This is a genomic window from Amycolatopsis sp. WAC 01376 (genome assembly GCF_003947415.1).
Classification (GTDB): Bacteria; Actinomycetota; Actinomycetes; order Mycobacteriales; family Pseudonocardiaceae; genus Amycolatopsis.
The window spans coordinates 622224-846926 of record NZ_QHKL01000002.1 but is presented as its reverse complement, the minus strand read 5'-3'; the positions used below and the strand labels follow the sequence as shown (position 1 = coordinate 846926).

Genomic DNA, 224703 nt, shown 5'->3' with positions numbered 1-224703 from the left:
TCCTCAGGTCGAAGATCCCGGCCCTGGTCGAAAACCCGGTCTCCGCATAGGAATCGCCATTGACGAACAGCGTCCAGTAGGCGAGTTTCCCGTCGGGCGAGACCCTGCCGCGGCTGGGGGTGCCGGGCAGTTCGATCCGGCGGATCTCGTTGAGGTCCTTGTCCAGCACGATGACGTCGGTCATCGGCGGCAGCACCCCCGGCTGCGCGGACAGGCACAGCGCGGTCCCCGCCGAAGCGGCGAAGCGGTCACAGCTGAGCCCGGACACCTTCCGGGGTTCGCCCGGCCGGTCGACGGGGACGGTGGCGAGATGGCCGAAGTCGGGGCCCTCGGCGGTGTTGCGGAACAGCAGCTGTCCCTTGGCCTGCACCGAAACCGGCTGCCCGGTCACGACGGCGACGGAGTTCACCTCCGGCCCGCGGTCGCGGGAGTGGAGCCCGTAGCCGACGGCGGCCGCGATCAGGAGGACGACCGCCCCTGCCACCCCCAGGATGCGCGCCCTCATGCGGGTGTCCTCAAAGGACGGATGACGGCGGCCGCGACGACCACCACGGCCAGCGCCCCGGCGGCGACCAGAACCGCGGCGTGCAGATCCCAGGTGGTCCAGGCGAGTCCGAAAAGGACGGACGCGAGCATCCGCGTCGTCGCCTGCCCGGTCTGTACCAGCGCGAGTCCGCTCGCCCGCTGGTGCTCGGGCAGCAGCGGTCCGGCGGCGGCCATCAGGACCCCGTCGGTGGCGGCGTAGAAGACACCGTGCAGCACCAGCGCCAGCACGGCGAGGATGCCGCCGTCCACCGGTCCCAGCAGGGCCAGCAGCGCGACGACCAACGCGACGTGTCCGCCGAGGAACACCTTCCAGCGGCCGATCCGGTCCGAAAGCCTGCCGAACGGCACGGCGAGCAGCAGGTACACGCCCGCGGTTCCCAGTGGCAGCAAGGGAAAGAAGACCGCGCCGAGATCCCAGCGGCGCTGCAGTACGAGATAGAGGAACGAGTCGCTGAGGGTGACCAGGCCCAGCAACGCCGCCCACACGCAGATCCGGCGGAACGACGCCTGCCGGATCAGGCCGGCGGTCTCCCGCAACGAGACCTTGGGACGTACGGCGTCCGGCTTCGGTTGGTGGTCCTTGACCAGCACCAGCAGGATGATCACGCCGATCGCGGCGATGCAGAAGCTCGTGAAGAACACCGAGTCGTAGCTGCCGAGGCTGAGCCACAGCACCGCCATCGCGACCAGCGGGCCGAGGAACGCGCCGAAGGTGTCCATCGCGCGGTGCACGCCGAACGCGCGGCCGAGATGTTCGGGTTCGCTGCTCAGCGTGATCAGCGCGTCCCGCGGCGCGGTCCGGACGCCTTTACCGGTGCGGTCGGCCGCGAGGACGGCACCGATCGCGACGGTGGACGAACCCGCCAGCATCAGGCCGATCTTGCCCAGCGCCGAAAGCCCGTAACCGAAGCAGGCGACGGCTTTGAGCCGTTGCCACCGGTCCGCGAGATGCCCGCCGACGAGCCGGACCACGGCGGTGACGCCGGAGTAGAGGCCGTCGAGCACGCCGAACTGCAGCGGGCTCAGGCCGAGACCGAGGACGAGGTAGAGCGGAAGGACCGCGGTCACCATCTCCGACGAGATGTCGGTGACGAGGCTGACCAGGCCGAGCGCGACGACGTTCCCCGTGACGGCCCGTTTCACGCCGCTCTTCGGGACGTCCGCCGCAGCGTCCGCTCCCCGAGTGGTGGCTATGTACATGGGAGACCTCCTTCACGCGCACCGAACGACCGCAATCAGGTGCCAGGTTGCGATGGTCCGCGACGCGAACCATCGCAACCTGGTGCCGAAACGCGAGGATCAGTGGCAGGTGTAGGTGGGAGACGAGTCGATGGTCTTGCCGTCGAGACCGACGAACTGGGTCGAGAAGGCGTTGTCCGACATGTTCAGCTTGAGCACGCCGTAGGTCGAGATCGCCTTCGCCGTGGCCGGGTGTTCCGTCTTCACCGGGTACAGGCTCGCCCCGCCACCACCGCCGATGATCTGCACCGGACCGGCGGCGTCCTTGTCCCCGTCCGCGTTCTGCGGATAGAACCGTTCGTAGTGGTGGTCGTGCCCGTTGAGCACGAGGTCGACCTTGTTCTGGACCATGGTCTCCCAGAGGGTGGCCATCTTGCTGTTGTCGCCGTGGTCACCCGAGGTGTAGCGCGGGTGGTGGTAGTACGCGGCGACGCAGGGCTTGGTGTTGTTCTTCAGGTCCTGCTTGATCCAGTTCAGCTGCTCGTCGCTGATCGCGTTCGCGGCGAGGCCGGGCGAGAACTCCGTGCTGTCGATGGCGACGAAGTGCCAGTTGCCCATTTCCCAGCTGTAGTAGGTCTTCCCGTTCGGCGTCGCGATCTTGCCGAAGTACTGCTTGTAGGCGCCCAGCGGGGTGTGGTCGTAGGTCTCGTGGTTGCCGGGGACCGGGTGCATGATGTTCTTGTACTTGCCCCAGGTCTTGTCGAAGTACTTCGTGAAGTCCTCGATGTGGGCGTCGTCGTACTGGTTGTCGCCCATGGTGATCACCGCGGCCGGATTCATCTGGCCGACCAGCGCGGCGCTCTTCGGGTGGACGCACGAAGACGAGGAAGCGGTGCACTGTTCGGCGATGTCACCGGAGGCGGCGATGACGAACGACGAACCGCCCGCCTGCGTGGTCGCCTGGATCTGGTTGCTGGCCGCCGAGGTGTTGCCGGCGGCGTCCTTCGCGCGGACGGTGTAGGTGTACGCGGTCGACGCGCCCAGCCCGCTGTCGGTGTAGGACGCGGTCTCGGTCGTGCCGACGACCTGGCCGTTGCGCAGCACCTCGTAGCCGGTGACGCCGACGTTGTCGGTCGAAGCGGTCCACGTCAGGTCCACAGTGGACGCGGTGACCGAACCGGCCTTGAGGTTCGACGGCGCGGTGGGCGCCTGCGTGTCACCGGAGGAGTCCGATGTTCCGTAGACCTGCATCTCCCAGAGGGAGTAGCCGTAGCTCGTGGCGCGTTTGGTCCCGACGAGGCGGAGGTACCGGCCGCGGGCGGACAGGCCGGTGAGGTCGTCGGTCCCGCCGTTGCCGTTGGTGACGGATTTGACCGGGGTCCACGCCGAGCCGTCGTTGGAGACCTCGAGTTTGTACGCGGTGGCGTACGCCGCTTCCCAGTTCAGCTTGACCCGGTTGATGGCGGACGGACCGCCGAGGTCGATGCGGATGAACTGCGGATCGACGCCTTCGGCACTCGCCCACCGGGTGCTGGTCTTCCCGTCGACGGCCAGCGGGCCGCCGTAGGAGGAGGACTCCACCGAGGAGACAAGGACGGATTTACCTTGGGACAAAAGGACATCAGCGGCTTGGGCGTTACCGCTGAGCAGCGTCGGCAACAGGATGGCGGCCGCGCCTAGTGGCAGTAGTCGGGTTCGGGCCTTCACATCGATCTCCCCGGGAATCCGTGGCGGCGGGTTGAGAGGGACGGGTGCGCGGCGTTGTTCGTTTGGTAAGTTTCCTAACGAATGCGTACGGTAATCCGTCCCACTCAGTGCGTCAAGACGTAGACTCGTCCCATGATCGGCGCCTTGATCTTCGACTTCGACGGAACGCTGGTCGACACCGAGGCGGCCGTCCTCGTGGCCTGGCAGGAGACGTTCCGCGAACGCGGCGGCGAACTCCCTCTCGACGTCTGGCACACCGTGATCGGCACGCAGAACACCGCCGTCGCGATGTTCGAACTGCTCGAGAAGAACGACGAGAACCTCGACCGGATCGCGGTCCGCACCGGCGTCCGCGCCCGGGTCACCGAACTACTGGAATCAGTGGGGCCTCGCCCGGGCGTCCAGCGGTATCTCGACGACGCGAAGGAACAGGGCCTGCGGCTGGCCATCGCGTCCAGTTCGACCGGCGACTGGGTCACCACGCATCTGCACCGGCTCGGCCTCGCGGACGCGTTCGAGGCCGTTCTCACCGGCGACCTCCACGAGGCGAAGCCGAGCCCGGACCTCTACCTCGCCGCGCTCGCCGCGCTGGACCTGCCCGCGGCCGAGGCGATCGCGTTCGAGGATTCACCGCACGGCGTCACCGCGGCGAAGGCCGCCGGACTCCAGTGCGTGGCGGTGCCGAATCCGATCACCGCGGTGCTGAACTTCGACCACGCCGATCTCGTACTCGGCTCACTGGCCGACAAACCGCTCGGCGAGTTGCTCAGCCGTTGAGCAGTTCGCCGAGGCGGGCCAGGAACGGACGCTGGCCTTTGAGCAGTTTCTCCTCCGCCTCGGCCAGCGCGAACCAGGCGACCCTGTCGACCTCCGGGAACTCCTGCGTCCGGCCGGACCGCGGCGGCCACTCCATTTCGAAGGTGCCCGGCACCACCTGAGCCGGATCGAGGTCGCCCTCGACCGCCCAGACCGTCACGACCTTGCCGCCGGACTGCTTCACGACGCCGAGCGGGAGGTACTCCCCCTCCGGCGCGGGCAGCCCCAGTTCCTCGGTGAACTCGCGCCGCGCCGCGGCCTCCGGCGCCTCGCCGGGCTCGTACTCCCCCTTGGGCACCGACCAGCCGCCCGCGTCCTTCTTCGCCCAGAACGGTCCGCCCATATGCCCGAGCAGCACCTCGGTCACCTCGCCCGACCTGCGGAAGAGCAGGATCCCGGCACTCGTCTTACCCGCCATGACATCCAGTCTGGCCTTGCGCCGATCGGGTGATGCGACCGGCCCGCGAAAAAACTTTCCGCCCGGATGTCGATTCACGTCGAGCCCGTCCGACGCGTTGTCAGAAGCCGCCCCACAGACACTCCCTCCCGGAAGGACCGGAACCATGACGCAGACCATCACCCCCGCCGAGACCACCACCCCGCGTGCCGCGAAGGCGCAGGGCGCCATCCAGTCGGCCGTCCGGATCGTCGTCTCGTTCCTCTTCCTCTGCCACGGTTTGCAGGGATTCGGATTCTTCGGTGGTGTCGACGGCGCCGGCGGCTCGGTGGAACTCGGCTCCTGGCCCGGCTGGTACGGCAGCGTGATCGAGGTCGTCGGCGCCGCGCTCGTGCTGGTGGGCCTGTTCACCCGGCCGGTCGCGGTGCTCCTCTCCGGCGTGATGGCCTACGCCTACTTCACCGTCCACGCGCCGGAAGGCCTGCTGCCGCTGCAGAACATGGGCGAGCTGTCGACCCTCTACTGCTGGATCTTCCTGCTGATCGCCGCGATCGGCCCCGGCACCTTCGCCCTCGACACCCTGCGCCGCCGACGCTGAGGGAGAATCGCGAGGCCCCTTTCCTGGAACGATTCCAGGAAAGGGGCCTTTAACGCGTTTCGGCGTTGTTAAATTCGGACATAACATCGAATTACCCCCCGAAAGAAAGTTCCCTACCGATGGGGGTATCCGGCATCCTCTATCACATCAATGGTTTAGACCACCTTGAGCCGGAAGGATGCGTCATGACCCAGACAGCCACCGCCACGACCACCGAGATCGGTCCGACCGCCCCCAAGTGGCAGGGGCTGGCCCTCTCGGCCGTCCGCGTAGTGGTCGCGTTCCTGTTCCTCTGCCACGGTCTGCAGAAGCTGGGACTCTTCGACAAGCCCGCCGTGCCGTTCGCCACCTGGCCGGGCTGGTACGCCGGGGTCATCGAAACGGTCGGCTCGCTGCTGATCCTCGTCGGCCTGTTCACCCGCCCGGTCGCGGTGCTGCTTTCGGGCACGATGGCGTACGCGTATTTCGTCGTGCACCAGCCCGACGCGTTGTTACCGCTGCAGAACAAGGGCGAGACGGCGGCCCTGTACTCCTGGATCTTCCTGCTGTTCGCGGTGGTCGGACCGGGCACCTACGCGCTCGACACGCTGCTGCGACGGCGCCGGAGGTCCTGAGCCGACGACCGAGTCAGTGAAGGCCTCCTTGAGGGACTCTGGGTCCCTCAAGGAGGCCTTCACGGACCTACCACTCACGAGAGACCAGAGCCACTCCCGATGCTATGAACGGTCCTTTCCTTGCAAAATTTGCAAGGAAAGGACCGTTCATAGCGTTCGAGGTGGCGTCAGCGGCCCTGCGGCAGCCCGGCCGCCAAGTCGGACAACGCCAGCACGTGCTCCATCAGCACGGTCAACACCTGCTTCGTCGACTCGCGTTCCCGCGCGTCGCACAGCAGCAGCGGGACGTCCATGCTGACGTCGAGCGCCTGCCGGACCTCCTCGGTGCCGTAGCGGTAAGCGTTGTCGAAGCAGTTCACGGCGACGACGAACGGCAGTCCGCGACGCTCGAAGAAGTCGACGGCGGCGAAGCAGCTGTCGAGCCGCCGGGTGTCGGCCAGCACGACGGCGCCGAGCGCGCCTTCGGCCAGTTCGTCCCACATGAACCAGAACCGGTCCTGTCCCGGCGTGCCGAACAGGTACAGGATCAGTTCGGGGTTGATGGTGATGCGGCCGAAGTCGAGGGCGACCGTGGTGGTCGTCTTCTTCTCGACACCGGTGAGGTCGTCGACGCCCTCGGACGCCGCGGTGATGACCTCCTCGGTGCGCAGCGGGGGAACCTCGCTGACCGAACCGACCATCGTGGTCTTACCGACCCCGAACCCGCCGGCGATGAGGACCTTGACCGCGTTCGCGGTCAAGGATCGCCGGGGCTCAGAGTTTCCGGATGCCATCAAGAACCGCCTGGAGTACGTGTTTGTTGGGGGTGTCGGTGACCGGGGTCGCGGTGCGGAACAGCACGAGGTTCTGTTCGATGAGGTCGCTCAGCAGCACCTTCACCACCGGCAGCGGAAGGTCTATGCGCGCGGCGACCTCCGCGACGGAGGTCGGTCTCTGGCACAGGTTGAGGATCCGCCCGTACTCCGGCTCGAAGCCCGCCACCTCGTTCGCGCTGCGCATGGCGACCACCAGGGTGATCAGGTCGAGGCCGAGCGTGTCGGAGCGGGTGCGCCCGCCCGTGACGGCGTACGACCGGACCAGCGGCCCGGCCTCGTCCTCGAACCAGGACTCGTGCCGCCCGCTCATGGCGAAGTGGGAGTCGCGGCGCGGGGCGCCGAAGTGAGCACCGCGCCGACCCGTTTGACCATCAGGTTCATTTCGTAGGCGACGAGACCCATGTCCGCGTCTTCCTTCGCCAGCAGCGCGAGGCACGCTCCACGCCCGGCGGCGGTGACGAACAGGAAGGCGTGGTCCATCTCGACCATGGTCTGGCGGACGTTGCCGCCGCCGAAGTGCCGTCCCGTTCCCCGCGCGAGGCTCTGGAACGCCGACGCGACCGCGGACAGGTGCTCGCCGTCCTGCTCCGAGAGGTTCCCGGACCGCCCGATGAGCAGGCCGTCGGAGGACAGGACCACCGCCCTGTCGGCACCGCTGACCCGCTTGACCAGGTCGTCCAGCAACCAGTCGAGTTCACTGACTCCCGCGTTGGCCATCTAGTCACGATCTCCGTACATGTCGAGGTCGGTGTAGTCGTCGGTGGGTTCGGTGTCCCGCGCGCGGCGCGTGCCCTGCTGGAACGCGGCGAGCCGGTTCCTCGCCAGCTCGGGGGTGTCCTCGCGGACCTCCTCGGCGTGGGCGGCGGGCCGGTCCTCCATGAGCTGGGGGACCAGGTTCGCCTGACGGCGGCGCTGCGGCAGCGGTGGCCTGCCGGGCGCCTCGGGGCCGGGCCGCCGGGTCTGCGGCGGGCGGCCGTCCTGGGGACGGGTGTCCTGAGGCCGGTTGTCGACGGGCGGCCACGCCGGCGGCTGCACCGGCTGCGGACGGCCTTCGGCACGCACGGGCTCGGGACGGATCGGCTCGGGCCGCGGCGTCTCCGGCCGGGGCACCCGCGGCGGACGCGGGGGCAGCGGCGGCAACGTTCCGCCGGGCTGCTCCGGGCCCTGCTGCGGCTGGGGTGCCACCGGCATCGGCACGGGCAGTTCGGGCCGTTCCGCGGGGAACTCGGTGCGGTGGCGGGCACGACGGCCCGGGAGCAGCGGCGCGGCTTCCGGCACCTCGGTGCTCTCGGGGTCCACCTCGTCCTCCGGCTGATCAGACGGGACCGGCGCGAGCAGGTCGGTGCGGACGAGCACGATGGCCCTGGTGCCGCCGTACGCCGACTCGCGCAGGTGCACGGAGATCCCGTGACGCGCGGCGAGGCGCGCGACCACGAACAGGCCCAGCCGTGGCTCGGCTGACAAGGCCATGATGCCGAAGTCCGGCGGATCGGCCAACATCGCGTTCAGCTCGGCGGCCTGTTCGGGCTCGATACCGAGGCCCTGGTCCTCGACCTCGATCACGACACCCTTGCCGACCACGTTGCCCCGCAGCTCGACGCGCGACTGCGGCGGCGAGAAGGCGGTCGCGTTGTCGATCAGCTCCGCGAGCAGGTGCACGAGGTCGCCGACGACCGGGCCCTGCACCGCCATCGCGGGCATCTTCGCCGTCTTCACCCTGGCGAAGTCTTCGGTCTCGGCGGAGGCGCCGCGGGTCAGCTCGGCCAGCGTCACCGGCTTGCGCCACTGACGACCGGGCTGACCGCCACCGAGGATGATCAGGTTCTCCGCGTTGCGGCGGGCGCGCGTGGAGAGGTGGTCCAGCTGGAAGAGCGTCTCCAGCTGCTCCGGGTCCTCCTGTTTGCGCTCGGCCTGGTCGAGCACCTTGAGCTGGCGGTGCACGATGACCTGGCTGCGGTGCGCGATGTTGAGGAACACCGTCTTGGTGCCCTCACGGGTCCTCGCCTCTTCCACCGCGGCCGCGATGGCGGTCTGCTGCGCCTTGTTGAAGGCCTCGGCGACCTGGCCGATCTCGTCGTCGCCGTGGTCGAGGAAGTGACCCTTGTCGTCGAGGTCGACGGGTTCACCCGCCCGCACCCGGTCCACCAGTTCCGGCAGCCGGATCTCGGCGACGTCGAGGGTGTCCTCGCGCAGCCGCGCCAGCCTTCCGATGAGCCGGTTGGACAGCCGCAGGGCGATGATGAACACGCCGATCGCCACCAGCAGCGCGATGGCCGCGGCGATGGCCGAGGTGATCAGCGTCCGGTCGGCGTCGTCGACCGCCTGCGTCGTGGCCGTACCACTCTGCTCGACGAAGCCGCGCATCATCGCGTCACTGACGCCGCGCGCGGCCTGAAGCCACGTCTGCTCGGGGATGGGGAGCGTGGCCTTGCTGTTCTGCAGGAAGGTGTTCTCGACCGTGTTGACGGCCTTCCACGGATCGCTCGCGACGAGCTGGTCGAACTTCGCCTTGACGTCCGGCAGCATCCGCGAGACCGAAGACTCCAGCTGCGAACGATAGGAACCGACCTCGGTGACGTAGGCGCGGTAGGTCTCGTCGGTGAAGCCGCCGCCCGCGACCGCCGCGGCGGCGAGGGCGTTCGCGCGCTGCATCTGGTCGATGGCGGTGAACAGCGGCACCGCGGTGATCCGCTGGTAGGCGTTCTCCGCGTTCGGCGCGTCCTGGGCCAGCCCGGTGAGACCTTCGACGAACTGGTCGAGGATCTGGTTGTAGAAGGTGAAGGCGTCCAGCAGCGGGAGCTGACCGGAGTCGGCCGACTGCCGCATCTGCGGCATCTTCTGGAAGAGCCCGTTCACCGTGGCGATGTTGCGCTGCACGCTGTCGGGCGAGTCGCCGATGAACTTCTGAAGGTGGGCGACGACGCCCTGGGTGGCGGCGTCGGTCTTCGCGCGCTGCTCGACGAGCGTCGCGTGCTGCGACCGGTCCCCGGCGAGTTCGCGCAGCGTCAGGCGCCGCTCTTCCTGCACCTGGACGAAGAAGGGGAGAGAGGGGGCTTCCGAGTCACGGATCCGCTGCGCGTAGTCACGGCCGTTGACCGCGTCGAAGATCAGGTACCCGCCGATCGCCAGACCGACCAGCATCAGCGCGATGCTCGGAATGAGCGCGATCGTCAGAACGCGCGAACGAATCGAAGAGCCGCGGCCTCGTGGAAGGGGAATTTGCTTCACCGTGGTCCGTTTTCCTTCCGGCAGTTTCAGGTGTCGGGTCGCCGGGGATCTCATACCCGCGGGATCCGATTGCCGGATCAACACAGCGTGGTCCGCTCCGCCCGCGAAGACGCTAGGAGACCCAAACGGGTGAGTCAAGTCCAGACGCGAAGGGTAGTCGCGTATGGCCGTGACCAGGTCACGAGAGGTCGGTGGACCTCGAAAGTCCACCACGTGGACCTGGGCACCCCGACAAGTGACTCACCAGTAGGTCACCTGGCGGTTTACCGCAGGCAGCGGCTTGATCGACAGTCTTCGGACTCGATCAAGTCACCGCTCGCGGCGCTCACTTCGCGGTGAAAAACCCGGCGAAAACTACTCGCCGTGACGTCGCTCACGCTTTCGGACCAGCGCTCCACATACCGTTCGGTTTGCGAACGACTTCGCCGCGGAGGAACGCCGTCGTAACGCCGTTCGCGCCACGGAATCGAGAATTACGGACACTAATCGCCGCCGATTCGGCGAAATGATCTTCGTCGGCGCGGCCGAGCTCGTCGTCGAGGAGCGCGTCGACCTTCCCGGAGGCGTCCCGGAGCATCCGGACGCCCGCCCAGCACAGGGTCGCCACCCCGCAGATCAGGATCGCGACGAGCACGGTCTCGACCGGGTACCGGGAGCCGAATTCGTTGAGCAGAAAACCGGAGGCGACACCGGACACGGCGACGGCGGTATAGGTGAACGACACGATCCCCTCCTTCTCCAGGCGCCGGGCCCGCGCCTCGCCGGTAAGACGCGCGACGCGGGTTTCCCTTACGCCACAGGGGAAGGATCTACGTCACACTCGCGGCGAGAGCGAATATCGAGATTAACAGCGGATTCGCGAAAGATCGCGCGTTCTCCCCCGCGGGGGCGAGGCGATCACCTATTTGCCACCGATTCCCGAATGAGATTCATCGTTTCAGTGTCGAAGCTCCCGAAGCGTCGTTACCGCGCGGAGCACCTCGCCGTAGGTGGTGTAGAGCGGAGCCAGCCCGAACCTCAGCACGTTGGGCGGGCGGAAGTCGCCGATCACCCCGCGTTCGATCAGGGCCGCCATCGTCTTGGCCGCGTCTTCGTCGATGACCGAGATCTGATGCCCGCGGTCTTCGCCGCGCGGGGTCGCGATCGTCGCGCCGTCGAGGAGTTCGTCCGCGCACCGGAAGAAGAACTCGCCGAGCGCGAGCCCCTTCGCCCGCAGCAGCCCGCGATCCACGCCGTCCCAGACGTCGAGGGCCGCGTCGAGCGCGAGCAGCGAAAGGATGTCGGGAGTGCCCGCGCGGCCGCGCGCGATGCCGGCGTTCGCCTCGTACGCGCCGCGCATCGCGAACGGGTCGCTGTCGCCGGCCCAGCCAGCCAGCGGTTGCTCGAACCCGTCCAGCCATTTCGTTGCCACGTAAAGGAAGGCCGGTGCTCCGGGGCCGCCGTTGAGGAACTTGTACGTGCAGCCGACGGCGAGGTCCACGCCCGCCGCGTCCAATTCGACCGGGAGCGCGCCGACGCTGTGGCAGAGGTCCCAGAGCACCAGCGCGCCCGTGCGGTGCAGTGCCCCGGTCAGCGTGGCCATGTCGTGGGCGCGTCCGGTCACGTAGTCGACGTGGTTGATCAGCGCGACGGCCGTCCGTTCGCTCGCCTCTCGCGGCATGTCCTCGGCGACGACGCGGCGCACCGTGCGCCCGGTCAGCCGAGCGACTTCGTCGGCGATGTAGCCGTCGGTCGGGAACGTGTCCGCGTCGACGAGGATCTCGTCGCGGCCCGGCCTGAGGCGGGTCGCGGCGACCAGCGCCTTGAACAGGTTCACGCTGGTCGAGTCCGCCACGACGAGCTGTCCCGGCGCGGCACCCACCAGCGGCGCGATCCGCTCGCCGACCCGCACCGGCGCCTCCCACCAGCCCTCCGACCAGGACCGGATGAGCCGTCCACCCCATTGCTCGCGGACGACCGCGGCGACCCGGTCCGCCACGTGTTTCGGCGGGGCGCCCAGCGAGTTGCCGTCGAAATAGGCGACATCGGCGTCGAGGTCGAATTCGTTCCGCTTGTGCGCCAAGGGATCGGCCGCGTCCAGTGCCGCGGCCTCCGCTACGAGATCAGTCACGGTGGTCATCGTCGGCGAGAGTGTTCCAGAAGTCCAGCTCGTACGCCTGGAACAACCGCGCGTGGGTCCGAGCGTCCTTTTCGGACAGTTTCCCGGCGTCGAGCGCGGCCTGCACGGCCCGTACGGCGAGCTCTTCGAGCTCCGGGGACGGCGCGCCGAAGAAGTCGAAGAAGGCACACGCCTCGTCGTCGAAGCCGTAGCGCTCACGCATCGCGGCGGCGATCGCGGCGCAGTACCGGCCGAAGGCGGCGAAGTTGGCGACGATCGCCACGATGACGTCCGCCGGTTCGCCGTTGAGCGCCAACCAAGCGACGAACGCCGGATACGCCTGGCAGCCCGCGCGCGGCTCGAAGCCGGGCGACTCCTCGGCGAGCGACGGAAGCTTGCCGAGCGCCAGCCCCTCACCGGAGGCCAAGGCCACGAAGAACTCCCGCGCGTTCCGCTCCCGCGCGCGGGACGCGAGATGCAGGAAACTACGCCAATCACTGCGGACGATCCGGTACTCCTCCGCGGCGATCGCGGCGAAGATCCCCCGTGCCGCCTCGCCCGCCGCGACCGACGGGACGAGCCGGTTTTCGTCGTCGCGGGGTGCGAGTTCCGCCTGCACCGCGTCGATCAACTCGCGTGCCGAACCGGTCATCGTCGAGGGTCCTCCCGTTCGGTACTGACGCGGTGAAAACGGAAAAGGTGGACATTTCGCGAGCCGCGACCGTGGCCGCGATTCTCTATCCAGCACTGCCGACAGCCCTTACAGTGTGCCTGATCAGGCAGCATCGAGGAGGCCAGCGTTGACCACCCAGCCGACCGTCGCCGAGCAGATCGAAGGCCAGACCATCCCCGCCCTGCTTCACCGCAACGCCCAGGAGTTCGGTGAGCTGCCGGCGGTCACGTCACTCGACAACGAGGGCAAGCCGACCCTGACCTGGGCCGAATTCCGCACCGCCATCGCGGAGGTGTCGCGCGGGCTCGCGGGCCTCGGGATCGGCGTCCGCGACCGGATGCTGATCATGGCGCCGAGCAGTCCCGAACACCTGATCGCCGACCTCGCCGCGGCCCATCTCGGCGCGATCCCCTGCACCGCGTACGCGACGCTCAGCCCGGAGCAGATCGGGTTCGTCGCCCGGCACAGCGCCGCCGGTGTCGTCGTCCTCGCCGGTGCCGACGAACTCGGCCGCTGGTCGCAGGTGCTCGACGAACTGCCCGCGCTGCGGCACATCGTCCTGCTCGACGGGTCCGTGATCCCCCCGGACGACAAGCGTTTCCTGTCGTTCGCCGATCTGCGCGCGGCGGGCGCGGAGGCGCACGCGGCCGATCCTCAGGCGTTCGAGACGGCGTGGTCCTCGATCACCCCGGACGACCCGCTGTCGATGATCTACACCTCCGGCACCACCGGCGACCCCAAGGGTGTCGTGCTGTCGCACCGCAACGCGATCTACCAGGCCGTCGCCGTCCAGCGGATGCACGACTCCCCGATGCACGCGACGAACATCGCGTACCTGCCGCTCGCGCATATCGCCGAACGCGAACTGTCGATCTACATGCCGATCGTGTGGGCCGGGCACGTGCACACCGTCGGCGACCCGACCGGCGTCGTCGGCGCGCTGGGCCAAGTGCACCCGAAGAGCTTCTTCGGCGTCCCGCGAGTGTGGGAAAAGATGGTGGCAGGCCTGAAGAACCTGCTCGGCTCGCTGCCGGAGGAGAAGCGGAACGGCCTGCTCGGCGCGAACGAACTGCTGCAGCAGGGCTACAAACTGCGCAGTGACGGCAAGGAGGTCCCGCCGGAACTCGCGGAGAAGATCGCGCAGACCGACGCCGCCGCGCTCGCGCCGGTCCGGGCGATGCTGGGTCTCGACCAGATCGAGGTCGCCTCCAGCGGTGCCGCCGCGCTGCCGGTGGAGATCCTGTACTTCATCGCCGGGCTCGGCGTCGAGATCCAGGAGGTCTGGGGACTGTCCGAGACCACCGGCGCGGTCACCTCGAACACGCCGTCGGCGTTCAAGGCCGGTTCGGTCGGCCGTCCGCTGGAAGGCATCGAGGTGCAGGTCGCCGAAGACGGCGAACTCCTCGTCCGGGGCGCCATCGTGTTCCTCGGCTACCTGCAGGAAGACGGCACGATCAAGCCCGACGTCGACGCCGACGGCTGGCTCGCCACCGGCGACATCGGCACGATCGACGAACGCGGCTTCGTCACGATCACCGACCGCAAGAAGGAACTGATCATCACCTCGAGCGGCAAGAACATCGCCCCGACGAAGATCGAAGGGCTGCTCAAGGAACACCCGCTGATCGGACAGGCCGTCGCGATCGGCGAGAAACGGCCGTACGTCACCGCGCTGATCGTCATCGACGACGAGATCGCGCCGGGCTGGGCGACCGCGAACGGCATCCAGCTCGCCGAGGGCGAATCGCTCGCCGACAACGCGGAGGTCCGCGCGGAGATCGAGAAGGCCGTCGAGGCGGCGAACGCGCGGCTGGCCAGGATCGAGCAGATCAAGCGGTACCACGTGATCCCCAAGGCCTGGACGCCCGAAAGCGGCGAGGTGACCCCGACCCTGAAACTGAAGCGGCGGATCATCAACGACCGCTACGCGCCCACGATCGCGGACCTGTACCCGGCCTCCGCTCCGGAACCCGCTCCCGCCGCCGGTTCCTGACGCGCGTGAAGTCGTAAGACGCGTGATTGAAGGCGTAACTCGCGTGTCTGGAGCCGTAACACGCGAGTTACGCCTCCGATCACGCGAGTTCCGCCTCCAATCACGCGAGTTCCGTCTCCGAGCACGGGACGAAAGGAGTCGCGACCGGGAAGCGGCCGCTGCTAACTTGCCGCCGTGGATCTCTTCTCCCGCTCCTGGGCGGCGCTTCTCGCCGCCGTCGCCGAAACCCCTGACGAAGACTTCGCCAAACCTTCCGGCTGTGCCGGCTGGCTGGTGCGGGACCTGGTGTGTCACCTGGTGATCGACGCGCAGGACGTCCTGATCACCCTCGCCACTCCCGCCGAAACCGAACCCACGCGCGACGCGGTCACCTACTGGGAGCTCGCCGACAAGCCGCCGACCGGCGAGGACGACCTCGACGCGCTGATCGTGCGGCTCGCCGCCGCCTACCAGGAACCGCGGCTGCTCAAGTTCCATCTCGACGACGTCGGTTCCGCCGCGGGCCGGGCCGCCGGCCTGGCCGACCCGGGGATGCGGGTCGCCACCCGCGACATCGTCCTGTCCGCGGGCGACTTCCTGTCCGCGTACGTCCTGGAATGGACGCTGCACCACCTCGATCTGGTCGCGCATCTCCCGCACCTCGACGGGCCCGCCGCCGACAGTCTCGCCAGGACGCGGCAGATCCTGGAGCAGCGCACCGGCGAGACGTTCCCGGCGTCGTTCTCCGACACGGACGCGCTGCTGGTCGGCACCGGCCGCCGCGAGCCGACCGACGCCGAGAAGGCCGAACTCGGCGACCTGGCCGCGAAGCTGCCCTTCGTAGTCGGCTAGGCGGTCCCAGGTCGGCGGACGACACGCGTGACCGGAGGGACGACACGCGTGATTGGACGGACGACACGGTCGTGTCGTCCACCTGATCACGCGTGTCGTCCGTCGAATCACGCGTGATCAAGCCGTCCGGGTCGACTCCGTCCACTTCCGCAGCCGGGGCGGGACACGCTTTTCGAGCCCGTAGTTCTCCAGATGCGCGCTGAAGACCTCGTCGAAGGCGCGCTGCACGGTCTCGGTGTCCCACACCGGCCGTTCGAGGATGGGTTGCTTCAGGTACGGCTGCCCCATGACGTGCAGTTGCGGACCGTTGCAGCGGATCATCTGCCCGGTGATGCCGTCGGATCCGGCGCCGAGCAGGAAGAGCACGATCGGCGCGATCCGCGACGGCGTCCGGTCCGGCGGGCAGGCCCGCAGCGACCGTTCGGATTTCCACACCATCCGGGTGTGCGCGAGCGGGCAGACCGCGTTCACCCGGATCCCGCTCTCCTCCAGGTCCAGCGCCCAGGAGTAGGTCAGTGAGGCGACGGCGCCCTTGCTGGCGGCGTACACGCCCAGCTTGCGCTGCCCGAGCGAGGCGCCGGACGAGATGTTGACGATCGAGCCCGGCCTGCCGCTTTCGACCATCGCCTTGATCGCGGCGAGCCCGGTGTACATGACGCCGAGGACGTTCACCTCGACCAGCTCGCGTGCCTGCTCGACGTCGTCCTCCCACGGCAGCGCCTCGTAGTTCAGGCCCGCGTTGTTGACCAGCCCGTCGATCGCGCCGAACTCGGCGAGGCACAGGTCGACGATCTCCTGCGCCTGCTTCGGATCAGCGACGCTGTGCCCGCTGGCAACCGCCCGGCCGCCGAACCGGCGGATGTTCTCCGTCGTCCGTTCGGCCAGTTCGGCGTCGATGTCGTTGACCACGACGGCGCCGCCCGCCCTCGCCACGTGTACCGCGAACGCCTCACCGAGTCCCCGCCCCGCCCCGGTCACGACGACGGCCTTGTCGTCGAGCAAACCGTTCATCGCCTTCACCCCTTTGAACCCAGCCGGCCTCCACCTCCAGACCGGTCTCTACTCAGTGTTGGCCCATTCGGCCCAGCCGGGTCTCAGGCGGCGGCGAACGGCGGCCCGGCTGCGCCGAGCGAGGGCACGGCGATAGCCGCGCAGATACCCGCGGGCGAGTCAGGCCGACGTCACCCACCGGTCGGACGGCGTAGCCCGATCAGCTCAACAGGCGCGGGATTCACCGGTCTTCTGTTCGTCTCCCTGTAGCCGGAGGCATACTGAACGTTGTCCGGCGGGACATCGACTGTGACTCCCTCGTCGACCACGTAACACGGCAGGCAAGAATGCGAGGGAAGCAAGTTCACCCGATCGGGGGGAGGTGGTCACGCAGTGAAGACGAACGCGGCGCCGCGGATGACCGCCGCCCTGGCGAACCGCGAGTTCCGCGCACTCTGGCTCGCCGAGGTGCAGTCCCTCATCGGGGATCAGCTCACCATCGTCGCGCTGGCGATCCTCGTCTACGACCGGACAGGCTCCGCGTTGCTCTCCGCGGTGGTCTACTCCCTGACCTTCCTGCCCGCGCTGGCCGGCGGCCTCGGCCTCTCCCAGCTGGCCGACCGCTACCCGCGGCGCACCGTCCTCGTCGTCTCGTCGCTGATCCAGGGGCTGCTGATCGCGATCATGGCGATCCCCGGCACCCCGCTCGCCCTGTTGTGCGGGCTGGTGGTGCTGGCGCGGCTGGTGAACGCGCCGGGCAACGCGGCGCAGAACGCGCTGACGCGCGAGGTGTTCACCGACGACGACCTCTATCTCAAGAGCCAGGACATCCGCGGCATCTCGACCAACACCGCCATGCTGCTCGGTCTGGCGGGCGGCGGTCTGCTGGTTTCGCAGGTCGGGGTGAGCTGGGCGCTGGCGCTGGACGCCGCGACCTTCCTGTTGAGCGCGGCCGTGGTCCGCTTCTCCGTGTCCCGGCGGGCGGCGGCGTCCGACGGCAACGGCAGCTGGTTCGGCGCGGTCAAGCAGGTCTTCGGCAACCGTCACCTGCGGGTGCTGGTCTGGTTCTCGTGGCTGGTGGGCCTCGCCGTCATCCCCGAGGGGCTCGCGGCACCGCTCGCCGCGGAGATGGGCGTCGGGAAACAGGCCGTCGGCTGGCTCCTGGCCGCCGATCCGCTGGGTTTCGTCATCGGGGCGTTCCTGCTGTCCCGGTTCGTCTCCGCGGAACAACGGCGGAGGCTGCTCGGCGTTCTGGCGGCACTACCGATGCTCGCCCTGATCGCCTTCGTGCTCAAACCCGGGCTGATCCCGGCGTTGCTGCTGCTGGCGGCGGCGGGTGCCGCGGGGGCGTACCTGATCACGGTGAGCGCCACGTTCATCACCTGGGTCCCGAACGAACTCCGGGGCGGTGCGGGTGGGGTGTACCGCACGGGGTTGCGGGTGGCTCAAGGAATAGGGGCGGGACTCGGCGGGCTCGCCGCCGATCGGCTAGGGGCGGCGACCTCGGCCATCGCGCTGGCAGGCGTGGTCGGCCTGCTGCTGGCCGTACTGGTCGCGCTCAGCTGGTGGCACATCAACGGAACCAGCCCGGAACCGTTGCTGTCATGACGAATCCACACTGGACGACCCCTGGGGCGGCGACTCGGCCGCCCGGTGGGTTCGTACACGAGAAACTCGACGGGACACTGCTTCCACACCTCGGGGAAAAGAAACGACTCTCGATCAGAAGTCACGGCTCGACATGGTCGGACACCTCCTGGGAACCTCGCAGCGAACTAATACCTTGTCCGGGCTCAGAAGTCACGACTGGACACTATCCGTCACCCCTTCCGCGTCGCGTCTCGAAAAACATTCAGTCACCAAGATCAGAAATCACGGGACACGATTGCCACCTCCGGTCCGTGTTCGCGGGCACCCTTGCCGCTGTCGGACAACTGATGCGATGGGATGATACCGGCCGTGGAATACGAACGGTGTATCAGTCGGTACCGGTGAGATTACTCAGCCGTGCCGTCCGCGCGGAAAAGAGGTAGCAATTGCCAGCCGAGACCGGTGACCGCCGCCAGCACGGTGACGGCACCGGCGACCTTGACGACGCGGCCACGCCGTCCGCGGCGCGGAGCGAGGTACCGGTGACCGAACGCGGGCAGGTGAGCCCGGAAGGTGACCAGGCCGGACCACGGGAGCGCCATCCCTACGATCCCAGGGCGTGGGCACTCTGGCAGCGGCCGAAACGGTTCATCGCGTTCCTTTTCGCCATGGAGGCGATCGGAATCGCGATCATGGTCGTCGCGACGATGGATTCCACGAATCCCGGAAGAACGGACTGGGTTCGTTTCGCGATTCTCGCCGTCGGCGCCACCGCGCATATTCAGCTGACCCAGCGACAAGAGGAAAGACGGCGCGATCGCAGTCGCACCGTACTCATCGACCTCACCGCGGTGTGGACATTTCCGGCCGCGGTCATCCTGCCGCTTTCACTGACGCTTTCCATCATCGCGATCGTCCGGATCCAGCATTGGTTCATCGCCCGGCGGCCCGCGCACAACTTCGTGTTCTCTTCGGTCACGCACGGCGTTTCGGTGACACTGGCGTCGCTCACCTTCGCGGCGTTCGGCCCGCATGAATGGGGACGGATTTCCGGCTGGGACACCCTCGGTGAATTCGGGGTCCTGATCATCACCGGGATGGTCTTCGAAGCGGTGCAGATCGCCTACATCGGCGGCATCCTCACGATCGGCTCGCCGAAGCGGCCCTCGCTGTCGACCGTGCTCGGCAATACGGCCGACAACCTGCTGGAGGCCATCACGATCGGCCTCGGCGCGGTCACCGCGGTACTGCTGTTGATCATGCCACCGATGGTGATCGTGATGGCCGTGGTGACGGTGGTGTTCAATCGCCTCGCCGAGATCGACCAACTGCAAAACGACGCCAGGACGGACCCGAAAACCGGTGTTCTGAACATGCGCGGATGGTCGGAGTCGGCCGATCGGGCACTCGGAAGGACTGCCCGATCGGACGACGGCCTTGCGCTTCTGATGATTGATCTCGACCACTTCAAGTGGATTAACGACACTTATGGACACCCGGCGGGCGACGACGTCCTCCGCGATGTGGCACGGAAATTGGACGAGGTCACCAGGCCCGCCGACGTCATCGGCCGGTTCGGCGGCGAGGAATTCCTCGTACTTTTGCCGGATATCGACGAAACCGCGGCGAAACTCGCCGCCGAGCGAGTGCGCAGTGCTATCGCGGAACTGCATATAGTGACTACCGACAAAAGGGGCAGCCGGGTGACGATCTCGGGCCGCACCACCTCGATCGGGGCGGCACTGTTCCCTCGTCACGGTGAATCCCTGGAGGAACTCCTGCACGCCTCCGACGCCGCCGTCTACGTGGCCAAGGAGAACGGCCGGAACCAGGTGCGGTTCGCCCAGGACGTCGACCGGCCCGCTCCCCCGCCGGCCGCCGAGGCCTGAGGGTGGTCGTGAGTGGCGTTTCGGGTTCTATTGTGGGGAAGGGCAAACGTGTCGTGGCGCGGGGCCGGTGTCGCTCCTGCGCAGGCGTTCTCCTGGTAGCGAGGGCCTCCTTGCCTACCCTGAAGGTAGTGATGGAGGCTTTCGCTACCTTCAGCTGTGATCCCTGGTGACAGGTGGTCGTGAGTGACCTCGGCGCCAGTCGTGAAGTACATGAAGGCCCCCTTCCTTGCGCTAGGCGCAAGGAAGGGGGCCTTCATGTACTTCGGCAAGGCGTGACGCCACTCACGACCACCTGGACCGAACGCGAACCCGGGTCACGCCATCAGGGGAACCCTGCGGAAACCCCGGGGTTATCCGGATGTCGGCCTTGATCGGCGGATGGCACCCTGGACGCCATGCCAGCGACAGCCCAAGCCGCCGCTCGTCCTACCCGGATCCGGCGGCCATGGTCGACTTCGGGCTGGTTGTTGCTGGTCACGGTACTGGTGTTCGGTTTCGGCCTGATCGCGTCGCGGCCCGCGTCGCCGCCGGACCAGGGCCCACCGACGGGTGACCTGCTCGCGGCACAGAACGCGGTCGACGCGCTGGTGCGGCCGGGTCCGGTCGAGAACGTGCTCGCCGAACTGCCCGCCGACTTCACCGCGGTCAGCGGGATCACCCCGAGCGTGATGACCGCACGCGACGGCACCGTGCGCGCCGTCCACACCGACGGGGGTTGCTCGGCGCCCTGGGGCGACGACAACACCAAATGGGACTACGCGGTCCCCTGCAAGGCCCACGACCTCGGCTACGACATCCTCCGCTACGCCGAACGCAAGGGGCACCCGCTCGGCCAGGAGGCCAGGGCCTCGCTCGACGACCGGCTCTCGGCCGACATGCACAACGCCTGCGTCCTCAACCCGATGGACTCGCGCGGCACTTGCGACGTCGTCGCCTCTCTCTATACGGCCGGTCTGGTGCTCAACTCCTGGCATCAGCGCTGGGGGCCGCCGGTCGGTGACCCGCTCGGCCCGATGATCGTCGGCGTGCTGGTGATCGGCGCGTTGCTGGTGTTCCGCCTCCGCGGCTGGGCCCGCGCCCGCCGGACCGTCGTCACGCTTCCCCGCGAGCCGCGGCCGGTGGTCCCGGTCGGGCGGTGGGCGTTGCTCGGGGTCGCCGGTGTCGTGCTGATGCTGCTCGGTGAATCCGCCGTCGCGCTCGCGCATTGGGCGGGGGCACCCGAACGATCGTTGTGGCCGTTCACCTGGCTCGCCCAGCTCTGTCCGGTCATCTTCTTCGCGGTCGGCCGGATCAACGAGGCGGGCTGGCGGTCGATCCGCGCGACCGGCGGCCGCTACCCGCAGTACCTCGCCGACCGCGCGAGCCCGCTGCTGCGCCCGGCGCTGATCTTCGCCGTCGTCGCGCTGGTCGTCCCGCTCGCGCTGGAGGTGCTGGGCATCCCGACGGGGACGAACGCCACCGTCATGCGGATCGCGCTGCATCCGCTCTGGCTGCTCGGCGTCTTCCTCTTGACCGTCGTGCTCGCGCCGGCGCTGCTGACGCTGTATCGACGGACGCGGACCGCCTCCGTCGCCGGGCTGCTGGCCTTGACCTTGGCGAGCGAGGCCGCCGCGCACTGGTCCGGCTCGGCCGTCCCGCGCTACGCGGAGACGTTGTTCCTCGCCTTGTTCGTCCAGCAGCTGGCGTTCGCCCACGCCGACGGCGTCCGCCTGCGGCGAGGCGCCCTCCTGGCGACGGCGTTCACCGGCGCCGCCGGGCTGGCCGTCGCCGCCGCCGTCCGCGGCGAAGGACCGATGCTGCTCGGCGGTCCCGGCGCCCCGGCCGCGTTGTCGGGCCCGCCGTGGGGAGTGCTGCTGCTCGGCCTGGTCCAGCTCGCGCTCCTCGGTCTGCTCGCGCGGCCGCTGGCCCGGCTCGGCGAACGTGCCGCGGTCGCCTCGACCGCCCGCCTCGTCCTCCGCGCCCCGATGAGTCTCTACCTCGGCTTCCTGGCCACGATGCTGCTGCTCGTCGCGGTCGTCTATCTGCCGGGCCCGTTCGTGGACGGGCTCAGCTGGCTGGCCCGGCCTCGGGTCCTGCTCGCGATGGCCCTGCTGGCCGTGCCCGCCGTGCTCGTCTTCTGGTGGTTCGAACGCCATGCGGGACCGCAACAGCGAGCGGTCGACGAGCCGGGTCTGCGCGCGGCGGTGTTCTGCCGAGCGGCGGCGACCGTCGGGATGGCGTACGCGATGCTCGGCGTGTTCGGCTTCGCGCTGACCCGCTTCGGGGGCGCGTCGGCCGACGCCGACCTCCTCGGGCTCCGGTTCGGCCCGGTCCAGAGCCTGGTCAACCTGTTGCTCGGGGTGTACCTGCTGCACACCGTGCGGAACGGCACCAGCCGGATGACCGGCACCTGGCTGGTCTGTGCGGTCGCGTGCGCGCCGCCGCTGATGAGCGCCCTCGACGGCAAACACGTGAGCGCCGCCTCGGTCGCGCTGCCGGTCGCGACGATCGTCGTCGCGATGCTCGCCGCGGCCGCCACGCTGGTCCCCGCCCGCGCCGCCCGGCGTGTCCTGCCCTGAGCCGGACAGCGCTGACCAGGCGTTCTTCGTACCATGGTGAGGAAACCGGTGGTGCGTGCCACATCTTCGGGGGGATGTGTAATCCTGCGACAACCCTCAACAGGCACCATGCGTCCCTTGAGAAGACCGTCGACCGGTAGCGACCAGAAGGAGCAGACCGCGTGGAGTATCCGCCTCGGAATGGGTATGGGGATCGACGTCCCGCCCGGCCTAGGCAGGACGCGCCCGGACGCGTTCCTTCCCGCCCGGCCCCGCCCCGTGGAGACCGGCAGGCACCCGCCCGCCAGGCCGCCGGTGGTCCGCCCAGGCGGCCGGCCACGCGACGACGGTCGTTCCGCGGCCCCAAGATCGCGCTGGGCCTCGTCTCGCTGCTGGTGATGGGCCTGACCGGCTACGCGTGGGCCGCGATGGACGGCCTGACGTTCGCGAACGTCGGCATCGGTGCCGACGAGGGCGACAAACCCGCCGACGGCGCCCGCGACATCCTGCTCGTCGGCCTCGACAGCCGCACGGACGCGCAGGGCAACCCGCTGTCGAAGGAAGTCCTGGCCCAGCTGCGTGCCGGACAGGCCGACGGCGAGCTGAACACCGACTCGCTGATCTTCGTGCACATCCCCAACGACGGTTCCAAGGCCGTCGCGATCTCGCTGCCGCGCGACTCCTACGTCGACATTCCCGGCGGATACGGCAAGCACAAGATCAACTCCGCGTATGCCCGCGCGATGCTCGACGAGCGCAAGAAGCAGCAGGAGAACGGCGTCTCCGACCCGAAGGAACTCGACCAGAAGGCCAACGAGGCCGGGGCGAAGACCCTGATCAAGACCGTCGAGCAGCTGACCGGCTCGACCATCGACAACTACGCCGCCATCAACCTGCTGGGCTTCAGCGAGATCACGCAGGCCATCGGCGGGGTCGACGTCTGCCTCAACGACGACGTCAACGACCAGTTCTCCGGCGCGAAGTTCACCAAGGGCCCGCACACCATCTCCGGGGTGGAGGCACTCGGCTTCGTCCGGCAGCGCCACGGGCTGCCGCGCGGCGACCTCGACCGGGTCGTCCGGCAGCAGGTGTTCATGGCCGGGATGGCGCGGAAGGTGCTCTCGGCGGGCACGCTCGCGAACCCGGGCAAGCTCAACGACCTGATCACGGCCATCAAGAAGTCGGTCGTGCTCAACCAGAACTGGGACGTCTTCGGCTTCGCGCAGCAGATGAAGAGCCTGACCGGCGGTCAGCTCGAGTTCCGGACGATCCCGATCGTCAACATCGAGTACAAGACCCCGAACGACGGCGTCGCGATCCAGGTCGACCCGAAACAGGTCAAGAACTTCGTCCAGGGGCTCGCGGGCCCGCAGCCCGGCGAGCAGCAGCAGGCGCCGCCCGCCGAGTCGCCCAACAAGGCGACCACGGTCGACGTCCGCAACTCCACGAACCGGGACGGCCTTGCCTCGACGGTGCTGAAGCAACTCGTCGACAAGGGCTTCACCGCCGGCGACACGGCCACCGCGAGCGCGCGCAAGAAGACGGTGGTCTGGGTCGCCAAGGGCCAGAAGGCGGCGGGACAGGCCGTCGCCGACGAACTCGGCGGCAACCCGACCGTCCAAGAGGACAAGAGCGTCGAAGCCGGACGCGTGATGGTCTTCCTCGGCTCGGACTTCAAGTCGCCGAGTGGCGCCGAGGGCTCCGGTTCGTCGCAGAACGCCGCCGGTTCGTCGGCCGCGGCACCCCCGCCCGAGCAGTCCGACGAGAAGCCGATCACGGCCGAAGGCGTGCCCTGCGTCAACTGACGCGCACTCTTAGCGGCTGTCGATCCTTTCCGGCGAGCAGCGTCCCGAGTGCGGACCGGTATTTGCCTACCTACGCCGGACCGGCCCGAAGGCTGACGATGTAGGAATTGGGACGTTCAGTGTCCAGATTCCTGCATCGTCACGAGGTCGCGCCGGTCTCGGACTTCGGTCAACGGAGGATTGGGGACACTCAACGTCCCCGATCCTCCGTTGACCAGGCTCAGACCGGTCGAGTGGGGAAGATTCGCGACGTCCAGCGTCCCGAAAGTGGCTTTCGCGACACGGCCGCATCCCGGCGGCGGGCAGCCCTGACCGGCCTGACGGCCACCGAAACGCGCCCTTCGAGCCGGTTTTGTTCACCCATTCGGCCCAGCGGACCAAAATCGATAGGAAAAGCACCCCCGAAACCGCGTAAGAGCGGCGGCCCTGCCGACTTTCATACACGTGAGCGCGCTCGTCCCGGGTTTTGTCACACCGGCGGGCGGTGGAGAAGGTTGGCAAGGCAGGGGATGGGGAGTGCTGATCGACGCTGAGAGCTATCAGCGGATACTCGGAGACGAGCTCCGCAAGCTCCGCCGTAAACGTGGCTGGACACGCAAGGAACTGAACCAGCATCTGCAGAGCGAGATCTCGCTCCAGACGCTGGCCACCTACGAGCTGGGCACCCGGCACTGTTCCGTGGTGCGGCTGGTCGAACTGTGCGTCGCGATGGACGAGCTGCCACAGGATCTGCTGGCCAAGGTGCACCGCCGGGTGTTCGTGGACGAACCGGGCCGCGTCCGGGTCGACCTGCGCCTGGTGATCAAGGACGACCAGGAGGAACTGTTCCCCCTGAGACGGTGGGCGGACGACCGGCTCAAACGGTCGGGTGACGCCGGAAGCGCCGAGGTCCACCTCGACTTCGCGGCGCTGGAACGGATGGCCGAGCTCTGCGGCATCCCCACCGTCGATCTCATCGGAAGGCTTCGCCGGCTCAACCCCTCATGAGCGCGGCGTTCCCCGGTCCGTGAAGGCCATGCCCCCCATCTTGGCTTTCACGGACCCTCCCCCTCTTCACGCGCGTTCGCGAGGTCAGCCGAGGAGTTCGTAGTCCTCGCGCTTCACCTTGCGGGTGTCGAGCCAGTACCGCCAGGTGAAGCCCGGCCAGATCGTGCGGTTGACGCCCTTCGCGTCCAGGTACCAGCTCTTGCAGCCGCCCTGGGTCCAGATTCCCTTGGCGAGTTTGCGCTGGATCTCGCCGTTGAACCGCTCCTGCGCCTCCGGCCGCGGGTCGAGCGCCTTGCCGCGCGCGAGCCGCAGCGCCTGCGCGACGTAGGAGATCTGCGCTTCGATCATGAACACCACGGAGTTGTGGCCCAGTCCGGTGTTCGGGCCGAGCAGGAAGAACAGATTCGGGAACCCGGATACGGTGATGCCCTGATACGTCCGCATCCCCTCGGTCGCCCACTCCTTGCCGAGGTTGCGCCCGTCGCGGCCGATGATCTCCAGGTCGTCGAAGGCGTCGGTGACGTGGAATCCGGTGCCGTAGATGATCGCGTCGACCTCGTGCTCGACGCCGGCGCCGTCGACGACGCTGTGCTCGCGGACCTCTTTCACGCCCTCGGTGACGACGTCGACGTTGTCCCGCGCGAGCGCCGGGTAGTAGTCGTTGGAGACCAGGACGCGTTTGCAGCCCATGGTGTAGTCCGGCGTCAGCTTCCGGCGCAGTTCCGGGTCCTTGACGCTCTTGAAGATGTTGCGCTTCGCGATGCGCTGGCCGATCTTCATCACCCACGGCTGGCCGTTGAAGCCGATCGCGCGGGCCTCGAGCCCCCAGTAGAGGACGTCGCGGAAGGCACGTTGCAGCAGCGGAACCGAGCTGAACGCCTTCCGCAGCGCTTCGGGCATTTCGCGGTCCGGCTTCGGCATGATCCACGGCGGCGTGCGCTGGAAAAGGGTCAGTTCGGCGACGTCCTTCGCGATCTGCGGCACGAACTGGATCGCGCTGGCACCGGTGCCGACCACGGCGACCCGCTTGCCCTTGAGGTCGTAGTCGTGCTCCCACTGGGCGGAGTGGAACGCCCGGCCCTGGAAGCGCTCGATGCCGGGCAGCTTCGGGATCTGCGGCAGGTGCAGCGCGCCGACCCCGGCGACCAGCGCGGGCGCGACGAACTCGTCGCCCGACTTCGACGCGACATGCCAGCGGTTCTCGTCGGCGTCCCAGCGGGCGCCGGTCATCTCCTGGCCGAAGCGGATGAAGCGGTGCAGGTCGTACTTCGCGGCGACGTCGCGCATGTACTGCCAGATCTCCGGCTGCGGCGAGTACGCGCGAGACCAGCCGGGGTTCTGCTCGAACGAGAACGAATACATATGCGAGGGGATGTCGCAGGCGCAGCCGGGGTAGGTGTTGTCCCGCCACGTGCCGCCCACGTCGTCGGCCTTCTCCAGGATGACGAAGTCCTCACGGCCCTCTTTCCGCAGCTGGATGGCCATACCCAGCCCGGAGAAGCCGGTTCCGACGATGACGACCCCGGTCTCGGTGCGGTTGCCCATGCTCCGGCCTCTCGTTCGAATTACCTGTTACCGGGAGTACACCTTACTCGAAGTAGGTTACCTTCGGTAGAGTGCTGTGGTGACGACGGCGAAGCGCAAACGCATGCCACGAGCAGAGCGAATGCGGCAGATGATCGAAATCGCTGAGGAAGTCTTCGCCGAACGCGGCTACAGCGCGGCGTCGATGGACGACATCGCGGAGCGCGTGGGGGTCTCCAAGCCGATGCTCTACGAGTACTTCAACTCGAAAGAGGGACTGCTGCTGGCCTGCATCCAGCAGTCGCGGACGGCGTTGCGCGAGGTCACCGAACGGGCGACCGTCGGAGCGACCTCCGCCGAGGACGCGCTGCGGCGCGGACTGCTTGCCTTCTTCGTCTTCATCCGGGAACGACGGCAAGCCTGGTCACTGCTGCGCCACGAAATGGCGCTGATCGGCACCGGCGCCGCCGACGAGATCGAGCGGACCCGCCGCCAGCAGACCGATCTGATCGCCGCACTGATGAGCGACCACCTCGACGCGGGCGACGACCTGCGCGCCGAGGCGTCCGCGGAGTTCGTCGTCGGCGCGTGCGAACGGCTCGCGATCTGGTGCGAGCAGCACGAGGACGTCAGCCCCGAAACGGCGACCGGATACGCGATGGATGTCCTCTGGTCGGGCCTGTCCGCGAGGGCCCGCTGAAGCGACTGTGAAGATGCGCGTGCATTAGGCCATTCGGTCGTCACTCAGAGCACATTGCCGCCAGTGTCTTGTGACACAGAGTTGTCCTACTGTATCGATGACACTGTAGAAACTCTGATGGACAGTCACGGCCTCCGTCAGGAGGGGGCGCCACCACCCGAAAGTGGCGTCATGACGACGGCGTGGCGAAGTCCACTGAGTGACGCATGCTCGCGAGGAGAGGGGTGAGGCGGATGACCGAACCGATCACCGCGTCGTACGTCCAGGAGGACGACGACTGGAAGATCACGGTCAGCGGCTCCGGTAAGGAACTGACCGGTCGCGCACCGGGCATCATCGCGGCACGGGACCGGGCCGACCAGCTGGTGGAGAAACTGTCCCCGCCCGAACGGTCGACCGTGGTGCACCTGCTCAACGGCAGTGCGCTCGAGTTCACCGCCGCCTACATGACGGCGAGGCTCACGCTTCCGGAGATCGAGCCGCTCGAGGTTCCTCCGCCGTCGAACGGCAAGGCCAAGGAGAAGACCGGCGGCAAGCCTCCGGTGCCCCAGGGCAAGGAGCTCCCGAAGGCCGTCGACGAGGCGAAGGCCCCGAAGAAGGCTGAGTCGGCCAAGACACCCGCCAAGGCGGCCCAGACCTCCTGAGACCTACTTCAGGAGTTTGCGGATCAGCAGCACGCCGATCAGCACAGCCCCGCCGATGAGCGGGTACTTCACCTTGGGCTCGTCCAGCTTCGCGCGCAGACCGGTCTTCGCGGAATCCACCAGCTTCGCGGGGTTCGCCTTCGTGCCCAGCTGGTCGAGTGTGGCGACCAGCGCGTTCCTGGCCTGCTCGATCTCACGCTCGATGGTCTCGGGATCGCGAGCCACGTGTCCTCCTCGCCGCGACGGACTTGCTGAACGCCCACGTTAGAGGACGCCACCCCCCCACGGTGGCACCGGCCACGCCGAGAAACGCCGATCGTGTCGCACGCTACGATCGGCGTGGCAGCACTGGGGGCCCGTAGCCCAATTGGCAGAGGCACACGGTTTAGGTCCGTGCCAGTGAGAGTTCGAGTCTCTCCGGGCCCACCATGTCAGACGTACTAGAACCATCAGCAAGCAAAGCCCGGTCTAGCGCCTCTGACAAGGATGAACGCAAGCCACAGGCGCCGTACTCATCGAGTGCGGCGCCTGCTTGCTTCTCAGAGCTACATACAAGCGTCTGCCCCGGCTCAGCCGCCTGTGCAGCCTCATAGGCGGTGTACGTCGCACACAGGACGTCAAACGGCTCCTTGAGCTTCTGACTGGTGACCACAGGCATGTCATCCTCGACGTCGACATAGAGGCGGGTAAAGAACGCTCGGTTGAGCACTGTCCGTACCTCTTCGCTTCCAGCCTGGTAGGCCGCCTGCGGACGCTCCAGGAGGTTGAGGGCCATGTAGAAGACCTGGCGGCCTGCTTCAAGCTGAGCTTCCGCCTGATCGAGCTGTCGCCGGATGCTCTGCCGCTCCGAGCGCAGGGCTTGCACCTTCGCTCGGAGCTTGTCCTTCGGCCAGTCTTCTTCGCCCGCCAGTTCCAGGAAGTAATCTTCCTTCTTGTCCAACTTGGCTAGCCGCTGCTCAAACTCTGCCCGCATGTCGTCAGACAGGCTTGAACTAGTCGCCACAGCGGCATCCACCGCGTCACGTACGGCAGCGCGGAACGCACCGCTTAGGTGCAGCGCACGGCCGTAATGAGCCGCAACGGCTGCTTCCATGGCCTTGATCGGGATATACGGCTGTTCACAAACCTTGTCTTCACGGCCGCCGCAGAAGAAATAGAAGTAAACCCCACCGCTTCGGCCTCTCGCCCGCTGCACCATGAAGCGCTGCTTGCAGCGGTCACACCAGATAGTCCCCTTCAAGTAGTGATGATGCTTCCGGTGGCGGACACCAGACCCTGAGTGCGAAGCAAGTACACGCTGCACCTTGTCGAAAAGCTCCTCCGAAATAAGCTTCTCATGGCGGCCGGGGTACTCCATACCTTTGTGGATTACGTAACCAAGGTAATAGCGGTCTTGGAGACGCAAGTTGAGCGTCTGCGGCGATACGGGTTCATTGCTTCTCGGCATTCGGAGCCCTAGGTCAGTCAGCTTATCCCGCAGCTCATCCACGTTATACTTGCCCGTAGCGAATAGATCAAAGGCCATCTTAACGTACTTCGCGCGCTCCTCATCGACAGCGATCGTGTTCACTTTATGGCCATCAATGATTGCGGTAGTATTGATGTAGCCTAGTCTAGCCTGTCCGTTGGTGCCACCATTCTTTACTTTGTTGAGCATCTTCACTTTTATGTCTTCACCGTTACGCCGGACGTCAATCCAGTTGATAACGTCCGTAATTGCCTCCATGCCTTCGGCCATATAGCCTTCGCCGAAGTTCTCCCTTGCAGAGATCAGCTTTACACCCAGCTTATCTAGCTGCTGTTTAACAACGGCAGCTTCCACGTAGTTGCGGAAGATACGGGAGCGCATGTAGATAACGACATAGTCAATGTCGCGTTGCTCAACAATACGTTTTAAGAGTTGCTTAAAGATCGGCCGCTTATCTATTGCCTGACCGGAGTAGCCCGCTTCGACATACTCGTCAACCTTGAGGGCTTTCAACTCCCGGTTCCGCTTGTCACACCACTCGCGTTGCGTTGGGATAGAGTTACCCTCGGGGTCGATATCCGTTGCGGTGTACATCTGCTTTTTGTCAGAGACACGCAGGAGGTAAACCGAACGCTTCACGATATCCTTTTCCTGCTTGCTATCTTCTTCCATAGATCATCCTCCATATCGATTATGTTCTCTACTTCTTGTTCACTGCTGCGCGGAAGTACGCGGCCACCTCGGCGACAGTTTCCTCGCTCATGCCGTACTTCTCACGCAGGTATTCTTCAAACTCCGGAAGGTCGCGGCCAGCGTGCGCACCAAGGTCGGCTAGCAACTGCGGGAGTTCCAAGTTCAACACCCCGTCAAGGCTCAACAGCGTGGGAAGCGTCGGCAACTTGCCGCCCGATTCAATGCGCAAAATAGTTGAAGCAGCCACGCCCGACTTTTCGCCGAGTTGCGCGAAGGTCAGCCCCGCTTTTGTGCGTTTAGCGTTGATATGCGTTCCGATAATGTTACTAAGTTCGACTTTCACGTTACCCTCCACTTATGTACGCACATTATCTCACGGACGTTGCACGCGTGCAACGCAAACTATGCGTGGAGGCTACGAAACAATGAGGTAGCTAGCCTGGCCTGGGACGTCACTTTGTAGACCATGCGTAACGTGCCCTGATGCGCAATCTCCCGTGCGATCAGCTCGGCGCGTTCGTCAGTCGAGGTCGCAAACACGACGTGCGGCAGCACGCCGTGTACGCCCTCTATGCCCGTCGCCGCAAATGCTTCGTAGGCGGCAATTTTTCCACGAATCCGCCCAAGGTCTTCCGTACCCTGGTCGATCTCAAGCCAATGCGTCGCTTCGTAACGAGCGTCTTCCACAATAGCGAGTGCATCCGGCCGCAGCGTGCCACCGTTGCCGTCCGGCCACCAGCAATACGGCTCAGTCGAGAACGTGTGCACTTTCTTGTTAGTGCCACGCGCCGTTTCTACCAGTGCCACGAATGCCTCACTAATTGCCAGCGTGTGCCGCAAGAACATCTCACTTGGTGCGCGCGGTGCCCGCGTACGTTGCAACAAAGTGCTACCATTGATGAAGTCAGCCATTCGTTGCCCGATACGCCCAAGGCAGTAAACCAAGCCCACAGAACCCGCACGAACGCCACCAATACGGCGGTTAAGTGTCGCAACTAATCCGAGGTCAACAAGGCGCTTCATGACACGGCGTCGGATATGAGATTGTTGCGAATCGGCGTTGTGGGCAAATAGCAGGCGTTCGAGTTGTCCGCCCGTCAATAGCCGAACCCTGGCGAGACCACGAATGACCTCTTTATCACGCTCGCTCAGCCGCTCGGCGAGACTGGCAATAGTTGCCCAGCTGGCACGCGCCCCGCTCATACCATTCTCCTGAAGAGAGTATGAGTCGTTGGCATTAACGCGTAACTTACCGCCTCTGACCAGGGGCGTTGCAGGCAGCTACTCGACGCGACCGGACGGCCGACAAGACAGGTCATTGATTGCTTCATGACGTACCTCCTTTGGTTCGTTTATTGGTTCTCCTTTTGCCGAACGCAATACGGTCGGCTTGTCCGGCCTCAATGTCTGCGGCCGATACGGCATACGCTCGCTGGCTACGGCGTAGCACGTCGGCAGTACTACCCAGGCTGCTTGGCGGCGGGTACGTCACGGCGGTAATAGGTGCGAGTGTCGTACCGTGTACCGAGGGGCGCAGTGCGATTTCGTGAGCGCCGAGTCCTTGCAGATCGTCAACACTGAGCGGCGAGAACCGAGGCGCAAGTGCTCTTGCGTCTTCGTGTTCAACTTGAAAGGCAATCTGATTTCGCGTTGTTCCCAGTACAGCGCTTTTCAGCTCTGGCGGCAACTGCCCGAGATACTGGTGCGCCAAAGTCAGGCCAAGTCCTAATCCACGTGCCTGAGCCAGCATATCAGCCAAATCTAGGGGTAGTCTCATTATTTCCTGGAATTCGTCAGCGTATAACCAGGTTGGCCGCCGCCTCTCACGCGGAATATCAGCCCGCGAAAGCGTTGCCTGCCAGACGCCTGCCATAACCAGGGACCCGACAAGCGCTGTGGTTTCCGCGCCGAGCAGCCCCTTCTTTAGCGGTACAAGGATTATCTTTTTCTTGGTGAACGCGTCAGCAAGATTGACACCTGTGCTCTGCCCAAGCGTCAGTCTCAGCGGCGTCGAAAGCGTAAAATTTCGAAGCTTATTCAAAACGGGCGAAATGACCGTAGCCCGTTCGACTTGACTCAGGTTGTTATACCAAGCCCAGAACGGTCGAAGTGCAGGCGGTAGCGGCTGTCCCACAATGAACGAACGGAAACCGTCGTTGAGCAGCAGCTCCGGTAGTTCCACTAACGTCAGGCGCGAGCCGTCGACAGCCTTTGTGTTCACAAGGGTTAGCAGGCTTGCCCGCAGGATATCCGCCGTCCGCACCCCCCAGCTTGCTTGATACACCGAGTGCAGCACTGACAAGATATGTTCGGCGGATAGTTCACGGCTGCGTTCGTCATAGCCGAGCGCCAGCGGATTGAAGCCGACCACGTACCGCGTATTTGCCGGGTCAATCACAATTACATCGTCTCGACGGTGTTCCGGCACCGTATCAATGACGTCATGTACAAGGTCACCGCGAGCATCAATTAGGACGATGCCGTCGCCATTCTCCATATCCTGTTTAATCAGATTGTGCAGTAGCGTACTTTTGCCGCTACCTGTGGGGCCGAGCACCCACAAGTGGCGCAGGCGGTCACTGCGTAGCAAACCTATCGGGCGGCGATCACCAACGTAGTTGGACTCGCCGATGACGAGTCCGTGCCGAGCAACTGTCGGCGGTGTCGGCAATGTCCGCGCCACTCCGGCCGGAAGGCCAGGCAGGCGCAGCCCTTCGGCGGCCATACCGACAAGGCCGCTCGCTTCCTGCACGTTCACGATCAGCGGCCAGCGGGTAAGCGGCTGCTGGATATCGCGCAGACGACTTATCGCACTTGAACCGGAGATATGCCAGCGTTTAAGTAGGCGCACTCCAGGCGCATCCATACCGCCGAGCGGCATCCAGGCGCGGTGGAAGAGTTCGAGCGCCCGCGCTTTGCTGTCGGCCTGTGCGCCGACGCGGAGCGAGGCGGCCAATAGCGGCGACTTGAATTTGTTGCGTTGCTCGCGCACGTCATCAGCCGTTGAGAGCGCTTCGCTATCCAGCCACCACGGCATGGCGTTGTCCGGCTGAGCTGGGCGCGGCACTGTCCGCGTGGTGCCGCTGAAAATCCACTGCATCACAACACGTTCGTCTTTAGCGAGCGGTTGCAGGGAAGATAGAAAGTGCTGGGACGTTTCGCGGGCGCGGCTCACGTCGAGCGGCCGCGTTTCGTCGGTTAGTGTTGCTTCGGCAGCCATGCGAAACCGTGGACGACTCTTGAAGTAATCCGGCTGTTCGTCAACTCGGGCGTTCGGCAACGCTGCTCGTAGGCTCGCCAGGATTGGCCGCTCTAGCCGCTTTGGCACCAGCACGGTATGTGTAATGGCCCCTTGTTCGGCGCTGACCTCAAGTGCCACAGGCGTATTAGGCAACAAGTACCAGCGGGGGCTTTCAGTCATGACTTGGACGCGTCCGAGCCACTCGGCGACTTCAGCCGTTGTGGTAGTGCCAGACAGTTGCAGGCGCAGGGCGACAAGTCCTCTACGCCATGCCTGGCTGTCGAGCCAGCGGGCGGCCAGGATGAGTAGAAGCAGCACCAAGCCGCCGCCGATGATGATGATGAGCGCCGCATTCATCGGCGCCCCTCCTCGGGTGTCTCGTCCGACTGTTCGCGCTTCTCGCGTTCCCAGATCTCACGGCCGAGCTGAATGATTGCTTGTGCCACGAGTGCGGCGTCCGGATTCTTCCGGGGCGCACCGCGGACACGTATTCGACGTACTTTGCGCATAGTAAACCTCCTTCACGTTAGTTGGATGGCTCACAAGTTGCACGCGTGCAAAGCTGTGCCACATCTTCTTATAGGGACACGCGTACAGAACTTCAAGAGAGTGTGTAAATTCAGCTACACCGAATATACGGCGGCGACTTGGGGCCGAATGCCAACGTCAAATTATTGTTTTATATACAGCACTTAGCATTGCCGGTAGGCCGCTCGCCCGGCTGATCGTGCGCCAGCATCGACGCGACAGGACAGGCGGCCAGCCAGTGCGACGCCCACAAGCACGAGCGCCGCACTGCCAGCCTTGCCGTGCCACGAGCCGCCCGGCTGCGTCTTCACGACCCCCGATACTCCTCGTGCTCCGTGGAGTTCCGGAAGGGGTCAACGGCCAACGTCTCAACGTTCTGGCAGACGCAGCGCCGTTCCATGGCGATACGCAGCCGGTCAGCCAAAGCCGTCAGTCGCTCGCCCAACTCGTCCTGTTCGCCGACCGTCACGGCCTGGAGGCTTTCCACTTCCTCCAAGCGCTTTACGGTGCTTTCCAGCAACTTGCTCAACCGTCGAAGCTGCACACCGAAGTTTCCGGTCGGTTGAGCAGATGGTTCGGTCATCTTTTCTTTCCCTTCTTGGTGGGGCCCATGAGATGACGGGCAGTCCGAAACCACTGGTGGCCCCTCCCGATGGCGTAGCCGGCCAGGCCGCACGCGGAGGCAACGAGGCCGAATGCCACAGGGGTCATCGACGACTCTTTCGCAGCACCAGATAGAGCACCAGAACAGCGACGATAACCGCCGCGATCAGAAGAAATGCACCGGCGAAGTGAATGATGAGGTCGATACACAGGCCGATCATGAAAATGGCAAAGACCAGCCAGCACAGGAAAAACAGCATGGGTATGCCTTCTTTCGAAAGAGTGGATTACTTGCGGCGGCCGATAATGACCCACACAATGCCGCCGAGGATGACCGCGGCTCCAATTGCAGGAAGTGCAGGGCCGATAGTGCCGTATAGCATGTCCCAGCCACTCGAAATAGCCTGCCACAACGGGGCGGGCAAGATCGGGGACAATATTCCGGCAATGAGCCGCAGGAACAACCCAAGCACCAACAGCCCGGCCACAATGCCGATGATGCGTCCGAGAAGAGAACCAGAGCCTTGCTTCATGTGAGGTAACACCTCCCCCGAAACTAGCGGGATGCAGGCCGCGAACCGGGAAAAGATGCTCCGGGTGGCGGTGACTGCCTGACATCAACCACTAGACCAGCGGCCAGGGCACAGGCTGAAGTTGTGACCAGTCACTAGCTAGTGACCAGTACGTTTGCGCAGCTCAGCGGTGGTTTGGTCACATCAACGCCGAGGCTAGTGACTGGCCGGACCATCTGGTGTGGCTGGCGGAGACGCGGCCGGGTCGTGGGGTGCAGCCTTAGGTGGCCAAGACTCGGGACGCTCCCGCTCCTCCGGATAGTCGAAATCCAGCTCTGGAATGTACGGAAGGTCTTTGTAACGGGGACGCTCGTCGAGGCTGTATCCTGGAGTCTCTTCTACAACTGGACCAAGACCGGGGCTTTCTCCACGTTCCAGCATCGCAGCAAGCTTGTGTACGTCGTAATCTGTAAATGCGCCCTCAGATTGGACGTATTGCGCAACCTCTAGCCAGGTTGGTGGCAATCCGCCCCGCGCGGCTATTGATTCTTTGCTGCGAGGGTCTTCAGGCAAATACATCCACGCGCGTTGTCCTTTGCCGGAATCAGAAGGTGGTTTTTCTGTCATGAAATAAATAGCTCTTACAGAGTAAGTTATAACATTTTAGCAAAGCGATGTCCACGCGGTTGTTAGCCACCTAGACTGGCTTGCCAGCGACGCAACGAGGGCGGGAGCACATGACCGACGACGTTGGGCCAACTTTCTCCGAGGTGTACCGCAGCTTGCGAGCATTCGCCCAAGACGAAGGCGCTGGACGGCCGGATGACAAGCTGATCAAGTTTTTCCGAAGTGACGGCCGCGCGCTTTGCCGCGCGCTACGTATTAACCCCGAAGGCGAACTCAGTGCGACCTGGAAAGATGTCGTGCAGTTTCTCCGTGTGAGAATCTTGAAGCTAGAGGTACGACCGGCTCGCCAGAAGCTGAGCATTAAAGACCGCGCCGAGCAGTACAGAAACGCCGTAACTGTCTGCTTCAATGTGTCACCGGAAGGTGTGACTGATAAGATTATTACCAAGCGGCGAACGAAGCTTGCTCACAGCCTTGACGAGAAACTTCGAATCGCCGTTAGTACCTGTCAAAAAGACTTCAACCACGCCTGCCGACAGATAGCGGCGTATCTATGCCCAGATGACATGACCGATGTGTCTCTAACAGAACTACCTCAAGCCGACGCGGCGAAGCTCAGTAGCTATGTCCGACGAACACCACTGGAAGAACAGTTCTGGCAAGCAGCGAGGGAGATGCCACAAGGCGTCATCTGCTTCGTTGGCGCACGAGGCACAGGGAAGTCTCGACTCGCATCCGAACTCATTGAGCAAGCCGAGGCCGGCGGCCGTGATTGCCTCAGGCTAGACGGCTCATCCTCACGAGCCCTCTATAATTCGCTCGCCCGCGAACTGTCCGAACGCGATATCCACGTCGACAACAATGATGACGAACTTGTACGCACGTTCATTAGCTACATCAACGCTCCACGCAACAACAAGTCAGTCGTCTTTATCGACGACGTATCCGCTTGGGAGACAATAGAATCCCTTGTCGCTGCTAGACCGACAGTGCTGTTCGTCGTCACGTCAAACAACGGCGAACTGCGTCCGTCTTGTGCACATCGCATGATTGACGTCGACGTTATGAGGGCGGAAGAAGCGACGGCCTTAGCGCGTATGCTTATCGAGCCGACACATGCGACTGATGACGATTGCCGCCAGCTGGCAGATCAGCTGGGATATCTACCGCTTGCCATCGACCACGCCGCTAACCTTATTAGCGACGGCTGGATGCCGCTCAGGGTCTTTTTAGATCAACTGCACATAAATGCATCGGTCGCCCTTGGAACGGGGAGTGAACTACACCGCGAACGCTCGCTGACGTTTATCTATGCTGAGCTGCTACGCGAACAGGCCGCGCGAAGGCCGGAAGCACTGCTTGCTCTAGCGCTGATTGCGCAGGTATTTCCCAAGGAACTACCAATCGAGCTGCTACAGGCTAGCCATCGCACACTCTTCGCTCGTTACTACGGTGTACCGGACGTCGCCCCGGAGTATGCTTTTTCCCTGGCGTTCTCCGAACTGAGACGGCTTCGCCTCATTCGCGAGGAGGCAAGCGGTTGGATGATGCACAGTCTTTCACATCGACTTATCGGCGAACAAGTGAAGAACTACGCGCACGACGCCATCGTGGAGCTGCTACATAACTTTTCGTATCTCTTCAATGACGTGTTCATTGGCAGTTCAATCCACGGCCTTACAATCAATTTATACTGCCACATGGACTGTGCACTTGCCCGACTCGATGAGCTCAGCGATGCTGAACGCAGGTACGCAAGGCTTGGTCGAGTTGTCATTGCAATGAACAAGTTTGACTATATCCAGGGCACTGCGCTGTTCCAGCGCAAGCGCCTCGCCAGAGTGCTCGAACTCGCCCTACGTAACAGACCACGCGCCGAACAGGCAGAAGTCTTTAACTATGTTCACTCGGACATCGACCTGCTCGACCTGCTCTACGCTGATGCGCGTAGCGTTTACGATAACAGTGGGGACGCCGTAGGATACGCTGACAAGACTCTGTCGGTAATAGCGTCCATGCGAACCGCGGCTGCTCCAGATGATTTAGAACGGCAAGTATGGATGAACTTTGTCGAGATTGACGCTCGCCTAGTTGGTTGCGTCACGCCGGTTCCGAGCAAACTGGCTATGGACACGATGGCGATGATCAAAGCGTCGCCGCATACGCACAATCCGATCTGGCTCGGTGAGGCCTTTTTGCGCCTGGCTGCGACGGAGGCCAGGTGTGCCTACCTCAATGCTGCCATCGGCCTCTACGGGTTCGCCCAGAAGCAATTTGAGCTCAACCCCGACAACGCCAACTGCCGGAATGGCGCCGTATACGCCATGACGGCAGCGCTCAGACTCATGACACTGGCAAGCGTTGGTTCTCGGTGGCAGTTGTGCAGGGATGCGGTGCAGGTATTCAAGAGCGAGTCTAATAAATGGGAGGGTGACGCCGCCTCTCCGCCTATACTCATAAGCATCAACACAACAAGGAAAATAGGCGAGGCGCAGGAGCTACTAAATCTTACAGAAGTACTCAAGGCGATGTCATATAGCCACAATCCGGAGATTCATGGCAGGTACATCAACAACCAGTCAGAGTGGTTTGAGTATCAGCTAGAACGCTTTGATAGCGGCCTACTTGAAATTCTGACCAACAAGCGCCATCAACTACGATATGACGCGGTTCGTCATGGCGACTTCGCTACTGTCGCATTTCAAGTTAATGAGTTGTTGCAGCAATTCAAGGACACTTCAGACCCAGAAGAAATGTTGCACATTTTGTTACTGCGAACGAAGTTGCACACATTGCTTGCACACGGGCGGTTGCCATTAACTCTCGGCGAGCAATTCATTGGCGACCTAATCTCTTTTGCTACTATCGCGCAGCGCTACGGGCTTGCCCAACTGACGCAGGAAGCCTGCATTGTGGCGCATTTCGTGTTGGCAGCGTCTCCGGAAGGAAACCGAGGAATGCTTATAGCTCCGCTACACGAAAAAGACTGTCCTGTTCCGCTGGCGGTTGAGGATGCATTTCCTGAACCTGGACTGTCAACTTTTACCTGGTATACGCGCGTTCTAACTGGCGAAGCTGCCCCTTTCGGGATTCTCGTGTTCTAGCACGACATCGTGCACCATCAGGGTGAACCTGGCACCATAACTCCGTGCCAGCCCACACTCCCACCATCCTCGCCACCTCCATGGGCCTCAATCGCGCCCGTGACCTGTGGCAGCCCGGCCCGGTCTTCGACTACGCCTGTGAGCTGGCCCGTCCGGCCGGTACGCCCAAGCTCTGCGTCGTGGCCACGGCTAGTGGCGACCAGCGCGACACGCTGGACCACTTCGAAACAGCGTTTGCCGACCAGCCGGTCGAACTGTCGCACCTCGCCCTGTTCGACAAGCCAAACGTCGACGACGTTGCTGCGCACCTGCACAGCCAAGATGTCATCTGGGTAGATCGCGGCAGCCTGGTGAATCTGCTGGCCGTCTGGCGTGCGCATCGGCTTGACGCGGTACTGCGGGACTGCTGGGAAGCGGGCGTGGTGCTGGCTGGGGAGTCGGCCGGTTCGCTCTGCTGGTTTGTCGGTGGGACAACGGACTCGTTTGGACCGGTGCAAGCCGTCACGGATGGGCTCGGCCTACTGCCGTACGCCAACACCGTGCACTACGCCGACCGCCGTGAGCAGTTTCAGCAGCTCATCAGGGATGTGACCTTGCCTGCGGGCTACGCCACCGACGCCGGGGCCGGACTGCATTTCGAAGGCACGGAGTTGGTGGCGGCGATCAGCGACCGGAAGAACGCCGGGGCCTACTGGGTGGAGCGGCAGGCGGACGGTTCAGTAAGGGAAACGGCGCTGGATATCAAGCGACTCAAGCGTTCGTAGGTGTGTCGCTCTGCAAGCGGTGGAGCACATCGGCGACTTCGCTGCGCTGCCGCCAGTGCTGGAGTACCGGCACGGCGCGCCGGAGTTCGCTGCGCGCGGACAGCGATTGCAGGGCGGTGCTGTCATCAATGGCTTGCCAGGCCAGCCGGGCCGCTTCGTACGGCTGGCCGACGTTGGCGTAAGCGCGCGCCAGCTTGGCGCGGGTAATCGTCGCTGTACGAGCTGAGGCAGTGGAGAGCGTGGCCAGGCGCGGTTCCAGCACACCAATGGCGGCTTCACCTTTGCCAAGGTAGATGTCGCACGTCGTCCGGAAGATGGCGTACAGGTCATCACTGACCACACTGCGCTGGCCGAGTTCGCTGCCGTCGTCACCAGGCTCGTCGAGCAGGATCATGGCCTGGTCGAGTGCGCGAGCGCTGGCGTCAGCCTCCCACGCCAAGGCATGCCCGAAGGCCATCTGCTTGGCGGCGAGACCCCGGATACGGACCGGAGCCAGCGGCATCTCGTAGGCCGCCAGGGCGTGGTCAACGGCGCGGTGGCCGTCACTGGCAAAACTGACCGCCATCATGGAGCGGCGGACGAATGTGTAGGCAGTCATCGCCGTCCACCCGCTGCTCTGCGCCCACTGCGTTGCCCGGTCGGTCCAGAACAGTGCCTCCTCAGCACGGCCGGCCTCCTCGCTCAGCCAGCTCAAGCTTTCGGCGTAGCGGGCCTGCAGTACCAGGTAGTCCGCACGTAGGCCGGGTTCAGCCCGGCGGCGGAGACTGTCGAGGACGGCGATCTGGGCAGTCAGCGCGTCGAGCAGGCGGGACGGCGGCAAGGCCCGCGCCGCTGCCTGGTAGTGCTCCAGCGCGTCCGCCAGCGTAGTCAGCGTGTCGCGGTTCGGCTGCACCGCGCCAAGGGCCTGTTCCAGCCGCGTCAGCGTCGGGCTAGCTAGCAGCCCGATACCGAGGCTAGCCAGCAGCTCACGCCGCGAAATGGGCACCTGGCCACCTCCTCCCGGCAGCTGAACGTGTAACACAGAGTCATCGGGTACCCGCAGTGCAACCGAGCCACACGTCCGGTTGTCGCCGCCCGCCAACAAGCTGGTGATGATGCCGCCGGTGTCGTAGATGGCGTCTAACTTCTCGGCCAGCCAGCGGTGGAGCTGGCGACGGCCCGACTCCACGTACGACAGTTGGGACTCAGCGCAGCCCGCACGACGGGCGACGGCGGCCAACGTCAGTTTCCGGGCACGCCGCAGGTCTCGTACCACCGTACCGAGCGCCACGTCCCCAGGCATCGATCGCTCCTTGACAGTTCTTCACAACCGCCGGTGATTCCTCGACTTCGGACAGTCAACCACACAATCATGCAGGTCAGACACCCGGCGGCCGGTTGACCGGTCGCCTCCCCCGAGACCACGGGCGGCCTCCCGCAACGGTTCACTGGCCCGCCCTGGTCGATCGTCCCGGCTGCCGGGTGTCGCCCAACCGGCTCACCAGGCGACTAAGGCGAACGGAGCACGACATGACGGCGGGAGTGGCCGAACGGCCAGCACGGGACATAGCCGCCGAAGGCGAACCGATCACCCGGCCGCTGGCCTACGGCTACATGCGGGTGCCGTGTGACGTGCCGGACGACAAGGTGCGACGGCTGGAAGAAGCCTTGCGGACGTTCGCTGCGCTCAAGGGCTTCTACCTGGTGACGTTCTTCTTTGAGTTTTCGTGTGGCTCGCACGAGGCGTTCCAGGAACTCATTATCGAGCTTAAGCGTGCCGATGCTCACCATGTCGTCATTCCGTCGTTGCGCCATCTCGCGCGCAGCATCCTGCTGCAAAACACCATGCTCGGAGAACTCGAATTTGAAGCCGCGGCCGAAGTACTCGTGCTTCGGGAAAGCGACTAACACCAGACCAATGATGAAAGAAACGATCGACCTGGTTAAAGCACTGCGAGCAGTGACGGCCAACGTCGAAAACATTGCGGGCGCACTCCTGGTCGGCCAAATGCCGCCACCGAAGCAGCGTCAATACGCCGGATTACTGCGTGAGCTGGCCGTACTACTCGAAGACCATGCCGAGGCGCAGGAAAGGCAGGCCGGTGACCAAGCACCAGATGAAGCTCCCTGACAGCATCGAAGCGATTGCCAACCACATGCTGTTCGTTTCCGGGAAACTCAAGACCGGCGAGTTGCCAGGGACGGAGTTGCGCGAGCTTGGCTTTCTGCTGGCTGAACTGGCCGAGACGGTGCACTACTACGCCGACAAGCTTGGTTCACCGCTCGGGCGTCACGCACTACGGGAACCACCGGACGACACCTCACTAGGGCCGTGAACCCGGTTGGCTGGTACGTCGTCATCTTGGGTGGTGGCTTCCTCCTTGTCGGGCTGGGAATGCTCGCGACAACTCGGCTACGCAACCGGCGCGGCATTGGGCACAAGGACGAACGGTCCCCAGCAGCGATCATTGCACGTGTTGCAAAAGAGCGAGCAGAAGCGGATTTCGCTCGTGCCCCAACGGAAGTACTACCGGTGATTTCTCCGGACGACATCCCGACGCAGCCGATGCCGAAGCTGCCACCGTTGCCGCGTCGCAGACGGCCGTACGTTAACCGGCCGCCGACGCCCTGGCCACGCCAGAAGACAGCCAAGCGGCCAGAGCAAGAACTCATGCAGCGCATTTTGGACGGGCTAAAACGCCTTGAATAACCCCCACCGAATTGGACGCCGACCCGTGGCCTACGTGATGACGTTCTCCAACACCAAACTGGCGGACAGCTTCTTTGAGGCAGCCTTCTGGCTGAACGAGCCGGGACAAGACGGCGTGAACGTGCTGGCCATTACCGCCGAGCTGGAACTAGAAGACGAGCAAGCCGGAACGCCGGAAGTGCATCACTTGACGCTTTGCTACAGCGACGGCAACGAACCGGCCGAAGCAGCGGCCTTGGCGGCCTACCGCGCCCGACACGGACGGCAGCTCTAAAAGCGGCACGCGCTCTCCCTAATCCCCTCCGGCACCCGACACGTCGGAGGTAGCAAAAGCACCACAGAAAATACGAGAGAGGAAGCCCTTGAGAAAGACTGTAATTGCGTCCACGCTTGCATTTCTGAGCTTGTCCGGAGTGTTCGCCGCCAGTCCAGCGACGGCTGACGTGCAGCCGAACATCGTGGGCGGCAACGAGGCCATCGGAAATACCGGCTGGGCAGCCTCGCTCCAATACGACGCCCCGGCCTACGGACGCGTGAGCTACCACACCTGCGGTGCGGCGCTGCTGTTCCGCTCGTGGGTGGTCACCAACGCCCACTGTGTCACCGACATGCCCGGCAATCCGCCGGGGCAGGTGCCGACCAGTGCCAAAACCTTCTCCGTGCGCGTCGGTTCCAAGGACCGGACGCAGGGCGGCGAGGCAGCCAAGGTGGTCAAGATCGTGGTACACCCCGGTTGGCAGTGGGCGGCCGGTGCGCCGGACAAGCCCGTCAACGACGTGGCCCTGCTCCAGCTCGACCACGCCGTGAACGTCCAGCCCATCCAGCTCGCCGGACGTGCGGCCAAGCCGGGCGACCGCGTGATGCTCTACGGCTGGGGTGCCGACCAGCCGGACGGCAGCGGCCCCCTCCCCACGCGGCTCCAGCAGCTCAGCACGCGGGTACTGCCGCCGGTCAAGTGCGCCGACGCCCGGCAGTCGGCCGGAGAGGTCTGCACGAACAACCCGCACGGCACGGATGGACCCGGTGCGGGCGATTCCGGCAGCCCGGCCGTGGAGCTGGGCAACGGTGTGCCCAAGCTCGTCGGCACGGGCAGCCGGGGAGCTGCGCAGTACCCTGGTGAGGCACCGACTGTCTACACCAGTTCGCCGGACTTCCGGGGCTGGCTGTACGACACGGCACGGGGTGTAGCCGCCGCGTAGCGGTTGCTAGCCGCAACAAGGAACGAGCCTGCCCGTGTTTCTCGGGGCAGGCTCGTTCTGTGCGGCTACTTGCGTTTGTACTTCTTCACCAATCGCCACACGCTTACCACGCTGACGCCGTACTTCTCCGCCACGACCGCTTGCGTCATGTCCTTCGTGTCCCGGACGATCTGCGCTAGCTCATCCGGGGTGAACTGCTCAGTCAGCGGCGGACGCTTGACCCACTGTTTCCGCTCCCCTGGCGGTGGCGGCAGGCTTCGCACGCTATGACTGCCGACGTCCGTGGCAGACTGCGCCCGCTCTAGCTGCCGCTGTACTTCACGCAGGTCAGCCAGCACGTCTAGGCGGTTGGAGTAGTGAGTAAGCAAGTCCACCCCACCGGCCCGCGCGAGCATGGCGGCGTGCTCGCGCGGAAGCCGCCCGCCACGCCCCCGCGGCCGGTTCGCCGCCGACATTCGGAAAGCCGGTCCGAATCAGCGGATTCCGCTGGAACGACGAAGGCTTTCTCCCGTCGAACAGTCGGCGAATCGGCACCGCCGAATGAATTCGTAAAAGACATTTCAGCTAATTGATCACTACGCACTCGTTCTCGGCGGAGCCGGTTGAGCCGGACGCCGATCTGCGTATACTCGGCCTCAAGCGCCGGTAGCAGCCATCTCACCGCGGCGCGATGGGGTTTTCGCGGCATACCACACATTCCCGGGGGGATACGTGTACCCGCTCGACGGTTGACACGTCGGCGCATTGTCCATTGTGGAATTCATGCGCCGGTTCGCCTGCACCTCTCCACTCAAGAGTTCACCGTGCTCACCAAATGCGCGCGCGGAATCGATCCTGCTCGCGTTTCGCTGCCCGTCGGCGCCTTTCTAGGAGAGCCATGCCCAGAATTCGACTCACCTATTGGTGGGACGGCCACTCCCCCGGTGACGTGGTCGATGTCGACGACCAGGTCGCGGTCACGTTGGTCGGCCGGATCGGGGTGCGAGCCGAGGACGACGATGGCGAGCCCGCGGCCGAGCGGTCCGAGACGAGCGAGGCGTGACCGCCCCGATCGCCTTCCCCGACGTCGAGCGGCTGGTCGTCGACTCGATCAAGAACCGTGCGGAACTCGCCGGGATCGTCGTGGACAACAAGCCGCCGCCCGGCTTCAACGGCACCCAGAAGACCGTGCTGGTCTCGCGCGTCGGCGGGGCGTGGATCGACGACCAGTACCTCGACCAGCCGTTGATCGACCTGGAGTGCTACGGCCCCGACAAGACGGCCGCGCACGGCGTGTCATTGCTCGCGAGGGCCGCGGTTCTCACGCTGCGCGAAACCGGCTACGGCGGCGCGCGGGTGGTCGACGTCGCCGAGATGGACGGCCCGCGCTGGCTGCCCGACTACCACCACGCGGCGGCCAGCCGCTACCTGGCCACGGTGCGGCTGCTCGTCCGGCCCGCCTGACCGATTCCCCGAGCAAGGAGTAAGCGCTGATGGCTGGTTCCAACGCCAAGGAGATCCGGGTCGCCGGCAGCGGCCGCATCCTCGTCGCCCCGCTGGGCACCGCGGCACCCGCGGACACCACCGCGGCCTGGGGTGCCGACTGGAAGGACCTCGGCTACACCACGACCGACGGTGTCAAGGTCGCCAAAAAGGACAAGATCGACCCGATTGACACGTGGCAGAGCGTCAGCCCCGCCCGGTTCGTCTACTCCGACCGCGACCTGACCTTCAAGTTCCAGATGCTGCAGCTCAACGAGGACACGATGCCGTTCTTCTTCGGGGGCGGCGCGGTCGCGCAGGTCGGGACGTCCGGGGTCTACAAGTACGAGATGGCCGCCGAGCCGAAGTTCGACGAGCGCATGCTCGGCGTGGAGTTCACCGACGGCAACGACGTGCGGTACCGCCTCGTCGTCGCGCGTGGACAGGTCACCGAGACCGAGGAGATGGCGCTGGTGCGCACCGCTCCGCTGAAGCTCGGCGTCACCTACACGGCGCTGGCCGTCGACGAGAAGGCCCCGCTGGTCACCTTCCTGATGAAGGACCCGTCGTACGCCGCCGTCTGACCACCCCCCTGCCCGGCATCGAGAGGACATCGCCATGGGCCGTTTCAACGTCAACGCCGCTCGAGCCCAACGCCTCGAGGTGGACGGCACGGACTGGGAGTTCGAACTGGACGACGAGGTCTTCCGGCTGCCCCGCGAGTTCCCGCGTGCCATGGCCAAACAGCTGAGCCAGATCGACGACAACGACATCGACGGCCTGCTCGAGGTGCTGCTCGGTGAGGAGCAGTACGCGCGCTTCGACAAGCACACGGTGACCGTGCAGGACGTCGCCGCGCTGCTGGAGGCCTACGGCAAGGAGACGGGTCTGCCGCTGGGGGAAGGCTGAGCCTCGGCACGCTCGTCGAAGAGCATGCCGAGGCCCTCGAGGCCGACCTGCTGCGGTACTACAACGTGGATCTGCTCGACTGGTACCGGGAGAAGCTGTCGTCCCGGCGGTTGAAGGTGCTCATCGAACACCTGCCGCGGGATTCGTCGTTCGCGAAAGCGTTGCACGGCGAGGAAGCGGAATGGCACCTGAGCGACCACCTGCTGGCCGCGGTGGTGGATCACCTCGCGGTGTCGAACTGGATGTTCGCCACGGTCAACCGGGACGAGAACGCCGAGGAGATCCCGTACCCGCAAGCCATTCCCCGGCCAGGGCCCGAAGCGGTCGACGAGGAAGCACTCAAGGCGGAACCCGAGAGCACGGACGCGAGCGAAATCCTCGCCTTCTTCCGCAGCGCTGGTTAGGAGACGGACGTGACCATGCCGCCCATCGGGGGCTACCACCCGACCGGTCCCGGCCCTGGCCCGCTGACGCCTGAGCAGAGCGAGGCTCTGCTCAAGCAGGCCGTCGCGGCGTTCAAGGTCGCGTTCCCAGACCCGGCCGTGCTGCACAAGGGCGAGATCACCGCGATCAAGAACGAGCTCAACGCCCTCAACCTCGCGATCAACGGCATCAAGGGCGAGTTCAACATCGTCAGTGCCCAGACCGACCTCGTGCGATTGGAGTCCAAGCCACTCTTCGATCTCCAGGAATACCTCGCGGGCAAGAAAGGCGAAAAGCCCGAGCAGATCAAGGCAGAGGCCGCGGCCGCTCAGAAGAAAGCCGATGACGCCCATCAGCTTGCCCAGAACTCCCTTCGCAAAGCCAACCAGATTGATTCAGCACTGCAGCGGGTCGTCACCAACCAGATCAAGCCGCTCGAACAGCGTTTGGAAGGCCGGATCACCCAACTCGACCGGCGTGTCACCCAGGACGCCGCCGCCGCGAACAGGCTCGCCCGGAATGCCAACCAGAACGCCGGAACCGCGCTACGGAGAGCCAACCAGGTCGGCACCGGGGTACAGCAGGGCATCACCGCGCGACTCAACCCGATCTCGCAGAGCATCTCGACGTTGCGCGGCCAGGTCACCCGGCTCGACCGGCGCGCGGCGGCCATCGGCCGGGAGACAACGGCGGCCCTGCAAGGGGTCCGGCGGGTCGGCACCGGCCAGAACCAGCTCACCCGGCGTATCACCACGTTGGAGCGCAGGCAGCAGACCGGCCAAGGCGGGCGCGGCCAGGACGCCGCCGCGCTCAGGCGTGAGGGCGACCGGACCCGCCGGGCCGTACGCGAACTCACCGCCGCGATGCGCGGCGCGGGCCCCGGATCCCAGCAGTTCAAACGGCAGCTCGACGCGATCGAGCAGTCGCTCCGCTGATCCTCACCACGCAGACGAAGGAAGCCAGCCAGCATGAGAAATGCCTTGGTACAGGCCACGGGCGCGGTCGGCCGGTTCCGCGCGGCGCTGACGCAGGCCAGTGGGGCGGGCGGCCGGTTCCGGACGGCCACGAGCCAGAGCACCACGCAGGTCCGCCAGCTCAAGACCGCGGCCGACCAGGCGGCGAGGTCCGTGCAGCAGGCCGGGCGGCAGGCGGCGTCCGGCGGCGGGTTCTTCTCCCGGTTCAGCCAGGGGTTGCGCACCGCGACGACCGCCCAAAGAGGACTCAACACCGCGATGAAGGCCAATGTCCTCGGCTTCCTGCTCAGCCTGTTGCTGCCGCTGATCGCCAAGATCGTCGACATGGCCATGCAGTCGCAACGCGTGCGACAAGTCGTGTCCGCGGCCTTCCGGATCATCGGACAGGTCGTCGGCGCGGTGATGGACTTCGTCCGCAAGATCATCAGCGCGGTCTGGCCATGGATCGAGACCTACGTCCGGACGTACATCACCATCGTCATGACGGTGATCCGGACCGTCATGAACGTCATCCAGACGGTCATCTCCACCGTGTGGAACGTGATCTCCACGATCTTCCGCACGGCCATGAACGTGATCAGCGCGGTGGTCTCCGGTGCCTGGAACGGCATCAAGAACGTGATCATGCCGGTCATCAACTGGATCGGCGAGGCGATCCCGGCCGTGTGGAACCGGGTGACCGGAGCGTTGCGTGCGGCGTGGGACGGGCTGGCGGGCTTCGCGCGCGCCGCGTTCGAAGCGGTGCTCGGCGCGGTCAAGGCCCCGATCAACGCCATCATCGGCCTGGTCAACATGGCGATCCGCGGCCTCAACGGCATCAGCGTCACCATCCCGGATTGGGTGCCGTTCGTCGGTGGCAAGACGTTCGGTCTCAACCTGCCGCAGATCCCGCAGCTGGCCTCGGGCGGTATCGCCACGCCGGTGCCGGGCGGGCGGCTGGTGAACGTCGCCGAGGCCGGGCACGCCGAGGCGATCATCCCGCTGTCGAAGCTGCCGCAACTGCTCGACCTGACGAACAAACGCCGCGACGTCAAACCGGTCACGGTGAACATCCACCCGAGGGCACGGCAGTCCGAGTACGAGATCGGCCGGATCGCCGCCCGCGAGCTGGCGTGGGCGGGGAAGCGATGACCGCGATGCGGCCCCCGGGAACCGTTCTGCAGCAACCGGTTTTCTCGGTCGACGGCTGGGCGGGCAACACCGTCGACGCCGAGGGCGTGGAGTGGTGGGTGACGAAGGAGGAAGGCTGGGCGTCCTCCCCCGCCGTCCGGCTCACGATGACCGACCGGCCGGAGCGGGACGGCGCGTTCGACGCGCCGTCCTACCGCTCGCCGAGGGTGATCACCTTGGAGGGCACCGCGATCGCGCCGGATCGGATCAGCAAGGAACGCGCCAAGGACGGCCTCGCCGCCGTGCTCAACGACGGCTCACGGCTGTTCCCGCTCGTGGTGACCGAGCCGCACGCGGTGCGCCGGGCGATGGTGCGGCTGTCCGGCGAGTCGAAGATCATGGACAAGAAGGCGGGCGCGTTCGAGTTCTCGGTGCAGGTCACCGCGCCGGACCCGTTGCGCTACTCCGCCGAACTGCGCGTCGCGACCTGCCCGCTCCCCAGTTCCGCCGGCGGATTGAGCTTCCCGCTGGCCTTCCCGCTGGATTTCGGGACCGGCGCCACCGGCGGCAGGCTGTCGCTGGAGAACAATGGCACCGTGGCGGCCTGGCCGACGTGGAAGATCAGCGGCCCATGCGCCGATCCGGTGCTCATCAACACCCAGACCGGCGAGGAGCTGGCCTTCCAGATCCAGCTGGCCGCCGGCGAGGTGCTCGTCGTGGACACCGACGCGAGAACCGTTCTGCTGCAAGGCCTCGCGTCGCGCCGCTCGGTGATGCTGCCCCATTCACGCTGGTTCCCGCTCGTCCGTGGCGGGATCGACGTCGCGTTCCGGGCGGGCGCCTACAACCCGGCCGCGCGGCTCACCGCCGAATGGCGTGACGCATGGAGCTGAACATCTCGAGACTAGGAGCCCGCTGATGCCCGAGCGCGATTCCGCCTGGCTGTCCGGTGGCGTCGTCGACGCCGAGGACGCCCGGCTCGCCACCGGATCCCTCGTGGCCGCCGGGAGCTCCCCGGTGCAGAGCCGGACCGGGCTGCGGCCGGCGGCGAGCGCCGGCCGGGTCGGGCCCACCAGTCCGCCGTCCGGCAAGGTCCAGGTCGCCCCGTTCCAGGCGGTCATCCAGGGCACCCGTTCACCCAGCGCGGGTTCGTACCTGGTGACACTCGATCAGGCCAAGACCATCGACGTGCTCGGCGCCGTGCCCGCCCACGCGACCTTCGCCCGGTACGACCTCATCGTGGCGCGCCAGACCGACACGCAGTACGGCGACACGACGTCGGCGATGACGGTGACCCTGGTCGCGGGAACGCCCGCGCAAACGCCGGTGGAGCCCACGGTCGCGGGTGACGTCATCGTGCTGGCCCGGATCACGGTCCCCGCCAACGCGACCACGATCGGTTTGACGCAGCTTCAGGATCGGCGCGTCTTCACCAGCTCCATCGGCGGTGTCGTACCGGTCCACGGCGAAGTGAACCGGCCGCCCGTGCCGTACGCCGGTCAGCTGGTGTACCGGCAGGACCTTCGGGTGCTCGAAGCCTACGAGGGCACGGCGTGGAAGCCCGCGGTCGCCAACTCGCTGGCCATCTACGGGCCCAACGATCCGGGCTGGCCGCTGGGCGGTGCCACCGTCGGCGGCGACCGCCGGGTGTTCAACCGGCTGACCGTGCCGGCCGTGTACTTCGCGCGCAGGCTGTTGATCACCGCGATCGCCTTCTACGACACGTCCGGCGCGGCCGACCGGTACGACATCACCCTGCAGGCCAACGGCACCACGGTCGGCCTGACCGTGGTGAACACCCCGATCGGTGCCGGGATGGCCACCGGCTCGGTGACCGGGATCGCCAGCCAGCCCGCCGACACGGTCGTCACCGTTGAACTCGGCATCCAGCGGTTCGCCGGCGACGGGACGGTCCAAGTCGGGTGGGGCCATCCCTACGACTCCATCAACGTTCTCGCGATCCCCAGCTAGGAGACGAAAACCATGCCAGAACGCGACTCCGGCTGGGTCGGCGGCGCCGTGGTCGACGCCGAGGACGCCCGGCTGGCCACCGCTGCCCTCGCCGCGCCGGGCAGGTCCCCCGCCCAGTCCCGCACCGGCCTGCGGCCTGCTCCCGGCGACCCCGGGTTGGTCCGCGCGACCCCCACGCCGTCGGGAAACGTGACCGTGCAACCGTTCCAGGCCGTCATTCAGGGCACACGGCACGCCGCCGCGGGCGCTTATCTGGCGACACTGGACGAGCAGAAAACGCTCGAAGTGCTGAAGGTGCCCGCCCACGGCTCGTACAACCGTCACGATCTCGTCGTCGCCCGGCAGACCGACGCGCAGTACGGCGACCCGGCCTCGAAGTTCATCGTCGAGGTCGTCGCGGGGACCGCCGCGTCGCAGCCGAGCGACCCGACGGTGACCGGCGACGTACTCAAGCTCGCCCGGATCACGGTGCGTGCCAACACTTCGACCGTGACCGGAGGCGACATCACCGACCTGCGCCCGTACACCTGCGCGGTGGGCGGGATCCTGCCGGTGCGCAACGCAAGCGAGCGTCCCGTCGACGCCTACCCCGGCCTGTACGTGCATCGCGCCGACACCGGCAAGCTCGAATTCTGGAGCGGCAGCGCGTGGAAGTCGCTGGTGGTGGACGACGACACGGGCTGGCAGGTCGTGCCCGTGGCCGCCGGCTGGACGGCGGGAAGGCCGAATGACACCGAGGAAGCGACCGTGGTCCACGTACGCAGGATCGGCCCCGAGGTGTACGTGCGGGGCGCGGTCACCCGCCAGAACACCCCGGCCGGCCACGGCACGGTGATCCTGACGCTGCCGCAGGCCTATCACCCGCAGTTCGGGCACCACTGGGCCGGGAACACCTGGAGTGGCCATGCCATCGGCTCGCATCAGTTCCTCGACCTCGGTATCCAGCGAAACGGTGTCCTGGCCATGTGGACGGACAACAACGTCGGGGTGCCCGTCGGCGAGACCGTCATGCTGAACACGTCCTACCTGCTGGGCTGACCGGACGATGACGAACCGGAACACCGCCCGCTACCGGTACATCGTGGCCGATCTGCGGACCGGGCAGGTACACGCGGAACTGCCGCTGCGCGACGTCTCGTTCAGCTCGGTGCTCAACGACGCGGGCGAATTCCAGGGGAGACTCGTACTCGGTGATCCCCGCATCGCCGTGGGCGAACCCGAATTCGTGACGAGACCCGCGCACACGGCGCTGTACGTCGAACGCGACGGTGTGCTGGTGTGGGGCGGGATCGTCTGGACGAGCAAGTACTCGTCGGCGGGCCGCGCGATCGAGATCGGGGCGGCGGGCTTCCTGTCCTATTTCGACCATCGCCGGGTGCTGCCGAAGGACTTCGACCCCGCGAGCGGCACCCTGGCGGGGATCGCGGTCACGTACACGGGTGTCGACCAGACCGAGATCGCCCGCAACCTGGTCGCCACCGCGCAGGGGCATCCGCGCGGCAACATCCGGGTGCAGTCCGATCCCTCGGTGACGTCCGGGATCCGGCGCACGATCAGCTATCCGGGCCGTGAGCTCAAGTCCGTCGGCGACGCGCTGCGCGAGCTGTCCGATCTGGAGAACGGACCGGACTTCGCGTTCGACGTCGGCTACGGCGAGGGTGGCCACGCGGTGCGCAGGTTGCGGATCGGCACACCGGAACTGGGCCAGCAGGGCACACCGCATGTGTGGGAGTTCGGCGGCAACCTCATCGAATACTCGTGGCCACGCGACGGATCGTCGATGGCGACCCGGGTGTTCGCCCTCGGCGACGAGAACGAAGCGGGCCAGCAGGTCGGCATCGCACAGGACAACTCGGCAGCCCGGCTGTTGCTGGAAACCGAGGTGTCGCTCGTGAACCTGAGCGATCCGGGGCTGCTTCGTTCGCAGGCACGCTCGGCGCTGGCCGCCGCTGTCGATCCGGTCGTGCTACCCGAGTTGGTCGTCCGGGGCGATCTGGACCCGGTGCTCGGCTCGTACGCCGTCGGCGACCATGCGCTCATCGTGGTGCGCGACGACTTCTTCCCGCTCGGCACCCAGTTCCGGGTCCGGATCGTCGCGCTCGAAGTGACCCCCGGCGACGACGCGGGCGAGGAACAGGTGCAGCTCACCGTGTCACCGATCAGTGGAGGACCGTCATGACCCGCGTGAACCAGCCCGACTCGCTGCTCACTGAGCTGCGCGACATCAAGCGGCGGCTTCGTGCGCTGGAGACCAGGAGTGCCGCGCTCGCCCCGGCACCCGCGGCCGCCTCGGCTGCCGACGTGCCGGAGACCGAGGAGCCGCGCGCCGACAAAGCCGAGTAAGCGGTCGTGGCCACGTACTGCTGTGATCCGATGGACGACTCGCGTGATCAGACGGACGACACGCGTGATCCGATGGACGACACGCGTGTGTGGACGGACGACTCGCGGCGGGACCCGGCCTCACGCGTGTCGTCCATCCAGTCACGCGTGTCGTCCATCGGATCACGCGTGTCGTCCGTTCGGTGCAGGTGGTCGTGAGTGGCGTTTCGCCGTTCTAACCCGAAACGCCACTCACGAGTGCTTAGCCAGTGTCCTTGCCCGCCTGAGTACATGAAGGACCCAGAGTCCCTCAAGGAGGCCTTCACGGACCGTGCCTGGCACCAACCCGCAGCCGGAATCCACGTCGATACCTAAGACCCGTATCCCCACTCAGCGCACCCGGTCGTAGACGAGCGCCATCTCCCCCAGCTCCCCGACCTCCTGATACGCCAGCGTCCACTTCGACGCGGGCAGCCCGTCGACGAACAGGCGTTGCCCGCCGCCGGTGATCTCGGGGCAGATCATCAGGTACAGCCGGTCGATCAGGTCGTCGGCGAGCAGGGCCTTGATGACGCTGGCGCTGCTGTTGACCAGGATGTCGCCGTCTCCGTTCGCCTTCAGGCCGGCGATGACGTCGGCGGCGGGGGCGTTCACGATGCGGGCGCGGTCCCAGGGCGCTTCGGTCAGGGTTGTGGAGAGGACCACTTTTTCGGCGTCCGTGAGCCACTTCGCGTAGGCGCGGTCGCGGGGGTCGGCGTTCTCGTCGGCGGCGATGGCCGGCCAGAAGCTGAGAAAGCCCTCGGCGTTCAGTCTGCCGAGCACCGCGGTGGTCGCCTTTTCGTGGATGCGGGCGAGGGCCGCGCGGGCGACGTCGGTGGTGGCGTACGAGACGATCGCGCCCATGTCGCCGGGGCCGCCGGGGCCGCTGTAGTGGCCGTCGAGGGTGAGGCCGATGTTCGCGGTGACGCGGCGGCCGGTCGGGTTCGTCATGGCGTTCAGTCCTTTTCCTGGGTGATTCGAGCCGCGAGGTTGTCGAGCACCTGGCCCCAGCCGGTTTCGATGCCGGCGATGAAGGGGACGGCCTCGACGGTGGTTTCGGTGATGCGCAGGTCGAGGCGGAGCCGCGTCCCGCCCGGCGCCTCGGTGAACTTCAGGTCGTAGTGACCGGTGAAGAAGGTGTCCCCCTTGGCGTCCAGCACCGAGAGGTCGAACTCGAGGTGTTCGGGTTCGGTCGCGGCGCGGACCTCGCCCGCGGAGCGGTATCGCCCTTCCGCGTCGCGGTAGTCGAGCACGGCTCGGCCGCCCGTCCACGGCTCGATGACGCAGTCGGTGACGGTCATCGAAGGCGGCGCCCACCAGGAGGCGAGCAGCGCGGAGTCGGTCCAGTGCCGCCAGACGTCGTCGCGCGGCGCGGCGAGCAGACGGTCGAACGCGAACGCCCGTCCGTCCGCCCACCGGTTTTGGCTCGCGGCCGCGGTGTCCGCGGAGATCGCGGCCTGATAGCGCGTGAGGACATCGCGCTCGCCCTCGTTCGCTTCGATGGTCTCGATCAGCGCCCGCACCCGGCTTCCGAGGTCCTTCAGCGGACTCGCTTCGACCGCGTAGACACGACGCTGCCCGAGCGGGAAGACCGTCACGAGACCGACGCGGGCGAGGGTCTGCAGGTGCTTGGTGGTCTGCGGCTGGCGCAGGCCGGTCAGCTCGGCGAGCTCACCGACGGACCGGGGCCGCTCCGCGAGAAGCTCGACGATGCGCCACCTAGCTCCGTCTCCCAGTGCTGCTGCGATCTGCTCCATGCCGAGAAGTATTCACTTGTCAGAATATTCTTGTCAAGGAATATTTTCACGATGGAACTCCACCAGGCTGCGCTGCTCGGTCAGCGTGGAGAAGGAGTCGAAGACCAGGCCGTGTGCGGCGGCAAGCTCGCGAAGTTCGTCGAGGCGCCGTTCGCGGCCGCCGTAGAGGACGAGCATGACCAGGTCCCACTCGGTCTGCGCCCCGATCCCGCCGACCGCCTCGATGACGAGGACACGCCCACCCGGGCGGGCGGCCTCGGCGCAGCGGGCCAGGATGCGGTGGGCGTGCTCGTCGTCCCAGTCGTGGAGGATGTCGGACAGGAGATACGCGTCCGCCCTGGCCGGGAGCGGGTCGAAGAAGCTGCCCGCGGTCACCTCGGTCCGGCCTTCGAGCCCCTGCTCACGCAGTTCCTTTTCGGCGACGGCCGCGGTGGGCGCGAGGTCGACGAGATGGCCGCGCACCGAGGGGTTGGCCTTCAGGATCGCGGCCAGCAGGCTGCCATGACCTCCGCCGACGTCGACGATCGTGCCGAAGCGGGCCCAGTCGAAACCGGCGACGAGCCCCGGCACCTGCGTCAGGAACCGCTGGGTCATCTGCCGGTCGAACGTCTCCCGCAGATGCGGATGTTCGGCGAGATCGGCCCAGAAATCCTGGCCGTAGCGGCGGATGTAACCCGCTTGACCGGTGGCGACGCTGTGCGCGAGTTCGACGAACGCCAGTTCGCCCCGCCCGCCGGCGGCGTTCATGTCCAGGAGCCCGGCGAGACCGTTTCCCGCGTCGGCACGCAGGTTCGCCCCGTAGCCGGTGGTGCGATAACCGGTCGAAGTCCGTTCAAGGACGCCGAGAGAGGTCAAGTGCCCCAGCAGCAGATCGAGCGCGAGCGGCGCTTGGCCGAGTTCCGCCGCCAGGTCACCGGCGGTCGCGCCGTCGCCGGACAGCCGGTCCGGCAACCCGAGGGTGACCGCGACCCGCAGTGCCATCGGCGTCGCCAGCCCGGCCAGCCGGAGGAGATCGTTTCTGTCGTCGTGGTTCGTCACGAAGATCCACTGTGGCAGCGCGGTCAAGTGCGTTTACGGGGTCAGCGTCCGCCCCGTGAGTCCCGCGGTCTCGACCGCCTCGACATAGCTCCGCGCGACTTCCTCCGCCGGGGTGCCGCCGTCCGGTTCGCCGAGCGCGGCGAGCGTTTCACTCACCCAGCCGGGGCTGACCGCGTTGACGCGCAGCCCACGTGGCAGTTCACGGGCCGCGGCGGCGACGAACGCTTCGAGACCGGCATTGGTGAGGGCCCCGAAAGCGCTACCGCGCAACGTCTCCGGGATCCGGCCCGCGGTCACCGTGACCGAACCGCCGTCCGGCAGATACGGTACGGCGTGCCGCAGCAGGAACACCTGGCCGAGCAGTTTCCCTCGCAGGCCTTGGGTGAACTCTTCGTCGGTGCCGCCGTCGACCGGCACCAGTGAGCCACTCCCCGCGCAGCACACGACGTGCTCGATACCCGGCTCGGCGGCGAAGAGCGCGTCGAGTGTGGCGGGCTGCTCGACGTCCACCCTGACTTCGCCGGAGCGGGACGCGGCGAGCACGGTGTGCCCGCGTGCGGTGAGCGCTTCGGAGACCGCGGCCCCGATCGTCCCGGTGGCACCGATCACGAGGATCTTCATCGGCGTCTTCCTTTCAAGGGCGGGTGAGAGGTTCCGTTTCGTAGGCCCGGTGAAGCGCCGCGACGAACGACGGCGCTTCCGGCAACGGCGTCGCGCCGATCCGGCGCACCGCGATCCCGGGCGTCCACGAGTTCATGACCACCGCGCCGCCGAGCCCCGGCAGGTCGGCGAGCGTGACCTCCTGAACCCGTTGCGGCACACCGAGCCGCCGCTGGACGATGCCCATCGTCGTTCCCCGCAGCAGACCGGCTTCGGGCCACACCACCGTATCGCGATCCCAGAAGGCGAGGTTCCAGATCGTCGCCTCGCTCAACCGGCCCTGACGGTCGACGAACGCCGCGTCGTCGAACCCTTCATCGACGGCCTGACGCCGGAAGTACGTCTTCGCCATCTCGCCGGTGTGCTTGATGGCGGGGATGACGCGCTCGTGTTCGACGGCCGTCAGTTTCAGCGGACCCGCCGGGCCGGACGCCGGAGGCCGGGTGCGCACGAGGACTTCGAGTTCACCCGGCAGGTGGATCGTCACAGTCAGGGAGACGTCCGCCGGACCCGACTCGATCGCCTTGCGCACGTACGAGCGGATCAGGTCGTCGGGCAGGGCGTCGCCGAACAGCTCCAGCGAGGCGGTCCGGAGCCGGTCCAGATGCAGGTCGAGACCGCGGACCAGGCCGTCGCGCACCTGCATGGCCGTGAAGTGGGCGAAGCCGGCGAAAGCGAGTGGCGCCAGGTCTTCGGCGGTCGCGGTCTCGCCGTTCCGCTGCGCGACATAGGAACTCATATCCGCACCGTAATCCGGTTGCGGCCGCGGTGCCCCGGCGGCAGGATCCCGCGGGTGCCCGCTTCGCGTTCCGGACTGCCGCGCTGGCAGTTCGACCTGACCTGGTCGTTGTTCGAGTACCACCTCGCCGCCCTCGAACCGGCGGACTTCCGTTGGGAGCCCTCGGCCCTCTGCTGGACGGTGCGGCCGGACGGCACTCCCGACTGGGCGGACACCGAACCCGACCCGATCCCGGTCCCCACGATCGCCTGGCTCACCTGGCATATCGGCTGGTGGTGGAGCGTCGCGCTGGACCACGCGAACGGGCGGACTCCGCGCGAGCGCGAGGAAGTCACCTGGCCCGGCGAAGAATCCGCCATCGAATGGCTGCGCGGACTTCGCGAGGAATGGCTGGCCGTCTTGGATCGTTTGACCGACGCCGACCTGGACGCGCCCTCCGCCTATCCGTGGGGCGAGGACGCCGGGCTGACCTTCGCCCACACCGTCGCCTGGGTGAACTCCGAACTGATGAAGAACGTGTCCGAGATCGGCCAGCTCAGGTTGCTGCGGCTCAGCGCGGCGTGATGCCGGGAATGGACTTCAGCTCGCCAAGGAGCATCGAACTGACGGCCACCGGATAGTCGTCGAGCGCGTACACCGTCCCGGCGAGCTCCACCCGGACCGGAGTCTTTCCCTGATGTGCCAGCAAAGCCTGCCTCAATTCGAGAACGGCGTCCTCGGTCAGCCGTTCGGCGGTCGCGTGCAGGGTCAGTGGCGGCTCTCCGTCTTCCGCCGCCGAAAGATCGAGCGGTACGAGGCCGCCACCGAATACGGACATCTTGTCCTCCCGCCAGTTCACCCGGCCGTTGACGCGGACGGCGTTGTCCTCGGCGAGATCCGCCGCGAACAGCGCGTACGCCTTGGGAAAGAAGAGAACTTCGAGCGCCGCGTCGAGATCCTCGATCGTGCAGATGGCCCACGGCTCGCCCTTCTTGTTCACCCGCCGCTCCAGTGACGTGATGAGCCCGGCGACGACCACCTCGCCTTCCCGCGGCGGATTGTCGAGGATCGCCGCGATCGGGCGGGGCGCGTGCCCGCGCAGGACGCGTTCCGCCCCGTCGAGCGGATGCGCGGACACGTACAACCCGAGCATTTCCCGTTCGTAGGCGAGCAATTCCTTGCGCGGCCACTCTTCGACACCCAACTTGAGATGCGCGAGCGGTGAGGTGCCTTCTTCGCTCTCCTCGCCCGCGCCGAAGAGGTCGAACTGGCCCATCGCCTGCTTGCGTTTCAACGGCACCACGGCGTCCACCGCGTCCTCGTGCACCCGCAGGATCGACAGCCGTGTATGCCCGAGCGAGTCGAACGCGCCCGCTTTGGCCAGTGATTCGATGACCCTTTTGTTGCAGGCCACCAGCGCCGACTTGTCGAGGAAGTCGCCGAACGACGCGTATTTCCCCTTCTCCCGCCGTGTCGCGATGATCGCTTCGACGACGTTCGCGCCGACGTTGCGCACCGCGCCAAGCCCGAACCGGATCGCGTCCCCCACCGCCGAGAATCGGAGCCCCGATTCGTTGACGTCCGGCGGCAGCACCTTGATCCCCAGCCGACGGCATTCCGAGAGGTAGACCGCCGACTTGTCCTTGTTGTCCCCCACCGAAGTCAGCAGGCCCGCCATGTACTCGGCGGGGTAATTCGCCTTCAGGTACGCGGTCCAATAGCCGACCAGGCCGTAGCCCGCGGCGTGGGACTTGTTGAACGCGTACCCGGCGAACGGCAGGATCGCGTCCCAGAGAGCCTGCACGGCATCGAGGGAGAACCCGTTGGCGAGCATGCCGTCCCGGAACCCCTCGAACTCCTTTTCCAGTACCTCTTTCTTCTTCTTGCCCATCGCCTTGCGCAATACGTCGGCGCGGCCCATGGAATAGCCGGCGACGTCGCGCGCGATCCGCATGATCTGTTCCTGGTACACGATCAGGCCGTGCGTCTCGGCCAGGATCTCGCGCAGCGGCCCGGCCAGTTCGGGATGGATCGACTCGATCGGCTGCCTGCCGTTCTTGCGGTCCGCGTAGTTGTTGTGCGTGTTCATCGCGATGGGGCCGGGCCGGTACAACGCGTTCACCGCGATGATGTCGCCGAATCCGGTCGGCCTCAGGCGGCGCAGCAGATCCCGCATCGCGCCGCCGTCGAGCTGGAAGACGCCGAGACTGTCACCGCGGGCGAGCAGTTCATAGGTCGCCGGATCCTCGACACCGAGCGTGTCGAGGTCGATCTCCTCGCCGCGGTTGGCCTTGATGTTGTCGAGCGCGTCACCGATGACGGTGAGGTTGCGCAGGCCGAGGAAGTCCATCTTCAGCAGGCCGATGGCCTCGCACGACGGGTAGTCCCAGCCGGTGATGACCGCGCCGTCGTCCCGCCGCCACAACGGGATCGCGTCGAGCAGCGGTTCACTCGACATGATGACGGCGCAGGCGTGCACCCCCGCGTTGCGGATCAGTCCTTCGAGCCCGCGCGCGGTATCGAAGATCTTTGCCGCCTCGCCGTCGCCTTCGAGCAGCGCGCGGACCTCCGCCGCTTCGGCGTAACGCTCGTGGCCTGGCTCCACGATCCCCGCTAGCGGGATGTCCTTCGCCGCGACGGGCGGCGGAAGCGCCTTGGAGATCCGGTCGGCGATCGCGTAACCGCTCTGTCCATAGTGGACACGGGCGGAATCCTTGATGGCCGCCTTGGTCTTGATGGTGCCGAAAGTGATCACCTGAGCGACGTGCTCGGCGCCGTACTTGTCGGTGGCATACCGGATCATCTCGCCGCGGCGCCGGTCGTCGAAGTCCATGTCGATGTCCGGCATGGAGACCCGCTCGGGATTGAGGAACCGTTCGAAGAGCAGGCCGAGGTCGATCGGGTCCAGATTGGTGATGCCGAGCGCGTACGCCACGAGTGAGCCCGCCGCCGAACCGCGGCCAGGCCCGACCCGGATGCCGACACGGCGGGCATGGTTCATCAGGTCGGCGGTGATCAGGAAGTACGCCGGGAAGCCCTTTTCGGCGATCACGCCGATCTCGAAGTCGGCTCGGGCGAGGTAGGCGTCAGGAACGCCGTCCGGCAGGCGGCGGCGAAGCCCTGCCGCGACCTCTTCGCGCAGCCAGGATTCCTCGTCGTGTCCATCGGGGACTTCGAAGACCGGCATGCGGTCGACGTGCCGGTAGACGTCGTCGTATGGCTCGATCCGCTCGGCGATGAGCAGCGTGGAATCCGCCGCGCCCGGGACTTCCGTGTCCCAGTACCGGCGCATCTCCTCCGCGGACTTGAGGTAATAGCCGTCGCCGTCGAATTTGAACCGGCCGGGATCGTCGAGGGTCTTGCCGGACTGGACGCACAGCAGCGCGGAATGCGCCGCCGCCTGATCCTGGGTGACGTAATGCGAGTCGTTGGTGGCCAAGGGTTTCAGGCCGAGCCTCCGCCCGATGTCGAGCAGTCCGTCCCGTACGGACCGCTCGATCGGGAGGCCGTGGTCCATCAGTTCCAGGAAGAAGTCGTCCGCGCCGAAGATGTCGCGATAGTCCGAGGCCGCCTGGATCGCCTCCTCCGGCTGGCCGAGCCGGAGCCTGGTCTGCACCTCGCCGGACGGGCATCCGGTGGTGGCGATGATGCCTTCGTGGTGCCGCGAGAGGAGTTCGCGATCCATCCGGGGTTTGCGGTAGTAGCCCTCCAGACTGGCCAGCGAGGACAGTTTGAACAGGTTCCGCAACCCTGTCGCGTTCTCCGCGAGCATGGTCATATGCGTGTAGGCGCCGCCGCCCGAGACGTCACCGCCGTCGCCACGCCGACCCCAGAACACCGGCTTCTTGTGGAAGCGGGACTCGGGCGCCAGATAGGCCTCGATACCGATCACCGGTTTGAGCCCGGCCCGGACGGACTGCCGGTAGAACTCGTCGGCGCCGTACATGTTCCCGTGATCGGTCATGCCCACCGCGGGCATGCCGAGCCGCTGGGCCTCCTCGAACAGCGGCGCGATCTTGGCCGCGCCGTCGAGCATCGAGTATTCGGTATGAACGTGCAGGTGCACGAAGGAGTCCACCGGCCACTCCCCACGGTTGTACGATCCGGTCCGACGCGGCGATTGGACCCAAGGCGCACAGGCGTTGTCCAACAAACGACACGCGGCGATCGACAACCGGCAGTTGTAGGGGGAGACAGTGGAGCTGGACCTGGGCGCGGTACGCGCGTTCGTCGCGGTGGCCGAGGACCGGTATTTCGGCGAGGCGGCGATCCGGCTTGAGGTGAGCCAGCAGGCGATCTCGAAGCGGGTCGCGAAACTCGAAGCCGATCTCGGCGTACGTCTGCTGTCGCGGACACGCGGCGGCGCCGAGCCGACCGAAGACGGCGAGGAGTTCCTCAAACACGCTCGCGCGTTGATCAACCTGGCGGACCAGGCCGTCGAACGACTTCACGGCAGGCGCCGTCCGCTGCGTGTCGACGTCCTCGGCACGCGGCTGGCGACCATGGAGGTGATCCGGGCGTTCCACGCCGACCACGACGACGAACTGGAACTGGTCACGCCCGGGCTGGGCGCGGTGCGCCGGTCGATGCTGCCCGAGACCGTCGATGCCGCCTTCGCGCGCGTCAGCACCGCGCCGGAGCCGGGCATCGGCCGCACGCCCGCCTACCTGGAGCCGGCGAATCTGCTGGTCGGACGGCGGCATCCGCTCGCACGGCGGCGGCGGGTCGCGATGGCGGAACTCGACGGCATGACGGCGTGGATGCCCTACAACGCGCGGGCCAGCGAATGGGCGGAGTTCTGGCAGGAGCTGTGCCCCGAGTTCGGCATCCTGATCGACACCGACGGCCCGAACTTCGGGCTCGAACACCACATCGAGGTGATCGGCACGTCGAAGGACCGGCTGGGTTTCGTCGGCGCGAAGATGCACGTGCCCTGGCATCCGGACGTCGTCCAGATCCCGCTCGCCGACCCGACGCCGGTGTACCCGTTCTCCCTGCTGTGGCGGCACGAGAACCGGCATCCCACGCTGCCGCTGCTGATCGAACACGTCCGGTCCGGGTACCGGCCGTTCGAGCCGGAGCGGCAATGGCTGCCGGTGGCGGACCGGGAGGCGATGAGCGGGGGTCAGTGAGGACGGCCGGACCGATTACCTGGCCTGGGCAGGCTTCACGCGCCATCGCCGGTTCGTCTGACCTCTCGACAGGCGGAAGTACATGAAGGCCCCCTTCCTTGCGCCTGGCGCAAGGAAGGGGGCCTTCATGTACTTGGGGAACGTCCTTCCGCGCCAAGTGTCCTTTGTGGCCGGACAAGGCACCGTCTTGACGGGCCACGGATCGGGATCTACTCTTCTCCCTTCAGACAGGCACAGACGAAGAGCCACTGTCAGCGGTCTTCGTCGTGTCTGTTTTTTTGTGTCGGATCGCTGACAGCCAGCGCAGAAAGTTGGCGGTCCATGAGTTCATCGACGCTCAGCCCGACAGGCTCGATCTCGAACGTTTCCCAGGTAGCCGCGCTGATCAACAGTCTTTCGAAGTTGCCGCGCAAGGCGAATCTGCTGTGGTATCTCGTGCTGGGCGGCCTTTTCCTGGACGCCTACTCCAACGCCGCGCTCGGCGCGGGCCTGTCGCCGATGATCAAGGAACTCGGCCTCAGCTCCACCCAGGTCGGCGTGCTCACGGCGACCGCGCCCGCGGTCGCCATCCTGTTCAACCCGATCGGCGGCTGGCTTGCCGCCAGGATCGGGCGGGTCAAACCGCTCATCGCCGCCAAGGCGCTCGCGGCGATCGGCGCCGTGCTGACGGCGACGGCGGGCGGCTTCGGCGAGGTGTGGTTCGGCCGCGGCCTGGTCGGGGTCGCGTACGGCATCGACTTCGCGGTCGCCATGGCCATGCTGGCCGAGTACACCCCCGCGAAACTGCGCGGACGGCTCAACCTCTGGCAATCCGTCTGGTACGTCGCCACCACCGTGAATCTGGGGCTGACGCTGGTGTTCTTCCACCTCGACGCCGGGGTGGGGATCTGGCGGTGGTCCGTCGGTTCGGCAGGCGTCTTCGCCATCGCGCTGCTGGTGCTGCAGCTGATGTTCCTCGTCGAGAGCCCGTCGTGGCTCGCGGCCAAGGGAAAGCTCGCCGAGGCCGCGGTCAGCCTCCGCCGGATCTACGGTTTCCAGGTGACTCCGGGAACCGGGAGCGGGCCGGACCCCGCCACGGAACAGAAGATCGGGTTCCGGCACGCGGGTGTGCTGTTCCGCAAGCCGTATCTGCCGCGGACCTTCCTGTCCACGGCGATCTCGCTGACCCAGTCGATGCAGTACTTCGCCGTCGGGTGGTACCTGCCGGTGATCAGCCTGGCGATCTTCGGCCAGGCGTTCCAGACCGCGACCCTCGGTTCGATGGTCTTCAACATCGCCGGGATCATCGGCGGCGCGCTTTCGGCGTACGTCGGCAGGAAGATCGGGCTTCGGACGAGTTCCGCCATCGGCTACGCGTTCGCGTTCGCCATCCTGCTGGTGATGGGGCTGGGCTTCGGGAAACTCCCGATCGCCGTCGGTTTCCTGCTCCCGTTCCTGTTCATCTTCTTCCACTCGGCCGGACCGGGCGCGAACGGCAAGTCGATCGCGGCGCTGTCCTACCGCAGCGACATCCGCACGCTCGGCACCGGGGTGACCGGGATGCTCGGCAGCTTCGGCAGTGTCATCGGGCTGTACGTGTTCCCGCAGATCAAGGAGGCGATGGGGCTGGGGCCGACGATCGCCCTGCTCGCGGTGGTGCCGTTCCTCGGCCTGGTCTCGTGCCTGATCGTCCGCTGGGACCCGACCCGCAGCGGAATCGATCCCGACGACGAGACGATCGACTTGAAACTCGGGCGCGCCTGATGCGGCGCGGGATCCTGGCGGTCGACGAGGGTTCCACCGGCACCAGGGCGGCGGTCGTCGGCGAGGACGGCCGGTGCGGGCCCTCCTTCTACACCTCCATCGACGTGAGCCACCCCGAACCGGCGCAGGTCGAACAAGACGCCATGCAGCTCCTGGACCGGACCGTCGACGTCGCCCGTCAAGCGGTGGCGTGGGCCGCCGAGAACGGCGTGGAGATCGCGGGGATGTCGATCTGCACCCAGCGCGCGACGGCCGTCCTGTGGGACCGGGAGACCGGCCGCCCGCTGGCCCCCGCCGTGGTGTGGCAGGACAGCCGTTACGCCGCGGAACTGGCGCAGCTCGCTCCGGAGTGGGACCGGCACCTGTGGCAGGCGACCGGCCGTCCAGTGGGGACTCGCGCCCCGTTCCTGTGGGCGGCACGGCAACTGGAGCGGCTCGACGTCCCGGCGGAACGGGTGCTGTTCGGTTCCGTCGACACCTGGCTGGTGTGGCATCTCAGCGGTCGCGAGCGCTTCACGATCTCGGCGACCAACGCCGTCGCGTTCGGCGGTTATCGGTTGCGTGAGCACGCGTGGGACGCGGAGTGGCTGGCAGCACTGGGTTTTCCCGTCGAGCTGGCGCCGTCGCCGCAGGACGACGACGGCGATTACGGTTACACGGACCCGGAACTGCTCGGTATCCGCGTGCCGATCGCGGCGGTCATGGGTGATCAGCATGCGTCACTGATCGCGCTGGGCGCGCTTTCGCCCGGCCAGGGCACCTGCGTCCACGGCACCGGTACCTTCGTCGGTGCGCTGGCCGGTGACGAGCCGCCCGAGGCGGTGGGCGGACTCGACGGAGTGCTGTGCCTGGTTGCCTGGCGCAGCCGCGGTCACAGCCGGTTCAGTCTCGAGGCCTACACCTCGACCACCGGCTCCGCCCTGCGCTGGCTCACCGAGGATCTCGGCCTGTTCGCCTCGGCGGCCGAGATCAGCGCGCTGGCCGCGACACAGCCGAGCGGCGAGGCGACCTGGTTCGTGCCGACGCTCGCCGGGCTGCGCACGCCGGTACTGCGGCCCGAAGCGCGTGGCCTGCTCGCCGGGCTGAACCTGGCGACCACACGGGAAGTCCTCGCCCGCGCGGTGATCGACGGCATCGCCCACGCGGTGAGTGACACCGTCGACGCCTTGCGGACGACCATGGACCGGCCGATGACACATCTGCGGGTGGGCGGCGGTCTGGCGGCGAGCGACGCGTTGCTCCAGAGCCAGGCCGATTTCACCGGTCTCGCCATCGAGCGGGTGGCGGATTCGGCGACCGCCAGCCTGCGCGGCGCCGCCTATCTCGCCGGCACGCGGCTCGGGCTGTGGCCATCGCTGGCCGGCGCGGTGGCCCACCGCCCACCGGACCGGATCTTCGAACCCGGCCTCGCCGAAACCGACCGGCTGAAGCTGCGGGCGCGCTGGCAAGACGTGCTCGCCGTCTCGCTGTCGTGAATCCCTTGTTCTGATCGGAAAGGCTCCTCAATGTTCACACTGCCGTCCCGGCGGCCGAACGCCGTCGCCGCGGGAGCGACGCTTTCGGCACCCTTGCGGCTGGACCGTCGCACCGCGCTGACCGGACTCGAAACCGATGAGTTCGACCTGCTCGTGATCGGAGGCGGGATCACCGGCGCCTACACCGCGCTGGACGCCGTCTCCCGCGGCCTTTCGGTCGCGCTGGTCGAACGGGACGACTTCGCCTCGGGGACGTCGTCCAAATCGTCCAAGATGGTGCACGGCGGCCTGCGCTACATCGAGCAGGGCAACCTGGACCTGGTCCGGCATTCCCTGCTGGAGCGTCAGCGGTTCCGCCGCAACGCCCCGCATCTGGTGCAGCGCCTGCCCTTCCTGTTCCCGATCCTGGCGAAGGACGGCGTTTTCGACGCCAGGATCGCCCGCGCCTTCGAAAGTCTCTTGTGGACATACGATCTCGCGGGCGGCTGGCGGATCGGCAAGCTGCACCAGCGGCTCACGGTCGACGAGGTGCTGGCGCACGCCCCCACGTTGCGCGCGGACCATTTGCGCGGCGGCCTGATGTACTACGACAGCCGCGCCGACGACGCGCGGCTGACCCTCGCGATCGTGCGCAGCGCGGCCAGGCTCGGCGCGGTCGTCGTCAACGGCGCCGAGGTGACCGGCCTCCGCACCAGTGGCGGACGCGTGACCGGCGCGACGGTCGAAGCCGACGGCGAGCGGATCGACGTCCGGGCACGCGTGGTCGTCAACGCGACCGGGGTGTGGGCCGACAACGTCGACGGCATGGCGTCCGCGGGACACCGCCCCCAGGTGCGCCCGGCGAAGGGCGTCCACATCGTGCTGCCGTGGTCGAAGATCCGCAACGACTGCACGGTGACGGTCCCGATCCCGGGCCGGGCGAGGCGGGCGACCTGCACCCGCTGGGGCGACGTGGTCGTCGTCGGCACCACCGACACCGACTACGACGGCCCGACCGACGACGTGCACTGCACCCGCGACGAGATGGAGTTCCTGCTCGAAGGCGCCACGATCGCCTTCGACACCAAGCTCGGCCCCGAGGACGTGCTGGGCAGCTACGCGGGCCTGCGGCCGCTCGTCGGCGGCTCCGAGGGAACCACGCTCGACATGCGGCGCGATCACCACATCACCGTCGCCTCGGGCATGGTCACCGTGACCGGCGGCAAACTCACCACCAGCAGGCATATGGGCGAGCTCGTCGTGGACAAGGCGCTCGGCCTGCTGGGGCGCAAAGCCCGCTGCCGCACCAAGAACCTGCCCCTGCTCGGCGGCGCCGGCTACGACGCGGAGGCCACCGCGGCGACCGGCGGGATCGCCGCGCACCTCGGCGGCCGCTACGGCACCGAAGCCCGTTTCGTGAGCGCGCTCGTCGACGAGGATCCGACGCTCGGCGAGCCGCTCATCCCCGGACAGCCGCATCTCAAGGCCGAGGTCGTGTTCGCGGCCAGGTCGGAGATGGCGCGTTCGGTGGACGACGTGCTGTCCCGGCGCACGCGGCTGCGGTTGTTCGCCAGGGACGCCTCCGCCGAGGCGGCTCCGCTCGTCGGCGAACTGCTCGGCGCCGAACTCGGGCTGTCGCCGGACACCGTGGCCGCGCAAGTGGAGGACTATCGGGCGGAAGTCGCCCGGGAGAAGTCGATTCTGTTGGGAGACAACGCATGATCAGCAGCCAGACCATCGCCCACCCGTTCAACCGGGGCAACTACGTGGTCGGCGCGCCGACGCCGCCGCGCTGGGGCGACCGCACCCCGCCCGGCCAGGGAGCGGCATCGTTGCAGACGACCACCGTCGCCGTGCCCGCCGCGCTGACCGAGTCGCTGCGGGGCGTCGCGGACGCGGTGCACACCGACCACGACGAGGTCGTGCTGCGCACCCGCGACTGGTGGGCCGGTTCGATGATCGGCGAGACCGCGGGGAACCCGGCGACCCCGGACGCGGTGATCGCCGAAGTGAGCACGGTCGAGCAGGTACAGGCCGTGGTCCGGCTGTGCGGTGAGCACCGGGTGCCGTTGACCGTGTCCGCCGGGCGCAGCAACGTCACCGGCGCCGCGCTGCCGGTGTTCGGCGGGGTGGTGCTGGACGTCTGCGGGCTGAACCGGATCCTGTCCTTCGACGCGGACTCCCAGGTCGTGGACGTGCAGGCGGGCATGTTCGGCGACCTGTTCGAAACCGAACTGCAGAAGACGCACGGCGCCACCACCGGGCACTGGCCGTCCGCCTTCGCACTGTCCACTGTGGGCGGTTGGGTGGCCTGCCGCGGCGCGGGTCAGCTCTCCACCCGCTACGGGAAGATCGAGGACATGGTGGTCGGCCTCGACGTCGTGCTGGCCGACGGCACGCTCGCCCGGTTCGGCGACTACCCGCGGGCCGCCACCGGCCCTGACCTGCGCCAGCTGTTCGTCGGCTCGGAAGGCACGCTCGGCGTGATCACCTCCGTGCGGCTGCGCACCCATCCGCTGCCCGGATACGCCAAGGCGGTCGCCTACGGTTTCGAAACCTTCGCCGAGGGGCTGGAGGCGTGCCGTCTGATCATGCAGCGCGGCGCGACCCCGGCCGCGATGCGGCTCTACGACAAGCTGGAGAGCGGAACGCATTTCGGCCTGCCGGACACCAACCTGCTGCTGATCGCCGACGAAGGCGACCCGGTACTGGTCGACGCGATGCTGCGCGTCAGCTCCGAGGTCTGCGCCGCGACCGGGTCCGAACTGGACGGCGAAGCCCTCTTCGAACGCTGGCTGGACGAGCGGATGCTGGTCGGCAAGTCCGCCGACGGGTTCACGCCCGGCCCGGGTTTCGTCGCCGACACCCTCGAAATGGCCGGGGCGTGGTCGGCGCTGCCCACGATCTACGACGAGGTCGTGGCCGCGATCCAGGCCGTTCCGGGCACCGTGGCCGCCTCCGCGCACCAGTCGCACGCCTACACCGACGGCGCGTGCCTGTACTTCTCTCTGCGCGGCGACGTCGAGCCGGAGAAGCGGCGGCACTGGTACCGCTCGGCTTGGGACGCGGCCAACGCCGTGCTCGTACGTCACGGCGCCGCGCTGAGCCACCACCACGGTTCCGGTCTGCTTCGCGGGCCGTACCTCGCGGACACGCTCGGCACCGGCTTCGACACCTTCGTCGCCGTGAAGCGGACCCTCGATCCGCAGGGCCTGCTCAACCCGGGCAAGCTCGGGCTGCCCAGTGACTTCGGGCCGAACCCCCTTGACTCCACGAGCTGATCGACCACTGTGGACCGTATGAACGAGAGGATCACGGCGGCGTTCGCGGACGTCCCGGTCTGCGCGTCGGTGGTCGGCACCGCCAAGGTGGGCGACTTCGCGAACTCGGCGTCCCGCGTCGGCATCCTCGCGGCGGTCCCGGTCGGGCAGCTGGCCAAGATCGTGCCGGTGCTGACGGGACTGGAGAAGGTCCTCTTCGTCAACATCGACTCCTGTCCCGGCCTCGCCACCGATCGCGGCGGCGTGGACTTCCTCCAGGAGATCGGGGCGACCGGGGTGGTCAGCACCAGGGTCGCCCCGATCGAACGGGCACGCACGTTGTCGATGCTGACGATGCACAAGGTGTTCGTCACCGACCGGTCGAATCTGAACCGCAGCCTGGAAGCGGTGAAACGCAGCCGTCCCGACCTGGTGGAGCTCATGCCCGCGCCGATCATCCCCTGGATGTCGGCGCAGGCCCGCGAAACCATGTCGCCGTTCGTGGCGGCCGGTTTCGTCACCGACCGGTCCGGGGTGGCCCATTCCCTCGCGATGGGCGCGCTGGGCGCCGCGTCGTCCGATTCGGGGCTGTGGTCGCTGACCCGGTCCCAGCTGAGCGCAGGAGAAAAATGATTTTCGTCGTGGTGGCCCGGTACGTGACCGCGCACCGGGACCGCGTCCTCGAACTGCTGGAGCCGATGGCCGCCGCCTCACTGCGTGAGCCTGGCTGTGTCGGCTACACCGTCCACTCCGGAACCGAGGACGGAGTGGTGGTGATCGTCGAGGAGTACGAGTCCGAACAGGACTTCACCGGCCACTGCGAGTCGGAGCACTTCCGGCGGATCGTGCTCGGCGAGGTGGTTCCGTTGTTGTCCGAACGCCAGGTCACCACCTGTGTCCCGGCCGGGAGCGGGCGATGATGCGGGTCCGGGGCGCGGTCCTCCGCGAAGTCGGCCGCCCGCTGGAAATCGAGACGATGACGCTGGAGCCGCCCGGGCCGGGTGAGCTGCTGGTCCGGGTGCGGGCCGCCGGGCTGTGCCACTCGGATCTGTCGGTGATCGAGGGCACCAGGCCCCGGCCACTGCCAATGGTCCTGGGACACGAGGCCGCTGGCGAGGTGGTCGAAGCGGGGCAGGGCACCGGCTTCACGGCGGGTCAGCATGTCGTGCTGTCGTTCGTGCCCTCCTGCGGCGACTGCCGCCCCTGCCTCACCGGGCGGCCCGCCCTGTGCGCCCCGGCGGCCGAGTCGAACCGGAACGGCACCCTGCTCGGCGGCGGCACCCGCTGGTCCTCCCCCGACGGCCGCCCAGGGCACCACCTGGGCGTCTCCGCGTTCGCCGAACACATCGTCGTCTCGGCCCGTTCGGTGGTCGCCGTCGACGACGCCCTGCCGTTCGACGTCGCGGCCCTGTTCGGCTGCGCGGTGCTCACCGGCGCCGGCGCCGTCTTCAACGCGACCGACGTACGACCGGGAGACAGCGTCGCCGTCTTCGGCCTCGGCGGCGTCGGCCTCGCCGCACTCCTCGCCGCGAAAGCCGCCGGCGCGGCCACACTGGTGGCCGTCGACCTCGTCGCCGAAAAGCGCGAGCTGGCACTGTCCCTCGGCGCGACCCACGCACTCGAGGGCGACGTCGACGCGATCAGGGAACTCACCGACGGCGGCGCCGACCACGCCGTCGACACCACCGGCGTGGTCGCCGCCCTGCACCAGGCGTACCGGGCGACCCGGCCGGGCGGTACCACCGTCACCGTCGGCCTTCCCGACCCGTCCGCCGAACTCGCGCTGCCCGCGCAAAGCCTGGTAGCCGAAGAGAAGACGCTGCGCGGCAGCTACCTCGGCTCGTGCGTCCCCCGGCGCGACATCCCCCGGTTCATCGCCCTCTACCGGGCCGGGCTGCTGCCCGTGGAGGCGTTGCTGACGCACCGGATCGGGCTGGAGGAGATCAACACGGGCTTCGACCGACTGCGGCGGGGCGCCGCGGTGCGGCAGGTCGTCACCTTCTCTTGAGGTGGGGAGCGCGCCTTCGCGAGAACCATCACTCCTCGCCGACGTGCCTCCGCAACTCCTTGGCGGCTCGCGCCGGGAGGGCGAGCAGCACCCCTTCGAGCATTTCCCTCGCTTGCCGGGGATCGCCGCAACACTCCCAGATACCACAGCCCTCGGTGTCGACCCGAAGCCGTCGGTACGGGTCCGCGGTGAACTCTCGCCAGAGGCGGAGCGCGGTCCGGGTCGCACCGGGCCCGAGATAGTTCCGGGAACGTTCGAGCCGGGCGATCTCGGCGGCGAGTGCGGGCGAAAAACCCCACGGGTCACGGAGTTCGGCCGGACGCCGAAGTCGAAGCCCTCGCCGGACTCGTGCGGGCGCTCTACGCGGCATTGCCCTTTCGGAAATCCATCACCCGATCATCGTGCCACACCCCGAAGTCCGTGAGGGCCTCCTTCCCTACCTTGAGAGTAGGGAAGGAGGCCCTCACGGACTTCCACGCTCAGCCGACGATGTCGATCTCGAAGTCCACGTTCGAGCTGTACTCGAAGTCGGCCCACACCGCGCCCGGCAGGTGGTACCGCCGGTGCGAAACCGTCTTCGGGTTGAATCCGGGCGTCTGCATGGGATTCCCGCCGACACCCACCTTGTCGCTTCCCCAGGCGTAGATGTTGCCCTGCCATACGGGCGCGTCGGTGATGCCGTCCCCGTCGACACGAGGGCGGACGATGATCGCGGCCGTCTCGCTGCCGGAGAGCAGCAGCCGCACGGACGTGACGGACGGGCTGGCCGGAATGGTCCTGCGTTCCATGAGTTCTGTCGTCGCCTTCCGCTTCGGGGCGGCGCCGCCGCCGGTCAAGTGGGCGTTCGTGTAGGACTCGTTGAGGTCGACACTGCTCGCGCGGATGCCGGGCACCTGGCCGGCGTCGGAGTACTGGTGCACGTCGTAGTGGCCCGCGGCGGCATCGGGTTTGGCGCCGTAGCGCGCGATCCAGATGACCAGGTCCGGCACGCCGAATCGATCCGGCCGCAGCATCTTGGCGAGCGAGTTGTTCAGGTAGATGCCCGGCCGGAACCCGTGTCCGGCCACGCGGTTGCAGAACCTGATCGAGAAGTCGCGCTTGCGCGCGTCGGGGATGTTCGGCGTCCCCGAACCGGGCGGGTTGTCCTCGAGGTCGAGCATCGGGACGCATCCGGTCGCCCCGAGCCGCCGGACCTCCGCGATGAACACGTCGGCCTGCGCCTCCGGCGACGGACTCGCCTGAGCGAAGTGGTAGCCGCCCACCGGGATTTTCACCGATCTGGCTCCGGCCACCAAGGCATCGCCGGTGTTGCGGCCGCCGTTCGGCAATCCACCACCATCGGTGAGCTTGACGAAGACGAACGTCACGCCATGATCCTTGACGGCCTGCCAATTGGTAACGGACTGAAAGCGGCTGTAGACATCTATTCCCAGCGCCATCGTTACAGCCTGGCGGGTGAACCGATTGGACAAAAGGGCCTAGTGGGCGATAACTGGTACGTCCGATTCGCCCTTTTGGGCGGCCACTCCTCGGCTGACGCGGCTCACCCATACCCGTACTGTGACGACATGGCGTCTCGAAGCCCCTTTCGCTGGATGACCCGGTGGGCGGACTGGTTCGAAGAGCGCGGCGTCTACGTCCCCGGCGAGGAGAGCCGAGCGGTCGATCCGATGCGCGATTTCGGCTGGCTGATCGTGGCCTGGGTGTCCGGTCTGGCGATCTTCATCCTGTTCTTCGCCTTCGCCGTCTGATCGTCGCCGGTGTGCCACCGAGGTGACGACTGTCACTAGCCGTACCCTTCCGATCACGGATCGGCCACGGCTGTACACCAGGTGCGCCTCAACCCGGCCGTGCCGCTCCTCTCGGCTGCGGAAGACCGTCACTCTGGACTCTTCGGCACTAATACCTACCTCGAACGGCCCACTCGCACCTCCGACTGGAGTAACCGCACATGGCGCCCCCGCGCACCCCGAAGCTCTTGATCGCCGCCTGCTCCCTGATGCTGGCGGCCGCCTGCGGGGTTCCGGCACCGGAAAAAGGGGCCGCCGCGCTCGGCGCGGACGCCCCGAAACAGGGAGTGGCCGCCACCCACACGGAAGGCGACCTCGCGTTCGGCGCCCCGCATCGGTTCGCGACCGGGGTCACGATCTCCGTGTCGGCGCCGAATTCGTTCCGCCCCAGCGCGTCGGCGTACCCGCAGAGCCCCCGTGCGGTGGCCTTCGGCATCGAGGTGACGAACGCGGGCGACGGCACGTACCGGCTCTCCGGCCTGTCCGTCGCGGGTGAGATCGACGGGGAAACCACGGCGGTCAAACAGGTCGTCGACCCGGTGCAGGGCTACAACGGCGTCGCGGACGCCGGCAAGGACGTGGCGCCGGGCCGGTCGGTCCGGCTGAATCTGGCGTTCGCCGTTCCGGACAAGCCGGTGAGGCTGCGCCTCCAGGTGCGGCCGAGCCCCTCGGAGCCCGTCGCCGCGAAGTACTGCGGGAGGGTCTGACGCCGCCGGTTCGCTACCGTGTGCGTCATGACCGAGCAGCGACTCTCCCCCGGCGACAAAGCGCCCGACTTCACCCTCCCCGACAGTGAGGGCAACGACGTCAAGCTCAGCGACTTCCGCGGCGAATCGGTCGTCGTGTACTTCTACCCGAGCGCCGGCACGCCGGGCTGCACGAAGCAGGCGTGCGACTTCCGGGACAGCCTCGCGCAGCTCAACGACGCCGGTTACCGCGTGCTCGGCATCTCGCCGGACAAGCCCGCGAAGCTCGCGAAGTTCGTCGAGGCGGAAGGGCTGACCTTCCCGCTGCTGTCCGACACGGAGAAGACCGTCCTGAAGGCATACAGCGCCTTCGGTGAGAAGAAGAACTACGGCAAGGTCTACGAAGGCGTCATCCGCTCGACGTTCGTCGTCGACCCCGAGGGCAAGATCGCCGTGGCGCAGTACAACGTGCGCGCGACGGGGCACGTCGCGAAGCTTCTCCGGGACCTTTCCCTGGCGTCCTGACGATGACGGGGCTGGAGGGACCCGCACTCAAACTGGGCGGCAGTATCGCCACGCACGCGGCGAAGTCGTGGTTGCAGCGACGGCGGAAGAAGACCGAGCGCGAGTCGAGCCTCGCCGAACTGGCGACCGACGAACTCAAAGGGCCGCTGGAAAAACGCAAGCTCGAGAACCTGGTGGAGACGATCGGCCTGCAGGTGGCCGAGGAGCTGAAGCCGGTTCTCGCCGCACGGTTCTCGACACTGCCCGAGAACGAGATCACCGCGGCGTTCCTCGCTGTCGAGGACACCCTCGGCAAGGTCGATCTCTCCGATGAAGCCCTCTTGGCGGATGACGCCGACCCGGAACTCCTGGCCCGGCGCGTCCGCGAACAGTTTCCCGCCCGCTCGGCCCTGCTCGCCGAGCGGGCGGCGGATCTGTACGAACTGGCGCTGGATCAGGCGTGCCGCCACCTCGTGATGGTGGTGCGGCACCTACCGTCGTTCCAGCCGGCAACGCTCGCCGAGATCTTGGGACGTCTGTCCCGGCAGTCGGACCAGCTGGACCAACTCCTCGCGCGGATCCCGAAAACGAGCCTCACCGCACCGGCCGGGACCAACCATGACGAGGAGTTCAAGGCGGAGTACCTGAGCCTGCTCTCCCGGAAACTGGACAGGCTCGACCTGCTCGGGCTGACCAAGGACGACCAGCCGACCCTGCAGCTGACAGTCGCCTACCTCAGCCTTTCGGTCTCCTCCGAAAGCTCGCACAGTGACGACCGGCCGGAGAACTGGTTCGAAAAGCACCCTGGTCGCCGCGACGGCACGACGATGCGGGCGGAGAGCGCGATCGGTGAAGAGCAGCGGACACTGGTGCGCGGCGAGGCGGGTTCCGGCAAGACCACCCTGCTGAATTGGCTCGCGATCAGCGCCGCGGGCAGCCGATTCACCGGGAAGCTGTCGTGCTGGAACGGATTCGTCCCGTTCCCGATCCGGCTGCGGAGCTTCACCACCGGCGAGCTCCCCGGCGCCGAGCACTTCGTGGCCCACGCCGCCCCCACGCTCGCCGGACGGGCACCCGCCAACTGGGCGGACCGTGTGCTGCGAAGCGGAAAGGCGATGATCCTGGTCGACGGCGTCGATGAGGTCGAGCCTCCCCGCCGCCGGAAGGTCAAGGATTGGCTCCAGGAACTCGGGTTGACGTATCCGGAGGCCCGTTTCGTCGTCACCTCGCGGAGCGCGGCCGCGGACCAGCGGTGGCTCTACCAGGAAGGCTTCGGTTCCGTTCTGCTGGAACCGATGAGTCCCGCCGACATCCACGCCCTCGTCGACAAATGGCACGAGGCGGCCGTTTCGGTCCGCCCGGAAGAGGATCTCGACGGTGCTCGGCGACGGCTGCTGAGCCAGCTCAACAATCGCCCACATCTGCGCACGCTGGCTTCGAGTCCGTTGCTCTGCTCGATGTTGTGTGCGTTGAACTGGGCGCACCGCTCGGAACTGCCGCGTGACCGGATGGATCTGTACCGCAAGGCCTTGTCGATGCTGCTGCACCTGCGCGACACCGCGCGCAGCATCACCGTCCTGCTCACCGAGCAGCAGAAACTGATCCTGCTCGGGCATCTCGCCTGGCGGCTCACTTCCAGTGGCAAAGTCGAACTGCCGAAGGACGAAGTCCTGGAGCACATCGCCTATCGGCTGCGCTGGATACCACACGTCGACCACGGCGCAGAAGAGGTACTGAGCCACCTCCTCGAACGCAGCGGCGTGCTGCGGGAGCCGGTGAGCGGCCGGGTGGACTTCGTGCACCGGACCTTCCAGGAATTCCTCGCTGCGAGCGAAGCCACCGAGGCACGCTATCTGGACACCCTGATTGCGAACGCGCATCGGGACACCTGGCGAGAGACCGTGATCATGGCCTGTGGTCACGCCAAACACCATCAGGCCGACAAGCTGCTGACCGAGATCCTCGATCGCGCCGACTCCGAGCAGCGGTACACCCGTCGCTTGCGGTTGCTCGCGGCGGCCTGTCTAGAGACGGTCAGCAACATCGATCCGGCCGTGATCGAACGCGTCGAACATGTCATCCGAGAGCATCTCGTCCCGCCGAGAGACCTTCGCGAAACCCAGTCTCTCGCGTCTGTCGGTCCCAGACTTTTGCGCTATCTCCCGGAAACCACCGGCGAGCTCAGCGAGGCGGCCGCTGCCGCGACCGTCCGGGCTGCGACACTCACCGCGGGCGACGATGCTCTGCAGCTTCTGCGCGGCTACGCCCAGGATCCTCGGGAGAAGGTCCAAAATCAGCTCAGCGAGGCGTGGCAATACTTCGATCCGGAACGCTTCGCTGATGAAGTACTGGCCGATTCCCCTTTATGGAACGGCAAGTTCGAGGTCAACGCCAGCAGGCTGCTGCCCTATACGGGACGGCTTCGCCATCTTGACGCCTTGTCCGTCAGCCCCTCCGAAGAAGTGTATGGCCTCGACCTGATCGAGGGCATGCCCGAGCTCCAGGAGCTCAGCCTACACTTCGACGAGAACTCCGTCGTGGACTTGACCTCCCTGGCCGACCATCCGACGCTGAGGAAAGTCAGCCTGTACTTCGCCAAAAAGTACACCGGTCTGCAAGGCCTGAAATCCTTGGAGTCGCTCGAAGAGTTAACCATCTTCCGGGCCTCGCCCTGGCGCGGTTTGGAAGCATTCGGCCGCCTGGCACACGTACGAGACCTGTCGCTCGATTGCCTGCAATCGGTCACCAGTCTCGCGGCTCTCGCTGCGATGACTTCACTGGCCGGACTGAGCATCTCGGAATGTACCCGCCGCGCGCTGGCCGCCACACCACCGATGCCCGGAATCGACATGCTGAGCCTGGGCAGCAGCCTGAGGACCGGAATCACCGCACAGTTGATCGCCGAGAAGTTCCCCGGCCTGACGTTCCTTTCGGCGACGGCAGCCGACATGACGGATTTGATCCCGGTGGCCGATCTTCCACTGAAATCGCTCCAACTCGTGAAGTGCGCGCTGGACGACCTCGCTCCGCTCGCCGCGCACCCAACGCTGAAGAGCGTCTTTATCTGGGCCGCTCCCGGCCCGGACGCGGTTGACGTCCGGGCGTTGACGGGTCTCGACATCAGTCTCTTCGCACGACCGGAATCCCGCATAACCGGACTGGACGAACTCGGTCCCAACGTGAAGATAATCCGCTGACGGTCGTGAGTGGCGTTTCGGGTTCTAACCCCGAAACGCCACTCACGACCACCTCAACCGGCCAGCTTCCGCAACTCTCCCACCAACGCCCGCAACGCCTTCCCCCGATGCGAAGACGCGTCCTTTTCGGACGGTTCCAGCTCCGCCGAAGTCCGCGTCTCACCCTCGGGAACGAAGATCGGGTCGTAGCCGAATCCGTTGGCGCCACGGCGTTCCCGGATCAGCGAGCCGCGCCATTCCCCGCGCACCACGGTTTCGTCGCCACCGGGGACGACGAGCGCGGCCGCGCAGACGAAAGCGGCGCCCATACGTTCGTCGGGGGTGTCGGACAGCTGCGCCAGCACGAGGTCCAGGTTCGCCTCGTCGTCACCGTGTTTGCCCGACCAGCGGGCCGAGAGCACGCCCGGCATGCCGTTGAGCGCGTCGACGGAGATGCCGGAGTCGTCGGCGATGGCCGGGAGACCGGTCGCGGCCGCCGCGTCCTGCGCCTTCGCGAGCGCGTTGCCTTCGAAGTCCGGAGCGGTTTCGGGCGCTTCGGGGAACTCGGGGACGTCGGCGAGTCCGATGACCTCGATGCCCTCGATCCCCTCCGCCACAAGGATGCGCCGGAGTTCGCCGAGCTTCTTCGCGTTGCGGGTGGCGAGAAGCAGCTTGGTCACTTCGCGCCCTTCTTCTTGTCCGGGCGCGGCTCGGGAAGCTCGCCGGGATACGGCAACGCGAGGGCTTCGGTCTGGAGGCGGGTCAGCTCTTCGCAGCCCGCGAGCGCCATGTCCAGCATCGTGTCCAAAGTGGACCGCGCGAAGGTGGCGCCCTCACCGGTGCCCTGCACCTCGATCATGGTGCCCGCGTCGGTGGCGACGACGTTCATGTCGACCTCCGCGCGCGAGTCCTCTTCGTACGGCAGGTCGAGGCGCACACGGCCATCGACGACGCCCACGCTCACCGCCGCGACCGAAGCCGAAAGCGGCTGCGGGTCGGCGAGGCGGCCCGCCGCGCCGAGCCAGGTGACGGCGTCGGCGAGAGCGACGTAGCCACCGGTCACCGCGGCCGTGCGGGTGCCGCCGTCGGCCTGGATGACGTCGCAGTCGATGACGATCGTGTTCTCCCCCAGCGCCGCCAGGTCGATGCAGGCGCGCAGGGACCGGCCGATCAGCCGGGAGATCTCGTGCGTGCGGCCGCCGACGCGGCCCTTGATGGATTCGCGATCGCTGCGGGTGTTGGTCGCCGACGGCAGCATCGCGTACTCGGCGGTGACCCAGCCGAGGCCGGAGCCTGCCCGCCAGCGCGGGACGCCTTCGGTGACGCTCGCCGCGCACAGCACCCTGGTGTCGCCGAACTCGATCATCACCGAGCCCGCGGGCCACCGCTGGAAGCCGCGGGTGATCTTGATGTCGCGAAGCTGGTCGTCGTTCCTGCCGTCTTTTCTCGCCACGGCCGCCACTCTAGAACCCCGTGTCAGAGGTCGTAGACGGCGCCCTGCTCGACCAGCTCGGCCTCGGGGAACGCGACGGCCGCCTCGGCGAGGACGGCGTCGCGGTCGGTCCAGGGCGCGACGTGGGTGAGCAGCAAGCGCCCCACCCCCGCCTTGCGGCCCAGCTCTCCCGCTTCCTTGCCGGACAGGTGGACGCCGGGAGGCCGGTCGGGCGAGTCGGTCCAAGACGCTTCGGACAGCAGGACGTCGGCGCCGCCGGCGAGGTCGGTCAGGGTGTCGCAGACGCCGGTGTCACCGGTGTAGGCGAGGGTTTTGCCGCCGTGCGAAACGCGCAGGCCGAACGCCGGGGTCGGATGGTCGACCGGGACCGCGGTGACCTCGAACGGCCCGATCTCCATGGTGTCTTCCCGCAGGATGTCGAAGGAGAAGACGTCGGAGAGATCGGTGGTCGCCCGCTCAGCCTCGTTCGCCGCGTAAGCGTGGGCGAGCCGCTCGTGCACGTCCGAGGGCCCGTACACCGGCAGCCGTCGCGGCCTCGCCGGATACGGCAGCTCGGGGTGGTAGCGCCGCAACACGGTGAGCGCGCTGACGTCGGCGCAGTGATCGGGGTGAAGGTGCGAAAGGATCAGCGCGTCCAGGTCGAACGGGTCGCGCAGGGCCTGCAACCTGGCGAGCGTCCCGTTGCCGAGTTCGAGCCCCAGGACGAACCCGTCCGCCTCGATCAGATAGCCGGACGCGGCGGCGTTGGGCCCGGGGATGCTGCCGGAGCAGCCGAGGATCGTGAGACGCACTGTGACACCTTAAGCACGGAATCGGCGTTTTTATGCGCTGGTGGGAGCCAGCACACCCGGAGCGAAACCCATGAACCGCTGAGCGAGCCTCGTGAACGGCTCGGCGGATCCGGTGGCGACGAACTCGTGCCGCGGCGGGGTGTCGCGCTCGGCCAGGAGATCGGCCTCGGTGAGGACGCGCACGAGGTCACGCGCGGTTTCCTCGGCGCTGGACACCAGCGTGACGTCCTGGCCCATGACGATCTGCAGCACCCCGGACAGCAACGGGTAGTGCGTGCAGCCCATGACCAGCGTGTCGACCTGCGCGTCCAGCAGTGGTTCCAGATAGCCCTGCGCGAGTCCCAGCACCTGGCGCCCGGTGGTGATCCCGCGTTCGACGAAGTCCACGAACCGCGGGCACGCGACGCTGGTGATCTCGACGTCCTGTGCGGCGTTGAAGGCGTCGTCGTAGGCGCGGGACCGGACGGTGCCCTCGGTGCCGATCACGCCGATGCGGCCGGAGCGCGTGGCGGAAACGGCCCGCCGCGCGGCCGGGAGGACGACCTCGATCACGGGGACGTCGTAGCGCTCCCTCGCGTCGCGAAGGCAGGCTGCGGAAGCTGTGTTGCAGGCGATGACCAGCGCCTTCACCCCGCCGTCGACGATGTCGTCCAGCGCTTCCAGCGCGTACTGGCGAGCCGTCGCGATGGGAAGCGGACCGTACGGGTTGCGGGCGGTGTCGCCGACGTAGCGCAACTGCTCACCGGGCAGCTGCTCCAGGATCGCCCTGGCGACGGTGAGCCCGCCCACTCCGGAATCGAAGACGCCGATCGGGGCGTCGGCGCTCGGCTTGGTCACCCGGCGAGGCTACCGGGACCGGTCGCCTTCCTGGCTTGGGACCTGTCCATCCGCGCCATCACCCAGGCCGCGAAGACCCCGGACAGCGCGCCGAACAGGTGGCCCTGCCAGGAGACGTTCGGCGTACCCGGAAGCAGGCCCCAGAGCATCCCGCTCCAGATGCCCAGCAGCACCACGGCCACCAGGATCTGCCCGACAGCACGATTGAAAATGCCCCGGACCAGCAGGAACGCGAGCCAGCCGAAGGCGACGCCCGAGGCGCCGACGGTCACCGTGCCACTCGGCGCGATCAGCCAGACGCCGACGCCGGAGAGCACCCAGATGATCGCGGTGACCAGCACCCACCGGCCGATGCCCGCGGACATCGCGAGGAAGGCGAACACCAGCACCGGGACGGTGTTGGAGAACAGATGCCCCCAGCCCGCGTGCAGCAACGGCGCCCAGATCACGCCGTCGAGATCGGAGACCTCGCGGGCGACGATTCCGCCGCTCTGGTCGAGGTCGGCGGGCAGCACGACGTCGACCAGTTCGACCAGGTAGAGGAGCGCGGTGAAGGCCAGCGCGACGATCGCGGCGGCCTTCGGGTTCGGCGGCAGGACGCGTTTGGCCGGGTCCGTACCGGGCTCGCTCGCCGGGACCGGCTGGGGAGGCAAAGGGGTCACCTCCCCAGGCTACGACGGCGACCGGCGGGATCGCCTCCGTGAGAACCCTGAATTGTCGGTGGGGGCCGCTACCGTCGATCACATGGGGACTTCTTCTTCCGAGCACGTCGACGTGCCCGCCTACCTCACGCGACTCGGCCTCGAGCACGAGCCGCCGAGCCTCGACGCGCTTTTCCGGCTCCACGCGGCGCATGTGGAGCGGGTGCCGTACGAGGATTTCGAGGTCCAGCTCGGCCGGGTGACCTCGCTGGATCCCGCGGTGTCGTTCAGCCGGATCGTCGCCGGTCGCGGCGGCTACTGCTATCACCTCAACGGCGCGTTCTCGGCGCTGCTGCGGGCGCTCGGTTACCAGGTCACCCGGCATCCGAGCGGCGCGCAGCTCCCTGGCGATCCCGCCGGGATCCACCTCAACCACCTGGCCCTGACGGTGACCGGGCTGCCGGAGACTCCCGAGGTCGGCTGGCTGGTCGACGTGGGGCTCGGGGACGGCATCCACGAGCCGCTCCCGCTGCGTGAAGGCGAGTACAAACAGGGCTCGCTGGTGTTCCGCATACGGGCTTCGGACGTCACGCCCGGCGGCTGGCGCTTCGACCACGATCCGCAGGGCAGTTTCGTCGGGATGGATTTCGCGCCGGAGGCGGCCGTGATGGCGGACTTCGCCGAAAAGCACGTCGAGCTGTCCACGTCCGCGGAGTCCGGCTTCGTCCGCACGCTGGTGCTGCAGCGGCGCGACGCCGAGGGCGTGGATTCGCTGCGCGCGCTGACCTTGAGCGGTCTGCCGGGCGGCAAGACGGTGCTGGAGTCACCGGCCGAGTGGTGGACGGCGATCGAGGACGTCTTCGGCGTGCCTCGCGCCGGTTTCACCGGTGAAGAACAGGACAGGCTGTGGCGGCAGGCCGTCTCCCAGCACGAGCGTCACACCGCGGGAGGGAGTGAGGCCTTGCCCAGCGCGTGATCCACGGCCGCTTCGGCGTGCAGCCTCGTGGTCGGGAAGGTGGGCACCGGGCTGTCTTCCGGGCCGACGAGGAGCTCGATCTCGGTGCACCCGTAGATGACGCCTTCCGCGCCCGCCTCGACGAGCCTCGCGATGACCTCGCGGTACCGCTCGCGGGAGCCCTCGGTGACGACGCCGTGGACGAGTTCGTCGTAGATGACCCGGTGCACCGTCTCGCGGTCTTTCTCCTCCGGGACGAGCACGTCGAGGCCGTGCGCGGCGAGACGTTCGCGGTAGAACGGCTGGGCCATGGTGAAACCGGTGCCCAGGAGTCCGACCCTTTTGATGTCGCCTGCCTTGATCGCGGCGGCCGTGGTGTCGGCGAGGTGCAGGAGCGGGATACCCAGGCCGTCCGTGAGCCGGTCGGCGACCTTGTGCATCGTGTTGGTGCAGAGGACGACGAAGTCCGCTCCGGCGGCTTCGAGGCCGCGCGCGGCCGTGTTCAGTTCCCGTCCGGCGTCGTCCCAGCGGCCTTCGGCCTGCATCGCTTCGATTTCGGCGAAGTCCACGGAGTACAGCACGGTGCGCGCGGAGTGGTAGCCGCCGCGCAGCTCACGGACGCGCTCGTTGACCAGCCGGTAGTACTCGGCCGACGATTCCCAGCTCATCCCGCCCAGCAGCCCGATGACCTTCATGCCCGCCATCGTGCCAGCGCCGCCAATGCAATGAACGGTCCGTTACTTGCAAATTTTGCAAGTAACGGACCGTTCATAGCAGTCGCGATCGTTGCGGCCGCGCGTCGGCCCCAAATGTCATGAAAGGGTCGTTCAGGACGAAAAACGTCCTGAACGACCTTTCATGACATCCCGAAAACCGAGAGTCAGGCCCAGAGCTGCCCGTCGAGCCTTTCGGCCGCTTCGTCGAGCGAGCCGGCGTACGCGCCCGTCGAGAGGTACTTCCACCCCGCATCCGCGACCACGAAGGCCACGTCGGCGGGCTTCCCCGAAGCGGCGGCCTTCTCGGCGACGGCCAGCGCCGCGTGCAGCACGGCGCCGGTCGAGATCCCCGCGAAGATGCCTTCGTGCTCCAGCAGCTCGCGCGTCCGGCGAAGCGCGTCGTACGCGCCGACGGAGAACCGGCCGTTGAGCACACTCGCGTCGTAGAGCTCCGGGACGAAGCCCTCGTCGAGGTTCCGCAGGCCGTACACCAGCTCGCCGTAGCGCGGTTCGGCCGCGATGATCTGCACGTCCGGCTTCGCCTCGTGGAGGTAACGCCCCACGCCGACCAGGGTGCCGGTGGTGCCGAGGCCGCCGACGAAATGCGTCAGCGTCGGCAGGTCCTTGAGCAGTTCGGGCCCGGTGCCGCGGTAGTGCGCGTCGGCGTTGGCCGGGTTGCCGTACTGGTAGAGCATGACCCATTCCGGGTTCGCCTCGGCGAGTTCCTTCGCGCGGCGCACGGCCTCGTTGGACCCGCCGGCGGCCGGGGAGAAGACGATCCGCGCGCCGTACGCCTGCAGCAGCTGCTTGCGTTCGGTGGAGGTGTTCTCCGGCATCACGCACACCAGGCCGTAGCCCTTGAGCTTCGCGGCCATGGCGAGCGAGATCCCGGTGTTGCCGGAGGTCGGCTCCAGGATCGTGGAGCCGCGCCGGAGGATGCCTTCACGCTCGGCGGCCTCGATCATCGCCAGTGCGGGGCGATCCTTGATCGAGCCGGTCGGGTTGCGGTCCTCCAGTTTCGCCCACAACCGCACGTCGTGGGTGGGCGAAAGCCGGGGAAGACCGACCAGCGGGGTGCCGCCGAGCGTGTCGAGCAGCGACTCGTAGCGAGCCATCGATCAGCCACCGGCCACGGCGGGCAGGATGGTCAGGGTGTCGCCGTCCTTGACCTCGGCCTCGAGGCCGCCGGAGAAGCGGACGTCCTCGTCGTTGACGTAGACGTTGACGAAGCGGTGCAGCTTCTCTTCCTTGACCAGGCGGGCCTTGAGGCCGCCGTGGCGGGACTCGATGTCGTCGATCACCTCGAGCACGGTCTTGCCGGTCGCCTCGACGGACTTCTCGCCGCCGGTGTGCGTACGCAGGATGGTCGGGATGGACACGGTCACGGCCATGGTTTTCTACCTCCGGTGGGTTCTCTGCTACGCAGACGTTCGGTCCGGGCCGGGTTATTCCCGGGGCCGGGTTCAGCCGATGATCTCGACGGGCTCCTCGGTGATCTCCCCGTCCACGATCCGGTACGACCGGAACTGGTGCGAATCGGGGTCCTTGGTGGAAACGAGCACGTAGTGCGCGTCGGGTTCCGAGGCGTACGAGACATCGGTGCGGGACGGGTAGGCGTCGGTCGCGGTGTGCGAGTGGTAGATGACCACCGGCACCTCGTCGTTGGCGTCCATCTCGCGGTAGAGCTTGAGCAGATCACCCGAGTCGAACTCGTAGAACGTGGGCGAGCGCGCCGCGTTCAGCATCGGGATGTACCGCTCGGGGCTGTCCGATCCCTCGGGACCGGCGATCACCCCGCACGCCTCATCGGGATGGTCACGACGGGCATGGGCGACGATCTCGTCGACGAGTTCACGGCGGATCCGGAGCACGTCGCCCATCTTAGGTGCTGGACGGGGCGGGTCCATACTCTGAGATTGCCGCCACTCGGACCACGCCCGGTCAGGAGAAGGCTTCGGGCCAGACGTCGCGGTACGCGCGCATATCCCCGGCGGAAGTGGCGTTGAGCACGCCGTGCACCATCGCCCGCCCGAACACCCGCGCGGCCGCCGAGCAGAGCGTGTCCAGCACCATCGCGCGCCGGGTCGCCGCGACGGGTCCGGCGCCACCGGGCAGCTCCTGGTCACCGGTCGCCAGCGCGAACACCGTGTCGCCGTCGAACATCGTGTGCGCCGGGCGGACCGCCCTGGCGAGACCGTCTTGCGCGGCCACCGCGAGCCGTCGTGCCTCCGCCTTGGACAGCGCCGCGTCGACCGCGACCACGCCGATGGTCGTGTTGAGCCCCGACGCCTTCGCCACGACATCGCCGGGCCGGTCGGGCCAGCGGACGCCGAATTCGCCGTCGACCTCGTGATCAGCCGCGAACGCGCGGCCGGTCGAGAGGTCGACGGCCTCGCCGGCGGCGTTCACGGCGGCGACGACGCCGACGGTGAACTCCCCGACCTTCTCCGAGGCGGTCCCGATCCCACCCTTGAGTGATCCCGCCTTCGCCCCTGCGCCCGCACCGACGGTCCCCAGCCCGACTGGGCCGGCGACGGCCGCTTCACAGGCCGCATAACCGAAAGAGGCGTCCGGACGGTTTCCCCAGTCACCTCGGGGCAGGTCGAACAGCACCGCGGCGGGCACGATCGGCACCACCTCGTGCGGTTCGGTCCCGACCGGGATGCCCAGGTTCCGTTCGGCGAGCCAGCGCATGACGCCGTCCGCCGCGGCCAGGCCGTACGCGCTCCCGCCGGACAGGCAGATCGCGTTGACGTGCTGGACCAGGTTCTCCGGCTCCAGCAGGTTGGTCTCGCGGGTGCCGGGCGCGCCGCCGCGCTGGTCGACGGCTCCGACGGCGCCGCCGGGGACCAGCACGACCGTCGTCCCGGTCGCCCAGCCGTCGCCGACCCGCTCGTGATGCCCGACCAGCACCCCCGGCACGTCGGTGATCATGACGTCAGCGACTGGATGAGGGTCTCCTGCACCCAGGTCAGCCAGTGGTAAACGCCCAGATGCGGCGCACGCGGATCGTCTTCGGGCAGCTCGTCGGGCATGTCTTCGGTGACGTCGAGCGCCGTGCCCAGCGCGAGCCGGACGTCGTTGAGCGCGCCGAGCCAAGCGTCGGCCTGCTCGAAGGTCAGCCGCACGTTCCCACCGTCACGCGGCAGGGTGTCCAGCACGATCTTGGCGACGCCGACCTTATTGTCCAGCAGTTCGGGCTCGTGGATCGACCGCATCGCGGCGGCCGAGTCGATGTCCTCGCGGGTCGGGTTGTCCGGGTCCAGTTTGTGGAAGTCCGGCAGCAACCGGGAAAGCACCGGATCGTCCGGCGATTCGGTCGGGCCCATCCGGATGCCGGTCAGCTCGGCCAGCTCGTCCTGCGGCGCCTCCTCGGCGCGCGCGGTGAGCATGTCCTCCAGCTGGCTGACCAGACCGCGCAGAACCGCGGCCTCCTGCTGCTCGAACCCCGCGACGATGGTCTCGCCCTTACGGCGCCATCCGTTCATGAAGGCTGCTCCATCGTCGCCCAGAGACCGGCGGCGTGGAGTTTCGCGACGTCGGTCTCCACCTTCTCCTTGGAACCGGAGGACACGATCGCCTTGCCCTTCTGGTGTACGTCGAGCATCAGCTTCGTCGCGTGGTCCCGGCTGTAACCGAACAGCTTCTGGAACACGTACGTCACGTACGACATGAGGTTCACCGGATCGTTCCAGACGACCGTCCGCCAGGGTTTGTCCTCAGAGACGACCTCTACTCCCTGTGGATCAACCTGCGTCTGCTCGGATGCGACAGGCGTGGACATGCACTCCATGGTGTCACGGGCCCATTCCGGTATGGGCTGGCAGGTCCGGCCATGTGGGTGAATAGGCTGGTGCCATGGGTTTCCCCGAGGCGGCCACTGGCGCCAGCACCGCGCTGCTCACCGACCACTACGAGCTGACCATGCTGGCCAGCGCCCTGTCCGACGGGACCGCGGACCGGCCATGCGTCTTCGAGGTCTTCGCACGTCGTCTGCCGGACGGCCGCCGCTACGGCGTCGTCGCGGGCACAGGGCGGGTCCTCGACTCGATCGCGGACTTCCGGTTCACCGATGCCGAGCTGAGTCAGCTGGAAGCGACGGCGGTCGTCGACGACGCCACACTTTCGTGGCTCGCGGACTACTCCTTCTCGGGGAACATCCACGGTTACCCCGAGGGCGAGCTCTACTTCCCCGGCTCCCCGATCCTGACCGTCACCGGCTCCTTCGGCGAGGCCGTCGTGCTGGAGACGCTGATCCTCTCGATCCTCAACCACGACAGCGCGATCGCGTCCGCGGCGGCACGGATGTCGGGCGCCGCGCACGGCAGGCCGATCATCGAGATGGGCGGGCGCCGCACGCACGAGTACGCCGCCGTCGCCGCCGCGCGGGCCGCGTACCTGGCCGGCTTCGCCACGACCTCCAACCTCGAAGCGGGCCGCCGTTACGGCATCCCGACCCGGGGCACCGTCGCGCACGCGTTCATGTTGCTGCACGACAGCGAAGAGGCGGCGTTCCGCGCTCAGGTGGACAAGATGGGCGCCGACACCACCCTCCTGGTGGACACCTACGACATCACCAAGGGCATCGAAACGGCCGTCCGGGTGGCCGGGACCGAACTGGGCGCGATCCGCATCGACTCCGGCGACGTGGGCCCGCTGGCGCGCAAGGCCCGCGAGCAACTGGACGCCCTCGGCGCCAAGGACACCCGCATCGTCGTATCCGGCGACCTCGACGAACACGCCATCGCGGCGCTCCGCGCGGAGCCCGTCGACGCGTACGGCGTCGGAACCTCGGTCGTCACCGGTTCCGGCGCGCCGACCGCCGGGATGGTCTACAAGCTCGTCGAGGTCGACGGCAGGCCGGTCGCCAAGCGCAGCGCGCACAAGGAGTCGCGTGGCGGCAGGAAATCCGCGCTGCGACGGCACCGCGAGACCGGCACCGCCGTCGAAGAGGTGATCTGGACGGCCGCGTCCGAGGTCCCGGAACGGGGACCGAACGACCACGAATTGCAGATTCCGCTGGTCCGGGACGGCCGGACGGTGGATGATCTGCCCACGCTGGACGACTCGCGCCAGCGGCTTCGGCGGGCGCTGGTGAGCCTTCCTTGGGAAGGCCTCAAGCTCTCGCACGGGGAGCCCGCCATCCCGACCGTATTCGTCTAAAGAGACTCAGGAGCAACACATGGGGACCGCCTTGATCGTGGTCGACGTGCAGAACGACTTCTGCGAAGGCGGGTCGCTCGGCCTGCCGGGTGGCGCCGCCGCCGCCGAAGCGATCTCCAAGCAGGCAGCGGAAGGCGGCTACGCGCACGTCGTCGCCACCCGCGACTACCACATCGATCCGGGCGACCACTTCAGCGAGACGCCGGACTTCAAGGACAGCTGGCCGCGTCACTGCGTCGCCGGCACCTCCGGCGCGTCGTTCCACCCCGCGCTCGACGTGGTCCCGATCCGCGAGGTCTTCTCCAAGGGCGAGTACACCGCCGCGTACTCCGGTTTCGAGGGCAACGCGCGCGACGGCAAGACGCTCGACGCGTGGCTGAAGGAGCACGACGTCACCGAGGTCGACGTCGTCGGCATCGCGACCGACTTCTGTGTCCGCGCGACGGCGCTCGACGCGGCGCAGGCGGGCTTCAAGGTCCGGGTGCTGCTGGACCTCACGGTCGGCGGCTCGCAGCCGACCGTCGACGCCGCGCTCAAGGACTTCGACGAGGCGGGCGTGACCTACACCGGGAAGGCGCCGGTCCCCGCCGCATGATCCAGCACGACCTCCAGGACACCCTGATCGAAAACCGGCTCGTCGCGATCCTGCGGGCCGCGGACGCGAGCCGGTTCGCCGACGCCGCCACGGTGCTGCACGCCGCCGGGGTACGAGTGCTCGAAGCGGCGTTGACCACGCCGGGTGCCACCGACGCCATCAAGACCATCCGCAAGAAGCTCGGCGACGACGCGTACATCGGCGCCGGGAGCGTCCGCGAGGTGTCCGATGTGGACATCTCGGCGGACGCGGGCGCGACCTTCCTGGTCACGCCCACGGTGAACCCGCTGGTCATGGAACGCGCGCACGAACGCGGGCTGCCGGTGATCTGCGGCGCGCTGACGCCGACCGAGATCGACCAGGCGTGGCGTCTCGGCGCGGCCGCGGTGAAGGTGTTCCCGATCGCGGCCGTCGGCGGGATCGCCTACCTGCGGGCGATCCGGGCGCCGATGCCGGACATCCCGCTGGTGCCGACCGGCGGCGTCCACCTCGCCGACGTCGGGAAGTACCTCGATGCGGGTTCGATCGCCGTCGCCGCCGCGACGCCGCTTCTCGGCGACGCGCTCACCTCGAGCGGGTCGCTGACGGACCTGGCCACCCGGGCGAGTGAGTTCGTGGCCGCGGCCGCGAAGTACGTCTCGCGCTTCTGACGCGTTTAGTCCTCTGGATGCGGTACTTGCGTGTGCAAGGACCGCATCCAGAGGACTAAACGCAGGGAGTCAGGGCTTCTTCTTGCCGTACGGGTCGCAGCGCGCGGTCCCGAGGTAGATGTCGCCCTTCGCCGGGCCGTCACCCTGCGGGAACAGCTTGATGTGCAGCATGTGCGTCACGAGGCTCCCGTCGGGCGGCGTCGGCGTGACGGTCTCGTTGACCGTCAGCGACGCCAGCGCCGTCCCGCCCTTGCCGCCGGCGATGGTCAGCCGGTAGTTCTGCGGGATGTTCTCCGGCAGCGTGAACCCGGAGACGTCGCCGAACTCGATGTAGCCGAGGCTGCCGTCCTTGGTGGTGCTGCACTTCGCCATGAACGTGCGGACCTTGATCACCGGGCCGCCGAACCGCTTGAGCAGCGTGGTCTCGAATCGCCGCCCGGCCGCCTCACCGATGGCCACCGCACCGTTCCGCCCGCAGCGCGACTCACCGCCGCCGAACCGGGCGAAGTCGCCGGTGGCGCCACCCTGTGTCGTCGCGGTCAAGGGACCGTCGACGTCGCACGGGGCCAGCTCGCCGGTGACCACGTGCTCGTCGCCGATCTCCACGTCGAGCGAACCGACCGACGCGGCCGCCGTCGCGGGCGCGGGCTCGGCCGACGCGATCGCCGGTCCTCCCGTCACCAGCGCCCCGGTCAGCAGCGTCACCGACAACAGCCTCGAAACGGGTTTCTTCATGTCCGGCAGCCTCCACCAACTGCCTTTCCCGTGCAGGGTCATGCCACCCGGTCGAGTGGATCGTGAGGTGCCCGACATTCGGTCCGCCGCCCGCCGTCTGGCGTTAACCTCGGTTCACATTCGTGTACTCATAGGAGGTCTGAGTGTCTTCGCTGTCCGTGGCCGGCCCCCGTCCGGTCCTCGCCGACCTCGCCCGCGGCGCCCTCGTCCGCGACGCGGTCCTGGTCGCCGGTGGTGCCGCCCTGACCGGCGCGGCCGCGCAGATCCTGCTCCCGGTGCCCGGCTCGCCGGTGCCGATGACCGGCCAGACGTTCGCCGCCCTGCTGGTCGGCGCCGCGCTCGGCTGGAAGCGCGGCGCGCTGTCGATGGCGCTGTACCTGGCCGTCGGCGCGGCCGGCTTCGGCTGGTTCCAGAACGGCTCTTCGGGCCTGTTCGGCGCCAGCGCCGGCTACATCGTCGGGTTCGTCTTCGCCGGCGCCCTGGTCGGCGCGCTCGCCGGCCGCGGCGGCGACCGCACGCCGCTGCGCATGGCGGGGACGATGGTGCTGGGCAACCTCGCCATCTACTCGGTCGGCGTGCCGTGGCTGATGGCGTCGACCGGCTTCGGCCTGTCGACCGCGCTCGAGAAGGGTGTCGTGCCGTTCCTCATCGGGGACGCGCTGAAGATCGCCGTCGCGGCCGCGCTGCTTCCGGGCACCTGGGCGCTCGTCTCTCGCTTCCGCAAGGAGTCGTGACCGGTCCTTTCACGGCCCCACGAGCTGCCATGAACGGTCCGTTCCTTGCAAATTTTGCGAGGAACGGACCGTTCATTGCACGGGGCGGACGATCTTGACGGTGCCCCCGGCTATCGTCTTGTCCCGTGCCTTCCCGTGCTGACTTCCCCGGTGTCCTCGAACTCCTGACCCACGCGGTCGAGTCCGTGGGCGGTGCCGAGCGCGAGGGCCAGGTGCAGATGGCGGACGCCGTCGGCCGCGCCATCCGCACCGGCGAGCACCTGGCCGTCCAGGCGGGCACGGGCACCGGGAAGTCGTTGGCCTACCTCGTTCCCGCGATCCGGCACGCGGTCGAGAAGGAGGCCACGGTCGTGGTTTCCACGGCCACCATCGCCCTGCAGCGCCAGCTGGTGGACCGAGACCTCCCCCGGCTGGCGAAGGCGCTGAAGAAGCCCCTCGGCCGCGAGCCCACCTTCGCGATCCTCAAGGGCCGCCGTAACTACCTCTGCCTCCACCGGCTCGATTCCGGCGCCCCGGACGAGCCGGAAGACCAGCAGTTGTTCGACCCGTTCGCCGTGTCCCGGCTCGGCAAGGAGGTCACGCGGCTGCGGGAATGGTCGTCCGACACCGAAACCGGCGACCGCGACGAGCTGGTCCCCGGCGTGTCGGATCAGGCGTGGCGGCAGGTGTCCGTCACGGCCAAGGAATGTCTGGGCGCCTCGCGCTGCCCCATCGGCACGGACTGCTTCGCGGAACGGTCCCGCGCCGAGGCGGGCAAGGCCGATGTCGTGGTCACCAACCACGCGCTGCTGGCGATCGACGCGCTGCAGGGCTACCAGGTACTCCCCGAACACGATCTCGTGATCATCGACGAGGCGCACGACCTCGTGGACCGCGTGACGTCCGTGGCGACCGGCGAGCTGACCAGCGGCATGGTCTCCGCCGCCGCCCGGCGCTGCGGGAAACTGGTCGACGACGAAGTGGCCGACCAGTTGCTGGAGGCGAGCGACGGGCTGGCCCTGATCCTCGACGACCTGCCGTCGGGCCGCATGGACTCGCTGCCCCAGGCCCTCACCGGCGCGATCCCCGCGGTCCGCGACGCCGCGCACCGCTGTCTCACCGCGCTCGGCAAGGACCGGAAAGAGGACGTCGACGAGGCCACGGCCCGCAAACTGGCGCGGTCGCTGCTCGAAGAGGTCCACGACACCGCGGTCCGGCTGCTCGAGGCCTTCGACGACGACAAGGCCCATCAGCGTGACGTCGTCTGGCTGACCGGGGACCGCTTCTCCACGAACCCGCGTCCGCCCGCGTTGAAGGTCGCCCCGCTCGGTGTCGCCGGTCTGCTGCGGGAGCGGGTCTTCAACCAGCACACGACCGTCCTCACGTCGGCGACGCTGACCTTGGGCGGCACGTTCGACACCATGGCCCGCCAGTGGGGTCTCCCGCCCGGCGGCGCGAGGGTGGAGAAGGCGCCTGGCGCGGCGACGGACAAGGCCGCTCCCGCCGACAGCGACGACGCCGAGGGCCCGAAGTGGACCGGCCTCGACGTCGGCTCCCCGTTCGACCACAAACGCAACGGCATCCTCTACCTGGCCAAGCATCTTCCGCCGCCGGGACGGGACGGATTGCAGCCCTCGACCATGGACGAACTGGCCGAGCTGATCGAGGCCGCGGGCGGGCGCACGCTCGGCCTGTTCTCCTCGATGCGCGCGGCGAAGCAGGCCACCGAGGAGATGCGGGAGCGGCTCGACCTGCCGATCCTCTGCCAGGGCGACGATTCCACCGGTCTGCTGGTGCAGAAGTTCTCCGAGGACGCGCGCACCTGCCTGTTCGGCACGCTGTCGTTGTGGCAGGGCGTCGACGTGCCCGGTCCGTCGCTTCAGCTCGTGGTGGTCGACCGGATCCCGTTCCCCCGCCCCGACGATCCGGTCTCGTCGGCGCGGCAGCGAGCCGTGGAAGCCAGGGGCGGCAACGGTTTCCTCACCGTCGCGGCCACGCACGCCGCGCTGCTGCTCGCACAGGGCACCGGACGGCTGCACCGTTCGGTCACCGATCGCGGCGTCGTGGCGATCCTGGACTCGCGGCTGGCCACCGCCCGCTACGGCGGATTCCTGCGTGCCTCGCTGCCGCCGTTCTGGCCGACCATGGATCCGAAGGTCGCCCGCGACGCGCTGCGCCGCCTCGATGCCGCCGCCCCGGGCTGAGTGGCCTGGAACACGGCCGAGTACCGTTAACGGAACGCCGAAGACAGGGAGAGCCGGTTGTCCCACGAGTCGCCCAACGCACAATCCCGGACCGTCAGCGTCGATGACACCGGAGTGCGGCGCCAGCTCGCGGACGGAAGCGAGGAAGCCGTCACGTGGTCCGAGCTGTCCGCGGTGGTGGTCAGAGTGATCCCTGAAGGCCCGTGGAAAGAAGACGTCTTCTTCATGCTCGCGGGCGCCGACGGGAAGGGCACCGCGATCCCCAGCGGCGACCCGGCCGCCGACGCCTTGATCGAGCGGCTCCAGACGCTGCCCGGCTTCGACAACGAGAAGTTCATCGAGGCCATGACCACCGACGCCGACGAGGCGTACGTGGTCTGGAGCGCCGAAGGTCACGCCGCCAAACACTGAGCCCAAGCGCTATGAACGGTCCGTTACTTGCAAATTTTGCAAGTAACGGACCGTTCATAGCATCCGGTGGACCTACTCGACCGGGAAGCTCTCCGTGACCGGGACGCCCTTCTTCAACGTCCGGCTCACCGTGCACAGCCGCTCGATGGCCCGGTCCACCGCCGCCGCGAGCGCCTCGCGCTCCGAAGCGGGCAGAGAAGACACGTCGACGTCGAAAGCCACATGGACCGCGTCGAGCTCCGAAGCGCCTTCGCGCCTATCCGCGGTCACCCCGACCCGGAACTTCGAGTCCTCGCCGATCCGGCGCGTGATGAGGTTCTCGGCGGTGACGGCCGAGCAGCCCGCCGCCGCGATCTGCAGCAGTTCGGCGGGCGAGAAGGCGCCCTCGGCGCCCTTGCGGCCGATCACGACCTCAGCGCCGCGTTCGTTGCGGCCGATGAAGCGGTGCTCGCCATCGCGCTGGACTTCCAAGGACACGGTTTTCCCTTTCAGAGTGGCGGCAGCCTGGGGGCGATCTCGCCGGCGAGCCGTTCCGCGGCCGGGCACATCTCCTGCGGCTTCTTGACCTTGTCGGCGACGTAGATCTCCACCGTCTCGATCATGGCACGACCGTTGCCGGTGAAGGTCCGGTGCGGGATCTCGGCCTGGCAAGCCTCCCACTCGGTCGAGATCTCGACGAAGGCCTCCCGCGATCCGAGAGCGACGCGTCTGCCGTCGTCTTCGAACGGCGCCCGCTCCCGCTCGAACCGGATCGTCACCTCCGTCTCGCGATGGTTCCAGTAGCACTCCCAGTTGCCGAAGACCGGATCCGGCTTGGCCGGGCCGCCGACGATCGCCTGCGGCAGGGTCCCGCCCAGCGCGCAGGCGTCGAGGGTCCCGAGCGAACCCGCGGGGAAGGGGTCGGGACGACGCTCGAGCGGTCCGCGGTTCAGTACCGCGGCGGCGTGCGCGGCGACCGGGTCGACGTAGTCGCACAGGTGCGCGTGCCAGTTCTGGATATGCCGGGAATGAACCCAGATCTGGTTGCCGTCCGGCAGTTCGATGGCCCGCTGGCACTTCTCTTCGGTGTCGCTCGGCCATTCACGCACGCGCAGTTGCCCTGGCGGGGGCTTCTCCAGCATCGGCGACCCCGGGATGGTCAATTCGAGCCGGACCTCGACGACGTCCTCTTCGTCCGGGCTCAGCCTCAGCAGGACACCGCAGGCGTTGAAATTGCCGTTGGCGGTGTCGAGCCGTGGAGTCCCGAGGTGCTTCAGCACGGACGGGTCCACCAGTGCGCAGGGGTCGGCCGTGCGCGGATCGCCGACCGAGTCCATCGGGGTGGGCCCGGCCGCGATCGACGCGGGCTCCCTCGTGGCGTAGAGCAGGCCACCGATCAGCATCAGTACCGCCGCGACGGCCGCGATCGCGACGGCACGTTTGGTCACCCGGAACCGCCGCGCCCGCACGGGAACGGCGACATCCGCGATTCCGGACAGCAGCTCGGCCGCGTCGACGGCGTCCGGACGGCCGGCGGGTTTACGGCGCAGCAGTTCGGTCAGCACCGGCGCCAGCGGTCCCGCCCGCCGGATCGGCTCCAGGGAGTACGAAGTCGCCCGCCGGAGCTGGACGAACGGCCCGACGCTCGCGTCTCCCCACACCGAAGTGCCCTCGACGGCGGCGAACAATGTCGCTCCGAGCGAGAACACGTCCGCCGCGGCGCCCGCCTGGCGCCCTTCGGCCATTTCGGGCGCGACGTAGCCGGGAGTGCCGACGTCGAGGCCGCCGCCGGTGCGGGTCACCTCCGCCCATTGCGCGATGCCGAGGTCGGTGAGTTTGGCGGTGCCGTCGTCGGCCACCAGGACGTTGCCCGGTTTGAGGTCGCGGTGGACCATGCCCTTCTCGTGCATCGCCGCGAGCGCGGCGGCGAGCTGGACGCCGATCTTCGCCACCTTGCCGGGTGACAGCGGCCCGCCGGTGTCGATGACGTCGGCGAGGTTGCGCGAAGGCAGGTACTCCATGACGAGCCAGCGGTCGTCGCCGTCGATCACGGCGTCGAAAACGGTGACGACGTTCGAATGATGCAGCCCCGCGCCGATCCGCGCCTCGCGCCGGATCTGGCCGCTGTCCCCGGCCTGCGAACGCTTGAGGGCGACGACCCGGCCGAGGTCCAGATCGGTGGCACGCCAGACCACACCCATACCCCCGGCGCCGATCCGCTCCTCCAAGCGATAGCGCCCGGCGATCAGCCGGTCACCCATATGGGGAGTATAGGAGGCTAGGCCCTTTGGGCTAGGACCGTGACGGTTCCGGGATCGACTTCGGTGAACCCGGCGTCCCGGACCGCGACGACGCCATCACGGCGCCACGAGCCCTCCGGATCCTCGACCGGGCACAGCGCCTTCCAGGTCGCGACCGGCGGCGTCCGCACCGAGCACCGGAACCCGGTCTCGGCCCAGGCCGCCCGTTCGGCTTCGTCCAGCAGCGAGGCCAGGATCATGGTCGCGTGCCCGACTTGGGCGGCGCCCTTGCCGACGGTCATCGTGACCTCGGGGTTCAGCAGCAACCGCGGGAGACCGCCCGCCGCGGGCCCGGGCTCGTCGGCCGGGAGTTCGCTCCCGGAAATCTGCAACCGCGAGACCTCTTTCGGGGTGTCGACGACGCGGCCGGGCAGCAACGCCCGCGCCTCGGCGCCGTCCACCTCGATCGTGATGCCGGGCAACTCCTGGACGGCCTGCCAATGCGCGCCGCGCGCACGCCGGGCGACCTTGCGGATCCGGCCGTCGACCCACGCCTTGAGCGGCTCGTGCCATTCGCCTTCGGGCTCGGCGCGTTCGTCGAGACAGACCGCGACCGCGGCCGCCGCGGCGGCCTCCAGCAACGCGGTCCGCGACGGCGGTTCGGCGCGTTCCATCCGCAGGATCACCGGCATGGCGCGGACTTCGGCGGGGTCCTCGTCAGAGGTGTCCACCGTGTCTTCGGCAGGCAGTCCCAGCCAGTACGCGTAGCGCGCGGCCAGCGGCTCCAGCACGCTCATGGCCGCGAAAACTCGAGCCCGTCGGCCCGGGCGGCGGCCTCGATCTCGGCCCTGGTGACCCCGAGCAGGAACAGCACGGCGTCGAGGTACGGATGCGAAAGCGCGGTGTCGGCGACCTCGCGCAGCGCGGGCTTCGCGTTGAAGGCGACACCCATTCCGGCGACCGACAGCATGTCGATGTCGTTCGCCCCGTCACCGACCGCGACGCACTGCTCCAGCGAGATCTCGTACTCCTCGGCGAACCGGCGCAGCGCCGTCGCCTTGCCCGCGCGGTCGACGATCTCCCCGACCACCCGGCCGGTGAGCTTGCCGTCGACCACTTCGAGCTCGTTCGCGGCGGCGAAGTCGAGGCCCAGGTCGTCCACAAGGGACTGGATGATCTTGGTGAACCCGCCCGAAACGACCCCGCAGCGGAACCCCATCCGCTTCAGCGTGCGGATGGTCGTGCGCGCGCCGGGGGTGAGCTCGATGGACGCGGCGACCTCGTCGAGCACCGTCTCCGGGAGCCCTTCCAGCAGCGCGACGCGGCGCTCCAGCGACTCGCCGAAGTTCAGCTCGCCGCGCATCGCGGCCTCGGTGATCTCGCGGACCTGCGGTTCGACGCCTGCGTGCGCGCCGAGCATCTCGATGACCTCGCCCTGGATGAGCGTCGAATCGACGTCGAAGACGACCAGTCGCTTGGCGCGGCGGGCGAGCCCGGCCCGCTCGACCGAGATGTCGATCCCGGCCTCGACGGCGGCGTCCGCCAGCGCGGTGCGCAGCGCGGCGTCGGCCTCCGGGGTGTCCTGGGCGAGCGAGGTGTACAGCTCCAGCCCGGTGACCGGATAGTCGGCGACACTGCGGATCGAGTCGATGTTGACGTCCAGCGCGGCGAGGCGGCGCGCGACGTCGGAGAACGCCCGCGCGGTGACCGGGCGGCCGAGCATCAGCAGGACATGCGTCGAGTCCTTCTGCCCGATTGCGAACGGGTCGGCGCCGATGGCCGAACCGATCTTCACCTCGACCTGCATCCCGACCGAAGCCATCGCCTGCTCGACGTATTCCTGCAGGCCTTCGGGGTCGCGATACACCCCCGCGAGCACGCCGAGCACCAGCTGGCCGCGGATCACGACCTGCTCGACGTCGAGCACGTCGACGTCGTGGCGCGACAGCACGGCGAACAGCACCGAGGACACACCCGGCTTGTCGGGACCGGTCGTGGTGATGAGAACTGGTGTCTGCGTCACGGGGTCAGTCTCCCTCAGCCAGGCAATAAAAAGGCGCGTGCCTTGCCTCTGTGTGAGGCAAGGCACGCGCCGATTCCGCTTATCGGGTCACTTCTCGCTGGAGTTGTCCTTGGAGTGATCACCCGGCATGGCCGCCTCGGTGAGCACCTGGGACGGCGCGCGGTGGGTGTTGACCTTCTGCTTCCCGAAGAAGCCGATCTCACCCTCCTTGTGGATGCGCTCGACCATATGCGGGTAGTGCAGCTCGAACGCCGGCCGCTCGGACCGGATCCGCGGCAGCTCGGTGAAGTTGTGCCGCGGCGGCGGGCAGGAGGTCGCCCATTCGAGCGAGTTGCCGTAGCCCCACGGGTCGTCCACCGTGACGATCTCGCCGTACCGGTAGCTCTTGAAGACGTTCCAGATGAACGGCAGCGTCGAGGCACCGAGGATGTACGCGCCGATCGTCGAGATCGTGTTCAGCGTGGTGAACCCGTCCGACTGCAGGTAGTCCGCGTACCGGCGCGGCATGCCTTCGGCACCCAGCCAGTGCTGCACGAGGAACGTGGCGTGGAAGCCGATGAACGTGGTCCAGAAGTGCCACTTGCCGAGCTTCTCGTCCATCATGCGGCCGGTGATCTTCGGGAACCAGAAGTAGATCCCGGCGAACGTGGCGAACACGATCGTGCCGTAGAGCACGTAGTGGAAGTGCGCGACGACGAAGTAGCTGTCGGACACGTGGAAGTCGATCGCCGGCGCGGCCAGCATGATGCCGGTCAGACCACCGAAGAGGAACGTGACGATGAAGCCCATCGAGAAGATCATCGGCGTCTCGAAGGACAGCTGGCCCTTCCACATGGTGCCGATCCAGTTGAAGAACTTCACACCGGTCGGGACCGCGATCAGGAAGGTCATGAAGGAGAAGAACGGCAGCAGCACGGCGCCGGTCGCGTACATGTGGTGCGCCCACACGGCCACCGACAGCGCGGCGATCGCCAGCGTCGCCCAGACCAGGCCCTTGTAACCGAAGATCGGCTTGCGGCTGAAGACCGGGAAGATCTCCGACACGATCCCGAAGAACGGTAGCGCGACGATATAGACCTCTGGATGGCCGAAGAACCAGAACAGGTGTTGCCAGAGGATCACGCCGCCGTTCGCGGGGTCGAACACATGCGCCCCGAGATGCCGGTCCGCCAGCAGGCCCATCAGGGCCGCGGTCAGGATCGGGAACGCCAGCAGGATCAGGATGCTGGTGACCAGGATGTTCCAGGTGAAGATCGGCATCCGGTACATCGTCATACCCGGGGCGCGCAGGCAGACCACCGTGGTGATCATGTTGACGCCACCGAGGATGGTGCCGAGACCGGAGACGACCAGACCGGAGATCCACAGGTCGGCACCGACGCCGGGCGAGTGGATGGCGTCCGACAACGGGGTGTAGGCGAACCAGCCGAAGTCGGCGGCGCCACCCGGGGTCAGGAAGCCGGACATCACGATCAGGCCGCCGAAGAGGTACAGCCAGTACGAGAACGCGTTCAGCCGCGGGAAGGCGACGTCGGGCGAACCGATCTGCAGCGGCAGGATGAAGTTCGCGAAACCGAAGAGGATCGGCGTCGCGTACAGCAGCAGCATGATCGTGCCGTGCATGGTGAACAGCTGGTTGTACTGCTCCTGCGAAAGGAACTGCTGCCCGGGACGTGCCAGCTCGGAGCGGATCAGCATCGCCATCGCGCCGCCCACCATGAAGAAGGCGAACGACGTGACCAGATACATGATGCCGATTTGCTTGTGGTCCGTCGTGCGGAACAACCGCAGCAGGTACGAACCCTTAACCGACTCCCGCGCGGGATACGGGCGCGTGGCGATCGGCTTGGGGGCTACGGCCGTCACTCCTGCCTCCAACACTCAAACCTTGTGGTGGTCAATGTTCTGCCGTCGGCCGGGGTTCGAGACCCATTCCGGCGGCTAATGGGGATCGTAGCCCTCACTACCGACAGTCGCGCGCACCGGCTGGCAAGATCGCGCCGTGACCGACGAACACACGCGTGCGGGAGTGGCCGCGGCGATCGCGGTCGGTGCTCGGCACGGGCTGCCGACCGATGCCCCCGAGGTCCTGCATTTCAAGTCGAACGTGCTGGTGAGACTGGGTCCGGTGGTGGCGCGGGTGCCCGGCACGACGCGCCTCGCGCGCTCCTCCCCCCAAGAGTGGCTCGCGCGCGACGTCGAGCTGTCGAGGTACCTCACGGAACGTGATGTGCTCGTCGTCTCACCGACCACGGATCCCCCGGCAGGACCGCATTTCGCCGAGGGCCTCCCGGTCACTCTCTGGCACTACACGCCACACGAACCGGGGCACACCCTGTCGCCGCGCGAGGTGGCGATCTCGCTGGCCCGGGTGCACGTCGCGCTCGCGGACTACCCCGGCGAGCTGCCGGTTCTCGGACCGGTCCGAGAACTCCGGACGTTGCTCGACCGGCACGGTTCCGTCATGGGTGGCGCGGCACCCCGGTTGCACGAAGAACTCGAACGGGTCGCGGCGGCGCTCCCGGCGGACGAGGTCCGGCCGCTGCACGGGGACGCCCATCGGGGGAACGTCATCGCGACGGCGGCCGGACCGTGCTGGCTCGACTTCGAGGACACCTGGCGCGGGCCGCTCGGCTGGGATCTCGGCGTGCTCTACGCGGAGGCCGGTCCCACGGCGCTTTCGGCGTATCCCGCCGACGTGCCGCCCCCGTCGCTGGAGCCGTTCATCGCGCTGCGGCGGTTGTTCGAAGTTCCCTGGCGATTCGTGATCGCGCAGCGGTTCCCCGAGCGGCTCCCCGAGGCCGAGGCGGCCCTGGAGCGCTACTTCTCCTGCATTTAGTCCTCTCGATGCGAACTACCGCATCGAGAGGACTAAATGCAGGGGGGTCAGACGGCGTCCATCAGGAGTTTCGCCGCCACATCGACGCCGTCCGTCCGCACCTCACCGCCGATCTGCCCGGCTCGCGAGGCGACTTCGGGGCGCAGGATCTCGCCCAGAGCGAGCGTCAGCGCTTCGGCGGAGGGCTCCCCGGTGATCGACGTCCCCACCCCGAGTTCCCCGACGCGCTGCGCGAAGTAGGGCTGGTCGAACATCTGGGGTACGAGCACCTGCGGCACACCTGCCCGGGTCGCCGCCGTGGTCGTACCGGCGCCGCCGTGGTGCACGACCGCCGCGACCCGCGGGAAGAGCGCCTGCTGGTTGACGTCCCCGATGGCGAGGCAGTCGGGTTCGTCGTCGATCGGCGCGAGTCCGGTCCAGCCCCGGAACACGATCGCCCGCCGCCCGTGCGCCCTCGCCGCCTCGATCATCGCCTTCGCGATCGCCTCCGGGGCGCGGATGCTCCCGAAACCGAAGTAGACCGGCGGTTCCCCGTCGTCGAGGAACGCCTCCAGCTCCGGGGACAGCGGGCTGTGGTCCGGCAGGATCCAGGCGCCGGTCTGGTGCACGTCCAGCGCCGACGGTCCCCGCCACGGCGCCAGCACCGGATCGGCGGCCAGCCACGGGCTCTCGGTGAAGATGTGCCCGCGGACGTCGTCGACCGGTGGCAGGCCGAGCCGTTTCCGTCGCGCGCCGAGCACCCCGCCCCACTGCTCGTTCCACCGTTCCGCGTCGTCGGCCCACAACGCCGGGATGGCGGCATCGGGATTCTTCGGCACCCATCCCGGGAAAACGGGCGGACGATGGTGCAGCGAAGGCAGCGTTATCGGGCAGTAAGCGGTGAAGAAATAGGGAATCCCTTTTCGCTCGGCCACCGAATGCGTGGCGATGTTCAACGCCATTCCCGCGACGACGGCGTCGCAGCCCTCGGCGACTTCCGGCATCGTCTCGAACTGGTCGACGACCATGGCCTCGGCCATCTTCCGCCGCCCCTCCGGCGTGGCCATCGCCCTGGTCATCGCGGAATCCGGCTTCGCCGTCGGCCGGAGTTCCGGCCCCAATGGCGCGAAGGAGATCCCGAGACCTTCCGCCCAGTCACGGAAATCCGGCGGCGCGCAGAGCCGGACATCCTGGCCGAGTTCCCGCAACCGCACCGCCAGTGCCACCAACGGCTGCACCTCACCCCTCGTCCCGATAGTGGACAGGAGTACACGCATGGGAATCCCCCTTCGGCAAAAAATGTGAAGGGGGAATTGTGGACCGGGAATGGGGGCTTGCCGCAAGTCCCCCTGTCCGCTATACCTTTGAAGGGGCGAGGGAAACGCTTTTCACGCGGGGTACCAGCCCAAGATCGCTTCGACGACTCCGGCCGGATCCTCCAGCGGCGTCAGATGTCCCGCCTCCGGCAGTACGACCAAGGTCGCGTCCGGCAGCGTTTCCACCAGGGTGTTCGCCGCCTCCAACGGGGTCAGGCCGTCCTCTTCGCCGACCACCACCAGCGCCGGCACGTCCGCCGCCCGCAGCGTTTCGAGCGAATCGGGCCGGGCCGCCATCGCGCGCGCCGCCCACGCGATCCCCGACGGCGGCTGCGTCGTGATCAGTTCACGAACCCGTCCGGCCACTTCGGGGGCTGCCTTCTCGGCGAGCAGTCCTGGCGTGACGGCATCGGGCATCCATCCGGCGCCTTCCGCCTCGACCCGGGCCGCGACGTCGTGCCGGGCCTGCGCGGCTTCGGGGGTGTCGGCCGTCGCCTTCGTGTCGATGAACACGAGCCCGCCGACCCGTTCCGGCGCGAGGCGCAGCACCGCCATCGTCAGGTAGCCGCCCATCGAGCAGCCGCCGAGGACGACCTTGTCGAGTTCGAGCCGGTCGAGCAGCGCCACGACGTCACGGGCGGCGTCGTCCAGATCCGGTTCGCGGTCCGTCTCGGGCAGCGGGCTGCGGCCGAGGCCGCGCTGGTCCGGGGTGATCAGCCGCAGCCGCTCCGAGAGCGGCGCGCGGACCGCGTCCCACATGCGGGCGTCGACGGGGAAGGCGTGCAGCAGTACCAGCGGGAGATCCTTCATGGCGTAATTCTGTCGCACCCTGGGGCTACCGTCAGATCCGTGCTGACAGAGATCAAGACGGAGAGGCTGCTGCTGCGGCGGCTGCGCGAGGCGGATCGCGAGAACATCGTCGCGCTGCAGGCCGATCCGGAGACGAACAAGTTCAACGTCGTGCCGCACACCGTCGAGGGTGCGCGGGAGCTGTACGACGCCTGGATGAGGCAATGGGCCGAGTACGGGTTCGGCTATCTCGCGGTGTCCGCCTTGGACGATCCCGAGGTGATCGTCGGATTCGGCGGCGTCCGCCATCACGAATGGAACGGCGAGCGCGTGCTGAATCTCGCGTACCGCTTCTGGCCGTTCGCCTGGGGCAACGGCTACGCGACGGAGATGGCGGCCGCCGTCGTCGAATGGGCCGAACGGGAGATCCCGGGCATCCCGGTGATCGCCAACATCATGGTGTCCAACGAGCCGTCGGTCCGGGTCGCCGAGCGGCTCGGCTTCAAGATCCACACGGAGGAGGAGTTCGAGGGAGCGCCCTCACTGCACATGCGGCGCTGAGTCACCAGCGTCCGGGAGGGCGCCGGGACCGCGCGCCCCAGCACGCCTTGTGCCAATGGCGGCGGTCGGCGACCCCGCCCGTGCCGTCGGCGGGCCAGGCGACCACATGCGGGGTCCCCTGCCGGATCTCGTGGTCGCAGCCGGGGCAGCGGTAGTCCTTGGTGGCCTGCGCGCCGGGCACGGTGCGCACCAGCCATTCGCCGTCGGCGGCGGTTTCGGAGCGCGCCCAGCCGGTCGACGCGCCGAGGTCGGGGCGTTTACCGCGTTCGGGCCGGTTACGTCGTGGCACGCCGAAACGGTATACGGCCCGGTGATCCCGCTCGCTCGCGGTTCGGTCGCGTGATACGCCTTCAAACACGCGAGTTCCGCCTCCAGACACGCGAGTTCCGCCTCCGATCACGCATGTTCCGCGGGACATCACGTGACCGGAGGGACGGCGCGCGGCGGAATCGGACCGCGGGTGTGACGGAAGGCGTAACTCGCGTGATCGCAGGCGTAACTCGCGTGTTTGAAGGCGTAACTCGCGGGCTAGCCGCCGAAGTAGGCGCCCGGCGTGACACCGACCGCCCGGCGGAAGGCGGCGACGAAAGCGCTCGGCGAGGAGTAGCCGATCCGGCGGGAGACCGCGGTCAGCGGCATGCCCTCGGCCAGCAGCGGCAGGGCCGCGCGCAGCCGGGCCTGCACCCGCCACGCGCCGAACGTCGTCCGGCATTCGGTGAGGAACAGCCGCGCGAGCGTGCGTTCGCTCGCGCCCGCGTCGTGGGCGAAATCCGCGAGGCCGCGGCGGTCCGCCGGATCGGCGATCACCGCCCGCGCGACGGTCAGCGCGCGCCCGTCCGACGGCATCGGCACGGTGATCGGGACGACGTCCACCGGTTCGAGCAGGTCGAAGGCGACGGCCTCGGCCCGGCGGCGCGCGTCGTCGCCGAGGCCGGCCGCGCCGAGGTGCTCCAGCAGTTCGCGAAGCAGCGGGCGGACGGCGACGAGCGTTGGTTCGCGCCAGTGCACCGGGCACCGGTCTCGAGCGGCGTAGATCCCCCGCAATACGGTCTGCGCGGTGGCGCCGGTGCGGTGCACGACACCGGCCGGGATCCACAGCGCACGCGTCGGCGGCAGCACCCAGTGTCGCTCGCCGACGTTCACGCTCAGGATCCCCCGCGCCGCCCAGGCGAGCTGGTGGCCGTCGTGCTCGTGCCACGGAAGCCACGTACCGGCGGGAAGCTCCATCTCGCCGAGCACCATCGCCGTCGGCATCGGGGGAAGGAGTCCGATTCTCGACATCACTTGGCAGCCTATCGCCTACCGGTCACGGCTAGCTTCGGGTTCATGCCGATGAACCTGGTGCACCGCAAACTCTGCAGTTCCGCGCTGTGGGCGAAAGCCGTCGCCGCCGAGATGCCGGGCAACGTCGCCGGTTTCGACCTCGGCGACTCCGTGCTGGAGGTCGGCCCCGGCTTCGGCGCGACCACGCGCGCGCTCGTCCGGCTGGTCCCCCGGCTCACCGCGGTCGAGATCGACGAGGCCTCGGCGGACCTGCTCAAACGGGAGTTCGACGGCCGGGTGCGGATCGTCCGGGGCGACGGCGCGGCGATGCCCTTCGAGGGCGGCGAGTTCTCGGCGGTCGTCTGCTTCACGATGCTGCATCACGTGCCGACGACGGCGTTGCAGGACGCGATCTTCGCCGAGGCGTTCCGGGTGCTCCGCCCCGGCGGCGTCCTGCGCGCGATCGACAGTCTGGCGAACGTGCCGTTCCGGCTCTTCCACCTCGGCGACACGATGAACGCGCTCGACCCGGTTTCGCTCTGGCCCCGTCTCACCGCCGCCGGGTTCACCGGCATCGACGTCGAGCACGTGCCGAAGCGGAGCGTGAAGTTCTCGGCCAGGAAGCCCGCCTGACGCGGGGCTAGCCGCGCGCGAGGACCAGCGGGACGAGCTGCTCGGCCGGGGTCAGCGAGCCGTGCTGGCCGACCAAGGAGGACTCGACAGCCTCGGCCAGTTCCCGCACGAGCCCGAACCGCCCCTTCGACGCCGCGACCACGTCGCCGATCCGCGGCCGGACCCGGTCGGAGACCGGCCCGAACCAGCCGGCCTCGACGGCTTCGTCGCGCGGAAGGATCCACGCCCGATCGCCGATCACCTCGCGCCAGGCAGCCAGCACGTCGGTCTCGGCGCCCGGTTCGCTGTAGACGTGCCGCGCCCGGACCTCACCACCGATCGCCCGGACGCCGCCGAGCAGCGCCGGTGTCTCGTCGATGTCGAGCGCGCCCTCGACGGTCACCATGCCGTGGTCGGCCACGACCGCGAGGAGCGCGCCGGACGGCAGGCCATCCACAATGGACTCGACGAGCCGGTCGACGTGGCGCAGCTGCATCCGCCATGGCGCCGAACCGGGGCCGTAGATGTGGCCGAGCATGTCGAGTTCGCTGTGGTAGCCCCAGCAGAACGCCGGCCGCGTTTCGAGGCAGTGCAGGATGCAGGCGGCCAGGTCGCCGAGCGCGTGGACGCCGACATACCGCGCGCCGGACTGTGTCGCGCGGGTGAGCGCGGTGTCGGCGAACTTCGCCGAAGACACCACGCTGGTCGCGATCCCGGCGGCCGCCGCGCGTTCGAACGTCGTCGGCAGGGGCTGGACCTCGCGCGGCGGCAGAGCACCGCGGAGATCGCCGCCGTCCACGTGGCCGGTCCAGCGCAACGCGTTCAGGACGCCTGTCCCCGGCACCTCGAAGCTGTACCCGACCAGGCCGTGTTCCCCCGAGGCGAGCCCGGTGCCGATCGCGCCGAGACCGGCCGCCGTCGTCGACGGGAAACCGACCCGCAGCGGCGACTTCGCCAGCTGGGTGAGCACGGGTGCGTCGGCGGCGTGCTCGGCCAGCAGTTCCCAGCCGAGCCCGTCGATGAGCAGGACACAGGCGCCGGCCGCCTCCGCCAGGCTCAGCGAGTTGGCGAACCCGTCGGCGCCGAGGGCGGACAGCACGGAGGGGACGACTTGGCCGAGATGCGGCACATGCGCCGCGACAGGCAGTTCCACCCGGCCAGCTTGCCATCCCGCAGCCGTCGAGGAGATGGGATAATGCCGGACATGCCGACTTACGCTTACCGCTGCCGCGAATGCGCGGGGACCTTCGAACTGCTGCGGCCGATGAGCGAGTCCGGTGCGCCCGCGCCGTGCCCGGAGGGTCACCAGGACACCGTCAAGCTGCTGACGACCGTCGCGCTGACCGGCTCGGCCTCCGGTCCGGCCCCCGTTCCAGCAGGTGGAGGCGGCTGCTGCGGAGGCGGCTGCTGCAGCTGACCCACCCGTTCGGGTGGCGCAACGTGTGATCGCCCGATTGGCGGGTACCCCCCTCCCACCAGCCTGGAAGCTCCAGTGGTGGAAGGGAGAACGTCCAGTGGCCACATCAGCACTGGCGGCCGTCGACTTCGGTCAAGGCGTGTCGAGCGCCTGGAGTTCGGTCGCCACTTTCGTCCCGAAACTACTCGCGTTCCTGGTCATCCTGTTCATCGGCTGGCTGATCGCGAAGGCCCTCGCCAAAGCCGTGAGCATGGTGCTCGAGAAGGTCGGCTTCAACCGGCTCCTCGATCGCGGGGGCTTCAAACAGATGCTCGCACGCAGCCAGTTCGACGCGTCGAACATCATCAGCAAGATCGTCTACTACGCGATCCTGCTGATCGCCCTGCAGTTCGCGTTCGGCGTGTTCGGCCCGAACCCGGTGAGCTCGCTGCTCAACGAGATCGTCGCCTGGCTGCCGCGCGCCATCGTCGCGATCGTCATCGTGGTGATCGCCGGCGCGATCGCCAAGGCGGTCAAGGACCTGGTCGGCAACGCCCTCGGCGGCGTTTCCTACGGCAAGGTGCTCGCCACCATCGCCTCGGTGTTCATCTGGGGCCTCGGTGCGATCGCCGCGCTGAACCAGATCGGCGTGGCCACCGCGGTCACGCTGCCGGTGCTGATCACCGTGCTCGCCACGGTCGGCGGCATCGCCGTCGTCGGTGTCGGCGGTGGTCTCATCAAGCCGATGCAACAGCGCTGGGAGACCTGGCTCGGCCGGGCCGAGGCGGAGATTCCCGCCGCGAAGGCGCAGGCCGAGGCCTACCAGCGCGGTCGCGAGGACGCCGGCCGCTCCGGCGGCGTGCCCGCCGAGCGCACGACGGTCAGCGAGCCGGTGTCCGCCGGGCACCACGCGGCCGACCCGAACCGGATGGGTCAGCAGCCGACGCAGCACCAGCAGTTCCCGCCAAGCCAGGGCCAGGTGCCTCAGCACCAGGATCCCGGCCAGCGGCCCCCCGGTGGAAACATGCCCCCTCCGCCGGAGTACCGCTGACCTTTCACGGGAGCGGGTGGGGCATCCGGCCGCCCTACCCGTTCCCGGTCGGCCGGTCGTCGATCGTGGCGGCCAGCGAACACACGCCGACCAGCCGCGCGGTCATCCAGTCACTGGTGGTCCAAGCGGACAGATCGGCCGGAGCACGGAGCGTCCACCCCTTGGTCTTCGCCTCGTCGAGCAGCCCTCGCGCGTATCCGGCGAGGAGGACCGCCCCGGCGACCGCCGCCGAGCCTTCCACCCCCGCCGCGAGGATGTCCCGCACCGCGGCGGAGTGCTGATCGAAGACGGCCGACAGCCCGGGCACGGCCGCAGCCGCGGCTAGCCCGGCGACACCGATCTGCTGGTGCAGCCGGGAAAGTGTGCTACGAGCCGAAGATTCCACCCAGGACGAGACCAGATCTTTCACCCGACCAGGTTAGCCACGCAGGACGATTTGTCGACATCCCGGTGACGACGATCGCAGAATTCAGCACGCCTTGAGTGCCTGATCCAGGTCGTGCCACAGGTCCTCGACGTCCTCCAGCCCCACCGACATGCGGATGAGCCGGTCGGTGACCCCCGCGCCGCGCCGGTCGTCCTCGGCCACGATCCGGTGACTGATCGACGCGGGATGCTGGATGAGCGAGTCGACGCTGCCGAGGCTGACGGCCGGGGTGATCAACCGGACCGCGCCGATGAGCGCGTGCGGATCCCCGTCGACCTCGAACGCGATCAGCGGACCGCCGATGGCCGGGTAGTGCACGGCGCTCACGTTCGCGTGACCGCGAAGCCGCTCGACGAGTTCGGCGGCCGTCGCGGACGCGGCGTTCACGCGCAGCGGGAGGGTCGAGAGGCCGCGAAGCAGCATGTATCCGGCCAGCGGGTGCAGCACGCCTCCGGTGGCGAAGCGGATCTGCCGCAGCATCCCCGCGTCTTCGGCGCTACAAGCGACCACGCCGCCCATGACGTCGCCGTGGCCGCCGAGGAACTTGGTCGCGCTGTGCAGGACGAAGCGGGCGCCGTGCCGTCCCGGCCGCTGGAGCACGGGAGTCGCGAAGGTGTTGTCGACCAGCACCGGGACCTCGCCCGCGGCGCGCACGATCTCGGCGATGTCGACCTCGCGCAGGGTCGGGTTCGCGGGTGTTTCGAGCAGCACGAGGCCGGTGTCGGGCCGCAGCGCCGACGCGACGCCTTCCGGATCAGCCCAGGTCACCTCGGTGCCGAGCAGACCGGACGTGAGCATGTGGTCGGTGCAGCCGTAGACCGGCCGGACGGCGACGACATGCCGTTTGCCCTGCGCGACGGCGGCGAGCAGCGAAGCCGAAACCGCGGCCATGCCGGTGGCGAACGCGACGGCGTCGTCAAACCCCTCAAGCTCGGCGAGCGCCTTTTCGAACCGTTCGACGGTCGGATTGCTCAGCCGCCCGTAGACCGGGAGCCCGGACAGCGAGCCCGAGGCGGCGAATTCATCGATGCGGCTTGCCTCCTCGACGCTGTCCCGCGACGGGTAGGTCGTGGACAGGTCGAGCGGAACGGCGTGGACGCCGAGGTCCGTGAGATCGTCACGGCCGGCGTGGACGGCTCGGGTACGCAGCGTTGCGGTCATACTCCAGATGGTGCGATTTTCTCCGGATCATCCGCAATATCATCGGATATCATTCGCCGATGTCGGATTCTGTCGAACTGAGCACGGTTGATCTTCGAATTCTGCGGCTCCTCCAGAACGACGCCCGGATCTCGAACAAGGATCTGGCCGCCGAGGTCGGTATCGCGCCTTCGACCTGTCTCGACCGCGTCAACCGGCTGCGTGAGCTCGGGGTGATCACCGGCCAGCGCGCGGAGGTCGACGCCGCCAAACTCGGCCGCCCGCTCGAAGCGCTCCTGTTCGTCCAGGTCCGCCCGCACCGGCGGGCGCTGGTCGACTCGTTCGTCGAGCATCTGCTGGCGCTGCCCGAAGTCCGCGCCGTCTACCACCTGACCGGCCCGGACGACTTCCTCGCGCACGTCGCCACCGCTTCGGCGACCGAGCTGCAACGGCTGGTGCTCGACGAGCTGACCGCCCGCGACGAGGTCGCGAGGGTGCACACGAACCTGGTCTTCCAGCACTGGAGCGGGGGACCTTTGCTACCGCCTAGTCGATCCGGACCTTGAACGGATGTGTGACGTCGGCGGGGCAGGTGAAGACGTTCAGCGCCCCTTGACGGCCGAACGTCCAGCCCGCCGGCTCGCCTTCGCCTGCTTCGCATCCGCAGCCGACCTCGTGCTCCTCCGTGGCCAACGCGATCGTCTGACGCAGTTCGGCGCCGCACTCCCGGCAGCCCAGCTCGTGCCGATCGGTCGTGTCCCAGGCTGTCCAACCGCCGATCTTCGAATAGTGCCCCAGCTCGGGCCAGCCTTCCGGCTCGTCGCCCGCGCCCTCGGGGATACCGAGTGCCGAGCGGGTCTCCGCCGGGAAGTCGCAGAGCCGGGGCAGTTCGTCGATCGAGCACGGTTCGAAAACACAGGGTTCCGGCAGGTAGGCGGCCTTGGCGTCCTCGGGGGCGGGCGGCGCGTCCGCGATGTCCCGCACCTCGCTCGAATCACGCCAGATCAGCCGCACCGCGGGCCCCTGGTGATGAAGGCTGTCGTGGTCCATCGGGCAGAACAGCATCTGCAGGACGTCGGTGCCCTCCGGGAAGGGCAGCTCCGGGAAGTCGTCGCGGAAGAACTGCGCCGCGCCGACCATCGCCGGAACCGGCTGGTCGAGCGGATGCCCGCCCGCCCACGCGTCGTCGGAGGCGTCCGGGTCGGGCGGCCAGGTCACCGGGCACTCCGGCCACGGTTCGTCGGACGGCCAGAGCAGCGGGCCGCCGAAGTGGCTTTCGTCCGGACCGGGCACCCCCGGCGCGGGGTGCAGCCGGATGGCCGTCCGGACCAGGTCGTTCAGGCCGGGGATGGGCATCCCGTCGTATGTGAGCTGACGCACTCACGCGAGCTTAGAGGTCCGGCAGCGGATCTTCAGGTTTTGCCCGCAGGATCTCGGCATCGGCCGCGTGCACCACCGCGACGTACTCGTCGTCGACTTCGTAGGCGACGCCGTTGAATTCGAACCACGGGGTGGTCGCCGTCTCGACCGGCCCGATCCGGTGGTTGCGCAGCGTCACCGAGACGACCCGTTTCGGCGCCTTCCTGCTCCACCGGCCGGTCGTCATGATCGTGATCGTCTTGCGGCTCACCGCGAAGAACACGCACGGATCGAAGCTGCCCACGATGTCGGCCGGGAACACGTAGTGGATCTCGTCGTCCGGATCGAGGAGTTCCTTGATCCGTTTCCTGACCCCCGAGGAAACCGGCATGTCGCTCAAGTTACCGACGCGGGGCGCAGTGCTGCCAGGTCGAGTGTCAGGAAAGGGTCGTTCAGGACATCTTTCGTCCTGAACGACCCTTTCCTGACATCCGGGGAGCTACCGGGCCGAGTAGTCCTTGAACCCCTTTCCGGTCTTCCGGCCCAGCCGTCCGGCGGTCACGAGGTGCTCCAGCAGCGGCGCGGGCGCGAAGCCCTCTTCACGGAACTCGTTGAACAGGGTCCGCTGGATCGCCAGCGAAACGTCCAGCCCGACGACGTCGAGCAGTTCGAACGGGCCCATCGGCAGTCCGCAGCCCACCTTCATCGCGGTGTCGATGTCGTCGGCCTCCGCGTAGTGCGCCTCGAGCATCTTCACCGCGTCGTTGAGGTACGGGAACAGCAGCGCGTTGACGATGAACCCGGCCCGGTCGCCGCAGTGCACAGGGTGCTTCCCGACCGCCGCGCAGACTGCGTCCACGGTCGCGATCACGTCGGGCGCGGTGGCGATGGTCGAGACCACCTCGACGAGTTTCATCACCGGCGCCGGGTTGAAGAAGTGCACGCCGACCACGTCCGAAGGCCGCGAGGTGGCGGCCGCGCATTCGATGACCGGCAGCGAGGACGTGGTCGTCGCCAGGACCGCGCCCGGCTTCACGACGTCGTCGAGCGCGGCGAAAACGGCCTGCTTGACGGCCAGATCCTCGGCCACCGCCTCGACGACGAGGTCCACGTCGGCCAGTTCCTCGAACTCCACGGCCGACGAGATCCGGCCCAACGCGGCGGCGGCGTCCTCTTCGGACAGTTTGCCCTTGACGACGGCCTTGTCCAGCGACTTCTTCACCCGCGCGACGGACGCCGCTGCCTTCTCCGCGCTGCGCGCCCGCAGGATGACCTCGTAGCCGCGTTTCGCGAAGACCTCGACGATGCCGGTCGCCATGGTCCCGGTCCCGACGACACCGACCTTGCGCACCTCCCGCGCCGAGCCGATGTCCACTGTGGACTTCGTAACCGCGTCGGTCACGGTCGGCGAATCGGGCTCATCGTAGGTGTAGAAACCCTGCCCCGTCTTCCGGCCGAGTAGTCCGGCGGTGATCATCTGCTTCAGCAGCGGCGCCGGCGCGTGCAGCCGGTTGCGCGACTGGTGGTACATCGTGTCGAGGATCTCGTACGCGGTGTCCAGCCCGATGAGGTCGAGCAACGCCAAGGGCCCCATGGGATACCCGCAGCCGAACCGCATCGCCGCGTCGAGATCCTCACGCGTGGCGTAGCGCTGCTCGTACATCCGCACCGCGTGGTTGAGATACCCGAACAGCAGCGCGTTCGCGATGAACCCGGCCCGGTCCCCGATCACCACCGGGGTCTTGCCGAGGCGTTCGGCGAACGCGACGACGTCGGTGATCACGTCGGGTTCCGTGACGACCGTACGGACGATCTCGACCAGTTTGAGGATCGGTGCCGGATTGAAAAAATGCATCCCGACGACCTTGCCCGGCCGCGCGGTGTGCACACCGATCTCGGTGATCGACAGCGACGAGGTGTTCGAGACGAAGATCGTGTCCGGACCGGTGATCTTGTCCAGCTGCGAGAACACGTCCGATTTCGCTTCGAGACTCTCCGGGATCGCCTCGATCACGAGGTCCACATCGGACAGTTCGGCCAGCGACGTGGTGTACCGGATCCGGCCGAGCAACGCGTCACGTCCGCCGGCGTCGAGTTTGCCGCCGGACACCGCCCGTTCGGTCGAATGCTCCAGATGACCGCGGCCCCGGCTCACGCCGTCGTCGTCGATCTCCACCGCGACGACGGACACGCCGCTCCGCGCGAGCACCTCGGCGATCCCGGCACCCATGGTGCCGAGACCGATGACTCCCACACTCGAGATTTCCCGCGCCACAACCGGCCTCCGGAGGTTACTCGCTGGTAGTTTCTCCGATCGTGCCATGCCGGGGCGCGGAAAGCAGCGGCTGTCACCCTCCGAATCGAGTAAGTGTCACTCGCGGACGAGGTCCCACGGGGACTTTTCCCTGCGTGCGACGCGAGGAATGTGCCCTTCACGGCCGCGGATGCCAGGAAAGGCTCTTTCCTGGCAAATTTTGCAAGGAAAGAGCCTTTCCTGGCGTTAGGCGAGGGATCAAGGGACCTTTGCTACCGCCTCTGGCCTACCGCCTCCGGCCGGTCCCGCCGTGAAGGCCACCTTGAGGGACCCAGAGTCCGTGAGGGCCTCCTTCCCTACCTTCACGGTAGGGAAGGAGGCCCTCACGGCACGAGCGCCGCACGAGACCCGGACGAGCGCCTCAGCTCACTCGCCGAAGTTCTGGTCGACGAGGTCCTTCACCTTGGTGAGCGCTTCTTCGGCCTGCGCGCCCTTCGCGCGGACCTCGATCCGGTCGCCCTGGCGGGCGCCGAGCGCCATCAGCGCGAGCACGCTGTTGGCGTCCGCGGTCTCGTCGCCGAGCCGCACGGTGACCTCCGCGTCGAGCCCCGCGATGCTCCGGACCAGGACGGCGGCGGGCCGTGCGTGCAGCCCGACCTCGTTCCGCAGCGTGAGTTCGACACTGCTCTCGCCGTCCCGCACACCTTCGTCGAACGTCAGGTCCGGCGGGGCGCCTGCCGAAGCGGCGGCCGCGGCGACGGCGTCACGATCCGCCCCGCCCTGTGCCGCGACGGCGGCGGCTATCGCGCCTTCGACCAGCGGCGCGTCGACGACGACCGCGGCCGACGGGTCGGCGAGCGATTCGACGGCCAGTTCCGCGGTCATCTGCGCGCTGCCGAGGTCGTACAGCAGGACGACGCCCGCTCCCGCGTCGGCGCGCTGCGTCGCGGCGACGACCTCGTCGTAATCCGTTCCGATCCCGCCGTCGGCCAGGCCGCCCGCCGCCGCGATGGTGACGTCCGGGGCCATCTGCGCGGCGAGTTCCGCGAGCCCCTCGGCGAGTTTGGAGCTGTGGGAGACGAGCACGATTCCGACGCTCACTTGGCGGCCTCCGCGAACGCGCGCAGCAGCAACGCGGTCGAACGGGCACCGGGATCCATATGCCCCTTGGCGCGTTCACCGAGGTACGACGCCCGGCCCTTGCGCGGTACGAGGTCCACAGTGGACTCGGCGCCCTTGTCCGCGGCGTCGGCGGCCGCGGACAGGATCGCCGCGACGTCGGAGCCGGAAGCCTCCTCGGCGGCGGAGACGGCGGGGATCAGGGCGTCGACCATGGTCGCGTCTCCCCCGACGGCCTTGCCGCGCGCCTGCACTCCTTCGAGTGCCGCGCGCAGAGCCTCCACGAGCAGCGGGCCGTCCACTTCGGCCGCGTCGCCCAGTTTGACCGAGGCGCGCAGGAAAGCCGTGCCGTACAACGGGCCCGCCGCACCGCCGACCTTCGAGATCAACGTCGTGGCGGCCAGTTTCGCGACCGCCGCGGGGGTCTCGGGGGTCGCGTTGTCCAAAGCGGACACGATGGCGGTGAACCCGCGGTCCATGTTCTCACCGTGGTCGGCGTCGCCGATCGCGCGGTCGAGGTCGACCAGTTCGGCGCGATGCTCGGCGATCACCGCGGCCGCCGCCCGCAAGGCGGCGGCGAGCGTCTCGGCGGTGCAGGCCATCAGACTCCCCACCTCAGTGCCGGGGTGTTCACCGGCGCGTCCCACAACTCGGTCAGCTCGTCGTCCAGTTTCAGCAACGTCAGGCTCATCCCCTGCATCTCCAGGCTGGTGATGTACGGCCCCACCAGGCGCCGCTCGACCACGATCCCACGCTCGGCCAGCAGCCGCTCGGCGATCCCGTGGGCAAGGTACAGCTCGACCAGCGGGGTCCCGCCCATCGAGTTCGAGAACAGCAGGACCTTGTCGCCCTCGCCGAAGGGCAGGTCCGTGACCACCGCGTCGACCATGCGCGCGACGAGTTCGTCGGCGGACAGTGCCGGTGTCCTCTCGATTCCGGGCTCGCCGTGGATGCCGATGCCGAACTCGATCTCGTCGTCGGCGAGGTCGAAACTCGGCTCGCCCGCGTGCGGCACCGTCGGCGCGGTGAGCGCGACGCCGATCGACCGGACCTGGCCGATCACCTTGCGTGCCAACACCTCCACCGCGTCGAGCGGGTCACCTCGTTCGGCGGCGGCGCCGGTGATCTTCTCCAGCAGCACCGTGCCGCCGACGCCGCGACGGCCGGCGGTGTAGGTGGAGTCCTTGACCGCGACGTCGTCGTCGATGACCACGCTGCGCACGTCCAGCCCCTCGGCGGCGGCGAGTTCCGCGGCGGTCTCGAAGTTGAGCACGTCGCCGGTGTAGTTCTTCACGATCAGCAGCGCGCCCGCGTCCCCGGTGGTGGCCTTGACCGCGGCTTCGACGGCGTCCGGCGTCGGCGAGGTGAACACCGCGCCGGGTACGGCGGCGGAAAGCATGCCCTGTCCGACGAAGCCACCGTGCAGCGGTTCGTGCCCGGAGCCGCCGCCGGAGATCACCGCGACCTTCCCGGCCAGTGGCGCGTCCACGCGCACCACGATCGCGGGGTCGTCCTCCACGCGCAGGACGTCCGCGTGCGCCGCGGCGAGTCCGCGCAAGGATTCCGCGACCACCGTCTTCGGGTCGTTGATGATCTTCTTCAAAGCGGCCTCCGACACGTCGGTGGGTGGGGTGTCCCCTTCCTACCTCGCCAGGCCGGATGCCGCCAGCGTCAGGGCTTCGGCAGCTTGGAGATCACCGATTTGGCGATCTTCGCCGCCTTCGCGCAGGACGCCGCTTCGTCCTTCTTCTCGTCGTAGTTCTTGTAGATCACGCTGACGATCTCGGCCTCGTCGTCGGCCCACGGCTTGTGCTGCCATTCGACCTTGCACTCGGCGTCGCTGCCGCTGCCGCCCTTCTGGTACGCGGTGACGCCGTCGATCTCGACCTTCGTGCTGCCCTCGCGCTGCTCCGGCGGCAGGCCGGGGCGGAAGCCGATGGAGATCCGCGGGTTGGAGCCCGGGGTCCAGTCGCAGGAGTGGAAGGTGGTCAGCGTGGTGGCACCGTGCGGCACCACTTCACCGAGGACGGCGGGGTCAGCCGCGGTGCACGGGTCGACAGCGGTCAGCGTGCCCGCGCTGGAGGGGTACTTCGCCGGCGAGGCGTGCAGGCTCTTCACGGCCTTGGCCGCCACCGCGCGCCCGGTCGCGCAGGGGTCCCCGCCGTCGTAGGTGACCGAGAAGCTCACCCCGCGTTCAGGCTTGCGCAGCGTCATGATGCCGACGTCGCAGCTCTTGCCGTCCTTGCTCTTCCGCTCGATCTGCGGGAGCCCTTCGACCGCCGTGACGGTGACGCCACTGGTCGAGACGTATGTCGACGCGCCGATGTCCACGCCGATCGTGAGTTCCTTGCCCCCGGCATCGACGACCTTCGTCCGGCAACTGCCGAACGAGATGGTCGAGGGCCGTGGGTCCTCCGGGGTGCCGAGGCTGCTCAACGCCTCCTTGCCCACCAGCGGGCAAGGATCGATCGTGCGCATCACCACGGGGGTGACCGCCGGGTCGTTGATGTCCCCGTCGGGCACCGGACCGGAACCGGAGCCCGCTTCGGCGGCGACGGTGGTACGGGCGAAGTTGGACTTGCCGAGGTTCTGACCGCAGGCCGACAGCGCGCCGAGTGCGGCGACCAGGGCCAGCACGGACGCGATCCGGCGACGTCGAGCGTTGAGCGACACGACGTGCACGGTAGCCGGACCGCCTCGCGCCTGTCCGGACAACCCGGCTATTCGCCGCTCTCGCCGTCGGTGCCGGGCGGCACCACGATGGGCCGCAGCTTCGCCCACAGCATGAACAACGCCGCGAACACCAGCATGCCGATGCCCGCCCACAGGTTGATGTTGACGTCGGCGGCCTTGGCCAGCTCCTCCTCGGTGGTGAACCAAAGGCCCATGATCGTGAGCACCAGCCCGTAGCCGCCGATGAGCAGGGCGATGATCAGCCGGATGTCGAAGACGCCGGCCTTCTTCGGAGCTTGGGACGCAGCCATCTCCGGCCTCCTAGAAGATGATGTTGAGCACGATGGTCAGGATCAGCACGATGCCCGCGAGCAGGCCGGGCTTGCGGTACCAGCCCGCGTCGTCGCCGGTTTCGTCGTGCTTCAGCGACTCCTTCGGGGTGAGGGAGTACACGAGGCCGACCAGCTGGGCCTCCGGCTTCGGCGCGGTGGCGAGCGAGACCGCGACGCTGACCACGATGTCGACGACGAACGCCGTACCGGCGGCCACGAAGCTGACGCCCTGCCCGGTGAGGCCGAGGATCCCGGCCTGCGACAACAGCCACACGGTGATCGCGGACGCGGTACCGGAGATCAGGCCGACCCAGCCCGCCGTCGGCGTCATCCGCTTCCAGAACATGCCGAGGATGAAGGTGGCGAACAGCGGCGCGTTGAAGAAGGAGAACAGGTCCTGCAGGTAGGTCAGGATGTTCCCGGAGTTCGACGCGATGAACGCGGTACCGATCGCGAGCACGGTGCCGACCGCGGTGACCAGGCGGCCGAGCCGGAGGTAGTAGCCGTCGGACTCGTTCTTCTTCACGTACGACTGCCAGATGTCGTAGGTGAAGACGGTGTTGAACGAGCTCAGGTTCGCGGCCATCCCGGCCATGAACGAGGCGAGCAGACCGGCGATCGCGACCCCGAGCATGCCGTTGGGCAGCAGGTCGCGCATCAGCAGCAGGATCGCGTTGTTCGCGGTGACGCCGCTGGGTGCTTCGCCACCGTCGAGCAGGATCTGCTTGTCCTGGACGTACTCGGACACGGTGACCGCGGCGATCATGCCGGGGATGATCACGATGAACGGGATGAGCATCTTCGGGAAGGCGCCGATGATCGGCGTCCGCCGCGCGGCCGACATGCTCTTCGATGCCATGGCGCGCTGGACCTCGACGAAGTTCGTGGTCCAGTAACCGAAGGACAGCACGAAACCGAGCCCGAAGACGAGACCGAGGATCGAGAGGAAGCTGTTGCCGAAGCCGGTGAGGTTGTCACCCGGCCAAGAGGACAGCTGCGCTTCGCCGCCGGGGCTCGCGGTGACCTTGTCGACCAGGCCCTGCCACCCGCCGACCTTGACCAAGCCGACGATGGTCAGCGGTAGCAGCGCCGCGACGATCACGAAGAACTGCAGGACCTCGTTGTAGATCGCGGCGGACAGGCCGCCGAGCGCGGTGTAGGAGAGCACGACCGCGGCCGCGACGATGATCGACACCCACAGCGGCCAGCCGAGCAGGAGGTTCACCACGCTGGCGAGCAGGAACAGGTTCGCGCCGGCGATGAGGATCTGCGCGCTCGCGAAACTGATGCCGTTGACCAGGTGTGCGGGTTTGCCGAACCGGCGGAGCATGAACTCCGGGACACTGCGGACCTTCGAGCCGTAGTAGAACGGCATCATCACGATGCCGAGGAACAGCATCGCCGGGATCGCGCCGATCCAGAAGTAGTGGAAGGTCGGGAGGCCGTAGAGCACGCCGTTGGCCGACATGCCCATGATCTCGACCGCGCCGAGGTTCGCCGAGATGAAGGCGAGACCGGTGACCCAGGCGGGCAGCGAGCGGCCGGAGAGGAAGAAGTCGAGGCTGCTCGAGACCGACCTTCGCGCCAGGTACCCGATGCCGAGCACCAGCGCGAAATAGAAGGCGAGCAGGACGTAGTCGATCGGACTTGCGTCGAGCCGCAGGTTCGCATCGGCCAGCACGTGCAACCGACCCACCTCCATTAGTGAAAACGTTCACGAGAAACGCCGGTATCGCGTCAATCGCGGACCATACTGCATGGATTCAGGAACGGCAGTGCGGGTGGGCGAGGTCGGCCCGGATGTGTACGAAAGGGCAGTTTTTGACAATTCTTGTCCGGTTCACCGCGCGTGAAGGGGTCCGGTGAGCGCGCCCGCCGGGTGGTCGTGAGTGGCGATTCGGGTTAGAACCCGAATCGCCACTCACGACTCCCGTGAGCGGTGGGGGTTTACCGGTCCGTGGGCAGGCCGACTTCGCCGTCCTCCTCGATCAGCCGGGCGAGGACGTCGTCCGGCATGTACGTGCGGTGCGGGTAGCCCGAGCCCCACGAGTTGAGGAACGGCACGGCGCCGAGTTCGTCGGCACGCGGGTTGCCCAGCACCGCGTGCACCTCCTCGACCGTCTTCGCCCAGCGGTAGGCCTGGAGGCCGTTCTTGGCGTCGGGCGTGTAGGCGGCCCGCTTGACGTGATCGTCGTCGGCGTAGGTCTCCGACCACGGGACGTGCCCCAGTTCGAGCAGCACCTCGGCCGCCGCGCGGACGGACGTGCCGTTGTTGTCGCCGGGGTTGGTCTCGCCCCATTCGTCACGCAGCTTCGACTGGTCCCACAGCCACCGCGCGGCGTAGAGGTCACTGTTGAACAGCGTCATGCACCGCGACCAGCCGAAGCCGACGCAAGCGCCTTCCTTGCCCTGGTCGTAGAAGGAGTACTGGGTGTCTCCGTCGGTCGATTCACCGGGTTCGAGGCAGACACAGTGCCCGCCGCGGATCCTGGTGAGCGTTTTGGCGCCACCCTTCGCGACGAAGAACTCGCCGGATTTCTCGTCCTTTTCCGGGACGTCGAATTCCTTGTACCAGTTGACGCCGATGACGACCGGAGACCGGGTGGGCCGGTCCTCGGTGGCGAGCGCGGTCAACGGATAGCGCTCGATGTGACGCCAGTCGTCCGGGACGAACCGGCCGAGGCGGCCGTCCGCCGGGTCACTGCCGATCGGGCGATAACGCATGGGATCCTCCTATCCCTCATCCCACCGGAATACCGCCGGCGAGTTCACTGCGGCACGATCTTTTCCAGAAACCGCCGCGCGGCCTCCCGCCCGCTTTCGAAGAGGCGCTTCTTCTCCTCTTCGCCGAGCCCGAAGTCGACGGCGGAAATCCCGGTCGTGTCGACGTAGACCGTCCTCCGGTTCACACCTTCCTCGTGCAACCGGTAACGATTCCAGTCCGACAGCAGGGTTTCGAGCGAACCGATGGCGATCCGCAACGCACTCTTCACCGGTTTGTCCCTACCGCCCAGTGGCTCCCCGGAAAGCTTCACGCCCCAGGTCGGCCATCGCGGCTTCTTCGTGTCGGTCCGGTCGAAGACGGTGATGGGGAAGTTCGACAGCAGGCCGCCGTCGACCCAGGTGACCGTGCCCTCGGGACGGACGTCGAACTGCACCGGCCGGAAGTAGAGCGGAATCGACATCGACGCGCGGACGGCGTCGACGATCTTCTCCGCGCCGGGGTCGCGGCCGTACTGGGAATAATCCCAAGGCAACCGGACGAGGACGCGGCGGGTCAGGTCGCTGACGTGGACGACGAGGGAATACCGTTGGTACGGAAGCAAAGTACCTTCGGGATCCTCGATGGCGAGATCGGCGAAAGTGCGCACACCGACCTCTTCCAGCAACGGCGTGAGCCATTCGACGAGATAGTCACCGGAATGCATCCCGTCGTGCAGGAGCAGATCGACGCCGTCGCCGATCGGGCCGGTGACCTTGTCGAGCAGGGACTGGTCCTGGAACCGGCGGCAGTCCATGTCGTTCATCACCGCTTCCAGACCGCCGAGATCCTTCCCCGCCTTCTGATAAGCGGCGACCAGCGTCGCGACGATCGCCCCGGCGCTCGTCCCGGCGATCCGCGGGAACGAATAACCGGCTTCGTGCAACTCCAGCACCGCACCCAGCAGCCCGATGCCTTTGACGCCGCCGCCTTCTAGTACGAGATCGACGTGTTTCCGAGAATCACTCATGGCCCATCACCCCTGCGACCGCGACCACCGGATGTCGGTGGTACCCCTCGCGGAAATCGAGTGTGGCACAGCGCGAGACGGAGGAATCCGCCGTTCACCCGAATGGCACGGAAACAGCTGGTTCTTTTGCGAAAGAACCCGAGTTCGTTAATTTCCCGCCGCCCTTTCGGGCATTCTGTGGCGCGGGAAATAATGCAGATACAAAACCGAGGACTCGATTCGGTATCGACTGTTCAGCGTCGCGTTCAGTCCTCTGGATGCGGTACTTGCGCGTGCAACCACCGCATCGAGAGGACTGAACGCGAGTGAGCGCGTAACACAACGCCGTCGGCGATCGACTTCGCAGCATGAACCGTGTCGTGATCGCGTTCCTCGTCGTGGTTCTCGCCGTGCTCACAGCGAGTTGTGCCGAACAGCAAGGCGCTTCTCAGACGACCACGGGCAAGTCGACTTCGTCCGCCGTGACGACATCGACGCGGCCACCGTCTTCAAACCCCACTCCGACCAGCACGATCATCTCGACGACGCAGCCAAGCGAGTACCCGAAATTCGTGCCCAAGTCGAAGGTCGACAAGCGGTACACCCAGTACGTCACAGGCGACAAGATGGTGATGCTCGCGCCGGGCGTATACGCCGAGCCTTCTCCGGACGCGGTACTGGGCACCCTCGACGATTACAGCTCCTACCTGGGCAACTGCACTGCGATCAAACGCTACTCGGAAACTCACCCGGGTGGACACACCTGCTGGTGAGCTCGCAGCCCACGGCCCCACCGCATTTAGTCCTCTGAATGCGGTACTTGCGCGTGCAACCACCGCATCGAGAGGACTGAACGCGAGCGGGAGGTCAGAAGAGGCGGAACTCGTCCGACTCGATGCCGCGCAAAGCGTCGTAGTCCAGCGTGAGGCACCGGATACCCCGGTCCTCGGCCAGCACCCGCGCCTGCGGCTTGATGATCTGCGCCGCGAAGACGCCCTGCACCGGCGCCAGCAGCGGGTCGCGGTTGAGCAGTTCGAGGTATCGCGTCAGCTGCTCGACGCCGTCGATCTCGCCGCGCCGCTTGATCTCGACGGCGACGCTGGCACCGTCGGCGTCGCGGGCCATGATGTCGACCGGTCCGATCGCGGTCGGGAATTCCCGCCGCACCAGGGTGTAGCCGTCGCCGAGGGTCTTGATGTGCTCGGCGAGCAGTTCCTGCAGGTGCGCCTCGACGCCGTCCTTCTGCAGTCCCGGTTCCGCGCCGAGTTCCTGGGCGTGGTCGTGGAAGATCTCGTCGATGGTGATGACGAGCTTCTCCCCCTGCTTGTTCTCGACGATCCACAGCTTGCCGTCCTCGATCAGCCAGCATGGCGGGCTCATCCAGTTCAGCGGCTTGTAGGCGCGGTCGTCCGAGTGCACGGACACCGAGCCGTCGGCCTTCACGAGCAGCAGCCGGGTGGCCATCGGCAGATGGGCGGTCAGACGGCCGGCGTAGTCGACCTGGCAGCGAGCGATCACAAGGCGCACCACGCGAGGGTAGGACAAGCACGGCGATACTGTGCGCATGGACCCCGTTCAGCGTGTCAGCTCGCGTGAGGTGTATCGGAACAACTGGATGACCGTGCGCGAGGACGCCGTCCGGCGGCTCGATGGTTCCGAGGGGATCTACGCCGTCGTCGACAAACCCACCTGCGCCGTGATCATCCCCTTCGACGGTGCCCGGTTCCACCTGGTCGAACAGTTCCGCTATCCGATCGGGCTGCGGCGGTGGGAGTTCCCCATGGGCACCGCGCCGAACCGGGCCGACGTCCCGCCGGTCGAACTCGCCGCTCGCGAACTGCGCGAGGAGACCGGGCTGATCGCTGGGACGATGACCGACCTCGGCCAGACCGACGTCGCCCCCGGTACCTCGAGCCAGCGCGGGCGCGTCTTCCTCGCCACGGACCTCACGCAGGGTGAAGCTCAGCGTGAGGTCGAGGAGCAGGACATGCGGACGGCGTGGTTCGAGCTCGGCGAGTTCGAGAAGATGATCGCCACGGGTGACATCACCGACGCGCAGACGCTGGCCGCGTACACGCTGCTGCTCATGCGCGAACGCGCGCTCTGACCCAGCTCGCCCCGTGCAATGAAGGGGCCTTTCATTGCAAAATTTGCTATGAAAGGCCCCTTCATTGCGCGCGGGAGCGCTCAGTCGGGCCACACCGGGGAACGCTTCTCCAGGAAGGCCGCCATTCCCTCACGCGCCCCCGGCAGCTGCGACGCCGAGGCCATCACCTCCAGCGCCAGCGCGTAGGCGTCGGCCTCGGGCCGGTCCAGCTGCGCGTAGAGGGTCTGCTTGCCCATCGCCTTGCTCGCCCGGCTTCCCCGCGTCGCGCGCCCGAGCAGTGAGGCGACGGCTTCGTCGAGCGAGTCGTCCGGGACGACGCGGTTCACCAGACCCCAGTCCAGTGCGGTCGCGGCGTCGACGACGTCGCCGGTGAGTGCCAGTTCCATCAGCCGTTTCCGCCCGATCGCGCGGGCCACCGGCACCGCCGGGGTGTGGCAGAACCAGCCGCCCTTGCCACCGGGGAGGGCGAATCCGGCGGATTCGGCGGCGACGGCGAGGTCGCACGAGGCCACCAGCTGGCAGCCCGCCGCGGTCGCGAGCCCGTGCACCCGCGCGACGACGACCTGCGGCACCGACTGCATCGTGCCCATCAGGTCCGTGCACAGGCGCAGCAGCTCGCGCACGCCCATCAGGTCACGCGCGGCGACGTCGCCGAAGTCGTGTCCCGCCGAGAACACCGGCCCGGCGCCAGCCAGGACGATCCCGGTAGCGTCGGTCTGCCCGGCCTCGCGGAACGCCGCGAGCAGCTCGGCGAGGTGGTCCGCCGACAGTGAGTTGCGCCGCGCGGCGCGGTTCATGGTGATCGTGACGGTGTCACCGTCCCGCTTCACGAGGATGTGCTCGTACTCGGCCATGCTTCGACGGTAACCGACCGGAACGTCCGGCGATACGAATCGGGGCCGACACCGACGTCGGCCCGCAGCCGTCGTCGCAGGTTGGCGGCGGTGCCGAGGCCGGAACGCTGCGCGACCCGCTCGACCGGGAGCTCGGTGGTCTCCAGCAGCCGCCGCGCGAGCCGCACCCGCTGCGCGCGCAGCCACCGCCCCGGCGTCACCCCGGTGGCCGCCGCGAACTCGCGGTGGAAGGTCCGCTCGCTCAGCCCGGCGTGACCGACGAGGTCGTCGACACCGATGTCGTCGGCGATCCGCGCCAGCGCCCAGTCCATTGTGGACGATACACTCGGCCGTGACGGCTTTGGCGGCAACGGGTTGTCGACATACTGCCGCTGGCCGCCTTCCCGTGCGGGCGGCATCACGAGGCGGCGGGCGAGGGCGGCGGCGATCTCGGCGCCGTGATCGCGGCGCACCAGATGCAGGCAAAGGTCCAGCCCACCGACCACGCCGGCGGACGTCAGCACGTCACCCTCGTCGGTGAACAGGACGTCCCGCTGGACGACGGCGTCGGGAGCGGCGGCTTCGAGGTCGTCCAGCAGCCGCCAGTGCGTGGTGACCGACCGGCCGTCGAGCAACCCGGCCGCGGCGAGGGTGAAGGCCCCGGAACACAGCGACGCCACGGTTGTCCCCTCCCGGTGAGCCTTGCGCAGCGCGGCGGCGGCCGCCGCGGGCACCTCGGCGTGCGGATCGACCCGGCCGGGCACGAGGACGAGGTCGCAGCCCGCCAGTCCGCTCAGCCCATGGGTCGCCTCGACCTGGCCGAACGGGTGAGTGGCGATCCGGCCGCGGCCGGACGCACAGAGCCGGACATCGAAGGGGCCGATGCCGCTGTCGGTCCGGTCGACGCCCCAGACCTCGCCGATCACGCCCAGATCGAAGGACCGGCTGCCCGGCAAGAGGAGCACACCCACGGTTCTCATGGCAGAAAAGTACCGCATCGCGCTTCTTCTGCCACTCCCCTCCGGCGACGGAACGCGTGAAACTCGAAGCCATGACCACTGAGAACAAGGCCCTGCTCGTGATCGACGTCCAGCGCGGCTTCGACAAGCCCGTCTGGGGCCCGCGCAACAACCCCGGCGCGGAGGCCAACATCAAGGCGCTCGTCGACGCCTACCAGGAGCGCGGGCTGCCGATCGTCCTGGTGCACCACGATTCCGTGAAGCCCGGCTCGTCGCTGCAGCCTGGCCAGGAGGGCAACCACTTCAAGCCCGAACTCGACGGCGTGCGCGCGGATCTGGTGTTCGGAAAGAAGGTCAACTCGGCCTTCCACGGCGACATCGATCTCGACGGCTGGTTCAAGACGCGCGGCATCACTTCGTTCGTGCTCGCCGGTATCCAGACGAACTTCTGCTGCGAGACCACCGCGCGCGTCGGCGGGAACCTCGGCTACGACGTGACTTTCGCGCTCGACGCGACCTTCACCTTCGACCTCGCCGGGCCGGACGGCAGCGTCCTGACCGCCGACGAGCTGTCCAAGGCGACCGCGACGAACCTGCACGGCGGCGGGTTCGCCACGGTCACCTCGACGAAGGAGATCCTCGGGAGCCTTTGAGACCGGCGGACCGGGATGGGGCGCGGTGGTCGTGAGTGGTAAGTGTCGTTAGAACGACACTTACCACTCACGACCACCTGTACCGACGCCCTCCCGCAGCCCCCTCCCGCCCCCTCCCGCAGCCCCCTCCCTCAAGCGCGGTCGATGACCGCCTTGAGGAACCGCCGCGTCCGGTCGTGGTCCGGATCGTTGAACAGCTTGTCCGGTGTGGCGTCCTCCAGCACCTGCCCCTGGTCGAACATCATCACCCGATCCGAGACGTCCCGCGCGAACTGCATTTCGTGCGTGACACAGAGGATCGTGATGTCGGTGGACGCCGCGATCTCGCGCAGCACGCGCAGGACGTCGGCGACCAGTTCCGGGTCGAGTGCCGAGGTCACCTCGTCCAGCAGCAGCACGTCCGGCCGCATCGCGAGCGCACGGGCGATCGCGACGCGCTGCTGCTGGCCACCGGAAAGCCGGCTGGGGTGCTCGTCCTTCTTGTCCGTGAGCCCCACCATTTCCAGCAGTTCGACGGCCCGCGCCTCGGCCTCGTCCCGCGCGACGCCGAGCGAGTGGATCGGCGCTTCGGTGATGTTGCGCAGCACGTTCATGTTGGGGAACAGGTTGAACTGCTGGAACACCATGCCGATCCGCTTGCGGGCCTCCCGCAGGTGCTTCTCGTCCGCGGGCACCAGTTTCTCGCCGCGCTTCTGGTGGCTCAGGTAGTCGCCGCAGACCTCGATGGTGCCGCCGTCGACCTTCTCCAAGGTCATCAGCAGCCGCAGGATCGTCGTCTTGCCGGACCCGCTCGGCCCGATCAGCGAAACGAATTCCCCTGGCGCGACAGTGAAATCGAGGTCCCGCAGCACGACGTGCTCGCCGTAGGACTTGACAACCTGCGAGAACCGGATCATCGGGGAATCAACTGTGGGCGGCACGTCGCTCCAACCTTCTCACCAGAATCGAAGCCGGCAGGCTCACCAGCAGGAACAGCACCCCGGCCAGGGTGTACGGCTCGACGACGCGGAATGTTTCGGCGCCGACCTCTTTCGCCCGGTTGAGCACGTCGAGGACGCCGATCCCGAGCAGCAGCGGGGTTTCCTTGAACATCGAGATCGTGTAGTTACCCAAGGCGGGCAACACCCGGGGAACCGCTTGCGGCAGGACGACCGCCGTCCACACCCGTTGGCGTGGCAGGTTCAGCGCGGTCGCGGCCTCCCACTGTCCTCTCGGGACGGCCTCGATCCCGGCCCGGTACACCTCGGCCGCGTACGTCGCGTAATGCACGCCCAGCGCCACGACACCGGTGACGAACGCCGACATCGTGAAACCCGTCAGCGGTGGCACCAGGTAGTAGATCGCGAACACCTGGATCAGCAACGGGGTGCTGCGGACGAACTCGATGAACAGCGTGATCGCCTGCGACAGCACGGGAATCCCCGTGCGGCGGATCAGCGCGAACACCAGCCCGAGCGCGTAGGCGACGGCCGAGGCGAGCAAGGTGATCTCGACCGTGACGAGAAGACCCTCCAGCAGCAGGGGAATCGAATCGAAGGCCGCTTCCCAGCTCCAGTCCATCAGATACCCCCCGCCGCGGCAGTCATCTTCGCCGGCGCCCTGCCCAGGCGCCGCGCCGCGACCCGCTCCAGCGCCCGCATCCCGCTGGTGATCAGCAGGGCGATGAGCAGGTAGAGGACGAGTTCGGTGCCGTAGATCCAGCCGATCTCGGAGCCGAACACCGGCCGCAGCAGTTCACCTTGCCGTGCCATCTCCGGGACGGCGATGAACGAGAGCAGCGCGGTGCTCTTCAGCAACTGGATGAACAGGTTGTTGAACGGCGGCAGCATTTCCGCGAACGCCTGCGGCAGGATCACGCGCCGCATCCGCTGGGCGGGTGTCAGGTTGAGCGCGATGGCACCTTCGAACTGCGCCCGCGGGACCGAATTCACCGCACCGCGCACGATCTCGGCGCCGTACGCGCCGTGGTTCAGCCCGAGCACGAGGATCCCGGCGAACATCGGGACCAGCTGAAAGCCCACCAGCACGGGCAGGACGAAATACAGCCAGAACAGCTGGACGACCTCCGAGGTACCGCGGAAGATCTCCACGTATACCCGGGAAATCCCCCGCACGAGCCGGGACGGCGATCTCAGCGCGAGCCCGGCGACCAAGGACAGCACCACGGTGAGCGCGATCCCGCCGAAAGCGGCGGTGACGGTCGCGGTCAGTCCACTGAGGACGGTCGTGATGATATGCGACACCGACGACGACATGACGTCAGCCCCGTTACACCGCGCAGAGTTTCTCGGTGGTGACGTCGGGCTTCGGCAGGTTGGCCGCCGTGAACCCGAACGGCGTCACGATCCTGGTCCATTCGCCACTGTCCTGCAGCTTCTTGAGTTCGGCGTTGAAGGCCTCGCGCAAGGGGTTGTCGTCCTTGCGGAAGACGAAGGCACCGGCGGAAACGACCGGCTTGCCGTCCTTGATCGGATCGAAGCCGGGCGTGACTTCGGCTGCCGCGCCAGGGCTCTTGCCCAGCACGTCCTTGAGGGAGATGTCGGTGAGCGCGGCGCAGTAGACCCGGCCGTCGGTGACCGCGCGGAGCATGTTGTCCTGCGAATCGAGGGTGACGATCTGGTCCTCGGCGACACCGGAGTCGGTGGCGTACCCCTTCTCCACGGCCGCCGAGAGCACGGCGACCTTGACCTTCTTGGCCGCGATGTCTTCGAACTTCAGCACCTGCTGCGGATTTCCCTTGGGTACCAGCAAAGCGGTGAGCGCCGAGTAGTCGGGGATCGAGAAGGCCGCCGCGTCGCACCGCTCCTTCTTGATGTTCATCCCGGCCGCGACGATGTCGTACTTCCTGGCGTTGAGCCCGGGGATCAGCTGGTCGAACGAGACCGCTTCGGCTTCCACGTTGTCGATGCCCATGGCCTTGAAGACGGCCCGGGCGACTTCGGGGGCTTCCCCGGTGACCTTGCCGCTCTGGTCCGTGAAACCGTAGGGCGCTTCGTTCGCGATACCGATCTTGATCTTCTTCGCGTCCTTGGCCGCTTGCAGCGCGTCCCCGGAGGAGGTCGACGTGCACGCGGACAACAGCACCGGACCGCCGATCGTCACCGCGCCAAGAACAGCCGACCGCCGGAAGAATTCTCGCCTCGACCACTCGCCGTGCGCCATCGCCGCACCCCTTTTCGATTAATCGGTTTAATCGAAACGTAGGTGGGTACCTTTGTCCCGGCAATGTGAGCGGCTCACCCACCAGTGGCCGTTACGGTACCGAGATTAACGGTGACGTTAAGTGCTCAGGCCGTGGCGCTCCCGCACCAATCCGACAATTCCGTCCATGATGTCGGTGAGTTCGTAGTCCTTCGGCGTGAACACCCTCGCGATCCCCCGCTCCAGCAAGAGCTTCTCGTCGTCGGGCGGGATGATCCCGCCGACGATGACCGGGATGTCGCCCGCGCCCGCGGCCCGCAGACCGTCCACGACCTGCGGCACGACCTCGAGATGCGAACCCGAGAGCACCGAAAGCCCGACCACGTGCACGCCCTCCTGGACGGCGGCCGCGACGATCTGTTCCGGCGTGAGCCGGATGCCCTGGTACACCACCTCGAACCCGACGTCGCGCGCCCGGACGGCCACCTGCTCGGCGCCGTTCGAATGCCCGTCGAGGCCGGGTTTGCCGACCAGGATCCGCAGCCGCTCGCCGATCTCGGTGTTCGTCGCCTTGACCCTGTCGCGGACGCGGCGGAGTTCCGCGTTGCCCTCGCCCGCGGCCGCCGACGCGGAAACCCCGGTGGGAGCACGGTATTCGCCGAACACCTCGCGCAGCGCACCCGACCATTCACCGGTGGTGACGCCGGCGCGGGCGCACTCGATCGTCGCCTCGAACAGGTTCTCCGACGTCTTCGCGATGGCCTTCAGCTTCTCCAGCGCCGACTCGGCGGCCGCGCTGTCGCGGTGCGTCCGCCATTCCTCGATCGCCGTGACGGCCTGCTTCTCGACGGCGGGGTCGATCGTTTCGATCGCCTTGGCGCCCTCCGCTTGCAGCGGGGAAGGCTCCGTGGTCTCGAACTTGTTGACCCCGACCAGGATCCGCTCGCCGTTCTCCATACCGCGCCGGTACTCCGCGAGCGAAGCGACGAGTTGCGACTTCATGTAGCCGCTCTCGACGGCCGCGACCGCGCCACCGAGATCCTGCACCCGCGCGATCTCCTCGCGCGCGCCCGCCATGATCTCGTCGACCTTGGCCTGGATGACGTGCGAGCCGTCGAAGATGTCCTCGTACTCCAGCAGGTCGGTCTCGAACGCGAGCACCTGCTGCATCCGCAGCGCCCACTGCTGATCCCACGGCCGGGGCAGGCCGAGCGCCTCGTTCCACGCGGGCAGCTGGATCGCGCGGGCCCTGGCACCGCGGGAAAGCGAGACCGCGAGCATCTCCAGCACGATGCGCTGGACGTTGTTCTCCGGCTGCGCCTCGGTCAGTCCCAGCGAGTTGACCTGCACGCCGTAACGCAGCCGCCGCGCCTTGGGATCCGTGACGCCGTAACGATCCCGGGTGATCTCGTCCCACAGCGCGGTGAACGCGCGCATCTTCGACATCTCTTCGACGAACCGCACACCGGCGTTGACGAAGAACGAGATCCGCGCGACCACCTTGGCCATGTCGGCCTGCTCGACCTGCCCGGAATCGCGGACCGCGTCGAGGACGGCGATGGCGGTGCACAACGCGTACGCGACCTCTTGCGTCGGCGTCGCGCCGGCTTCCTGCAGGTGATAGCTGCAGATGTTGATCGGGTTCCACTTCGGCACGTGGTGCACGGTCCACGCGATCATGTCGGTGATCAGGCGGAGACTCGGGCCCGGCGGGAAGATGTAGGTGCCGCGGGAGAGGTATTCCTTGATGATGTCGTTCTGCGTCGTGCCGGTGAGCTTGGCCAGCACTTCGTCGACGTCACGTCCCTCGGCTTCGGCCTGCTCGCGCGCTACGGAGACGTAGAGCGCCAGCAGCCACATGGCGGGCGCGTTGATCGTCATCGACGTGTTGGCCTCGGCGAGCGGGATGCCGTCGAACAGGCGCCGCATGTCGCCGATATGCGAGACCGGGACGCCGACCTTGCCGACCTCACCCTTGGACAGCTGGTGATCCGGGTCGTAGCCGGTCTGCGTCGGCAGATCGAAGGCGACCGAGAGACCGGTCTGCCCCTTCGCCAGGTTGCGGCGATACAGCTCGTTGGACGCGGCCGCGGACGAGTGGCCCGCGTAGGTCCGCATCACCCAGGGGCGGTCCCGTTCACGGTCCGTGGGATAGGGCACGGTACACCTCCGGCGCTGGACGACCGCTTGAGTGTACCGGCCGGTAACATCGACCGCGTAGTTGAATCAGACACAGTCGGGTCATTCTCCGGCGACCGGTTCGTGGCGCTGTCGTGCCTCGTCCACGGCTTTCGCGAGCTTTTCCCGCACTTTCGCCACATCGCTGACACCCACCAGGATGACCGGCGCCTCGCGATCCTTCCCGGTGCCCGCGCCGAAGTTCGCCGACGCCCACGCCAGGACGCCGAGCCTGCCGAAGGTGATCGTCCCGGTCTTGCCGGGCCCCGGGGTGACCACGGGATCGGCCAGCCCGGCCAGCTCCTTGGACCTTTCCTTGCGGCGGACCAGCGAACTGGTCTCGATGACCCGGCCGTCCGTCACTGCGTAGGTCGTCGAAGCGAGCCTGAGATAGCGGATCAGCGGCCTGCCGGCGAAATGGAACGCCCCCGCGACGGTGAGCACGGCCCACGCGGCGACGTGGAACGCCGTGTCGTGGTTTCCGGCGAAGAACAGCGTGACCCCGACGAGCCAGAGCAGGCCGACGGGGACGTTGAAGTAGTCGCCGGGATTGAAGAGGGGCCTGCGTACCGGCTGTCCGGCCCAGATGACCCGTTCGCCTGGAAGGAGGTCGATCTGCCCCTCATGCATGCCAAGGCACCCTACCCGTCCGCGAGGCGGGCGAGGAGTGTCCGTTCGTCGGTGAAGCTGCGGGCCGAGCCGTCGGTACAAGTGGTCGTGAGTGGCGATTCGGGTTCGAACCCGAATCGCCACTCACGACCCACCCGGCCCAGGGCCCACCGCGACGGCGCCCGGGGACTGTGACCGAAATCCGGGAGACTCGCCCACAGACGGCGGCTAGCGTGAGTGACCGTGACCTGGAGTTCGTACAGCAGCTATCTGCTCATCGTCGTCCTGATCGTCCTCGCGCCGGGGCCGGACACGATGATCATGCTCAAGAACTCGCTCTCCGGCGGCACCCGCGGCGGCTTCCTCGCCACGGCGGGGGTCTTCGTGGCCAACACCGTCCAGGGCACCGCGGCCGCGCTCGGTCTCGGCGTCGTCATCGCGCAGTCGCAGCCGGTGTTCGTGACGCTCAAGTGGGTCGGCGCCGCGTACCTCGTCTTCCTCGGTTTCCAGGCGCTGCGCGGCGCGTGGCGAGGCGACTACTCCGGCGTCGCGGCGGTGAAGCAGCAGGGAGCGAGCGGATTCCGCCGCTTCCGCGAAGGCTTCCTCTCCAACATCACCAACCCCAAGGTGCTCGTGCTGTACCTGTCGGTGCTGCCGCAGTTCCTCGACCCCGCGACGACGTCGGCGTGGCACGCGCTGCTGCTCGCCTACACCGTCGCGGTGCTGGGCGCGATCTGGCTGATGACGCTGCTGTTCTTCGTGCACCGCGTGCGCACCTGGCTGGAACGCCGCAAGGTCCGCCGCGCACTCGACGGTGTCACCGGGACCGCACTGGTCGGTTTCGGCGCGGCGTTGGTGCTCGAGTCATGACCTGGGGTGTCTACGGCGGTTTCGCGCTGATGATGCTGGCGCTGGCGCTCGTCCCCGGTCCGGACAACATGGTGGTGCTGAAGAACGCGCTCTCCGGCGGCATCCGCGGCGGGGGCTGGGCCTGTTTCGGCGTCGGCGTCGCGAATCTCGCGCAGGCCACCGCCGCCGCGCTCGGTCTCGGCGCGGTCATCATGAACTCGCGGCCGGTGTTCGAAGCCGTGAAGTGGGCCGGTGCGGCTTACCTCTGCTACCTGGGGATCCGGGCGCTGATCGGCGCCTACCGCGGCGATTACGGGCAGCTCGCCGAGACCGCCGCCGCCCGGCGGAGCGGATTCCGTCGCTGGCGGGAGGGCTTCCTCTCCAACGTCACCAATCCGAAGGTCCTCGTGCTGTACCTGTCGGTGCTGCCGCAGTTCCTGATCCCGGGCATCACCGGCACCGGCGACGCCCTGCTGCTGGCTTACACGATCGCGGCGGCGGGCACCGTCGCCCAGCTTCTGCTGCTGTTCTTCGTGCACCGCGTGCGCACCTGGCTGGAACGCCGCAAGGTCCGCCGCGCACTCGACGGTGTCACCGGGACCGCACTGGTCGGTTTCGGCGCCGCTCTCGTGCTCGAGTAACCCCTTCGGCCGTTCACGCGATACTCCATATGTCGCAATGGCGCGACCTCAGGGAGGCTTCGATGAACAAGAAGACCTACGGCGTTCTCGCCGGAGCCGCCTTCTCTCTCCTTCTTCTAGGCGCGGGCCCCGCCGACGCCGGCGAGCGCGGCAACGGCGGCGCTCCTCCCGGGCACACCAAACCGCAGCCACCGTCCAAAGCGGACTTCTCCGGGCACGGTGCCAACAAGCACGGCCCCTACGATTCCACCCGCGACGGTTCGCCGTCCGCCAACGGGAACGGCGGCGGGAAAGCCGCCGGGAAACCCTGTGCCGGTTGCGTCGGCAAGGCCGACAACAAGAACCCGCCCGGTCAGCTGCCCGGTGGTTCCGACGCCGACGCGGGCTACGAATGCGACCGCAACCACGGCGTCGGGCGCGGCAATCCCGCGCATACGGCCTGTGTGCCGGACCGGACACCGCCCGCCACGAACCCGCCGGTCGAGACTCCCCCGCCAGGGGGATCGCGCGCCGAAGTCGTGGCGCCCGCGGTCGTGCCGGTAGTGGCCGTCGCACCTCGCGCCGACGCCGCCATCGCGACGCCTCCGTCACTGGCCAAGACCGGTTTCGATCTCGAACCCGCGCTGCTGGCCGGGCTGGGCCTGCTGACTGCGGGCGGTGCCGCGGTCTTCGCCGGCACCCGGCGGCGCAGGGACGCGTGACTACTTTCGGCGGATGACTTCGCGGCGTCCACCACGTTGAATCCCGTCTCCAGAAGCACTAGTCGAGGAGGCCGTTCGTGAGGTTCACCCCCGCCGCCACCGTCGCGGCGCTGTCCGCCGCCCTCTTGCTGGGCGGCGCCACCGCCGCGCCCGCGATCAACTCCTACAACGCCACCCCGGCACCCGAGCGCACCGAAGTCGGCGCCCTGGTCGCCACCTGGGACAACGACGGCGACCCCGCCACGCCCGACCGGGTCGACTGGGTGTGCTCCGGCACCATGGTGGACGCCGACACGTTCCTCACCGCCGCGCACTGCACCACCGGCTGGCCCGCCAACGTGCGGTTCTTCGTCTCACTCGACCAGGACGTGCAAGCGGGGCTCGACGCGGCAGCGAAGAAGTACCCCGGCGACCCGGCCGCGGTCGCCAAGGCCGTCGCCGTGGAAGGGGTCGCGCACAACGAGCCCGGCTACCCCGGCAACTCGGCCGACTCGCACGACATCGCCGTCGTCCAGTTGCCCGCGAAGCAGGTCGCCGCGCGTTGGACCTTCAAACCCGCCAAGCTGCCCAGCGCCGGACAGCTCGACGCGCTCGGCCCGCAGGCGCTGAACTCGACGCCGTTCGTGGTCGCCGGCTACGGCACGCAAGAAGCCGTGAACGGGCCGGGCGGGCACACGCATCCCGGTGGCGGGGTGCGGATGAAGGCGCCGGTCACCTTCAACGCACTGAACAACACGTGGGTGCGGCTCGCGATGACGGCACCGCAGGGCAACGGCGGTGCCTGCTACGGCGACTCCGGCGGCCCGAACTTCGCCACCATCGGCGGCGAGCGCGTCCTGGTGTCGACCACCATCACCGGTGACGGGCCTTGTTACGCCACCAACGTCACCTACCGGCTGGACTCGCCGACGTCGCGTGACTTCCTCGCGCCGTTCGTCGCCCTGCCCTGATCGCGCGTGAAGGCCCCCTTGCCTCGGCTGAGCCGAGGGAAGGGGGCCTTCACGCGCGTTTGATCAAGCCCGGTCGGGTTCTCCCGCGACGCGCTCGATCCGGGCGCCGAGGCGGTTCAGGTTCTCCACGAAATGCGGGTAGCCGCGGTCGATGTGGAAGACGTCCCAGACCTCGGTGACGCCGTCCGCGCACAGCCCCGCCAGCACCAGCCCGGCGCCGGCGCGGATGTCCGCGGCCCACACCGGAGCGCTCGAAAGCCTCTCCACGCCGCGGACGACGGCGTGGTGCCCGTCGGTGCGGGCGTCGCCGGAAAGCCGCATCATCTCTTCGATGAACCGGAACCGGGCCTCGTAGATGTTCTCCGTGATCATCGACGTGCCTTCGGAGACCGCCGACAACGCCACCGCGAACGGCTGCAGGTCGGTCGCGAAACCGGGGTACGGCAGCGTCACCCAGTCGACGGCCTTCGGGCGCTCGTTCTGGACGATGCGGAAACCCTTGCCCTCGAACGTCTCGACCTCGGCGCCCGCCAGGCGGAGCTTGTCGAGGACCAGGTCGAGGTAGTGCGGGTTGACGCCGCGGACGGTCAGGTCGCCCCTGGTCATCGCGGCGGCGAACGCCCAGGTCGCGCCGACGATGCGGTCGCCGATCACGCGGTGCTCGGTGGGGTGCAGCTTCTCGACGCCCTCGACGGTGAGGGTCGAGGTGCCCGCTCCTTCGACCTTCGCGCCCATCTCGGTCAGCATCGTGCAGATGTCGACGATCTCGGGCTCGCGCGCGGCGTTGTCGATGACCGTGGTGCCCTCGGCGAGCACGGCCGCCATCAGGATGTTCTCGGTGGCGCCGACGCTCGGGAAGTCCAGCCAGATCTGCGCGCCGCGCAGCCCGTCTGCCTTCGCCACTACACAGCCGTGCTCGATGGTGCTGGTGGCGCCCAGTTTGCGCAGGCCGTTCTGGTGCATGTCCAGCGGACGGGAACCGATCGCGTCTCCGCCCGGCAGCGCCACGACGGCCTGCTTGAGCCGTCCGACCAGGGGACCAAGAACGCAGACCGACGCACGCAGCTTGCCCATCGCGGCCGAATCGGCCCGGTGCGACAGTTCGGCGGGGGTGGTGATCTTGGCGGTGTCGCCGTCGATGACGACCTCGCAGCCGACACTGCGCAGGACGTCGCCCATCAGGGGGACGTCCAGGATCTGGGGGCAGTTCGTGATGGTCGTCGTGCCTTCGGCCAGCAGGGCCGCGGCCATCAGTTTCAGGACGCTGTTCTTGGCCCCGACCACGTCGACCTCGCCGACCAGCCGAGCTCCGCCGTGCACGTCGAAGTGCTCACTCATGGGCGCCAATCATGCCCTCTCGCCCGGATTTGCCTTACGCCGGGCCGGTAGAGTCGGCTTCATGGTCGTTCGCATCAACCGCGTGTACACGAAGGTCGGCGACAACGGCACCACGGCACTCGGCGACGGCTCTCGCGTGCCGAAGACCTCGCCGCGGCTGGCCGCGTACGCCGACGTCGACGAAGCCAACTCCGTCATCGGGCTCGCGCTCGCGATGGGCGGCCTCTCCGAGGAAATCACGCAGGTGCTGCGTGCGGTGCAGAACGATCTCTTCGACGTCGGCGCGGATCTGTGCGCGCCGATCGTGGAGAACCCGCCGTACGAGCCGCTGCGCATCACCGAGCGGTACATCGAGCGGCTCGAAGGCTGGTGCGACGAGTTCAACGAGCGCGTGCCGAAGCTGACGTCGTTCATCCTGCCGGGTGGCACCCCGGGCGCGGCGTTCCTGCATCAGGCCCGCACGGTCGCACGACGGGCGGAGCGCTCCGGCTGGGCGCTGTTCGAGGCCGAGCAGGCCACGACGAATCAGCTGGCGATCAAGTACCTGAACCGGCTTTCGGACCTGTTGTTCATCCTGTCGCGGCTGGCGAACCCGGACGGCGACATCCTGTGGCAGCCCGGCGGAGCGTCCTGACGACGCAATTCGGCACCTGGTTGCGGTCGTTGCGTGGGCAACTACCGCAACCAGGTGCCGAATTGCGTGATGGGTAAGGAGTTCAGCCCTGTTCTCGTGCTGCCCAATAACGCTCGAGGTCGACTTCGGGTGTGCCGTCCTTGCCCGGGTCGATCGCCTTCATCGTGATCGTGTCCTCCAGGGACACGGACTCGGGAAGGTGGCTCCAGCGGTTCGCGTCCTCGCTCTGAGTCATAGGCCGAGAATAGACGTGGATCACGTCGGAAACCCGGTAGAAATGCCGCTTCGTGATGATCCCATGTTTTCGCGAGCCGCATTCAGAGGACTAAATGCCCCAGGAAGCCCGCAGCGAAGCGAGGGCGTCATGGAAGCCGGGGAAGGTCTTCTTCACGCAATCCGGGTCGTCCAGCGTAATCCCGGGCGTCCGCAGTCCCGTGACGCTGAACGCCATCGCGATCCGGTGATCCCGCCGGCACTTCATCAGAGCCCCCGTCGGCACACCCGGCTGGATCTCGATCCAATCCCGCCCGGTCTCGACCGAGACGCCCAGCGCGCGCAGGTTCTCCTCGCACGCCGCCAGCCGGTCGCATTCCTTGATCCGCGTGTTGTAGACGTCCTCGATCCGCACCGGACCGTCCACGAACGGCGCGATGGCCGCGAGCGTCGGCACGGTGTCGGAGATGTCGCGCATGTTCACCGTGACTCCGCGCAGCCCGCCGGTGCCGGTCACGGTCACCGCGTCCGGCCCCACCTCGACGTCCGCGCCCATCTGCCGCAGGACCTCGACGAAGGCCAGATCGCCCTGTAGCGCGCCTTCGCCCAGACCCGGCACGGTCACCGAGTTGCCGGTCAGCGCGGCGGCCGCGAAGAAGTAGCTGGACGTCGAGGCGTCAGGCTCGATCTCGTAGCGGCAGGCCTGGTACGGCGTGGGCGGCACGACGAAGGTGTCGCCGTCCCGCACGACGTCGACGCCGAAGCGCCGCATCATGGCGATGGTGATCTCGACGTACGGCACCGAAACGAGGTCGGTCACGGTGATCCGCAACCCCTCGGCGGTCAGCGGCCCGACCAGCAGCAACGCGGTCAGGAACTGGGAGGACAGCCCCGCGTCCAGCGTCAGTTCCCCGCCCTTGATCCCGGCGGCCCGCACGACCAGCGGATGGTGCCCCGGCGAGCCTTCGAAGGTGAGGTCGACGCCCAGCTCCTGCAACGCGTCGGTCAGCGGACCCAGCGGCCTGGCGCGCATCTGCTCGGAGGCGTCGAAGCGGAAGGTGCCGTGACCGGCGGCGGCCAGTGCGGGCAGGAAACGGGCGGTGGTGGCGCCATCGCGGCAGAAGACGTCGGCGCTGTCGACGGCGGGGCCCTCTGGCCTGCCGGAAATGGTCCACTCCGACTCGGAGCGCGAGACCTGGTAGCCGAGCTTGAGGAGGCCTTCGGCGAAGCCCTCGGAGTCATCCGAACGCAGCGGCCTGCTCAGCACGGTCGTCCCGTGGGCGGCGGCCGCGAGGAACAGGCCTCGGGCGGTGATCGACTTCGAACCGGGGATGTCGACGATGGTCACCGCGTGAGCATACGGCGTGCTCGAACGGCGAACTCACGTGATCAGAGGCGTAACTCGCGTGATTGAAGGCGTAACTCGCGTGATTGGAGGCGTAACTCAGGAAGCGCGTGGGAGGCGACGGCCTGGCGGGGCCGATTCGAGCCAGGAGAGGAAACCGGTGAGGGCGCCGGGGCCCATCGCGATCTCGATCGCCTCCTGCGTGGCGGACTCACACCGCAGGACGATCGAGCCTTCGGGAACGGCGTACGCCTCCGTGCCGGAGGGGTCGCGACGGTCCGCGACCTCCATACTCGCTCGTTGGAACACGCGGTCCGGGCCGGTCCGCAGGCTCCACACCCGGAACCAGACGAACTCGTCGCCCTCGTAGCGGCCCAGCCCCAGATGCCAGCTGGACCGCGCCTCGTCCGGACGCCACCGCAGCGCGACGCTCACGCCGCCACCGCGGCGCATCCGGACCCACCGCAACGAATACCAGGCCGCGAGAACGGCCAGGATGGTCAGGGCCCCGAGAACACCCACGGCGATTTCCACGGCCCGGCCCCTGTCCTTCGCCCGGTCAGACTGACTGACCGGCCGCGCGGAGCTGGGCGGTCGCCCTAGCCCGCTCTTGCTCGTCGTCGCCGCTCAACGCCTTCTTGGCCGCATCGACGTCGATCTCGTGCGAAAGTTCCGCGCTTTCGGCGAGGACGCTCACGCCGGTCGCGGTGACCGACAGGAATCCGCCGTGCACCGCGGCGGTCACGGTCTCGCCGTCCGTGGTCGTCACCTTGACGACGCCACCCTCGACGAGCTGACCGAGGACAGGCTCGTGACCGGCCATGATGCCGATCTCGCCCTCGGTGGTCTGCGCCACCACGAACGTGGCGGTACCGGACCAGAGACGGCGCTCGACGGCTACCAGCTCGACAGAAATCTCAGCCACGTAGCTTCCCTTCACTTCAGGTGCTGGCACCGAGTGTAATAGTCAAAGTTCCAACTATGCGAACGGCGGGACCAGCGTCCACAGTAGACACTGATCCCGCCGCTCATCGGAACATCACTTCTTGGTGATTTCCTTGTACTTCTTCTCGAGGTCTTCGAGGCCACCGATACCCAGGAACGCCTGCTCCGGGTAGTGGTCGAAGTCGCCCTTGGTGATGCGGTCGAAGGACTCGATGGTCTCCGACAGCGGCACGGTCGAGCCAGGGATCTGCGTGAACGCCTCGGCGACCAGCATGTTCTGCGAGAGGAACCGCTCGATGCGGCGCGCGCGCTGAACGGTGAGCTTGTCCTCTTCCGAGAGCTCGTCCATACCGAGGATCGCGATGATGTCCTGCAGTTCCTTGTACTTCTGCAGGATCCGGATGACCTCGGAGGCCACGCGGTAGTGGTCCTCACCGACGATGGCCGGGTCGAGAATGGTCGACGTCGACGCCAGCGGGTCCACCGCCGGGAAGATGCCCTTCTGGAACACGCCACGCGAAAGCTCCGTGGTGGCGTCCAGGTGGGCGAACGTCGCGGCCGGGGCCGGGTCGGTGTAGTCGTCCGCGGGGACGTAGATCGCCTGCATCGAGGTGATCGAACGACCACGGGTCGAGGTGATCCGCTCCTGGAGCTGACCCATCTCGTCGGCCAGCGTCGGCTGGTAACCCACGGCCGAAGGCATGCGGCCCAGCAGGGTCGACACCTCGGAACCGGCCTGGGTGAACCGGAAGATGTTGTCGATGAAGAGCAGCACGTCCTGGTTCTGCACATCGCGGAAGTACTCCGCCATGGTCAGCGCGGACAGCGCGACGCGCATACGCGTGCCGGGCGGCTCGTCCATCTGGCCGAAGACGAGGGCGGTGTCGTTGATGACGCCGTCCTCGGACATCTCCAGGAAGAGGTCGTTGCCCTCACGGGTGCGCTCGCCGACACCGGCGAACACCGAGGTGCCACCGAAGTTCCGGGCGACACGGGTGATCATCTCCTTGATGAGCACCGTCTTGCCGACGCCGGCACCGCCGAACAGGCCGATCTTGCCACCCTCGACGTACGGGGTCAGCAGGTCGACGACCTTGAGGCCGGTCTCCAGCATCTTCGTCTTGCCTTCGAGCTGGTCGAAGGAAGGCGGGTTGCGGTGGATGCCCCAGCGCTCGAGGTCGTCGCCGTAGCCGGGCTCGTCGAGGCACTCGCCGAGCGCGTTGTAGACGTGGCCCTTGACCTTGTCGCCCACCGGAACGGTGATGGGGCCGCCGGTGTCGGTGACCTCGGCGCCACGGACGAGGCCGTCCTGCGGCTGGAGCGAAATGGTGCGGACGAGGTTGTCACCGAGGTGGCTGGCGACCTCGAGCGTCACCGTCTTGCGGAGCTGCTCGAACTCGATTTCGACCTTGAGCGCGTTGAACTGGTCGGGAACGGAACCGCGCGGGAATTCGACGTCGACGACCGGGCCGGTCACCGAGACGATGCGCCCCTTGGCACGGGCTTCAGTACTGGTCATCAGTCATCACTTCCTGCTGCGGTGAGCGCGTTCGCGCCACCGACGATTTCAGAGATCTCCTGGGTGATCTGCGCCTGACGGGCCTGGTTCATCTCCCGCGTCAGCGTGCTCACCAGATCGTTCGCGTTGTCCGACGCGGCCTTCATCGCGGTCCGGCGGGCCGCGAGTTCGGACGCCGCCGACTCGAGCATCGCCGCGAAGATCCGCGTGTTGATGTACTTCGGCAGCAACGCGGAGAGCAGCTTTTCGGCACTGGGCTCGAACTCGTAGCTCGGGAGCAGGCTTTCCGGCTTCTCTTCGCCTTCGGTGTACTCGACCTCGAGCGGCGCGACGCGCTTGGCGGTCGGACGCTGGGTCAGCATCGAGACGAACTCGGTGTAGACGACGTGGATCTCGTCGACACCCAGGATGCCGTCGGCGTTGCCGGCCTCGTCGTCGGCGCCGTTCAGGAACGACTCGACGATGAGCTCACCGGCCTCCGCGGCGTTGACGTAACCGGGCTGGTCGGAGAAGCCCGTCCAGCTTTCGGTCACCTCGCGGCCACGGAAGCGGTAGTAGCTCAGGCCCTTGTTGCCGGTCACGTACAGCACCGGCTCCTTGCCCTGGTCACGCAGCAGCGTGAGGAGCTCCTCCGTCGCCTTCAGCACGTTGGAGTTGTATCCACCGCACTGGCCCTTGTCGCTGGTGATCACGAGGACCGCCGCACGCTTCGGATTGGGGCGCTCGACCAGCAACGGGTGGTCGAGGTTGGCCGAGGCGCCGGCCAGGGCCGAGAGCACGTTCGTGATCTCGTCCGAGTAGGGCCGGGACGCCGCGACCTTCGCCCGCGCCTTGGTGATGCGCGCGGTGGCGATGAGCTCCATCGCCTTGGTGATCTTGCCGATGGACTTGGTCGCCTTGATACGCGACCGGAGTTCTCGGAGTTGTGCGGCCATGAGCTATCAGCTCACTTCTTCGGTGCGGGCTTGTTGACCTTGACGGTCTCCTGCCCGACCTTCTCGGCGGCCATCGCGTCGGAGACCTCGACGAGGCTCTTGCCCTCGGCGGTGGTGAACTCCTTCTTGAACTCGTTCACCGCGTCGACCAGCCCGGAAGCGGTCTCGTCGGAGAACTTGCCCGACTCGCGGATGTCCTTGAGGAGCTCGCCGTGCTTACGACGGGCGGAGTCGATGAACTCGTGGTTGAAGCGGCGCACGTCCTCGGTCGGGACCGAGTCGTAGTGCCCGTTCGTACCCAGGTACACCGTGACGACCTGCTCCTCGACCGGGATCGGGGAGTACTGCGGCTGCTTGAGCACTTCGTACAGGCGGGCACCACGCTCGAGCTGCGCCTTCGACGCGTCGTCGAGGTCCGAAGCGAAGGCCGCGAAGGCCTCCAGCTCGCGGTACTGCGACAGGTCGATACGGAGCGAACCCGAAACCGACTTCATCGCCTTGACCTGCGCGGCACCACCCACGCGGGAAACCGAGATACCCACGTCGATGGCCGGGCGCTGACCGGCGTTGAACAGGTCCGACTGGAAGAAGCACTGACCGTCGGTGATCGAGATGACGTTGGTCGGGATGTACGCCGACACGTCGTTCGCCTTGGTCTCGATGATCGGGAGACCGGTCAGCGAGCCCGCGCCCAGCTCGTCCGAGAGCTTCGCGCAACGCTCAAGGAGACGGGAGTGCAAGTAGAAGACGTCGCCGGGGAAGGCTTCACGGCCCGGCGGGCGACGCAGCAGCAGCGAGATCGCGCGGTACGCGTCGGCCTGCTTGGTCAGGTCGTCGAACACGATGAGGACGTGCTTGCCCTCGTACATCCAGTGCTGGCCGATGGCCGAACCGGTGTACGGCGCGATCCACTTGAAGCCGGCGGAGTCCGACGCGGGGGCCGCGACGATGGTGGTGTACTCCATCGCGCCGGCGTCCTCGAGGGACTTCTTGACCGCGGCGATCGTGGAGCCCTTCTGGCCGACCGCGACGTAGATGCAGCGAACCTGCTTCTTCGGGTCGCCGGACTCCCAGTTGGCCTTCTGGTTGATGATCGTGTCCACCGCGACGGCCGTCTTACCGGTCTTGCGGTCACCGATGATCAGCTGACGCTGGCCACGGCCGATCGGGGTCATCGCGTCGATCGCGGTGATACCGGTCTGCAGCGGCTCCGACACCGGCTGGCGCTCGACCACCGAAGCGGCCTTGACCTCCAGCGGGCGGCGGTCGGTGGTCTCGATCTCGCCGAGGCCGTCGATCGGGGCGCCCAGCGGGTTCACGACGCGGCCGAGGTAGCCCTCGCCGACCGGAACCGAAAGGACCTGCCCGGTCCGCTTGACTTCCTGGCCTTCGACGACCGTCTCGAAGTCACCGAGGATCGCGGCACCGATGGAGCGCGCGTCCAGGTTCAGCGCCACCCCGAGGACCCCGCCGGGGAACTCGAGCAGCTCGTTGGCCATGGCCGAGGGGAGGCCCTCTACGTGGGCGATACCGTCACCGGCGTCGACGACGACGCCGACTTCTTCCCGGCTCACGTCCGGGGCGTAACTCGAGACGTAGTTCTCGATCGCGCTACGGATCTCATCCGAGGAGATCGTCAGCTCCGCCATTTCAATCCCGCTCTCGCTTCGTTCGTGCCAGTGTGCAAAGTCGTTGTTGTGGGTCAGCTAGCCAGCCGGCGACGCAGGGCGTCGACGCGCCCCGCGGTGCTGCCGTCGATGACCTCGTCGCCGACGCGGACCACGAGTCCGCCGCCCAGTGACGGGTCGACCTCGACGTGCAGCGCGAGCTGCCGCCCGTACAGGGCGTTGAGCTTCTCGCTCAGCCGAGCGTGCTGCTCGTCGGACAGCGCGCTCGCGCTGGTCACCTGGGCGACCGAGCGCTGACGGCGTTCCGCGGCCAGCTGGACCAGCCGCTCGAGGGCGTTGGCGACCCCGCGGCCCTTGGCGCGCAGGACGACCTGCTCGACGAGGGTCTTGGTGACCAGGTCCACCTTGTCGGCGAACAGAGTGCGGACGAGGGTCCGCTTCGCCTCGGCGGGAGCGGTCAGGTCGGCAAGTGCCTGTTCGAGCTCCGGTGCACCCGCAACGATACGAGTGACCCGGAACAGCTGGTCTTCGACAGCGTCGATGTTCCCGGACTTCTCCGCACTGGTGAGCAGCGCCGAGCGGCCGAGGGCCTCGAGCCCGTCGGTCAGTTCGCGCGGGCTCGACCAGCGGCTGCCCGCCACGGAGTCGAGCACCTGCAGGGCCGGCTCGGAAACCTTGCCCGCGAGAATCCCGCGGGCGAGGCCGATCCGGGCTTCGGGCGTGGCCGAACCGTCGGCGACGGCCCGGCGCAGGCCGATCTCCCGGTCCAGCAGGGTGACGACCGAAAGCAGCTCGTCGCCGACCGTCGCCGGGTCGGTACCCGCGGCGGCCAACACCTCGCCGAGACGATTCTCGGCGAGGTCGAGCGCTTCACGGCTCGCAGCATGCAGCGTCATTCTGGTCTACTTTCCCGCTCCGAGACCGGCACCGTTGGTACCGGCGGTCTCCAATTCGGCCAGGAACCGGTCCACGGTGCCGTGGCGGCGCGCGTCGTCCGCGAGCGACTCGCCGACGATGCGGCTTGCCAGCTCCACGGAGTTACGGCCGAGTTCGGCGCGCAGTTCGGCGATGATCTGCGCCTTCTGGGCCTGCAGCTGAGCCTGCCCCTGGGCGACGATGCGCTGGGACTCGGCCTCCGCCTCGGTGCGAAGCTCCGCCTTGATCTGCTCGGCTTCGAGCCGGGCGTCGTCGCGGATCTTCGCGGCCTCGGAACGGGCTTCCGCCAGCTGCGCCTTGTACTGCGCAAGGTTTTCTTCGGCTTCGGCCTGAGCCTTCTCGGCTCGCTCGATGCCACCCTCGATCAGCTTGGTCCGCTCTTCGTAAGCCGTCTCGAAACGCGGGACGACGTACTTCTTCAGAACGAACAGCAGCAGAAGGAAGGCGATGAACCCGAGGATCAACTCGGGAACGTGCGGCACGATCGGGTTTGGCGCGTCTCCGGCCGCCAACACCAATTCGGTCTTCAGCACAACGTCTCCTTAAGCGATGAGCGGAACTCAGCCTTAGACGGAGGCGAGGAAGTAGATAACAATACCGATCAGCGCGAGCACCTCGGTCAGCACGAAGGTCGAGAAGGCGATGCTCTGCAGCTTGCCCTGGGCCTCCGGCTGACGGGCGGTGCCGTTGATGACCGCGGCGAAGATGAGACCCACACCGATACCGGGGCCGATCGCGCCGAGGCCGTAACCGATGGCGGCGAGACCCGGGTTGATGTTGACGGCCTCGGTGGCGGCCTGCGCAAGAACGATGTTGCTCACGTGCGTTTCCCTTCAAACTCGGTCCGCGCGACTCACGCGGATCGGGGGCTTTTGGTGTTTCTCAGTGCTCCGACGCCAGCGCAGCGCCGATGTACCCTGCGGACAGCAGTGCGAAAATGTATGCCTGCAGGACCTGGATGAATGCCTCCAGGAAGGTCATCGCGATGGCGAAGAGGAACGCCACCGGCGACGCGACCTTCACGATGCCTTCGCCCTCGGTCAGCAGGAAACTCCCACCGAGCGTGAAGACCATGATGATCAGGTGCCCGGCGAACATCGCCGCGAAGACTCGGATGGCCAGCGTGGCCGGCGCGATGAAGAACTTCTGCGCGAACTCGATGGTGGAGTACAGCGGCAGAACGAATCCGGGAATACCCGCCGGCGCCAGTTCCTTCTTCAGGTAACCCTTGAAGCCGTGGCGTTTGAACCCGACGTAGTGGTACACCGGGTAAACGACAAGGAACGCGAGAGCGACGGGGAAGCCGACACGCGCCATGGTCGGGAACTGGAAGAACGGGATGATCCCGAAGAGGTTGTTCACCAGCACGAAGCTGAACAGTCCCAGAACCAACGGGATGAACGGCTTGAAGTCGGCAGAGCCGATCTGTTCCCGCGCGATGTTGTTGCGGCCGAAGTTGTAGATCGATTCGGCCATGAACTGTCCCTTACCAGGGACGACCTTCAGCCTGCGCGACGACACCATGAAGTAGGTGACGAGGATGATCAGGGAGATGACCACCAGCAACATCGGCTTGGTGAAGCTCAACCAATAGCCGGAGCCGAACAACGGCGGTAGGTTGAAGTCTTTGACGCCAGGCGGCGTGAACTCCGCACCCTCGGCTAGTACCAGCGCGCCCACTGGGCTCCTTCCGGTTCTCCCGGCCGGCGTTCACTCCGCCGGGGGAATCGTCACGATCTGGACTTAACGTACCCGACACGTATCGGGCCGTCGGAGGCGGCCACCCCACGATGTGCTGAACACGGTTTCACGTTCCGCACACGAGGATTCTCGATGCAGTGCTCCCGGGAGACAGACGCCTACCAGCGGGTAAGAGGGGACGATTCAACGCCGTCGCCACGCTGCTGTTCGGGGTTCGTCATCAGGAGCCGGCAGCCGAGGCCGCCGCCCATACGCGGACCATATCAGCAGGTACCGGCGGGCCGTACAGGCGTACTACATTGCCCCCGATCGGCCGAGGACCTAGGTCCCGTCCCAGGTCAGGACCTCGGTCCCGGGGTCAGCGGGAAGCGGGGATGATCGTCGGGATCTTGGTCTTGCGGAAGGCCGCGAACTCCACCGCGGCGGCCACGAGGATCGCGACGATCATGGTGACACCCAGCGCCATCGGGTGGATCGAGGTCACCCCGCGAAGCAGGCTCAGCGCCGCGAAAAGGACGACGATCTTGAGCACGTAACCACCGAGAGCGATCACCATCACGAACATCGGGTCCATGCCCGCGCTGAAGCGCATCAGGCCCAGCGTCGCGAGAGCGGACACGATGGCGAGCACGCCACCGATGACCGAGCCGAGCAGGCCCGGGAGTCCATTGAGGATGGTGAACACCACGATGCAGACCAGCACCGCCGGCGGAACCAGCATCAGGGAGGCCTTCATCATCGCGTTGGCCGCCTGCAGAACCACCTTGGCGTGGGGGTTCTCCTCCGCCTCGACGGTCTTCTCGGTCTCGCTCACAGAAAACTCCCTGGTCGTCTCAGCCCGCCAGTGTAGGCCCGCGCCGATACAGGCGTTCAGGCAGTCTGAGTTGTGCCGTTCAGGCGGTCCGGTTCCTCGACCGCAGTCTCGGCACGATCGACACCAGGGTCGCCAGCAGGAAACCGAAGCCGACGATCCAGAAGACCGCGGCACTGTCGAACAACGTCACCGAAACCGCGCCGAACGCGAGCAGGCCCGCCCACAAGTAGATGAGCAGTACCGCGCGGCGCTGGGAATGGCCGATCTCCAGCAGGCGGTGGTGCAGGTGCATCTTGTCCGCGGCGAACGGGCTCTCGCCGCGACGGGTGCGGCGGATGACCGCCATGATCAGGTCCAGCAGCGGTACGAAAAGGACCGCGGCGACCACTACGAGCGGCGAAAGCAGCGCGAGCGCGTCCTTACCGCTGAACTGCGGATACGGCACCCGGCCCGAGGCGGACGTCGTCGCGCCCGCCAGCATGAGGCCGATCATCATCGAACCCGAGTCGCCCATGAAGATCTTCGCGGGCTGGAAGTTGTACGGCAGGAAGCCGAGACAGGCCCCGGCGAGCGTGGCGGCGATGAGGGCGGGCGGGTACGCGCCGACGTCACCGCCCGAGGAATCGAGCAGGCCGAGGGAGAAGGAGCACGTCGCCGCGGCGGCGATGAAGCCGAGACCGCCGGCTAGCCCGTCGAGGCCGTCGACGAAGTTCATCGCGTTGACCATGACGACCACCAGCACGACGGTCAGCAGCGCGCCCTGGTTCTTGTCCAGCACCAGTACTTGGCCGAAGGACTCGCCACCTCCGCCCCACGGCACCCAGAACGACACCCACTGGACCCCGAAGATCACCAGGATCCCGGCGCACATGACCTGGCCGGCCAATTTCGTCCAGGCGTCCAGTTCGAACCGGTCGTCGAGCGCGCCGATCAGGGAGATCACCCCGGCCGCGAGCAGGACGCCCAGCGAGTCGAAGGAGAAGTCGAAGCCGCGGCTCAGCGCCGGCAACTGGTGCGCGAGCCCCATCGCGGCGGCGACGCCGAGGAAGATGCCGATGCCACCCATCCGCGGGATCGGGGTGACGTGGACGTCGCGGGCCCGCGGGTTGGCGATCGCGCCGATCCGGATCGCGACCCGTCGCACGACGCCGGTGAGCAGGAAGGTCACGGCCGCCGCGGTGAGGGCGACGAGGATGTACTCCCTGATCGGGAGACCTTGCGTAGGAGGCATGATGCGTTACGCCGCCGAGGTCCAAGTCACTCGAACACGCTACCGCGCTGGGGGGATACGGCGGCCAACGGTCTAGGCGAGTGACTCCGCGGGCACTCCCAGTACTTCCGCGACGGCGGCACGGCTGACCGCGCCCTCCCGCAGGATGACCGGGTCGTCGCCGGTGAGATCGACCATCGTGGACGGAACGGGCTCCCCGGTGGACCCGCCGTCGAGGTACACCGCGACGCTGTCGCCGAGCTGATCGACGGCCTCCTGCGCGGTGGAGGCGGGCGGCTGGCCGGACACGTTGGCGCTGGAGACCGCCATCGGGCCGACGTCACGCAGCAGTTCCAGCGCGACCGGGTGCAGCGGCATCCGCAGCATCACCGTCCCGCGTGACTGGCCGAGATCCCACTGCAGGCTCGGCGCGTGCGGCAGGACGATGGAGAGGTCGCCTGGCCAGAAGGCCTCGATGAGCGCGCGGGCCTGCGGCGGCGTGCCGAGCACGAGTCCGTCCACAGTGGACCAGGAGCCGACCAGGACGCCGACCGGCATGTCCGGGCCGCGGTTCTTCGCCCGCAGGAGGGACTGGACGGCGCCGCCGTCGAAGGCGTCCGCGCCGATGCCGTAGACCGTGTCGGTCGGGAGGACGACGAGGCGGCTGGAGCGCACCGCGCTCGCCGCCAGGGCGAGCCCGTCGGCCCGCGATTCACGCTTGCTGCAGTCGTACACCGCGCTCATGGCGCCTGAGCCTAGCGCTGTGCCGGATCCGCGAAGGCGCCCGGCCCGTGCAATGAAGGGGCCTTTCATAGCAAATTTTGCTATGAAAGGCCCCTTCATTGCGGCCGAGGCGACCGTCAGAAGGCGAAAGCGGTGCAGAACGACGTCGCCGTCTTCGCCGGGTCCGCGATCGACGTCGCGGTCAGCTTGATGTGCGCGACGTGGTCACCGCCCGCGGCCCGTTTGGCGTGCGCCGTCGCCGAAGACCGCCCGCCGAACGGGACGGTGGACAGCTCGTTCGGCAGCCGCACCTCCCAGCCCTTCGCGCTGGTGGACGCGCTCAGGCGGTAGGTGTCGGTGTTGAACGGCGCCGCCGCGCCCTTCGCGTTGCCGGTGTTGAGCACCGGGAACGAGCAGCTCGCGAGCCCCTGCTTGGCGAACGCGGGGGCCGACGGCCACAGCGAAACGCCCCTGGCCTGCGAACCGGCCCCGTCGAGCGAGGCCACCGTGACGACGTAGGACAGCACGCCCTTGCGGTCGCGCTCGACGTCCGAGACGAGGAACTTCAGCTTGTTCGCCTCGTCGGTGTACTCGTACTTGCTCGCCGAACCGGTGCCCGCCTTGAACGCCGCGTCGTTGAGCTGGCGGTAGTCGCCGATGGGGATGGGGACCGCGGTGCCGTCGGGCTTCTTGTAGTCGGTCATGCCGATGTCGGCCGGATTGGCGTCGACGATCCATTCGAACGGCGCGTTGTCCTTGTTCTTCGTCTTCGCGATGATGACGCCGGAATCGGGGGCGAAGGAATCGCTGCCCATCCGGTCGACGACCTCGACGGTGTAATTGTCGTAGCCGCCACCGTCGCAGAACGGATCCTTCGAACGATCGCATTTCGGCGAGAGGTCCCCGCCGTTGAGCGCGATGTTGATGCCGCTGTAGGCGCCCTTCCCCGGAAGGACCGAACGCGCCGTGATCCTGGCCGAGACCGGGCCGTTCGCGGCGAGCTGGTTCCGGTCGATCTTCAGGACGTCTTCGGGATCGATGATGTCCAGCTTCATCTTGGTGCGCACCATGTGATGCGAACCCATCGAGCCGCCCTGCGTCGCCGGGATCTGCCAGCGCGTGTGCGGTCCGCCGGGACCGTTGAAGCTGCCGCGCGACATCATCTCCCACGGACCGGTGTAGGTCCGGGACGGCGGAGTGCCGAACGGGTTGTTGTAGTTGTCGCCGATGCCGAGAATATGGCTCAATTCGTGCGCGTAAACCGCCTGACCCGAGCTTTCCGCCTGGGTCGAGGAGCCGGTGACCGCGTTCGGCCAGATACTGGCGGCCGATTTCCACGACGTCCACGGGACATAGCGGGTGGACGCTGCGTTCGGCATTCCCTCGACACCGGGACCGAATTCGGCGGGCACGTTCCCCGGCTCGCCGAACTTCATCACGCCGAATTCCTGCCAGGTCGCGCTCTCGTCCTGGCCCGCGGAAAGATAGAAGATGAAGTCGAACTGCTTGGAGACGTCACCCACGTCCGCCCGCCAGGCGGCGCCCGCGTCCGCGCGGAGGTCGCGCTTGCAGTTCGCGCCGGGCGGGCACGCGTCGGGCTGGAACTCCATGCCGTATTCGAAGGACTTGCCGGGCAGCCGGTACGGCCCGAACGCGGTCAGTTCGACGCCCATCCTGCCGCCGGAGTCCTCCATCCAGTACTCGTTGATGGTGTGGCCCTGGTTCAGCGCCTGCGGTTTGTTCAGGAAGTCCTGGTAGAACTTCGCGACGTTCGCGCGGGGGATGTTGCTGGCGGCGGGTCCGGGGTTGCCGAACACCGTCGAATGCGTCGGCTGCGTGACGGCGAACTCCTGGTCCGGGTAGTCCGCGAGCACCACGGCGCCCTTGAATGTCCGCTTTGTCGGCTTCAGCGCCGGATCGGCCCAGTTGGTGCCGGGCGGCTTGCGGTAGTCGTCCCACGTCATGTGGTCCTGGTTCTCCCAGGTCGACCCGTCGATCGGGGCGGGCCAGCCCTTCACGGGCACCGCGGCGGACGCGGGTTGGGCGACCAGACCCGGCAGTAGCACGACGGTGGCGAGGACGGCGAGTGTTCTGAGTGGGGCTCGTCGGAGAGACGATCGCATCGGGGTACACCTCCCAGTCGGACCGCCGATGAGGCGGCCGAGACCGACGTTAGGAGGTGGGCTTTGCCCTGGGCACCGCCGGAAGTCGTGAGTCTCGCTAACTATCCCCGCGTTCAGTCCTCTGAATGCGGTCCTTGCGCGTGCAAGTACCGCATTCAGAGGACGAAATGCAAGGGTTCAGGAGACGCGCAGGGCGGTGACGAAACGAGCCCGTCCGGCGAGGTCGAGGTGCCCTTGCACGTCGGTCAGCACCCGTCGCGCCCGCACCAGTGCCGGGACGGCGGAGCCGTGCGTGTCGTCGTGCTCGATCGCCATCCCGCCGGTGGGCCGCAGCAGCCGGGCGGCGGCGGCGATCGCGTGCCGGATCACCGCGAGCCCGCTTTCCTCCGCGAACACCGCCCGCGGCGGGTCGTGCTCGGCGACCTCGGCCGGCACCGGCGTGCCTTCCGGCACGTACGGGGGGTTGCACAGGACCAGGTCGACGAGACCGTCGAGTTCGGCGAACATCGTGCTGTCCGCGACGTCGCCGGAGTACAGCCGGATGGGCGTGTCCCCCGCGTCCGCGTGGACGTCGGCGTTGTGCCTGGCCCACGCGAGCGCCTGCGCGTCGATGTCGACGGCGTAGACGACGGCGTCCGGCCGCGCGTGCTGCACGGCCAGCGCCAGCGCGCCGGAGCCGGTGCACAGATCGACCACCACCGGGTACTCGCGCCCGTGCAGTAGTTTGAGGCCCCATTCCAGGAGCAGTTCGGTCTCCGGGCGCGGGACGAACACCCCGGCGCCGACGTTGACCGTGATGTCGCCGAGCGCGGCCCAGCCGGTGAGGTACTGCAGCGGGATCCGTTTGGCCCGCTGGTTCACGAGCTGGCCGATCGCGTCGATGACCGGCGGGTCCACCAGCGGCACCATCGGCAGACGGCCGCGGTCGACGCCGAGGACATGGGAGGCGATCAGCTCCGCGTCCGAGCGCGGTGACGCCACACCGGCCTCGGTGAGAATGCGGGTCGCTTCCATGATGGCGAGGCGCAACGGCTGCCGGTTCACTGGTGTTCCTTCACAGAGTCAAGCCTGACACACGAGGCACGCGTGCCGGGGTCGATACACGCGGGCTCAGGGTATCGATTGCTTTCAGCGCACCCGCCACGAGAGCGACGACAACGTCAGCGCCGCTTCGGCCACACGACGCGCGAGGTCGGTCTGGAGGCTCTTCGTCGCCGAAGCGATCCACTCGTCGACGTTCCGTACGCCGACATCGCGGTACTCGAGGGCCTGAAGCAGCATTTCGAGCTTGTCCGCGTCGCGTGCGTACAGCGCTTCAGGGCTTTCTGCGGCTTCGTACTCGTCGACGGCGTCGCGCACCGAGTCACGCGCGGCGCCGGGGAGCGCCGACGTCTGCGCGGCGGTGATCGCCCGCGGATCCGGCTTCTCGACGAAACCCTTGATCGTGTGCGGAAGATCGCCGGTCCGCGTCTCCTGCGTGTCGTGCCAGAGCGCGAGATACGCCGCCCGGGCCGGGTCGGCGCCGCCCTCGGCCGCCAGGAGTCCGGCCAGCTGCGCGACCCGGGTGGTGTGCTCGGCCACCGATTCGGGATCGCGGACCCCGGCCTGCCACCACCCGGCCCGCCGGATCCGCTTGAGCACACCCAGTTCGAACCCGAATCTGGCCAGGGCTTCCACAGTTCTCCTACACGTTGACGACGGTGAGATATCCGGCCAGTGTCCCGCGACGCCGCCGGAGTGTGTCGATGCGGTCGTCCATTTCGGCCAGTTCGCGCCGGATCTCCGTCACGACCGTGGGGCACAGGTCGAGTTCCGGCAGTTCGCCGTTCGCGCACGGCAGCACCTTCGCGATGACCTGCGTGCTCAGCCCCGCCGAGAGCAACGCGCGGATCTGCCGCACCGTGGTGACCGCGTCGTCGTCGAAGGTGCGGTAGCCGTTGAAGTCGCGTCGCGAGACCAGCAGCCCCTGCTCCTCGTAGTAGCGCAGCAGCCGGTGACTGACGCCGGTCCGCCGGGACAGCTCGCCGATCAGCATGTGACCCCCGTCATCCGTGGTTGACCTTCACATCGATGTCAGTACCTAACGTCGCCGGCATGACGAATCATTTCGCGCATGTCGTCCGCGGTTCCGGCCCCGGTCTCCTGCTCGCCCACGGCGGTGGCGGCAGCGTCGAGGGCAACTTCGGCGGCATCATCGACGACCTCGCCCACACCCACACCGTCGTCGGTCCCGACTACCCCGGCTCCGGCCTCACTCCGCGCAGCACCGAACCGCTGGATCTCGACACCGTCGCGGACGAACTGGTCTCCATCGCCGTCGACGCCGGGCTCGACCGCTTCACGATCCTCGGCTACTCCCTCGGCACCGGAGTCGCCGTCCGCGCCGCGACCCGGCACCCCGATCGGGTCACCGGTCTCATCCTGACCGCCGGGTTCACGAAACCGGACAACCGGCTCCTGCTGGCCGTCGACATCTGGCGCGAACTGCTGGACGGCGACCGGAAGCTGCTGGCGAAGTTCCTCACCTTCGCCGCCACCGGCGAGAAGCACCTGAACGCGCTGTCGCCGTCTGAGCTCGAAGCCGCCATCGAGGGACTCGCCGGCTTCATCCCGGAAGGCAGCCCTGAGCACGTCGGCCTCGTCGCCGGCGTCGACACCCGGGCCGAACTCGCCGGGATCTCGGTCCCCACCCTCGTCATCGCCACGACACTGGACGGCCTCGCCCCGCCCGCCCATTCCCGCGAACTCGCGGCCGGGATCCCCGGCGCCGAACTGGTCGAGATCGAGGCCGGGCACGGGATCGGGGTGGAAGCCCGCGACGAATGGCTCGGCGTGATCCAGAAGTTCCTCTCCGCCGGTTTTAGCGAGGGTACGAGCTGATCACCCTGCGGAATCTTCTAAGGTGACGCGGGTGAAGATCCGGGAAATCCGACTGACCCTTGGCGTGTTCTTCGCTGCGCTCGGGGTGCTGCTCGTCCGTTTCCTGGTACCGCGTCCGATCGGCATGGCGGACAACGGCGACGGCTGGCGCATCCTGTGCCGGCTCGGCGCCCGCGAGCTCGACAGGCCTTCGGAATACTTCGTCCGCTTCTCCTACGGTCCCGCCCCGGCCTGCAACAGCGAGTACATCTCCAGCCAGAGCTGGATCGACAAGATCGCCAGCGAGATCGGGCAGCTGCTCGGCTCGTCCGCGATCCTGAACCTGCTGGTACTGGGCGTGCTGGGCTGTCTGCTGGTCGCGGGCGGGATCGCCGCGATCGTCGTCGGCCTGCGCCTCTCGGTCCGGAACAGCGTCATCGCCACGGCCGCGCTGCTGCTGGTCGCCGCGGACTCGGCCTTCTTCGGGTACTTCGCCTCGGTGCTCAGCGAGGGCGCCGCCTTCGTCGGGATGCTCCTGCTCGCCGGCGGGCTGCTGCTCATGCACCGCACCGGACCGTGGCGCTACACCGGCGCCGCGGTCACCGTCCTCGGCGCGATGATCGGCATCAACGCGAAGTCGCAGACGCTGCTGCTGATCCCGCTGTTCGCGCTCGCGCTGCTGTTCGTCCGCCCGGCGGGCACCCGCGGCCTCGCCCGGTGGGCCCTGCCGTTGGCCGTCCTCGCCGTCGTCGGCACGGGGACCGCGCTGGTGCAGGGCGCGGGCGACTCGGCCAACGCGGAATACCGCGAGGCCAACATGTACCACGTCGTGTTCAACGGAATCGTGGACGGAAAGCACGACACCACCGCCGACCTCGCCGCACTGGGCCTCCCGCCCGAGTTCGCGAAGTACATCGGCACAGGCTGGTGGAGCGCGAACGCCGCCTGGCGCGACCCCGAGTACGCCCAGTACCGCGACAAGATCAGCCGCCGCAACGTGGCCCAGTACTACCTCGATCACCCGGGGCGCGTGGTCCAGATGCTGCACCGGTCGGCGCAGGAGACGCTGACCGCGCGGGTGCCGAACCTCGGCAGCTTCGGCGAACACGCCGGGCAGCCGCCGCTCGCCAAGGAGTACCGCGTCCCGGTGCTGTCCGGGATCACCGGCTGGCTCGCCCCGCTGGGGCTGTTCGCTCTCCTGCCGATCTGGCTGCTCATCGGCTGGGCGGGCCTCCGCGCCTTCCGCAACCGCACCGGACGCCGCGACGTCGGCATCGTCGTGCTCATGTTCCTGCTCTTCGCGATGGGCCAGATCCTGGTCTCCGGCCTCGCGGAAGGCATCGAGAACGTCAAGCACCAGCAGCTGACGATCTACCCGACCCTGCTCGCCGCCGCCTTCGCCGCGCTTTCGTTCCTGCCGCGGCGCAAGGAAGAGGCGCCGGTCGTCGAAGAACGCGAACCGGAGAAGGCGTCCATCTCCGGCTGATCCTCTGAATCGCGTCGAGGTTGTCCTGCCTGTACTGCCCCGTGCCGCCGCGGCCGGCGAATTTGCTGTGCCGATCCGCCTGCCCGGCACGGTGGTGCTGTGCGCCGCCACCCGTGTCCACGATCTCACGGTTGGCGCAACCGCCTTGGTCCACAACTCTGGCTGCGACGACATCGCACTCGGCCTCGATAAGACAAGCAGGAACGAAGCGGCACTCTTCGAATTCTCACTTAAAACAGGGGCCCCTATCGACCACCTGGGAGCTATATCCCCAGAGACGGAAAGTCGTTGCCATACAACCCATTGAAATGAGTCGATGAACAACTCGATTTGGCACAGCGATAAGGCCTTTCAGCTTTGGCAGTACACTGTCAGTCATTCTCAGCTGGTGCTGCAGAGTGCAAGCGGTGACGACGAGGTGATACGGGTGTATTTCGAGAATGTCGACCGACTGGAGGTCAGTCGTTTCTACCGGGCGCCCTTCTCCCTGAAAGTAGTGGAGAGTCATGGTCCATATCCCGAAGCACTCAAATCGCCAGACCTACTGTTCGAACTGAGCAGCCCCAATGCAGAGGGGTTCGTGGTGGCGTCACGGGTTCGAATAACAAGAAATTCCCGACAAGGGTCGGAAAAAGAGTTGCTTTTCCACGAGTCCATCGCGAATCAGCTACACGGCAGTGATTGATTGCTCGCCGAGGACTCTCTGACGCACCGGGAGCCGAATAAGTTCGGTTCCCGGCAGCCCGCAACAGCATGCGACGTGGGCGACACGTAGACTGAGACGCATCTGTTGTCGCCGAAGGGCCCGCCGAACAGTCATGGATCTCCGGGAAACGGAAGTCGTCACGCGGATATCCGCGAATATCGAGACCGAGGATTTCACCGATGCCGCCACGTTGGGCGAGCGTCTCATCAGCGAGTTCGAGGCCACCGAGCTGGAGATCTGCCGTGCGGACCCCGAAGGCGGCCGGAAGGGCTACTCGGTCTCCGTCGGTTATCGCACGCCTCCGGCGGACGGTGAGGAACTCGCCGAGACGCTGCACCGGGCCGCGGTACCGGCGCTCTTTCACTTCGGCCTGAATGCGGAATTCTTCGAAATTCACGGCACGCCGGAGACCGGCCAATACGGAAGCTACGACGCCTACGACACCCAAGCCGACGGCTACACGCTCTATTCGCTGATGGCGGCCGTCGGCGGCACCGATCCGCGTGAACCCGCGTACGTCCCCCGGCACGATTTCTCCCCGCGTGCCGAAACCGATGTCATTTCGCGGGTGCATCTCTACGTCCCCACCGGCGACCTGCGTTCGGCGGTGGATCTGTGCGGCCGTCCCGCGACCGACCTGTCGGCCTCGCTGGTCCGGATCAGCACGGACGCGGGCCCTTGCGAGGCGGTGCTGCTGTCGGCTTTTCCGGCTCAAGCCGGAGAAAGCGGCGAAGAGGCGCTCAGCCGGGTCACGAGCGAGGTGGCCGACAGGCTCTCGCAGGTGAGCATGTCCGTCCGGGCCATCCATACCGGGCTGGAGGACGACCCGTTCTACACCGAACCCGGCTAGCACGCTGTGTATCCCGTTCACTGGAGCATCGAACCACCGGAGCCGATCGTGAACCCGTCACTCACCCCGCAAGATCTGCGAAGCGCCCTGGAAGCGTTGGACTACGTCTTCGAGGCATTCACAGAGGAGATCGACGAAGAACCGACACTCGGTGAATTCCTCGAAATAATGAGCTTCTCGATTCAGCCGGACGAGGATGTCCTACCTGATGCTCCTGTCCCCTTGCTGATGAGGGCGAAGAGGACGAACGGTCGGTGGTACAAAGCCGAACCTTCCGACAGGGTGGCTTCACTCAACGACAACACCTTCGCCGAGGCCGGTGCGTTCCTGACGCTTCTCATGGACCAGCACACGGCCGGTGGTACCCCGACGATGTCAACCGAGGATCTCGCGAACAGTGTCCTCCGGGTTCTTCAGGCAAGCGGACGTGCCTTTGCCGATATCACCGCCGAGAACATCCATGCGCTGACGATGCCGAAAGCCAAGAAGAGTTTCCGGTCGAAGAACGGCGACGTCATCGCGATCGCCGCGGAGCCGCAGGGATACCACTTGGCGGTTGTGCTCGGCAACGACAGGATGGGCCTCGCCATCGGGCTGTTGGAAGGTGTCTTCTCGCGACCAGAGGTGGGCGACTTGCGCCGCCATCGCGCCCGGCACATCCCGATTCACACAGGTACTCGACTGATCAGGGACGGGACTTGGAAGATCGTCGGGAACCATCCGGACCTGCTCGAGTTGTTCCCTGATCCACCCGATCTCTACTGGAACGCGGTGACCGCCTCGGGGCATCGGTTCGGTGAGCATGGTGGTGCGGGTCCTTTGGAAGGACCTTTCCGTCTCCTCGGAGAGGCCGAAGCGGAGGCCGTCGGCCTGGTGGACGGGACCTACCGCTCGTCCTATATGGACGAATACCTGCAAACACTGCTCAATGAAGGCCGTTTCGACAACGGACCGGCACCGAGGTCGTGGCTCTGACCCGTGGGGTCAGCCGGCGTGTTCGGCCAGTCGCTCTTCGCGGTCCGCGGTGATGAGCGCGTCGAGCACGCCGTCGAGGTCGCCGTCGAGGACCTGGTCCAGGTTGTACGCCTTGTAGTTCACCCGGTGGTCGGCGATGCGGTTCTCGGCGAAGTTGTAGGTGCGGACCCGCTCGGAGCGGTCGACGGTGCGGATCTGCGAGCGGCGCGCGTCCGACGCCTTCGCGGCGGCCTCCTCCTCGGCGATCGCCTGGAGGCGGGCCTGCAGCACCTGCAGGGCGCGGGCGCGGTTCTGGATCTGCGACTTCTCGTTCTGGCACGAGACGACCACGCCGGTCGGGAGGTGCGTGATGCGCACGGCCGAGTCGGTCGTGTTCACGCTCTGGCCGCCGGGGCCGGACGAGCGGTAGACGTCGATGCGCAGGTCGTTCGGGTCGATCTCGACCTCGACGTCCTCGGGTTCGGGGTAGATGAGCACGCCGGACGCGGAGGTGTGGATGCGTCCCTGCGATTCGGTGGCGGGCACGCGCTGCACGCGGTGCACCCCGCCTTCGAACTTCAGCCGCGCCCAGACACCGTCGACGGTGGCCGAGCGGCTCTTGATGGACACGGTGACGTCCTTGAAGCCGCCGAGGTCCGAGTCGACCGAGTCGAGCACCTCGGCCTTCCAGCCGTGACGCTCGGCGTAGCGCAGGTACATGCGCAGCAGGTCGCCGGCGAACAGCGCCGACTCCTCGCCGCCTTCACCCGATTTGATCTCCATGACCACGTCGGAGCCGTCGTACGGGTCGCGCGGCAGGAGCAGTTCGGTGAGTTTGGCCTCGAGCACGGGGATCTTCGCGGAGATCTCCTCGGCCTCGGCCGCGAAGGTCGAGTCTTCCGACACCAGTTCCTTCGCCGTCTCGAGGTCGTCGCGCGCGGAGTCGAGCTCGCGGACCGTCTTGACGACGGGGCTCAGCTCGGCGTACCGGCGGCCGAGTTTGCGGGCGCGCGCCTGGTCGGCGTGCACGGACGGATCGGCCAGCTGCTCTTCCAGCTGGGCGTGCTCTTCGAGCAGACCCCTCAGCGAACTCGAATCCACCACTCCACCTCTCAACGACCTGGACAGAACCATGAAAAACGGCGCCTACCCGGACATGCGGGTAGGCGCCGTCGTTCAAGCTACTTGGCGTCTTCGGCCTTCTTGCGCTTGCCGTAGCGAGCCTCGAAGCGCGCGACGCGGCCGCCGGTGTCCATGAGCTTCTGCTTGCCGGTGTAGAACGGGTGGCAGTTCGAGCAGATCTCGACGTGGAGGTTGCCGGAGGTCTTGGTGCTGCGGGTGGTGAATTCGTTGCCGCAGTCACAGTTGACGTGCGTGACAACGTACTCGGGGTGAATACCGCTCTTCATGGTGTCCTCTCTCGTTGGCCCCGGGTCCCCGTGCGGGGTGAACCGGTGCCGGACTTCAGCGGATGATTTTGCCAGATGCGCTGGCAGTGGACTCAACGCACCCCTCCTCCGGGGTATTCCAACACGTTGAGTTATCAACTATCACGCCCGGTTGTACGAAATTTGTACTTGATCACGAGATTCTCCTCACTGTTGGTAATTCCTCAACAGGAGGTACTGATCATGCGCAGCATTCTCGCCAAGGTGGCGAAGCCGGCGTCCGTCGCCGCGCTGGCCATCGCGGCCCTCGCCCTGGCTCCGGTCGCCGGGGCAGCCCCGGCCGCCCCCGAAGCGGGCGCCACCATCACCGCCGCCGACATCAACCCGGCCGCGGGAACGTTCACCACGGTGTCCGACGGTGACCTGGCCATCCAGGGCGCCGGCGACGGTACTCCCGCCGGCGCCGTCCAGTGGTTCAAGAACCGCATCGGCTCCACCGCGTACCAGGGCCTCTGCGAGAAGGCCGTCGAGAACGCGTACGGGACCACGGGCGTCTGGGCCTCGGCCAACGCGCACTGGAACGGCGCGAGCCCGAAGCACACGACCGGGACGCCGCCGAAGGGCTCCTTCGTGTACTGGAACATCAGCCAGTGGGGTCACGTCGGCATCGCCGACGGCTCCGGCGGGATCTACGCCTCCAGCATCGGCGGCAAGATCGGCCACGCGTCGAGCGTGCACTACTTCAACAACTACCGCGGCTGGACCCCTGCCGCCGTCCCGCACCGCTGAGCCCCTCGGGTCTCGTGGTCCGTGAAGGCCTCCTTGAGGGACTCTGGGTCCCTCAAGGAGGCCTTCACGGAACGTCGATCGACTCCAGCCAGCGCTCCGTCGCGCGCGGCGAGGTCAACCGCACCACCGGCACGTCGGGGTCCGAGACCCAAGCGCGGATCGTGCGCCGTTTGCGGGCGAAAGACCGGAAGTGCCAGACGATGATCGAATCGCCGGAGAGCATGCTCCGCAGCGTTTCGACGTTGCCGTTGCAGATCCGGCGCCGCGTGACGCAGCGCACCACGGTCCGGCGCACCAGACGGCTCAGCGAAACCCGGCGCGGATAGTCCAGCGCCACGATCAGTTCGGCGCGGGGCAACGCGATATCGCGCCATTTGGCGAACATCCCGTCGATGATCCAGCGGTCCCCCGCGACCAGCGCGCTGATCCGGCGTCGCTGCTCGTCGTCGGGGACGGGGACCCAGCCCGGCTGCCAGGCGAGGTCGTCGTCGACCGAATGGCACGGCAGCCCTGCCCGGTCGGCCAGCTTTCGCGCCAGCGTCGACTTACCCGAACCGGTGACCCCGTAGACGACGATCCGTCCCGGCACCGAACCCACAACGGCCTCCCCCCTGGATGCAATGAAGGGGCCTTTCATTAGCAAAATTTGCTATGAAAGGCCCCTTCATTGCAGTGCCGAAGGCGACCGAAGGATCAGTCGTCGTCGTTCGAGCCGAGGGCCGTCTTCGAGACCTGCATGAGGAACTCGATGTTGGTCTTCGTCTTGCGCAGTCGCGAGATCAGCAGGTCGATGGCCTGCTGCGAGTCCAGCGCGTGCAGAACGCGGTGCAGCTTGTGGGTGACCGCGAGCTCGTCCGGCGAAAGCAGCAGATCTTCCTTGCGGGTACCGGACGGGTTGATGTCCACCGCGGGGAAGACGCGCCGCTCGGCGATCTTCCGGTCGAGCTTGAGGTCCGCGTTCGCGGTGCCCTTGAACTCTTCGAAGATGACCGTGTCACCGGTGGATCCGGTTTCGACCATCGTCGTGGCGAAGATCGTCAGCGAACCGCCGTTCTCGATGTTGCGCGCCGCGCCGAGGAACCGCTTCGGCGGGAACAGCGCCGTCGAGTCGACACCACCGGAGAGGATCCGGCCGGACGCGGGGGCCGCCAGGTTGTAGGCACGGCCCAGACGCGTGATCGAGTCGAGCAGCACGACGACGTCGTGGCCCATCTCGACCAGCCGCTTCGCCCGCTCGATGGCGAGCTCCGCGACCGAGGTGTGGTCGGACGGCGGGCGGTCGAAGGTGGAGGCGATGACCTCACCCTTCACCGACCGCTGCATGTCCGTGACCTCTTCCGGACGTTCGTCCACGAGCACGACCATCAGGTGGCACTCGGGGTTGTTCGTCGAGATCGCGTTCGCGATGTCCTGCATGATCGTCGTCTTACCGGCCTTCGGCGGCGAGACGATCAGTGCACGCTGTCCCTTGCCGACCGGCATCACCAGGTCGATGACGCGGGTGGTGAGCTTGTGCGGCTCGGTTTCGAGACGCAGTCGCTCGTTCGGGTACAGCGGGGTCAGCTTGGTGAACTCGGGACGGCGCTTGGCCTCGTCCGGCTCCAGGCCGTTGATCGAGTCGACGCGCACCAGCGGGTTGAACTTCTGCCGCTGCTGCTCGCCGTCACGCGGCTGGCGCACGACACCGGTGATGGCGTCACCGCGCCGCAGGCCGTACTTGCGGACCAGCGAAAGCGAGACGTACACGTCGTTCGGCCCGGCGAGGTAGCCCGAGGTACGCACGAACGCGTAGTTGTCGAGCACGTCCAGGATGCCCGCGACGGGCAGCAGGACGTCGTCCTCGCGGATCTCGGTGTCGGGCGAACCGCCCTGTTCACGGCCACCGCCGGAACCCCGGCGGCGACGGTCGCGGAAGCGACGGCCGCGACGGCCGCCTTCCTCGTCGTCGTCACCCTGCGGGCCCTGGCCCTGACGCTGGCTGTTGTCCTGGCCGCCGCTCTGCTGGTTGCGCTGGCGGTCCTGGCCGCGGTTGTCGCGGTCCTGGCCGCGGTTGCCCTGACGGTTGCCGCCCTGCTCACCACGGTCGCCACGCTCGTTGCGGTCACCCCGGTCACCCCGGTCGCCGCGATCGCGCTGCTCACCGCGATCACGCTGCTGGCCACCCTCGCGCTGCTCACCGCGGTCACGCTGCTCGCCACGCTCACGCTGCTGGCCACCCTGCTCGGGCGATCCCGCGGCGCGGTTGGAGCCGCGACGACGACGGCTGCGGCCGCCCTCTTCCTGCGACGACTGGCCGTCCTGCTGGCCGTTCTCCTGCTGTGCCGTCCGCTCGGTGGCGGGCACGGAGCCGTTCTCCGCGACCTTTTCGGCACGCGGGGCTTCGGCCGGGGCGGTTTCCGCCTTCGGTGCTTCGGCCTTCGGGGCCTCCTGCTTCGGGGCCTCCGTCTTGGGCGCTTCGGCCTTGGGAGCCTTGCGCGGTGCGTCGATCCCCTCGAGCGGAAGCGTTTCGCTCGCCGCGGCGGGGGTCTTGCGCTTGGTCTTGCCCTGGCGCTCGCGGATGGCCGCGATCAGATCGCCCTTGCGCATACCCGTCGTCTCGCCGATGCCGAGGTCCCCAGCGATCGAGCGCAGTTCGGCGACGGTCTTGCCGGTCAATCCGCCGACCGTGCGCTTGGGAGCGACGGCGCCGTTCGACTCGGCGGCGCCACCTTCGACGTCGCTCAAAAGATCGGTGTTGCTCACAAATGTCCTTCCTGACCGATCCACGCCTCCAGGTGGATCAGCGGACCGCCGTTCGCGTCCGATTGCGAAACGGCGTAATTGGCCCCCGATACGGGCGATCAACTCCTCAGCCGTGTCGAACACAGCGGAGCTGCTCCAACAGGACCAAGAAAAGGCCTCCAGCACAGGGATTTGCGTCCTCCAAACGGAGGAAGCGGAATTCGGCACCGCCGAAACCGGGAACCCGCCTGCGTCCATCCGCCACTCCCGCTTGCCAAACGGTGTGCGGTACTGGCGGATCAACGAAGGATGCGGGCCAAGGATGACACTGGTCACCTGGACCGGCACCGGGTGCGGAAACGCACGGTGATCGAACGCCCCCGAGGGTAGACCGCGCCACGGCCCGGTGCAACAACCACCCCCCGCGTGGCGGGGCGAGGCGCCTGCCTGTGACCGAGGCTTTACTGGGCCGCAACCTGGACGCCGCCCGGATCGATCGGCAGCTCGGTGACTTCGAAAGACGTAACGTCGACGCCTGCCGGGAGTATTCCGCCGGTGGTCAGCGCGAGCACGGTCGGACCGGCTCCGGAGATGGCCGCGGCCACCCCTTCGGCTCGCAGGGCGCGCACCAGTTCGCTGCTCGCCGGATACGCCGGCGCCCGGTAATGCTGGTGGAGCCGGTCTTCGGTCGCGGAGAGCAACAGGTCGGGCCGCGCGGTGAGCGCGTGGACCGCGAGCGCCGCACGGCCCGCCGTGAACGCCGCGTCGGCGTGCGGGACCTGCGCGGGAAGCAGTCCGCGCGTCGCGTCCGTGGAGGACCGCAGCGCCGGGATGGCGACCACGGGCCGGATGTCGTGATGCGGCTGGAGCCGCTCGGCACGGAACCGCTCACCCTCGTTCCAGGCGACCACGAAGCCGCCCAGCAGGCTCGCGGCGGCGTTGTCCGCGTGTCCCTCGAACCCGGCGGCCAGTTGCAGCGCGTCGTCGTCCAAAGCCTTCTCCGCCAGCGCGTACGCCGCTGCGACGCCCGTCACCACGGCGGCCGCGGACGAGCCGAGGCCCCTGGCGTGCGGAATGGCGTTGAAACACCGCAGATGCAGGCCAGGGGGCTTGAGACCCAGGTGCTCGCAAGCACGCCGGAAAGCGCGGACGACCAGGTGCGATTCGTCGGTCGGGACGTCTTCCACGCCGCCCGCGCCGACGTCGGTCACCTCGATCTTGAGCCCCGCGTCGGTGATCCGGAGCTCGACCCGGTCGTACAACGCCAACGCCAGACCGAGGGTGTCGAAGCCAGGGCCCAGGTTCGCGGACGACGCCGGGACCTTGACCTCGATCAACGTCATCGCAGGTCCAGCGCGGCGGCGACGGCGGTCGGGTCGACGGCGAGCGGCTCGACCTCGACGTTGCCCTCCAACGCGGTGGCGGGGTCCTTCAAACCGTGTCCGGTGACGGTGCACACAACCGTCGAACCCTTCGGCAGGCGCCCATCCGCGGCCGTGGCGAGCAAGCCCGCGACGCTGGTCGCCGAAGCGGGCTCGACGAACACGCCTTCCTTGCGGGCCAGCAGCCGGTACGCCTCGAGGATCTTCTCGTCGGTGATCGCCTCGAACAGCCCGGCGGAAGCGTTCTTCGCCTTCATCGCGCCGTCCCAGGACGCGGGGCTGCCGATGCGGATCGCGGTCGCGATGGTGTCCGGATCGGCCACCGGTTCGCCGTGCACCAGCGGCGCGGCACCGGCCGCCTGGAAACCGAACATCCGCGGGGTGTTCTTCACCACACCGTCGCCCGCGTACTCGGAATATCCGGCCCAGTACGCGGTGATGTTGCCCGCGTTCCCGACCGGGAGGCAGTGGATGTCCGGCGCCCGGCCGAGCACGTCGCAGATCTCGAACGCGGCCGACTTCTGGCCTGCGATGCGCACCGGGTTGACCGAGTTGACCAAGGTCACCGGGTAGTCGATCGCGGTCTTCTGCGCGAGTTCGAGGCAGTCGTCGAAGTTGCCGTCCACCTGCAGGATCCGCGCGCCGTGCTGCACGGCCTGGGCCAGTTTGCCCATCGCGATCTTGCCCTGCGGGACGAGGACCGCGCAGGTGAGCCCGGCGCGGGCCGCGTACGCCGCGGCCGACGCCGAGGTGTTGCCGGTGGAGGCGCAGATGACCGCCTGGAGCCCGCTGGCGAGCGCGTGCGTGATGGCCACGGTCATCCCGCGGTCCTTGAACGAACCGGTCGGGTTCACGCCCTCGACCTTGAGGTAGACCTCGCATCCGGTGAGTCCGGAAAGGTGCTGGGCGGGCAGCAACGGGGTGTTGCCCTCGCCGAGCGTGATCACCTTCGCGCCGGAGGGGACCGGGATCCGGTCGGGATAAGCCTGGATGATTCCTGGCCATGGTTGGGGAATCACTGGTCTTCGCCTTCCACACGCATCACACTGACGACCTGGTTCACCACATCGAGCTCGGCAATGTCGTCCACAGTGGACCGCAGTGCCGCGTCCGGCGCCAGGTGGGTGACCACGACCAGGCTGGCCGTGTCGTTGGCGTCGCGCTGCCGCACCGCGGCGATGCTGACGCCGTGCCCGGCGAACGCCTGGGCCACCTGGGCGAGGACGCCCGCTCGATCGGCCACGTCGAGACTGACGTGGTACCGCGTCGGCGTCTGGCCCATCGGCCTGACCGGGAGCGCGGCGTGCGCGGATTCGCGCGGGCCACGGCCGCCGACGACCCGGTTTCGAGCCACCGCGACGAGGTCGCCGAGCACGGCACTCGCGGTCGGCGCGCCACCGGCGCCCTGACCGTAGAACATGAGCTCACCGGCGGCGTCGGCCTCGACGTAGACGGCGTTGTACGCGCCGCCGACCCCGGCGAGCTGGTGGTTGCGCGGGATCATCACCGGATGCACGCGCGCCGAAACGGATTCGGTGCCGTCGTCGGCGGTGACGCGCTCGCAGATGGCGAGCAGTTTCACCGTGCGGCCCAGCACCTTCGCCGCGGCGAGGTCCGACGCGGTGACGTCGGCGATGCCTTCACGGTGCACCTCGGAGGCCGTCACCCGGGTGTGGAACGCGAGCGAGGCGAGGATCGCGGCCTTGGACGCGGCGTCGTAGCCGTCGACGTCGGCCGTCGGATCCGCCTCGGCGTATCCGAGCCTGCTGGCCTCTTCCAGCGTTTCCGCGTAGCCCGCCCCGGTCTGGTCCATCGCGGAGAGGATGAAGTTGGTGGTGCCGTTGACGATGCCCATCACGCGGGTGATGCGGTCGCCCGCCATCGATTCGCGCAGCGGGCGCAGCAACGGGATCGCCCCGGCCACGGCCGCTTCGAAGTACAGGTCCACGCCGGACGCGTCGGCGGCTTCGAACAGCTCCGCGGAATGCTCGGCCATCAGCGCTTTGTTCGCCGTGACAACGGATTTCCCGGCTTTGAGCGCGTCGAGCAGCCACTCGCGCACCGGCTCGATCCCGCCGACCAGTTCGACGACCACGTCGACGTCGTCGGAGGTGACGAGCTTCGTCACGTCGGAGGTCACCAGTTCCGGCGGCAGCTCGGGGTGCTTGTCGGGGCGCCGCACCGCGATCCCGGCCAGTTCCACCCTGGCGCCCGCCCTGGCGGCGAGCTCATCGGCCTGCTCGGTGAGCAGCCGGACCACCTCACCACCGACCGTGCCGCAGCCGAGCAGGGCGACCCTGATCACGCGTCCGTCCACAGTAGACACTTGCTAGACCTCCAGGCGCAGCATGTCGTCCGTCGTCTCCCGCCGCAGCAGCACGCGGGCGCTGCCGTTGCGCACGGCCACCACCGCGGGCCGCGGCTGCCGGTTGTAGCCGCTGGCCATCGAGTAGCAATACGCCCCGGTGGCCGCCACGGCGAGCAGGTCGCCGGGAGCAAGAGTGTCGGGGAGCCAGCAGTCCCGGACGACGATGTCGCCGGACTCACAGTGTTTTCCCACGACCCGGGACAACGCGGCGGCGGCCTGGCCGTCACCGTCGTCGTCGGCCGAGCGGGAAACGAGACGGCAGTCGTACACCGCGTCGTAGAGCGCGGTGCGGATGTTGTCGCTCATCCCGCCGTCGACGCTGACGTACCGCCGGGCGGCCTTGTCGCCGAGCGAGACGTCCTTGATGGTGCCGACCTCGTACAGCGTGATCGTGCCGGGACCGGCGATCGCGCGGCCAGGCTCGCCGGCGATCTTCGGCACCGGAAGGCCCGCGTACTCGCATTCCTTGCGGACGATCTCGCGGATCTGCGTGATCATCTGCGCGGGCGGGGGCGGGTTGTCCTTGTCGGTGTAGGCGATACCGAAACCGCCGCCGAGGTCGACGATGGCCAGCTGGTCGAGCAGATCGGTGCCGTGCTCCTTGGCGAGTTCGGCCAGCAGGCCGACCACGCGGCGGGCGGCGACCTCGAAACCGTCGGCGTCGAAGATCTGCGAACCGATGTGGCTGTGCAGGCCGATCAGCTTGAGCGACGGCGCGTTGAGCACCCGGCGCACGGCCTCGGCCGCGTCACCGGAGGCCAGCGAGAAACCGAACTTCTGGTCCTCGTGCGCGGTCGCGATGAATTCGTGGGTGTGCGCCTCGACGCCGACGGTGACCCGGATCAGCACGTTCTGCACGACGTCGTTCCGGGCGGCGACATCGGCCAGCCGCGCGATCTCGTAGTAGGAGTCCACCACGACCGTGCCGACGCCTGCTTCGACAGCGGCTTCCAGCTCGGGCAGCGACTTGTTGTTGCCGTGGAAGGTGATCCGCTCCGCCGGGAAGTTCGCGCGCTGCGCGACGGCGAGTTCGCCGCCGCTGCAGACGTCCAGGCTCAGCCCCTGCTCGGCCACCCAGCGGGCGATCTCGATGGAGAGGAACGCCTTGGACGCGTAGTGCACGAGCGCCGGGTCGTCGAACGCCTCGGCGTAGTCGGCGCAGCGGGATTTGAAGTCGGCCTCGTCGACCACGAACAGCGGCGTGCCGTACTTCTCGGCGAGTTCGCGGACGTCGACGCCCGCGATGCGCACGACACCGTCTCCACCGCGGAAGGTGTTACGGGGCCAGACTTTCGGGTACAGCCGGTCGAGTTCTTCCGGACTCGACGGCGGGAAACCGGAGGCGTCGGCGTGGGGGTAGACGTCGGCGTGGCGGGGGCCCGCGGGGTGAGCCATTCTGGGTTACATCCGTTCCGGAGCAGAGACACCGAGCACGTTGAGGCCGTTCGCCAGCACCTGGCGGGCGGCCTGGCACAGCGCGAGCCGGGCGAACGTGAGGGGGGTGGCCTCCTCGTCGCCCTGGGGAAGAACACGGCCCACGGTGTAGAACTTGTGGTACGCGCCGGCGAGTTCTTCGAGGTACCGGGCGACGCGGTGCGGTTCGCGCAGCAGTGCGGCCCGGCGGAGGACGGTCGGGAATTCGCCGATCGTGCGGATCAGATCGCCCTCGGCCGGCAGCGTAAGCAGGCCGTAGTCGACTTCGCCATCGGTTTTCAGGCCCAGGTCGGAAGCGTTGCGCTGCAACGAGGCCAGCCGCGCGTGGGCGTACTGGACGTAGTAGACCGGGTTGTCGTTGGAGTGCTTGCGCAGCAGATCGAGGTCGATGTCCAAAGTGGAATCGACCGAGTAGCGGATCAGCTCGTAGCGGGCCGCGTCGACGCCGACGGTGCCGACCAGGTCCTCCATCGTGATCACGGTGCCCGCCCGCTTGCTCATCCGGACCGGCTTGCCATCGGAGACCAGGTTGACCATCTGGCCGATCAGCACCTCGACCACGGCCGGGTCGTCACCGAAGGCGGCCGCTGCGGCCTTCAGACGGGCGATGTAGCCGTGGTGGTCCGCGCCGAGCATGTAGATGCAGAGGTCGAAACCGCGTTTGCGCTTGTCCTGGAAGTAGGCGAGGTCACCGGCGATGTAGGCCGGGTTGCCGTCCTTCTTGATGACGACGCGGTCCTTGTCGTCGCCGTGCTCCTTGGACTTGAGCCACCAGGCGCCGTCCTCGAAGTACAGGTTGCCGGAGTCCTTCAGCTGCTGGACCGACGACGCGACGGCGCCGGAGTCGTGCAGCGAGTTCTCGTGGAAGTAGACGTCGAAATCGGTGCCGAAGTCGTGCAGGCTCTGCTTGATCTCGGTGAACATCAGCTCGATGCCGACCCGGCGGAAGGTCTCGGCCCGCTCGTCGTCCGGCAGCGAAAGCGCGCTCGGCTCCTGGCGGATGACCTCGGCGGCGATGTCGTTGATGTAGCCGCCCGCGTAGCCGTCCTCGGGGGCGGGCTCGCCCTTGGCGGCGGCGACCAGTGACCGGACGAAGCGGTCGATCTGCGCGCCGTGGTCGTTGAAGTAGTACTCCCGGGTGACCAGGCCGCCCTGCGCGGACAGCACTCGGCCCAGCGCGTCGCCGACCGCGGCCCAGCGCGTGCCACCGAGGTGGATCGGGCCGGTCGGGTTCGCCGACACGAACTCGAGGTTGATCTTGAGGCCCGCCAGCGTGTCGCCGAGGCCGTACTTCTCACCGGCGTCGAGCACCTGCTGGACGATCTGGCCCTGCGCGTCCGCGGCGAGCCGCAGGTTGAGGAAGCCCGGCCCGGCGACCTCGGCCGAGTCGATCCCGTCGGTCGCGGCGAGGGCTTCGGCCAGCGCGTCGGCGAAGTCACGGGGCTTCATCCCCGCCTTCTTGGCCACCTGCAGCGCCAGGTTGGTCGCGTAATCGCCGTGCTCGGGGTTGCGGGGACGTTCGATCGTCACCTTCTCCGGCAGCACGGAATCGTCGAGGCCGCGCGCGGCGAGAACCTGCACGGCGGAGTTACGGACCAGGTCGGCGAGAGCTGCGGGAGTCACTCGCGGAATTCTAGGTGTGACCTGGTCCGGGCTTCGCAGCGACCGCCGGAAGGTGTGAGCCAAGCCGGTGATCTTCGCACTGTTCACGGTGATCAGACGCGGGGTCTCTACACTGGCCCGCGCAGGGACCACCCCCTTTGGAGAACGCAGGAGCCATGGCTAACGGGACAACCAGAAAAAAGGGCGCGTCGTCGAAGAACGCCATGAAGGCCGCCCGTAGTTCCGTCGTGTCCAAGAAGGGCACGCCTTGGGGCACGATCATCGCCGTCGTCGCGATCGTCGCCCTGGCTGCCTCGGTGGTCACCTATTACATGGTCGCCTCGGCCCCGAAGCGCGAGCAGAAGACCCGCGAAGAGACCGCTGCCGCCTTCGCACCCTCACAGCAGGACCCCGACCCCTCGAAGCGGATCGCCGGCGTGACCACGGCGACCTACGAGGGATCCGTGCACGTCACGGCCGCCGAGCGCGTCGCCTACGACAAGACCCCGCCCTTCGGCGGCCCGCACGACCAGGCCTGGGCCGCGTGCAACGGCGTCGTCTACGAGAAGGCCGTCCGCAACGAGAACATGGTCCACGGTCTCGAGCACGGCGCGGTCTGGATCGCCTACAACCCGGCCCAGATCTCCGGCGACGCGCTGGAGCTGCTGCGGGTCCGCGTCGAGGGCAAGCCGTACACGGTGATGTCGCCGTACCCGAACCTGGACAAGCCGATTTCGGTGCAGTCCTGGGGCCACCAGCTGAAGCTCGACTCCGCCTCCGACGAGCGGATCGACCAGTTCATCGCCGCGCTGCGCACCAACCCGTACGGCGCGTACCCCGAGCGTGACGCCACCTGCGACGCGCAGATCGAGCCCGGCGACTTCGACCCGACCCCGCCGGGGCCGGACGCGAAGCCGATGGACTACAAGGGCACCGCCGGAACGCAGCAGGACCAGCCCGGCGCCGGTCAGCCGTCCGCGCCCGCCACCCAGCCCTCGGCGCCCGCGAGCAAGTAGTGAGCCAAGTGGACCCCGATCTCCAGTACGTCGACGAACCGGACGACACCTCGCGGTCGACCAAGAGCCGATGGCTGGTGATCGGGGCCGCCCTGGTCGTCATGCTGATCCTCGGCTTCGGCCTCGGCGCCCTGACGACCAGGCTGATCGACTCCGACGCGGAGCCCGCGACCCCGGCCGCGGGCTCGGTCGAGGTCGGCTTCGCGCAGGACATGTCGGTGCACCACCTCCAGGCCGTCACCATGGCGGGCTGGGCGCGGGACCACACGGCCGATCCGGCGATCAAGACCCTGGCGTTCGACATCGAGCGCACGCAGACCGGCCAGGTCGGCCGGATGAAGGGCTGGCTCGGCCTGTGGGGCCGGCCCGAACAGGCGACCGGCGCCTACATGACCTGGATGACCGAACCGATGGCAGGCCACGGCGCGCACGGCGACGCCGGCATGAAGCCGTCGAACGGCGCCCCGATGCCCGGCATGGCCACGACGGCCGAACTCACCAAACTGCGGTCGCTGACCGGCAAGGAGATGGACGTCTTCTTCCTCCAGCTCATGCTGCGGCACCACGAGGGCGGGACGGCGATGGCGCAGTACGGCCACGACCACACGGCGATCGCGGACGTGAAGTCGCTGACGCAGAGCATGCTGGTGTCGCAGGGTGCCGAGATCACCCTGATGAAGGGGCTGTTGCAGGAGCGCGGTGCGGCTCCGCTTCCTGCTTGAGGCGTTTCTCTGTTGTTCCGTGAAGGCCTCCTTGAGGGACTCTGGGTCCCTCAAGGAGGCCTTCACGGCTTTAGGTGACCCAGCCTGGAGCGGGCGCCGAGGTGCCCTCGATGCGCGTGAAGTACATGAAGGCCCCCTTCCTTGCGCCTAGCGCAAGGAAGGGGGCCTTCATGTACTAGGCAAGGTCGAGTTTCCTCGGCTGAGCCGAGGGAAGGGGGCCTTCACCCCATCGAGGGCTGACGATGGAGGATTTGGGACGTTGAGTGTCCCAAATCCTCCATCGTCGCGAGGCACGCCGACCCGCATCAGGTGAGTGGGGAAGATTCGGGGCGTTGAGCGTCCCGAATCTTCCCCACTCACTGATGAAAACCACCGCAGGCGCTACCAGGAAAGCTCCCGGCAGCGCTGCGCGCATTGGGGCACTTCTATCTGCAACGTCGCGTGCTCGATCGAGTAGCGGTCCGCCAGGAGGTTCTGCGCTTCTGTCAGCACCGCCGCCTGCTCGACGGTCGGCGCGATGGTGAGGTGCGCCGAAGCGACCTCCATCCCCGAAGTCAGCGTCCAGACGTGCAGGTCGTGGACGTCTTCGACGCCCTTCAGCCCACCGAGTTCGGCCTGGATTCCGGCGACGTCGACCCCCTTCGGCGCGTGCTGGAACAGGATCCGCAGCGCGCGGCGGGCGAGGGCGTAGGTGCGGGGCAGGACGAACAGGCCGATCGCGACACCGATGATCGGGTCGGCGTAGCGCCAGCCGAACACCAGCGTGATCGCGCCGCTCAGCAGCACGCCGACGGAGCCGATCAGGTCGGCGAGGACTTCGAGGTACGCGCCACGGACGTTGATGCTCTCCTCCGCGCCCTTGCGCAGGACCAGGAAGGAGACGATGTTCGCGACGAGACCCGCCGCGGCGGCCAGCAGGACGGGCAGGCCGGGTACGACGGGCGGGTTGCTGATGCGGCCGATGGCCTCGATCAGGACGTAGCCCGCGACACCGAACAGCAGGATGGCGTTGCCCAGCGCCGCGAGCACCTCGGCCCGGTAGAACCCGAAGGTCCGGGTGAGGGTCGGGCCGCTTCGCCGGGCGAGCATGATGGCCGCCAGCGCCATGCCGACCCCGAGGACGTCGGTGAACATGTGCGCGGCGTCGGAGATCAGCGCGAGCGAGCCCGTGGCGAACCCGACGATGAACTCCATGACCATGAAGCCGGCGCCGATGACCAGGGCGATCGTCAAGCTCTTGAGGTAGCGGCCTGACGCGCTCGACGGCGAGGCCGTCCCATGCCCGTGCCCGTGACCCATTGCTCCGCCTCTCGTGAAGTCGACAGGCCGAATATATTGTCACATGCGCATATGTGCAATACAGGTGAGCCTAAGTTCACCATGTCTTAAGCCACACATGGAAACCATCCCCCATGAGGGCCTTCCCGAAACCTGGAACCGACACGCACCGCTACCGAAGCGACCGGAAGAACCCCCGCAGCTGGCCGATGAAGACCTCGGGCTGCTCGAACGCGGCGAAGTGCCCGCCCTTGGACAGCACCTCGTACCAGCGAAGATCGGTGTAGCGCAGCTCCGCCCAGCGCCGGGACGGCCGGATGATCTCCCTCGGGAAGATCGAGATACCCGAAGGAACCTCAACCGCGGAGAGGTCCCGCTCCTTGCTCTCCCAGTAGATCCGCGCCGACGAGGCCGCCGTCCCGGTGAACCAGTAGACGGAGATCGCGTCGAGCATCTGCCGCCAGGACAGCGCGGTCTCCGGCGAGCCGTCGTTGTCGGTCCACTCCCAGAACTTCTCGGCGATCCACGCCGCCTGCGCCGCCGGCGAGTCGGTGAGGCCGTAGCCGACCGTCTGCGGACGCGTGGCCTGCTGCTGCGAGTACGCGGAACCGACCGCGCGGAACCGGGCGAGATCGGCGATCGCCGCCTTCTCCTCCGCCGTCGGCTCACCGAGCCGGGTCTCGTCATACGGAACACTCGCCATGTTCACGTGCACACCGATCAGCCGTTCCGGCGCGACCTTGGCGAGCATGTTCGTCACCCCGGCACCCCAGTCGCCACCCTGCGCGGCGTAACGCCCGTAGCCGAGCCGCCCCATCAGCTCGTCCCAGGCCCGGGCGATCCGCTCGACGTTCCACCCGGCCGACGACGGCTTGTCGCTCCAGCCGAACCCCGGCAGCGACGGCGCCACGACATGGAAGGCGTCCGCCGGATCGCCTCCGTGCGCGGCGGGATCGGTCAGCGGGCCGAACACGTCGAGGAACTCGACCACCGAACCCGGCCAGCCGTGCGTGAGCACGAGCGGCGTCGCGTCCGGCTCCGGCGAGCGAACGTGGAGGAAATGGATCCCGAGACCGTCCACAGTGGTCTTGAAACCCGGGAAAGCGTTGACACGGACCGCCAAACCGAAGTCGTAGTCCTCCGCCCAGTACCGGCAAAGCTCGCGCGCGAACTCCAGCGGAACCCCTTGCTCCCAACCGTCCACAGTGGCCGGTTCGGGCCAGCGCGTGGCGCGCAGCCTGGCCCGCAGATCGGCGATGGCGGATTCGGGGATCGCCACCTCGAACGGTTCGATCATGCGCCCTCCCAGTTCGTTGGTGACACCAACGCTACGCTGTCCCGATGACCACCGCACCCCTCCGGCTCCGCACCAAGGCCAGCTGGCTGGTCAACCAGGCCGCCACCGTGGCCCACCGGCTCGCCATGGACGAGTTCGTGAAAAGCGGCTCCCGCCGATACCACTACGGGATCCTGGCGGCCATCGACGAGAACGGCCCGTCGAGCCAGGCCACCTTGAGCCGCTGCACCGGCATCGACCGCAGCGACGTCGTCGCCGTTATCAACGAACTCGCCGCCGCGGGCCACGTCGACCGCTCCCCCGACCCGGCCGACGCCCGACGCAACCTGATCAGCCTCACCGAACCCGGCGCCCAGCGCCTGGATCAGCTGGAAGACCTGGTCAGAGACACGCAGGACACGCTCCTCGCGCCACTCGACCCCGCCGAGCGCGAGCAGCTGACCAGACTGCTCGCCCGCGTCGTCGAGCACCACAACGGCTAACGACCACCACTCGCGCGGACCCGCGGAGACGTGCGCTAAGCTTCCCAATGTCGCTCAGGCGGCAACGCCCTCGTAGCTCAGGGGATAGAGCACTGCCCTCCGGAGGCAGGTGTCGCAGGTTCGAATCCTGCCGAGGGCACACTGATGAACAGCTCTTTCAGCTGCCATCTCACCGTAGTAGAAGTCACCGGCGTTGGGCCCATCTCCCGCGCCTTCGCGAGCCTTGCGGAGCTGCCGGTACACCCGAGCCACATCTACCTGGCCGCGGCCCAGGAGATCAGCTTGCCCATGTTGGCCACATAGGTGCCGGCGCTGATCACCGGCGGACGCTCCTTCGGCCGGTACGGCGGCTCCTCCGGTGGAGTGAGTGGATCGTAGGGCGAGGTGTCGTACAGGTCGCCCACATGCTTGCTCATATACGCCTTCCCGACGTAAGGCGTGGCCGGGGAGGGACCGCGATAAGGATTGGTGATCGCGTCCGCCGGGGTCAGCCAGTAGTCGTTGCCGCCGAGCCCGTCGACCAGCGCCGCCGCCTCCGCGTCCGACACGACCGGCAGCTGAGACGGCGCACCGAGGAAGAGGTCGGTGAGCTGAGGCTCGCGCGGGGTGAAATAGCGAGGGAGCGGGACCGAGACGCCGCTGAGCGGCGAGCGCGCCTTCAGGTCGGCGACCTGCGCGGGGGTGAGGGCACGCAGTTGCTCGTAGGTGGCGCGCAGGGCTGCGGTGTCGATCACGCGGCCGCCGGAATAATGGCTCAGCGTCGCACGGTGGTCGTTGTCGGTGTAGTAGGCGCCGTTGCGGACGTTCGAGCCGAAGCGGTGGACGAACCGCGCCCGGTTGGTGTCCAGATCCACGAAGGTGGGATGGGTTCGCCCGGCCAGCAACGGGTTCTCGGCGTGCTGCCGCGCGGTGAGCGGGCAACTGTCCAGCCAGGCGATGGCCTCGGGAACACGGTCGAGGAACACTCGATCACCGGTGAGCCGGAAGTAGTGGAACAGCTGCTGCACATTGGTCTGGGTGGTGTGCGTGGCCAGTGCACGGGGTTCGTAGGACCGCGCACCCGCCGGAGCACCCGCGGGCCTGCCGCCCGACTCCCTGGCCAGGTGCTGCAACGCCCAGCCCGCCTGCGGGCCCGGCTGCTGCAGGCGGCGCAGGCAGTCCATCGCGCGCCGGATCGGCCCGGCCAGGCCTGGCATGTCCAAAGTGGACATGCACATCAGCAGGAACTTGATGTTCTCACCGAGGACGTCGTCGTTGAAGGTGACGTGCCCGGTGTAGTCGCCGTCCTCCATGCCGTGCCGGATGTCGGCGGGCAGCCACGACGGCAGCACCTCGGGCCACGGCGTGTCTTTCACGGCCCCCGCGAGCCGGGGGAAACGCTGCGGCCAGCCGCCGTCGGCGATCCCTCCGCGGATCTGCGCCTTCACCACGAAGCGCAGGGCACGATCGAGGGCCACGCGGAACCGGTTATCGCCGCGTTCCAGGTAGAGGCGCAGGATGAACTGCGCGGCGGAGGACGTGCCCGCGTCGTCGAAAGTCGCGTTGCCGTAATAGTGCTGGAACTCCTCCAGTCGCCAGCCGTTCGCACCGACGGTGTCGTACCACTTGCGCAGCGCCTTCGTACCCGCGAAGTCGTGCACGTAGTTCCAGCCGCCGACCGGCAACTGGACCGCCGCCAAGGCGAGACCGGTGCGCGAGGCGGCGCGATAGAAGGCTTCGTCACCGGTGGCGTGGTAAGCGTCGAGCAGGCTGTGCCCGATCGACGGCGTTCCCGGTGGCTGTACCCAGCACATGGTGCGGCTAGCCGCCATCTCACCCCAGGTCTGGGATCGGTCGGGCAGGTAGCTCCAGACATAGGCGCCGCGATGCGAGAGCTGTTCGTCGAAGAACCCCGCGGCCCGGCGCATGGCCTCCGGAATTCCCGGCACGGCGGCCTGCACGGCCTGGTGTCCACCCGCGAGGACGGCCACCGGCACAGCGGTGGCGAGGAATCCGAAGCTGCGGCGCGTAAGACTCATGATCACATCTCGATTCACATATCTGAACGACGTCCACACTTGTAAACGCATCGTGATAGCTGGGAGCGCTCCCGTCAAGCCGGATCGTCCACCTGGAGCAATATCGGTGAATCGCGGCACGGCTGGCCTCACGATTCATCAGTGTGAACCGGGAATCGGCGATCGAGGGTTGACGTGACGCCGGTTCGTTGGTCTCCTGTTCTCGGCACTTCGCCATCGGATCCGAATCAATCCTCTTAGGACATTCCGTTTTCATCGACCGCAAGGAGGCGGCGTGATGAATTTGCGTCCTTTTCGATTTCTTTCGATTCTGACTTTGACCATGGTCACTTCGACGACCGTGGTGACCACCGGCGTCAATGCGGAAATCTCCGCGCAGGCGGCACCGATCGGCTGGGCGAGCCAGAACGGCGGCACCCACGGTGGCGGTGCCGCACCGCCGATCACGGTGACCTCGGCGTCCGCGTTGAGTTCGGCGATCAGCGGAACCACGGCGGCGGTGGTGCGGGTCTCCGGCACCATTTCCTGTTCCGGCATGCTCAAGGTGGGGTCCAACAAATCCATTCTCGGCAATGCCGGCGCGACGATCGACGGCTGCGGCCTGACTTTGAGCGGCTCCAAGAACGTGGTGATCCAGAACCTGTCCTTCCGGGACTGGGACGACGACGCGATCAACATCGAAAAGGCCTCGACCAACGTGGTCGTCGACCACAACACGTTCACCAACGGATACGACGGCGCCGTCGACATCAAGCGCGCTTCGGATTACATCACGGTATCCTGGAACCGCGTGCACGGGCACAACAAGTCCATGCTGCTCGGGCACAGTGACGACAACGGGAGCCAGGATACCGGCAAATTGCGGGTGACCTATCACCACAATTACTTCGACGGCTCGGGGACACGGCATCCGCGTGTGCGATTCGCCAATCCGGTACACGTGTTCAACAACTACTATCGAGACAACGAATACGGTGTCGCGTCCACCTGCAAGGGTGGCGTACTGGTCGAGAACAACCATTTCGACAACGTCGACGAACCCACGCTGGTCGGCTACGCGGGTTCGCCGGCAGGCACCCTGGTGCAACGCGGGAACCTCTTCACCGGATCCGGTTCACCGCAGGCGAGCGGAACGGTGGCCGGAATTCCGTACTCCTACAGCCTTGAGTCCGCGAGCGCGGTGAAGGGCAGTGTGACCGCCGGCGCGGGAGCGGGCAAGATCCTGCCCTGACCGGTCACCGCCCCGGAGCAGGCAAGCGCCGGGGCGGTGCTCCGGCGGGTCAGCACCGTCCGCCGCAGGTCTGTGGGCTGCCGTTGCGGCGCAGATCGGTCAGTTGCCGCAGGACGGCCCCGAAGTCGACGATGAAGAGCACTGCGGTGCGGCGGCCTTGGCCCATCCCTCAAAGAGAGCCGACGCCAGCCAATGACGGCTTGCGAAGGCCATCTGCTCGGCAGTAACGCCACATCCGCCATCAGAAGGACGCGTCGGGTCCGCTCCTCGCGCCAGTAAATAAGCCGTGACGTCCACATGCAGCGGCTCGCCTGTCTGCGTGTGACTGTCGATCTCGACATCAATGGCATGGTGCAGCAAAGTAAGCCCATCATGCTCTTCATTGATGTCAGCGCCGCCGTCGAGAATCTCACGAAGCCGCGGAAGATCACCCATCTCAACGGCATGGTGAGCAGCACTGAATTCGATCGACATCAGGATAAACCCGCCTTCGCGCTCAGCGAAGTGTCCACATAGGACCACCGACGTTCGCTCGTCTGTCGGAGCAGTGCGAGAGCCTCTTCGGAGGGGGATCCGGCGGGGGTCGTGCAGACGATCAGCATCTGTTCCGGTGAGCGGGCGATCGACAGGGTCTGCTGCGTGATGGTCACCGTGCCGACGACGGGATGGTGCAGGTCGTAGGACGCGGCGTCGCAGGGTGCCACGCGGTGGTCGCCCCAGAGTGCGACGAACTCCGGGCTCTTCATCGTCAGTTCGCCGATCAGCTCCGCGAGCAGTGGGTCCTGCGGGTGCCTGCCGACGGTGCTCCGCAGGTTGCCGACCACCGCGCGGGCCTTGCGCTTCCAGTCCGTGTACAGCTCCCGGCAGTGCGGGTCCAGGAACAGGATCCGGCTCATGTTCGGCCGCTCCGCCGGATTGTCCGGGCTGTGGAAGTCCAGGTGGCCTGCCAGCAGGGCGTGCCCGAGGGTGTTCCATGCCAGTACGTCCGTACGCCGGCCGAGCACCAGCGCCGGGACGCCGTCCACGGCGCGCAGGAGGTCCCGCGTCTCGTCGGCGAGCTTCTCGGGCCGGGGGCGGCGCGGGCGGGGAGTGTGGCGGGCGGCATCGGCGAGCCGGTTGAGATGCTCGCGTTCGTGGTCGTCGAGCAGCAGGGCGCGGGCGATCGCCTCGAGCACCTCGGCCGAGGCCCCGCGGGACAGTCCCTGCTCCAACCTCGTGTAGTACGAGACGCTGACGCCCGCCAGCTGGGCCAGTTCCTCGCGCCGGAGCCCGGCCACCCGCCGTCGCGGCCCGAGGTCACGCAGGCCGACGTCTGCCGGCCGGAGGAGCGCGCGTCGGGCCTGCAAGAAGTCGCCGAGTGGGCCAGGTCCGTCCATACCTTCAGTATCCGGCGCGCGGCCCGATCCCAGCCACCCCCTGTGAGGGGTAGGACAACGCGGGACTGGTTCGTGCGCGCTCCCGTGGCCAGGCTCGGTTTCATTCACCGAACCGAGGACGGACCACATGGATCAGATCACCCTGGGCGACGTCACCGTCACCCGCGTCATGGAGTTCTACGGCTCGGTCGATATGAGCCCGGGCCAGTTCTTCCCGGACAGCCCCGAAGGCTCGTGGGACGAGCATCGCGGCTGGCTGGCGCCTGATTTCTGGAACCCGGAGACCGGCGAATGCCACTCGGCGATCCAGTCGTGGCTGCTGCGCAGCGAAGGGCGCACGATCCTCGTCGACACCGGCGTCGGCAACCACAAGGACCGGCCCTACGCGCAGGTATGGAGCCGCCAGGACACCGGCTACCTCGACAACCTCGCCGCCGCCGGGGTGCGCCCCGAGGACGTCGACATCGTGGTCAACACCCACCTGCACATCGACCACGTCGGCTGGAACACCCGGCTGGACGGCCGCACCTGGGTGCCGACCTTCCCGAACGCGACGTACCTGATGACGCGGCGGGACTTCGAGTTCTGGGACCCGGCCAACGAGCACGAGACGGTGCTCGGCCGCGGCAACCAGAACGTCTTCGAGGACAGCGTCACGCCGGTCCACGAGGCGGGGCTGACGCACTTGTGGGAGGGGTCGTACCGGATCGACAAGAACCTGCGGCTCGACCTCGCTCCCGGGCACACCCCCGGCTCGTCCGTGCTCGCACTGGAGTCCGGCGGCGACCGGGCCCTGTTCGTCGGGGACCTGGTGCACACCGCGCTGCAGATCGTGGAGCCGGAGACCAATTCCTGCTTCTGCGAGGACCCGGCCGAGTCCAGGGCCACCCGGCACAAGCTGCTCGGCCACGCCGCCGAGACCAACGCACTCGTCTTCCCCGCGCACTTCGCGGGCCAGGGCGCCGCGGAGGTCGAACGCGACGGGTCCAAGTTCGCGATCAAGGAGTGGGCGGGCTTCTCCCGCATCTCCTGATATTCCAGGAAAGGTAGCGTTTCCCGTGACCCAGTACGCAGACCCGGTCGTCGAAACCCCGGCGGGCGCCGTGCGCGGCGTCCGCGACGACTCCGGCGAGTTCTACCGTGCCATCCCCTACGCGGCGGCACCGATCGGTGCCCGCCGTTTCAGCTCGCCCGCGCCGCATCCCGGCTGGTCCGGCGTCCGCGACGGCACCCGGCCTTCGCCGACGGCTCCCCAACCGGTCCGCGACTTCGGCAAGCTCGACATGACCCCCTATTTCGGACCGGGCTGGGTCCGGGGTGAGGAGTACCTGACCGTCGACGTCCGCACGCCTGCCGCCGACAGCGGCGGGCGACCCGTCCTGGTCTTTGTACACGGCGGCGGATTCGTCACCGGTTCGAACCGCGCCGCGCTCTACGACGGCAGCGCGTTCGCCCGCGACGGCATCGTCCTCGTGACGGTGAACTACCGCCTCGGCATCCCCGGTTTCCTCGACTTGGATGGCGCTCCGCCCAACCGCGGACTGCTCGACGTGCTCGCCGCGCTCGGCTGGGTGCGCGCCACGATCGCGGCCTTCGGCGGCGACCCGGACAACGTCACGATCTTCGGCCAGTCCGCGGGCGCCACCCTCGTCGGAGCGCTACTCGCGACGCCGGAAGCCAAAGGGCTGTTCCGGCGGGCGATCATCCAGAGCGGCAGCGGCACCGGCGCCTTCACTCCGGAACAGGCGCGGCGGGTCACCGCCACCGCGGCCGCCACGCTGGGCGTCGAACCGACCGCCGACGCCTTCGCCGCGATCCCGGACGAGCGCTTCGTCGAAGTCCTGCCCGCACTGGCCGGACTCGACCTGCGCACCAGCACCGCAACAGACCCGTTGGCAGGCCTCAGCCCATTCGGCCTGGTTCTCGCGGTCCAGCCCGCCGACGGTCTCGCGGACGGCCCGGCGCGCGACGTGGACCTGCTGATCGGCACCAACACCGAAGAGGGGAACCTTTACCTTGCGCCGCAAGGCAATCGGGAGTCTTCCACGGAGGCCGATGTGCTCGGGGAGGCTCTGTTCGGAGCCGGTACGGCACGCATGGCGCAGGCCCACGCACAACTCTCGGGCGGCCGCACACACGTCTACTCGTTCGGATATCGCTCGACTGCCCTGAACGGACGACTCGGCGCCGCCCACACCGTCGAGCTGCCCTTCGTCTTCGACATCGCCGACAAGCCTTGGCTGCACGGCGACACTGGCCTGCTCGGTCCCGACCCTGCCCCGGACGACCTCGCGGCCCGGATGCACGGCGCCTGGGTCACGTTCGCCGGTACCGGGGACCCGGGCTGGGCGGCGTACGACCCGCAGCGGCGGTTCAGCCGGTACCTCGGGTATTGAGGGGTAAGGCAAACGTGTCGTGGCGTGGGGCCGGTGTCGCTTCTGCGTACGCGTTCTCCTGGTAGTGAGGGCCTCTTTGCCTACTCTGACGGTAGGGAAGGAGGCTTTCGCTACCGTCGGATGTGGTCCCTGGTGACGGTGGGGCGGCTGTGGCCTCGGCGGCTGGTCGCGTGCTTGGGGACGTGACACGCGAGATCCGGGTCTGAGCACGCGAGTACGGTGCCGCGTCACCCAGCCACCGCCTCACCCGAGACACGCCACGTTTGCCTAACCCCTCAAATAAACCTGGATGACCTTGTCCGGCCTGGTCGGTAGTCTCCAGCGGACAACGAAACAGGGGGAATGCGCGTGTCGAGCCACTTCGAGGCGATCGGGATCGGCTTCACCGACCAGGACGAGTTCGGGGAGAAGGTCATTTCCCTGGTCGGTATGGGCGAAACCCGGCAGATCGCCGCAAAGCTCAGTGAACATGTTTGGACTGATGCTTCGGGTGCCCGGCTGGTCGCACAGGTCCGCAACCGCGGGATCGAGTACCTCCTGCCGTGTCTGGCAGGCACGACGCCCGCGGTACCGGTGCGCGACGTTCGCCTCGTCGACGACGAGACCGCGACGCTCGACCTCCTCGACGGCGTCGAGGGGGAAATGGTCTGTCCCATCGCGGTGGAGCTTGAAGACCGAGCGGTCCTCGCCGACGCGGGCGGGCAGCTCGAGACCGGGTCCCTGGTGCTGGCAGCTCTGGCAGAAGACGTCACCGTGCACGCCGACGCCGAGTCCTACTACGCCTCGCAGGGCGACGATGGGCCGAAATTCGCCGCCGACCACTTCATCCCTTCCGGCACCTTCGCGCTCGCAGAGCCCGCGTCCGACTGGACGCCCTCAGCGCACGCGCTGTTCGCCGGCGAGGTCATCGAAGCCGAGACTCCCGTGAATACCGTTACCGGTGCGGCATTCCATCGGATCCGGGTCCGCACCATCGCCGCGATCGAAGTCGACGTCGCCATCGCGACCACCGCCCTCAAGGAACCACCCGCGCGCGGCAACATCGTGACCGGGACCTTCTTCCTGACCGGAAGGCTGGGTCTACAGCCGTCCGGCACCACGGAAAAGCGGCGACGCTGGTTCCGGCGATAGGCTCGCTACTCAGGTCCCGGAGATGGCCCGGATTCCGGTGATCAACCGGTCGATGTGTTCGGACGTCGTGCCGATGCCGATACTCGCGCGCACCGCGGTCGGCGTGGTCGCACCAGCTTCGTCCAGCAGCCGCCGGGTGAAGGGGTGTGCGCAGAAGAGGCCGTCGCGTACGCCGATGCCGAATTCGGCGGCCAGGCGGGTGGACACCGTGCGCGTCTCGACGCCGTCGACGGTGAAGGAGACGATGCCCAGCCTGTCCGGCCAGCTGCCGCCGGCTCCGAGTATCCGCACCGCGGGGATCGCCGCCAGGCCGTCGTGCAGCCGGGTCATGAGGGCGTCCTCCTCGGCTCGGACCGTGTCCAGGTCCGCCGCCGCGAGGGCATCGCACGCGGCGGCGAGAGCCACGGCGCCGATGACGTTCGGGGAGCCCGCCTCGTGGCGCGCGGCACCGGACGCCCAGCGGACGTCGCCGGGCGCGTCACCGACGTGCGCGGTGGCACCGCCGCCCGAAAGGTACGGCCGTGCGCGGTCGAGCCAGTCGGCGCGGCCCGCGAGTATGCCAGTGCCGAAGGGCGCGTACAGCTTGTGGCCGGAGAAAGCCACATAGTCGAGGTCGAGCGCGGCGATGTCGATGCGCCGGTGTGGCGCGAGTTGCGCGGCGTCCACCGCGATGCGGGCGCCGAAGCGGTGCGCGGTGGCGGCGAGTTCGGCCAGCGGCCAGACCTCACCGGTCACATTGGACGCTCCGGTGACGGCCAGCAGCACCGGGCCCTCGTGCTGCTTTACAAGCGCGTTCGTAGCGGCGGAAATCGCTTCACCCGGCGACGAAGGCGCGGGGAGCCGGACGACTTCGTTCCAGGGTAGGAGGTTCGCGTGGTGTTCACCTTCGAACGCGACGACGACAGTGTTCGCCGGGACGGCGTGTGCGAGCAGGTTCAGCGCGTCAGTGGTGTTGCGGGTGAACACCACCTCGTCGTCGGGGCGGCAGCCGAGGAACGTAGTGACGGATTCGCGGGCGGCTTCGTACTTTTCCGTGCACAGCCGGGAAAGCGCACCGGCACCGCGGTGCACGCTCGCGTAGAGCGGAAGCAGCTCCCCCACCACGTCGGCCACTTCGCGCAGGCACGGCGCGCTCGCCGCGTAATCCAGGTTGGCGTAGGCGATCTTCGTCCCGTCGGCCAACCCCACTTTGACGTCGGAGCCCAGCACGCCCAGTGTGTTCCCACTCATCCCGAAGCTCCTCCGCCGACCGGACCACTGTTCGCACCTGATGGTCGCAGCGTTCTCACTGGGTGGACATCTCCTGCGCTGCCACGGATCAAGAAAAAGCCCACGGTGAAGTGGCGATCGCGCATCCGTTCCGCTCGAACCGCCCGGGATGGCGTGCCACGAGCGTGCCGAGGTCGCGCCGGACGGGCATCGCGATCGGGCCCAGTCTTCGTGCCCAGTCCGCCGCCGGCCGTGTGCCCAGTGCCTTGGTGATCGCGTCCGGCAATTCTTCGCTTAAGGGTAAGGAAATGTCGAGGAGCGAACACAGCATGCCGACGTCGTCGGTCACGATCGCGAGCAGCCCGTCGGCCGCGGGGAAGACGCCGTCGACGGCGGCGGGCGACGGCTTGTGCAGCAGGGCGTCGGCCGCGGCCAGCAGCGACGTCGTGACCGCGCCACCGCGGCCGGTACGGTGCCGCGCCACCAGCGCGGCCAGGATCCCTTCCGCCGAAACGAATCCGCCCGCGACGTCCACCATGATCATCAACGTCGGACGCGGCGGTGCCCCGGCGTGCGTCAGCGCGTCGGCCACCCCGGAGTAGGCCTGGACCATGTAATCCGTGCCGGCGGGCGGGTTCTTTCCCAGCGCGTCACCCCAGCCGCACGCTGCCGCATAGACCAGCCCGGGGTTCACCGCGTGCATGGTGGCCGCGTCCAGGCCGAGCTCGACGTCCTTGCCGGGCGCCCAATTGTGCACGAAGACGTCGGCGTCGCGGATCAGGTCCAGGACTGCGGCACGGCCCTCCGCCTGCTTGAAGTCGATCTCGGCGACCCGCTTGCCGTCGTTGAGCACGCGGAACTTCGCCGAGCAGTCGCCCGCCATCGGCGGCATACCCCGCAAGGGGTCGCCGCCCGGCGGTTCGATCCGGGTGACGGTCGCGCCGAGCAGCGACAGCAGCCGGGTCGCCAGCGGGCCCTGCACCCGGCGCGTCGACTCGACGACGTGGATTCCGGCGAGCGGCAGACCGGCGGTGGCGCCGGATCCGGGCGGCGCCGCACGTCCGGCACGGAAGGACCACGGCGGCAGGCCCGCGTCAGGATCGGCACGCCGGTCGGCCACCGTCCGCAGCGGGCAGACGTGCATCCCGGTCGACGCGGCGATCGAGCGGATCTCCTCGAACGAGGTGGACTCGGCCGCCTCGTGCAACTCGCGCGGGAGCGACACCGACGCACGTTCGTAGCGGAGGAGGAACGGCCGCCAGCCCCGGCCGATCGCTCGCTCCGGCGTTCCCAGGGAGGTCCAGAACCGTTGCCAGGCCTCACCGCCGAAGGCTTCGACCTCGAACGCGACCCCGTCGGCGGAGACGAATGGCGGCCGCGCTGCCGACGGCGTTGCTTCCGGTCCCTCGGGATCCTCGTCCGCGGTGGCGGCCGCGATGTACTGCCCGACCGCGAGCAAGGCGACGGCGTCCGCGCCCAGCTCGACCCGGGACACCGGATTTCCGCGCAGCTGAGCCAAAGTCGTGGCCAGCACGCCTTGGACGGCGGCGATTCCCGTGAGCACCGAAACATAGTCGATGCCCAGCGGGCGCGGCTGCGCCTCGGACCGTCCGTGCAGTGCCATGATCCCGCAGTCGGCCTGCACGAGGTTCTCCGGGAACGGCCCGCGCAAACCCGCCTCGACGGAGACGCCCGGCCCGCTCAGGCCGAGTCCCCCGGGCCGCTCTCGATCGACTTCGGCCTCCAGCATCCGCAGCCGATCGAGAGCGGTCTCGACGGCCGGGCCTGACCCTCCACAGTGGACCCGGAAACCTTTCAAGGGGGCGGAAAAGGACACGACGAACCTCCGGAAAGCGAATGCGGGAACGGCCTGGCGTCCGCTGCGGCGGACGCCAGGCCGGAGGGGTCCGATGGCGAAAGGACTACACCGAAACCGATTCCCCGCGCGGTGGCGGCACCGCGGCGGCCTTGCGGTCGGCGCGGCGCTTGATGACCCGCTCGCCCCAGTTCATCAGGGGGCGTTCCAACAGGTAGTACGAGATCGTCGACAGGATGATCGTGCCGACCAGGGTGACCAGTTGCAGCTCCCAGAACCCGGTACCGGCACGGATCATCATCAACGGCATCGGCTCGCCGTTGAAATAGGCGTCCGGCTTCTGCAGATAGAAATGCATCACCGCGAACTGCCACAGATAAACGCCGTAGGAGATCTTGCCGATGAACAGGATCACCCGGTTGGTGAACACCGCACGGATGAAGCGTGACTCGGGTCCCGGTGCGACCATCGAAAGCAGCAGGCTCGCCGAGAGAATGGCCAAGAGGCCGTAGAAGATCCCGAGCGCGGTGAGACTGTAATAGTCGTCCATGCCGATTTCACTGCCCGGGCGGGCGCAGTTGATGAGCAGACAGGTCAGCGCGATGCCCAGGAACAGGACGCGGTGGCGGCCGGCGAAAGCGAGCAGCTTGGGCGTATCCCGGGGCGACGCCTTCTGCAGCTCCAGCCAGATCGCGATGACCATACCGATCGCGACCTCGGGCATCAGGCCCATCGGGTACCAGAACAGCGCGCGGGTGCCGAGGCCGTTCATCTGCGAGTACAGCAGCCAGGCGATACCGGCCGCGAACAGGAGCGGCACGGGGAGCATCATCCGGTACGCCCGCGCCCGCGCGGTCTTGCCGCGGGAGGCGAACTTGAAGGTGGCCCAGGCGAGCAGCGGCAGCAGGAGGTAGAACTGCGCCATGTCCGGCACGGTCCACGTGATCTCCATGCCGTTGCTCCAGCCGTCCCAGTCGTAGATGTGCAGCAGCAGCATCGGACGGAGGACGTCCCACAGGTTCTCGACCTGCTGAAGGTTCAGTGCGACCAGCACCACGAGGTACATCGCGTAGTACGCGGGGACCAGGCGCAGCACCCGCCGGATCACCGTACCTTCGCGTTTGCGCGGAGTGCCGTTGATGATCGACTTCGCGAAACCCTGGTAGACGAACATGCCCGTGAGCACGAAGAAGACGCCGGCGAAGATCTGCAACCCGCCGGTGAAGAAGCCACCGACCGCACTGGTCGAAGCGATCGTGCCGCCGAGTTCCTTGGTGCCGAGCACTCCCGCGATCATCGCGACGTGCGTGAAGAGCAGCGCCAGCGCGCAGACCCCGCGCAGGCCGTCGACGGCGAGATAGCGTTGTTTGGCTGGCTTTTCCGCGGCTGCGGGCGGCCCGCCAGTCCGCGTTGCGGTAACGCTCATTTGTGCGTCCTTTCTCCCAAAAGCGATGGGGGTGAACCGCGTTCGAGCATTTCCACTTCACGCGGCGGAACCCAGACCAGTAACCGGCTGCCTCGCAAGCTTCGCACCGCTGTATGGGCTACGTCTTATCCCATTCTGCGAGTATTTCCGCCGTGAGCGGGGTCGTGAAGACCAGTCCGAAGGCTGACGATGTAGGAATTGGGACCTTCAGTGTCCCGATTCCTACATCGTCAGCAAGCTACTGCGGTTTCAGCCTTGATCAACGGAGGATCGGGGACACGGTGCGAGACCACCAGAACCCGTCCTTACCACTCACGAGCCGGCTCAGGCGGCTTCTTCTTCGAGGCGTCGCGCGATGTCAGCGCGCAGGACCTTCTTGTCGATCTTCCCGATCGGCGTGCGCGGCATCGCGTCGACGACGACCAGCCGCTCCGGCAGTTTGAACCGGGCCACCCCCGCCGTCTCCATGACGTCGATGACGTCTTGCAGTGCGACGGAATTGCCGGGTGCCGGCACGACGTAGAGGCAGCCGCGCTCCCCCAGCACCGGATCCGGCATCGCGACCGAGGCCGCCATCTCCACCGAGTCGAGCTGATACGCGAAGGATTCGACCTCCTCGGCCGCGATCTTCTCGCCACCGCGGTTGATCACGTCCTTGGTGCGCCCCTCGACGACGACGTAGCCGTCCGGGCGCAGCCGTACGACGTCGCCCGTGCGGTACCAGCCGTCCGGGGTGAAGGCGCGCTCGTTGTGTTCGGGCGCGCGGTAGTAGCCGCGGATCGTGTACGGGCCGCGGGTGATCAGCTCGCCCTGCTCGTCCGGCGGGACCGGGTTCCCGTCGGGGTCGACGACGCGCAGTTCGTCGGCCGGGTTGATCGGGCGGCCCTGGGTGTCGCAGGTGATGTCGAACGGGTCGTCCAGCCGGGTGAGGTTGGTCAGCCCCTCCGCCATTCCGTAGCCCTGCTGCAACGTGCAGCCGAACACCGAGCTGATCTGCCGGACCAGCTGGTCCTGCAGCCGCGCGGCGCCCAGCGTCAGCACCTGGAACGACGACAGGTCGTGGTGCTGGTCGGCCTCGCGGTACTCGAGCCAGCGCACCACGATCGCCGGCACCACCGACGTCACCGTGGCACGTTCGGTTTCGATCGCGCCGAGCGAGTCACGCGCGGACGGCGACGGCGAGACGACCACGCGGCCGCCTGCCCACAGCACGCCGAGGATCGCGCTCAGCGGGTAGTTGTGCCCGAACGGCAGCACGGCGAGATACACCGAAGACGCGTCGAAACCGAAAGCGTCGGCGGATCCGTCGACGTAGCAGGCGTAGTCGTCGTGGGTGCGCGCGATGAGCTTCGGCAGACCCGTGGTGCCACCGGAAAGGATCAGCAGCGCGACCGAACGCGGGTCTGGGGCCAACGCGTCGAGCTCGGTGCGCGCCGCCACCGCATTCGCCGCAGGGGCACAAAGGGCACGCAGGTCGACGTGGCCGTCGCGGACGTCACCGGCGACGATGACGTGCTGGATCGTCTCGGCCCCGGCGGCGATCCCGGCCGCGAGTTCCTGGTGGTCGAAGTCCTTCACGCGGTCCGGCACGGCGATCGCGCGGGCCTCGGACAGTTCGGCCAGGTAGGACAGTTCGTGCCTGCGGTGCTGGATCAGCGCCATCACCGGGATCACGCCGAGCCGGAAGCACGCCAGCGTCAGCACGACGAACTCCCAGCCGTTGGGCAGCTGCATCAGGAGCCGGTCGTCGGGCCGGAGGCCCAGCGCGCGCAACCGCTGCGCGGCACCGTCCACACGGGACAGCAGTTCGGCGTAGGTCAGCCGGAAGTCGCCGTCGGTCAGCGCTTCGACGTCCGGAGTCGCGTCGGCGGCGGTCACGAAGCGCGAAGCGAGTGCCTGGCCCTTCCAGTGGCCTTCGGCGACATAGCGCTCGACGAGGTCGGCGGGCCAGGGGACCGTTCCCGCACGGCTCGGCTGGACAGGTTTCGAGGGCACGACGGCCTCCCTTTCTCGTGGAATCATCCGAAGCGCGCGGGCATGGACTTGGCGCCGTTGACGAAGTTCGATTCGAGCCGGGTCACCGGCCCGGTCAGGCGCAGGCGGGACAGATGCGGCAGCAGTGCGGTCAGCAGCGTCGACATCTCCAGCCGGGCCAGATGCGCGCCGAGGCAGAAATGCGGGCCGATCCCGAACGACAGGTGGGGGTTGGGATCGCGGCCGAGGTCGAGCCGGTCCGGATCGGTGAACACGGCCGGGTCGCGGTTGGCCGAGGTGTAGTAGACGACGACCTTGTCGCCCTCGGCGATGGGCTGCCCGGCGATCTCCGTGTCCCGGACGGCGGTGCGGCGGAACTGCATGATCGGCGTGACCCAGCGGATCAGCTCGTCGGCCGCGGTGGCCACCGGTACCTCACCGGACACCAGCCTGTCCCGTTCCGCCGGGTTGTTCACCAGTGCCTCCAGTGAACCGGAGATCAGGTGACGGGTGGTTTCGTTGCCCGCCACCACCAGCAGCAGCCAGAAGCTGCAGAACTCGCGGTCGCTCAGGTGTTTCCCGTCGACCTCGGCGTTGACCAACCTGCTGATCAGGTCGTCGGTCGGGGTCTCGCGCCGGGACATGCCTAGCTTCATCGCGTAGGCGAACGCTTCGGCAAAGGTCCGGCGGTACGCCTCGACGTCGCCGCCGCCGAACTCCGGGTCGTCGAAGCCGACCAGCGCGTTGCTCCAGCGGTAGAGCAGATGCCGGTCGTCCGGCGGGAACCCGAGCAGATCGCACAGGACCAGCAGGGGCAACTCGGCGGCGAAATCGGCGACGGCGTCGAACTCGGCGCCGTCGGTGACCTTTTCCACCAGCCGCCGCGCGTGCCCGGCGATGCTGTCGCTCAGCCCGCGGACGGATTTGGGCGTGAACACGGTCGCGACCAGACGGCGGATCCGGACGTGCTCCGGGCCGTCCATGCTGACCAGCAGTTGCCGGGTCTGCTTGAGGTCGCCCGGCGTGCGCGGGTCGGGCAAGAAGGCGCCCTTGGCCGCGGAGGAGAACTCCTCAGGCCGCCGTGACACCGAGTAGACGTCGTCGTAGCGCGTCACCGCCCAGTAGCCGGAGCCACGCTGGGTGTTGCTGCCCGCGCTGGAATGCCGCGTCAGCAACGGTTCCGGGGTCCAGGCCACCGGTTCGGTCTCGCGACGACGGGCGAACTCCGCATGCGGCACGCCGTCGGCGAACGTCGCCGGATGCGCGATGTCGGGCCGCTCGATGCCGATCGCGGCGAAGCTCTTGCGCAGCACGTCCTTGCGGAGTTTGCCGGTCGCCTCACGGGGCAGCCGCTCGATGACGTGATACGTCCTCGGGGTCTTGAAACCCGCCAAGGACTTGCGGCAGAACGGGTCCAGCAGAGCGAACAGGTCGGCTGGGGCATCGTCGGTGACCTCGACGACGGCGGCGACCCGTTCACCGAACTCGTCGTCGGGGACGCCGATGACGGCGACGTCCCGGACCACCGGATGGTTGAGCAGCACGGCCTCGATCTCGGCCGGGTACACGTTGACCCCGCCGGAGACGATCATGTCCTGCGCGCGTCCGGTGAGATAGAGGAAGCCGTCCTCGTCGAGGTGGCCGACGTCGCCGAAGGTGAAGGTGCCCGGTTCCAGATGCGCGGACCGCGTCTTCTCCGGTGCGTTGTGATACGAGAAGCTCTTGCCTTTGACACGCCGGACGAACACCTGCCCGGAAGCACCGGTCGGTTGCGGGGTGCCGTCCTCGCCGAGGATCACGATTTCGTTCGGGGGAATGGCCTTGCCGACGCTGCCGGGATGCGCGAGCCAGTCGCGTGAGCCGGCGATCGTGACCGCACCGCCCTCGGTGGCGCCGTAGTACTCCGTCAGCACGGGGCCCCACCAGTCGATCATCCGGCGCTTGACGTCCGGCGGGCACGGTCCGCCGCCGTGCCACACGCGGCCGAGGCTCGCCCCCGAGAACCGCGCGCGGACCTCCGGGGGCAGCCGCAGCAGGCGGATGAACTGGGTGGGCACCAGATGCGCGGCGGTGATCCGCTCGCGGTCGATGATGTCCAATGTGGACTCGGGGTCGAACGACCGGCGGATCACCAGCGTCGAGCCGAGCAGCAGCCCGAGCAGGGAGAAGAACAGCTGGGACGAGTGGTACCAAGGGCCGTCGAGCAGGCATCGTTCGCGCGACGGGACGTCGAGGACGACGTGCGCGTACCGGGTCAGTTTCGCCACCCGGGAGAACGGCGCGCCGACGACGAACAGACCGTTCACCACGCCTTTGGGCGCGCCTGTCGTGCCCGAGGTGTACAACATCGTGGCGCCGCAGGTCTGTGCATCGGGTTCGGCCGGGGACATCCGCGCCAGCAACGGTTCCGCCGCTTCGAAACCGGCCTCGTCCGCGGAACCGGTGACGATCAGCGTCGCGCATTCCCCCGTGGCCCGCGCCACCGCGCGGCCGGCCGTCTCGGCGTACGAGGGCTCGACGATCAGCGCCTTGCTCCCGGAATCCGAGACGATGTAAGCGATTTCGGGATCGGTGAGATGCCAGTTGATCGGTACCACGGTGATCCCGGAGTGCAGGCACGCCAGGAGGACCTCGAAGGTCTCCCGGCGGTTTCCGAGGACGCAGGCCAGCCGGTCACCCTCGCCGATCCCGCGGTCACGCAGCAGCGCGATCCAGCGGTTCACCCGCTCCCCCAGCAGCCGCCACCCGACCGCGCCCGCCTCGTCGACGATCGCGATCCCGGCACCGTCCTCGGCGATGTAGTCGTTCAGTAGCGTCGGCATGACCTTCCCCTCAATCCAGCAAGTCCGGTTGCGTGCGCACGAGATCGGCGTACAGCGGCCGGAAGTTGAGCCGCCCCATCCCCGGCGTGCCGATCGTCGACGCGGTGTGCCGCGCGACCCCGGGCTCGATCGGCACCGGCTTCCCGGCCGCCTCCGCGAGCAGCTGCACGTGACAAGAGCCGTCCATGGTGGTGAACCACCAGGCCGCCTCCTGCACCGTGCCGCCGACCGTGAGCAGCCCGTGGTTGCGCAGGATCACCGCCTTGCCCGTGCCGAGGCGGACCGCGATCCGCTTGCCCTCGTCGGAATCCAGCACCACGCCGCCGAATTCGTCGAAAACCTCGTGGTCCTCGTAGAACGCGCAGGCGTCCTGGGTGATCGGGTCGAGCTTGCGGCCCAGCGCGGCCCACGCGCGCCCGTAGGTGGAGTGCGCGTGCGCGACCGCGACGACGTCGGGACGGGCCGCGTGGACGTGCGAGTGGATCACGAACCCGGCCGGGTTGATCCTCCCGTCGCCTTCGACGATTTCACCCCGGCTGTCGACCAGCAGCAGGTCGCTGACCCGGACGTGTCCGAAGTGGACACCGAACGGGTTGATCCAGAAGCGGTCCGGGTCGCCGGGGTCGCGGGCGGTCACGTGCCCGCCCGCGCCCTCGTCGAAACCGCGTACCGCGAACAGCCGCATGGTCGCCGCCAGGCGTTGCTTGCGGTAGAGCCGTTCCTCTTCGACGGTCCTCATCCGCAGCCGCCCGGGCTGTCCCAGTCGTAGGCGGCGCCCTCGTCCAGCAGTTCGGCGGGTACGCCGTACCACTGGTCGGTGGGCAGCTCGGTGACCGTGGCCTCCTGGTCGTCGCTCATGCGGCACGCTCCTCTCGGACCGTGGGCTGCCAGACGCCGAGGAAGCCGTCCAGCCGGTCGAATCCCCAGAAGCGGTGGCGGCCCCACTTGAAGTACGGGATGCCGAAGATGTCGTCGAGATAGGCCTGGTAGAGGCATTCGACGCCCTCGGCGCGGATCTCCGGGTCGTCGACGGCGCCCACGGCCAGCTCCGGGTCCAGCCCGGCCCGCTCGGCTGCGGCACGCACGATGCCGGGCTCGCAGATGTTCTCGCCGCGGCCCCACCGCGCCTCGTTCAGCGCGTCGTAGAACGGCCACTCGACACCCTCGCGGCGGGCACGCAGCCAGGCCAGATGCGGCAGCTCCCACCACGGTTCGATGTCGATCGGCCAGGCCATCTTGCGACCCTGCTGCTCGGCGATCCGCTTGGTGTCCATCAGCATGTACAGATGCTTCGCGCGGCTCATCTGCACGTAGTGGAACTCGCCGCCGCGTTCGTCGAGGCCGGCCCCGGTCACCGTGTCCGGATCCCAGTACGGGAAGCATTGCAGCTGTTCGAGGGCGCCGGGCACCTCGGCGCGCAGCTTGTTGATCGCGAGCCAGCTGTACGGGCTGCGCAGCGAGAAGTACAGCTTGGCAGGCCGGGTCACGCCCGGTCCCCGATCAGCGCGTGCACGACACCCTCGTCCAGCTGGGCCATCCCGCCCGCGCCAGGGCCTGCCGCGATGGCGTAGCCGTGCAGGATCTGGGCGGTGGCGACGGGGACCAGTTCCTGGCCACGCTGGACGTAGCAGTCCATGCGGCCGTCGAACATGACCCCGCGCAGGATGTCGGTGACGGTGAACACGGTGTGCACCGTCTCCTCCATACGCGCGTCCTCCAGCAGCCGGACGCGGGCGCGGGAGACGACCGGGATCCACGCGCGTTCGGACAGCATGCGGCCGACGGAGATGCCGCGTTCGGCGAGATAGCGGTCGACGACCTCCTCCAGCGTCCGGACGAAACCGGAGTGCTGGACGCGGTCGGAGTAGTGGCAGTAGAAGTACGGCGCCCGCCAGGACCACAGGAACGCTCCCGGCGCCGCGGTCAGCACCGACTCGGCGGTCTCGCCCACCGGGATCGCGATCCGCTCCACCGTGGACGTCAGCGCCGGGACCTCCAGCTGCGCCAACGCCTCGGGCGCGGCCGCCGTGCTGTCGGCCGCCCGCTCGCGGACCAGCGCGACGGTGACCTTGCCGCGCAGCACGGTGACCTTCTCGCCGCCGCGGACCACCGAGAGCTGGACGTTCAGCTTGTCGCCGCGGCCGGGGGTGACCTCGACTTCGACCTCGTCGTCGAGTTCCAGCACCGCGGGCAGCTGCACCGAGCAGTCCACGATCTCCGCGCCGAGGCCGTGCTCGAGGAACAGGTCGCGCGCACTCGTGCCCTGGTCGCGCAGCCACTGCAGGACACCCTGCTCGACCAGGTACATGAAGTGCTTGAAACCGATCCAGGTGCGGATGTTGGCGCCCTCGAACGCGGGGCGGCCGTGCGTGACGGTCCGGCTTGGCCGCAGGACTGCGGTCATCGGAGCTCACCTACCTTCGGAATGGTCCGGACGTCTTCGACGAGGCCGGTCACCTCGGCCGCGGCGTACCGGGCGTAGCGAACGTGGAAGAAGTGGTCGCCGCGGTCGAGCGTGTGCAGCGTCGCCCCCGGCATGCCGTCGGCGAGAGCGCGCGCCGATTCGGCGGGCAGCGTCGGGTCCATACCGCCGACCAGCACCTTCGTCGGGATCTCGACGTTGCCGAGCTGAAGGTCGGCGCTCGCGGCGTAGCGGTCGAACACCGCCGCGAAGCCGAGCGGCCCGGCGCGGTTCAACGCGATCTTGACCATGCCGTCGACGACCTCGGGGTCCAAAGTGGCCGCTCGTTTGCCGAGCCGGGCGCGGACCCCCTCGCCGACGTGCGCGGTGAACGTCTCGCGCGAGCGCTCGAACATCCGCCACGTCACCTCGAACCGGGGCAGCCGGTAGAACGGGCAGAACAACGCCACCGACGAACCGACGCGCGGGTCGAGCCGGCACATCAGGTCCAGCGCGGCGTTGGCGCCGAACGAATGCGCGACGAGGACGTCCGGGGTGGCCCCGACCATGTCGAGGCCGTCGCCGAGCCATTTGCCGAAGGAGCGGTTGCGCCAGCGGAAGTCGTTGCCCGCCTTCCACGGCAGCTCCAGCGAAACGACCCGGTAGCCCTGGTCGAGATGCGCGGCCAGCGGCGTCCAGCTCTTCCAGTGGCCTTCCATCCCGTGTGCGAACAGCACCAGCGGCGCACCGGGCCTGCCGGGCGAGATCGTGTGCGCCTTCACCGCCGAACCGTTCACCGGTACCCCATCTCATCGCTGTGGTGTGTGACGGCGACCGAAACCGACGGCCCGCCGTCCGGCCGGTGCGGGCCGATGCCCACGCGGCCTTCGCCTTCCGCCACGGCGAGGTGGGCGGCGAGCGCGAGCTCCACGACCCCGTGCGCGCCGTAGAAGTCGCCCCACCGTTCCTTGACGTCGAAACCGCCGGATCCGACCGTGCGCCGGGGCAGCGGCGCGGCCTCCCCAGGGTCGACGTCGACGACCAGGTGGCCGGCTTTCTCGCGCCAGGGTTCGAGGATCACGCAGGCGCTCCCGGACCGCAGCGGTCCGTCGTGCAGGATCGAGGCGATCTCGTCCTCCGGTTCGGCGCCGACGAGCACCACCCGGGTGGCCCGGCCGGAGCGCAGCAGCAGACTCGCCATCCGCAGCCCGGCGTGCCCGGCCGTACTGCCGGAACACAGCATCAGGTTGGGGCCCCCGAAGCCGAACCACAGCGCGACCGTGCTGGCCACGACGTTCGGCGACACGTTGGGCGCGTCGAGCACGCTCACCCCGCGGCTGCCTTCCGCCTCGACCGCGCGCGTGACCTTCGCGACCGTCTCGACGTTGCCGAGGTTGCTGCACGCGACCACGGCGGTGCCGGTCTCGATCGGCCCGGTGACCCGGTGCCCTGGTTCGAAGCCGAGCGCGCGATGCACCGCGCACAACGCCAGCCGGGTCGAGGGTTCCTTGTACAGCAGGCCTTTCCGCCCGAGTACGGTGGCGGCCTTCTCCGGCGGCGCGCCGTCGAACTCCGCGACCCCCGGCAGATGCAGGCTCCAGCCGGTGAGCAGCAACCGGGATTTCATACGCGCTCCAACAGGGTGACGGCGTTGACCCCGCCGAAGCCGAACGAGTTGACCTGCACGAGATCCGGCCGCGCGGTGACCGTGTCCCCGATGACCAGCCGTAATCCGATGCCCTCGTCGAGCGGATCGGTCAGGCCCGTGACCGCGGGAACCTCGCCGGAGGCGAAGATCCGCAGTGCGACGTCCACATTGACCAGTGCGGCGCTGCCCGAGGTGTGGCCCGTCGAACCCTTGACCGCGGTGACCAGCGGGTTCCCGCCGCCACCGAGGACGATCTTGCGCATCGCCTCGCATTCGACCGGGTCGTTGAGCGCGGTGCCGGTCGCGTGTGCGACCACGAGATCCACATCGGACGGTGCGCGGTCCGCACGCGTGTAGGCGTCGGACATCGCGCGGGCGATGCCCTCGATGTCCGGCGCCGTGGCGTGGTGGGCGTCGCAGGAGAGGCCGGTCGCGGCGACCCGGCCGAGCGCCGGGCCGTCCCAGCTCTCGGGCACGACGACGAGCGCCGCCGCGCCCTCGCCGAGGAGTACGCCGGCGCGCTCGCGGTCGAACGGGCGGACGCGCTCGGTCGGCGTCTCGGCGACGCGCCCGACCATGGCGAGCATCGACCGCGTCATCGCGTCGGCGGCGGCGACCACGACGGCGTCGCATTCGCCGAGTTCGAGCATGTCCTGAGCGAGCGCGAGCACATGGCCGCCGGCGCTGCACGCGTTGACGACGGTGGTCACGTACGTGGCGCCGGGCAGCGTTTCCGCCACCACGTCGGCGAAGTCCAGCCGTCCGGCGGACACCGGCTCCCCGGTGAGCGCCAGCCGTTCCACCGCGGACAACTCGCGCAGTCCCGTGCCGACGAGGACCGCGACTCGCTGTGTCGCAGCGTCTACTTTGGACTGAGCGACCGCTTCCTTCAGGCATTCGGCCAGGAGCCGTCCCGCGCGGAACGGCTCACCGTCCAACTCGGCGTGGTAGCCATAGGCCACGTTCAGCTGTCCGGAATCGCCGTACCGCAGCGGTGAGACGCCGCAAACGCCGCGGACCAGACCGTCGAACGTCTCCGCTCCCGAACCGAGGCAGGTGCGCACCGCGCTACCCGCGATCAAGACCGCCATCGGCGTACCTCCTCACGATGGCGGCGCCGACGGCACCGTCCGCGCCCCGCGCGGTGAGCAGGCTCAGCCCGCCGGGGCCGGCATCGCGGTCTTCGGCCAGCAGGACACCCAGCGCCACCGCTCCGGAGGCCGCGTCGCATTCGCCGAACAGCCGCTTGACCATGACCCGCTCCGGGCGGTGGCCCAACACTCGGACGATCGGGCCGTACTCGCGCTCGTCGCCGTCTTCGACCTCGCCGGTGTACACAGTGGACACTTCGGTCGCGTCGACTCCCGCCTTCGCCAGCACGCGGTGCACGCATCCGGCGAGCGCGGTTTCGGCCGCCTCGCCCCCGCCCGGCCCGTAGGCCGTCGCGACCGCGAGGACACCGGCGCGCTGCCGCGTTCCCGCCCACTCCGGGGTGTTCTCCTTGGCCAGCACGAACATCCCGGCCGCCTCACCGGCGGCGACGACGTCGGTCGCCCCGGTCAGATGGGTCGCCCACGCGCGGTGCGGGGTGAACTCCTCCACCGCGCCCGCGACGACGACGTCGACGTGGCCGCGCTCGATGGCGTTGCCGGCGTACCGCAGCACGTTGAGGAAACCGAGGGTGCCGCCCGCGATGGTGGTGTTCGCCCCTCGGAGGCCGAACCGGATGGCGACCTGCCCGGCGGCGCAGTTCATCACCGTGTTCGGGAACAGCATCGGGTTGACCAGGTACGGCTTGTCCTGCACCAGGGTCTCGCGGGTGTAGTCGCTGGTGGACTTGAAGCTGCCCAGCGAGGTCCCGAGCACCACGCCGATCCGCGGCCGGACCTCGTCGTCGAGGGACACCCCGGCCTCGCGCAACGCCTCCTGGCAGCACACCACGGCCAGCCCGGTGGCCCGGTCGAAGGTGCTGGTCCCCTTGCGCCCCAGATGTTCCCGTGGGCTGAAGCTGGGGAGGAAGTGCCCGCTCGTCGCGGGCAGCGGCTCTTCGTAGAGGTCGCCGATCTCGTGGCCATTTTCGACTTGACCTGCCTCGGCCAGAGCGAGCCGCTTCGCCAGCGCGTCCACGCCGACGCCCGCGGAGGTCAGCGCGCTCCAGCCGGTCACCACCACACCGCTCATTCTGGCGCTCCCAACATCACGATGGCGTTGTTGCCACCGAAGGCGAAACCGTCGTTCTGGACCACCCGCACGGTCGCCGCGCGGGCCGCGTTCGGCACCGGGTCGACGCCCAGTTCCGGATCCGCGGTGGTCCAGTTGACCGTGGGCGGCAGGAAACCGCGGTCGATCGCGATGGTCGAGGCGATCGCCCCGAAACCGCAGGCCGCGCCCATGGTGTGGCCGAGCATCGACTTGATCGAGCTGATCGGCGGCGGGCGCTCGCCGAAGACCTCGATCACGGCCTTGCTCTCGACCAGGTCGTTCACCTGCGTGCCGGTGCCGTGCGCGCAGATGTAGTCCACATCGGACGGTGAGATGCCGGAGTTGCGGTGTGCGATGCGCATGCATTCCGCGACCGTCGGCGCGTCCGGCGTGACCGGATGGATGGCGTCGCAGTTGACGCCGTACCCGAGCAGTTCCGCGTAGACCGTGGCGCCCCTTTTCCGGGCGTGGTCATAGGTTTCCAAGGTGAGCACGGCGCCACCCTCGCCGGTGAGGATGCCCGCGCGGTCCTTGTCGAACGGGGTGCAGGCGTCCTTCGCCAACGCGCCGAGCCGGTAGAACCCGGCGTGCGCCCAGCGGCACACCGAATCGGCGCCGCCGGCGAAGACGACGTCGGCCTCGCCGCCGGCCAGCAGGTCGTAGGCGTAGCCGATCGCGTAGTTGCTCGCCGAGCAGGCGGTCGCGATGGTCAGCGACTCGCCGGACAAGCCCAGCTCCTCGCTGACCGCGTTCGCCAGCCGGTTGGCGGGCAGCTGGGTCAGCAGGGCCGGGTCCTGCGCGGCGAAACCACCCTCGATGATCTGCGCGGTGAGCGCCTCCGCGACCGCGGACTCACCACTGGTGGTGCCCATGATCGCGTGGGCACGCCCCGGCGCCACCGACGTCAGGTCGAGCCCGGCGTCGGCGAGCGCCAGCCGCGCGGCGCTGGCCGCGAACTGGCTGGACCGGCCCCACCCCGCCGGGTCGACCCGGCGGAGCTGGGCACCCGGATCGAAGGTCTGGACCTCGCCCGCGTTCCGGTGCGGGAACCCGGCCGGGTCGAAGCTGGTGATGGGCGAGATCCCGGATCGGCCGGTGCGCAGCGCCTCGGCGAACGCGGCTATCCCGATCCCGATGCTCGACACCGGGCCGACCCCGGTCACGACAACGCGGGCCACGGTTCATCCCTTCTTGACGGAGTGCCGGATCAGGGCGTCGTTGACCGCCTTGAGCGTGCGCAGCTCCGGCAGTTCGGCCTGCGGGATCTCGATCTTGTACTGCTTGTCGATCCTGGCGAGGATCTCGATGGCACGCAGGGAGTCGGCCTCGTAGTCGTCGATGAAGTCCCCGTTGTCCTCAAGTTCCTCGGGCTCGAGCTCGAGCACCTCGGCGACCAGCTCGCGGAGCTCCTCGAGCTGGGTGTCGGTCTGCGTCATGACGATCCTCCGGTTTCGTTGTCCGCGTGCGGTTCTCACGCCGCGGGCCGCACAGGGCGCCGCGTCGCGGTCAAGGTGGTGACGGTGGCGATCAGGCGATCACCGGCCCAGGTCCGGCCGGTGGCGAAGGCCGTGTCGGCCAGTACCGATTCCAGGCGGACCTCGTGGCGCAGCACGTCACCAGGGCGGGCGGCGGCCGTGAAGTGGTAGTCACGGGCACCGATGAACATCAACGTCGAGTCGTCGTCCTCGACCGGCGCGCGGCCGTCGAGCCAGAGGAGCGCGGCGCTCTGCCCGAAGGACTCGATCATCAGCGACTTCGGGTAGTCGTACCGGCTCGCCGGTGCGCCGTCGGGAATCCCCGCGTAGCACGGCTCGGTGCCGGTGACCGCCTTGATCGTGACGATCGACTCGCCGGGGACCAGGTCCAGCACCCGGTCCACCAGCAGCAGCGGATACCGCTGCGGGAGGAGGATCCGGATGTCGTGGTGCTCGGTCATTCCGCGTCCTCCTCGAAGGTGGCGCGGACCTTGGCCGTCGTCGTCTCGCCGAGTACGGCCCTACCGATGACTTCCCAGCCGTCCGGGGTGCGCTTCGCGGTGGCCGTGAGCACCATGAGGTCGCCGTCGAGCAGGGGCGCCAGGAACCGGACCGAGCGGACGGTGCGCAACCGGGCGTTGGCGGCCTCCCGCATCGCCTGCTCCAGCGTCTCGATGACGAAGACGCCGGGGTACACCGCCTGGCCGGGGAAATGCCCGCGCAGGTTGGGTTCCTTGCCGTCCACGGTGATCCGGGCGACCAGCTCCAGATCGTCCCCGTGCTGCCGGACGTCCAGCGTGTCGACCGCCCGCAACGGCGCGGCGTAGGCGGGAATCCCGGTCACAGCGTGATCCCCCCGTCGATCTGCAGCACCTGTCCGGTGATGTACGAGGCGCGGTCGGAGACCAGGAACGCGACCAGTTCGGCGACGTCTTCGCCGGTGCCGAAGCGTTTGGCCGGAATCTGCGTGAGCGCCTTGGCGCGCTGCTTTTCGCCGAGGGAACCGGTCATGTCGGTCTCGATGAAACCGGGAGCGACGACGTTGACCCGGACACCGTGCCCGGCGACCTCCTTGGCCAGCGACTTGCTGAAGCCGATGATCCCGGCCTTGCTGGCGGAATAGGCGGTCTGGCCCGCGTGGCCGTAGACGCCGGCGACCGAGGACATGTTGACCACGACGCCGCCACGGTTCTTCATGAACCGGAAGGCCATGGTGCGGCAGAAGTTCCAGGTGCCGGTGAGGTTCGTGGCCAGTACCGCGTGCCAGTCCTCGGCGCTGGCGAGTACCAGCGGGCTGTCCTTGGTGATCCCGGCGTTGTTGATCAGCAGATCGATCGGGCCGAGCTTCTCCTCGGCGTCCTTGACGAATCGCTCGACCGCTTCGGAATCGGCGACGTCGCATTCCGCGAAATACGAGGGCACGCCGACGGCGGCGATGTCCTCTTCGGTTTCCTCCGACGCGGCGCTCGCTTTCGAAAAACAACCCGCGACGGCGTAGCCCTCCTGGGCCAGCCGCAGCGCCACGGCCCGGCCGATCCCTCGTGAAGCCCCGGTGACCAGGGCCCGGTGGTGCTCCGCCACGACGCCTCCTCGTTTTCCAGCACAATTTGTTTCCATTTTAAGAAGCGCGGCGCAAACTATTCTTCTCATCGTTTGCCGCGAGCTCCGCGAGTACTTCGGCGGTGTCCGCGCCCGGCCTCGGCGCACCGTGGCGGACCTTCGTCGGAGTACGAGAGAATTTCACCGCCGGCCCGACGATCGGCGCGGTGGTGCCGTTGCTCAGCACCGTTTCCTGGAGCATCGCCCGCACTTGGACATGCTCGTCGGCGACGGCTTCGGTGAGCGTGCGCACCGGCGCGGCGACGAGCCCGCGGCCGTTCAGCACGTCGAGTGCTTCGGCGAGCGGACGTCCCGCGCACCAGCCGGAGATCATCGTGTTGATCGCGTCGCGGTTGGTCATCCGTTCGGCGGCCGTGCGGAATCCGTCGGCGAGGCCGAGTTCCGGTCTGCCGATGATCTCGGCGAGCGCGCGCCAATGCCGGTTGATCGCGACGGCGAGATACAAATGGCCGTCCGCGCATGCGTAGACATTGGCGGGTACGACGAAATCGGTCTCGTTGCCCACCCTCGGCGGCGGGGCGCCCGTCGCGGCGAGGGTCGGCAGGCCGCTGCTGCTGGCGAGCAGACAGTCCACCATGGACACATCGACGTGTTGTCCTTCGCCGGTCCGGTTCCGGTGCGTCAGCGCGGCGAGCGCGCCGATCGCCGCGTGCAGACCGGCCAGCTCGTCGGCGAGGAACGTCGGAGCACGCACCGGCGGCCCCTCGGGCAGGCCGTTGAGCGACATCCACCCGGCCGCGGCCTGGATCGCGGGGTCGTAGGCGGGCAGATGCGACTTAGGGCCGTACTGCCCGAAGCCGGACACAGACACGAACACGACGTCCTCGCGTGCCGACCGGCAGGCCTCGTACCCGGCACCCCAGCCGTCCAGCGTGCCGGGTTTGTAGTTCTCGACCACGATGTCCGCGTGTGCCACCAGTTCCAGGAAGCGCTTGCGGTCGGAGTCGACGCGCAGGTCCAGCCCGGCACTGCGTTTGTTGCGGTGCACGGTTTCCCGGAACCACGACAGCCCGGTGCCGGGGATGTTCGGCGGCACCTCGCCGTCGTGGCCGTCGGCGAGTTCGATCCGGACCACGTCGGCCCCCATGTCCGCCATCACGCAGGTGGCGAGCGGACCGGACCAGACCTTGGTCACGTCCAGGACGCGCACACCCTCCAGCGGGCCGGCCGAACCTGCCCGCGCCCGGCGGAAGAACTCCTCTTCGCGCATGGTCAAAGCCTTTCCAGCAGTGAGGCCGTGCCGAGCGAACCGCCACAGCACATGGTGATCAGCGCTGTCGAGGTATCGGTGCGTTCGAGTTCGTGCAGTGCCGTCACGAGCAGCCGGGTCCCGGTCGCGCCGAGCGGGTGGCCGAGCGCGATGGCGCCGCCGTTGACGTTGACGCGGTCGATGTCCGCGCCGTGTGCCTTGGCCCAGTTCAGCACCACCCCGGCGAAGGCCTCGTTCACCTCGCAGATGTCCACATCGGACAGACGGCGGCCGGTCCGGCGCAGCACCCGTTCGGTGGCGACCACGGGACCGTCGAGCAGGTAGTAGGGATCGGCGCCGGTGACGACCTGGCCGACCAGCCGCGCGCGCGGTTTCAGGCCGAGCGCGCGGGCCTTCCCGTACGACATCCAGAGAATGGCGGCGGCCCCGTCGGAGATCTGCGACGTCGAACCGGCGGTGTGCACCGCGCCCTCGATGTTCGGCCGCAACGCGGCGAGCCCCTCGCGGGTGGTGTCGCGGATGCCCTCGTCGCGGGTGACCGTGCCGACCGGGGAGACTTCACGGTCGAACCGGCCCTCCTGCCAGGCTCGGGCCGCGCGCTGTTGGGAGAGAAGGCCGTAGTCGTCGGCGTCCGCGCGCCCGATGCCTTCGCGCGCGGCGATCCGCTCGGCGCCGCCGAACTGGGCCTTCGGCGGGTCGTCCCACGGATAGTCCCGCGTCTTGTAGTGCCCGGGGCCTTGGTAGAGGTTCGTGCCGATCGGCACCCGGCTCATCGACTCGACGCCGCAGGCGATCCCGGTGTCGATCGCGTCCGCGGCGATCAACGCGGAGATCAGGTGGTTCGCCTGCTGCGCCGATCCACAAGAGACGTCCACTGTGGAGCATCCGACGGCCGGGTCGTGACCGGAATTGAGCCAGGCGTTGCGGGTGACGTTGAGGCTCTGCTCGCCGGACTGGGTCACGCAGCCGCCGATGATCTGGTCGACGTCGCCGGGCTCGATACCGGCGCGGGCGATGACCTCCAGCTGGACGTGCCGCATCAGCTCGACGGCCTTCAGCTCGGCGAGCACCCCACCGCGTTTGCCGAGCGGGGTGCGGACGGCGGAGACGATGACCGGGGTCCGGTCGTTCAGCGCGGCCACGGGCGGGTACCTGCCTCTCCACCGGACGGGGTGCCCGGCTACCCCATCGTGGTGCGGCCCCCGGCGGGCGAACGTCTCACGGATTGCGGAGCCGACCAGCGGTTCTCCGTAGTTGCGGGAAACGTTCGCGTGGCCCCTCACGATCATCGACGCTGGTTATGGTGCGTACATGCGGCTGGACGACAGCGAAGATCAGGCGGCATTCCGGGCTGGCCTCAAAGCCTGGCTGGCCGGACAGTTACCCGAAAGCACGCCGAGCGCGCCTCGTGCTTGGTCCGCTGACGAATTGCGCGCCTGGAGCAAGGCGCTGCACGCGGCCGGATACGCGGGGCTGACCTGGCCTGCCGAACACGGCGGGCGAGGGCTTTCTCCCGCGTACCAAGCGATCTACGCCGAAGAGAGCGCGCTGGCCGAGGCGCCGGACCACGCCGGGGTGATCGGGCTCGGCATGGTCGGCCCCGCGATCGTCCACTATGGAACGGACGTGCAGAAGGCCACCCATCTTCCCCGCATCCTTTCCGGGGAAACGATCTTCTGTCAGGGCTTCTCCGAACCGGACGCCGGCTCGGACCTCGCATCGGTGCGCACCCGCGCCCGCCGCGTCGACGGCGGCTACGTCGTCGATGGCGAAAAGGTGTGGTCCTCCTACGCCCATTTGGCCGACTATTGTCTGCTGCTCGCCCGCACGGACCCGGACGCGGCCAAACACCGCGGACTGACCTGTTTCCTGCTCGACATGCGCGCACCCGGTGTCGAAGTGCGGCCGCTGCGACAATTGTCCGGCGACACCGATTTCAACCAGATCCTGGTGAACGGTGTCGAAATTCCCGATGACTGTGTGCTCGGCGAACCGGGACAAGGCTGGCGAGTCGCGCTGACCACTCTCGCGCATGAGCGCGGCACGTTCGGCATCACGCTCACCGCGCGGCTGGCCGTCCAGCTCGACAGGCTGGTCAAGACCGCCAAGGCGTGCGGAGGCGACACCGACCCGCGGGTCCGCGCCGAGATCGCCGAGCTCTACGTCGATCTGCAGGGTCTGCGCTTCACCGGATACCGCGCGCTGGCCGCGATGGAACGGACCGGCGAACCGGGACCGGAGAGCTCGATCCTGAAACTGCGCTGGTCGCGGGCGAACCAGCGGGTGAGCGCGCTCGCTCTGCGGCTGCTCGGCGCGGGCGCGGCGGCGGACGGGACCGACGCCTTCTGGGGCGGCTACTGGCAGCACCAGCGGTTACGCAGCCGGGCCAACAGCATCGAGGGCGGAACATCGGAAATCCTGCGCGGCATCGTCGCGGAGCGGGTCCTCGGTCTGCCGAAATCACGTTAGGGAGCATTGATGGATTTCGCGCTGACCGAGGACCAGACCGGGCTCAAGACCGCCGCCCGCACCTACCTCGAGGACACGTACGGCCTCGATCGGATCGCGGCGCTGGCCGACGACGGCGAGCAGGACCTCGCCGCGTGGCCCGAACTGGTCCGGCAGGGCTGGCTGGACGCGGATCTCGGCCTGGCGGAGTTCGTTCTGCTGGCCGAGGAGGGCGGTCGCGCGCTGCACCCGGTGCCCTGGTTCGCCACGGCCGCGCTCGCCCTGCCCGTCTACCGGGCCGCGGGCGTCGAACCGCCCGGCCCGGCGACGCTGGCGGACGGCAGCGGCACCTGTCGCGCGGCACGTCGCGACGACGGCTGGCGGCTGGACGGCGCGGTGCAGGCCGTCCTGCACGCCGACGTCGCCACTGAGATCGTGGTCGCCGCCCGTACGCCTGCCGGGGTGGCGTTGTTCGGCGTCGACCCGGCTGCCGCTTCGCTGTCCGCGCGCGACGGCGTCGACCCGCTCCGGGCGACGTCGGACATCGCGCTGGCCGGAGCCGAGGGACGGCTGCTGATCGGGCCGACCGCCGCCGCGCCGCTGCTCACCGCGATCCGCGGCCGGGCGACGACCCTGCTCGCGGGCGAGGCCATCGGCGTCGCGGACCGGGCGCTGGCGATCGCCGTCGAGCACGCGAAGGCGCGGACCCAGTTCGACCGGCCCATCGGTTCCTTCCAAGCGGTGAGCCAGCAGCTCGCCGATGGCTACGCCGAGGTCGAGCTCGCGCGTTCACTGGCCTACCGCGCCGCGGCAGGCGAAGCCCCCTCCGCGGAAGCCGTCGCGTGCGCCGCGCACGCCGCGAGCCGCGCCGCGATCACCGTCTGTGAGACGGCGATCCAGGTCTGCGGCGGCATGGGCGTCACCTGGGAATTCCCGCTGCACCGCTGGTTCCGGCGCGCGTTGTGGCTGGAGGCGGAACTCGCCTCGGGACCGTTGGAAGCGATCGCGCACTCACTGTTCGGGGAGCACTCATGAGCCTGCAACTGCACTGGTTCCTGCCGTCACACGGCGACGGGCGGGAAGTCGCCAAGACCGCCGACGGCGTCGCGGCACCCGGCGCCCGGCGCGAACCGGACATCGAGTACCTGACCCAGGTCGCGCTCGCAGCCGACCGCTTCGGGTTCACCGGGATGCTCACGCCGTTCGGGTTGTTCTGCGAGGACCCGTGGGTCGTGGCGTCGGCGCTGGTGGGCGTGACGCGGTCGGTGAAGTTCATGATCGCGATGCGGCCGGGTTTCATCTCGCCGCTGCTGGCCGCGCAGACCGCGGCGACGTTCCAGCGCGTCTCCGATTCGCGGCTGCTGCTGAACATCGTGACCGGCGGCGACCCCGACGAGCAGCGCCGCTACGGCGACTGGCTCGACCACGACCAGCGGTACGCGCGCACCGGCGAATTCATGGACGTCTTCCGTCAGGCTTGGCCGGGTTCGCGGTTCGACTTCACCGGCACGCATTACAAGTTGAAGGCCGGCATGGTCGCCCGCCCGCACGCGGTGCGGCCCACGCTGTTCCTCGGCGGTTCTTCGTCGGCCGCGCTGGAAGTCGCGGCCGCGCAGGCGGACGTCCTGCTGATGTGGGGCGAAACGCCCGCGGCGATGGCCTCACACCTCGAACGGTCACGTGCGCGAGCGGAGGCCTTGGGCCGCTCGTTGCGTTTCGGCACCCGATTCCACGTGATCAGCCGGGACACCTCGGCCGAAGCGTGGAAGGTGGCCGACCAGCTGCTCGCCGGGATGGACCCGGCCAGGATCCGGCAGGCGCAGGAACGGTTCGCCGCCACCGAATCCGAGGGCCAGCGGCGGATGGCGGCGCTGCACTCCGGCAGCACCGACTCGCTGGAGATCCACCCCAACGTGTGGGCGGGCTACGGCCTCGTGCGCCCCGGCGTCGGCACGGCCTTGGTGGGCAGCCACGAGGAAGTGGCCGAACGGATCGAGGAGTACCACGCCCTCGGCCTCGACCACCTGATCCTTTCCGCTCAGCCGCACCTCGAAGAGGCCTACACGTTCGGCGAAGGCGTCATGCCGCTGCTGCGGAAACGCGGTCTGCTCGCGGAGACGCTCTGAGCTCGCGGCGCGGGTGGGCTTTGGCGCGACTCGCGTGATTGAAGGCGGAACTCACCGCGGCCCGGCCCGCACCTTGTCTTACGGCTTCAAACACGCGAGTTACGGCTTCAAGCACGCGAGATGCGGTTAGAAACACGCGAGATCCGGCTGGAATCACCAACGCTGGACAGTAGGCGAAGCCACGTGGGTGTCTGACGGCGGTCGTGAGCGGCAAGGACAGTTCTCTTGAGAGGTAAGGAAAGGTGCCGTGCCGTCGAGCGAGGCGTTCACCGGTCCGTGAGGGCCTCCTTGCCTACCCTGAAGGTAGCGAAGGAGGCCCTCACTACCTGGCCCGCTCCGGCCCCGAGCCCTTGTAGTCCGTGAAGGCCTCCTTGAGGGACTCTGGGTCCCTCAAGGAGGCCTTCACGGACCGACCACCTGACACGACTCAAGACGTGCATTGAGGCCTTCGGGCGCTTATCCTCTTACTCGACGGTGGAGGAATTGGGACACGCGACGTCCCAATTCCTCCATCGCCGTTTTGTGCCGGCCGCGAGCATCAGCTGAAGCTGATGACCACGCCGCCACCGTTGCCGGCGGCGTCACCGAGGCCGACGACGCAGGTGATGGCCTTGCAGTCCACCGCGCCGTAGCTGCTGCCGTCGGGCAGCACGCCGGTGAAGTTCTTCTGCACGGTGACCGAGGCCGAGATCTTCCCGGCCGCGTCAGCGACCAGCGACTGCTGCGAAGGGCTGCAAGGGAACTGCCCCGCCGCGTCCTGGGCGCACTCGCCGACGCGATAGGTACCGCCCGGCGTGAGGCCGGTTCCGACCACCTGGACCACCGCACCGTCCGAGAGCCCCGACGACGGCGTGACCGTGACGGCCGCCGCGGCGGAGGCACCAGGGGCGACGACGGCCAGGAGGCCGAGAGCGGCGATGGCGGAACCGGCGAACTTGGCGACAAGCTTTGCGGACACAGTAATCACTCCGATTCATTGACAGGGATTTTCCGACTTCACCAGGCGCGGGTTCCGTTACCCCCGGCGTCCTGGTAACAACGTTACGATCATCGGACCTAGATCGTCAACGATTTCTTCGAGCAGTTTTCGAGTAGGCCGAAAGAAAAAAGGTGCAATAAACTCACGCGCTTCGTGCGTAATTCATATGCCGCGGGCAAGCCAGGAGAAGAAGGCGCGAGTGCGCGCACGGGAACCTGATTCAGTGACCTCTGCGACCTCTTCCAGCTCCGATTTCCTGTTCGGTGGCGCGCCAGAAAGGCACGCCGCCTATACCGCGCTGCGCGAAACCGGCCCGGTCCGGAGGATCACGCTCTCCTCCGGCACCAGCGGCTGGCTGGTCAGCGGCTACGCCGAAGTCCGCCAGGCCCTCGCGCATCCGGGGCTGAGCGGGCGCACCGGCGTCGTCGGCGACCGGCGTGGGCTGTCCGAGGACGTCCGGCTCGGCATGAACACGCATATGCTGAACCTCGATCCGCCGGATCACACCCGGCTCAGAAAGCTGGTGTCCGCCGCGTTCACCGTGCGCCGGATCGCCCAGCTGCGCCCCAGGATCGAGGCCATCACAGCGGAACTCCTCGACGCCGTGGCCGACTTCGACGAGGTCGATCTGATCAAGGCGCTCGCGCTGCCGCTGCCGATCCGCGTCCTCACCGAGATGCTCGGCGTACCCGAGGACGAGGCCGGCGCCTTCCACGGCTGGACCGAGATCCTCACCGCCAGCGCGCTCCCCGTCGACGAACTCGACGCGGCGGCCGCCGAAATGCTGCGCTATGTCAGGAAACTCCTCGCCGAGAAGCGCGAGAACCCCGGCACGGACCTGCTTTCGGCGCTCGTCACGGTGCACGACGGCGAAGACCGGCTGACCGAGCACGAGCTGACGTCGATGGTCTTCCTCCTGCTCATCGCCGGGCACGAGACCACCGTGCACCTCATCGGCAACGCCACTCTCGCCCTGCTCGAGAACCCGGCGCAGCTCGCCGCGTTGCGCGCGAATCCGGACGGGATGCCCGCCGCGGTCGAGGAGTTCCTGCGCTACGAAAGCCCGGTACACGCGGCGATGCGTTACTCCACCGAGGAAGTCGAGCTCGGCGGAGTGACGATCCCGGCACGGTCGCTGGTCATCGTGTCATTGCTGGCCGCGAACCGCGACCCCGCCCGTTTCCCCGGCGCGGACGCACTGGAGCTCGACCGCGCGGACAATCCGCAGCTCGCCTTCGGACACGGCATCCACCACTGCCTCGGCGCGCCGATGGCCAGGCTCGAAGGCGGAATCGCGCTCGCCGCCCTGCTCACGCGGTTCCCGAATCTGCGCGAAGCCGTTCCCACGGAAAGTCTCCGCTGGCGCGTCAGCATGGTGATGCACGGCCTCGAAGCGCTTCCCGTCCGGCTTCGCTGACAATTGTCCTCAAAGGACACTTCGCCGGTGAACCCGGGCGGCGAACGCGCAGGCTGGGATAAGACGTGACCGAAACCGCGGTGCGACACTTTCGGAGACGATCACGAATTCGCGGTGCGTATCTCACGTCCGTGAGCCGCGTCATCTCCTATTCCTGGGAAGGGAGTAGAACGTGTCCCAAGACCTAGGCACCCCGGTCACGAGCACCCCGCCGCGGGGCGCTGCCCCGCCCGCGCGGACGCCGAAGAAGAAGACCAAGACGGGGTTGTCCGCACTGGCGGCCAAACGCATCGCCGTCCTGAGCGCACTCGTCGCCGGCGTCGCCTACGGGTGGGGTATCGGCGGGAACGCCGCACACTACGCCTACGCCGCCGCGGTTCGCAGCATGTCCCAGAACTGGCACAACTTCCTTTACGGCGCTTACGATCCCGCCGGGTTCATGAGTGTCGACAAGGCACCCGGCGCGCTCTGGTTGCAGGCGCTCTCCGTCCGCGTCTTCGGCTACGAGACGTGGGCGCTGCTGTTGCCCGGCGTCATCGCGGGCGGTGTCTCGGTGTTCGTCCTGTTCGTGCTCGTGCGCCGCTGGGCCGGGCACGCGCCGGCGGCACTGGCCGCCGTCCTGCTCGCCGCGACGCCGATCACGGTCGCGGCCACCCGGGTCAACCTGCCCGACTCGACGCTGATCCTGACGCTGCTCGTCGCGACCTACGCCTTCTGGCGGGCGCTGGAGAAGGCGTCGCCGCGCTGGCTGCTGCTGACCGCGGCGCTCGTCGGCGTCGGCTTCCACATCAAGCTCGCCATGGCGCTGGCCATCCTGCCGGTGCTCGGCATCGTCTACCTCGTCGCCGCGCCGACCTCGGCGGGACGCCGGGTGCTGCACTTGCTCGGCGCCGGTACGGTCACCGCCGCGGTGTCGTCGATCTGGATGCTCATCGTGTCGTTCACGCCCGCGGGCTCCCGCCCGTACATGGACGGCAGTACCTCGAACTCAGTGTGGCAGATGGTCTGGTCCTACAACCTCTTCGACCGCACGGACGCCGCGAAGGCGGGGAACTCGGCCGAACTGCCCGTCCTGCCCGACGGCAAGGTCACGCCGGTCGACCAGGGCGGCGACACCGGCGTGTTCCGGCTGTTCAACGACCTGATCGGCGGCCAGATCTCGTGGCTGCTGCCGCTGGCGCTGCTGCTGCTCGTCGTCGGCCTGGTCGCCGCGGGCCGTGCTCCGCGCACCGACAAGCAGCGCGCGGGCTGGCTGCTGTGGGGCGGCTGGCTCGTCCTCTTCGCCGGCGCGCTCAGCTTCTCGCAGAGCATCCACCCGTACTACACGAGCATCCTGGCACCGGCCATCGCCGCGATCGCCGGCGTGGGCCTGCACTTCGCCTGGACGACCCGCCGTCACCCGTGGGTATTGCCGGTCGGGCTGCTCGCCACCGGCGCCTGGGCGTTCGTGCTGATGAGCCGTTCCGGCGACTACTTGCCGTGGCTGCGGCCTGTCGTCGCGGTCGCGGCCGTTCTCGCCGCGGTGCTGGTCCTCGTGCGTCGCACGGGGAAGTTCGCCATCGTGACCGGGGCCGTGGCCGGGGTCGCGCTGCTGGCCGGGCCGGTCGCCTGGGCGGCGCCCGCCTTCCAGCCGCCGACGGATCCGCGTACGGCGATGTTCCAGAACTTCAACCCGCTCGCGGGGCCGAATCCGAACGCGCTCTCCACCGGCATCGACCTGACGAAGTTCATGGCGGGCGGCCCGAAGCCCGGCGCGGCAGGCGGACAGCCCATGCCGTTGCCCCCGCCGATCATGTTCCAGATGATGCCGTCGGACGCCGATCAGAAGCTCCTCGGTTTCCTCAAGGCCAACGACCGCGGCGAGCGTTTCGACCTGGCGACCTTCGGCGGCACCGGCGCCTCGCCCTACATCCGGGCGGGCCTGTCCGTGATGCCGATGGGCGGCTTCGTCGGCACCATGCCGATGCCGACCGCCGCCGGTCTCGCCGAAGCCGTCCAAAGTGGACAGGTGCGGTTCGTGCTGTTCGGCGGATTCGCCTACGACAGCCCGACCGCGCTCGCCCGCAAGGACTGGGTGGTGCGCAACTGCACCCGCGTCCCGCCGCCCGCCTACACCGCGAACCCGTGGATGGGCTTCACCTCCGCCCTGTTCGACTGCAAACCGGGAGCGTGATGCCCGATGACGGCTGAACTCACCGCGGCACCCCGCCTCGCCCCGGGGAGCCGCACGACGGCGACCGTCGAGATCGTCATCCCGGTGCTCAACGAGGAACGTGCCCTGCACGGCTGCATCACCACGCTGAGCGCGTTCCTCGGCGACGGCTTCCCGTTTCCCTGGTCGATCACCATCGCCGACAACGGCAGCACCGACCGGACCTGGGAGATCGCCACCGAACTGGCCGAACGGAACCCGCGTATCTCCGCGCGGCGGGTGCCGGTCCGCGGCCGGGGCGCGGCGATCAAGGCGACGTGGGGAGCCAGCACCGCCGACATCGTCGCCTACATGGACGTCGATCTCTCGACCGGGCTCGAGAGCCTGCTTCCCCTGATCGCGCCACTGGTCAGCGGGCATTGCGAGATCACCATCGGGACCCGGCTCGGCCGCGGCTCGCGGATCCGCCGCAGCCTCAAACGCGAGATCGTCTCCCGCACCTACAACGCGATCACGCGGCATGTGTTCGGGCTGCGCAGCACCGACACGTCCGCCGGCTTCAAGGCGGCCAGGCGCGACGCCGTGGCCGAGCTGCTGGAAGCGGTCGAGGACGACCACTGGTTCTTCGACACCGAAATGCTGATGCTGGCCGAGCACAACGGCCTGCGGGTGCACGAGGTGCCGCTGGATTGGGTCGAGGACATCGATTCGCGGGTCAAGGTCACGCAGACCGCGATGGGGAACCTGAAGGGCCTGGTCCGCGTGGGCCGGGCGATCGCCGCCGGGAAAGGACGGGTGAACGTGCCGGAGATCCCGCAGTTGCGCGCCACCCATCCCGACGCCGTGCTCGCCGAACCACGGGCCGCGACCTTGGCGAAATTCCTGGGCTTCGCGGTCATCGGCGTCATCTCGACAGTGCTCTACACCCTCCTGTATCTCCCCTTGCGCGTACCGCTGACGCCGGCGGGGGCGAACCTGGTCGCGCTCGTACTCGTCGGGGTGGCCAACACCGAGGCGAACCGGCGCTGGACGTTCAACCGCGGCGGCGGGCACCGGCTCGGGTTGCACACCCGCGCCGCGATCCTGTTCGCCACCACGTATCTGCTGACCACGGCGGCCGTGACCGGGCTGCACCTGATCGCCCCGGGCTCCGGGCCGGTCGTCGAACTGCTCGTGCTCATCGTCGCCTACGGGCTGATGACGCTGCTGCGGTTCGTGGCCCTCGACCGCTGGGTCTTCGCCCAGCACCGGAAGGAGCGCCGGTGAAGACGGCGGACGTCACGCGTATCACCGAGATGGAGGACCACCACTGGTGGTTCCGGGAAAAGCGGCACCTGCTCGCCGACGAGCTGAACCGGCTCGGCCCGCCCGGCCGCGCGCTCGACATCGGCGCGGCGGGCGGCGGCAACACGCGGGTGCTGCGCTCGCGCGGCTGGGACGTCGTCGCCACGGACTACGACGAGAACGCCGTCGAAATCGCGCGCTCACGCGGTCTCGACGCGATCCACGCCGACGCCCGTGACCTGCCCCTGCCGTCTTCGTCGTTCGATCTGGTGGTGGCGTTCGAAATCCTCGAGCACATCCAGGAAGACGACCAGGCCGCGGCGGAACTGTTCCGGGTGCTGCGGCCCGGCGGCTCCGCGCTGATCAGCGTCCCGTCCGGAATGGACCTGTGGTCGGCGCACGACGTAGCGGTGCACCACGTGCGCCGCTACGACCGGGCTTCGCTGCGGAAGGTCATCGAGGACGCCGGCTTCGTCGTCGACGAACTGTGGAGCTGGAACGTCCTGCTCCGTCCGGTGGTGGCGCTGCGGCGGCGTTCGGCCCGCGGGAACGAACTCAACGAGCACACGCCCTGGCTGGTCAACCGCGCCCTGACCGCGATCGTCACGGCGGAGCGATACCTCCCGACGCGCTCGCGGCGGGGTGTCTCGCTGATCCTGAAGGTCCACAAGCCTTAGCGGTACATGAAGGCCCCCTTCCTTGCGCCTGGCGCAAGGAAGGGGGCCTTCATGTACTTGGCCGGTGGTGCGGCAGCTCCGCAGTCCGTGAAGGACTCCTTGAGGGACTCTGGGTCCCTCAAGGAGTCCTTCACGGAACGGCCGCCCTACCAGCCACACGACGCGCGTGAAGACCCCCTTCCCTCGGCTGAGCCGAGGGAAGGGGGCCTTCACGCGCAGAGAGCGGACCTAGGCCGCGCGGAGGCCGGCCGGGGGGACGTCCCAGGCGGTGCCGCGGTGCTCGAGGTACCAGTCCACCGTCTTCGTCATGCCCTCCTCCAGCGTGACCAGCGATTCCGGCTGGATGCCGACGGAGAGCAGCGTCGAAACGTCGGCCGTGACCGGGGTGTTCGGCGTCTCGCCCGGGCGCATGGGCAGGTCGGTGATGCCGACCCGCGGATAGCCGCGCTGCTCGCACAGGCCGATGACGAGCTCCGCGACCTCGCGGATCGTCACCGAATCGGCGGGCCCGATCTCGACCGTGTTCTCCAGCACCCGCCCCTCGGCGGCGACCTCCAAAGAGGACACCAGGGTGCGGGCGACGTCGCCGACCCACACCATGTCCGAGATCTGCCGTCCACCGCCGTAGAGCTCCACCGGGATGCCGGACAGCGCCCGGCAGACAAGCGCCGGGGTGATCTTGCGGACCTTGCCCGCGGCGAACGGCGGCGCGGCCTTCTGGCGCGGGCCGTAGGCGTTGACCGCGCGGACGCAGTTCACGCGGGTGCCGCGGTCGGCGTTGAACATGCGGACGAACCGCTCGACCGTGGTCTTCGAAATCGAGTAACTGTTGTTCATCCAGTGGTTGCCGACGCAGATGTACACGCCGGGCAGGTCGTACTGGGCGACGGCCTCGAGGAAGTTCAGGCCGCCCATGACGTTGGTCTCCACCGCGGGACGCGGATTGGTGATCGTCTCCTGGGTGCCCAGCACGGCGGCCAGGTGGATGATCCCGTCGCAATGCGCGGCGAGTTCGGTCAGTGCCGTCGCGTCACGGATGTCGCCCAGCATGACCTCCCACGGCCCGCCGTCCCCCTCGCCACGATGGTCGAACACGACCGGCGTGTGTCCTCTCGCGGCGAGTTCCTCGCAGACGTACTGCCCGATGAACCCGGTGCCACCGGTAACACCAACCTTCATTTTAGCCACCTTTGCCCGATAGGCTGGGAATTCCAGGACTTTTCCTTTTCGCAGAATCCCATCGGCGAGTTCGCCTGGACGCCTTCAATACTGCCTCCAAAGGATTCAGCCGAGGAAATTCTTCAGCGCGCCGATGACCTGAGCGGGTTGTTCTTCGGAAAGGTAATGCCCGGCCCCGGCGATCTTGACCACCTGCGGATCGGCCGCCTTGGCGGGTATCACCTGGGTGAAGTACTGGTAATTGAACTCGCCCGCGAGACCGAGCACAGGCACGGTCAGCTTCCCGTACGACGATCCAGCCGCGATGTCCTGGTTGAGCGTCCGGTACCAGCCGTTCCCGGCCCGGACGGCCTCACGCGTTTGGTAGGCACGCGCGTAGACGTTCCGGTCGAAGTCGCTCACCGCCGACGGCGCCACCGAAAGCTGGTCGATCATCGCGTCCACCAGGTACCGCGAGCGACCGGAGACGAGCTGCTCCGGCAGGCCCTGCAGCTGGTTGAACGTCCACCACCACGGCGAGAACTGGCCGGGCCCGCTGGGCAGCAACGGCAGCTGGTAGAGGCTCTTGTCGGGCGCGACCACGTCCATCAGCGCCAGTTTCCCGACCGCCTGCGGGTATTTGATCCCGTAGCTGTGGGCGACCATGGCGCCGATGTCGTGCCCGACGATATCCGCCTTGGCGTACCCGAGCTTGGCGAGCAACGCGTGGATGTCGGCGGCCATCGTCTCCTTGTCGTAGCCAGCCTGCGGCTTCGACGATCCGCCCATCCCGCGGAGGTCGACGGCGATCACGCGGTGGTTCGCGGCCAGCGCCGGCATCACCTTGTGGAATGCCCACCACGTCTGCGGCCAGCCCGGCAGCAGGACCACCGGGCTGCCGGAACCACCGGCGACATAATGCAGCCGGACGCCGTTGACGTCGGCGTGAGAGCTTTCGAATCCGCCCTGCAGCGAACGTGCGAGCGCCGCGTCGGAATGTCTCCAGCTCGTATTCGCGGAGGTTCCCGCCGCCGCGCCCCCCAGCAGTACCACCGCCGCGACCGCGGCCAGCGCGATCATGACCTTCTTGAACCTGCTCATGAATTTCTCTCCCACCGCCAGGGAAATGGTCATCGACACATCAATGATCAGCCGGATGGGCCGAAAGACGCATCTCGATTGTTGCGGAGGAGGAAAAACATTCACGGCCACCGTACCGAAACGGCGATCTCGCGTGACTGAGCGGACGACACACGTGATCAGACGGACGACACACGAGTCGTCCGTCTGATCACGTGTGTCGTCCATCCAGTCACGCGAGATCGCCGGTTCGCGCTAGGGCAGGGTTACGCTGCGCGCGACTCGCTGCCGGAGCGGGGCAGTTCCGTCACGGTCGCCCCCGCCACCGGACGCCGCCGGTTGGCCCGCAGCACCTTGCGCACGACGCTCGGCTTCATCAGCGCGGTCGGCGGGTCGACGAGCCCGGCCACCCGCATGAACGCCGCCGTGATCTCCGGATCGATCGTCGCCGCGTACTGGACCTTCGCCATGTACGCGTTGCCCATCTTGACCTTCAGCGTCCGCTTTCCCTCCACACCGGGGAAGTCCAGGTCACCACTGGTCGAGATGTCCCACGGGTCGTTGACGACTTTGCCGATCTCGCGCAGGAATCGCCGCGAGTCCGGTTCGGACCGGCGGCGGAGGTGTTCACGCAGCGCGATCGCCTCCATCGACGCGACCGTCATACCCTGGCCGTACACCGGGTTGAAGCTGCAGAACGCGTCACCGAGCACGAACAGCCGCTCCGGGAACCGCTTGAGCCGTTCGTATCGCCGCCGCAGGCTCGCCGGGAACTTGAACGTCACCGGCTCGATCAGCGGTTGCGCGTCCTTCACCGCTTCGTAGATCTCCTTGGCGGGCAACGACTTCACGTAGTCGAGGTAGCCGCGTGCGTCGGTCGGCGGATGGTCGCCGAGAAGGCCGGTCAGCGAAAGGATGCACTCGTCTTCGTTGACCTGCCCGAAGAACGCGCCCCGCGGATGCGCGGGCGAGGCGACCGGGTTGATCGACTGCCAGCCGCCGAACATCTCCGGCCGCTTGCGGAACATGCGGGTGGTGTAGGCCAGCCCGACCTTCACGCGCTCCTCGGCCGGCCGTTCGAAGCCCAGTTCCTCCAGCCAGACCGGCGTGCGCGTACCTCGTCCGGAGGCATCGACGACCAGGTCCGCGCCGAGGCGTTCCTCCGGCGAGCCGTCCCTCGCCTGCACGCGGACCCCGATGATCCGTTTGCCCTCACGCGTGGCGAGCAGGCCGTGGACGTCGGTGCGTTCGCGGTAGGTGACGTTCGGCAGTGCCGCCGTGCGCAGCCGCAGATGGTGCTCCAGCACCGGGCGCAACGCCGTGATCGACGGCAGCCCGCTGTCGGCGGGCATGACCTGCTTCCCGTTGAAGTACCACTTCATCCGCGCGAGATCGCCGACCGGGACGCCGGAGTCCCGCAGGTCGTCGAGCAGGTTCGGGAACAGTTCCTCGAGGATGAAGTAGCCGCGCGCGTGCAGCCCGTGCGCGTGCCAGGTGTGCGGGGTCCCGCGCCGCGGTTTGTCCACGCCGAGCACCTCGTCGCGGTCCACGACCACGACCTCGCGATAGAACTCGGAAAGCACTCTCGCCGCCAGGGTGCCGGCGACACTGCCGCCGATCACCACCGCGCGTTTGCCGACGGGTTCGTTCATGACCATGGCTCCTTGGTGCTCAGGCCGCGAGGTCGCCGGACGCGGGCGGAGCCTGGCCGATCGTGGCGGTGGGGGCGAGAGGTCCGGCCGTCTTGACGCGCCGCGCGGTGCGCAGCACGCCGACCACGAGGCTCGGCCGCATCAACGCGGTCGGCGGGTCGACCAGGCCCGCGGCCCGGAAGAACGCTTCGGTGAACCGGCCGTCGACGGTCGCCGCGGAGTGCAGCTTCGCCATGTACGCGTTGCCCATCTTGACCTTCAGCGGACGCGGGCCCTCGACACCGGGGAACGCGAGGTCGCCGCCCGCCGAGATGTCCCACGGCACGTCGATGATCGGGCTGATCTCCTTGAAGAACCGCAGCGGCCGCACGCCACCGGCGTCGAGATGCGTGGCGAGCTGGGCGGCCTCCATGGCCGCGACCGTCATGCCCTGGCCGTACACCGGGTTGAACGCGCAGACGCCGTCCCCGATCACCAGCATGCCTTCGGGGAAGCGGCGCAGCTTGTCGAACCGGCGGCGGACGCTGGCGGGCACCTTGAAGCTGGTGATCTCGCTGATCGGCTTCGCGGTGCGCACGGCCTGGTGGATCTCGGGCGCGTCCAGCGTCTTGGCGAACCGGAGGAAACCCTCGGCGTCACGCGGCGGGTGGTCGCCGAGCAGGCCGGTCTGCGACAGCAGGGCGACGTTCCCCGGCAGGTTCACGAAGAAGGCGCCGCGCGGGTTCGCGGGCGAGGCGACCGGGTTGATCGCCAGGTCGTCGCCGAACGGGTCGGTGTCCAGTTCGAACAGCCGCGAGGTGTAGGCGAGATCGATCTTGATCTTCTCCTCGGCGGGCCGCTCGTAGCCGAGTTCCTCCAGCCACACCGACGAACGGCTGCCGCGGCCGGTGGCGTCGACGAGCAGGTCGGCGAGGATCGTCTCGGGTTCGGCGTCGTCACCGGTCACCCGCACACCGACGATCCGCGAGTGGTCGTCGGTGGCGACCAGCGACTGGATCACCGTGCGCTCGCGGACCTCCATATTCGGCAGCGCGACGACGCGCGCCCGGACGTGCTCTTCGAGCTCCGGCCGGGTCGCGGACACACTGAGCAGCCCGGAGTTCTTCTGCCGCAGGCGTTTGCCGTTGAAGTACCAGCGCAGGCTGCCGGAGAGGTCGCCGCTGGGGATACCGTTGTCGGTCAGCTCCGCTTGCAGGCCGGGAAAGAGGTCTTCGAGGATCTGCTGGCCGCGGGCGAGCAGCGCGTGCGCGTGATGCGCCTGCGGTACGCCGCGGCGGGTCCCGGCGACGCCGACGATCGTGTCACGCTCGACGATCACGACGGAGCGGTAGCGTTCCGAAAGTACGCGGGCGGTCAGCAGGCCGGCCATGCCGCCGCCGAGCACGACGGCGCGTTCGCCAAGGTATTCGCCCATCGCGGGATTCCTCCAATAGGGTAGTCGGCCGGGCCGTCGGAGTCCGACACGTGAAGAATCGTCGTCCGACGGCGGCCGGCGAGCGTCTCTTCGACTGCTGTTCCCCAAAGCGTTGTGCGGCAACGTGTTCTCGAGCGGCTCTCCATTCCCGGTTGTTAGCGTCGATCAAGTAATTCCGGCTGTCGGCGTAGTTGGAGAGGTGTCATGCGCGCAAAGACCCGGATCCTCGTGATCGGCGGCGGACCGGCGGGTTCGACCGCTGCCGGGCTTCTGGCCAAAGAGGGATTCGAAGTCACCCTTCTCGAGCGGGAACATTTCCCGCGCTACCACATCGGCGAATCGCTGTTGCCCTCGTGCCGCCCGATCCTCGAGCGCCTCGGCGTCTGGGACAAGATCGCCGCGGCCGGATTCCAGCCCAAGGGCGGCGCCTACTACTTCTGGGGACCCGAAGAGTGGGAGGTGCGCTTCCGGCCGCACGGCCGTGACGGCAGCACCAGCGCGTGGCAGGTCATCCGCGCCGATTTCGACAAGATCCTGCTCGACCACGCGCGCGAGGTCGGCGTCGAGGTCCACGAAGGCATCGCGGTGAAGAAGCTCGACTTCGACGGCGACCGCCCGGTCGCGGCGCACTGGGCCGAGGCGAAGAACCCGGCCAACGCCGGCCGGATCGAGTTCGACTACCTCGTCGACGCTTCCGGCCGCGGCGGCGTGATGGCCACCAAGTACCTGAAGAACCGCAAGTTCCACAACGTGTTCCGCAACGTCGCCGCCTGGTCGTACTGGAAGGACGCGAAGGAACTCGACCGCGGGCCGCGTGGCGCGATCACCGTCGCCTCGGTCGGCGACGGCTGGTTCTGGGGGATCCCGCTGCCCGACGGCACGATGAGCGTCGGACTGGTCACCGGCAAGGACTCGTTCAATGCCGCGCGCAACGAACTCGGCGGCGTGGATCCGGTGTACCACAAGGCGATCGGCGACTGCCCGGCGATACAGCAGCTGCTGGTCGAGGCCGAGCAGGTCACCGAGGTCAAGGTGGAGCAGGACTATTCGTACGCGGCCGAGCAGTTCCAGGGCCCCGGTTACCTGCTCGCCGGCGACGCCGCCTGCTTCCTCGACCCCTTGCTGTCGACCGGTGTGCACCTGGGCACCTACAGCGCGCTGATCGGCACCGCCGCGATCAGCAGCGTCATCCGCGGTGAGATCGGCGAAACCGAGGCTTGGGACTTCTACGAGGTCGTGTACCGCCGCGCCTACGAGCGGCTGCTGGTGCTGGTGTCCACCTTCTACGAGAGCTACCGCGGCAAGGAGCACCACTTCTTCCGCGCACAGCAACTGTCCGAAAAGGACTGGGCGGGCATGGACGTGCAGGCCGCGTTCGACCGGTTCGTCACCGGCATCGCCGATCTCGAGGACACCGAGGACGTCTACCGCCGGATCCAGGGCCACCTGCTCGGCGAGGAGAGCGGCAAGCACAACCCGCTGGACAACCTCAACCGCGTCCACGAGCACAAACAGGCGCCGGAGAAGCCCGAAAAGGCGATCAACGGGCTGTACCTGAGCTATGAGCCGCAGATCGGCATCCGGCGCGCGTGAGCGCCGCCACTCCTCCACCGGCCTAGGGAAAGGGTCCTCATGTCAGCCACGCTTCACGGTATGCCCGAGCGGTTCGACGTCATCGTCATCGGTGGCGGCCCGGCGGGCGCGACCTGCGCCGCTCTCCTCGCGAAGGAGGGGCGTACGGTCCTGGTCCTCGAGCGCGAACGGTTTCCCCGCTACCACATCGGCGAATCGCTGATCCCGGTCGGGATGCGCCCGCTGCAGGAGCTCGACCTGCTCGAGCGCATGGAGGCCCGCGGCTTCGAACGCAAGTACGGCGGCAGCCTGGTGTGGGGGAACCGGGACGTGCCATGGAACTTCTCGTTCATGAAGGCCGCGGAAGGCACCTACGCGTATCACACCCGCCGCGCCGACCTGGACACGCTGATCCTCGACCGCGCCCGCGAACTCGGCGCGTACGTCGTGGAGGAGACGACGGTCAAGGACGTGCTCCAGTCCGACACCGGCCGGGTCACCGGCGTCCGGTTCACCCTGCGCGGTTCGGCGGGCGACTACGAGGCCAGCGCCTCGCTGGTCGTCGACGCGTCCGGCCAGTCCCGCGTGATCGGCCGGAAGTTCAGCGACATCACCTGGCACAACGAGCTCCGCAACGTCGCGGTCTGGACCTACTACGACAACTGCGACCGGCTGCCCGGTGACGAGTGGACCAACATCCTCATCGAAGGCACCGCCGACGGATGGTTCTGGGGAATCCCGATCGACAAGGGCACGATGAGTGTCGGCTACGTGACCAAGTCGGACCTCGCCAACGCGGACGACCAGTCGCTGGAACAGCTCTTCCTGAGCGAGCGGGACAAGACCACCCGGCTCAAGGGACTGCTGGCCAACGCCCGTCAGCACGCGGGATACCGGACGGCGCGGGACTGGTCCTACACCAACGAAACCTTCTACGGCGACGGCTGGGTGCTCGTCGGTGACGCCGCCGCGTTCGTCGACCCGCTGTTCTCCACCGGTGTCGCGCTCGCGACGCTGGCGGGCAGTTCACTGTCCAAAGTGGTCCACCAGATCCTGGAACACCCGGCCATCGAGGAGAAGGCGCTCGACCGATACGCCGGGAACTACCGCGCCTTCTTCGACGAGATCCGTAACTTCGTCGAGCGCTTCTACGACCGGACCAAGTACAAGGAGTACTACTACGACCTCGCACAGGAGGTCGTGGACCCGGAGCAGCTCCACGCGCCGAGTGTCGACTTCGTCACGCTGGTCTCCGGACTGTCGGGCAAACATCCGCTGTTGAAGATCAGTCTCGACGACCTGATCGCGAACGTCACCGAACCCTGAGCGGGGAGCTGAATGGTGGAGAGCAAACCCCGCACCGGCTACCGGGCGCTGGGTGTCTACATAGGACTGGTCGTGGTGCCCGTCGTGGTCGCGATCATCCTGCTGACCCAAGGCGACGACGGTGACATCGTCGCCACGGCGAAGACGTCCTCCGGGCCGACGCTGGCGCAACTGCTGCTGGCGATCGCCGTGGTGGTCGGCGCCTGCAAGGTGGCAGGCTGGCTGGCCCAGCGGATCGGGCAGCCCGCGGTGATCGGCGAGATCACCGCGGGCGTCCTGCTCGGTCCGTCGGTGCTCGGCGCGCTGTGGCCTTCGGGCGCGGCCGTGCTGATCCCGCCGTCGGTGGTGCCGCAGCTCAACGTCGTGGCACAACTCGGCGTGATCTTCTTCGTCTTCCTCGCCGGGCTGGAACTGAACACCCGGCTGCTACGCGGGCGCGGTCGGCTCGCACTGGTCGTCAGCCACGTCAGCATCGCGCTGCCGTTCCTGCTCGGCGTCGGGCTCGCCATGCTCGCCTACACCCGGTTCGCCCCGCCCGGCGGCGGATTCCTGCCGTTCGCGCTCTTCTTCGGCGTGTCGATGAGCATCACGGCGTTGCCGGTGCTGGTGCGGATCCTGCACGAGATCGGGCTCTTCCGCAGCGAGATCGGCGTGGTGACACTGACCTGCGCGGTGGTCGACGACGTGACCGCGTGGAGCCTGCTGGCGCTGGTGATCGCGCTGACCACCGCGTCTTCGCTGTTCGGAGTGGTACTGACGGTCTTGCTGACGGCGGCGTTCGTCGCACTGCTCGGCCTGGTCGTCCGGCCGTTGCTGCGGAAGCTCGTGACGCGGGTTCCGGTGGCGAGCCTGCAGAAGGCCGCGCCGCTTTCGGTGGTCGGCGTGCTGGTGTGCGCGATGGCGACCGAGTGGATCGGCGTGCACGCGATGTTCGGCGCGTTCGTGTTCGGCGTGGTCTTCCCCAGGGACAATCCGATCGCGACCTGGCTGCACGACAAGGCCGGTGGGCTGACGACGGCGTTGATGCTGCCGCTGTTCTTCGCCTACAGCGGGTTGCGCACCGACATCGGCCTGCTTTCCGGCGGCGGCGCGTGGCTCTGGTGCGGCGCGATCCTGCTGGTGGCCGTCGCCGGCAAGTTCGGCGGCTCGGCGCTGGCCGCGCGTGCGGTCGGCGAGAACTGGAACCGCTCACTGCAGGTGGGCGCGTTGATGAACTGCCGCGGCCTGACCGAACTGGTCGTCCTCAACATCGGGCTCGACCTCGGCGTGCTGTCCCCGACGCTGTTCACCATGCTGGTGATCATGGCGCTGATCTCGACCGCGATGGCGGCGCCGATGGCGACCTGGTTCGCCCGGCGCGACGGCCAGAACGTGGTGCCTTTCCTCGACCGCACCTCCGAACGTGCGGCAGCTTGACGCACCGGCAAGCAGGAAGACGCGACGCCTTCCGGCCGCTGCGAAGCTGAAACAGTCGACGATCTAGGAGGTCAAGGTGTCGAGCACCGATGTTCCGACGCGGGAGGAACTGGTTCGCCGCGTGGCCGAACTCGCCCCCGCACTGAAGAAGCACTCGAACTGGCAGGAACAGAACCGGCGGGTGCACGAGGAGTCCATCGAGGCACTGGCCGACGCCGGCGTCTTCAAACTGCGCCGCCCCCAGCGTTACGGCGGCTACGAAGCCGACACCCGGACCCTGGTCGACGTCGCCACCGAGATCGGCCGCGCCGACGGCTCCACCTCCTGGGTGGCCTCGGTGTACTGGATCCCGACCTGGATGGCCTGCCAGTTCCCGGAGGCCGTGCAGGACGAGGTGTTCGCCACCCCGGACGTCCGCGTCTGCGGCACGCTGAGCCCGACCGCGATGGCCGCGCCGGTCGACGGCGGGGTCGTGGTGAACGGAAAATGGGGTTTCATCAGCGGGGCACTGCACGCGCAGTGGCAGGAGATCATCGCGATCCTCGTGCCGCCGGAGGGCGAGCCGTACCCGATCATGGCGCTGGTGCCGATCTCGGATCTGCTGATCGTGGACGACTGGGACACCTCGGGCCTGCGCGGCACCGGCAGCGTGTCGACGGTGGCGCAGGACGTCTTCATTCCGGCTGAGCGGGTGCTCCCCCTGCCCGCGGTGCTGGAAGGTCAGGGCGCCGGTTCGGCCTCGATCTACCGGGCGCCGCTGCTTCCGGTCGCCTCGGCGTCCTCGGTGGGAACACTGGTGGGGATGGCGAAGGGCGCGCAGGACACCTTCCTCAAGCGTCTGCCGGACCGCAAGATCACTTACACGGCCTACGATTCGCAGCGCGAAGCCCCGATCACGCACCACCAGGTCGCCGAGTCGGCGCTGAAGATCGACGAGGCCGAATTCCACGCGCATCGTCTGTCGACTTTGGTCGACCGGAAGGTCGCGGACGGCACGCCGTGGAAACTCGAGGAACGCGCGATCGCGCGGGCCGACCTCGGCGCCGTGGTCCGCCTCGCCAAGGAAGGCATCGACATCCTGGCCGGTGCTTCCGGCGGTTCGTCGGTGTACCAAGGCATCCCGATCCAGCGCATCGCCCGCGACGTCGCCGCGGTCAACCTCCACGCGCTGATGCACCCCAACACCAACACCGAGCTGTACGGCCGCGTGCTCTGCGGGCTCGAGCCCAACACCCTTTACATCTAGGAGGATCCGCCGATGACCACGACCGAAACCGGCACCGCCGCCGACCAGGCGGCGATCGCGGCACTGACCCAGAAGGTGATCGCCGCGTGGGCCTACCACGACGCCGATTCCTTCGCCGGCGTCTTCACCGAAGACGGCACGATGATCCTTCCCGGCGTCTACAAGAAGGGCCGCGACGAGATCCGGTCGTTCCTCGTGGAATCGTTCGAAGGCAACTACAAGGGCACCCAGGTCACCGGGCGTCCGCTGGAGATCCGGTTCTTCACCCCGGACTCCGGCGTCCTGATCACCCAGGGCGGCGTGCTCGGCCCCGGCGAGACCGAGGTCGCCGACTCCCAGTCGATCCGTGCCTCGTGGACGGTCGTCAAACGGGACGGCGGCTGGCAGCTGGCGTCCTATCAGAACACCCCGGCCAAGCAGCAGCTGCCCAAACCGGGCACGGCCGCCTGACCCTCCCCACGCCGAACCCGGGCCTCCCCTCCTCTGGGCCCGGGTTCGGCCCTTTCCCGGGTCCGGCGGGCCGGCAGGCCGTGAGGGCCTCCTTCACTACCTTCAGGGTAGGGAAGGAGGCCCTCACGGACTTCTGGACGTGACGGGCGGCCTGGCTGGCTGGCTGGCTGGCTGGCGACACCCCAGCCTTGCCCTTACCCCACCGAAGTCCGTGATCAGAGGCGTAACTCGCGTGATTGGAGACGTAACTCGCGTGCTTGGAGGCGGAACTCTCGCCACCAGGTGTCATCCGGCCGGAGACACGCGAGTTACGTCTCCAGACACGCGAGTTACGCCTCTGATCACGCGAGTTACGGCCTCCTACCCGATGGCGAAGACCTCGACCGGGTGCGGAATGCGAACGTGCCCCGCGGAGAGCGTCCCCAGCTCACCGACGGCGTCGAGCAGCTCCGCGCGGCTCGTCCCGCCGTGCCACGGCTGGTGCCGGGCGAAGGTCAGGAACTCGAGAAGACGGTGCGCCGGCTCGGAAACCGGCACCGCGATCTCCGCGCCCACGGTGACGGACCGGAACTCGAAGCCGAACCGCGCCAGTTCCTCCGCGAGCGTCTGCGCGAAGAGCGGACGCGAGACGCCTTGCCGTGCGAGGGATTCCGCGAAGGGACCGTTCAGCCGGTTCAGCGGGGTCACCGCCACGATCAGGACCCGATGGCGGTTGCGGGCCTCCTTCAGCACGGCCATGCCGTCGTCGGCGTCGAGATAGCACAGCGACTGGACGAACAAGCCATACTCGGTCGGCGCGATCCGGAGGTCGGCGACGTCGGCCATGCTAGCCGTGAGCACGCGGTGGCCACGCACCTTCGGCAGTCCGGTCAGCTCCGTGCGCAGCCGTGCCACCGCTTCGCCGTTGGTGTCGACACCCTGGAACCACACCGTTCTCCGCGGCACCCGCGCGATCAGCTCCAGTTCGAACATGCCGAACCCGCAGCCGTACGACGTGAGTTCGAGATCGTCGCCCGCGCCGATCAGTCTCGATGTCTCCTCGACCATCAGCCGCTGCTGATCGGTCAGGCTCCGGAAGGTGGCATTGCAGGTGTTGTAATCCAGTTCGTCCATCAGCGCTCCCCGGTCCAGGCCGCCGAAACACCGAAGCCGTGGCGCGCAGGCGTCACGGCTTCGGTGTTCGAGCGACGAATACTCAGATCCGCTTCTTCAAGGCACGTACCGAAAGTGCCCCGAACACGATCGCGATCACGGCCGCCCAGATGAGCGACCAGACCACCGCCGAGGTGACCCCGACACCACCGTTCATCAGGCCGCGGCACGCCTTGAGCAGAATCGCCACCGGGCTGACCTCCGCGAACGCCTGGAGCCATGACGGCATCGACTCGACCGGCGCGAACACCCCGCTGACGAAGTTCAGCGGCAGGATCACCGCGAACGCGAACACCTGGACCTTCTCCGCCTGGTCGGCGGCGACGCCCACCAGCGTGGGCACCCACGAGAACGCGATCGCGAACACCAGCAGCAGCAACCCGGCCGCCAGCACGCCGAGGAATCCCTTCTCCGGCCGGAAACCGAGCAGCAGCCCGACACCGACCACCAACAGCACGGACCAGACCTGCTTGAACTGGTCGCCGATGATCCGCCCGGCCAGCGGCGCCCAGCGCGCGATGGGCAGCGAA

227 protein-coding genes and 2 tRNA genes (2 of these 229 running past the window's edge) are annotated in these 224703 nt (G+C 67.9%); 92 read left to right on the top strand and 137 right to left on the bottom strand.

Annotation, left to right across the window (positions count from 1 at the left end):
- From DMH03_RS13300 to DMH03_RS13290, 3 genes are all read right to left on the bottom strand, one after another.
- Positions 1-505 carry the 5' portion of a PD40 domain-containing protein gene (locus DMH03_RS13300; RefSeq protein ID WP_125792291.1) on the bottom strand. It extends 479 nt beyond the left edge of the window, so only the first 505 of its 984 coding nucleotides appear in the window; its start codon is at positions 503-505; its stop codon lies off the left edge, out of view.
- On the bottom strand, positions 502-1746 hold the full coding sequence (locus tag DMH03_RS13295) for an MFS transporter (protein ID WP_125792290.1): 1245 nt from the start codon (positions 1744-1746) through the stop codon (positions 502-504). Before DMH03_RS13295 ends, DMH03_RS13300 begins: the two co-directional genes overlap by 4 nt.
- A 99-nt stretch (positions 1747-1845) precedes the next feature.
- Positions 1846-3432: a discoidin domain-containing protein gene (locus tag DMH03_RS13290; protein WP_233611495.1), complete on the bottom strand. Its 1587-nt coding sequence runs from the start codon at positions 3430-3432 to the stop codon at positions 1846-1848.
- Between the two features lie 132 nt (positions 3433-3564).
- Here DMH03_RS13290 and DMH03_RS13285 point away from each other — a divergent pair, with 132 nt between their 5' ends.
- Entirely contained in the window at positions 3565-4209 is a 645-nt protein-coding gene (locus tag DMH03_RS13285) for an HAD family phosphatase (protein ID WP_125792289.1), read from the top strand.
- Here DMH03_RS13285 and DMH03_RS13280 read toward each other — a convergent pair.
- Positions 4199-4666: an NUDIX domain-containing protein gene (locus DMH03_RS13280; protein ID WP_125792288.1), complete on the bottom strand. Its 468-nt coding sequence runs from the start codon at positions 4664-4666 to the stop codon at positions 4199-4201. The two genes, DMH03_RS13285 and DMH03_RS13280, sit on opposite strands and share 11 nt — an antisense overlap.
- A gap of 145 nt (positions 4667-4811) precedes the next feature.
- Between DMH03_RS13280 and DMH03_RS13275 the strand changes: the two genes are divergently transcribed.
- Both DMH03_RS13275 and DMH03_RS13270 read left to right on the top strand, forming a co-directional pair.
- Complete coding sequence (locus DMH03_RS13275) at positions 4812-5243, top strand: DoxX family protein (RefSeq protein ID WP_125792287.1); 432 nt, start codon at positions 4812-4814, stop codon at positions 5241-5243.
- Positions 5244-5428: 185 nt separating this feature from the next.
- Positions 5429-5857, top strand: a complete 429-nt coding sequence (locus DMH03_RS13270; RefSeq protein ID WP_125792286.1) for a DoxX family protein — start codon at positions 5429-5431, stop codon at positions 5855-5857.
- A 167-nt stretch (positions 5858-6024) separates the two neighbouring features.
- Here DMH03_RS13270 and DMH03_RS13265 read toward each other — a convergent pair whose 3' ends face one another.
- The 7 genes from DMH03_RS13265 to DMH03_RS13235 form a co-directional block, all read right to left on the bottom strand.
- Positions 6025-6630 carry an ATP/GTP-binding protein gene (locus DMH03_RS13265; RefSeq protein ID WP_125785033.1) on the bottom strand — a complete coding sequence of 202 codons (606 nt, stop codon included), beginning with the start codon at positions 6628-6630 and terminating at the stop codon, positions 6025-6027.
- Positions 6611-6982, bottom strand: coding sequence for a DUF742 domain-containing protein (locus DMH03_RS13260; RefSeq protein ID WP_125785034.1), 372 nt, complete (start codon positions 6980-6982; stop codon positions 6611-6613). The genes DMH03_RS13265 and DMH03_RS13260 overlap by 20 nt, the downstream gene beginning before the upstream one ends.
- Positions 6979-7389 (bottom strand): roadblock/LC7 domain-containing protein, encoded by a 411-nt coding sequence (locus DMH03_RS13255; protein WP_037341577.1) that lies wholly within the window; start codon positions 7387-7389, stop codon positions 6979-6981. The genes DMH03_RS13260 and DMH03_RS13255 overlap by 4 nt, the downstream gene beginning before the upstream one ends.
- On the bottom strand, positions 7390-9900 hold the full coding sequence (locus DMH03_RS13250) for a nitrate- and nitrite sensing domain-containing protein (protein ID WP_125792285.1): 2511 nt from the start codon (positions 9898-9900) through the stop codon (positions 7390-7392).
- 373 nt (positions 9901-10273) lie between these two features.
- Positions 10274-10624 (bottom strand): hypothetical protein, encoded by a 351-nt coding sequence (locus DMH03_RS13245; RefSeq protein ID WP_125792284.1) that lies wholly within the window; start codon positions 10622-10624, stop codon positions 10274-10276.
- Positions 10625-10837: 213 nt separating this feature from the next.
- Positions 10838-12019, bottom strand: a complete 1182-nt coding sequence (locus DMH03_RS13240; RefSeq protein WP_125792283.1) for a kynureninase — start codon at positions 12017-12019, stop codon at positions 10838-10840.
- Complete coding sequence (locus DMH03_RS13235) at positions 12003-12650, bottom strand: transcriptional regulator (RefSeq protein WP_125792282.1); 648 nt, start codon at positions 12648-12650, stop codon at positions 12003-12005. Before DMH03_RS13235 ends, DMH03_RS13240 begins: the two co-directional genes overlap by 17 nt.
- A gap of 148 nt (positions 12651-12798) precedes the next feature.
- Between DMH03_RS13235 and DMH03_RS13230 the strand changes: the two genes are divergently transcribed.
- Complete coding sequence (locus DMH03_RS13230) at positions 12799-14664, top strand: long-chain fatty acid--CoA ligase (RefSeq protein ID WP_125792281.1); 1866 nt, start codon at positions 12799-12801, stop codon at positions 14662-14664.
- A 174-nt stretch (positions 14665-14838) separates the two neighbouring features.
- Entirely contained in the window at positions 14839-15495 is a 657-nt protein-coding gene (locus tag DMH03_RS13225) for a maleylpyruvate isomerase N-terminal domain-containing protein (protein WP_125792280.1), read from the top strand.
- 117 nt (positions 15496-15612) lie between these two features.
- Here DMH03_RS13225 and DMH03_RS13220 read toward each other — a convergent pair whose 3' ends face one another.
- Positions 15613-16506 carry an SDR family NAD(P)-dependent oxidoreductase gene (locus DMH03_RS13220; RefSeq protein ID WP_125792279.1) on the bottom strand — a complete coding sequence of 298 codons (894 nt, stop codon included), beginning with the start codon at positions 16504-16506 and terminating at the stop codon, positions 15613-15615.
- A 372-nt stretch (positions 16507-16878) separates the two neighbouring features.
- Between DMH03_RS13220 and DMH03_RS13215 the strand changes: the two genes are divergently transcribed.
- Positions 16879-18093 (top strand): MFS transporter, encoded by a 1215-nt coding sequence (locus DMH03_RS13215; RefSeq protein ID WP_125792278.1) that lies wholly within the window; start codon positions 16879-16881, stop codon positions 18091-18093.
- A 389-nt stretch (positions 18094-18482) separates the two neighbouring features.
- Here the strand turns inward: DMH03_RS13215 and DMH03_RS42540 are convergent, their stop codons facing one another.
- Positions 18483-18677 carry a hypothetical protein gene (locus DMH03_RS42540; protein ID WP_233611494.1) on the bottom strand — a complete coding sequence of 65 codons (195 nt, stop codon included), beginning with the start codon at positions 18675-18677 and terminating at the stop codon, positions 18483-18485.
- Positions 18678-18743: 66 nt separating this feature from the next.
- Between DMH03_RS42540 and DMH03_RS13205 the strand changes: the two genes are divergently transcribed.
- The 4 genes from DMH03_RS13205 (at position 18744) to DMH03_RS13190 (ending at position 25293) form a co-directional block, all read left to right on the top strand.
- Entirely contained in the window at positions 18744-19964 is a 1221-nt protein-coding gene (locus tag DMH03_RS13205; RefSeq protein ID WP_233611492.1) for a GGDEF domain-containing protein, read from the top strand.
- A 395-nt stretch (positions 19965-20359) separates the two neighbouring features.
- Positions 20360-22522 (top strand): phospholipase A2, encoded by a 2163-nt coding sequence (locus DMH03_RS13200; RefSeq protein WP_125792275.1) that lies wholly within the window; start codon positions 20360-20362, stop codon positions 22520-22522.
- A 377-nt stretch (positions 22523-22899) separates the two neighbouring features.
- Positions 22900-24306: an LCP family protein gene (locus tag DMH03_RS13195; protein ID WP_125792914.1), complete on the top strand. Its 1407-nt coding sequence runs from the start codon at positions 22900-22902 to the stop codon at positions 24304-24306.
- Positions 24307-24822: 516 nt separating this feature from the next.
- Complete coding sequence (locus DMH03_RS13190; protein ID WP_125785047.1) at positions 24823-25293, top strand: helix-turn-helix transcriptional regulator; 471 nt, start codon at positions 24823-24825, stop codon at positions 25291-25293.
- A gap of 84 nt (positions 25294-25377) precedes the next feature.
- On the opposite strand, the gene DMH03_RS13185 is transcribed toward DMH03_RS13190, so the two are convergent.
- Positions 25378-26838 (bottom strand): NAD(P)/FAD-dependent oxidoreductase, encoded by a 1461-nt coding sequence (locus tag DMH03_RS13185; protein ID WP_125792274.1) that lies wholly within the window; start codon positions 26836-26838, stop codon positions 25378-25380.
- A gap of 121 nt (positions 26839-26959) precedes the next feature.
- On the opposite strand from DMH03_RS13185, the gene DMH03_RS13180 reads away from it, so the two are divergent.
- Positions 26960-27517, top strand: a complete 558-nt coding sequence (locus DMH03_RS13180) for a TetR/AcrR family transcriptional regulator (protein ID WP_199748899.1) — start codon at positions 26960-26962, stop codon at positions 27515-27517.
- 233 nt (positions 27518-27750) lie between these two features.
- A complete protein-coding gene (locus tag DMH03_RS13175) occupies positions 27751-28161 on the top strand; it encodes a hypothetical protein (RefSeq protein ID WP_199748849.1) in 411 nt (136 codons plus the stop codon).
- 3 nt (positions 28162-28164) lie between these two features.
- On the opposite strand, the gene DMH03_RS13170 is transcribed toward DMH03_RS13175, so the two are convergent.
- Positions 28165-28386 carry a DUF3618 domain-containing protein gene (locus DMH03_RS13170; RefSeq protein WP_005165704.1) on the bottom strand — a complete coding sequence of 74 codons (222 nt, stop codon included), beginning with the start codon at positions 28384-28386 and terminating at the stop codon, positions 28165-28167.
- 127 nt (positions 28387-28513) lie between these two features.
- On the opposite strand from DMH03_RS13170, the gene DMH03_RS13165 reads away from it, so the two are divergent.
- Positions 28514-28590 (top strand) — tRNA-Leu (locus DMH03_RS13165).
- Here the strand turns inward: DMH03_RS13165 and DMH03_RS43040 are convergent.
- The 7 genes from DMH03_RS43040 to DMH03_RS13130 all read right to left on the bottom strand — a co-directional run bounded on the left by DMH03_RS43040 (position 28547) and on the right by DMH03_RS13130 (position 35227).
- Positions 28547-30301, bottom strand: a complete 1755-nt coding sequence (locus DMH03_RS43040) for a recombinase family protein (RefSeq protein WP_370310832.1) — start codon at positions 30299-30301, stop codon at positions 28547-28549. The two genes, DMH03_RS13165 and DMH03_RS43040, sit on opposite strands and share 44 nt — an antisense overlap.
- Positions 30302-30329: 28 nt before the next feature.
- Entirely contained in the window at positions 30330-30665 is a 336-nt protein-coding gene (locus DMH03_RS13150) for a helix-turn-helix domain-containing protein (protein WP_158633079.1), read from the bottom strand.
- Between the two features lie 59 nt (positions 30666-30724).
- Entirely contained in the window at positions 30725-31525 is an 801-nt protein-coding gene (locus tag DMH03_RS13145) for a replication-relaxation family protein (RefSeq protein WP_125792270.1), read from the bottom strand.
- 124 nt (positions 31526-31649) lie between these two features.
- Positions 31650-33920: a type IV secretory system conjugative DNA transfer family protein gene (locus DMH03_RS13140; RefSeq protein WP_125792269.1), complete on the bottom strand. Its 2271-nt coding sequence runs from the start codon at positions 33918-33920 to the stop codon at positions 31650-31652.
- A 478-nt stretch (positions 33921-34398) separates the two neighbouring features.
- Positions 34399-34674 (bottom strand): hypothetical protein, encoded by a 276-nt coding sequence (locus DMH03_RS13135; RefSeq protein WP_125792268.1) that lies wholly within the window; start codon positions 34672-34674, stop codon positions 34399-34401.
- 124 nt (positions 34675-34798) lie between these two features.
- Complete coding sequence (locus DMH03_RS42040; protein ID WP_158633078.1) at positions 34799-34954, bottom strand: hypothetical protein; 156 nt, start codon at positions 34952-34954, stop codon at positions 34799-34801.
- Positions 34955-34981: 27 nt separating this feature from the next.
- The gene (locus DMH03_RS13130; RefSeq protein WP_125792267.1) at positions 34982-35227 is read right to left on the bottom strand and encodes a hypothetical protein; all 246 of its coding nucleotides are present in this window, start codon (positions 35225-35227) and stop codon (positions 34982-34984) included.
- 716 nt (positions 35228-35943) lie between these two features.
- Between DMH03_RS13130 and DMH03_RS13125 the strand changes: the two genes are divergently transcribed.
- The gene (locus DMH03_RS13125; protein ID WP_125792266.1) at positions 35944-38937 is read left to right on the top strand and encodes an ATP-binding protein; all 2994 of its coding nucleotides are present in this window, start codon (positions 35944-35946) and stop codon (positions 38935-38937) included.
- A gap of 44 nt (positions 38938-38981) precedes the next feature.
- Complete coding sequence (locus DMH03_RS13120) at positions 38982-39701, top strand: peptidase E (RefSeq protein ID WP_199748848.1); 720 nt, start codon at positions 38982-38984, stop codon at positions 39699-39701.
- Here the strand turns inward: DMH03_RS13120 and DMH03_RS13115 are convergent.
- Positions 39688-40983, bottom strand: a complete 1296-nt coding sequence (locus tag DMH03_RS13115) for a helix-turn-helix domain-containing protein (protein ID WP_125792265.1) — start codon at positions 40981-40983, stop codon at positions 39688-39690. The genes DMH03_RS13120 and DMH03_RS13115 overlap by 14 nt on opposite strands.
- A 227-nt stretch (positions 40984-41210) precedes the next feature.
- Between DMH03_RS13115 and DMH03_RS13110 the strand changes: the two genes are divergently transcribed.
- The 5 genes from DMH03_RS13110 to DMH03_RS13090 all read left to right on the top strand — a co-directional run bounded on the left by DMH03_RS13110 (position 41211) and on the right by DMH03_RS13090 (position 43589).
- On the top strand, positions 41211-41588 hold the full coding sequence (locus DMH03_RS13110) for a recombinase family protein (RefSeq protein WP_125792264.1): 378 nt from the start codon (positions 41211-41213) through the stop codon (positions 41586-41588).
- Positions 41589-41598: 10 nt separating this feature from the next.
- Positions 41599-41811, top strand: coding sequence for a hypothetical protein (locus DMH03_RS13105; protein WP_125792263.1), 213 nt, complete (start codon positions 41599-41601; stop codon positions 41809-41811).
- Positions 41783-42016, top strand: a complete 234-nt coding sequence (locus DMH03_RS13100; protein ID WP_125792262.1) for a hypothetical protein — start codon at positions 41783-41785, stop codon at positions 42014-42016. The genes DMH03_RS13105 and DMH03_RS13100 overlap by 29 nt, the downstream gene beginning before the upstream one ends.
- 399 nt (positions 42017-42415) lie before the next feature.
- Positions 42416-42664: a hypothetical protein gene (locus tag DMH03_RS13095; protein ID WP_125792261.1), complete on the top strand. Its 249-nt coding sequence runs from the start codon at positions 42416-42418 to the stop codon at positions 42662-42664.
- Positions 42665-42803: 139 nt separating this feature from the next.
- Positions 42804-43589: a trypsin-like serine protease gene (locus DMH03_RS13090; RefSeq protein ID WP_233611490.1), complete on the top strand. Its 786-nt coding sequence runs from the start codon at positions 42804-42806 to the stop codon at positions 43587-43589.
- 65 nt (positions 43590-43654) lie between these two features.
- On the opposite strand, the gene DMH03_RS13085 is transcribed toward DMH03_RS13090, so the two are convergent.
- Positions 43655-43984: a hypothetical protein gene (locus DMH03_RS13085; protein WP_125792260.1), complete on the bottom strand. Its 330-nt coding sequence runs from the start codon at positions 43982-43984 to the stop codon at positions 43655-43657.
- Positions 43985-44466: 482 nt separating this feature from the next.
- Between DMH03_RS13085 and DMH03_RS42035 the strand changes: the two genes are divergently transcribed.
- The 12 genes from DMH03_RS42035 to DMH03_RS42030 all read left to right on the top strand — a co-directional run bounded on the left by DMH03_RS42035 (position 44467) and on the right by DMH03_RS42030 (position 52780).
- Complete coding sequence (locus tag DMH03_RS42035; protein ID WP_158633077.1) at positions 44467-44631, top strand: hypothetical protein; 165 nt, start codon at positions 44467-44469, stop codon at positions 44629-44631.
- Positions 44628-45032, top strand: a complete 405-nt coding sequence (locus DMH03_RS13080) for a hypothetical protein (protein WP_125792259.1) — start codon at positions 44628-44630, stop codon at positions 45030-45032. The genes DMH03_RS42035 and DMH03_RS13080 overlap by 4 nt, the downstream gene beginning before the upstream one ends.
- A gap of 29 nt (positions 45033-45061) precedes the next feature.
- Entirely contained in the window at positions 45062-45634 is a 573-nt protein-coding gene (locus tag DMH03_RS13075) for a phage tail protein (RefSeq protein WP_125792258.1), read from the top strand.
- 34 nt (positions 45635-45668) lie between these two features.
- Complete coding sequence (locus DMH03_RS13070; RefSeq protein ID WP_125792257.1) at positions 45669-45959, top strand: hypothetical protein; 291 nt, start codon at positions 45669-45671, stop codon at positions 45957-45959.
- 65 nt (positions 45960-46024) lie between these two features.
- Positions 46025-46363, top strand: a complete 339-nt coding sequence (locus DMH03_RS13065; protein WP_233611485.1) for a hypothetical protein — start codon at positions 46025-46027, stop codon at positions 46361-46363.
- Between the two features lie 9 nt (positions 46364-46372).
- Positions 46373-47317 carry a hypothetical protein gene (locus tag DMH03_RS13060; RefSeq protein WP_125792255.1) on the top strand — a complete coding sequence of 315 codons (945 nt, stop codon included), beginning with the start codon at positions 46373-46375 and terminating at the stop codon, positions 47315-47317.
- Positions 47318-47350: 33 nt separating this feature from the next.
- A complete protein-coding gene (locus tag DMH03_RS13055; RefSeq protein ID WP_125792254.1) occupies positions 47351-48487 on the top strand; it encodes a hypothetical protein in 1137 nt (378 codons plus the stop codon).
- Positions 48484-49359, top strand: a complete 876-nt coding sequence (locus DMH03_RS13050) for a phage tail domain-containing protein (protein WP_125792253.1) — start codon at positions 48484-48486, stop codon at positions 49357-49359. The genes DMH03_RS13055 and DMH03_RS13050 overlap by 4 nt, the downstream gene beginning before the upstream one ends.
- Positions 49360-49384: 25 nt before the next feature.
- Positions 49385-50437, top strand: a complete 1053-nt coding sequence (locus tag DMH03_RS13045) for a hypothetical protein (RefSeq protein ID WP_125792252.1) — start codon at positions 49385-49387, stop codon at positions 50435-50437.
- Between the two features lie 12 nt (positions 50438-50449).
- Complete coding sequence (locus DMH03_RS13040; protein ID WP_125792251.1) at positions 50450-51475, top strand: hypothetical protein; 1026 nt, start codon at positions 50450-50452, stop codon at positions 51473-51475.
- A gap of 7 nt (positions 51476-51482) precedes the next feature.
- A complete protein-coding gene (locus DMH03_RS13035; protein WP_125792250.1) occupies positions 51483-52616 on the top strand; it encodes a hypothetical protein in 1134 nt (377 codons plus the stop codon).
- Positions 52613-52780, top strand: a complete 168-nt coding sequence (locus tag DMH03_RS42030; protein WP_158633076.1) for a hypothetical protein — start codon at positions 52613-52615, stop codon at positions 52778-52780. The genes DMH03_RS13035 and DMH03_RS42030 overlap by 4 nt, the downstream gene beginning before the upstream one ends.
- Positions 52781-53149: 369 nt before the next feature.
- Here DMH03_RS42030 and DMH03_RS13030 read toward each other — a convergent pair whose 3' ends face one another.
- Genes DMH03_RS13030 through DMH03_RS13010 form a run of 5 tightly spaced genes read right to left on the bottom strand, consistent with a single transcriptional unit; the run spans position 53150 to position 56992 of the window.
- The gene (locus DMH03_RS13030; protein ID WP_125792249.1) at positions 53150-53749 is read right to left on the bottom strand and encodes a dihydrofolate reductase family protein; all 600 of its coding nucleotides are present in this window, start codon (positions 53747-53749) and stop codon (positions 53150-53152) included.
- Positions 53750-53754: 5 nt separating this feature from the next.
- The gene (locus DMH03_RS13025) at positions 53755-54555 is read right to left on the bottom strand and encodes a metalloregulator ArsR/SmtB family transcription factor (protein ID WP_125792248.1); all 801 of its coding nucleotides are present in this window, start codon (positions 54553-54555) and stop codon (positions 53755-53757) included.
- Between the two features lie 33 nt (positions 54556-54588).
- A complete protein-coding gene (locus DMH03_RS13020) occupies positions 54589-55593 on the bottom strand; it encodes a methyltransferase (RefSeq protein WP_125792247.1) in 1005 nt (334 codons plus the stop codon).
- A gap of 33 nt (positions 55594-55626) precedes the next feature.
- On the bottom strand, positions 55627-56214 hold the full coding sequence (locus tag DMH03_RS13015) for a short chain dehydrogenase (protein ID WP_125792246.1): 588 nt from the start codon (positions 56212-56214) through the stop codon (positions 55627-55629).
- 13 nt (positions 56215-56227) lie between these two features.
- On the bottom strand, positions 56228-56992 hold the full coding sequence (locus DMH03_RS13010; protein ID WP_125792245.1) for an aminotransferase class IV family protein: 765 nt from the start codon (positions 56990-56992) through the stop codon (positions 56228-56230).
- Positions 56993-57046: 54 nt separating this feature from the next.
- Here DMH03_RS13010 and DMH03_RS13005 point away from each other — a divergent pair, with 54 nt between their 5' ends.
- The gene (locus DMH03_RS13005) at positions 57047-57556 is read left to right on the top strand and encodes a DinB family protein (RefSeq protein ID WP_125792244.1); all 510 of its coding nucleotides are present in this window, start codon (positions 57047-57049) and stop codon (positions 57554-57556) included.
- Here the strand turns inward: DMH03_RS13005 and dnaE are convergent.
- The gene (gene dnaE / locus DMH03_RS13000; protein ID WP_125792243.1) at positions 57543-61049 is read right to left on the bottom strand and encodes a DNA polymerase III subunit alpha; all 3507 of its coding nucleotides are present in this window, start codon (positions 61047-61049) and stop codon (positions 57543-57545) included. The genes DMH03_RS13005 and dnaE overlap by 14 nt on opposite strands.
- A 118-nt stretch (positions 61050-61167) precedes the next feature.
- On the opposite strand from dnaE, the gene DMH03_RS12995 reads away from it, so the two are divergent.
- The 8 genes from DMH03_RS12995 to DMH03_RS12960 all read left to right on the top strand — a co-directional run bounded on the left by DMH03_RS12995 (position 61168) and on the right by DMH03_RS12960 (position 70568).
- A complete protein-coding gene (locus DMH03_RS12995) occupies positions 61168-62103 on the top strand; it encodes a LysR family transcriptional regulator (protein WP_125792242.1) in 936 nt (311 codons plus the stop codon).
- Positions 62104-62424: 321 nt separating this feature from the next.
- Positions 62425-63846, top strand: coding sequence for an MFS transporter (locus DMH03_RS12990; RefSeq protein ID WP_125792241.1), 1422 nt, complete (start codon positions 62425-62427; stop codon positions 63844-63846).
- On the top strand, positions 63846-65321 hold the full coding sequence (locus tag DMH03_RS12985; RefSeq protein ID WP_125792240.1) for an FGGY family carbohydrate kinase: 1476 nt from the start codon (positions 63846-63848) through the stop codon (positions 65319-65321). Before DMH03_RS12990 ends, DMH03_RS12985 begins: the two co-directional genes overlap by 1 nt.
- Before the next feature lie 30 nt (positions 65322-65351).
- Complete coding sequence (locus DMH03_RS12980) at positions 65352-67022, top strand: glycerol-3-phosphate dehydrogenase/oxidase (protein ID WP_125792239.1); 1671 nt, start codon at positions 65352-65354, stop codon at positions 67020-67022.
- Positions 67019-68581: an FAD-binding oxidoreductase gene (locus DMH03_RS12975; RefSeq protein ID WP_125792238.1), complete on the top strand. Its 1563-nt coding sequence runs from the start codon at positions 67019-67021 to the stop codon at positions 68579-68581. Before DMH03_RS12980 ends, DMH03_RS12975 begins: the two co-directional genes overlap by 4 nt.
- Before the next feature lie 18 nt (positions 68582-68599).
- The gene (locus tag DMH03_RS12970) at positions 68600-69193 is read left to right on the top strand and encodes a glycerol-3-phosphate responsive antiterminator (protein WP_125673740.1); all 594 of its coding nucleotides are present in this window, start codon (positions 68600-68602) and stop codon (positions 69191-69193) included.
- The gene (locus DMH03_RS12965; protein WP_125792237.1) at positions 69190-69480 is read left to right on the top strand and encodes a putative quinol monooxygenase; all 291 of its coding nucleotides are present in this window, start codon (positions 69190-69192) and stop codon (positions 69478-69480) included. The genes DMH03_RS12970 and DMH03_RS12965 overlap by 4 nt, the downstream gene beginning before the upstream one ends.
- Positions 69477-70568, top strand: a complete 1092-nt coding sequence (locus tag DMH03_RS12960; RefSeq protein ID WP_233611483.1) for a zinc-binding dehydrogenase — start codon at positions 69477-69479, stop codon at positions 70566-70568. The genes DMH03_RS12965 and DMH03_RS12960 overlap by 4 nt, the downstream gene beginning before the upstream one ends.
- 28 nt (positions 70569-70596) lie before the next feature.
- Here DMH03_RS12960 and DMH03_RS12955 read toward each other — a convergent pair whose 3' ends face one another.
- On the bottom strand, positions 70597-70938 hold the full coding sequence (locus DMH03_RS12955; protein WP_125792236.1) for a hypothetical protein: 342 nt from the start codon (positions 70936-70938) through the stop codon (positions 70597-70599).
- 109 nt (positions 70939-71047) lie between these two features.
- Positions 71048-72007 (bottom strand): glycoside hydrolase family 25 protein, encoded by a 960-nt coding sequence (locus tag DMH03_RS12950; protein WP_255431240.1) that lies wholly within the window; start codon positions 72005-72007, stop codon positions 71048-71050.
- A 129-nt stretch (positions 72008-72136) separates the two neighbouring features.
- Here DMH03_RS12950 and DMH03_RS12945 point away from each other — a divergent pair, with 129 nt between their 5' ends.
- The 4 genes from DMH03_RS12945 (at position 72137) to DMH03_RS12930 (ending at position 76745) form a co-directional block, all read left to right on the top strand.
- Positions 72137-72319 carry a hypothetical protein gene (locus tag DMH03_RS12945; RefSeq protein WP_026466904.1) on the top strand — a complete coding sequence of 61 codons (183 nt, stop codon included), beginning with the start codon at positions 72137-72139 and terminating at the stop codon, positions 72317-72319.
- A 200-nt stretch (positions 72320-72519) separates the two neighbouring features.
- The gene (locus tag DMH03_RS12940; protein ID WP_125792235.1) at positions 72520-73065 is read left to right on the top strand and encodes a hypothetical protein; all 546 of its coding nucleotides are present in this window, start codon (positions 72520-72522) and stop codon (positions 73063-73065) included.
- A gap of 27 nt (positions 73066-73092) precedes the next feature.
- Positions 73093-73569, top strand: coding sequence for a thioredoxin-dependent thiol peroxidase (bcp, locus tag DMH03_RS12935; protein WP_125785066.1), 477 nt, complete (start codon positions 73093-73095; stop codon positions 73567-73569).
- 2 nt (positions 73570-73571) lie between these two features.
- Positions 73572-76745, top strand: a complete 3174-nt coding sequence (locus DMH03_RS12930) for an NACHT domain-containing NTPase (RefSeq protein WP_125792234.1) — start codon at positions 73572-73574, stop codon at positions 76743-76745.
- Positions 76746-76798: 53 nt separating this feature from the next.
- On the opposite strand, the gene rdgB is transcribed toward DMH03_RS12930, so the two are convergent.
- The 5 genes from rdgB to DMH03_RS12905 are packed head-to-tail and all read right to left on the bottom strand — an operon-like array spanning position 76799 to position 80458.
- Positions 76799-77404, bottom strand: a complete 606-nt coding sequence (gene rdgB, locus DMH03_RS12925) for an RdgB/HAM1 family non-canonical purine NTP pyrophosphatase (RefSeq protein ID WP_125792233.1) — start codon at positions 77402-77404, stop codon at positions 76799-76801.
- Complete coding sequence (gene rph / locus DMH03_RS12920; RefSeq protein WP_125785069.1) at positions 77401-78177, bottom strand: ribonuclease PH; 777 nt, start codon at positions 78175-78177, stop codon at positions 77401-77403. Before rph ends, rdgB begins: the two co-directional genes overlap by 4 nt.
- 23 nt (positions 78178-78200) lie before the next feature.
- Complete coding sequence (locus DMH03_RS12915) at positions 78201-78968, bottom strand: MBL fold metallo-hydrolase (protein ID WP_125792232.1); 768 nt, start codon at positions 78966-78968, stop codon at positions 78201-78203.
- 30 nt (positions 78969-78998) lie between these two features.
- A complete protein-coding gene (gene murI, locus DMH03_RS12910; RefSeq protein ID WP_125785071.1) occupies positions 78999-79805 on the bottom strand; it encodes a glutamate racemase in 807 nt (268 codons plus the stop codon).
- The gene (locus DMH03_RS12905) at positions 79802-80458 is read right to left on the bottom strand and encodes a rhomboid family intramembrane serine protease (protein ID WP_125792908.1); all 657 of its coding nucleotides are present in this window, start codon (positions 80456-80458) and stop codon (positions 79802-79804) included. Before DMH03_RS12905 ends, murI begins: the two co-directional genes overlap by 4 nt.
- Before the next feature lie 91 nt (positions 80459-80549).
- Between DMH03_RS12905 and DMH03_RS12900 the strand changes: the two genes are divergently transcribed.
- Complete coding sequence (locus tag DMH03_RS12900) at positions 80550-81422, top strand: arylamine N-acetyltransferase (protein ID WP_125792231.1); 873 nt, start codon at positions 80550-80552, stop codon at positions 81420-81422.
- On the opposite strand, the gene DMH03_RS12895 is transcribed toward DMH03_RS12900, so the two are convergent.
- The 7 genes from DMH03_RS12895 to clpS form a co-directional block, all read right to left on the bottom strand.
- Positions 81383-82096, bottom strand: coding sequence for an aspartate/glutamate racemase family protein (locus tag DMH03_RS12895; RefSeq protein ID WP_125792230.1), 714 nt, complete (start codon positions 82094-82096; stop codon positions 81383-81385). The two genes, DMH03_RS12900 and DMH03_RS12895, sit on opposite strands and share 40 nt — an antisense overlap.
- Before the next feature lie 185 nt (positions 82097-82281).
- Positions 82282-83232 (bottom strand): PLP-dependent cysteine synthase family protein, encoded by a 951-nt coding sequence (locus DMH03_RS12890; protein WP_125792229.1) that lies wholly within the window; start codon positions 83230-83232, stop codon positions 82282-82284.
- A 3-nt stretch (positions 83233-83235) separates the two neighbouring features.
- Positions 83236-83508 (bottom strand): MoaD/ThiS family protein, encoded by a 273-nt coding sequence (locus tag DMH03_RS12885; RefSeq protein ID WP_005165659.1) that lies wholly within the window; start codon positions 83506-83508, stop codon positions 83236-83238.
- A gap of 72 nt (positions 83509-83580) precedes the next feature.
- Entirely contained in the window at positions 83581-83997 is a 417-nt protein-coding gene (locus DMH03_RS12880; RefSeq protein WP_016336788.1) for a Mov34/MPN/PAD-1 family protein, read from the bottom strand.
- A gap of 61 nt (positions 83998-84058) precedes the next feature.
- Positions 84059-85051, bottom strand: coding sequence for a P1 family peptidase (locus DMH03_RS12875; RefSeq protein ID WP_125792228.1), 993 nt, complete (start codon positions 85049-85051; stop codon positions 84059-84061).
- Complete coding sequence (locus DMH03_RS12870) at positions 85048-85605, bottom strand: DUF2017 domain-containing protein (RefSeq protein WP_125792227.1); 558 nt, start codon at positions 85603-85605, stop codon at positions 85048-85050. The genes DMH03_RS12875 and DMH03_RS12870 overlap by 4 nt, the downstream gene beginning before the upstream one ends.
- On the bottom strand, positions 85602-85901 hold the full coding sequence (gene clpS / locus DMH03_RS12865) for an ATP-dependent Clp protease adapter ClpS (RefSeq protein ID WP_005165655.1): 300 nt from the start codon (positions 85899-85901) through the stop codon (positions 85602-85604). Before clpS ends, DMH03_RS12870 begins: the two co-directional genes overlap by 4 nt.
- A 74-nt stretch (positions 85902-85975) precedes the next feature.
- Here clpS and DMH03_RS12860 point away from each other — a divergent pair, with 74 nt between their 5' ends.
- From DMH03_RS12860 to DMH03_RS12850, 3 genes are read left to right on the top strand one after another with little or no spacing between them, the layout of a single operon-like run.
- Positions 85976-87280, top strand: a complete 1305-nt coding sequence (locus tag DMH03_RS12860) for a nicotinate phosphoribosyltransferase (RefSeq protein WP_125792226.1) — start codon at positions 85976-85978, stop codon at positions 87278-87280.
- Positions 87281-87299: 19 nt separating this feature from the next.
- Positions 87300-87875 carry an isochorismatase family protein gene (locus DMH03_RS12855; protein ID WP_125792225.1) on the top strand — a complete coding sequence of 192 codons (576 nt, stop codon included), beginning with the start codon at positions 87300-87302 and terminating at the stop codon, positions 87873-87875.
- A complete protein-coding gene (locus tag DMH03_RS12850; RefSeq protein ID WP_125792224.1) occupies positions 87872-88525 on the top strand; it encodes a bifunctional 4-hydroxy-2-oxoglutarate aldolase/2-dehydro-3-deoxy-phosphogluconate aldolase in 654 nt (217 codons plus the stop codon). The genes DMH03_RS12855 and DMH03_RS12850 overlap by 4 nt, the downstream gene beginning before the upstream one ends.
- A gap of 69 nt (positions 88526-88594) precedes the next feature.
- Here the strand turns inward: DMH03_RS12850 and DMH03_RS12845 are convergent, their stop codons facing one another.
- Positions 88595-89260: a choice-of-anchor P family protein gene (locus DMH03_RS12845; RefSeq protein WP_125792223.1), complete on the bottom strand. Its 666-nt coding sequence runs from the start codon at positions 89258-89260 to the stop codon at positions 88595-88597.
- 143 nt (positions 89261-89403) lie between these two features.
- On the opposite strand from DMH03_RS12845, the gene DMH03_RS12840 reads away from it, so the two are divergent.
- The 3 genes from DMH03_RS12840 to DMH03_RS12830 all read left to right on the top strand — a co-directional run bounded on the left by DMH03_RS12840 (position 89404) and on the right by DMH03_RS12830 (position 92588).
- On the top strand, positions 89404-89994 hold the full coding sequence (locus tag DMH03_RS12840) for a biotin transporter BioY (protein WP_125792222.1): 591 nt from the start codon (positions 89404-89406) through the stop codon (positions 89992-89994).
- A gap of 125 nt (positions 89995-90119) precedes the next feature.
- Positions 90120-92177 carry an ATP-dependent DNA helicase gene (locus DMH03_RS12835; protein WP_125792221.1) on the top strand — a complete coding sequence of 686 codons (2058 nt, stop codon included), beginning with the start codon at positions 90120-90122 and terminating at the stop codon, positions 92175-92177.
- A gap of 57 nt (positions 92178-92234) precedes the next feature.
- Positions 92235-92588, top strand: coding sequence for a hypothetical protein (locus DMH03_RS12830; RefSeq protein WP_007028272.1), 354 nt, complete (start codon positions 92235-92237; stop codon positions 92586-92588).
- 72 nt (positions 92589-92660) lie between these two features.
- Here the strand turns inward: DMH03_RS12830 and DMH03_RS12825 are convergent, their stop codons facing one another.
- From DMH03_RS12825 to ctaD, 5 genes are all read right to left on the bottom strand, one after another.
- The gene (locus DMH03_RS12825) at positions 92661-93065 is read right to left on the bottom strand and encodes an OsmC family protein (protein ID WP_125792220.1); all 405 of its coding nucleotides are present in this window, start codon (positions 93063-93065) and stop codon (positions 92661-92663) included.
- Positions 93066-93076: 11 nt separating this feature from the next.
- On the bottom strand, positions 93077-94828 hold the full coding sequence (locus tag DMH03_RS12820; protein ID WP_125792219.1) for a serine/threonine-protein kinase: 1752 nt from the start codon (positions 94826-94828) through the stop codon (positions 93077-93079).
- 17 nt (positions 94829-94845) lie between these two features.
- The gene (locus DMH03_RS12815; protein ID WP_125792218.1) at positions 94846-95604 is read right to left on the bottom strand and encodes a peptidyl-tRNA hydrolase; all 759 of its coding nucleotides are present in this window, start codon (positions 95602-95604) and stop codon (positions 94846-94848) included.
- Complete coding sequence (serB, locus tag DMH03_RS12810) at positions 95601-96830, bottom strand: phosphoserine phosphatase SerB (protein WP_125792217.1); 1230 nt, start codon at positions 96828-96830, stop codon at positions 95601-95603. The genes DMH03_RS12815 and serB overlap by 4 nt, the downstream gene beginning before the upstream one ends.
- Before the next feature lie 87 nt (positions 96831-96917).
- On the bottom strand, positions 96918-98696 hold the full coding sequence (ctaD, locus tag DMH03_RS12805) for a cytochrome c oxidase subunit I (RefSeq protein WP_034308844.1): 1779 nt from the start codon (positions 98694-98696) through the stop codon (positions 96918-96920).
- A 136-nt stretch (positions 98697-98832) separates the two neighbouring features.
- Here ctaD and DMH03_RS12800 point away from each other — a divergent pair, with 136 nt between their 5' ends.
- The gene (locus tag DMH03_RS12800) at positions 98833-99669 is read left to right on the top strand and encodes a phosphotransferase (RefSeq protein ID WP_125792216.1); all 837 of its coding nucleotides are present in this window, start codon (positions 98833-98835) and stop codon (positions 99667-99669) included.
- A gap of 47 nt (positions 99670-99716) precedes the next feature.
- Here the strand turns inward: DMH03_RS12800 and DMH03_RS12795 are convergent, their stop codons facing one another.
- Positions 99717-100925 carry a glycosyltransferase gene (locus DMH03_RS12795; RefSeq protein ID WP_125792215.1) on the bottom strand — a complete coding sequence of 403 codons (1209 nt, stop codon included), beginning with the start codon at positions 100923-100925 and terminating at the stop codon, positions 99717-99719.
- 111 nt (positions 100926-101036) lie between these two features.
- Positions 101037-101774 (bottom strand): alpha/beta fold hydrolase, encoded by a 738-nt coding sequence (locus DMH03_RS12790; RefSeq protein WP_125792214.1) that lies wholly within the window; start codon positions 101772-101774, stop codon positions 101037-101039.
- A gap of 39 nt (positions 101775-101813) precedes the next feature.
- Here DMH03_RS12790 and DMH03_RS12785 point away from each other — a divergent pair, with 39 nt between their 5' ends.
- Positions 101814-102314: a GNAT family N-acetyltransferase gene (locus DMH03_RS12785; RefSeq protein ID WP_125792213.1), complete on the top strand. Its 501-nt coding sequence runs from the start codon at positions 101814-101816 to the stop codon at positions 102312-102314.
- A gap of 1 nt (position 102315) precedes the next feature.
- Here DMH03_RS12785 and DMH03_RS12780 read toward each other — a convergent pair whose 3' ends face one another.
- Positions 102316-102603: a hypothetical protein gene (locus tag DMH03_RS12780; protein ID WP_125792212.1), complete on the bottom strand. Its 288-nt coding sequence runs from the start codon at positions 102601-102603 to the stop codon at positions 102316-102318.
- A 239-nt stretch (positions 102604-102842) separates the two neighbouring features.
- The gene (locus DMH03_RS12775) at positions 102843-103595 is read right to left on the bottom strand and encodes a helix-turn-helix domain-containing protein (RefSeq protein WP_125792211.1); all 753 of its coding nucleotides are present in this window, start codon (positions 103593-103595) and stop codon (positions 102843-102845) included.
- A gap of 51 nt (positions 103596-103646) precedes the next feature.
- Here DMH03_RS12775 and DMH03_RS12770 point away from each other — a divergent pair, with 51 nt between their 5' ends.
- The gene (locus DMH03_RS12770; RefSeq protein WP_125792907.1) at positions 103647-104210 is read left to right on the top strand and encodes a class I SAM-dependent methyltransferase; all 564 of its coding nucleotides are present in this window, start codon (positions 103647-103649) and stop codon (positions 104208-104210) included.
- 7 nt (positions 104211-104217) lie between these two features.
- Here the strand turns inward: DMH03_RS12770 and DMH03_RS12765 are convergent, their stop codons facing one another.
- On the bottom strand, positions 104218-105342 hold the full coding sequence (locus tag DMH03_RS12765; protein WP_125792210.1) for an alkaline phosphatase family protein: 1125 nt from the start codon (positions 105340-105342) through the stop codon (positions 104218-104220).
- Positions 105343-105393: 51 nt separating this feature from the next.
- Here DMH03_RS12765 and DMH03_RS12760 point away from each other — a divergent pair, with 51 nt between their 5' ends.
- A complete protein-coding gene (locus tag DMH03_RS12760) occupies positions 105394-105606 on the top strand; it encodes an FmdB family zinc ribbon protein (protein ID WP_038508997.1) in 213 nt (70 codons plus the stop codon).
- A gap of 97 nt (positions 105607-105703) precedes the next feature.
- The gene (locus tag DMH03_RS12755) at positions 105704-106636 is read left to right on the top strand and encodes a hypothetical protein (RefSeq protein ID WP_125792209.1); all 933 of its coding nucleotides are present in this window, start codon (positions 105704-105706) and stop codon (positions 106634-106636) included.
- 34 nt (positions 106637-106670) lie between these two features.
- Here the strand turns inward: DMH03_RS12755 and DMH03_RS12750 are convergent, their stop codons facing one another.
- Together DMH03_RS12750 and DMH03_RS12745 are read right to left on the bottom strand one after the other, a co-directional pair.
- Entirely contained in the window at positions 106671-107045 is a 375-nt protein-coding gene (locus DMH03_RS12750) for a DUF6401 family natural product biosynthesis protein (RefSeq protein WP_125792208.1), read from the bottom strand.
- 60 nt (positions 107046-107105) lie between these two features.
- Positions 107106-108224, bottom strand: coding sequence for a PLP-dependent aspartate aminotransferase family protein (locus tag DMH03_RS12745; protein WP_125792207.1), 1119 nt, complete (start codon positions 108222-108224; stop codon positions 107106-107108).
- 59 nt (positions 108225-108283) lie between these two features.
- On the opposite strand from DMH03_RS12745, the gene DMH03_RS12740 reads away from it, so the two are divergent.
- On the top strand, positions 108284-108769 hold the full coding sequence (locus tag DMH03_RS12740) for an Lrp/AsnC family transcriptional regulator (RefSeq protein ID WP_125792206.1): 486 nt from the start codon (positions 108284-108286) through the stop codon (positions 108767-108769).
- Here DMH03_RS12740 and DMH03_RS12735 read toward each other — a convergent pair.
- The 11 genes from DMH03_RS12735 to DMH03_RS12685 all read right to left on the bottom strand — a co-directional run bounded on the left by DMH03_RS12735 (position 108750) and on the right by DMH03_RS12685 (position 119671).
- The gene (locus tag DMH03_RS12735; RefSeq protein ID WP_125792205.1) at positions 108750-109583 is read right to left on the bottom strand and encodes a hypothetical protein; all 834 of its coding nucleotides are present in this window, start codon (positions 109581-109583) and stop codon (positions 108750-108752) included. The two genes, DMH03_RS12740 and DMH03_RS12735, sit on opposite strands and share 20 nt — an antisense overlap.
- Before the next feature lie 10 nt (positions 109584-109593).
- The gene (locus DMH03_RS12730; RefSeq protein ID WP_125792204.1) at positions 109594-109953 is read right to left on the bottom strand and encodes a hypothetical protein; all 360 of its coding nucleotides are present in this window, start codon (positions 109951-109953) and stop codon (positions 109594-109596) included.
- Positions 109954-110061: 108 nt separating this feature from the next.
- Complete coding sequence (locus tag DMH03_RS12725; RefSeq protein WP_125792203.1) at positions 110062-111837, bottom strand: 3-hydroxyacyl-CoA dehydrogenase family protein; 1776 nt, start codon at positions 111835-111837, stop codon at positions 110062-110064.
- Between the two features lie 405 nt (positions 111838-112242).
- Complete coding sequence (gene dhaM / locus DMH03_RS12720; protein ID WP_125792202.1) at positions 112243-112917, bottom strand: dihydroxyacetone kinase phosphoryl donor subunit DhaM; 675 nt, start codon at positions 112915-112917, stop codon at positions 112243-112245.
- Positions 112914-113537 carry a dihydroxyacetone kinase subunit DhaL gene (gene dhaL, locus DMH03_RS12715; protein ID WP_125792201.1) on the bottom strand — a complete coding sequence of 208 codons (624 nt, stop codon included), beginning with the start codon at positions 113535-113537 and terminating at the stop codon, positions 112914-112916. Before dhaL ends, dhaM begins: the two co-directional genes overlap by 4 nt.
- Entirely contained in the window at positions 113537-114538 is a 1002-nt protein-coding gene (dhaK, locus tag DMH03_RS12710) for a dihydroxyacetone kinase subunit DhaK (RefSeq protein WP_125792200.1), read from the bottom strand. Before dhaK ends, dhaL begins: the two co-directional genes overlap by 1 nt.
- Before the next feature lie 68 nt (positions 114539-114606).
- On the bottom strand, positions 114607-115608 hold the full coding sequence (locus tag DMH03_RS12705; RefSeq protein WP_233611479.1) for a DUF3558 domain-containing protein: 1002 nt from the start codon (positions 115606-115608) through the stop codon (positions 114607-114609).
- Positions 115609-115655: 47 nt separating this feature from the next.
- On the bottom strand, positions 115656-115919 hold the full coding sequence (locus tag DMH03_RS12700; RefSeq protein ID WP_125792198.1) for a hypothetical protein: 264 nt from the start codon (positions 115917-115919) through the stop codon (positions 115656-115658).
- 10 nt (positions 115920-115929) lie between these two features.
- Positions 115930-117627 (bottom strand): sodium:solute symporter family protein, encoded by a 1698-nt coding sequence (locus DMH03_RS12695; protein WP_125792906.1) that lies wholly within the window; start codon positions 117625-117627, stop codon positions 115930-115932.
- Between the two features lie 260 nt (positions 117628-117887).
- On the bottom strand, positions 117888-118664 hold the full coding sequence (locus DMH03_RS12690; protein WP_125792197.1) for a hypothetical protein: 777 nt from the start codon (positions 118662-118664) through the stop codon (positions 117888-117890).
- Positions 118665-118708: 44 nt separating this feature from the next.
- Positions 118709-119671: a patatin-like phospholipase family protein gene (locus tag DMH03_RS12685; protein WP_125792196.1), complete on the bottom strand. Its 963-nt coding sequence runs from the start codon at positions 119669-119671 to the stop codon at positions 118709-118711.
- Positions 119672-120018: 347 nt separating this feature from the next.
- Between DMH03_RS12685 and DMH03_RS12680 the strand changes: the two genes are divergently transcribed.
- Positions 120019-120423, top strand: a complete 405-nt coding sequence (locus DMH03_RS12680; RefSeq protein WP_148106382.1) for a hypothetical protein — start codon at positions 120019-120021, stop codon at positions 120421-120423.
- A gap of 94 nt (positions 120424-120517) precedes the next feature.
- Here the strand turns inward: DMH03_RS12680 and nucS are convergent, their stop codons facing one another.
- Positions 120518-121177: an endonuclease NucS gene (gene nucS / locus DMH03_RS12675; RefSeq protein WP_034308895.1), complete on the bottom strand. Its 660-nt coding sequence runs from the start codon at positions 121175-121177 to the stop codon at positions 120518-120520.
- Between the two features lie 37 nt (positions 121178-121214).
- On the opposite strand from nucS, the gene DMH03_RS12670 reads away from it, so the two are divergent.
- Positions 121215-121757, top strand: coding sequence for an NUDIX hydrolase (locus DMH03_RS12670; protein ID WP_125792194.1), 543 nt, complete (start codon positions 121215-121217; stop codon positions 121755-121757).
- An 80-nt stretch (positions 121758-121837) separates the two neighbouring features.
- On the opposite strand, the gene DMH03_RS12665 is transcribed toward DMH03_RS12670, so the two are convergent.
- Together DMH03_RS12665 and DMH03_RS12660 are read right to left on the bottom strand one after the other, a co-directional pair.
- A complete protein-coding gene (locus DMH03_RS12665; protein ID WP_125792193.1) occupies positions 121838-122611 on the bottom strand; it encodes an enoyl-CoA hydratase-related protein in 774 nt (257 codons plus the stop codon).
- Entirely contained in the window at positions 122584-123570 is a 987-nt protein-coding gene (locus DMH03_RS12660; RefSeq protein WP_125792192.1) for a GlxA family transcriptional regulator, read from the bottom strand. The genes DMH03_RS12665 and DMH03_RS12660 overlap by 28 nt, the downstream gene beginning before the upstream one ends.
- Before the next feature lie 71 nt (positions 123571-123641).
- On the opposite strand from DMH03_RS12660, the gene DMH03_RS12655 reads away from it, so the two are divergent.
- Complete coding sequence (locus DMH03_RS12655; protein WP_125792191.1) at positions 123642-124202, top strand: cysteine hydrolase family protein; 561 nt, start codon at positions 123642-123644, stop codon at positions 124200-124202.
- A gap of 131 nt (positions 124203-124333) precedes the next feature.
- On the opposite strand, the gene ehuA is transcribed toward DMH03_RS12655, so the two are convergent.
- The 6 genes from ehuA to DMH03_RS12625 form a co-directional block, all read right to left on the bottom strand.
- Positions 124334-125098 carry an ectoine/hydroxyectoine ABC transporter ATP-binding protein EhuA gene (gene ehuA, locus DMH03_RS12650; RefSeq protein WP_125792905.1) on the bottom strand — a complete coding sequence of 255 codons (765 nt, stop codon included), beginning with the start codon at positions 125096-125098 and terminating at the stop codon, positions 124334-124336.
- Positions 125099-125105: 7 nt separating this feature from the next.
- Positions 125106-125762, bottom strand: coding sequence for an ectoine/hydroxyectoine ABC transporter permease subunit EhuD (ehuD, locus tag DMH03_RS12645; protein ID WP_125792190.1), 657 nt, complete (start codon positions 125760-125762; stop codon positions 125106-125108).
- On the bottom strand, positions 125762-126457 hold the full coding sequence (gene ehuC, locus DMH03_RS12640) for an ectoine/hydroxyectoine ABC transporter permease subunit EhuC (RefSeq protein ID WP_125792189.1): 696 nt from the start codon (positions 126455-126457) through the stop codon (positions 125762-125764). The genes ehuD and ehuC overlap by 1 nt, the downstream gene beginning before the upstream one ends.
- Positions 126458-126470: 13 nt before the next feature.
- The gene (ehuB, locus tag DMH03_RS12635; RefSeq protein ID WP_125792188.1) at positions 126471-127364 is read right to left on the bottom strand and encodes an ectoine/hydroxyectoine ABC transporter substrate-binding protein EhuB; all 894 of its coding nucleotides are present in this window, start codon (positions 127362-127364) and stop codon (positions 126471-126473) included.
- A 117-nt stretch (positions 127365-127481) separates the two neighbouring features.
- Positions 127482-129503, bottom strand: a complete 2022-nt coding sequence (locus tag DMH03_RS12630) for a protein meaA (RefSeq protein ID WP_125792187.1) — start codon at positions 129501-129503, stop codon at positions 127482-127484.
- Positions 129504-129584: 81 nt separating this feature from the next.
- Positions 129585-130151: a hypothetical protein gene (locus DMH03_RS12625; protein WP_125792186.1), complete on the bottom strand. Its 567-nt coding sequence runs from the start codon at positions 130149-130151 to the stop codon at positions 129585-129587.
- A gap of 222 nt (positions 130152-130373) precedes the next feature.
- On the opposite strand from DMH03_RS12625, the gene DMH03_RS12620 reads away from it, so the two are divergent.
- The 4 genes from DMH03_RS12620 to DMH03_RS12605 all read left to right on the top strand — a co-directional run bounded on the left by DMH03_RS12620 (position 130374) and on the right by DMH03_RS12605 (position 133271).
- Positions 130374-131000, top strand: a complete 627-nt coding sequence (locus tag DMH03_RS12620; protein WP_125792185.1) for a LysE family translocator — start codon at positions 130374-130376, stop codon at positions 130998-131000.
- Entirely contained in the window at positions 130997-131620 is a 624-nt protein-coding gene (locus DMH03_RS12615; RefSeq protein WP_125792184.1) for a LysE family translocator, read from the top strand. Before DMH03_RS12620 ends, DMH03_RS12615 begins: the two co-directional genes overlap by 4 nt.
- A gap of 62 nt (positions 131621-131682) precedes the next feature.
- A complete protein-coding gene (locus tag DMH03_RS12610; protein WP_233611477.1) occupies positions 131683-132321 on the top strand; it encodes an LPXTG cell wall anchor domain-containing protein in 639 nt (212 codons plus the stop codon).
- Positions 132322-132398: 77 nt separating this feature from the next.
- Complete coding sequence (locus DMH03_RS12605) at positions 132399-133271, top strand: trypsin-like serine protease (RefSeq protein ID WP_125792182.1); 873 nt, start codon at positions 132399-132401, stop codon at positions 133269-133271.
- 63 nt (positions 133272-133334) lie between these two features.
- Here the strand turns inward: DMH03_RS12605 and murA are convergent, their stop codons facing one another.
- The gene (murA, locus tag DMH03_RS12600) at positions 133335-134609 is read right to left on the bottom strand and encodes a UDP-N-acetylglucosamine 1-carboxyvinyltransferase (protein WP_125792181.1); all 1275 of its coding nucleotides are present in this window, start codon (positions 134607-134609) and stop codon (positions 133335-133337) included.
- A gap of 61 nt (positions 134610-134670) precedes the next feature.
- Between murA and DMH03_RS12595 the strand changes: the two genes are divergently transcribed.
- A complete protein-coding gene (locus DMH03_RS12595) occupies positions 134671-135243 on the top strand; it encodes a cob(I)yrinic acid a,c-diamide adenosyltransferase (protein WP_125792180.1) in 573 nt (190 codons plus the stop codon).
- Between the two features lie 82 nt (positions 135244-135325).
- Here DMH03_RS12595 and DMH03_RS12590 read toward each other — a convergent pair whose 3' ends face one another.
- The 18 genes from DMH03_RS12590 to DMH03_RS12505 form a co-directional block, all read right to left on the bottom strand.
- Entirely contained in the window at positions 135326-135478 is a 153-nt protein-coding gene (locus DMH03_RS12590; RefSeq protein WP_233611475.1) for a hypothetical protein, read from the bottom strand.
- A 90-nt stretch (positions 135479-135568) separates the two neighbouring features.
- Complete coding sequence (gene aroA, locus DMH03_RS12585; protein ID WP_125792178.1) at positions 135569-136804, bottom strand: 3-phosphoshikimate 1-carboxyvinyltransferase; 1236 nt, start codon at positions 136802-136804, stop codon at positions 135569-135571.
- Between the two features lie 96 nt (positions 136805-136900).
- Positions 136901-137335, bottom strand: coding sequence for a DUF2550 domain-containing protein (locus tag DMH03_RS12580; RefSeq protein WP_125792177.1), 435 nt, complete (start codon positions 137333-137335; stop codon positions 136901-136903).
- 25 nt (positions 137336-137360) lie between these two features.
- Positions 137361-137726 carry a F0F1 ATP synthase subunit epsilon gene (locus DMH03_RS12575; protein WP_125785130.1) on the bottom strand — a complete coding sequence of 122 codons (366 nt, stop codon included), beginning with the start codon at positions 137724-137726 and terminating at the stop codon, positions 137361-137363.
- Between the two features lie 114 nt (positions 137727-137840).
- Positions 137841-139265, bottom strand: coding sequence for a F0F1 ATP synthase subunit beta (atpD, locus tag DMH03_RS12570; protein WP_125785131.1), 1425 nt, complete (start codon positions 139263-139265; stop codon positions 137841-137843).
- Positions 139265-140200: a F0F1 ATP synthase subunit gamma gene (locus DMH03_RS12565; RefSeq protein ID WP_125792176.1), complete on the bottom strand. Its 936-nt coding sequence runs from the start codon at positions 140198-140200 to the stop codon at positions 139265-139267. The genes atpD and DMH03_RS12565 overlap by 1 nt, the downstream gene beginning before the upstream one ends.
- 11 nt (positions 140201-140211) lie before the next feature.
- On the bottom strand, positions 140212-141849 hold the full coding sequence (atpA, locus tag DMH03_RS12560) for a F0F1 ATP synthase subunit alpha (protein ID WP_125792175.1): 1638 nt from the start codon (positions 141847-141849) through the stop codon (positions 140212-140214).
- 53 nt (positions 141850-141902) lie between these two features.
- Positions 141903-142724, bottom strand: coding sequence for a F0F1 ATP synthase subunit delta (locus tag DMH03_RS12555; RefSeq protein WP_125792174.1), 822 nt, complete (start codon positions 142722-142724; stop codon positions 141903-141905).
- 6 nt (positions 142725-142730) lie between these two features.
- Positions 142731-143297 (bottom strand): F0F1 ATP synthase subunit B, encoded by a 567-nt coding sequence (locus DMH03_RS12550; protein WP_125792173.1) that lies wholly within the window; start codon positions 143295-143297, stop codon positions 142731-142733.
- Between the two features lie 33 nt (positions 143298-143330).
- Complete coding sequence (locus tag DMH03_RS12545) at positions 143331-143585, bottom strand: ATP F0F1 synthase subunit C (RefSeq protein WP_125792172.1); 255 nt, start codon at positions 143583-143585, stop codon at positions 143331-143333.
- Between the two features lie 61 nt (positions 143586-143646).
- Positions 143647-144444, bottom strand: coding sequence for a F0F1 ATP synthase subunit A (atpB, locus tag DMH03_RS12540; protein ID WP_125792171.1), 798 nt, complete (start codon positions 144442-144444; stop codon positions 143647-143649).
- A 379-nt stretch (positions 144445-144823) separates the two neighbouring features.
- Positions 144824-145279, bottom strand: a complete 456-nt coding sequence (locus DMH03_RS12535; protein ID WP_125792170.1) for a hypothetical protein — start codon at positions 145277-145279, stop codon at positions 144824-144826.
- Between the two features lie 79 nt (positions 145280-145358).
- Entirely contained in the window at positions 145359-146510 is a 1152-nt protein-coding gene (locus tag DMH03_RS12530; RefSeq protein ID WP_125792169.1) for a glycosyltransferase family 4 protein, read from the bottom strand.
- A gap of 72 nt (positions 146511-146582) precedes the next feature.
- Positions 146583-147233 (bottom strand): L-threonylcarbamoyladenylate synthase, encoded by a 651-nt coding sequence (locus DMH03_RS12525; protein WP_125792168.1) that lies wholly within the window; start codon positions 147231-147233, stop codon positions 146583-146585.
- A 116-nt stretch (positions 147234-147349) separates the two neighbouring features.
- Complete coding sequence (locus DMH03_RS12520) at positions 147350-149335, bottom strand: M6 family metalloprotease domain-containing protein (RefSeq protein ID WP_125792167.1); 1986 nt, start codon at positions 149333-149335, stop codon at positions 147350-147352.
- A 177-nt stretch (positions 149336-149512) separates the two neighbouring features.
- Positions 149513-150379, bottom strand: coding sequence for a peptide chain release factor N(5)-glutamine methyltransferase (prmC, locus tag DMH03_RS12515; protein WP_125792166.1), 867 nt, complete (start codon positions 150377-150379; stop codon positions 149513-149515).
- An 84-nt stretch (positions 150380-150463) separates the two neighbouring features.
- Positions 150464-151012: an HD family hydrolase gene (locus tag DMH03_RS12510; protein ID WP_125792165.1), complete on the bottom strand. Its 549-nt coding sequence runs from the start codon at positions 151010-151012 to the stop codon at positions 150464-150466.
- A gap of 7 nt (positions 151013-151019) precedes the next feature.
- Complete coding sequence (locus tag DMH03_RS12505; protein WP_125792164.1) at positions 151020-151370, bottom strand: MerR family transcriptional regulator; 351 nt, start codon at positions 151368-151370, stop codon at positions 151020-151022.
- Positions 151371-151429: 59 nt separating this feature from the next.
- Here DMH03_RS12505 and DMH03_RS12500 point away from each other — a divergent pair, with 59 nt between their 5' ends.
- The 5 genes from DMH03_RS12500 (at position 151430) to DMH03_RS12480 (ending at position 156211) form a co-directional block, all read left to right on the top strand.
- Positions 151430-152215: an alpha/beta fold hydrolase gene (locus tag DMH03_RS12500; protein ID WP_125792163.1), complete on the top strand. Its 786-nt coding sequence runs from the start codon at positions 151430-151432 to the stop codon at positions 152213-152215.
- A gap of 31 nt (positions 152216-152246) precedes the next feature.
- Positions 152247-153680, top strand: coding sequence for a hypothetical protein (locus tag DMH03_RS12495; RefSeq protein WP_125792162.1), 1434 nt, complete (start codon positions 152247-152249; stop codon positions 153678-153680).
- 316 nt (positions 153681-153996) lie between these two features.
- Complete coding sequence (locus DMH03_RS12490; protein WP_125792161.1) at positions 153997-154365, top strand: hypothetical protein; 369 nt, start codon at positions 153997-153999, stop codon at positions 154363-154365.
- 133 nt (positions 154366-154498) lie between these two features.
- Positions 154499-155236 (top strand): hypothetical protein, encoded by a 738-nt coding sequence (locus DMH03_RS12485; RefSeq protein WP_125792160.1) that lies wholly within the window; start codon positions 154499-154501, stop codon positions 155234-155236.
- Positions 155237-155284: 48 nt separating this feature from the next.
- Positions 155285-156211, top strand: a complete 927-nt coding sequence (locus DMH03_RS12480; protein ID WP_125792159.1) for a hypothetical protein — start codon at positions 155285-155287, stop codon at positions 156209-156211.
- A gap of 9 nt (positions 156212-156220) precedes the next feature.
- Here DMH03_RS12480 and prfA read toward each other — a convergent pair whose 3' ends face one another.
- Together prfA and rpmE are read right to left on the bottom strand one after the other, a co-directional pair.
- Positions 156221-157291, bottom strand: coding sequence for a peptide chain release factor 1 (gene prfA / locus DMH03_RS12475; protein WP_125792158.1), 1071 nt, complete (start codon positions 157289-157291; stop codon positions 156221-156223).
- An 80-nt stretch (positions 157292-157371) separates the two neighbouring features.
- Positions 157372-157599, bottom strand: coding sequence for a 50S ribosomal protein L31 (gene rpmE, locus DMH03_RS12470; protein WP_007028345.1), 228 nt, complete (start codon positions 157597-157599; stop codon positions 157372-157374).
- Positions 157600-157821: 222 nt separating this feature from the next.
- Here rpmE and DMH03_RS12465 point away from each other — a divergent pair, with 222 nt between their 5' ends.
- Positions 157822-158367 carry a CHAP domain-containing protein gene (locus DMH03_RS12465; protein WP_125792157.1) on the top strand — a complete coding sequence of 182 codons (546 nt, stop codon included), beginning with the start codon at positions 157822-157824 and terminating at the stop codon, positions 158365-158367.
- Positions 158368-158431: 64 nt separating this feature from the next.
- On the opposite strand, the gene DMH03_RS12460 is transcribed toward DMH03_RS12465, so the two are convergent.
- The 7 genes from DMH03_RS12460 to argS all read right to left on the bottom strand — a co-directional run bounded on the left by DMH03_RS12460 (position 158432) and on the right by argS (position 167895).
- Positions 158432-158965 carry an AAA family ATPase gene (locus DMH03_RS12460; protein ID WP_125792156.1) on the bottom strand — a complete coding sequence of 178 codons (534 nt, stop codon included), beginning with the start codon at positions 158963-158965 and terminating at the stop codon, positions 158432-158434.
- A 95-nt stretch (positions 158966-159060) separates the two neighbouring features.
- A complete protein-coding gene (rho, locus tag DMH03_RS12455) occupies positions 159061-161109 on the bottom strand; it encodes a transcription termination factor Rho (RefSeq protein WP_125792155.1) in 2049 nt (682 codons plus the stop codon).
- A gap of 440 nt (positions 161110-161549) precedes the next feature.
- Positions 161550-162431 carry a homoserine kinase gene (thrB, locus tag DMH03_RS12450; protein WP_125792154.1) on the bottom strand — a complete coding sequence of 294 codons (882 nt, stop codon included), beginning with the start codon at positions 162429-162431 and terminating at the stop codon, positions 161550-161552.
- Positions 162428-163489 (bottom strand): threonine synthase, encoded by a 1062-nt coding sequence (thrC, locus tag DMH03_RS12445; protein ID WP_125792153.1) that lies wholly within the window; start codon positions 163487-163489, stop codon positions 162428-162430. Before thrC ends, thrB begins: the two co-directional genes overlap by 4 nt.
- Complete coding sequence (locus tag DMH03_RS12440) at positions 163486-164796, bottom strand: homoserine dehydrogenase (protein WP_125792152.1); 1311 nt, start codon at positions 164794-164796, stop codon at positions 163486-163488. The genes thrC and DMH03_RS12440 overlap by 4 nt, the downstream gene beginning before the upstream one ends.
- 3 nt (positions 164797-164799) lie before the next feature.
- The gene (lysA, locus tag DMH03_RS12435; RefSeq protein WP_125792151.1) at positions 164800-166233 is read right to left on the bottom strand and encodes a diaminopimelate decarboxylase; all 1434 of its coding nucleotides are present in this window, start codon (positions 166231-166233) and stop codon (positions 164800-164802) included.
- 6 nt (positions 166234-166239) lie between these two features.
- The gene (argS, locus tag DMH03_RS12430; RefSeq protein WP_125792150.1) at positions 166240-167895 is read right to left on the bottom strand and encodes an arginine--tRNA ligase; all 1656 of its coding nucleotides are present in this window, start codon (positions 167893-167895) and stop codon (positions 166240-166242) included.
- 203 nt (positions 167896-168098) lie between these two features.
- On the opposite strand from argS, the gene DMH03_RS12425 reads away from it, so the two are divergent.
- Positions 168099-168890 (top strand): DUF3105 domain-containing protein, encoded by a 792-nt coding sequence (locus tag DMH03_RS12425; protein WP_125792904.1) that lies wholly within the window; start codon positions 168099-168101, stop codon positions 168888-168890.
- 8 nt (positions 168891-168898) lie between these two features.
- Entirely contained in the window at positions 168899-169612 is a 714-nt protein-coding gene (locus DMH03_RS12420) for a DUF305 domain-containing protein (protein ID WP_125792149.1), read from the top strand.
- Between the two features lie 381 nt (positions 169613-169993).
- Here DMH03_RS12420 and DMH03_RS12415 read toward each other — a convergent pair whose 3' ends face one another.
- Both DMH03_RS12415 and DMH03_RS12410 read right to left on the bottom strand, forming a co-directional pair.
- Positions 169994-170911: a cation diffusion facilitator family transporter gene (locus tag DMH03_RS12415; protein WP_125792148.1), complete on the bottom strand. Its 918-nt coding sequence runs from the start codon at positions 170909-170911 to the stop codon at positions 169994-169996.
- Between the two features lie 151 nt (positions 170912-171062).
- Positions 171063-172187, bottom strand: a complete 1125-nt coding sequence (locus DMH03_RS12410) for an epoxide hydrolase family protein (RefSeq protein ID WP_125792147.1) — start codon at positions 172185-172187, stop codon at positions 171063-171065.
- Between the two features lie 44 nt (positions 172188-172231).
- On the opposite strand from DMH03_RS12410, the gene DMH03_RS12405 reads away from it, so the two are divergent.
- Together DMH03_RS12405 and DMH03_RS12400 are read left to right on the top strand one after the other, a co-directional pair.
- On the top strand, positions 172232-172669 hold the full coding sequence (locus tag DMH03_RS12405; protein ID WP_125792146.1) for a MarR family winged helix-turn-helix transcriptional regulator: 438 nt from the start codon (positions 172232-172234) through the stop codon (positions 172667-172669).
- A 66-nt stretch (positions 172670-172735) separates the two neighbouring features.
- Positions 172736-172808, top strand: a tRNA-Arg gene (locus DMH03_RS12400).
- A 115-nt stretch (positions 172809-172923) separates the two neighbouring features.
- Here DMH03_RS12400 and DMH03_RS12395 read toward each other — a convergent pair.
- Positions 172924-174687 (bottom strand): pectate lyase, encoded by a 1764-nt coding sequence (locus DMH03_RS12395; RefSeq protein ID WP_125792145.1) that lies wholly within the window; start codon positions 174685-174687, stop codon positions 172924-172926.
- Positions 174688-175009: 322 nt separating this feature from the next.
- On the opposite strand from DMH03_RS12395, the gene DMH03_RS12390 reads away from it, so the two are divergent.
- Positions 175010-175918 carry a polysaccharide lyase family 1 protein gene (locus tag DMH03_RS12390; protein WP_233611473.1) on the top strand — a complete coding sequence of 303 codons (909 nt, stop codon included), beginning with the start codon at positions 175010-175012 and terminating at the stop codon, positions 175916-175918.
- 99 nt (positions 175919-176017) lie between these two features.
- Here the strand turns inward: DMH03_RS12390 and DMH03_RS12385 are convergent, their stop codons facing one another.
- Both DMH03_RS12385 and DMH03_RS12380 read right to left on the bottom strand, forming a co-directional pair.
- Positions 176018-176392 carry an ankyrin repeat domain-containing protein gene (locus tag DMH03_RS12385; protein WP_125792143.1) on the bottom strand — a complete coding sequence of 125 codons (375 nt, stop codon included), beginning with the start codon at positions 176390-176392 and terminating at the stop codon, positions 176018-176020.
- Positions 176392-177294, bottom strand: coding sequence for a helix-turn-helix domain-containing protein (locus tag DMH03_RS12380; RefSeq protein WP_125792142.1), 903 nt, complete (start codon positions 177292-177294; stop codon positions 176392-176394). Before DMH03_RS12380 ends, DMH03_RS12385 begins: the two co-directional genes overlap by 1 nt.
- Before the next feature lie 127 nt (positions 177295-177421).
- Here DMH03_RS12380 and DMH03_RS12375 point away from each other — a divergent pair, with 127 nt between their 5' ends.
- The 3 genes from DMH03_RS12375 (at position 177422) to DMH03_RS12365 (ending at position 180821) form a co-directional block, all read left to right on the top strand.
- Positions 177422-178327 carry an MBL fold metallo-hydrolase gene (locus tag DMH03_RS12375; RefSeq protein ID WP_125792141.1) on the top strand — a complete coding sequence of 302 codons (906 nt, stop codon included), beginning with the start codon at positions 177422-177424 and terminating at the stop codon, positions 178325-178327.
- 25 nt (positions 178328-178352) lie between these two features.
- The gene (locus DMH03_RS12370; protein WP_125792140.1) at positions 178353-179690 is read left to right on the top strand and encodes a carboxylesterase/lipase family protein; all 1338 of its coding nucleotides are present in this window, start codon (positions 178353-178355) and stop codon (positions 179688-179690) included.
- Positions 179691-180119: 429 nt separating this feature from the next.
- Complete coding sequence (locus DMH03_RS12365; protein WP_233611471.1) at positions 180120-180821, top strand: hypothetical protein; 702 nt, start codon at positions 180120-180122, stop codon at positions 180819-180821.
- A gap of 9 nt (positions 180822-180830) precedes the next feature.
- Here the strand turns inward: DMH03_RS12365 and DMH03_RS12360 are convergent, their stop codons facing one another.
- The 20 genes from DMH03_RS12360 to DMH03_RS12270 all read right to left on the bottom strand — a co-directional run bounded on the left by DMH03_RS12360 (position 180831) and on the right by DMH03_RS12270 (position 201766).
- Positions 180831-182051, bottom strand: a complete 1221-nt coding sequence (locus tag DMH03_RS12360) for an aminotransferase class V-fold PLP-dependent enzyme (protein ID WP_125792138.1) — start codon at positions 182049-182051, stop codon at positions 180831-180833.
- Positions 182052-182139: 88 nt separating this feature from the next.
- Positions 182140-183867: a CoA transferase gene (locus DMH03_RS12355; protein ID WP_125792137.1), complete on the bottom strand. Its 1728-nt coding sequence runs from the start codon at positions 183865-183867 to the stop codon at positions 182140-182142.
- Positions 183868-183952: 85 nt separating this feature from the next.
- The gene (locus tag DMH03_RS12350; RefSeq protein ID WP_125792136.1) at positions 183953-185272 is read right to left on the bottom strand and encodes an acyltransferase; all 1320 of its coding nucleotides are present in this window, start codon (positions 185270-185272) and stop codon (positions 183953-183955) included.
- A 324-nt stretch (positions 185273-185596) separates the two neighbouring features.
- Positions 185597-187267: a (2,3-dihydroxybenzoyl)adenylate synthase gene (locus tag DMH03_RS12345; RefSeq protein WP_125792135.1), complete on the bottom strand. Its 1671-nt coding sequence runs from the start codon at positions 187265-187267 to the stop codon at positions 185597-185599.
- Positions 187268-187290: 23 nt separating this feature from the next.
- Entirely contained in the window at positions 187291-190068 is a 2778-nt protein-coding gene (locus tag DMH03_RS12340; RefSeq protein WP_125792134.1) for a cytochrome P450, read from the bottom strand.
- A 10-nt stretch (positions 190069-190078) separates the two neighbouring features.
- The gene (locus DMH03_RS12335; protein ID WP_125792133.1) at positions 190079-190807 is read right to left on the bottom strand and encodes a class II aldolase/adducin family protein; all 729 of its coding nucleotides are present in this window, start codon (positions 190805-190807) and stop codon (positions 190079-190081) included.
- On the bottom strand, positions 190804-190926 hold the full coding sequence (locus tag DMH03_RS42855; protein ID WP_255431239.1) for a hypothetical protein: 123 nt from the start codon (positions 190924-190926) through the stop codon (positions 190804-190806). The genes DMH03_RS12335 and DMH03_RS42855 overlap by 4 nt, the downstream gene beginning before the upstream one ends.
- A complete protein-coding gene (locus DMH03_RS12330) occupies positions 190923-191555 on the bottom strand; it encodes a 2-hydroxychromene-2-carboxylate isomerase (protein ID WP_125792132.1) in 633 nt (210 codons plus the stop codon). The genes DMH03_RS42855 and DMH03_RS12330 overlap by 4 nt, the downstream gene beginning before the upstream one ends.
- Positions 191552-192472: a thioesterase family protein gene (locus DMH03_RS12325; RefSeq protein ID WP_125792131.1), complete on the bottom strand. Its 921-nt coding sequence runs from the start codon at positions 192470-192472 to the stop codon at positions 191552-191554. Before DMH03_RS12325 ends, DMH03_RS12330 begins: the two co-directional genes overlap by 4 nt.
- Positions 192469-193266, bottom strand: a complete 798-nt coding sequence (locus DMH03_RS12320) for an alpha/beta fold hydrolase (protein WP_125792130.1) — start codon at positions 193264-193266, stop codon at positions 192469-192471. The genes DMH03_RS12325 and DMH03_RS12320 overlap by 4 nt, the downstream gene beginning before the upstream one ends.
- Positions 193263-194096, bottom strand: a complete 834-nt coding sequence (locus tag DMH03_RS12315; RefSeq protein ID WP_125792129.1) for a beta-ketoacyl synthase N-terminal-like domain-containing protein — start codon at positions 194094-194096, stop codon at positions 193263-193265. Before DMH03_RS12315 ends, DMH03_RS12320 begins: the two co-directional genes overlap by 4 nt.
- Positions 194093-195208 carry a beta-ketoacyl synthase N-terminal-like domain-containing protein gene (locus tag DMH03_RS12310; RefSeq protein ID WP_125792128.1) on the bottom strand — a complete coding sequence of 372 codons (1116 nt, stop codon included), beginning with the start codon at positions 195206-195208 and terminating at the stop codon, positions 194093-194095. The genes DMH03_RS12315 and DMH03_RS12310 overlap by 4 nt, the downstream gene beginning before the upstream one ends.
- Complete coding sequence (locus DMH03_RS12305) at positions 195186-196298, bottom strand: beta-ketoacyl synthase N-terminal-like domain-containing protein (RefSeq protein ID WP_125792127.1); 1113 nt, start codon at positions 196296-196298, stop codon at positions 195186-195188. The genes DMH03_RS12310 and DMH03_RS12305 overlap by 23 nt, the downstream gene beginning before the upstream one ends.
- On the bottom strand, positions 196295-197497 hold the full coding sequence (locus DMH03_RS12300; RefSeq protein WP_125792126.1) for a beta-ketoacyl synthase: 1203 nt from the start codon (positions 197495-197497) through the stop codon (positions 196295-196297). Before DMH03_RS12300 ends, DMH03_RS12305 begins: the two co-directional genes overlap by 4 nt.
- Positions 197498-197500: 3 nt before the next feature.
- The gene (locus DMH03_RS12295) at positions 197501-197755 is read right to left on the bottom strand and encodes an acyl carrier protein (RefSeq protein WP_005155526.1); all 255 of its coding nucleotides are present in this window, start codon (positions 197753-197755) and stop codon (positions 197501-197503) included.
- A gap of 35 nt (positions 197756-197790) precedes the next feature.
- Positions 197791-198255 (bottom strand): 3-hydroxyacyl-ACP dehydratase FabZ family protein, encoded by a 465-nt coding sequence (locus tag DMH03_RS12290; protein WP_125792125.1) that lies wholly within the window; start codon positions 198253-198255, stop codon positions 197791-197793.
- The gene (locus DMH03_RS12285) at positions 198252-198638 is read right to left on the bottom strand and encodes a 3-hydroxyacyl-ACP dehydratase (protein ID WP_125792124.1); all 387 of its coding nucleotides are present in this window, start codon (positions 198636-198638) and stop codon (positions 198252-198254) included. The genes DMH03_RS12290 and DMH03_RS12285 overlap by 4 nt, the downstream gene beginning before the upstream one ends.
- Complete coding sequence (fabG, locus tag DMH03_RS12280; protein ID WP_125792123.1) at positions 198635-199375, bottom strand: 3-oxoacyl-[acyl-carrier-protein] reductase; 741 nt, start codon at positions 199373-199375, stop codon at positions 198635-198637. The genes DMH03_RS12285 and fabG overlap by 4 nt, the downstream gene beginning before the upstream one ends.
- A 37-nt stretch (positions 199376-199412) precedes the next feature.
- Complete coding sequence (locus DMH03_RS12275) at positions 199413-200624, bottom strand: CaiB/BaiF CoA-transferase family protein (protein WP_125792122.1); 1212 nt, start codon at positions 200622-200624, stop codon at positions 199413-199415.
- A 2-nt stretch (positions 200625-200626) separates the two neighbouring features.
- Positions 200627-201766, bottom strand: a complete 1140-nt coding sequence (locus DMH03_RS12270; protein WP_125792121.1) for a steroid 3-ketoacyl-CoA thiolase — start codon at positions 201764-201766, stop codon at positions 200627-200629.
- Between the two features lie 169 nt (positions 201767-201935).
- Here DMH03_RS12270 and DMH03_RS12265 point away from each other — a divergent pair, with 169 nt between their 5' ends.
- The 3 genes from DMH03_RS12265 to DMH03_RS12255 are packed head-to-tail and all read left to right on the top strand — an operon-like array spanning position 201936 to position 205198.
- The gene (locus DMH03_RS12265; protein WP_125792120.1) at positions 201936-203093 is read left to right on the top strand and encodes an acyl-CoA dehydrogenase family protein; all 1158 of its coding nucleotides are present in this window, start codon (positions 201936-201938) and stop codon (positions 203091-203093) included.
- Between the two features lie 9 nt (positions 203094-203102).
- Positions 203103-204107: an acyl-CoA dehydrogenase family protein gene (locus tag DMH03_RS12260; protein ID WP_125792119.1), complete on the top strand. Its 1005-nt coding sequence runs from the start codon at positions 203103-203105 to the stop codon at positions 204105-204107.
- Positions 204104-205198, top strand: a complete 1095-nt coding sequence (locus DMH03_RS12255; RefSeq protein ID WP_125792118.1) for an LLM class flavin-dependent oxidoreductase — start codon at positions 204104-204106, stop codon at positions 205196-205198. Before DMH03_RS12260 ends, DMH03_RS12255 begins: the two co-directional genes overlap by 4 nt.
- A gap of 538 nt (positions 205199-205736) precedes the next feature.
- On the opposite strand, the gene DMH03_RS12250 is transcribed toward DMH03_RS12255, so the two are convergent.
- Entirely contained in the window at positions 205737-206156 is a 420-nt protein-coding gene (locus DMH03_RS12250; protein ID WP_125792117.1) for an enediyne antibiotic chromoprotein, read from the bottom strand.
- Positions 206157-206400: 244 nt separating this feature from the next.
- Between DMH03_RS12250 and DMH03_RS12245 the strand changes: the two genes are divergently transcribed.
- The 4 genes from DMH03_RS12245 to DMH03_RS12230 all read left to right on the top strand — a co-directional run bounded on the left by DMH03_RS12245 (position 206401) and on the right by DMH03_RS12230 (position 211707).
- Positions 206401-207594 (top strand): cytochrome P450, encoded by a 1194-nt coding sequence (locus tag DMH03_RS12245; RefSeq protein ID WP_125792116.1) that lies wholly within the window; start codon positions 206401-206403, stop codon positions 207592-207594.
- 172 nt (positions 207595-207766) lie between these two features.
- Positions 207767-209767, top strand: coding sequence for a glycosyltransferase family 39 protein (locus DMH03_RS12240; protein WP_125792115.1), 2001 nt, complete (start codon positions 207767-207769; stop codon positions 209765-209767).
- A 6-nt stretch (positions 209768-209773) separates the two neighbouring features.
- Complete coding sequence (locus DMH03_RS12235) at positions 209774-211012, top strand: glycosyltransferase (RefSeq protein ID WP_125792114.1); 1239 nt, start codon at positions 209774-209776, stop codon at positions 211010-211012.
- A complete protein-coding gene (locus tag DMH03_RS12230) occupies positions 211009-211707 on the top strand; it encodes a bifunctional 2-polyprenyl-6-hydroxyphenol methylase/3-demethylubiquinol 3-O-methyltransferase UbiG (protein ID WP_125792113.1) in 699 nt (232 codons plus the stop codon). Before DMH03_RS12235 ends, DMH03_RS12230 begins: the two co-directional genes overlap by 4 nt.
- Before the next feature lie 228 nt (positions 211708-211935).
- Here DMH03_RS12230 and DMH03_RS12225 read toward each other — a convergent pair whose 3' ends face one another.
- From DMH03_RS12225 to DMH03_RS12210, 4 genes are all read right to left on the bottom strand, one after another.
- On the bottom strand, positions 211936-212886 hold the full coding sequence (locus DMH03_RS12225; RefSeq protein ID WP_125792112.1) for an NAD(P)-dependent oxidoreductase: 951 nt from the start codon (positions 212884-212886) through the stop codon (positions 211936-211938).
- Positions 212887-212991: 105 nt separating this feature from the next.
- The gene (locus tag DMH03_RS12220; protein WP_233611469.1) at positions 212992-213966 is read right to left on the bottom strand and encodes an alpha/beta fold hydrolase; all 975 of its coding nucleotides are present in this window, start codon (positions 213964-213966) and stop codon (positions 212992-212994) included.
- Between the two features lie 245 nt (positions 213967-214211).
- On the bottom strand, positions 214212-215597 hold the full coding sequence (locus DMH03_RS12215) for an NAD(P)/FAD-dependent oxidoreductase (protein ID WP_199748845.1): 1386 nt from the start codon (positions 215595-215597) through the stop codon (positions 214212-214214).
- A 19-nt stretch (positions 215598-215616) separates the two neighbouring features.
- Positions 215617-217011, bottom strand: a complete 1395-nt coding sequence (locus tag DMH03_RS12210; protein WP_125792109.1) for an NAD(P)/FAD-dependent oxidoreductase — start codon at positions 217009-217011, stop codon at positions 215617-215619.
- 204 nt (positions 217012-217215) lie between these two features.
- On the opposite strand from DMH03_RS12210, the gene DMH03_RS12205 reads away from it, so the two are divergent.
- The 5 genes from DMH03_RS12205 to DMH03_RS12185 all read left to right on the top strand — a co-directional run bounded on the left by DMH03_RS12205 (position 217216) and on the right by DMH03_RS12185 (position 223021).
- Positions 217216-218604: an NAD(P)/FAD-dependent oxidoreductase gene (locus DMH03_RS12205; protein WP_125792108.1), complete on the top strand. Its 1389-nt coding sequence runs from the start codon at positions 217216-217218 to the stop codon at positions 218602-218604.
- A gap of 60 nt (positions 218605-218664) precedes the next feature.
- Positions 218665-219909, top strand: coding sequence for an NAD(P)/FAD-dependent oxidoreductase (locus tag DMH03_RS12200; protein WP_233611467.1), 1245 nt, complete (start codon positions 218665-218667; stop codon positions 219907-219909).
- Between the two features lie 12 nt (positions 219910-219921).
- Entirely contained in the window at positions 219922-221325 is a 1404-nt protein-coding gene (locus DMH03_RS12195; RefSeq protein WP_125792106.1) for a cation:proton antiporter, read from the top strand.
- A 76-nt stretch (positions 221326-221401) separates the two neighbouring features.
- The gene (locus DMH03_RS12190) at positions 221402-222571 is read left to right on the top strand and encodes an acyl-CoA dehydrogenase family protein (RefSeq protein ID WP_125792105.1); all 1170 of its coding nucleotides are present in this window, start codon (positions 221402-221404) and stop codon (positions 222569-222571) included.
- A 12-nt stretch (positions 222572-222583) separates the two neighbouring features.
- Positions 222584-223021, top strand: a complete 438-nt coding sequence (locus DMH03_RS12185; RefSeq protein WP_125785201.1) for an SgcJ/EcaC family oxidoreductase — start codon at positions 222584-222586, stop codon at positions 223019-223021.
- Between the two features lie 360 nt (positions 223022-223381).
- Here DMH03_RS12185 and DMH03_RS12180 read toward each other — a convergent pair whose 3' ends face one another.
- Both DMH03_RS12180 and DMH03_RS12175 read right to left on the bottom strand, forming a co-directional pair.
- Positions 223382-224134, bottom strand: coding sequence for a class I SAM-dependent methyltransferase (locus tag DMH03_RS12180; RefSeq protein ID WP_125792104.1), 753 nt, complete (start codon positions 224132-224134; stop codon positions 223382-223384).
- Between the two features lie 82 nt (positions 224135-224216).
- Positions 224217-224703, bottom strand: the 3' portion of a protein-coding gene (locus DMH03_RS12175) for an ABC transporter permease (protein WP_125792103.1). Its footprint extends 329 nt past the window's final position; 487 of the gene's 816 nt are visible here — the last part of the coding sequence; its start codon lies beyond the right edge, outside the window — the gene reads right to left on this strand; it ends in the stop codon at positions 224217-224219.

What these genes read in the sequence shown, in the direction of transcription:
- DMH03_RS12930 (WP_125792234.1), top strand. Translation starts at nt 73,572, where the DNA reads ATGACGGGGCTGGAGGGACCCGCACTCAAACTGGGCGGCAGTATCGCC.
- DMH03_RS13135 (WP_125792268.1), bottom strand. Translation starts at nt 34,674, where the DNA reads ATGACCGAACCATCTGCTCAACCGACCGGAAACTTCGGTGTGCAGCTT.
- ehuA (WP_125792905.1), bottom strand. Translation starts at nt 125,098, where the DNA reads ATGATCCGGTTCTCGCAGGTTGTCAAGTCCTACGGCGAGCACGTCGTG.
- DMH03_RS12205 (WP_125792108.1), top strand. Translation starts at nt 217,216, where the DNA reads ATGCGCGCAAAGACCCGGATCCTCGTGATCGGCGGCGGACCGGCGGGT.
- DMH03_RS12610 (WP_233611477.1), top strand. Translation starts at nt 131,683, where the DNA reads ATGAACAAGAAGACCTACGGCGTTCTCGCCGGAGCCGCCTTCTCTCTC.
- DMH03_RS13035 (WP_125792250.1), top strand. Translation starts at nt 51,483, where the DNA reads ATGACGAACCGGAACACCGCCCGCTACCGGTACATCGTGGCCGATCTG.
- DMH03_RS13195 (WP_125792914.1), top strand. Translation starts at nt 22,900, where the DNA reads ATGGGCCTGACCGGCTACGCGTGGGCCGCGATGGACGGCCTGACGTTC.
- DMH03_RS13175 (WP_199748849.1), top strand. Translation starts at nt 27,751, where the DNA reads ATGACCGAACCGATCACCGCGTCGTACGTCCAGGAGGACGACGACTGG.
- DMH03_RS12340 (WP_125792134.1), bottom strand. Translation starts at nt 190,068, where the DNA reads ATGCCGACGCTACTGAACGACTACATCGCCGAGGACGGTGCCGGGATC.
- DMH03_RS13050 (WP_125792253.1), top strand. Translation starts at nt 48,484, where the DNA reads ATGACCGCGATGCGGCCCCCGGGAACCGTTCTGCAGCAACCGGTTTTC.
- DMH03_RS13110 (WP_125792264.1), top strand. Translation starts at nt 41,211, where the DNA reads ATGACGGCGGGAGTGGCCGAACGGCCAGCACGGGACATAGCCGCCGAA.
- DMH03_RS12655 (WP_125792191.1), top strand. Translation starts at nt 123,642, where the DNA reads ATGACCACTGAGAACAAGGCCCTGCTCGTGATCGACGTCCAGCGCGGC.
- DMH03_RS12985 (WP_125792240.1), top strand. Translation starts at nt 63,846, where the DNA reads ATGCGGCGCGGGATCCTGGCGGTCGACGAGGGTTCCACCGGCACCAGG.
- DMH03_RS12395 (WP_125792145.1), bottom strand. Translation starts at nt 174,687, where the DNA reads ATGAGTCTTACGCGCCGCAGCTTCGGATTCCTCGCCACCGCTGTGCCG.
- DMH03_RS12955 (WP_125792236.1), bottom strand. Translation starts at nt 70,938, where the DNA reads ATGCCGCGTAGAGCGCCCGCACGAGTCCGGCGAGGGCTTCGACTTCGG.
- DMH03_RS12290 (WP_125792125.1), bottom strand. Translation starts at nt 198,255, where the DNA reads ATGACCGAGCACCACGACATCCGGATCCTCCTCCCGCAGCGGTATCCG.
- DMH03_RS12505 (WP_125792164.1), bottom strand. Translation starts at nt 151,370, where the DNA reads ATGCTGATCGGCGAGCTGTCCCGGCGGACCGGCGTCAGTCACCGGCTG.
- DMH03_RS12850 (WP_125792224.1), top strand. Translation starts at nt 87,872, where the DNA reads ATGATCCAGCACGACCTCCAGGACACCCTGATCGAAAACCGGCTCGTC.
- DMH03_RS12275 (WP_125792122.1), bottom strand. Translation starts at nt 200,624, where the DNA reads ATGCGCGAAGAGGAGTTCTTCCGCCGGGCGCGGGCAGGTTCGGCCGGC.
- DMH03_RS12870 (WP_125792227.1), bottom strand. Translation starts at nt 85,605, where the DNA reads ATGAACGGATGGCGCCGTAAGGGCGAGACCATCGTCGCGGGGTTCGAG.
- DMH03_RS12740 (WP_125792206.1), top strand. Translation starts at nt 108,284, where the DNA reads ATGTCGGATTCTGTCGAACTGAGCACGGTTGATCTTCGAATTCTGCGG.
- atpA (WP_125792175.1), bottom strand. Translation starts at nt 141,849, where the DNA reads ATGGCGGAGCTGACGATCTCCTCGGATGAGATCCGTAGCGCGATCGAG.
- DMH03_RS13070 (WP_125792257.1), top strand. Translation starts at nt 45,669, where the DNA reads ATGGGCCGTTTCAACGTCAACGCCGCTCGAGCCCAACGCCTCGAGGTG.
- DMH03_RS13055 (WP_125792254.1), top strand. Translation starts at nt 47,351, where the DNA reads ATGAGAAATGCCTTGGTACAGGCCACGGGCGCGGTCGGCCGGTTCCGC.
- DMH03_RS12410 (WP_125792147.1), bottom strand. Translation starts at nt 172,187, where the DNA reads ATGATCGAACCGTTCGAGGTGGCGATCCCCGAATCCGCCATCGCCGAT.
- DMH03_RS12950 (WP_255431240.1), bottom strand. Translation starts at nt 72,007, where the DNA reads ATGGCGCTGGGAATAGATGTCTACAGCCGCTTTCAGTCCGTTACCAAT.
- DMH03_RS12210 (WP_125792109.1), bottom strand. Translation starts at nt 217,011, where the DNA reads ATGGGCGAATACCTTGGCGAACGCGCCGTCGTGCTCGGCGGCGGCATG.
- DMH03_RS13145 (WP_125792270.1), bottom strand. Translation starts at nt 31,525, where the DNA reads ATGAGCGGGGCGCGTGCCAGCTGGGCAACTATTGCCAGTCTCGCCGAG.
- DMH03_RS12775 (WP_125792211.1), bottom strand. Translation starts at nt 103,595, where the DNA reads ATGTCGAGAATCGGACTCCTTCCCCCGATGCCGACGGCGATGGTGCTC.
- DMH03_RS12415 (WP_125792148.1), bottom strand. Translation starts at nt 170,911, where the DNA reads ATGGGTCACGGGCACGGGCATGGGACGGCCTCGCCGTCGAGCGCGTCA.
- DMH03_RS13130 (WP_125792267.1), bottom strand. Translation starts at nt 35,227, where the DNA reads ATGAAGCAAGGCTCTGGTTCTCTTCTCGGACGCATCATCGGCATTGTG.
- DMH03_RS42540 (WP_233611494.1), bottom strand. Translation starts at nt 18,677, where the DNA reads ATGGCGCTCCCGTGGTCCGGCCTGGTCACCTTCCGGGCTCACCTGCCC.
- DMH03_RS13275 (WP_125792287.1), top strand. Translation starts at nt 4,812, where the DNA reads ATGACGCAGACCATCACCCCCGCCGAGACCACCACCCCGCGTGCCGCG.
- DMH03_RS12795 (WP_125792215.1), bottom strand. Translation starts at nt 100,925, where the DNA reads ATGCGTGTACTCCTGTCCACTATCGGGACGAGGGGTGAGGTGCAGCCG.
- DMH03_RS12425 (WP_125792904.1), top strand. Translation starts at nt 168,099, where the DNA reads ATGAAGGCCGCCCGTAGTTCCGTCGTGTCCAAGAAGGGCACGCCTTGG.
- DMH03_RS12520 (WP_125792167.1), bottom strand. Translation starts at nt 149,335, where the DNA reads ATGCGATCGTCTCTCCGACGAGCCCCACTCAGAACACTCGCCGTCCTC.
- ehuB (WP_125792188.1), bottom strand. Translation starts at nt 127,364, where the DNA reads ATGGCGCACGGCGAGTGGTCGAGGCGAGAATTCTTCCGGCGGTCGGCT.
- DMH03_RS13270 (WP_125792286.1), top strand. Translation starts at nt 5,429, where the DNA reads ATGACCCAGACAGCCACCGCCACGACCACCGAGATCGGTCCGACCGCC.
- DMH03_RS12880 (WP_016336788.1), bottom strand. Translation starts at nt 83,997, where the DNA reads ATGGGCGACGTGCTCCGGATCCGCCGTGAACTCGTCGACGAGATCGTC.
- DMH03_RS13255 (WP_037341577.1), bottom strand. Translation starts at nt 7,389, where the DNA reads ATGGCCAACGCGGGAGTCAGTGAACTCGACTGGTTGCTGGACGACCTG.
- DMH03_RS12180 (WP_125792104.1), bottom strand. Translation starts at nt 224,134, where the DNA reads ATGGACGAACTGGATTACAACACCTGCAATGCCACCTTCCGGAGCCTG.
- DMH03_RS43040 (WP_370310832.1), bottom strand. Translation starts at nt 30,301, where the DNA reads ATGGAAGAAGATAGCAAGCAGGAAAAGGATATCGTGAAGCGTTCGGTT.
- DMH03_RS12310 (WP_125792128.1), bottom strand. Translation starts at nt 195,208, where the DNA reads ATGGCGGTCTTGATCGCGGGTAGCGCGGTGCGCACCTGCCTCGGTTCG.
- DMH03_RS13015 (WP_125792246.1), bottom strand. Translation starts at nt 56,214, where the DNA reads ATGAAGATCCTCGTGATCGGTGCCACCGGGACGATCGGGGCCGCGGTC.
- DMH03_RS12325 (WP_125792131.1), bottom strand. Translation starts at nt 192,472, where the DNA reads ATGACCGCAGTCCTGCGGCCAAGCCGGACCGTCACGCACGGCCGCCCC.
- DMH03_RS13045 (WP_125792252.1), top strand. Translation starts at nt 49,385, where the DNA reads ATGCCCGAGCGCGATTCCGCCTGGCTGTCCGGTGGCGTCGTCGACGCC.
- DMH03_RS12380 (WP_125792142.1), bottom strand. Translation starts at nt 177,294, where the DNA reads ATGGACGGACCTGGCCCACTCGGCGACTTCTTGCAGGCCCGACGCGCG.
- DMH03_RS12555 (WP_125792174.1), bottom strand. Translation starts at nt 142,724, where the DNA reads ATGACGCTGCATGCTGCGAGCCGTGAAGCGCTCGACCTCGCCGAGAAT.
- DMH03_RS12660 (WP_125792192.1), bottom strand. Translation starts at nt 123,570, where the DNA reads ATGAGAACCGTGGGTGTGCTCCTCTTGCCGGGCAGCCGGTCCTTCGAT.
- DMH03_RS12615 (WP_125792184.1), top strand. Translation starts at nt 130,997, where the DNA reads ATGACCTGGGGTGTCTACGGCGGTTTCGCGCTGATGATGCTGGCGCTG.
- DMH03_RS12860 (WP_125792226.1), top strand. Translation starts at nt 85,976, where the DNA reads ATGGGTTTCCCCGAGGCGGCCACTGGCGCCAGCACCGCGCTGCTCACC.
- DMH03_RS12890 (WP_125792229.1), bottom strand. Translation starts at nt 83,232, where the DNA reads ATGGCTCGCTACGAGTCGCTGCTCGACACGCTCGGCGGCACCCCGCTG.
- DMH03_RS12200 (WP_233611467.1), top strand. Translation starts at nt 218,665, where the DNA reads ATGCCCGAGCGGTTCGACGTCATCGTCATCGGTGGCGGCCCGGCGGGC.
- DMH03_RS12385 (WP_125792143.1), bottom strand. Translation starts at nt 176,392, where the DNA reads ATGTCGATCGAATTCAGTGCTGCTCACCATGCCGTTGAGATGGGTGAT.
- DMH03_RS12965 (WP_125792237.1), top strand. Translation starts at nt 69,190, where the DNA reads ATGATTTTCGTCGTGGTGGCCCGGTACGTGACCGCGCACCGGGACCGC.
- DMH03_RS13280 (WP_125792288.1), bottom strand. Translation starts at nt 4,666, where the DNA reads ATGGCGGGTAAGACGAGTGCCGGGATCCTGCTCTTCCGCAGGTCGGGC.
- DMH03_RS12215 (WP_199748845.1), bottom strand. Translation starts at nt 215,597, where the DNA reads ATGAACGAACCCGTCGGCAAACGCGCGGTGGTGATCGGCGGCAGTGTC.
- DMH03_RS12770 (WP_125792907.1), top strand. Translation starts at nt 103,647, where the DNA reads ATGAACCTGGTGCACCGCAAACTCTGCAGTTCCGCGCTGTGGGCGAAA.
- DMH03_RS12895 (WP_125792230.1), bottom strand. Translation starts at nt 82,096, where the DNA reads ATGAAGGTCATCGGGCTGCTGGGCGGGATGAGCTGGGAATCGTCGGCC.
- DMH03_RS12225 (WP_125792112.1), bottom strand. Translation starts at nt 212,886, where the DNA reads ATGAAGGTTGGTGTTACCGGTGGCACCGGGTTCATCGGGCAGTACGTC.
- DMH03_RS12595 (WP_125792180.1), top strand. Translation starts at nt 134,671, where the DNA reads ATGGTCGTTCGCATCAACCGCGTGTACACGAAGGTCGGCGACAACGGC.
- DMH03_RS12220 (WP_233611469.1), bottom strand. Translation starts at nt 213,966, where the DNA reads ATGAGCAGGTTCAAGAAGGTCATGATCGCGCTGGCCGCGGTCGCGGCG.
- DMH03_RS12845 (WP_125792223.1), bottom strand. Translation starts at nt 89,260, where the DNA reads ATGAAGAAACCCGTTTCGAGGCTGTTGTCGGTGACGCTGCTGACCGGG.
- ehuC (WP_125792189.1), bottom strand. Translation starts at nt 126,457, where the DNA reads ATGTCGTCGTCGGTGTCGCATATCATCACGACCGTCCTCAGTGGACTG.
- DMH03_RS12875 (WP_125792228.1), bottom strand. Translation starts at nt 85,051, where the DNA reads ATGATCACCGACGTGCCGGGGGTGCTGGTCGGGCATCACGAGCGGGTC.
- DMH03_RS12855 (WP_125792225.1), top strand. Translation starts at nt 87,300, where the DNA reads ATGGGGACCGCCTTGATCGTGGTCGACGTGCAGAACGACTTCTGCGAA.
- DMH03_RS42035 (WP_158633077.1), top strand. Translation starts at nt 44,467, where the DNA reads ATGCCCAGAATTCGACTCACCTATTGGTGGGACGGCCACTCCCCCGGT.
- DMH03_RS12945 (WP_026466904.1), top strand. Translation starts at nt 72,137, where the DNA reads ATGGCGTCTCGAAGCCCCTTTCGCTGGATGACCCGGTGGGCGGACTGG.
- DMH03_RS12295 (WP_005155526.1), bottom strand. Translation starts at nt 197,755, where the DNA reads ATGACGCAGACCGACACCCAGCTCGAGGAGCTCCGCGAGCTGGTCGCC.
- DMH03_RS12975 (WP_125792238.1), top strand. Translation starts at nt 67,019, where the DNA reads ATGATCAGCAGCCAGACCATCGCCCACCCGTTCAACCGGGGCAACTAC.
- DMH03_RS42855 (WP_255431239.1), bottom strand. Translation starts at nt 190,926, where the DNA reads ATGAGCGACGACCAGGAGGCCACGGTCACCGAGCTGCCCACCGACCAG.
- DMH03_RS13125 (WP_125792266.1), top strand. Translation starts at nt 35,944, where the DNA reads ATGACCGACGACGTTGGGCCAACTTTCTCCGAGGTGTACCGCAGCTTG.
- DMH03_RS42040 (WP_158633078.1), bottom strand. Translation starts at nt 34,954, where the DNA reads ATGCTGTTTTTCCTGTGCTGGCTGGTCTTTGCCATTTTCATGATCGGC.
- DMH03_RS13140 (WP_125792269.1), bottom strand. Translation starts at nt 33,920, where the DNA reads ATGAATGCGGCGCTCATCATCATCATCGGCGGCGGCTTGGTGCTGCTT.
- DMH03_RS12500 (WP_125792163.1), top strand. Translation starts at nt 151,430, where the DNA reads ATGACGAATCATTTCGCGCATGTCGTCCGCGGTTCCGGCCCCGGTCTC.
- DMH03_RS13040 (WP_125792251.1), top strand. Translation starts at nt 50,450, where the DNA reads ATGCCAGAACGCGACTCCGGCTGGGTCGGCGGCGCCGTGGTCGACGCC.
- DMH03_RS12685 (WP_125792196.1), bottom strand. Translation starts at nt 119,671, where the DNA reads ATGAGTGATTCTCGGAAACACGTCGATCTCGTACTAGAAGGCGGCGGC.
- DMH03_RS12790 (WP_125792214.1), bottom strand. Translation starts at nt 101,774, where the DNA reads ATGAAGGATCTCCCGCTGGTACTGCTGCACGCCTTCCCCGTCGACGCC.
- murA (WP_125792181.1), bottom strand. Translation starts at nt 134,609, where the DNA reads ATGAGTGAGCACTTCGACGTGCACGGCGGAGCTCGGCTGGTCGGCGAG.
- DMH03_RS13025 (WP_125792248.1), bottom strand. Translation starts at nt 54,555, where the DNA reads ATGGAGCAGATCGCAGCAGCACTGGGAGACGGAGCTAGGTGGCGCATC.
- DMH03_RS12365 (WP_233611471.1), top strand. Translation starts at nt 180,120, where the DNA reads ATGGGCGAAACCCGGCAGATCGCCGCAAAGCTCAGTGAACATGTTTGG.
- DMH03_RS12265 (WP_125792120.1), top strand. Translation starts at nt 201,936, where the DNA reads ATGCGGCTGGACGACAGCGAAGATCAGGCGGCATTCCGGGCTGGCCTC.
- DMH03_RS12820 (WP_125792219.1), bottom strand. Translation starts at nt 94,828, where the DNA reads ATGGGTGACCGGCTGATCGCCGGGCGCTATCGCTTGGAGGAGCGGATC.
- DMH03_RS12665 (WP_125792193.1), bottom strand. Translation starts at nt 122,611, where the DNA reads ATGGCCGAGTACGAGCACATCCTCGTGAAGCGGGACGGTGACACCGTC.
- DMH03_RS12970 (WP_125673740.1), top strand. Translation starts at nt 68,600, where the DNA reads ATGAACGAGAGGATCACGGCGGCGTTCGCGGACGTCCCGGTCTGCGCG.
- DMH03_RS12485 (WP_125792160.1), top strand. Translation starts at nt 154,499, where the DNA reads ATGGATCTCCGGGAAACGGAAGTCGTCACGCGGATATCCGCGAATATC.
- DMH03_RS13105 (WP_125792263.1), top strand. Translation starts at nt 41,599, where the DNA reads ATGATGAAAGAAACGATCGACCTGGTTAAAGCACTGCGAGCAGTGACG.
- DMH03_RS13010 (WP_125792245.1), bottom strand. Translation starts at nt 56,992, where the DNA reads ATGAGTTCCTATGTCGCGCAGCGGAACGGCGAGACCGCGACCGCCGAA.
- dhaL (WP_125792201.1), bottom strand. Translation starts at nt 113,537, where the DNA reads ATGGCCTGCACCGCCGAGACGCTCGCCGCCGCCTTGCGGGCGGCGGCC.
- DMH03_RS12670 (WP_125792194.1), top strand. Translation starts at nt 121,215, where the DNA reads ATGGACCCCGTTCAGCGTGTCAGCTCGCGTGAGGTGTATCGGAACAAC.
- DMH03_RS12700 (WP_125792198.1), bottom strand. Translation starts at nt 115,919, where the DNA reads ATGGCTGCGTCCCAAGCTCCGAAGAAGGCCGGCGTCTTCGACATCCGG.
- DMH03_RS12960 (WP_233611483.1), top strand. Translation starts at nt 69,477, where the DNA reads ATGATGCGGGTCCGGGGCGCGGTCCTCCGCGAAGTCGGCCGCCCGCTG.
- DMH03_RS13285 (WP_125792289.1), top strand. Translation starts at nt 3,565, where the DNA reads ATGATCGGCGCCTTGATCTTCGACTTCGACGGAACGCTGGTCGACACC.
- DMH03_RS12375 (WP_125792141.1), top strand. Translation starts at nt 177,422, where the DNA reads ATGGATCAGATCACCCTGGGCGACGTCACCGTCACCCGCGTCATGGAG.
- DMH03_RS13265 (WP_125785033.1), bottom strand. Translation starts at nt 6,630, where the DNA reads ATGGCATCCGGAAACTCTGAGCCCCGGCGATCCTTGACCGCGAACGCG.
- DMH03_RS12745 (WP_125792207.1), bottom strand. Translation starts at nt 108,224, where the DNA reads ATGACCGCAACGCTGCGTACCCGAGCCGTCCACGCCGGCCGTGACGAT.
- DMH03_RS12730 (WP_125792204.1), bottom strand. Translation starts at nt 109,953, where the DNA reads ATGCCGGTTTCCTCGGGGGTCAGGAAACGGATCAAGGAACTCCTCGAT.
- DMH03_RS12590 (WP_233611475.1), bottom strand. Translation starts at nt 135,478, where the DNA reads ATGACTCAGAGCGAGGACGCGAACCGCTGGAGCCACCTTCCCGAGTCC.
- DMH03_RS12360 (WP_125792138.1), bottom strand. Translation starts at nt 182,051, where the DNA reads ATGAGTGGGAACACACTGGGCGTGCTGGGCTCCGACGTCAAAGTGGGG.
- DMH03_RS12815 (WP_125792218.1), bottom strand. Translation starts at nt 95,604, where the DNA reads ATGAGCGTGCTGGAGCCGCTGGCCGCGCGCTACGCGTACTGGCTGGGA.
- DMH03_RS12530 (WP_125792169.1), bottom strand. Translation starts at nt 146,510, where the DNA reads ATGCCTCCTACGCAAGGTCTCCCGATCAGGGAGTACATCCTCGTCGCC.
- ehuD (WP_125792190.1), bottom strand. Translation starts at nt 125,762, where the DNA reads ATGGACTGGAGCTGGGAAGCGGCCTTCGATTCGATTCCCCTGCTGCTG.
- DMH03_RS13030 (WP_125792249.1), bottom strand. Translation starts at nt 53,749, where the DNA reads ATGACGAACCCGACCGGCCGCCGCGTCACCGCGAACATCGGCCTCACC.
- DMH03_RS12990 (WP_125792241.1), top strand. Translation starts at nt 62,425, where the DNA reads ATGAGTTCATCGACGCTCAGCCCGACAGGCTCGATCTCGAACGTTTCC.
- DMH03_RS13185 (WP_125792274.1), bottom strand. Translation starts at nt 26,838, where the DNA reads ATGGGCAACCGCACCGAGACCGGGGTCGTCATCGTCGGAACCGGCTTC.
- DMH03_RS13115 (WP_125792265.1), bottom strand. Translation starts at nt 40,983, where the DNA reads ATGCCTGGGGACGTGGCGCTCGGTACGGTGGTACGAGACCTGCGGCGT.
- DMH03_RS12390 (WP_233611473.1), top strand. Translation starts at nt 175,010, where the DNA reads ATGGTCACTTCGACGACCGTGGTGACCACCGGCGTCAATGCGGAAATC.
- DMH03_RS12525 (WP_125792168.1), bottom strand. Translation starts at nt 147,233, where the DNA reads ATGAGCGCGGTGTACGACTGCAGCAAGCGTGAATCGCGGGCCGACGGG.
- DMH03_RS13260 (WP_125785034.1), bottom strand. Translation starts at nt 6,982, where the DNA reads ATGAGCGGGCGGCACGAGTCCTGGTTCGAGGACGAGGCCGGGCCGCTG.
- DMH03_RS12760 (WP_038508997.1), top strand. Translation starts at nt 105,394, where the DNA reads ATGCCGACTTACGCTTACCGCTGCCGCGAATGCGCGGGGACCTTCGAA.
- rpmE (WP_007028345.1), bottom strand. Translation starts at nt 157,599, where the DNA reads ATGAAGAGCGGTATTCACCCCGAGTACGTTGTCACGCACGTCAACTGT.
- DMH03_RS13075 (WP_125792258.1), top strand. Translation starts at nt 45,062, where the DNA reads ATGGCTGGTTCCAACGCCAAGGAGATCCGGGTCGCCGGCAGCGGCCGC.
- DMH03_RS12900 (WP_125792231.1), top strand. Translation starts at nt 80,550, where the DNA reads ATGGGGACTTCTTCTTCCGAGCACGTCGACGTGCCCGCCTACCTCACG.
- DMH03_RS12690 (WP_125792197.1), bottom strand. Translation starts at nt 118,664, where the DNA reads ATGCGTTATCGCCCGATCGGCAGTGACCCGGCGGACGGCCGCCTCGGC.
- DMH03_RS12185 (WP_125785201.1), top strand. Translation starts at nt 222,584, where the DNA reads ATGACCACGACCGAAACCGGCACCGCCGCCGACCAGGCGGCGATCGCG.
- DMH03_RS13200 (WP_125792275.1), top strand. Translation starts at nt 20,360, where the DNA reads ATGCCAGCGACAGCCCAAGCCGCCGCTCGTCCTACCCGGATCCGGCGG.
- DMH03_RS12335 (WP_125792133.1), bottom strand. Translation starts at nt 190,807, where the DNA reads ATGAGGACCGTCGAAGAGGAACGGCTCTACCGCAAGCAACGCCTGGCG.
- DMH03_RS13220 (WP_125792279.1), bottom strand. Translation starts at nt 16,506, where the DNA reads ATGAACGGTTTGCTCGACGACAAGGCCGTCGTCGTGACCGGGGCGGGG.
- DMH03_RS13180 (WP_199748899.1), top strand. Translation starts at nt 26,960, where the DNA reads ATGCGGCAGATGATCGAAATCGCTGAGGAAGTCTTCGCCGAACGCGGC.
- DMH03_RS12405 (WP_125792146.1), top strand. Translation starts at nt 172,232, where the DNA reads ATGACCACCGCACCCCTCCGGCTCCGCACCAAGGCCAGCTGGCTGGTC.
- DMH03_RS12940 (WP_125792235.1), top strand. Translation starts at nt 72,520, where the DNA reads ATGGCGCCCCCGCGCACCCCGAAGCTCTTGATCGCCGCCTGCTCCCTG.
- DMH03_RS13295 (WP_125792290.1), bottom strand. Translation starts at nt 1,746, where the DNA reads ATGTACATAGCCACCACTCGGGGAGCGGACGCTGCGGCGGACGTCCCG.
- atpD (WP_125785131.1), bottom strand. Translation starts at nt 139,265, where the DNA reads ATGACCAGTACTGAAGCCCGTGCCAAGGGGCGCATCGTCTCGGTGACC.
- DMH03_RS12465 (WP_125792157.1), top strand. Translation starts at nt 157,822, where the DNA reads ATGCGCAGCATTCTCGCCAAGGTGGCGAAGCCGGCGTCCGTCGCCGCG.
- DMH03_RS42030 (WP_158633076.1), top strand. Translation starts at nt 52,613, where the DNA reads ATGACCCGCGTGAACCAGCCCGACTCGCTGCTCACTGAGCTGCGCGAC.
- DMH03_RS12195 (WP_125792106.1), top strand. Translation starts at nt 219,922, where the DNA reads ATGGTGGAGAGCAAACCCCGCACCGGCTACCGGGCGCTGGGTGTCTAC.
- DMH03_RS12680 (WP_148106382.1), top strand. Translation starts at nt 120,019, where the DNA reads ATGAACCGTGTCGTGATCGCGTTCCTCGTCGTGGTTCTCGCCGTGCTC.
- DMH03_RS12980 (WP_125792239.1), top strand. Translation starts at nt 65,352, where the DNA reads ATGTTCACACTGCCGTCCCGGCGGCCGAACGCCGTCGCCGCGGGAGCG.
- DMH03_RS12235 (WP_125792114.1), top strand. Translation starts at nt 209,774, where the DNA reads ATGACGGCTGAACTCACCGCGGCACCCCGCCTCGCCCCGGGGAGCCGC.
- DMH03_RS12315 (WP_125792129.1), bottom strand. Translation starts at nt 194,096, where the DNA reads ATGAAATCCCGGTTGCTGCTCACCGGCTGGAGCCTGCATCTGCCGGGG.
- clpS (WP_005165655.1), bottom strand. Translation starts at nt 85,901, where the DNA reads ATGTCCACGCCTGTCGCATCCGAGCAGACGCAGGTTGATCCACAGGGA.
- DMH03_RS13240 (WP_125792283.1), bottom strand. Translation starts at nt 12,019, where the DNA reads ATGACCACCGTGACTGATCTCGTAGCGGAGGCCGCGGCACTGGACGCG.
- bcp (WP_125785066.1), top strand. Translation starts at nt 73,093, where the DNA reads ATGACCGAGCAGCGACTCTCCCCCGGCGACAAAGCGCCCGACTTCACC.
- DMH03_RS12350 (WP_125792136.1), bottom strand. Translation starts at nt 185,272, where the DNA reads ATGAGCGTTACCGCAACGCGGACTGGCGGGCCGCCCGCAGCCGCGGAA.
- DMH03_RS12255 (WP_125792118.1), top strand. Translation starts at nt 204,104, where the DNA reads ATGAGCCTGCAACTGCACTGGTTCCTGCCGTCACACGGCGACGGGCGG.
- DMH03_RS12490 (WP_125792161.1), top strand. Translation starts at nt 153,997, where the DNA reads ATGAACAACTCGATTTGGCACAGCGATAAGGCCTTTCAGCTTTGGCAG.
- DMH03_RS12260 (WP_125792119.1), top strand. Translation starts at nt 203,103, where the DNA reads ATGGATTTCGCGCTGACCGAGGACCAGACCGGGCTCAAGACCGCCGCC.
- DMH03_RS13085 (WP_125792260.1), bottom strand. Translation starts at nt 43,984, where the DNA reads ATGCTCGCGCGGGCCGGTGGGGTGGACTTGCTTACTCACTACTCCAAC.
- DMH03_RS12625 (WP_125792186.1), bottom strand. Translation starts at nt 130,151, where the DNA reads ATGCATGAGGGGCAGATCGACCTCCTTCCAGGCGAACGGGTCATCTGG.
- DMH03_RS13235 (WP_125792282.1), bottom strand. Translation starts at nt 12,650, where the DNA reads ATGACCGGTTCGGCACGCGAGTTGATCGACGCGGTGCAGGCGGAACTC.
- lysA (WP_125792151.1), bottom strand. Translation starts at nt 166,233, where the DNA reads ATGGCTCACCCCGCGGGCCCCCGCCACGCCGACGTCTACCCCCACGCC.
- DMH03_RS13205 (WP_233611492.1), top strand. Translation starts at nt 18,744, where the DNA reads ATGGAGGCGATCGGAATCGCGATCATGGTCGTCGCGACGATGGATTCC.
- thrB (WP_125792154.1), bottom strand. Translation starts at nt 162,431, where the DNA reads ATGACGTTGATCGAGGTCAAGGTCCCGGCGTCGTCCGCGAACCTGGGC.
- DMH03_RS12305 (WP_125792127.1), bottom strand. Translation starts at nt 196,298, where the DNA reads ATGAGCGGTGTGGTGGTGACCGGCTGGAGCGCGCTGACCTCCGCGGGC.
- DMH03_RS12885 (WP_005165659.1), bottom strand. Translation starts at nt 83,508, where the DNA reads ATGGCCGTGACCGTGTCCATCCCGACCATCCTGCGTACGCACACCGGC.
- DMH03_RS12565 (WP_125792176.1), bottom strand. Translation starts at nt 140,200, where the DNA reads ATGGCCGCACAACTCCGAGAACTCCGGTCGCGTATCAAGGCGACCAAG.